Here is a 226,629-nt window from a genome sequence, read left to right on the forward strand (position 1 = left end):
GGTAGACGAAGTCGTTGGCATCCGCCGTGATCGGCGTCGCCAACCGGTCGTTGACGATCTTGTCGGCCTTGGCCGCGGTCGGCGCCTGCGATTGGTAGGCCAGGGTGCCGCCGATGCTGGCGATGCCGTAGGCGGTGATGGCATATCTCATCATGCGCGGCTGGCTGGTGTAATTGCCGCCATTGTAGTCCGGGTCGTTGCGGATGGTGTCGAGCATGATCCGCCGCAGCATCCAGTTGCGCGACGCCATCTCGGTCGGCTGCGAGGCCATCGGGATCAGCGCGTCCATCGCGTTCGGATATTTCTCGCCCCACAGCCAGGTGTGCATGCCGCCCATCGAATTGCCGATGACGAGCCGCAGATGCTTGACGCCGAGTCCTTCCGTCACCAGGCGATGCTGCGCCTCGACCATGTCGTCATAATCGTATTTCGGGAAGCTCGTCTTCATGCCGTCCGAGGGTTTTGACGATTTGCCATGACCGATGCCGTCGGGAAGGATGATGTAATATTTGGAGGCGTCGAGCGGTTGCCCCGCGCCGAACAGCTCCCCGGCGAAGGCGGGTGACAGCATGCTTGTGCCCGAGCCGCCCGTGCCGTGCAGCACGAGCACCGGTTGGCCTGAGGGCTCGCCGATTGTGGTGTAGTGCAGCTTCAGCTCCGGCATGGTCTCACCGGTGTGGAACTTGAAGTCCCTGGCGATCCAGTCGCCCTGCTTGGGTGCCGGATAATCGGCGGCCAGGACCGGCATTGAAAAGGACAGCAGGACAGCCGACAGCGCGGCGCAGGAAGCCTTCATGTTTCTCTCCCCATTGCGGCTCATGGTCGGCGGCCGCGTTGGAGCGGAACTTAGCAGAAGTGCGCGGAAGGATGTAGGATTTCGGCTCCGCCGATCGTCTTCAAGGAAACATCCGGAAGAGGCCCCTGCATGTGCCGCAACATCAAGACGCTGTTCAACTTCGAGCCGCCGGCGACGGAGGATGAGATCCACGCCAGTGCGCTCCAGTTCGTGCGAAAACTGTCCGGCTTCAACAAGCCGTCGCAGGCCAACGAGGCGGCGTTCGACCGTGCAGTGGCCGAGGTCTCGCAGGCTGCGCGAAATCTCCTGACCTCGCTGCACACCCATGCGCCGGCGCGGGACCGCGAGGTCGAGGCGGAAAGGGCGAAGGAGCGCTCGCGGCTGCGCTTCGGTTAGAGGGCTGCAACTTCGCATTCCGTGATCTGGCTCACGGTATGGGGCGCCTCGTCCTGCAATGATGTCCGCCGGGATTTTGACAGCCCGGAGCAGGATCATGAGCCGCCCCCTTCTTCCGCTGAAAGCAGGTGCCATCGTCTTCACGCTGCTGTGGACTGCGTGGATGATGTGGTGGAGCGGCTCGTTCTCGAGCGCCAGCGTGATCATCCTGGCCCTGTGCGGCGCGGCGGTGGGTTATCTCTGGTATCGCGCCATGCGCTGGCAGTTCGAGCGCATGGGCATGCTGCCGCGCAAGGATGACGCTTCCGGCGCGTCTTGATTTGGCTCGTGTCCCGGACGCGGTGCGGCGCGAAGTGCCGCTCCGCAGAGCCGGGACCCAGTCATCGTCAGCGCAGCTCCCGGCGATATGGGCCTCGGCTCAGCAGCGCAGCATTGCATGCCGCGCTGCGTCCGGGGCACCGGCATCGCTAATCCCGGTGCTTCTTCTTTTTCTTCTTCTTCCTGTGCTCGTCGCTTTCGCCTTCGTCGCTCTCGTCGTCGACGATGGCCTCATCGGGCTCCTGCACGGCGGCCTCCAGCGCCTCGCGCTCGGCGGCGTCGCGCTCGCGTTGGCGGCGGCGCTCGTCCCAGGCGTCGAACAGTTGCTCGAGCCACGGCAGCACCTGTTCGATCGAGGGCAATTGACCGGCAGGCCCAGCCTCGCCGCGCGGGCCTTGCGGCCCCGCCGGCCCTTGCGGTCCGGCAGGTCCCTGCGCGCCGGCGGCCCCACGCGGGCCAGCCTCGCCCTGCTTGCCTTGCGGACCGGGCTTGCCCTGAGGTCCCGCCTTTCCGATCGGCCCCGGCTTGCCTTGCGGACCCGGCTTGCCGCGCGCGCCGTCGGGACCGCGCCGGCCCGGATGACCCTGCGGCCCCGGCCGTCCCGGCTCGCCCTGCCGTCCGCGCGGCCCTTGAGATCCCTGCCGTTTCTGTTCGTCTGCCACGCCGCTGCTCCCTTGACCGGAAGCAAGCTACTTAGCGGCGTTTGACGACAGCAGCAATTCCGCCGGGACAGCTCACCACGCTTGATCAACATCAATCGGCGGCACGCGCTGCTGTGTCATCGATCGCACGGCCACATCTCTTGCGAGGAGCGACCGATGCGCGCAGCGTGGAAGATCCTTTGGCTGTTCGCTGCCGTCCTTGCAGCAGCGCTTGGCCTCGCGCACCAACTGGTACCCGACGTCGTGCCGGTCGCGTTCGCCGAGGAGCCGCAGCCGTCATGGGCTGTCATGACGGCCTTCTTCCTCCGCGCGATCGAGATGATCGCAGCCTCGGTCGTGATGATCGCGCTTGCGGTCATCATCGGCGGATTGATTCAGCGGCGCGTCCTCGGACGCTAATCCTGATAGGCGGGCACGTCGATGCCGGACGCCGCGTAGATCCTGATCTTGTTGCGCAGCGTGCGCACCGACAGGCCGAGCACGCGCGATGCGCGGGTGCGGTTGCCGTCGCAGCGCGCAAGCGTCTGAAGCACGAGCTCGCGCTCGACTTCGTCGACGGTGGCGCCGATCAGAAGCGGAACGATCTGGTTGGGAGCAAGGAATTGCGCGCCCGACTCGGACGCAGCGACATGAACAGTGGTCATCAACACACCTCCCGATCAACGCCCGCTGCCATCTTTGGAAGCGGATCGAGAACCAACGACCCCCAAGCCGTAGATGTACGGTGGGCGGGTTTGGTTAATGAAAGGTTAATCGCGAACGAACGCACCAATTGACCCCAGGAATGCCGCTAAGCCGCCGCGATTGGCGCCAGATGCATCGTGATGCGGGACTATCTCTTCCACACATGCGGTGTCATCGTCCGGTCCAGTGGCGCAATTGCCGACAAGGCGGACGATGATCCCGTGCGCGGGGATAGTGAGTCGCGCCTCACACCGTCCGGTAGCCGCCGTCCACCATCACGATCGTTCCCGTGACATAGGCCGACAGATCCGACGCGAGGAAGATCGCGGGCCCGACGATATCCTCGGGCTTGCCGGTGCGCGCCAGCGGGGTGTGGTCGACGAAGGCCTGCACCAGCGCCGGATTGGTCGCGCGCACACTGGCGTTGATGTTGGTCTCGATGAAGCCCGGCCCGATCGCGTTGACGCGCACGCCTTCCTTGCCGAGCTCGACCGCGAGCGCCTTGGTGAAGCCGAGCACGCCGTGTTTCGAGGTCGTGTAGGCCGCCGAGCTCGGCGTGCGCAGATGCACGAAGGACTGGATCGAGCCGATATTGACGATGCGGCCTTTGCTCGCGCGCAAGGGTGCGAGGAAGGCCTGCGTCATGTTGAAGACGCCGTTGAGGTTGAGCGAGATGATGTCGTTCCAGTCCTTCGCCACCGTCTCGGTCTCCGCGGTGAAGGCGTTGCGGCGAGTAATGCCGGCATTGTTGACGAGGATCGAGACCTGCCCGACCTTGTCGGCGATCTGCTTGGCGAGCGCAAAACAGTCCTCGCGCCGGGTCACGTCGAGCGCAAAACTCTCGACCCTGCCGCCCGCTTTGCTGATCTCCTGGGCGGCCTCCGCGACCGTGTCGGCATTGACGTCGAGCAGCACCACTTGCGCGCCCTCGCGAGCGTAGCCGGCCGCGATGGCCCGGCCGATGCCGGAGCCGGCGCCGGTAATGACGGCGATGTGGTTTGCGAGCAATGCCATGACATTTTTCTCCCGATTTCGTTTCGAAGTTTCACGAAACGCTAACTCGAAATTAAGGGGACGGAAACGGCAGCCTTGGCATACTGATCTTCATTGCTAAACGTTGCGCGCATGATGGAACGGCTCGACACACGGCTCGACTCCTGGAAACTCGCCCTTGAACGCCTGCGGTCGGCGCAATCGGCCGATTGGGCCGAGGCGGGCCGGCTCGTGGCCGAGATCGCGCGGACGAGCGTCGATGCCACGCTGCGCCAGGCCGCCGAGCAGGCGCTTCCGGTGCTGCGCCAGGCGGTCGAGAATGACGATCACGGCGTCACGCTGGCGGCCCAGCGCCGCATCGGCGTCGTTCTCGAAGTCGTTCATGATCTGACCGCGCCGCGCTTCGGCCGGCGCAACGCCACGCCGAAACAGCTGTCCAGCGAGGATCGTGCCCGCAAGATGCTCGGCCTGCCGCTCGCGGTGCAGCTCACCTGCGAGGACATCAACCAGGCCTATCGCCGCGCCGCCAAGGGCATGCATCCCGACCACGGCGGCAGCACGCAAGCCTTCATCGACCTCGCCGCCGCGCGCGACGTCCTGATCCATCCCGGCGCGCACAAGGACGCGTGAGGTGCTCGACGATATCTCGTAGGGTGGACAAAGGCGCCAAGCGCCGTGCCCACCATCTTCGTGGTGGATGGAAACGGTGGGCACGCTTGCGCTTTGCCCACCCTGCGACATCTCGAAGAGAAACGGGCAAGAACGCATGCCCGCGTCCTTGCCCGCTCTTCGTCCGCCGATCGAAATCTTACCAGGTGCACTGGCCGTTCTTCAGCGCGGCGTTCTTCACGGCGAGTGCGTCGATGAACGTCGGCACGGTTGCGCTGGCGCGATGATAGCCGGCCGGCCACGGCGTGGTCGGGATGCTCTCGTCCCAGATCTGGCAGAGGCCGGTGTCCTGCCAGCGGATCAGGTGATAGCTGGCTTCCGCTGGGTTCGCCGCGACGAAGGCGGTGACGGCAAGACCGGCGGCAGCGCACAGCACGGAAATACGACGCATGATCAGCTCCTCAAATGAATGATGTGATGCGCCTCCCGGCAATGCGGGGAGGGCTGGTGCCGGACGCTGGGGATGCGCCCCGGACAAGATGTGAGTAGTTCCGCAGGCCGGTCAGGTTCAAAGCGCGCGAGCGGGACATGGCTGATTTCGGCCGGAAAACGCGCGGTCCCGCAAAAGAAGAAGGCGGATCGCTCGCGCGACCCGCCCTCCAAATCCGGTCCGTTGCAAAAGCTCAGAGCGTGCAGCGGCGCTCGGCGCGCATCTTGATCTGGACGTCGGAAGCGGCCTGGAAGGTCGGGAGCGGCTTGCTGACGACCTTGTAGGTCGACACGCCCCATTGGAACGGCTTGTACTTCAGGTCCTCGTTCCAGACCTGGCAGATGCCGGTGTTGTCCCAGCGGATCACGTAATAGCCGACCGCCGCCGAGGCCGGCACGGCGAACACGGAGGTGGCGATGCCGGCGACGGCACAGAGGGCGAGAACGCGACGCATGAAATATCTCCTTGTGGGGAAGTGGGACGCAAAAATTCGTGCGGTAAAAGCAGGTCCTTTGCAAGCCGGGGAGCTGCCTTTCACGGACATGTCAGCTGTTCCCCAAGCATTTGGTTCGGCCGCGTGCCCGGCAAGCCACACGCTCAGTGGCTCACTTCGCCAGCGACGCCACCGCCTCGATCTCGATCAGCATCCTCGGGTCGGGCAGGGCGTGAACCACGCAGGTGGTGCGCGCCGGATAGGGCGGCGGGCCGAAGGCGCCGGCATAGAGCGCATTCATGGCGGCGACGTCGGAGGCGCGGGTCAAGAGGACGTTGACCTTGACGAGGTCGCGGACACCGGCGCCGGCCTCGCCCAGCACGCGCTTGATGTTGACGACGACATTGGCGAACTGCGCCTCGAAACCGTCGGGCAGCGCACCATTGGCATCGAAGCCGGGAATGCCGGAGACGAACAGGAGATCACCGACGCGCGTCGCAAAGGACAGCGGCGGCGCCTTCACGTGCGGCGGGGGCGCGAAATGCTGGATCGGCATGGCATCACCTCGAATGCAGGAACGGGCGCGTAGCCCGCATGAGCGTAGCGACATGCGGGAGACTTGCAATCGGGTTGCGGAGACCGGCAAGAACAAAAACGCGAAAACAACCCCATGCACAGTAGAGATCATGTGGAGATCATTGAGTTTTTACAATTCGGTAAAGGATAAACCTCCAAGTTGCTCCGTCGGGCAAGACAGGGGCGGAATGGGATGATGGAGATGCGCGACTTTGTGCCCGAACCTCCGCCGTCAGGCCCCGGCTTGACCGGGGCATCCATTGCGCCGCGGCCTCTCGGCGCAGTCACCGCCGCCTCTGGAATACTGGATCGCCCGGTTGGATGTTTGGACCGGGCGATGACGGTTGAGTGCGACGCCGCGCCTTGCGTCTCATGGCAGCCCCATCATTTTGCCGCCGCGATCCATCGGATAGATTCGCTGCGTCTGATTCGAATCCCTCCTTGAAAAATAGCCCCCGGAGATATCCATGAAGATCGCATCCACCTTCCGCGCCGCGCTGGTCGCCATTGCCGCCCTGGCCGGGCTCTCGACCTCGGCGATGGCCGACGGCGGCACCGTGGTGCTGACGATCTACAAGGCGGGCTGGATCATCGGCGGCTCCGGCGGTTCCGGCGTGCTCAACTTCCGCGGCCGCTCCTATGGGCTGTCCACCGGCGGGCTCGACTACGGTCTCGTCTTCGGCGGTTCCAAGACGGTGCTGCGCGGCCGCGTCTCCAACATCAATCGTCCCTCCGATGTCGCCGGCGTTTACGGCGCCGCCGGTGCCGGCCTTGCCGTCGGCCGCGGCGCCCGCGCCATCGTGCTCACCAACCAGAAGGGCGCCGTGCTGGAATTGACCGGCACCCAGGTGGGATTGATGGCGAATGCGGATCTCAGCGGCCTCGCGATCACGATGCGGTAGAGCAGGGTGCCGCCGTAGGGTGGGTTAGACCCTTGGCGTAACCCACCACTTCTGTCACCGCGGAAGGAGAAGAGGTGGGTTACGCGCATCGGCCCGCGCTTCGCGCAGCCGCTGCGCTAACCCACCCTACGATTTTCCGATCGCCGCATGAATCCGCTCGCAATGCGCGACGAGATTCTTCTGCGCATCGACGAACGCCTTCAGCGGCGTCGGGATCGGAAAATAATAGATGTTCGCGACGAAGCCGTAGATGCCGGCATCGACGCTCGTTGGCGCGGCGCCGTGCACGAAGCCCGCGGCGGGCACGATTTCGGCCAGCACCTGCAAATCGGCGAGCCCGCGCGCGTAAGCCTGCTCCGGCGTGTAGCGGCCGATGCCCTGGTAATGATAGCGCTGCGCATTATACGCCTTCGCCTTCTCGAATCCTTCTGCACTCACTTGCGGATGTTGCGCGATGAAGCCGTCGCGGAACGCCGGATAATAGCGCTCGTCCTTCCAGCGCGAATACGACATCACCCAATAGAGATCGTCGAGCATGCGCGTGACGAGGAGATTGGTGCGGCGCTGCTCCGGTGAAAGTCCGGCATCGATGGTAAGACGATATTTCGCGATCGCATGCGCGATGATGGTCTCGCTGTCACCGATGCTCTCGCCGTCGTCGACGACGTAAGGCAGCTGCCCGCGCGGTGCGGCCGAGGCATCGAAGATGTGCTCGTGCACGAACTCCACGCCCGCGAGCTTGAGGAAGGCGTAGACCTTGAGGCCGTAGCCGTTGTTGTCGGCGACGCCGAACAGTTGCGGGTAGGAATAGAGGGTCAGCATGGGCGGGCTCCCCGGGGGTGGCGGAGGCCAGCATGAAGGGGCGCTGGGGTGGATGCAATGGGGAGAAGATGGAGTAGGTGCGTCGTTCGAAGCTCTCGTAGGGTGGGTTAGCCGTTCACAAACTCGATCTCTCAACACGATTCGGCGCAAGGCGTAACCCACCACGTCTGCATCCGCGGTGACAGAAGCGGTGGGTTACGTCACGCGGCCTGCGCTTTGCGCAGCCGCGCGGCTAACCCACCCTACGAACGCGATGCAGCCTTGAACACGGCCAATTGCGCGTCGAATGCGCGCCGGAACGCCGGCCGCGCCTCGCCGCGCGCGACATAGGCGGCGATATCAGGATAGTCGTCGAGCAGGCCGGATGTGTTCAGCCGGCGCAGCACTGTCACCATCATGAGATCGCCGGCGCTGAAGGCGCCGTCGAGCCAGTCGGAGTTGCCGAGGCGTCGGGACAGTTCGCCGAGCCTGGTATGGACGCGGTCCTGGAGCATGGGCAGCCGCTCTGCGTGCCAGCTCCTGTCGCGCTCGAACAGCATGGCCATGGTGAGCTCGACGATCGGCGGCTCCACCGTGCTAAGCGCGGCGAACATCCACGCGACCGCGCGGGCGCGGGCATTGGCATCCTTCGGCAGCAAGCCATCGTGGCGCTCGGCGATATGCAGCACGATCGCGCCCGACTCGAACAGAGTGAGGTCGCCATCCTCATAAGTCGGGATCTGCCCGAACGGATGCAGCGCAAGATGCGCCGGCTGCTTCATCGCCGCGAACGAGACGAGGCGGACGTCGTAGGGCTGGCCGACCTCCTCCAGCGCCCAGCGCACCCGCATATCGCGCGCCTGCCCGCGGCCGCGGTCGGGGGAGGATTCGAAGGCGGTGATGGTGGGAAGCATGTGGAGGCTCCAGCGGCTTGCGTGCTGTGTCCAGAGGACGAACGGCGGGCACGGAATCCGACAGCCTGCATTCCTTCAATTTAGTCGCACCATCTTGCCTCACCCACGGTGTCGTCCCGGCGAAGGCCGGGACCCATACCCCCAGGGAGAAGTTTGGCGATGACTCGTCGTTCGGTACTGCGACCGCCTGCAACAGATAGATCACGCGGTATGGGTCCCGGCCTTCGCCGGGACGACAGCGGAATGTGGAGGTCCGTAGGGTGGGTTAGCCGATCGCAAATTGCAGTCTATCGTCCCGCGACGGTGCGAGGCGTAACCCACCACGTCTGTGTCCGCGGCGACAGACTTGGTGGGTTACGACGAGCGGACTGCGCTTCGCGCATCCGCACGTCTAACCCACCCTACGCAGCGATCCACGCCGCAAGCTCCCGCCACGGCTTCAGAGTCCAACTCCCCGACGCAGCACCGGACGGCGAGGGCAGCACAAAAATCTCCGGCCAGCTTGCATCCGACAGCTGCCGCCCCAGCGCAATCCCGCTCGACGGCCTGCCATAAAACAAGCTCGCCGCCTTCTTGCTCGTGAACGCAATCGTCCGCGGCCGATACTTGTCCATCTTCGCCCTGAAGCCCGATACGTCGATCGTCTCAGCCGCGATCTGGTGATCCATCCCGGCGCCCGACTTGGAGAGATCGGTGAAGCCGATGCCGAGCTCGATCAGCGATGCGAATTCGCTTGGCTGATACCGCCGCGGCGTGATCCCGGCCTCATGGATCGCGCGCCAGAAGCGGTTGCCGGGATGGGCGTAGTAGTGCCCGACCGCGGCCGAGCGCGTCGAGGCGGCGGTGCCGACGAAGACGAGGCGGAGGTTGGGGCGGAGTTGGTCGGGGAGGCGGTGGGGGGCGGACCCGGGCATGTCGCGTCTTGGTGATCGTTTGATGCAACGAAAACGAAGAAAAGGGGCATTTTTGTTTGCTGCGTCCCATGCTCGCCGCGCTAGTGCCTCAGCGCATCTGAAGGCTTGTTCGTATTCGTGAACGCAGCAATCAAGAGGGGATTTTGGTTGCGCCGAATTTTGGAATCCCGTTGAGCTGCGCTTCCTGCCGCGAGAGCCATTCCAGAGTAATTTCTAGTGACGAAATTCCTGCCATCGACAGCGGTTTGCGCGCAACTCTTGCAAAACGAACAAGAAAGATCGGATCGTGTCGCGTTCTGGTTGCGCCTATAATGGTCGGGAAGCGCGTCTCCCGACCATTTTTCGACCTTCGGTCGGGTAACCCTCACAACACCCGATTGCTCTCCTTCACCTTCTCCGCATCCAGATAAACGCTGCTCCCCATCTCCTTGAACTTCGCGCTCATCTTCGCCATGCCGTCCTCGGCCGTGCCGCTCAGCGACATGCCCACCGAGTTCGGATCATTCAGCGTCGCCGCATAGTCCCGCACGTCCTGCGTGATCTTCATCGAGCAGAACTTTGGTCCGCACATCGAGCAGAAATGCGCGACCTTGTGGGCTTCCTTCGGCAGGGTCTCGTCGTGGAAGTTTTTCGCGGTGTCGGGGTCGAGGCCGAGGTTGAACTGATCGCTCCAGCGGAAGTCGAACCTCGCGCGGGAGAGGGCGTCGTCGCGGAGTTGCGCCGCCGGGTGGCCCTTGGCGAGATCGGAGGCGTGAGCTGCGATCTTGTAGGTGATGACGCCGACCTTGACGTCGTTACGATCGGGCAGGCCGAGATGCTCCTTCGGCGTGACGTAGCAGAGCATGGCGCAGCCGAACCAGCCGATCATGGCCGCACCAATCCCTGACGTGATGTGGTCGTAGCCCGGCGCGATGTCGGTGGTCAGCGGTCCAAGCGTGTAGAACGGCGCCTCGCCGCACTCCTTGAGCTGCTTGTCCATGTTGATCTTGATCTTGTGCATCGGCACGTGGCCGGGACCTTCGATCATGACCTGGCAGCCCTTGTCCCACGCGATTTTTGTCAGTTCGCCGAGCGTTTCGAGTTCGGCAAACTGTGCGCGATCATTCGCGTCGGCGATCGAGCCCGGACGCAATCCATCGCCCAACGAGAAGGAGACGTCGTACTTGCGCATCAAGTCGCAAATTTCGTCGAAGTGGGTGTAAAGAAAACTCTCCTTGTGATGCGCCAGGCACCACTTCGCCATGATCGAGCCGCCACGCGAGACGATGCCGGTGACGCGGCTGGCGGTGAGGTGGATGTATTGCAGGCGCACGCCGGCGTGGATGGTGAAATAGTCGACGCCCTGCTCGCACTGCTCGATCAAGGTGTCCTTGTAGAGCTCCCAGGTCAGCTTGACCGGATCGCCGTTGCACTTCTCCAGCGCCTGGTAGATCGGCACGGTGCCGATCGGCACCGGCGAGTTGCGCAGGATCCATTCGCGGGTGGTGTGGATGTTGCGGCCGGTCGAGAGGTCCATCACGGTGTCGGCGCCCCAGCGGATCGCCCACACCATCTTCTCGACCTCTTCCTCGACCGACGACGTCACCGCGGAGTTGCCGATATTGGCGTTGATCTTGGTGAGGAAGTTGCGGCCGATGATCATCGGCTCGAGCTCGGAATGGTTGATGTTGGAGGGGATGATGGCGCGGCCGCGCGCGATCTCGTCGCGCACGAACTCCGGGGTAATGAAGGCAGGCACCGAGGCGCCGAAGCTTTCGCCGTCGGCGAGGGCGGCTTCCGCGCGCTCGAGCTGCTGCTTGCGGCCGAGGTTTTCGCGCGCGGCGACGTAGATCATCTCCTTGGTGATGATGCCGGCGCGGGCGAATTCGAGCTGCGTGATCTTGTGGCCGGGAAGGCCCCGCAGCGGCTGGTGATAGGCGCTGAAGGCGCGCGCGGCGTTGTCGGTGGAGACGCTGCCATTGTCCTCCGGCTTGATCTGCCGGCCCTGATATTCCTCGACGCCGCCACGCTCCAGCACCCAGGCTTTGCGGTTGCGGGCAAGGCCGGCGTTGACGTCGATGGTGACGCTCGGATCGGTGTAGGGGCCGGAGGTGTCGTAGACCGGCAGGTTCGGCTCGCCGGCGCCTTCCGACAGGATGATCTCGCGCAGCGGTACGCGCAGGTCGGGCGCGGCGTCGGGGGAGGCGAAGATCTTTCGCGAGGAGGGAAGGGGGCCGGTGGTGACGGCGGGGATGGTTTTTTCGGGGTTGGAGCGGATGTTCATGGGGATCCTCCGGTTTAATTCGTTGATGTCGCTGTGCGAGAGGCAATTACCGCTGTCATCCCCGCGAAGGCGGGGATCCAGTAGTCCGCGGCGGTGCGCTGGAGCCGAGAAGCCGCGGCGTACTGGATCGCCCGGTCAAGCCGGGCGATGACAGCGGAGTGTGGGGTGAGAGCGGAGCGCACATCACGCAGCCTCCGTGGACAGGCCAAGCCATTGCCGCACGCGGGCATCGGGGTCGGCGTTTTGCGTCACGTCGGACACCACCGCGATAGAATCCGCGCCCGCCGCAAAGATCTCCGCGGCTTGCTCGAACTTGATGCCGCCGATCGCGACCAGCGGAATGGTGCCGATGCGCTTCTTCCACTCCGTGATCCTCGGGATGCCCTGCGGCTCGAAACGCATCGATTTGAGCGTGGTGAAGAAGATCGGGCCGAGCGCGACGTAGTCGGGCTTTGCCTTGAGTGCGGTTTCAAGCTCGGCATCGTCATGGGTGGAGATGCCGAGCGAGAGGCCGGCCTCGCGGATGGACTTGAGGTCGGCTTCCACCAGATCCTCCTGACCGAGATGCAGGTACTTCGCGCCGGCGACGACGGCGGCGCGCCAATAGTCGTTCACGACCAGCTTGGCTTGCGTGTCCTTGGTGATCGCCAGCGCGTCGGTGACGATCTGCAGCGCGTCGGCGTCGTTGAGCTCCTTGGCGCGCAGCTGGATGGTGCCGACGCCAAGCTTTGTCAGCCGCTCGACCCATTTGAGGCTGTCGACGACGGGATAAAATCGATCAGGATACGGCATGCCAGAACGGAGTCCCAACGACAGGGGTGGAGGGGGAGGCGAAGTCGCGGGCGTTCATCAGCCCGGCTTCATAAGCGGTGCGGCCGGCATCGCAGCCGAGGCGGAAGGCTTTTGCCATCGCGACGGGATCGGCGGCTTTTGCAATTGCGGTGTTGAGCAGCACGGCGTCATAGCCGAGCTCGAGCGCCTGCGCCGCGTGGCTGGGAGCGCCGAGGCCGGCGTCGACCACCAGCGTGATATCGGGCAGGCGCTCGCGCAGCAGCTTCAACGCGTCGCGATTGGTGATGCCCTTGGCGCTGCCGATGGGAGCGGCCCACGGCATCACCACCTTGCAGCCGGCATCGACCAGGCGGTTGGCGACCGAGAGATCCTCGGTGCAATAGGGGAACACTTCAAAGCCGTCCTTGATCAGGATGCCGGCGGCTTCGACCAGGCCGACGACATCGGGCTGCAGCGTGTCGTTGTCGGCGATGACTTCGAGCTTGATCCAGCTCGTGCCGAACAATTCACGGGCGAGCTTTGCCGTGGTCACGGCCTCGCGCACGCTGCGGCATCCCGCGGTGTTCGGCAGCACCGTGACATCGAGCTCCCGGATCAGATTCCAGAACGCGTCCCCGGTCTTGCCGCCGGCGGATTCGCGCCGCAGCGACACCGTGACGATGTTCGAGCCGGAGGCGCGGATCGCTTCCTGCATGATCGCCGGCGAGGGGTAGAGCGCGCTGCCGATCAGCAGGCGGGAGGCGAAAGTCTTGCCGTAGAAGGTCACCATGTTGACGGTGTCTCCTCAAATGCAGTTGTCATCCCCGCGAAGGCGGGGATCCATACCGCGTGATTTCTCCTGGGGCACGCGGGGAGAGACCGAGCTTCATAACCGCTCCGTGTGGTTATGGGGCCCCGCCTTCGCGGGGACGACGCGAGGATAGAGCGTGCCACCATCACCTCACCCTCCCTGCCGCGGCGTGATGATCTCGATCTCGTCGCCGGCCTTCAGTGCCGTCTCGGCCCAGCGGCTTTTCGGCACGACGTCGTAGTTGAGCGCGATCGCGAAATGCGTGCCCTCGTAGTCGAGCTCCGAGAGCAGCGCATCGACGCTTCCCGAAGTCACCTCGCGCTGCTCGCCGTTGACGATCAAACGCATTGCATCACCTCGTTGTCGATCTGGCCGCGCTCGACATAGGCAAGCGTCAGCTCGGCGAGCGCCGGCGCGATCAGGAAGCCGTGGCGATAGAGGCCGTTGACGGAGATCGTCTTGCCGCGAATGCCGATGCGCGGCAGATTGTCGGGATAGGCGGGACGAAGCCCGGAGCCGAATTCGACGATGCGGGCTTCGCCGAACGCCGGGTGCACGGCGTAGGCGGCGCCCAAAAGCTCCAGCGCGGAGCGGACGCTGACGCCGGTGTCCTCGGCCTCGATCGAGGTCGCGCCCAGCATGAACAGATTGTCCTCGCGCGGGATCACGTAGAGCGGCCAGCGCGGATGCATCAGCCGCACCGGGCGCGCAAGCTGCACTTCGCTGGTCTCGATCAGGATCATCTCGCCCTTGACGCCGCGAAGCTCGCTCTGCTCGTCGCGGGCGCCAAGGCCGCGGCAGTCGATCACGATGCCGTCGAGATCCCCGGCTGCGACGTCGCTGGAGAACTTGATGGTGCCGCCGGCGGCGCGGATGCGCTCGTGCAGCTGCGGCAGCACGCGGCGCGGCTCGACATGGCCCTCGGCCGGGAAGAACAGCGCGTCGCGGAAGCGGCCTTCCAGCGATGGCTCGAGCGCGGCGAGGCCTGAGGCATCGAGCCGGCGGTGGTCCTCGGTCATGCGCGCAAAGCGCTCGAAGTCGCTGCGTTCGCGCGGATGGGCGACGACCAGCGAGCCGTTGAACGGCGTATCGGGCAGCTCGCGCCGCCAGAGGTCGAGCGAGCGCAGCCCCAGGCGGCTGATGATGGGTTCGGCGACCTCGGCCTCGCAATAGGGCGCGAGCATGCCGCCGGCCCAATGGCTGGTGGCGTCCGTCATCGCCTCGTCACCGCGCTCGTGCAAGGTCACGGCATGGCCGGCCTGCGCGAACAGCAGGGCTTGCCAGGCACCCGCGATGCCTGCGCCGATGATGGATACCGGTGAATCCTGTCGCTTGGTCGTTTGCAACATCCCTGTCCCTTCGCCGGCATGACCCGGATCAGGTTCAAAGGGTCACCGCGGTCCTGGGCGGTATTGCCCATTTAGCGGTATCTCAGCTCCTCCTCGGAGCACCCCTCGGAACGGCTCTAATGTAGGACAGTGGGGCGGGGTGGTCAACGCGTGTTGACGGGAACTGCAGCCGTGCCCCGGACGCAGCGCATCACGCAGGGGTGCGCTGCTGAGCCGGGGCCCATGCTGATGCAGGGATGCGGGGTCCCGGCTCTGCGCAGCAACGCTTCGCGTCGCAGCGCGTCCGGGACATGGGAGTTATTTCAGCGCCTGCGCCCGCGCGTTGCGGACGCGCTGGGCCAGCTTCTTATGCGGGACGCTGTCGAACATCGGCTGCGGGTTGCCATTCGGCTCGAGCCAGGGTTGGCCCATATTGCCCATATTGGTAACGCCCATATTGGCGATCTGCACGGTCTCCTGCCGCTGCCGCTTGGCGGCGTAGTAATAGCCGCCGGCGAAATAACGCACGGCCCGGGCGTGGTCGCCATTGGCGGCGCGATAGGCGCCGGCGAGATATTTCACGGCATAGGTGAGGTTGGTGTCGGGATCGCGCAGACCGGCGGCGTCGCCGGTGTAGCCGACCCCGCGGGCGGTCGCGAGCTTGATCTGCATCAGCCCGATGGTGCCGCCGCGGCCGACGAGGTGTGGCTGGTAGCGGCTCTCGCGCATGATCACGCGATGCACCAGCGCTTCCGGCACGCCGTTGGCGCGGGCATGAGCCGCGACCATCTCGGCATATTCAGCTTCACCCGCGATTGCGGCCTGCGGCAATGTCAATCCGGCCGCGAGCAGCGCGGCAATGCGTACAATTTTCATCAGATATCCCTGAGGTCCCCTAGAGTGACCTGCGCCCAGTCGTCGTTAGGCCTTCCGAACGCGGCGATGATGTGACCAAACGCCGCCATCGCCCGATTTTGCGGTGCCGAGCCGCTGTTACGACTCAAAGCTGGCGCAAGAGAGCTTCGGGGGCGGACGACCCCCGCTCGCGGCAGCACGCCTGTCTATTCGCGCGTGCCAGCGAAAGCGAGTAAGAAGACGCTGCAAATCGGGAGAGGTGCCATGACAAAATCAAACATGGCCAGGCTGTATGCCGGCGACATCCCCAGACAGAACCCCTGTGCCCAATGCGGCACGCCGATCCCGCAGCCTGACTGGATCGAGCCGGGTGAGGGGCGCGTCTCCTATCTCTGGAATTGCCACGCCTGCAATTATCGTTTCGAGGCCGTGGCCATCTTCGATGAGACCGCCATCGAGCACCCGCCGCTCGCGGCTTGAGTCAGGCGGCGAGCCGCGGCTGCTGCCAGAGCGGCAATTGCATCCGTACGATTAGTCCATGTGGGTTGCGGTCGTGCAGCGACAGCTCGCCGCCATGGGCGAGCGCGATAGCGCGCGCGATCGACAGGCCGAGCCCGAAGCCGGTGGATTCGTCCATGGTGCGCGCATCGTCGCCGCGCACGAACGGCTCGAGCATCTCCTGCTTGCGCGAATCTGAAATGCCGGGGCCGTCGTCCTCGACGTCGATGACGAGCGTGGTGCCCGAGATGTCGAGGCGGATCATCACCTCGGCGCCAAAGCGCACGGCGTTCTCGACCAGGTTGGTGACGCCGCGATGCAGATCGTCGGGCCGCGCGGCGGCGGTCATGGACGCCGGCCCGTCATAATGCACGACATGGCCCATGTCGCCGAACTGGTCGGCGACGAGCTGGAGCGTGCTGGCGATGTCGACCAGCGTCACGGCTTCGACCTTGCGGTCGTTGCGCAGCAGCGACAGCACCGATTCCAGCATCGCGCGCATCTGGTCGAGATCGACCAGCATGCGCTTGCGGTTGCCCTCGTCCTCGATGAATTCGGCGCGCAGGCGCAGCCGCGTGATCGGCGTGCGCAGATCGTGGCTGATCGCAGCGAGCATCCTGGTGCGATCCGACATCAGGCGGGCGATCCGTTCATGCATGCGGTTGAGCGCGCGCGCCACCGAGCGGATCTCTTCCGGGCCGCGCTCCGGCAGCGGCTCCGCCCCGCCATCGAGGCTGAAATTCTCGGCGGCCTTGGCGAAGGACGACAGCGGAGCGGCCAGCGCGCGCGCCGCCCACAGCCCGAGCACGCTGACGCAGATGAAAGCCGACATCAGCGCCATCAGCCACGGCGCGCCCCAGAACCATGGCCGCGGCCCGCCCTCGACATGCCCGGCGATCATGGTGCCGTCGGGCAACGCGACGCCGACGCGGGATACTGTGCCGTCCGAGGTCAGCTGGACCGCCCGGTAGCCGCGCCCGAGATGACGGCGCATCCCGCGCAGGTGCTGATTGTCGTTCTCCTCGACGCTTGCGGTGCCGGGCGCGAGCATTTCGATGCCGAGCTTGGGGAAGGCGCGCGCGAGATCGGCGACGAGGCGCGGACGCTCGCCGGCCTCGGCCGAGCCGAGCAGCAGCGCGGCATCGGTCAACTGATGCGCGCCGTCCGGCGGCGTGTCGGGGCGGTCGGGCCGGCTGATCAGGAAGGCGGTGGTGACGACGAGATGGAGCGCGACGGTCGAAGCCAGCACCAGCGCGGCGATCTGCCCGCCGATCCCCTTGAGGTGGAAGAATCCGAACGGCTTCATCCTCGGCGCCCGCTTCAACTGCTCAGGGGCGCCGCAACCGCTTCAGTGCTCGCTGCTTGAGGGCTTGCTGCTTGAGGGCCTGCAACCTGCGTTCGCGGCGTGAACAGATAGCCGCCGGAGCGCACCGTCTTGATGAGGGTGGGATCGGCCGGATTGGGCTCGATCTTGCGGCGGATGCGGCTGACCAGCACGTCGATGGAGCGTTCGAACGATCCGGTGTTGCGGCCCTGCGTGAGGTCGAGCAGGCTGTCGCGTGACAGCACGCGGCCGGGCCGTTCGCAGAACGTGCGCAGGAGATCGAATTCGGCGCTGGTCACCGCGACGCGCGCGCCTTCCGGATTGCGCAGCTCGCGCAGCCGCAGGTCGATGTGCCAACCCTCGAAGGTGAGCGTGCTCGCGCCTTCGATCGAGCTTGCCGCTTGAGCCGCGGCCTGGCGGCGCAGCACGGCGTTGATGCGGGCGAGCAGCTCGCGCGGGTTGAATGGTTTCGGCAGATAGTCGTCCGCGCCCATCTCGAGGCCGACGATGCGGTCGACGTCCTCGCCGCGCGCGGTCAGCATGATGATCGGCGTCTGCGCCTCGGCACGCACCTTGCGGCACAGGCTGAGGCCGTCCTCGCCCGGCAGCATGACGTCGAGGATGATGAGGTCGACGCGGTGATCGGCCATGGCGCGCGACATCTCGCGGCCGTCGCTCACGGCGGTGACGTTGCAGGCGTTGTTGCGCAGGTACTTCGCAATCAACGTCCGGGTTTCGCGGTCGTCTTCGACGACCAGGATGTTGGGATTGGGAATGGCCATGCGCTTTGTTTGTCCAGGATTCGGGCCAAATGGCGAAGATTTTTGTTTCGGATTGTTTCTGGTTGGCTTCCCGCAACAGGCGGCAATCGCGCCGTCGCGAAAGGGCAAGGTCTCGTTAAGGCCGTTAACCATAGCGTGGCGTGGTCCGCGACGAAACCCCCGCAAAATCCAAGGAGCCATCATGACCTCGATTTCGGCGGCCTCCGCCGGCAACCACCAGTCGCCGCTTCAGCGGCTGCAGCAGGAATTGCAATCGGAAGTGTCCGCCGGCACGATCTCGTCTTCGGACCAGTCGGCGCTCTCGACGGCGCTGACCGACATCGACACGGCACTCCAGCAGAGCCGGTCGAGCGACCAGTCCAGCGGCACGCGCCCCTCCAAGGACGAGATGCAGTCGAAGATCGACGACCTCATCTCGAAAGAGGTGTCGAACGGCACGCTGACCTCGGACCAGGCCGAGGAGCTGAAGAACGTGTTTCAGTCCGCCTTCGCGAACGGTCCGGGCGGGGCGGGCGGCCTCGGTGGTGCAGGCGGACCTCCGCCCGGTCCGCCGCCGGACGACAGCTCCACGGATTCGGCGTCGTCCACGGACTCGACCAGCAGTACCTCCAGCGACCAGACCACCGCCGAGATCCTCCAGCAGTTCCTGCAGGCGCTGCAGCAGTCGCAATCATCGAGCCCGTCCTACGGCGCCAACGGCGGCTCGTCCGGCAATTCCGACTTCTCCGCGCTTCTGATCGACTACAAGAGCTGACCCTGAGCGACGCGGGTCGGCGCGGGTCCTCGCCGCGATCATGCTTCACCCAGGGCGCATGATCGTCGGCGGGGAACCGTGCGCCGCAAAATGTTCCTGGGTGACGCAGGAACAGTCCCTGCGAGGTTTGCGCGCTCGCGCATAGCGCGACGAAATTGCGGCGCGCACGGAACTGCGTGTGATCAGCGCTGTTTTCTCTACACGAGTTTTTCTGTGAAGGAGAGGACAACATGCTGACGAAATCCATCGCCGCCGGCCTCGCCGGCACCGCACTGCTTGCGACCGTTGCGTTCGCGCAATCGCCGACCGCCACCACCGACAAGGCGCCGACCGCGGCCACCGCGACGACGGCCACCACGACCGCTTCCGGCGAGTGGCGTACGTCGAAAATGTCGGGCCTGAAGGTCTATAACGAGGCCAACGAGAACATCGGCTCGATCAACGAGCTGCTGATGGACAAGAGCGGCAACGTCAAGATTGCCGTGATCGGCGTCGGCGGCTTCCTCGGCATGGGCGAGCATCTGGTCGCCGTGCCCTATGAGAAATTGAAGTTCGTCAACGAGGCCGTCGCCTATACCGGCACCGGCACGAACCCGGGCGCCAAGCCCGCCGCGTCCACCACGACAGGCGCTGCGACTGGCACCGACAGGCCGGCTGCGACCACGACGTCGTCCACCTCGAAGTGGTATCCGGACCACGCTGTGTTCAATGCCAGCAAGGACGAGCTGAAGAACATGCCGGAGTTCAAGTACGCGGAGTAATGCAGCCCGCGTAACTGCCTAAACGAAGCGCGCCTGGTTTTCGCCGGGCGCGCTGTCGTGTCTATTTCTTACCTCGTCCCGCTAGCGCGGCGAGGGAGACGGCTCTCAGTGCGTCACCAGCGGGCAGCCGCCCTTGTCGAGCGGACGGAAGGCCTCGTCGCCGGGCACGGTGGCGATCAGCTTGTAGAGGTCCCACTCGCCCTTGGATTCCTCGGGCTTCTTGACCTCGAACAGATACATGTCGTGGACCATGCGGCCGTCGATGCGGATCTTGCCGTTCCTGGCGAAGAAGTCGTTGACCGGCGTGGCGCGCATCTGCGCCATCACCTTCGGCGCCTCGTCGCTCTTGATGGCGTCGATCGCCTTCAGATAGTGCATGGTCGCCGAGTAGAGCCCGGCCTGGATCATGGTCGGCATGTGGCCGACCTTCTCGTTGAAGCGCTTGGAGAAGGCGCGAGTCTCCTCGTTCATGTCCCAGTAGAAGGCGTCGGTGACGATCAGGCCTTGCGTCGCCTTGATGCCGAGCGAATGCGTGTCGGTGATCTCCTGCAAGAGCGCGATCATCTTCTGGCCGCCCTGCGTCAGGCCGAACTCGGACGCCTGCTTCAACGCGTTGGTGGTATCGCCGCCGGCATTGGCCAATGCGACCACCTTGGCCTTGGAGGCCTGGGCCTGGAGCAGGAAGGAGGAGAAGTCCGACGAGTTGAGCGGATGGCGGACTTCGCCGAGCACCTTGCCGCCGCTCTCCTTGACGACGTTGGCGGCGTCGCGCTGCAGCGCCATGCCGAAGGCGTAGTCGGCGGTGACGAAGAACCAGCTGTCCTCGCCGCGTTTCACCATCGCCTTGCCGGCGACGTTTGATAGCGCATAGGTGTCGTAGGTCCAGTGCACGGTGTTGGGCGAGCAGGCGGTGCCGGTGATATCGGACGAGCCGCCCCCCGAATTGATGTGGATCTTGTTCTTCTCGCGCGTCAGGGCCGAGACCGGCAACGCCACCGACGACGTCGGAACGTCGAAGATCGCGTCGACCTTGTCGTTGTCATACCAGTTGCGGGCGATGTTGACGCCGACGTCGGGCTTGTTCTGGTGATCGGCCGCGACCACGGCGACCGGCTTGCCGGCGGCCTTGGCGCCGTAATCGGCGACCGCCATCTCGACCGCGGCGAGCGAGCCCTTGCCGGTCGCGTCGGCATAGAGGCTCGACATGTCCGTGAGCACGCCGATCTTGACGACGTCGTCGGAAATCTGCGCCTGCGCCGTGCCGGACGTAGCGGCGAGGGCGAGACCGGCCGCGACGGCGGCGATGAGTTTTTGCATGGTTATTCTTCTCCCTGTGTGTTGTTATTCGGGCTTTGTTACGGGGACTGTTCTAGCGACAATCAGTCACGGCAGCTAAGCGGTGTGCGCCATAGCGGAATGCAAAAAGAGAAGGGGCGGGCGGTGTTCCCCTTCGCCTCTCTCCGCGAAGCAGGATCAGCGAGATCAGGATCGTAGCAACCATTAAAGCACGCCCGATTTCCGCGAGCATGACGCCGTGCTTGCGGCCGTCAAGGCGTGGCCTGGCGGCAGTCGACGTGAGGTGAGACGAGCGCGACGGCCATCCTTGACGGCCGCGGCGCGCGGCGTCGTCTTGACGGCAGGTCGGGACGAAGAAACGGTCGCCTGATCGAACAAGGAAACGAGATCAGGTGACGGACACACTCGCGGTTCTGGGCGGTTCGGCGACCCACGGTGTTCCGCGGGCGACGACGGCGTTGATGATGACGATCAGCTTCCTGGCACAGGCGACCAGCGCGCGCTTGTGGCCCTTGCCGGCGGCGATCAGCCGGCTGTACAGGGCCATGAGCTGCGGATTCCAGCGGAAGGATGCCGGAAGAGCTGCGGTGTAGAGCGCCTGACGCAAGCGCTGGCGTCCGCCGTCAATCCTGCGGGCGCCGACATGCTTGCCGCTGTCGTCATCGTACGGCGCAAGCCCGGTGAGGGCTGCGGCTTGCTCGCGGGTGATCTGACCGATCTCGGGCATCCTGATCAAGATGGCAACCGCGGTCGGCAAGCCGCTGCCGCCAACGCTGTAGATCAGATCGAGCCGTGCGGCGAGATCGCGATGCTTGCGGATCGCTGCCACCAGGGCCTTGAACTCGGCTCGTCTGTGCTTGGCCAACAGAGCGATCTGCTCCTTCCAGAACTTCTGGATACGTTCGTCAGGGCAGCTCTCCAGCCGATTCTTGAGCTTTGCGATGTCCTCCTTGATCTGGTCGATCATCGTCAGATGCACGGCAAAAGGCTGCAGCCGGGGGTCTGGAGCGGGATGGATCTTCTTGACCGCGGCGGTGCAGGCCGCAATCAATGCGGCATCCATTTTGTCGTTCTTGGCCCGTTGCAAATGGAACGTGGCATAGGCGCGGACCTGGATCGGCTGAAACACGATGACGACAAACCGCTGGCGTCGCAGTTCGGCGACCGCCGCCTGCTCGTAACCACCGCTTGCCTCGATCCCAACCCGCTTGACCTTGTGGCGCTTCAGCCACTCCACCAGCTCCTGGTGGCCTTCCGCCGTGTTCTTGACCTGCAGCTCCTCCGAACTGCCATCGAGCGCCACGTCGAGCTTATCTTTGCTGGTATCGATTCCAGCACAGATCGTGTTACGTTTGGCCATCTTCCTCGACCCTCCCTTGTGATGCGAACCTGAAGTTCGTTCAACCATGCGGGTCCCGATGAAGTGCCGACCGCGATCTTGCTACAAAACGCAGCCCTCAAGGCTTCGGTGGGCATCGATCCGATCGATCGGCGGCCCAGCTCGGGCGGCCACCCGGGCTGGGCCATTCCTCACGGAACCAGGCCATTCTAATCCGGCGCGCTAATACAAGGGTGGGCAAAGGCGCAAAGCGCCGTGCCCACCATCTACCCCAACACCGCAACAGAAATGGTGGGCACGCTTCGCTTTGCCCACCCTACGATACTGCCGCCGTCCTTGCGGGGAAGGAGAGAAGTCACGCCCGGCTCTCAGCCGCCACCCTTGAGCCGTTCATTGCGGCGGCGCAGGCCTTCGAGGGTGGCGAGGAGGATCACCGAGACCGTCGTCAAAATGACCGCCGCTGCCGTGATCGTCGGGCTGATGTTCTCGCGGATGCCGCTGAACATTTCGCGCGGCAGGGTGCGCTGTTCCGGACCGGCCATGAACAGAACGATTACCACCTCGTCGAAGCTGGTCGCGAAGGCGAACAATGCACCCGAAGCGAGGCCGGGCAGGATCAGCGGCAGGATCACACGGCGGAACGCCTCGAGCGGCGAGGCGCCGAGCGAGGCGGCGGCGCGGGCCAGATTGGTGTCGAAGCTCTGCAGCGTCGCGCCGACCGTGATCACGACGAAAGGCGTCGCCAGCGCGGTGTGGGCCAGGATCAAGCCGAGATAGCTGCCGGTCAGTCCGATCGGCGCGAAGAAGAAATACAGGCCGACCGCGGTGATGACACCGGGGACGACGACCGGCGACAGCACGAAGGCCAGCACGAGCGGTTTGAACCGGCTCTTCCACTGCGCCAGACCGAGCGCGGCCAGCGTGCCGAGCACCATGGACAGCAGCGTCGAGGCGACGCCGATGATCATGCTGTTCTTCAGCGAATTCATCCAGCGCGGCGAATTGAGGAAGTCGTCGTACCAACGCAACGACAGGCCCGGCAGCGGATAGGTCAGGTACGAGCCCGAGCTGAAGGACAACGGCATGATCGCCAGGATCGGCGCGATCAGGAAGATGAACACCAGCGTGGAGACAATGATGGTCGCGGTCCACGCGATGCGCTGGCTGGGCGTGCGGAGGGGAGCATTGTCGCTCAATTCTTCATCCCTCCCGTGACCTGCTGGCCCTGCACCAGCTTGCCGTAGACCAGTGCCAGCAGAAGGGTGGCCAGCAGCAGCACCGCACCGAGCGCCGAAGCAAGGCCCCAATTGGCGGTTTCGGTGGTGTAGAGCGCGATGAAGTAGCTGATCATCTGATCGGCGGCGCCGCCGACGAGCGCAGGTGTGACGTAATAGCCGAGCGCCAGGATGAACACGAGCAGGCTTCCCGCGCCGATGCCGGGCAGGGTCTGCGGCAGGTAGATTCGCAGGAAGGCGGTGACCGGTGGCGCGCCGAGCGAGGCCGCGGCACGCATGTAAGCCGGCGAGATCGCCTTCATGCTGCTGTAGAGCGGCAGGATCATGAATGGCAGGAGAACGTGGGTCATCGCCACGCAGACACCGAAGCGGTTGTAGATCAGGCGCAACGGCTCGTCGATGATGCCGAGCCAGTGCAGGCTGTCGTTCACGACGCCCTTGCTCTGCAGCAGCACGATCCAGGCGCAGGTGCGGACCAGGAGCGAGGTCCAGAACGGCAGCAGGACGAAGATCATCAGCAGGTTCGAGCGGCTCGGCGGCAGCGTCGCCAAGAGGTAGGCGACCGGGAAGCCGAGGATCAGGCAGAGTACGGTGACGCTGAGGCTGATGATGAAGGTGCGGGTGAACAGGCTGCGATAGATGGCCTGGTCCGGCGGGGCCGCGACGATCACGCCGTCGACGTTCCTGACAAGGTCGAGCGCCGCCAGAAGGTAGAAGCCCGTGACCGGGCCACTGGCATCCCGGATTGTCGTCCAGGTCGTGCGTTCGCGCCAGGCCGGATTGATCTTGCCCAGCGTCTCCTTGGCCGTGCCGGGCTCGGGCATCGTCTTCAGATTGCGTGCCGTGCTGGTCAGGATCGTGCGAAAACCGTTGAGTGCGTAGTTCAGCCGCTTGGCCGCGATCGCAATGGTGCCGGAGGCGCGCGCCGCCATGATGTCGCTTGCCAGCGCAGCAAAGGCTTCTTCGGCCGGCAGGTCCTTGCCGTCCCAGCTGGCGAGAGCGGCGATCGTCTGGGGCAGAACCTGACGCACTTCCCGGTCATCGACCGCGCGCCACAGCATGCCGGCGATGGGGCCTGCGAAGGTGAAGAGCAGGAAGACGAGAAGCGGCGCGATCAGCGCCAACGCCTTGACCTGGCGTGTCCGCTCCGCGCGCCGCAATCGGCGCTTGAGCGGCACCTCGGTCGACGCATTGGCACCGGACAGGGACGCATCCGTCATTCGTCGAGCCTTGCCGGGCGCGCTATTTCGCGGCCCATTTGTTGAAGCGTTCGGTCAGGCGGTCGATGTTCTCGAGCCAGAACGCAACGTTGATCTCGACCGCATTCTTGATGTTGTCAGGCGCCGTCGGCAGGTCCTTCAGAACGGCCGGCGCGAGCCGTCCGGCTGCGTCCTTGTTCGAGGTGCCATAGGAGATATTCTCCGACAGTTTCGACTGGTTCTCCGCCTTGCCTGCGAAGTCCAGGAACTTGTAGGCGGCGTCCTTGTTCGGGCTGCCCTTCAGGATGACCCAGCTGTCGAGCGTGAACAGCGCGCCGTCCCAGACCATGCCGAAGTTCTTCTTCTCGTTCTTGTTCGCTGTGTCGATGCGGCCATTGTAGACCGAGGTCATCGCGACTTCTCCGGAGGCGAGCAGTTGCGGCGGCTGGGCGCCGGCCTTCCACCACACGATGTCGCCCTTGATGGTGTCGAGCTTCTTGAACGCGCGCTCGACGCCTTCGTCGGTCGCCAGCACCTTGTAGACGTCCTTCGGCGCGACGCCGTCGGCCATCAGAGCGATCTCCAGTGTGGTCTTCGGGCCCTGACGCAGGGCGCGCTTGCCCGGAATCTTCTTGGTGTCGAAGAAGTCGGCCCAGCCCTTGGGCGCTTCCTTCAGCTTGTCCTTGTCATAGCCGAGAACAAAGTCATAGAGGATGGCGCCGACGCCGCACGGATTGACCGACGGCGGGATGTAGGCGGCCTCGCCGCCGATCTTGGAATAGTCCAGCTTCTCGAACAGGCCTTCCTCGCAGCCCACCGCGAGTTCGTCGCTCTCGACCTGGACGACGTCCCAGGTGGCGGCGCCGCCCTGCACCTTGGCACGCAGCACGCCGACGCCGCCGTCCCAGGATTCATCGTTCATGGCAATTCCGGCCGCCTTCTTGAACGGCTCGAAATAGGCCTTCTTCTGGGCATCCTGATACGCGCCGCCCCACGACACGACGGTGAGGTCGCGCGCCTGCCCGACCGTGGCCAGCGCGGCGCTAGCGGTGAAGGCCGCAGCGAAACCCAGAGCAATCTTGCCAATCTTGCGCTTCAGCATGGTCATGGTTCCTTCTTCATGTGCGTTGCGTTGAGTTCGATCGCTGGATCAGACAGGATCGAGGGCGAGGCAGTCCTCGGGGTGAAAGGTGACGAACACGTTTGCACCGTGTGTCAGGCTGTCATGTGCGCCGGGCTGAAGCTTGACCATGAACTCGGCATTCCCCGAGACATCGAGCACGGCCAGCGCGTGGTCGCCGAGATAGATGGTGTTCTGCACCCTGGCCGGCAGCCGGTTCGGTCCGTCGCTGGAGGTGCCGTCCGGGATAATGGTGATCCGCTCCGGCCGCACCGACAGCGAGGTCGATGCGCCCGCGCCTGATACATTGACCGCCCGTGCGGTGACAGTGCCGCCGCCAGCCAGCGCGACGCGGCAATAGTCGCTGTCGACCGTCTCGACGGTGCCGGCCAGCACATTGTTCTCGCCGATGAAATGGGCGACGAAGCTGTTCACCGGATGCTCATACAGCGCGTCGGGCTTGTCGATCTGCTGCACGATGCCGTCGTTGAACACGGCGATGCGGTCCGACATGGTGAGCGCTTCACTCTGATCGTGGGTGACGTAAACGACGGTGATGCCCATCGTCTCGTGCAGTTGCTTGATCTCCAACTGCATCTGCTCCCGCAGGCGCTTGTCGAGAGCGCCCAGAGGCTCGTCCATCAGCACGAGTTGCGGATTGAAGACCAGCGCGCGGGCCAGCGCCACGCGCTGCTGCTGACCGCCGGACAGCTGTCCGGGCCGCCGGTGCGCCAGGTTTTCCATCTTGATCATGCGTAACGCCGATCCAACGCGTTCCTGCACGTCCGCCTTGTTCGTCTTGCGAACGGATAGCGGGAAGGCAATATTCTCCGCGATCGTCAGGTGCGGAAACAAGGCATAGTTCTGGAACACCATGCCGATGTCGCGCTTGTGCGGCGGCATGTTCTTGATCGGCCGGCCCGCGAGGTAGATCTCGCCATGGGTCGGAACCTCGAAGCCGGCCAGCATCATCAGCGTGGTCGTCTTGCCCGAGCCCGACGGGCCGAGCAGGGTGATGAACTCGCCCTTCCTGATGTCGAGATCGAGGTTCTTCACCACGAGATGCTCGCCATCATAGGTCTTCTGAATGCCGGAAAAGCGCACCAGTGCCGGCGCAGGCGTGACCATGCCGGCTTCCATGTTGACCTCGCGTTTACCCACTACAGTGCCGTCGGCACCTCATTCGAGGTTGCGAGGAACAGCTTAGCATCCTCCGATCAGAATGCCAGCGGCGCAACCGATCAAGAGGCGTCCAAGCGCGGCGAATGAAGGCGAGCTACATCCCCGACAGCTTCGTCACCGACACATTCAGCGTGCCGCCGGCTTCCGCGACCACGCGCAGCGTCTTGGAATCGAAGGCAATGTCGGCCAGCGTCAGGCTGTCGATCTTGGCGTCGACCTTGACGCCGTCCTCGCTTTTCTGGAAGTCGGCGATGACGCCAGCGATCTTCTCGCGCGCGTTGGCGGCGATCGGCTTCAGGTCGAGCGTCGCCCTCTGCAGCAGTGCTTGCTGCATCTGCGGCACCACCGCGCGCGCCGCGGCACCCAGTAGGCCGAAGGCGGCTTCCGATTCCACAGCAAGCTGGATGTCGGTGAGCCGCAGCGTCTGCTGCCCCTGGTCGAGCACCGGCCGGCCCCAGATGTGCACGGTCGCCTCGGCGCCGAGACCGAGCCAGCTCTTCTTTTCCTTGGCGCGCACCAAAAGCGAGATCAGCAGGCGCTCGCCCGACGGGACCACGTTGACGCTCTTGACGGTCACGTCGACCGGGCCGGAGCCGTCCTCGGGATAGGTGTGGCCGACCATCTGCGCGGCGATCAGCTTGTTGATCTCGGTGAAGGGCACGTCGATGGGCACGCCGATGCTCACGCCGGTGCCGGTCGGCGGCACGATCGAGATCTTGTCGGGGAACGGGCAGTCCGGCTTGGTCTGCGTCGACGTCACGCGCGTCTCCGCTTCCAGCCCCATCAGCAGCGTCACGGCCTGGGCATCGACGCGCGGCTGCGCGGCAATGGCGCGGATCGGCTTCATCTCCAGCCAGAGCGGCGGAAGCGCGGCCGAGGAGCTAGATCCCTGCAGCGGGATTGAGCGGCAGGCCTTGGCCCATTGCAGCTTCGCATTCTCGCGCAGGCTCGGATCGTTGCGGATGCGTTCGGAGACGATGTTGATCTGCTCGCCGACATTCTTGTCGATCAGCGGCTTGACCTGCGCCGGCACGTTGACCTTGGCGCCGGCGACGTTGAGGTTGGTGTCGCCGAGATTGACCTGGGCGCCGAGATTGGGCTCGATATGCCAGTTGGCCGCGAGCTTTGGCCGCGAAGTGACGATCACGTTGCCCTTGATCTCAGCGCTGGCGTTGAGATTCTTGATGTTGACCGCGCCGATCCGTTTCGCTGCGTCACCGCCGAGCACGCCGCTGAGCGCATCGCCGAGCGCGCCGGTGGCTTTCGAGGACAGCGAGCCCGTCACGTTCAGCTTGCCGCTGAGCGGTGTCGAGATCGTCAGCACGTCCTTGTCGCCGGCAGCTGCCATCGGCCCGCGCACGGCGGTCCAGCCGATGTCGGCGTTCTCCAGGATTTGCGAGATCGGGTTGTCGGCCTTCCCTGCGAAATTGCGCGGGGCAGCCTTCTCGGCCTGGTCGCGGATCGCCGACAGCGCGATGGCGACTGGTGCCACGACGATCGAGCTCTTCGCGACCGGCGGCAACGGCGGCAGTTGCGCCACCGGCGGCGCGGAATTCGTCGCACGCGGCGACAGCCAGTCCATGGCCTTCAAGCTGATGAAGAACGACGCCGCGAGCACTACGACGGCGATCGTGATGGTCTTCAGATTCAACGTCAGTCGCATCGATCCCCCAAGCCGCCCCGGCAGGGATTCTACAGGGCAGGCGAGGAGGGCGCTAGAGCGCACCGATGGGGTGGAATTGGGGCGAACGGGCTAACGGCAGCGACCGCATCGCTGCCGTGCATTCAGGCCCCGCGCCGGGGACGGCGGACCGCTCTCACATTGCCGTTAGCGCCACCGCCGCAGAAGAAGCGGTCGCCGCCGTCGGACTCCAGTCCTGACACCATCGTCCCCGCCGGCAGGTCGAGCAGTTCGAGTACCTTGCCCGTGTCAGGATCGATCCGCCTGATATCGCTATCCTCGCCCTCCCAGGTGCCGTGCCAGAGCTCGCCATCGACCCAGGTCACCCCGGTCACGAACCGCTTGCTCTCGATGGTGCGAAGGACCTTGCCCGTGTCCGGATCGACCTGATGGATCTTGCGCTCGCGATATTGCCCGACCCACAGCGAGCCCTCGGCCCAGGCCAGGCCGGAATCGCCACCGCCACCCGGCGCAGGAATGCTGGCGAGCACCTTGCCCGAGGCCGCATCGATCTTCTGGATGCGATCCTCGGCGATCTGGAACAGGTGCAGGCCGTCGAACGCCGTTCCCGCATGGGCTGCGACATCGAGGGAGCGCGCGACCTTGCCGCTATCAGGATCGATCGCATTCAACTTGTCGCCGGATGCGAACCAGACATGGCTGCCGTCATAGGTGACGCCATGCACGGCCTCGACGCCGGCAAAAGGTCCGTACTCCCTGATGATCTCGGCGGCTGAACGCTTCATGTGATCGCTCCCTGTGATGTGCTCCTACCTTACGTCTTCAGGAGCGGTCCCGGGAGTAACAAGCCTGTCGGGAAACCCGGGACAGGCGGCGTCATCCAGCGCCGCGCCCGCCCATGTCCGAACGACTGCACCTTGTTCGATCGCGCCAGCTCGTCGAGCGCGCGTTGAACCGTGCGCGCACTGGTTCCCAGTGCCAGCGCGAGCGCCGAGCTCGACCACGGCTCGCCGTCGGAGAGGAAGGCGAGGACAGCGGCGTGCTTCTCCTCGACGGGCCGCGCCAGTACCATGACCTGCCGCGTCTTGCGCGGCGTCAGTGCAAAACCCTGCTTCGTCGCAGTGACATCGGCCACAGGCTTGAGCTTGGCGCGGAGGCGGCCGATCTCCACGCGCAGGCGCGCGCGGTGCGATTCATCGACGTGCCTCGCCTGAAACGCCCCAGCCATCAGCGCCTCTCGCGAGACGTCCGCGGGCCAGGCCTGCGCCAGGACGCGGGCGAGTGCGAACAGCACCGGGCGGGTTCCGAGCGATACGATCGTGCCCCGCCTGCGCACCGAATGATGGAACGTGTCTACGACCAGCGCGTCCGAAGCCGCGAGCTCCTCGACCTGCTCCAGCAGCAACGGACGTTCGTTGCCATGCGTGATCAGGCGTGCCGCGGGCGTATCGAGCACGCGGTTCGTGCTCTCGACCTCGGCTGTCAGCCCTGGGATGCCCGCCAGGCTCGCTGCGTGAGCCGCCCGGCCAAGCGCCACGCGCGCGTCTTTGGTTCTGAGCCGCCGTATTGCGATGCCGGCGACCACGAGCTCGCGGACGACCTGCGGGGCAGGCGGCAGCGGGGAGGTGCCGAGCTCGGCGAGGATACGCTCGGCTTCGTCGAGCCGTCCGACGAGAAGAAGACGGCGTGCCTCGATGTGGCCTGCATGCGTGGCATTGGCGACATCGCCGTGCTTTTCGAGCGTCGTCCGTGCCGCCGCGAGCGTCTTCGTCGGCCAGCCGAGATCGCGCGAAACCAGCGCGATCTCGGCTTCGGCCACCACGCATCTCGCGCGAGCCACAGCCTCGCGCGGACCGAAGGCGCGCGCGGCGCTTCGCAGCAGCGTCTTCGCCTTTGCGAGATCGCCGAGCTGCGCCATCGCGATGCCGCGCAGCGCCAGCGACGGCGCATCGTTGCGCAACGCAACGCGGTTCAGCGCGCCGAGCGGATCGCCGGCCTCGAGCGCGCGCGCTGCGGCCGTGATCAGCGACTCCATGTCAATCCCGCCACACTTGTTACTCCCACCGCGCAACCACGAGGTGCCAGAATTCGTTGACGGCCGACAAGGTGCGGTGAAGGGCGAGCGGTTCCACGAGACGCGGAATGATCGCCCAGGCAAGACGTCAGGCAAGAGATTCGGAGAGTCATGATGACATTAGCCCAAAACGAACGGAACAACGGACAGGCCGACATGCAAACACCGCCGGTGGTGTCGCCGCAGGATTGGGAGGCCGCCCGTCAGCAACTGCTCGTGAAGGAAAAGGCGCATACCCGTGCCCGCGACGCCCTGGCCGCCGAGCGCCGGCGCATGCCGTGGATGGAAGTGAGCAAAATCTATGCGTTCGAGGGGCCCGGCGGCAAGGTCAGCCTGCTCGACCTGTTCCAGGGCCGACGGCAGCTGATCGTCTACCGCGCCTTCTTCGAGCCGGGCGTGTTCGGCTGGCCTGATCACGCCTGCCGCGGCTGCTCCATGGTGGCCGACCAGGTCGCCCACGTCGCGCATCTCAACGCTCGCGACACCACGCTGGTGTTCGCCTCGCGGGCGCCGCGAGCCGACATCATCAGGCTGAAGAAGCATATGGGCTGGACCATGCCGTGGGTCACCGTCACCGACAGCTTTGATGCCGATTTCGGCGTCGACGAATGGCACGGGACGAACGTGTTCTACCGCGACGGCGACCGCATCTTCCGCACCTATTTCATCAAGAGCCGCGGCGACGAGCAGATGGGCGGCACCTGGAATTATCTCGACATCACGCCGCTCGGCCGCCAGGAGGTCTGGGAAGACTCGCCAAAAGGCTATCCGCAGACGCCGACCTACAAATGGTGGAACTGGCACGACAGCTACACCGAAGGCGCGGCGCCCGACCAGAAGTGGGTCGAGATCTCGGACGCCGGCGAGAAGGCGTTTCGTCAGGAGGCGGCGGAAGGTCGTGACTAGTGCCGCCAGCCTTGCCAGATGGCTCGGCCTCGCGGCCACGCCGACCTTTGCGATCATGGCCGGGCTGACGGCCATGATCGGCGGCGGTCAGGCGGACATGCTGTGCGCCGCCGGGCGCGGGTCTTCGCTCGGCGAGATGGTGCCGATGTATCTGCTGATGAGCGCGTTTCATTCAGCGGCGTGGCTGCGATTGATCTCAGAGAGGACCGGCGGATGAGCGATTTCCGCCGGTGTGAACGCCTCGTCCTTCGAGGCGACCGCTTCGCGGTCTCCTCAAGGATGAGGCTAACTGGCATTCGCGCCCTGGTGCAATAGCTGCGTGAGCACGAGCTGCCGCACACTCCGTCCTCATCCTGAGGGCCCGCCGCAGGCGGGCGTCTCGAAGGATTGCGCTGAGATTTCGAATGCAAGCCTCACACGCGGCGCCCACGCGACTATTGCCCGCCCGCCGCCTGCAGATACGCCACCACCTTCGCCGCGTCCTCCGCCGAGACGCCGCCATAGGGCTGCATCTTGTTGCCGGATACGACCTCGTCCGGCTTGACCATGAAGCGCGTGAGCTTGTCCTGGTCCCAGACGAAGCCGGCCTCTTTCATCGAGGACGAGTAGTTGTAGTCCGGCAGCGAGCCGGCCTTGCGTCCCACGATCTTGTTGAGATTGGGACCGAGGCGATTGTCGCCTTCCTTCACGGAATGGCAGGTGCGGCAGGAATTGTTGAAGGCCTGCTGAGCTGCCGCTTCGCTCGCCGGCTGCTGAGCGAGCGAGGAGGGTACGGACACGAGCAGCGTTAACGCTCCGGCACCGGCGACTGGGCGCAGCCATGAGTTCGCCGAGAATTGCATTTGCGCCTCCATCGGGGACCCGCGCCTCAGCAAGCGCGCGCCGGAATGTCGAGGGCAAACGAAGGCGGCCCCGGGGATGTTCCGGGGCCGTTTGCGTCACAATGTCCTGTCGGTTCAGCGCGTCGCGGTTCCGAGCTCCGCTCTCCGTTCCGTCATCGGCAGCACAATCACCTTGGTGCCGACGTTGACGCGGGAGTAGAGGTCGGAAACGTCATCATTGGTCAGGCGGATGCAGCCGGAGGAGACGCGCTTGCCGATGGTGTCGGGGGCGTTGGTGCCGTGGATGCGGTAGATGGTGCCGCCGAGATACATGGCGCGGGCGCCAAGCGGGTTGCCGGGGCCACCGGCCATGTGGCGCGGCAGATAGGGCTGGCGGGCGATCATTTCCGGCGGCGGAGTCCAGGCCGGCCACTCGGCCTTCCTGGTGACGGACTGCGTGCCCGACCAGGTGAAGCCGTCGCGGCCGACGCCGATGCCGTAGCGCAGCGCCTGGCCGCCTCCGAGCACATAATAGAGATAGGTGTTGGGCGTATCGATGATGATGGTGCCCGGCGCCTCACGCGTCGCGTAGGAGACGGTCTGGCGGCGGAAGCGTGCCGGCATCTCCACGGCGTCCTGATCCTCGAACGGCTCGGTCTGATAGGTCGGCGCCTGGTAGGGCTGATAGGGCTGGATCGGCTGCGGCGCGGCGAACGGCGGCAGCGGCTGGAAGAAGGGGAAGAGCTGCACCGGCGCGGCCTTGGCGCTACCCGCGAATGCGATCGCGGAGACCGCGACTGCGCCGAATGCAACGGCGCGCGAAAACGTCTTGAACGTATCCAGATTGAACATGTGATCGCCCCTGTTTGCTCGGTGGTTTCGGCCACCGCGGCACCGTTGCGGTGCTCTGTTGCTGAGATCACTAACCGCAAAACGTTTCGGGACATTTGCGCGGAAAACCGAAAACGGTTTCACGGCGGCAAGGATTGTTTCATGACAGTTTCGTGGCCGCAGGTGCCCGTTAACGAACAAAACGGTGGGCCGACACTTCTGTGACGTCACACGCCTGAAATATCCTTCGTTGATGGTCGGAAACCGAGAATCATCAAACTCTCGGGATTTCCCCATGCGGGTATTAATCGCGACTGACGCCTGGCATCCCCAAGTTAACGGTGTGGTCCGCACCCTGACCTCGCTGGCGAATGCCGCCAAGGCCCTCGATGTCGAGATCGACTTCCTGACGCCGGACGGCTTTCCGTCCTGGCCGCTGCCGACCTATCCGGGCCTGCGCATCGCGCTGCCGAGCGGAAAGGAGATCGCGCGACGGATCGAGAAGGCCGCGCCGGACGCGCTCCACATCGCGACCGAAGGTCCGATCGGCTGGGCCGCGCGAGCCTATTGCCGTCGCAACCGGCTTGCCTTCACCACGTCCTACACGACGCGCTTTCCCGAATATGTCTCGGTGCGGACCGGCATCCCCGCCGCCGTCGGTTATGCCGTGCTGCGCCACTTCCATGATGCCGCCGCGATGACGATGGTGGCGACGCCCTCGCTGCGGCAAGAGCTCTCCGAGCGCGGCTTCAAGCGGCTCGGCTTCTGGACGCGCGGCGTCAACACCGAGCTGTTTCATCCCGACTCGCCGGCACGGCTCGATCTGCCGGGGCCGATCTTCATGACCATGGGCCGGGTCGCGGTAGAGAAGAATCTCGAAGCGTTTCTCTCGCTCGATCTGCCCGGCACCAAGGTCGTCGTCGGCGACGGCCCGCAGAAGGCGGCGCTCCAGAAGAAATATCCGGAGGTGGTGTTCCTCGGCGAGAAGAAGGGCGCGGATCTCACCGCGCATCTCGCCGCCGCCGACGTGTTCGTGTTTCCGAGCCTGACCGATACGTTTGGCGTGGTGCAGCTGGAGGCGCTGGCCTGCGGCACGCCGGTTGCGGCGTTTCCCGTGACGGGTCCAAAAGACGTCATCGCCGATCATCCGATCGGCGCGATCGACCACGATTTGCGTACCGCGTGCCTGCGCGCGCTCACCATGTCGCGCGAGACCTGCCGTAACTTCGCGCTGGAGCGTTCCTGGGAAAACAGCGCGCGCCAGTTCGTCGGCAATCTCACCTCACTTCAGCCCAGCCGCGCCTTGCGCGCCTCGCCTCGGATGGCGCGGCGGCCGGTGCGCGGTTGATCCCAAACGTCTGACCCACAGCGAGAACCTCATCGATGGCTAAGATCATGAACCTTGACGGCACCGAGCAGCTCGATCTCACCCGTGGCACGGTCGAGCAGGCCTATGACCGCTGGGCGCCCGTCTACGATCTCGTGTTCGGCGGTGTGTTCGCCAAGGGCCGGCAGGCGGCGATCGCGGCCACCAACAAGATCGGCGGCCGCGTGCTCGAGGTCGGCGTCGGCACCGGCATCTCGCTGCCGCTCTATGCACCGAACCTGCGCATCTTCGGCACCGACATCTCGGAAGCGATGCTCGACAAGGCGCGCCAGCGCGTCGCCGAGGGCAAGCTGAAGAACGTCGAGGGCCTCGCGGTGATGGACGCCGAGAAGCTCGAATTCCCCGACAATTCCTTCGACGTCGTGATGGCGCAATATGTCGTCACCGCGGTGCCGAACCCGGAGAAGGCGCTCGACGAATTCGCCCGCGTGCTGCGGCCCGGCGGCGAGCTGATCATCCTCACCCGCGTCAGCGCCGATGCCGGCATGCGCCGCTTCATCGAGCAGAAGCTGCAGCCGGTGGTGCGTCCGCTCGGCTTCCGCACCGCCGAGTTCGCCTGGTCGCGCTATGCCAAGTGGCTGGCCGGCGCCCACGGCATCGAGCTCGCCGAGCGCCGCCTGATTCCGCCGCTCGGCCATTTCTCGCTGGTGCGCTTCCGCAAGGTCGACGTCGCGAAAGCGGCGTGAGCTGAAGCTCACGCGTCGCGTGCGTCATCGCGCCGCTGCACATCGTCACATGACAAAATGATGATGTCACACGGCCTACATCGAATCCCTGTAATCCCGTACCCGAAAGCATTTTGGGGGAGAGCATGATCAAGAATTATCTCGAGCAGCTGCGGATCCAGCGCTGGGACGACCATCGCTACTATCACCACAGCCGCATCAATCAGAGCCTGCACTTCATCAGCGCGCTGAGCTTTCTCTTCGCCTATGTCTGGCTGTTCATCGACCCTGTCATCTCCGCACTGGTCGGCTGGCTGGTCTCGATGACCTCGCGCCAGGCCGGTCACTTCTTCTTCGAGCCGCACGGCTACGACCACATCAACCAGGCCACCCACGAGCACAAGGAAGAGATCAAGGTCGGCTACAACCTTCAGCGCAAGGTGGTGCTGATGGCGATCTGGGCGGCTTCGCCCCTGGTGCTGTTCGCTGATCCCTCGCTGTTCGGCCTGTTCACCCCCTGGGCGTCCGCGACCGACTTCATGCGGCAGGTTGCCAAGATCTGGCTCGTGGTCGGCGGCGGCGGTCTGTTGTTCCGCACCGTGCACCTGTTCTTCATTCGCGACGTCGAGACCGGCCTCGTCTGGATGACCAAGATCCTGACCGATCCCTTCCACGATCTGATGCTCTATCGCAGCGCGCCGCTCGCCCTGATGCGAGGCGAGCTGATGGACCCCGGCCTGCACCTCAATCCCGAGCACACGCTGGGCCTCATCGGCGAGCCCACGCTCGAAGAGCAGCACGCCTGACACGGCCGTTGCCCGGATCGCGAATGTCCATGGTCTACGTCATGCCCGGGCTTGTCCCGGGCATCCACGTCTTGGGGCCGTTGCGTCGAGACACGTGGATGGCCGGGCATAGGCGAGCGGAAGCGACGCCGTCCTCCGGACGGCTTTGCCCGGCCATGACGGCGTCGGAGCAGGCAGCCTCAGCGCCCGAAGCGCTTGGCCAGCATCTCTTTCAAAATCTGCCGCTTGATGTTCTTGTTGGTGAGCACGCCATCGTGCCACCAGAAGCCGTCGGCCTTCATCTTCCCGGCGGCGCGGACGAAGCGTTCGGCGACTTCGCTGAAGTCGGCGTCGGTGTAGTTGAGGCTGAAGATCAGCCGGCCGGTGCCGACCCAGCTCAGCGCCAAGCCCTCGGCGCGCAGATAATATTGCAGCATCCAGTTGTAGCGGGACGGCGTGGTGTATTTCACCGTCCAGATCGACGAGAAGTTGGCGAACCGTACTGGCAGGCCGGCGTCGGTCATCATCTGGTTGAGTTTTTGCGCGCGACCGTTCCAGGTCGCATCCAGCCCGTCATAGATGGCGCGGAAATTCGGGGAGGCGAGGCGGCTCAAAAACTCGTCCATCGCCGTCATGACGTACGGATGCGAGTTGAAGGTGCCGCGGGCGAAGCAGACGTCGGCGGGGCGGTCGTCGCGGAAGCGGCGCATCAATTCCTTCTTGCCGCAGACCACGCCGACCGGCAGGCCGCCGGCGAGGCTCTTGCCGTAGGTCACCATGTCGGCGCGCACGCCGAAATATTCCTGGGCACCGCCGGCGGCGAGACGGAAGCCGACGAAGACCTCGTCGAAGATCAGCACGATGCCGCGCTCGGTGCAGACCTCGCGCAGCCTCGCGAGCCATTCAGTGTAGGCCGCGCGGTCGAAATTGCCGCCGCGAGACGAGTCGACCAGCGAGGAATCGCCGGGCGCGTTGGCGTTGGGATGCAGGCCCTGCAGCGGGTTGACCAGCACGCAGGCGATGTCCTTGCGCGTGCGCAGGACGTGCAGCGTCTTCTCCGACATCTCGGCGAGGGTGTAGGTCTCGTGCGCCGGAATCGGGTTGCCGACGCCGGGCTGCACGTCGCCCCACCAGCCGTGATAGGCGCCGGCGAAACGAACCAGATGCGTGCGCTTGGTGTGGTAGCGCGCCAGCCGCACCGCCTGCATCACGGCCTCGGTGCCGGACATGTGGAACGAGACTTCGTCGAGGCCGGAGATCTGGCGGAGCCGCTGCACGTTCTCGAGGATGACGGGATGGTAGGGGCCGAGCACGGGGCCGAGTGCATGCGCCCGCTTCTCGGCGCCCTCGATGCACTCCTTGTAGAAGTCGTTGCCGAAGATGTTGACGCCGTAGGAGCCCGTGAGGTCGTAGGAGGTGTTGCCGTCGACGTCCGTGACGGTGACGCCGCTCGAGGACTCCATGAAGGTCGAGGTGCCCAGATGCTCGCGGACGAGACGCGAGAACTGGAACGGCACGCGGTAGCTCTCGGTGAAGTTCAGGTCGGAGATGGTTTCCGCCGCTTCCTTCGTCATCGCGCGACCCCTGGGGTAGCGCTCGGCGTAAAGCTTGGCGAGGCGGAAGAAGGCGTCCTTACGCTGCGCCACCACGTTATCAGGCGCGCCGTCGCAGCCGAAATATTTGTCGCCCTCGAATTCGTAGAACGGGAGCAGCTTTGCCACCCGGCGCGACATCTTGGAGTGCCCGGCGAGCGACCGGTGCTTGGCGCGGGACAGTTCGACCCGCGCCTTGAGCTTCGGGAGGACGGCGGCAGCAGACGCTGCGGCGGCCACGGACATCGAGAGAATCGGGAGTGTCGTTTCCATGACAACAAGCGCTAATACTGTGAGCTGACAGATTCATGACAGTCAAAGCCCTCATCGCCTCTTTCACCCAGCAGGAAGACCTCAACTTCCTGTTGACCAACCGCATCCCCCGCGCCGCGCTAACCCGCTTCATGGGCTGGTTCTCCAAGATCGAGAATCCGCTTGTGCGGGACTTCTCGATCGCTCTGTGGAAGCTGTTCTCCGACCTCGATCTGTCGGAGGCGCGCAAGACTCATTTCAAGAGCCTGCACGACTGCTTCACCCGGGAGCTCAAGCCGGGACTGCGGCCTTTTGATCCCGACCCCTCCATTGTCGCCAGCCCCTCCGACGGCATCGTCGGTGCCCACGGGAAGATCGCCGACACCGAGCTGTTTCAGGTCAAGGGCGCGCCCTATTCGCTGCTCGACCTGCTCGGCGATTCCGCGCTGGTCGACCAGCACCGCAACGGCTCCTTCGTCACGCTGCGGCTGACCTCGAGCATGTATCACCGCTTCCATGCACCCTATGACGCGCATATCGAGCGCGTCACGCTGATCCATGGCGATGTCTGGAACGTCAACCCGATCGCCTTGAAGCGGGTCGAGCGCCTGTTCTGCAAGAACGAGCGCGCGGTGATCCGGACGCACCTTTCGACCGGCGAGGCCGTGACCCTGGTGCCGGTTGCCGCGATCCTGGTCGCGAGCATCCGCCTGCACTTCCTCGACATGGTGCTGAACGCGCAGACCCGCGGCCCGGTCAATTTCCCCTGCGACGTCAACGTGGCCAAGGGCGAGGAGCTCGGCTGGTTCGAGCACGGCTCGACCATCATCATCCTCGCGCCCGGCGATTTCACCTTCTGCGACGGCATCGCCGAGGGCACGCGCATTCGCGCCGGTCAAGCGCTGTTGAGGAGAGGATAGCCTTCAATCCGCCGCGTCCGACGCCTATATCGTGCTGCGGGGATGCATAGATCGACACGGATGTGAGTGATGGCGCGAGCGCCGGTCATGGCGGCGGGTGGTATTGTGCTGCGGCGTGGAGCTGTGCCGCTGATCGCGGTCGTGCGCCAGCGCAAGCGCAACGAATGGGTTTTGCCCAAGGGAAAGCTCGACGACGGCGAAACGCCGAAACAGGCCGCGCACCGCGAGGTGATCGAGGAAACTGGACACGACGTCGCCATCCACGAATTCCTCGGCACGCTCGTCTATCAGTCCGGCGGGCGTTCCAAGGTCGTGCATTTCTGGCGCATGGAAGCTGAGGGCGGTCCGGTCCGCAAGCTGATGAACGACATCAAGGCGGTCGACTGGCTGCCGCTGGACGACGCGCTTGCGCGCCTGTCGCGCGAATATGAGCGCGCCTTTCTGACCCAGATCGGCCCGATCGCGCTTGCGGCAGCGGGGCTGGCGTCGCCGCCCGCGCCCCAGCCGACGCCGCCGCTCGCGGCCGACGATATCGATGCAACGCTGCAGACGCTGACGCCGGCCGAAGCCGCATCCGTCGAGGAGCTGCGGCATGGTCTCCTGCAGAAGGTGAAGGCCTGGCTGCGCGGCGAGCTTGCGGGGAGAGGTCGGATTGCATCGTAGATGCAATCCGGGTGGGGGCACTCTCCGCGAGTTTCACTGCCACTATTTCTGCGGAAGCAGCCCCTCACCCTAGGCGAGGAAGCAGCCCCTCACCCTAGGCGAGGAAGCAGCCCCTCACCCTAGGCGAGGAAGCGCACCGAGCGCGCTCATGCACGCCGAACTTTACCGCCGCTCCTTCTCCTTCGGAGCCGGCGCCGGTCTGCGCGGCGCTACGGGGCGTTGCGCGGCAGGGAGGCGCTGCTGGAAGCCGCCGGGTCGCTGCATGCCCGGCGGTTGGACTGCGGGCGGATGGGCCGGCTGCATGCCGGTGCGCGGCAGTTGCGACTGCGGATGAGTCCCGCCCGGCTGTGACGGCACGACTCCTCCGGGCTGAATCTGCCCACCACGCTGCGGCTGTGTTTGCGGCGTGGCGTTCGGCGGGGTGGCTTGTCCAGGGCGCGTTGGACGCCCTGCGCCTTGCTGCTCGCCGCGCTGCGGCTGGCCTTGTTGCTGTTGTCCTCGCGGCAGTTGCCCCTGGCCCGCACGCGGCGTGCCCGGTTGCACGACGCCGCCTTGTCCTTGTTGTCCTTGCCGCGGCGGCTGCTGCGTTCCTTGCCGGCCCGGCGTGCCCGGCTGCTGCTGACCCGGACGGTTGTTCTGACCGGGCTGGCCGTTCGGCCGCTGCGGCTGTTGGCCAGGTGCGGTCGTCGGCCGCAATTGTTGTTGCTGCGGCGCCTGGGCCGGCCGCGGAATGCGGCTGAGCGCGGTCGGATTGGCGCGGCGGAAGTCACGCTGCTCGGTGACGATCTGGCGGCCCGTGGTTTGCGCCAGATGCACCTGGCCGACGAAACCGCGGTCGCGTGCGATCTGTTGCGCGGGAATCGTGATCGGCACCGCGGCGAAGCGCATGATTCCGGCAGTGGCCGCGCCGGGCCGGATCGCAAAGCCGCTCGCGCCTTGCGTCAGCGCGCCGAGTCGCGTGCCGCTGGTGCGGTCGTCGACGTCGATGTGGCCGACGCGGCCGTCGGCGTCGGGATAGAGCTTGATGTTGACGTTGCGCGCGCTGCTCGCTGCCGCGCCTTCAGGCACCTCGACGACGCCGGTGGTGCCGCGGATGCCGAGCGTCGCGGTCGGCGTCGTGATTTTCATGTTACCGGTCTTCGCCACCGCAGCTGCAACGAAGGCCACTGTGCCCTTTCCGACGTCGAATATCCCTGAGTTCTGCCTGCCGCCGTCCTCATAGACGTAATTGTCGATGGTGATCTTCGAGCTGGCTGAAAGATTGAACGTGGTGGCGTCGTCGAAAGTGATGCCGACCGTGGAGTTCGACGAGGTCTGCACCACGTCGTTGAGATAGATGTCGTCGCGCACGCGCAGCGGATAGGAATTCTTGTCACGGATCACGGTCGCGATGCCCGTGACGGTCGCAACGTTGCCGATCGGCTCGACGGCGGCGGGTTGTGCGTCCGCGGCCGGTGTCGGTGAAGCCGATGGCGTCGGGGAGGGCGCTGGCGCCGGCTGCGCTTGTGGCTGGGCCTGGGCGACTTCGATCGCATCGGATGCGATCGCAATGCTCGCGCCTGCCAGCGGCAATGCCGGCAGCACGAGCGCGAACACGAAGCGGCGCCAGGCCAGCATTGATGTCACGAGGAAGTCCCGGTGAGAACGCGAGCGAGATCGGTTGATATCAGCCGGGGGGACCTGAATGGTGGATGAACGTGTGTGGCAGGAGGAGGGCCGAACGTTCAGACGTCACGTTCGGTGAGGGATTTGGCGCCGCCTTCTTACTCGTCATTCCGGGGCGCGACGAAGTCGCGAACCCGGAATCTCGAAGTTGTGGTGCGAGTTCGCCGCGCGAGATCCCGGGTTCGATGCTTCGCATCGCCCCGGGATGACACCTGCGGTGTCAGCTCACGCGCTTCCAGGTCTGGCCGCCGCAGAACATGCCGCCGAAGGCGCAACCCTGCACGCGCATCGCATTCGGACCCTTCATCGCGATGGTCGAGTCGTAATTGCGGCCGGAGTCGGGATCGTGGATGCGGCCGCTCCACTTCGAGCCCTCTGGCTTCATGTTGATCAGGATGCGCGCATTGGTCTTTTCGGCATAGCCGCAGAGATTGGCGCCGCACTGCTCGACGCGGACATTGCCCTTGTTCTCTTCGGTGGCCCAGACGCCGATCGGCGTGTTGGCAACCACCACAGGCGCCGGAGCAACCGCGACCGGCGCGGGTGCAGGAGCAGGAGCCGCGACGGGCGCCGGCTGCGTATTGGCGTCAAAGCCGACCGACGGCGCGGCAGCAGCCGTCGCGGCCGGAGCGGCGGGAGCCGTGACCGCGGGCGCGGCCGGCGCGGTCGCCTGCGCCGGCGCCTGCTGCACCGGCTGCTGCTGCACCGAAGCTGGCGCGGGCTGCGCAGTCGTCGTGCTTGGCGTGGTGTCGTCATCGTCCTTGGAGCCGCCAAGGCCCTTCAGGTTGATGTTGTTCAGCTTGATCGGCTTGTCCGACAGGCCCGGCGCAACGATGGTCACGCAGTTGAGCGAGGCGCAGTTGCGCGGCGTCTCGATGCGGATGTGCTGGCCTTCGATCCGGAACGAGATCGTGTTGCCGCCGGCATGGGCGGCGGCGGTCGACGCCAGAAAGAGCGCGGTGGCGGCGATGGTGAGCTTGTTCATGACAACCTCCGAAAATGGCGTGGTCCCGATGGACTGAAGTCGCCGGTGGATGAAGCGTGGTTCGAGCCTACGCCGGCCTGGCCGGGCGTTCTGTGATGGGGGTCACAACGGTGCCGCGCCGTCTGGGTGAGGCAGCGCACATTCAGCCGTGCCGCCTCTGTGTAAGCTCGCGGCGGCACTCAAGGAGGTGTGGATGAAACGGCTCGCGACTTCGCTTGGCACCTTGATCGCACTGATGGCGATCACGCCCGCGGCCGTGGCCGGTTCCTATTCCTTCTCGATCGGCGGTCACCGGTTCCATGTCGAGTCGCCGCGCAATTGCCGGGCGGCCTCTTGTGTTTCGGTCTCCAGCCGCAGCCTTCGACCGACAGCGGATGTCGACACGACATCAGCCGCGCCGCCTGAGGTCGCACCGCCGCGGCCAGCCTATCCCGCGGCGTCGGTCAGGCCGGCGCAAGCGAGCGTCGTCGGGGCACCGCCCGCGCCGACCGGCCCTGTTGTCGCCGCGACGACGTCGCAGCCTGTTGTCCTGCCGCCGCCAAGGGTCGAGGCGCCGACACTCGTCGCGCCGAGCCTCAATCCGCCACGGATCGACCCGCCGCGAATGGATCCGCCGAAGATCGTTACGCTCGATCCGCCGCGCATGGAGCCGCCGCCCTTCCCAAGTCCCGAGATCAAGCAGACCGCAACGGTCGCACAGCGCAGCGACGATGAGCCGGCTTATATGCCACTGGGCGAATGGGAGAGCCCCGGTGCCAAGGGCACGGTTCGCATCGAACGCTGTGGCCCCGCACTGTGCGGTTACGCGCTGACGGAGGCGTCGAGCCGCGGCGAGAGCGTGCTCGTCAACATGAAGCCGAAGTCGCACGACGTGTGGACCGGCAACATCTACAGCCGCTCCAGCGGCAACACCTATTACGCGACCATGACGCTGAAGAGCTCCGGCCGGCTCCACGTCGAAGCCTGCGCGCTCGGCCGCTTCTGGTGCTCCGGCAACGACTGGACGCGGATCAAGGCGCCGCGAGAGCAAATGATCACGACGTCGCGGCAATGGAGCGCGCGGTCGTAGTTTTTCTCCCCCTCTCCCCTTGCGGGAGAAGGGACGAAGAGCGTGTATCGGAGCGATAAGCCGCTAAATCATGCCGAGCACGATGGCGCCGACGAAGGCCATGGCGAGGTATGCGGCGACAACGCTCAGTCTCCCGGCGAACGTCATGAGGTCGCTCCCTCCATGCGCGCCGCTTTGCGCGCAGGCATCATGGTTAACAGAGAGTCTCCTTGCGAAAAAGTCAGGCTTGCTGTCGCTCAGCCTGCCGGCTCCGGGCCCGTATGGTTAAAGAACTCTGAAATCAACGTGTTGAAGAGTCTTTAAGTAAATTCACCGAACGTGCGTGCATGACGCGCGGAGTTCGTTTGTATCTCGTCGGCTCCATCGTCCTTGTTTCGCTAGCGGGTTGCGGACGCGGCTTCTTCCAGGCCGAACGCGAACCGTGGCGAGCCGAGGCCGAAGCCGCATGCCTGAAATCGGGCGCGGTGAAAGAGGGGCCGGATCTCGTCCGCATCGACCCGATCTCCGGGCCCGGCATGTGCGGCGCCGAGTTTCCGCTCAAGGTCGCCGCCATCGGCGAAGCCTCGAGCAGCTACGGCTTTGCCGACGAGGAGCTGCGCCCGCCGGGCAGCATCGGCGGCCAGCCGCGCTGGCCGGTGACGCAGCCGCGGTCGACTACGCCGCAGAGCCAGAACTATCCGGCATCGTCCTATCCGCAACGATCGAACTATCCCGAAAGCGCGGTGCGCCAACCCTCTGGCTATGGCAGCTCAAGCGGGCCGGTGTCACTGAACGCGCCCGGCGTGGCGGCGCAGGAGGACGAGATCGACCTGCCGCCCGACGGCACCGATGCCGCGGGCGCGGCGCGCTACATGAATTCGCCGAGCTATCCGGCGCGGCCGGCACCTTACTCGCAGGCGCCTGCGCAGCCGCCGCCGCCGCGCCTTGGCCCCGCGCAGGGCAATCCCGTCACGGCCGTCGGTCCGGTCGCGATCAAGCCGACCGCGACGCTCGCCTGTCCGATCGTGTCCGAGCTCGACCGCTGGCTCGCCGACACCGTGCAGCCTTCGGCGATGCGCTGGTTCGGCGTCCGCGTCGCCGAGATCAAGCAGATCTCCGCCTATTCCTGCCGCGGCATGAACGGCAATCCGCATTCCCACATCTCCGAACACGCCTTCGGCAACGCGCTCGACATTGCCGCCTTCGTGCTCGCCGACGGCCGCCGCGTCACCGTGAAGGACGGCTGGCGCGGCATGCCGGAGGAGCAGGGATTTTTGCGCGACGTACAGTCGGGCGCTTGCGCGCATTTCACCACCGTGCTCGCGCCGGGGTCGAACGTCTATCACTACGATCACATCCACGTCGATCTGATGCGCCGTGCCAGCCGCCGCCTGATCTGTCAGCCCGCCGCCGTCTCCGGTGAAGAGGTGGCCTCGCGCGCGCAGTCGCGCAGGCCGTACGCGAATGCGCGCGAGCCTTCCGTGACCGGCTCGCTCGGTGTGCGCAAGAGCACGGGGCACAAGCGCGAGGAAGACGATTACGCCGACGATTAGACGGACGCAGCTGCTCTTGTCGCCCGGATGAGCCAACGGGTCGGCGCGAAGCGCCGGCCCGATGACAGGCTCCGCGATATCCGTGGATAATGGTCCCGCATATCGCTGCACTCACGCGGGCTACGATCTACGTCCGCTTCGCCGGTGCGGGGACCAACCCCATGCAGAGCTGCACCTCGCCCGGGACATTGTAGGTGCGCATGATATGGCGGCTGTCGCGCAGGCCGGTCGCCTCACGCTGCACCACGAACATCCAGAGCGCCTGACCGGCTTCCATCACCAGCTTGCGCCTGGCCGGTTGCATCGAGGCCGGCAGCTCCGAGAGCGCGTGGGCGGCGTCGAACTCGCGCAAGCGGGTTAGCGCCTGTTCGAGTGTGCGGCCCATCCGTCCAAGCGCCGAGGCCTGTTCCTGAACGATCTCGTAATGGAGGATATCGACGGGCGGGCGAAGATCACGGGACATGACCGCAAATATAGTGCCGCCTGACGGGCCTGCGCAACGCGCAGCTACTTCGCCTTGTATGCCGCCATAAACATCCGCGTCGCACTGTCGACGACCTCGGTCATGCGCTGTTCCGACGGCGCGGGCGCGGCCTGGAACACGAAGGGCAGAAAGAGGGACGCCTTGCACAGCTCCATGAACTGGGAGGCGGCAAGGTTGCAATCGTCGATCTTGAGATGGCCCGAGGCGACATGGGCTTTGAGATAGTCGGAGAGGCGGTTGATCGACTTGTCCAGCACCCGCGCATAATAGCGGCGGCCGACATCGGGCATGCGCTCGGCGATCGCCATCACGGTGCGGATCGCTGATCCGCCGCCGGGCCGGCAGAGCAGATGGATATAGGCCCGGCCGAACTCCTTCAGCGTGGTCTCGGCATCGCGCGCCGGATCGAAATTGAACACGACCTGGCCGTACTGGAGCGCCTCCTGCTCGAGGATGGCTTCAAACAGCGCGCTTTTGTCGGCGAAGTAGACGTAGAGCGTGCCCTTGGAGACCTGCGCGGCGCGCGCGATCTCGCCCATGCTGGCGCCGTCGAAGCCAAGATCCATGAACACTTTGCGGGCGCCGTCCAGGATCTGGCGACGTTTGGAGCCGTCCTCCTCCTGGATGACGTGCAGATGATCGCGGCCGGCTACAACCATTGGTTCAGGGTCTCGGCAGGTTTTTGAGTCGGGTCTGCGGCCATGAAACCCGAATAAAGGATTCTCGTCAGTAGGGTCCGGCCGGGATTATTATGTATATTGACCGAACCGTTCGGTCAATGATATTTGGATTAGCGAGAGGGAACAGGCCGCACGCCGGCTGTCTCTTTGATCGCGCTTTTTTGGGGAGGCCTTTATGGCCGTATCGAGAGACCAGGCTGCGCGCGTCCTTCGCCAGGAAACGGTGGAGGAGCACGCGGACGGTGATGCTGCGATCGAGAACGCTGCACCCCTTGCCGAGCAATTGCGCTCTCACGTGGCCGAGGAAGCCAGGCGCCGCACCGCCGAGGCGCCGGAGAAGCCCGTGACCGACAAGCCGGTCGCACCTGCGCCGGAGGCACCTGCCGCCGGCGCTCCCAAATCCGGCAAGCGCAAGTTCGTCCTGATGGGCGTCGGCCTCGTGCTGGCGCTCGCGGCCGCGAGCTATGCCGGCTACTACACGCTGGTTGGCCGCTTCTACATCTCCACCGATGACGCCTATGTCCGCGCCAACAACACCATGCTGGGCGCGCGCGTCTCCGGCCACATCGCCTCGATCCTTGCCGGCGACAACACGACCGTGAAAGCGGGCGACATTGTCTTCCGCATCGATGACGGGGATTACAAGATCGCGGTCGATGCCGCCGCGACCAGGATCGCAACCCAGCAGGCCACCATCGATCGCATCGGCCGCCAGGTCGCCGCGCTCGACAGCCAGGTGGCGCAGGCCAAGGCGCAACTCGTCTCGACTGAAGCGGGCCTCAAGCGCGCCGATCTCGACTATGAGCGCCAGCAGGCCCTGAGCAACAAGGGGTTTGCCTCGCGCGCCACCTTCGAGAGCTCGGAAGCCGGACGCGACCAGGGCGCCGCCGCAGTCAAGGCCGCGCAGGCCGCATACGACGTTGCAATCAGCAATGTCGATGTCGCCAAGGCGCAGCAGGCCGAAGCCCAGGCCCAGCTCGCCGAGCTCAAGACCACGCTCGCCAAGGCCGAGCGCGATCTCAGCTTCACCGCGGTGCGCGCGCCGGTCGACGGTACGTTCTCCAATCGCCTGGTCAACGCCGGCGACTTTGTCGCGGTCGGCCAGCGCCTCGGCAACATCGTGCCGCTGGACGCCGTCTATATCGACGCCAATTTCAAGGAAACGCAGCTCAAGCGCATCCGTCCCGGCCAGTCGGTGACGATCAAGGTCGATGCCTACGGCATGCGCAAGTTCTCCGGTGTCGTCGACAGCATCGCGGCGGGCGCGGGCTCGGTGTTCACGCTGCTGCCGCCCGACAACGCCACCGGCAACTTCACCAAGATCGTGCAGCGCGTGCCGGTCCGCATTCGCGTGCCAAAGTCGGTAGCGAAGCAGAACCTGCTCCGTGCCGGCATGTCGGTCTATGCGACCGTCGACACCAACAAGGGCGCGGCCGACGCCGACAGCGAGGTCGACCTCGACGATCCCACCGCGATCCACCCGCAGTAGCCACAGCCTCAGCGCTGCGAGGTCAGACCATGGCCAACGCCACCACCGCTTCACCCGCCATGATGGCGGACGCCGCTTCGGAGCGCATCGCGCCGAAGCGGTTGTTCGCGTTCATCATCATGGTGTTCGGGATGTTCATGTCGATCCTGGACATCCAGATCGTCTCGGCCTCCCTGAGCGAAATCCAGGCCGGATTGTCGGCGAGCTCCAGCGAGGTCTCCTGGGTCCAGACCGCCTATCTGATTGCGGAGGTCATTGCGATCCCGCTGTCCGGATTCCTGTCGCGCGCCTTCGGCACGCGGCTGTTGTTCGCGATCTCGGCGGCTGGCTTCACCGCCTCGAGCCTGCTCTGCGGCTTCGCCACAACCATCGAGGAGATGATCCTCTGGCGCGCGCTGCAGGGCTTTCTCGGCGCCGGCATGATCCCGACGGTGTTCGCCTCGGCCTATACCGTTTTTCCGCGCTCCAAATTCCACATCGTCGGCCCCATCATCGGGCTGGTCGCGACGCTGGCGCCGACCATCGGACCGACGGTCGGCGGTTACATCACCGACCTGATGTCGTGGAACTGGCTGTTCTTCATCAACGTCGTGCCCGGCATCGGCATCACCCTGGGCGTGCGGGCGCTGGTCGATTTCGACGAGCCGCATTTCGAGCTGCTCGACCGCTTCGACTGGTGGGGTCTGTTGTTCATGGCGGGCTTCCTCGGCACGCTGGAATATGTGCTGGAGGAGGGGCCGCAATATGAATGGATGCAGGATACCTCGGTCGCGATCTGCGCCTGGATCTGCGCGATCTCGGCCATCGCCTTCTTCTGGCGCGTCTTCACGGCGGCCGAGCCGATCGTCAACCTGCGCACCTTCTCCAACCGCAATTTCGCGATCGGCTGCGTGCTGCAGTTCTGCATCGGCATCGGCCTCTACGGCCTGACCTACATCTATCCGCGCTATCTCGCCGAAGTACGCGGCTACAGCGCGCTGATGATCGGCGAGACCATGTTCGTCTCGGGGATCACCATGTTCCTGGTCGCGCCGCTGGTCGGCCGCCTCATGGTGAAAGTCGACATGCGCTACATGATCGCATTCGGCCTCGTCGTGTTCGCGATCGGCTCCTACCAGATGACATGGATCACGCGCGACTACGATTTCTACGAGCTGCTGGTGCCGCAGATCCTGCGCGGCATCGGCATGATGTTCGCGATGGTGCCCACCAACAACATCGCGCTCGGCACGCTGGCGCCTGATAGGGTGAAGAACGCTTCGGGTCTGTTCAACCTGATGCGCAACCTCGGCGGCGCCGTGGGCCTCGCCGTCATCAACACCGTGCTCAACGACCGCACCGATTTGCACATCACCCGCCTCCAGGAGCGCGTGACCTGGGGCAATGCGACCGCGACCGAAACCCTGACCATGTTCATGCAGAAGTTCCAGGGCCTCGGCGATTCCACGTTGATGGCGATGAAGCAGCTCTCCCAGCTCGTGCACCGCCAGGCCGTCGTGATGAGCTTCGGCGATGCCTTCTTCGTGCTGACGCTGTTCTATCTCGGCCTCACCCTGCTGGTGACGCTGCTGAGCAAGCCGGCCCCACTGACCGGCGGCGGCGACGCGCATTGAGCCTGCCACACACGCGGTGTCATCGTCCGGCTTGACCGGACGATTCAGTATTCCAGAGGCCGGCGTTGGTGAACTCGCTCTCACCACATCCGCCGCGGCGTACTGGATGCCCCGCTTTCGCGGAGCATGACGGCGGAGGGCGGGGCGGCTGTGGAGCGCATCAAGGCCGCGCGCACCAAATTGCAACACTCATCCGTGATCTCGCGCGAGCCCCGTTGCAAGTCGCGAACGACACATCTATAAAGCGCACCTCATTCACTCGAACCGGGGAGAGATTTGCATGATTTCGTCGCATTCGCAGATCGTACGCCCGCGCTCGATGATGTTCTGGTTCGGTATGTACGCGGCCTGTTAGAGGCCTCCTCCGCCAGTTTCGATTGGGCCAAGTTTCCGACCAAGCGTCCCGATCGCTTTCTTTCCCAAGTCAAAGCCAACCTTAAGTGACGCCGTCTCGGCCCTCGCGGCCGGCCTGCGTCCATCGATGGAGCCGGCCCGCGCCAAAGGCGGCCGGATGATGTCATGACCGCTCTGTCAAAAAAGCCCGCGGCGATCCGCCTGGTGCTGCCCTTCGTGTTCCGGCACTGGCTGAAGCAGCCGGGACGGGGGCTCATCGTGGCCGGCGGCCTGCTGGGTGCGACCATAGCCGACCTGTTCATGCCGGTCTTCTCGGGCCGGCTGGTCGATGCGCTGACGCGCGGCCCGTCGGATCCCGATGCGCGGCATGCCGCCCTGGTTGCCTTCGGCGCCATCGTGGGGCTGGGCGCGGCCTCCGTGGTGCTGCGGCTGGCCGGCCTGCAGGCGATCGTGCCGTTCACGCTCAAGACCATGTCGGACGTCGCACAGGAGGCCTTCACCCGTGTGCAGCGCTTCTCCACGGACTGGCACGCTAACTCCTTCGCGGGCTCGACCGTGCGCAAGATCACGCGCGGCATGTGGGCGCTCGACCTGCTCAACGACACCATCCTGATGGCGCTAGCGCCCTCGCTGCTGGTGTTGATCGGCTCGATGGTCCTGATCGGGATGCACTGGGCCTCGCTCGGCGTGGTGATCGCGGTCGGCGCGTTCTTCTACGTCACCATCACCGTCGTGTTCTCGACGCGCTACATCGCGCCGGCCGCCCGAGTCTCCAATGCCTGGGACACCAAGGTCGGCGGCACGCTTGCGGATGCCCTGACGTGCAACGCGGTGGTGAAGTCGTTTGGCGCGGAAGCGCGCGAGGATACGCGGCTCGGCCGCGTCATCAACCGATGGCGCGTGCGGGTGCGGCGGACCTGGCTGCGCTACAACTACACGTCCATGGCGCAGCTGTCGCTGCTGCTCTGCCTCCGCACGTCCGTGATCGGCGGCGCGGTGCTGTTGTGGATGTCGGGACATGCCTCGCCTGGCGACGTGACTTATGTGCTGACCAGCTACTACATCATCCACGCCTATTTGCGTGACGTCGGCATGCACATCAACAACCTCCAGCGCTCGGTCAACGACATGGACGAACTGGTTGCGATCCATGCCGAGCCCATCGGCATCGCCGATGCGGCCGGTGCGCGGCCGATCGCGATCGAGGGCGGCGCGATCGTGTTCGACGACGTGACGTTCCACTATGGCGGCCATCGCGCGCCGCTCTATGACGGGTTGTCGGTGACGATCCGGGGCGGTGAACGTGTCGGCCTCGTCGGACGCTCCGGCTCCGGCAAGACCACCTTCGTCAAGCTGGTGCAGCGGCTCTACGACGTCACCGGCGGCCGTGTGCTGATCGACGGGCAGGACATCGCATTGGCCACACAGCAATCGCTGCGCAGCCAGATCGCGATCGTGCAGCAGGACCCGATCCTGTTTCACCGCTCGCTCGCCGAGAACATCGCCTATGGCCGGCCCGGCGCCAGCCTCGAGGCGATCGAGCAGGCGGCGCGGCTTGCGAATGCGCACGACTTCATCCTGCGCCTGCCGAAGGGCTACGGCACGCTGGTCGGCGAGCGCGGCGTGAAGCTGTCGGGCGGTGAGCGGCAGCGCGTGGCGCTGGCGCGCGCGTTCCTGGCGGATGCGCCGGTGCTGATCCTGGACGAGGCGACCTCGAGCCTGGATTCGGAATCGGAGGCGCTGATCCAGGAGGCGATGGAGCGGCTGATGAAGGGCCGCACCTCGATCGTGATCGCGCACCGGCTGTCGACGGTGAGGAGCCTCGATCGCATCCTGGTGTTCGACCGCGGCGAGATCGTCGAGCAGGGCACCCACGCCACGCTCGCGGCCAGACCCGGCGGCATTTATCGCGGCTTGTTCGAGCGCCAGGTGGTGGAGCTCGGGCATATCGCTGCAGCGGAGTGAGGCGCGCGACTGCGGGACGAAAGTCCCGCAGTCGCGCCGCCAAGGAATGCGTCAAGGATGGAATGAGATGAAAGACCTGACCAACGGCTCCATCGTGAGACACATCCTGGCCATGGCACCTCCGATCATGGCCGGCATGATATCGATCATGGTCTGCCAACTGGTCGATCTGTACTTCGTGTCGGGCCTGGGCGATGCCGCCGTGGCGGGCGTCGCCGCGGCCGGCAATGCTGGCTTTCTCGTCAACGGGCTGATGCAGGTGCTCGGTGTCGGCGCTGGGGCACTGATCGCGCATGCCGTGGGACGCAAGGACCGGTCGGATGCGAACCTGATCTTCAACCAGGCGATCGTGCTGTCGGTGCTGTTCGGACTGTTGACCCTGCTCGCAGGTGCCGCGCTGTCGCGCGCCTACATGCGCTCGATCGCAGCGGACCAGGCCACGATCGAGGCCGGGACCACTTACCTGCTGTGGTTCATGCCGGCGCTCGCGCTGCAGTTCGCCACCCAAGTCATGGGGGCTGCGCTGCGCGCGACCGGTATCGTGCGTCCCACCATGCTGGTGCAGGCGTTTGCTGTGGCCATCAATATCGCGCTGGCGCCGGTCCTGATCACGGGCTGGGGTACCGGCCATGCGCTCGGGGTCGTCGGTGCGGGGCTGGCGAGCTCGATCGCGGTCGCCATCGGCGTGCTGGTGCTGCTGGCGTATTTCCGCAAGGTCGAGCGCTATGTCGCCTTCAATCCGGCGCAGTGGCGCCCGCAGCCGCACCATTTGAAGCGCATTCTCAATGTCGGCCTGCCGGCCGGCGGCGAGTTCGCGATGATGTTCATCTTCATGGCGGTGGTCTATTACGTGCTGCGCGATTTCGGCGCGGCGGCGCAGGCCGGCTTCGGCATCGGGCAGCGCGTGCTCGGCCTGATCAACATGCCGGCGCTTGCGGTCGGGCTGGCGGCCGGGCCGATCGCCGGCCAGAACGTCGGCGCAGCCAACGCTGCGCGCGTGCGGGAAACTTTCCTCAAGGCCGCCTTGATCGTCACGATCGTGATGACCGGCTTCATGACCCTTGCGCAAGTGAAGCCGGAGCTGCTGCTCGCCGGATTCTCGAACGACCGCGAGACCATGGACATCGCCTATCTGTTCCTGCGGATCATCTCGCTCAACATGGTCGCACAGGGGCTGATCTTCACCTGCTCGAGCATGTTCCAGGCCCTTGGCAACACCAGGCCGGTGCTCTTGAGCTCGGCGACGCGCGTGTTCACCTACTCACTGCCGGCGATCTGGCTGTCGACGCGGCCGGGCTTTCGCATGGAGTATGTCTGGTATTTGTCGGTCGCGGCGACAATATTGCAGGCGGGCTTGAGCCTGTGGTTGCTGCGCCGCGAGTTCAGGAAGCGCCTGATTTCGGCGCCGAAGGAGAAGGACCCAGAGCAGGAGAGCGCCGAGCCCATTGCGCCTCTCGCCCGCGAGCCTGCGTAACGGTGGCTTGTTCCATCCTGGCTGCTCCGGCTAACTTGCCGGGCGGGGTGGATGGTGGGCTGCAGAAGGGCCAATGACCGGAGTGACGAACGAGCCGCGGGCGGCGTCATGGCTCGCCGCGATCTGGGCGGCGCGCTATCGCACGCCGGCCCGCTTCGTCGCGCTGATCGCTCTGCTGCTGCCGTGGACCACGACCGGGCTGACCTTCGCGCTCATACCCTGGCTGATCGCCTTCGCGTTTGTCGATCTGCGCGCGTTTCCGCGTTCGCTGCTTCGCCCGATCTGCCTGCTGCCCATCGCGCTGGTCGCGCTCGCCGCCGTGGGCACGCTCTGGTCGGATGCGCCATGGCCGGAGCGAATCCACGCGATCGGGCCGGCGGCGAAGCTGCTGGTCATTCCGCTCATGATCTACCAGTTCGAGCGTTGGCCGTACGGCCATTGGGTGTTTTTCGCCTTCCTGGCGTCCTGCACGGCGTTGATGCTCTATTCCTTCGCCGTCGCAATCGACCCCGCACTCTCGCTGAAGCTCTATCTGTCGCGCGGGCCCTACAAGGTCGAAAGCGGGATCGCGGTGCGCAACTATATCGACCAGAGCCAGGAGTTCGCGCTCTGTGTGCTCGCGCTGGTCTATCCGATCGTGGCGCTGCTGCGGCAACGCCGCGTCGGCATCGCGGCGCTGTTCGCGACGCTCGCGATCGGATTCCTCGCCAACATGATCTTCGTCGTGGTGTCGCGCACGGCGCTGGTGACGCTGCCGATCCTGGTGGTGCTGTTCGCGTTGCTGTATCTGCGCCTGCGTGCGGCGCTGCTTGCCGCCGGCGCGATGGCGCTGTCGGCGGTGCTGCTCTTCGGCGTGTCGCCGCATCTGCGGACGACGGTTGCGAAATTTCAGGCCGACTATCAGACGAGCGTGCAGGACAGTCAGGTCAGCGGCATGGGTTCACGTCTGGAATATTGGCGGAAGTCCCTTCGCTTCATCGCCGATGCACCGCTGGTCGGTCACGGCACCGGCTCGATCCGCGGCCTGTTCGCAAGCGTGGCCGCCGATGCGAAGATCGATCCGCTGCGTGGCGAGATCGTCAGCAACCCACACAATCAGACCCTCAGCGTGGCCGTGCAGTGGGGAATCGTCGGTGTCCTGATCCTCTACGCGCTCTGGTTTGCGCATCTCTCGCTGTTTCGCGCCGAGGGCCTGGCCTCTTGGATCGGCCTGCTGGTCGTGGTGCAGAACATGTTGACCTCGCTGCTCAACACGCATTTGTTCGACTTCACGCCGGGCTGGGTCTACGTCCTCGGCGTCGGTGTCGCCGGCGGCATGGCGCTCGCGAAGAGGGCGCGAGAGCTAGAGCATGATCCGGAAAAGTGCGCAGCGGCTTTCCGAGAAGATCATGCTTAAACAACAACCTAAAGCGCGATGACGATTCATCCTGATCGCATCGCTCTCTAGAGCGCGCCGAGACTGTTCCAGACCAGGGTCAGGCCAGACAGGAACAACAGGCCGAGCACGACATCGCCGAAATGCTTGTCGTTGAGGGCGTGATAGACGCGGGCGCCGGCCCAGGCGCCGATCAGGGTGCCCGGAAACGCGACCAGCGCGAGCCAGACCACTTTGATCTCGACGAGACCCGATGCGGTCTGCAGCACCAGTGCTGTCGCGAGAACCGTGAAATTGAAGAGCTGAAAGATGCCGCGCCGCTCATGCTTGTTCCAGCCGCGGATGTTAGCCCACAGGATCGGCAGCGGCCCGGACAACCCGGCGAGGCCGCCAAGAATACCGCCGGCAAAGCCGATCGCGCCGTCGGCGAGGCGGCCGCCGAATTTGATCGCGAGCGGCCTCTTGTTCAGATAGAGCGCGCTCGAGAACATCAGAATTAAAATGCCGACGCTCAGCTTGAACACTTTTGGATCGGCCGAGGCGATCAGCATGGTGCCGATCGGTACGCCGATCAGACCGCCGATCAGGAACGGCCAGACCAGCGAGAGGTCGAAGATCTTCCACATCGAGGGCAAGGTCGAGGTCTGCGCGATCACCGAGCAGATCAGCACCAGCGGCACTGCGAGCGAGGGCGGCAGTACGTAGAGCCAGATGCCGAGCGCCATCAGCGCCGTGCCGAACCCGGCCAGGCCCGAGACGAAGCCGCCGGCCAATGCGCCGAGCAGCAGCAGCGCGTAGGTGAGCGTTTCCAATAGAATGTCCTCGTCGCCGGGGCGATCTCGAACTGTTGATCGCCGTCGCCCGCATAGCATGCTTGCTGCCGTGCAAGTCAATCCGCCCTGCACGCAAGCGTGATCTGCGGCGCCGGGCGTTCGCGAAAGACATGCCTACATGACGGTCGTACTTTAATCCCGGGGCCCCCCACCGCCATCCTGCACTCGGATCGGTCGGACCCGAATGCGATGATGGAGAATGACCATGACCCGCACCAAGATCGCCGCTGCAGCCGCGCTGTTGGCGGCGACGCTGATGCCGACGATGGCCCAGGCGCAGCTTTCCGAGCCTGCAGCGTATCAGGCGGCTCATCCCGACCGCGACGTGCTGAACGGCGGCCAGCTCACGCCTGCGGCGCGTGCGGCTCTCGGCCAGCAGGGCACGCCCAGCGATGCATATGCTTTGCAGGCCTATCCGTCGCCTGGGGCGCCGGTCGTGCGCTCGACCCATCGCCGTCATCGTCGATGATCTAGACGATTTGTCTGGTGTCGGCGGGCTTCTGCAGCGCGCCGACCAGGATGCGTAGCGCTTCCGTCAATTCTGACCTGTTGCGTGCCGCGCCCAGCGAGACGCGCGCCGCGTGCGGCGGTGTCCCATCGACCGTGAAGGCCTCGCCGGCGACGACCGCAAGTCCGTTTCGCAACAGATGCGCCGCGACATCGGGCCGGTCCTCAGGCAGCCGCAGCCACAGATGATGCGCCGCGGGCTTGGCCAGGAACTGGAAGCCTTTCAATGCGCGCTGCGCGAGCTGCTGACGGCCGACCGCCTCGCTGCGGATGGCGGTGATGATACGATCGGCAATGCCGCTTTCGATCCAATGCGTCACCAGCGCGACCATCAGCGGCGCCGGCATCTGCACGGTCGCCTGCAAATATGTCCGCATGTCCCGCTGCGCCTCGCTGTCGGGCGTCGCCAGATAGGCAACGCGGAGCGCCGGCGAGATGCATTTTGACAGCGTGGTCGCAAGATAAGTCCGCTCGGGAATGAGATTGGCGATTGGCGATGCCGAGCGGTCGAGCAGGCCGTAGGCGTCGTCCTCGATCAGGATCGTGTCGGTATCGCCGATGATCTTTGCGATCGCACTGCGCCGCTCGGAGGCAAGCGTCGCCGTGGTCGGATTGTGCAGCGTCGGAATGAGATAGACGGCCTTCGGCTTGTGCGTGCGGCACGCCTTTGCCAGCGCGTCGGGCAGGATGCCGCCATCATCCATGGCGACGCCGACGAGCTTGATGCCGAGCCGCACTGCTGCGGCCTTGATGCCGGGGAATGTCAGCGCCTCCGTCAGCACGATGTCGCCGGGCCGCGCCAGATGGGCGAGCAGGTTGAACAGGATCGTCTGGGTGCCGGGAAAGACCACGAGCTTGTCGGCATGCGCGTGCGGCACCCGCGCACGCATCCAGCGCGCGGCGACGTCGCGCTCATGCGCGCTGCCGCCGGGCGGCTGATAATTGAGATACGCCGTCAGGCCCGATTGCGCGCGGATCGCTTCCATCCCGGCGATGATGCGCTCGTCGAGTTGCGCCTCCAGCGGATGCGGCGGCACGTTCATCGAAAGATCGATCGCGACGGGATGCGGCAGATCGACCGCGCGGCGCGCGCTGGTCTCCGACACGAACGAGCCCTGTCCGACCCGCGCCTCCATGATCCCGCGTCGCCGCGCCTCGGTGTAGGCGCGCGTCACCGTGGTGAGATCGACGCCGAGCGCCTTTGCAAGCGCGCGCTGCGTCGGCAGTTGCTGGCCACGCACCAGCCGGCCGGCGGCGATGTCGACCTCCATGGCCTCGACGATGCGCTGGTAGCGCGGCCCTGATAGCTCCGAGATTGTCGGGCTCCAATCCATGCAATTTAAGCCCATTTCCTTTGAATGTATGGATGCAAGATATTATTGTATGGATCGTCGAAAAGGAAGAGGTGGGGTCATGGCGGCAGGTTCAGTCTCTCTGGCGAAGGCGATGTGGCGCGGCTTTCGCGGCAAGTGCCCGAACTGCGGCGAAGGCCATTTGTTCAGCCGTTTCCTGAAGGTCGCAAACAGCTGTGATCGTTGCGGTGAGGAGCTGTTCCACCAGCGCGCCGATGACTTCCCCGCCTATCTCGTGATCGTCGTAGTCGGCCATCTCGTTGTGCCGGCGATCCTCGCGGTCGAGACCGCCTATGCACCGGCGGTCTGGCTGCAACTGGCGGTGTGGTTGCCGGTGACGCTGTTCGCCTCGCTCGCGCTGCTGCAGCCGACCAAGGGCGCCATCGTCGGGCTGCAATGGCAGGTCGGCATGCACGGTTTCGAGGCGAGCAAGCAGCGGCGCGAGGCGGACGAGCTTGCGCCGGTGCTGGTGAAGGCAAGACAACGCTAACCGGGCGTCATTCCGGGGCGTTCGCAGCACGAACCCGGAATCGATTCATCCACCAACTTTGCCGCCCGATGGATTCTCAGATGCGCAATTGCGCATCATAGCTCCCGCTGCGCAAGCCCCGGAATGACAGCGGGCCAAGCCAAAATGGTGAGGGGCCCGATGCGCTAGCATCGAACCCCTCGTTGCAAGATATCAGCCGGCCTGTAAGCCGGGTTCTGTAAGGCACCGTCCACTTGCGCGAACGATACGTGACGGCCATTCCTCTGGGACCATGTTTGCACATGGCCTCGAGCAACCTACCCGGACGGCGGGCCTGACATCGCCCCGCGGCGTTATCGCTTTCGCGAACAGCCCGCTACGCCGTCCCTATTCGGTTTTGCTCCCGGTGGGGTTTGCCATGCCGGCTCCGTTGCCGGACCCGCGGTGCGCTCTTACCGCACCTTTTCACCCTTACCCCGCGAAGCCGAAGGCGAAGCGGGGCGGTTCGTTCTCTGTGGCACTTTCCCTGGGGTCGCCCCCGCCGGACGTTATCCGGCACCGTATGTCAAGGGAGCCCGGACTTTCCTCCCCGGCGGCCTTTCGGCACCTGCCGGAGCGGCCGTCCGGCCGACTGACTGACAACGCATGGGGCATTTGTGACGGTTTCGTCAAGCCGATATCGCGGCCCACGATCCGCCCGAAATAATTTATCCTGAAGATGTCGTTTGCTGCGTGCTCCGTTCGACTGGATGTCGGCGACACAGCCGAACAACAGGAGTGAAGCGATGCAATATCTGCTGATGATCTACCAGAACGAGGCCGAGTACGCGAAGATTGACACGGGAACCAGCCAGAAGATGTCGGCGGAGTATGAAGCCTTCACGCAATCCATCATCCGGAACGGCAATTTCAAGGCCGGCGATCGACTGCGGCCGACCACGACCGCGACGACGGTGCGTGTGCGCGACGGCAAGATGCTGACGACCGATGGACCGTTTGCGGAGACCCGCGAGCAACTCGGCGGCTACTATCTGATCGAGGCCAAGGATCTCGACGCCGCGATCGAGATCGCGGCGCGGATTCCGAGCGCGCGCGTCGGTTCGATCGAGGTGCGGCCGATCTGGGTCTACGACAAGTGACGGCCGAGCCGCGCGTCGCCGCATGACCCCTGGCGAGATCGACAAGATCTTCCGCGACGAGGCGGGGCGGGCGCTGGCCACGCTGATCCGCCTCGTCGGCGATTTCGATCTCGCCGAGGACGCGCTTCAGGATGCTTTTGCCGTCGCGCTGGAACGCTGGGCCGCGTGCGAGGTCCCCGACAATCCGCGCGCCTGGCTGGTCAATGTCGCCAGGCACAAGGCGATCGATCGTGTCAGGCGCCAGGCTGTCTTCCGCGGCAAGCAGCAGGCGCTCCTGCACGAGATCGAGCTCAACGCGCAAACGGTCGACGAGCCGCCGGCAACACTCGACGACGACATGCTGCGGCTGATCTTCACCTGTTGCCATCCGGCGTTCGCGCCAGAGGTCCAAGTCGCGCTGACGCTGCGCACCGTCTGCGGGCTGTCGACCACGCAGGTCGCGCGCGCCTTTCTCGTGGGCGAGGAGGCAATGGCGCAGCGGCTGGTCCGCGCCAAGCAGAAGATCAGGCTCGCCGGCATCCCCTACGAGGTGCCCGAGCGCGACACGCTGGCGCCGCGGCTCGATGGCGTGCTCGCCGTGATCTATCTGGTCTTCACCGAGGGCTATGTCGCGACCGAGGGCGCGGATCTGATGCGGCCTGATCTTGCAACTGAAGCGATCCGGCTCGGCCGCTTGCTCGATCGGCTGATGCCGGATCGCGGCGGCATCAAGGGCCTGCTGGCCCTGATGCTGCTCCACGATGCGCGCCGCGCCGGACGCGAGACCGCGGCCGGCGATATCGTGCTGCTCGAGGAGCAGGACCGCATGCTGTGGGATCGCGCGCAGATCGAGGAGGGCCTGGGCCTGGTCGAGGATGCGCTACGCGTGCCGGGACGGCCGCAGCCTTATGCTGTGCAGGCCGCGATCGCCGCGCTGCATGCCCGTGCGCCGAGCTTTGCGCAGACCGACTGGCGTCAGATCGCCGGGCTCTACGAGGTGTTGCTGCGCATCTCTCCCTCTCCGGTGATCGAGCTCAACCACGCTGCCGCCGTGTCGATGGTCGATGGGCCGGCACGTGCGCTCGATCTCGTCGATGCGATCAGCGCCCGAGGCGGGCTGCGCGGCTATGAGCTGTTGCCCGCAGTGCGTGCGGATCTGTTGCGAAGGCTCGGCCGCAAGGATGAAGCGTGCGAGGCGTATCAGACAGCGACCGCGGCGACACAGCTCGAGCCGTTGCGGCGGCTCTATGCGCGGCGGATGAGGGAGATGGGGTAGGGGCTCGTGCCCCGGACGCAGCGCAGCGTCTCTTCGACGGTGCGCTGCAGAGCCGGGGCCCATCCTATCGAAGCGTGACGTGTCGCCGACTGGGTCCCGGCTCGCGCTTTGCGCGTCCGGGACGAGAGCGAACTGCGCGGCCATCGCCGTCACTTCGACGCGACGGTCGTCCCCTCTGCCGGCAGGCTCGCCAGCAGCGCCTGCAATGTCGACAGCGTCGAGTGGTCCGCGACACCGTCCAGCCGCGCGGGGCGGAAGTGGCGCTGAAAGGCGGTGACGACTTCCATGGTCGCGGCATCGTATTTGCCGGTCAGCGGCACGCCGTAGCCGTATCTGGCGAGCGCCTGCTGCAGGCTAAGCACTTCGTCGCTGATGGTGCCGAGCATCAGGGTCTCGCCGCGCACGACCGGGGCCGGCGTCACCCAGTGACCGACGCCGGAATTGGCCAGCGAGTGCCACGGAAACTTTTCGCCGGGGTCTTTCTTGCGCGCGGGCGCGACGTCGGAATGGCCGAGCACCCGGTGGGCCGGCACCTTGCGGCGAAGCATGATGCCGCGGCACAGCGCGATCACGGCGGCGATCTGGCGCAGCGGATATTCCGGATAGCCCCAGTCGTGGCCGCGATTGATGATCTCGATGCCGATCGAGCAGGAGTTGATGTCGTCCTCGCCCGCCCAGGACGAGACGCCGGCGTGCCAGGCGCGCCTGGTTTCGGGCACGCATTGCACGATGCGGCCGTCTTCCAGCACGACGTAATGCGCCGAGACTTCGGTTCCCGCCGTGCACAGCCGCGCCAGCGCGCCCTCGACATCGGGCATCCCGGTGTAGTGCAGCACGATCATGTCGGGCTGCCGTGCCTTGTTGCGCTCGCCATAGTTCGGCGAGGGGATGATGTCGGACACGATCGAGGAATCCGGCTCGAACGCCCTCATGCTCGCCGCGGCCTTGGGAACCGGGAGAACGCGTTGACGCTTCGAATCAGATCCAGACGGTGTGGACGAACCGGACGGCGGCATAGACAAACCAAGGTCGGACGGCGAGTGGGCCAAGCCCTTCTCTTTACTATTCCTTTACCCTCCACCGTGCGCAATCGCGCGGCGCGGTTAACGGATGCATTTTGGCGAAGTGTGTGGATGAAGCATCACCGCCTCACCAGCTTTTCGACTTGTCACGAGCCGAGCAACGCTTTCTTAACGCTAAGGGCCGTTACTGAGGGATGAAGAGCCGACCCGCGTCCGGAGGCGGCCAAAGCGTATTTTGGCTCGAAATCCCATGGCTGCCCGACAAATTCCGCTGGGAACACTGGGTTTGCCGCCCGGGACGACCGGGCTTGGTAACCATGCTGGACGGTGCGGTCGTGGAACCGCCGCGATACGGAGTCATTCGAGGCGTCATGGGCTTGTTCGTCCCCAATCTCGCTTGGACGTCAGGCTGGGCCTCCAGCAGGTCTGGCGCATGAGCTCGGCTCCGCACATTCCCGTTCTTGGCCGTGAGGCCATCGCCCATCTCGCCCCGCGCGATGGCGGTATCTACGTCGATGCCACCTTCGGCGCCGGCGGCTATAGCCGCGCCATCCTCGACGTGCCGGGAACCCGGCTCATCGCCATTGACCGCGACCGCACCGCAGTCGCGGGCGGTGCGGAACTGGTCGAACGTTCCGCGGGCCGGTTGACGCTGGTCGAGGACCGATTCTCCAACCTCGGTGAGGTCTGCGCGGCGCAGGGCGTCGAGGCCGTGGACGGCGTCGTGATGGATGTCGGGGTGTCCTCGATGCAGCTCGACCAGGCCGGCCGCGGTTTCTCTTTCCGCCTCGACGGTCCGCTCGACATGCGGATGGGGCAGGCGGGGCCGACCGCCGCCGACGTCGTTGCCCGCGCTTCGGAAGGCGATCTCGCCAACATCATCTATCTCCTCGGCGAGGAGCGGCATTCGCGCCGCGTCGCCCGCGCCATCGTCGCGGACCGTCAGGAGGCGCCGTTCACGACCACGCGCGCGCTCGCCGACCTCATCGGCAGGGTGGTGCGCTCGAAGCCCGGCGATATTCATCCGGCGACGCGGACATTCCAGGCCCTGCGCATCTTCGTCAATGAAGAGCTCGAGGAACTGCAGACCGCGCTCGCTGCGGCCGAGCGCGTGCTCAAGCCGGGCGGACGCCTCGTCGTGGTCTCCTTCCATTCGCTGGAAGACCGCATCGTCAAGAATTTCCTCTCCGAGCGTTCGAAAACCGGCGGCGGCTCGCGGCACCTGCCGGAGGTGGCGCAAGTTCCGCCGAGCTTCCAGCTTCTGACGCGGCGGCCCGTAGTCGCCGGTGAGGACGAAGTCGCGCATAACCCGCGCGCGCGTTCCGCAAAGCTTCGCGCCGCCGAGCGCACCTCGGCGCCCGCGCATGACGATGGCGAGCCATCGTCCTGGCCAAAACTCTCCGACGTGATGAGGGGAGGCTAGCGCATGCGCATCATCCACCTCTTCGTCATCGGCGCGCTGATCTTCGCGGCGGCCTATGTCTACAGGATCAAGATGGACTCCACGGCGCGCACCGAGAGGGTGCTGCGGCTGCATGCGGAGATCCGCGAGCAGCGCGACGCGATCGCTTCGCTGCGATCCGAATGGGCAAAGCTCGATGCGCCCCACCGATTGCAGGGCCTGTCCGACCGGCATCTGCAGCTCAAGCCGGTCAACGGCACGCAATATGATTCGCTGAAGAACCTGCCGGAGCGTCCGCCGCGGATGTTCAGGCCTGGCGAGCCCGATCCGATCGGAGCCATGCTCAACACCATCGAAGCCGCGAGCGATCCCGACAATGTGACGGGCTCCGTGCCTCGGCCCGAGGACAAGCAATGAGCGCTGCGACTCCGGCCAAACCTACGGAACCCTGGCGCCAGCGGCTGATCCGCAGCCTGCTCTACGGGCGCAATGTCGACCGCGCCGCGAAGGCGCGCGCGCGGGTTGGTCTCGCCATGCTCGCCTTCGCCTCGGTCTACGCCCTGATCGGCGGCCGGCTCGTGATGTTCGCCATCGGCGCCGATGCCCACGGCGCGCGCCGCGCCGCGGCGCAGGAGGTGGTGGCAACCGCACGGCCCGACATCGTCGACCGCAACGGCGCAATCCTCGCCACCGACGTCAAGGCGGCGAGCCTGTTCGGCGAGCCGCGCCGTATCATCGACAAGGACGAGGCGATCGAGCTGCTCACGGCGACCGTGCCCGATCTTGACGAGGCCGAGGTGCGCGAGCGCCTGAGGACGCGTAAGGGCTTCGTCTGGCTCAAGCGCGAGGTCACGGCCAAGCAGCAGCAGGCGATTCACAAGCTCGGCATTCCCGGCATCGGCTTCCTGCGCGAGAACAAGCGCGTCTATCCGACCGGCAACGAGGTCGCCCACCTCATCGGTCTGGTCAACATCGACAACCAGGGCATCGCCGGCATGGAGAAGTGGCTCGACAATCAGGGCCTCGCCGATCTCCACCGTGCCGGCTTTGCCACCGACCGGCTGCAGAAGCCGATCGAGCTCTCGATCGATCTGCGCGTCGAGCACGCGCTGCGCGACGAGCTGTTGAAGGCCAAGGAGAAGTACCACACCAAGGCCGCCTCCGGCATCGTCTCCAACGTCAAGACCGGCGAGATCGTGGCAATGGTCTCGCTTCCGGATTTCGATCCCAACAATCCGAAGGAAGCGCACGACCCCGACCGCATCAATCGCCTGACCACCGGCGTTTACGAGATGGGCTCGACCTTCAAGGCGTTCACGCTGGCGATGGCGCTCGATTCCGGCAAGATCAATCTGAACACGTCGTGGGATGCCCGTGGAAACCTGCACTATGGCAAGTTCACCATCCACGACAGCCATCCGCTCGGGCGTTTCATCAACACCAAGGAAGTGTTCACCTTCTCGTCCAACATCGGCGCCGCGCGGATCGCGCTCGGCCAGGGTGTCGAGGCCCACAAGGCGTTCCTCGCCAAGATGGGCCAGCTGACGCGGCTGCGCACCGAGCTGCCGGAGAGCGCGGCTCCGCTGATCCCGCGCCGCTGGGGTGAGCTGAACACGGTCACCATCGCGTTCGGCCAGGGCATGTCGGTGGCGCCACTGCAGGCGGTGATGGGCATCAACGCGCTGGTGAACGGCGGCTATCTGATTCCGCCGACCTTCATGAAGCGCAGCGAATCCGAAGCAGCGGCGATGGCCAAGCGCGTGATCAAGACGGAGACCAGCGACAAGATGCGGTTCCTGATGCGGCTCAACGCCGAAATCGGCACCGCCAAGACCGCTGACGTCAAGGGCTACTATGTCGGCGGCAAGACCGGCACGTCCGAAAAGGTCATCAACGGCCGCTATGCCAAGAAGCGCGTGCTCAACTCCTTCACCGCCATCATGCCTTGCGACGATCCGAAATATCAGATCCTGATCATGCTGGACGAGCCGCAGGCGATTCCTGAAACGAAGGGCTTCATCACCTCGGGCTGGAACACGGTGCCGACCGGCGGCAAGGTGATCGAGCGGATCGCGCCGCTTCTGGGCGTCGAGCCGCGGTTCGACCTGCCGCCTGCGGAGCGCCTTATTCTTGCAGCATCCAGGACAACCCAGTAATCAACGGGGTAGGCCTTCGCCGCGGCTGAGTCGGGATTTTCCGTGGGATTCGGCTTTCCGGCAGGGCATGTCGACTGGAAGACCATGAAGCTGCGCGACCTCTTAGGCCAAGATCTGTCAGGCAATGCCGCGATCGAGCCCGCTATCGCCGCGCTCGAGGTGACCGGGCTCGCGCTCGACAGCCGCGTCGTCAAGCCGGGCGATCTCTTCTTCGCACTCGCCGGCAGCAAGACCGACGGCGCGCGCTTCGTCGATGCCGCGGTCGCCGCAGGCGCCGTCGCTGTCGTGGGTGATCATGCGTCCGACGGTGGCAAGGTGCCGTTCATCAGCGTTGCCAATCCACGCCGCGCGCTGGCGCTGGCCGCGGCGAGTTTCTTTCCCGCCCAGCCGGCGACCATCGCGGCCGTGACCGGCACCAGCGGCAAGACCTCGGTCGCCGCGTTCACGCGCCAGATCTGGGAGCGACTGGGGCATGCCTCAGCCAGCATCGGCACCATCGGCCTCGTCTCGCCCAAGCGCACGGTCTACGGCTCGCTGACGACGCCGGATCCAATCGCGCTGCACCGACAGATCGATGAGATCGCGCGCGAGGGCGTGACGCATCTCGCTTTCGAAGCGTCCTCGCACGGGCTCGATCAGTATCGCCTCGACGGCGTACGCGTCTCCGCCGGCGGTTTCACCAATCTCTCGCGCGACCACATGGACTACCATCCGACCGTTGCGCATTACCTCGCGGCGAAACTCCGCCTGTTCCGCGAACTGGTGTCGCCCGATGGCGCCGCGGTGATCTCGGCCGATCATGATTGCTCGGCGGAAGCGATCGATGCCGCGAAGTCGCGCGGCCTGCGCGTGATGGCGGTCGGTCGCAACGGCGACGGGGCCGGCGAGGGCATTCGTCTCACTGAGGCCGTGGTCGAGGGCTTCTCGCAAAAGCTGACGCTCGAACATCGCGGCAAGCGCTATGCGATCCGGCTGCCTCTGGTCGGCGAATTCCAGATCGAGAACGCGCTGGTATCGGCCGGACTTGCGATCGGTACCGGCAGCGATGCCGCCAACGTGTTCGCAAGCCTGGAGCGTCTCGAAGGCGCCAAGGGACGGCTCGAGCGCGTCGGCGAGCGCAACGGTGCGCCGATCTTCGTCGACTACGCGCACAAGCCCGATGCGCTGGCGAAGGCGCTGCAGGCGCTGCGGCCCTATGCGAAACGAAAGCTGGTCGTCGTGTTCGGCGCCGGAGGCGATCGCGATGCCGGCAAACGTCCGATCATGGGCGAGATCGCGGCCGAGAACGCCGACGGAATCATCATCACCGACGACAATCCGCGCAGCGAGAAGCCCGAAACCATTCGCGCCGAAATCCTCGCAACCGCAAAGGGCGCCCGCGAGATCGGCGACCGTGCCGCGGCAATCCGAACCGCGATCGAGGAACTCCAGGAAGGCGATGCCCTGCTCGTCGCCGGCAAGGGCCACGAGACCGGGCAGATCGTCGGCGGAGAGGTTTTGCCCTTCAGTGATCACGAGGCGGTCGCCGCCGCATTAGCGTCGAGGGTTGCATGAGCGCGCCGATATGGACAGTTGCCGACGTCGCGCGCGCGCTGGGCGCTGCCGGTTCGTTCCCGGACACGCCGATCGACTTCGTCACCCAGGACAGCCGGCTGGTGAAGCCGGGCAGCCTGTTCGTCGCGCTGAGCGGCACGCCGAGCGGCGGCTTCATCTCGGCCTTCGCCAGCGCGCGCGACGGTTGGGAGTTCGCGGACAAGGCAGAAGCTTCCGGCGCGGTCGCGATGATCGTGCCGCACGAGATCGCGGGCATCCGCATTCCGCAGATCGTCGTCAAGGACACGCTGATCGACGGCCTCTGGGGCCTCGCGCGCGCCGCTCGCGCCCGCTTCCGCGGGCCTGTGATCGGGCTGACCGGCAGCGCGGGCAAGACGAGCACCAAGGAATTTCTGGCGGCCTATCCGAACGCCTATGCCAGTCCGTCCAGCTTCAACAATTTTTGGGGCGTGCCGCTGACGCTGTGCAATGCCAGACCCGATGCAAGTCTCTGGGTCGTCGAGATGGGCATGAACCAGCAAGGCGAGATCGCGCGGCTCAGCGAACTGACGCGGCCCACCGTCGCACTCGTCGTCAATGTCCAGCCCGTGCATCTGGAGAAGCTCGGCTCGCTCGAAGCCATCCGCCGCGAGAAGGTGTCGATCGCGCTCGGCCTGCCCGAGGACGGGGTGCTGGTGCTGCCGGCCGGGCTAAAGGCATCCGAATGGAAGGGCAAGGTGGTGCGCTTTGGCGAACATGCCGAGGTGCATGAGGTCACGCACGCGCCGCATGGCGAGAGCTGGCAGGTCGTGGCCATGATCGGCAAGAAGCAGATCGCCTTCAGCCTGACGCCGGGCGCGCCGCACCGCGTGCAGAATGCGCTGGCCGCGCTCGCCGCCATCCGCGCCGCGAGTCTCGATGCGGCGACGCTGGCGATCAAGCTCGATCGGGTTGGCATCATGACTGGCCGCGGCGTCGAGCAGGCGGTCGGCGGTATCACCGTGATCGACGACAGTTTCAACGGCAATCCGGCCAGCGTGGCCGCTGCGCTGCAAAGCCTCCAGGCGCGCAATGTGACCGGCGGCCGCCGCGTTGCCGTGCTCGGTGACATGCTGGAGCTGGGCGATGATGCACCAGGCTATCACACCGGCCTTGCCAAGCATCTCGACGGTATTGACGGAATCTACTGCGTCGGCCCCCTGATGCGCCACCTCTACGATGTGCTCCCGGCCGGCAAGGGCCTCGGCTGGCACGGCGATCCCGCCACGCTGAAGCCGAGTGAGGTCGCGAACCTGCTGAAGGCAGGCGACGTCGTGGTTGTCAAGGGCAGCAAGAAGATGTTCTGGGTCAACAAGTTTGTGCCGGGCCTGGTGGCCGCCTTGCAGGCAAAGGCGTAAACTGCTTGGAAGGCGCCGTTCCCGAATCCCACCCTTTGCGGCGCGAAGCCGTCCGGTTTCCCGGAGGTCGCGACCCATGATGAAGACCAGCGAATGCGCGTGAGGCACGTTGAGGCCAAGGTAAAGACCAAGATCAAGGCCGAGACCGCGTGTGCAAAGGCGCCATAGGACCGTCTGAATGTTTTACTGGCTGATCGAGCTCTCCAACACATTTCCGGGCTTCGGTGCCGTTCGCACCTTCCTGAACGTCTTCCGCTACATCACCTTCCGTACCGGCGGCGCCGTCGTCACCGGCGCGCTGTTCGTGTTCCTGTTCGGGCCCTGGATCATCGATCACTTGCGCATCCGTCAGGGCAAGGGTCAGCCGATCCGGATCGACGGTCCGCAATCGCACCTCGCCAAGAAGGGCACGCCCACCATGGGCGGGCTGATGATCCTGTCCGGCCTCACGGTCGGCACCGTGCTGTGGGCCAATCCGCTCAATCCCTACGTCTGGATCGTGCTGGCGGTGACGCTCGGCTTCGGCTTCGTCGGCTTCTATGACGATTACCTCAAGGTGACCAAGCAGACCACGACCGGGTTCGGCAGCAAGCTTCGCCTGCTGATCGAGGCGGCGATCGCGCTGGTGGCCTGCTATGCGCTGGTGCGGCTGAACCGCGATCCCGCATCGACCGCGCTGACGATTCCGTTCCTCAAGGACACCGTGCTGCATTTCGGCTGGTTCTTCGTCATATTCGGCGCCTTCGTCATCGTCGGCTCCGGCAACGCGGTGAACCTCACCGACGGGCTCGACGGCCTCGCCATCGTTCCCGTGATGATCGCGACAGCGAGCTTCGCGATGATCGCCTATCTCGCCGGCAACGCAGTGTTCGCCGAATATCTGCAGATCAAATATGTCGCCGGCACCGGCGAGCTCGCGGTGCTCTGCGGTGCACTGCTGGGCGCCGGCCTCGGCTTCCTCTGGTTCAATGCGCCGCCGGCCTCGATCTTCATGGGCGACACCGGCTCGCTCGCGCTCGGCGGCATGCTCGGCGCCATCGCGGTCGCGGTGAAGCACGAGATCGTGCTGGCGGTGATCGGTGGCCTGTTCGTGCTGGAGGCGGTCTCCGTCATCGTGCAGGTGGTCTCGTTCAAGCTGACGGGCAAACGCATCTTCCGGATGGCGCCGATCCATCACCATTTCGAGCAGCTCGGCTGGACCGAGCCGCAGATCGTGATCCGCTTCTGGATCATCTCGGTGATGCTGGCGCTGGCCGGTCTCTCCACGCTGAAGCTGCGGTGATCGATCGATGATCCCCGTCACGTCCTTTGCCGGCAAGACGGTCGCGGTGTTCGGTCTCGGCGGCTCGGGGCTCGCCTCCTGCCACGCGCTGAAGGCCGGCGGCGCCGAGGTGATCGCCGCCGACGACAACGCCGAGAACGTCGCCAAGGCCGCGCAGGCCGGCTTCATCACCGCAGATTTGCGCAACGTGTCCTGGGCGAATTTCGCAGCCCTGGTGCTCGCGCCCGGCGTGCCGCTGACCCATCCGGTACCGCACTGGAGCGTGCTGAAGGCACGCGAATCAGGCGTTGAGGTGATCGGCGACATCGAGCTGTTCTGCCGCGAGCGGCGACGCCATGCGCCGGATGCGCCGTTCGTCGCGATCACCGGCACCAATGGCAAGTCGACCACGACGGCGCTGATCGCGCACCTCACGAAAGTCGCCGGCTACGATACCCAGATGGGCGGCAATATCGGCACCGCGATCCTGTCGCTGGAGCCGCCGCGCATGGGCCGCGTTCACGTCATCGAGATGTCGTCCTACCAGATCGACCTCACGCCCTCGCTCGATCCCTCCGTCGGCATCCTGCTCAATGTCAGCGAGGACCACATCGATCGCCACGGCACCATCGCGCACTACGCTGCGGTGAAGGAGCGCCTCGTTTCGGGCGTACAGGCAGGCGGCACCGCGATCGTCGGCGTCGACGACGGCTTCTGCCGCGACATCGCCGACCGGCTCGACCGCGCCGGCAAGACCGTCGTGCGGATCTCCGTCAAGAACCCGCTGGCTTCAGGCATCCATGTCGAGCACGGCAATATCGTGCGCACCGCGGGCGGCGCCCGCAGCGAGATCGCAAAGCTCGGCGGCATCGGTTCGCTGCGCGGCCAGCACAATGCGCAGAACGCGGCTTGCGCGGCCGCAGCTGCGCTGGCGATGGGCATCAGCCAGGACGTGCTGCAGAATGGCTTGCGCAGCTTTCCGGGCCTTGCGCACCGCATGGAGCAGGTCGGCCGCCGCGGCAGCGTGCTGTTCGTCAACGATTCCAAGGGCACCAATGCGGATGCCACGGCGCACGCGCTGTCGTCTTTCGCTGACATCTTCTGGATCGCCGGCGGCAAGCCCAAGGCCGGTGGCATCACTGGCCTGACCGGCTTTTTCCCGCGCATCCGAAAAGCCTATCTGATCGGCGAGGCCGCGCAGGAGTTTTCGGGAACGCTGGGCCCAGTCGCGCACGAAATCAGCCAGACGCTTGACGTCGCCGTCGAGCACGCCGCGCGCGATGCGGAAGCCTCGGGGCTCGCTGATGCCGTCGTGCTGCTCTCGCCCGCCTGCGCCTCCTTCGACCAGTACCGCAACTTCGAAATCCGCGGCAGCAAGTTCCGCGAACTGGTGCATGCGCTGCCGGGCGTGAAGCCGGTGGTGTAGCGAGTTCTCGTGTCCCGGACGCGCGTAGCGCGAGCCGGGACCCAGAAGCTGCTAGGCCTCCGGCTCTGCAGCGCACCGCAATAGCGTGTCGAAGACGCGCGTAAACGCGCTTATGGCGCTGCGCTGCGTCCGGGGCACGAGACTGTGCACAACTTCATCCACTTCCTTAACCCCCCGGTAACCAACCTCGGCGACCAATGGACGGACCTCTGTCCGAAAGCGGCCGCCCATGCTCTCCCGTGAAGAACGCACCCCCTTTTCCGAGTGGTGGTGGACCGTCGACAAGCCGCTGATGGGCGCCATCCTGGCGCTGATGCTGACCGGGGTGATCCTGTCGCTGGCGGCGAGCCCGCCGGTTGCGACCCGTATCGGGCTTGATCCCTTCCACTTCTTCAGCCGCCACGTGATGTTCCTTCTCCCGTCCTGCCTGGTGCTGCTCGGGGTCTCCTTCCTGTCGCCGCGCGCGATCCGCCGCTCGGCGCTGATCATCTTCGCGGCCAGCATCATCCTGATCGTGCTGACACTCGCGATCGGGCCCGAAGTGAAGGGCTCGCGGCGCTGGATCACGCTGCTCGGCGTCAACATCCAAGCCTCTGAAATCGCAAAGCCGTCGTTCGTCGTCATCGCCGCCTGGTTGTTCGCGGAATCGACCAAGCGCCCGGAGATGCCCGCGACCTCGATGGCGCTGGTGCTTCTCATGATGCTGGTCGCGCTGCTGGTGATGGAACCGGATTTCGGCCAGACCATGCTGATCCTGATGGTGTGGGGCTCGCTGTTCTTCATCGCGGGCATGCGCATGATCTGGGTGTTCGGCCTCGCGGGTCTCGGTGCGGCCGGTCTGTTCAGCGCCTATTTGTTCGTCCCGCATGTCGCGGGCCGCATCAAGCGCTTCATGAACCCGGCCTCGGGCGACACCTTCCAGGTCGATACCGCCATGGAAGCCTTCTACAACGGCGGCTGGTTCGGGCTCGGACCGGGCGAGGGCATCGCCAAGCGCAGCCTGCCGGACAGTCACACCGACTTCGTGTTCGCGGTCGCGGCCGAAGAGTTCGGCATCATCCTGTGCCTGGCGATGCTGACGCTGTTCGCCTTCGTCGTCATCCGCACGCTGTCGCGCGCCTATGCCAATGAGGACATGTTCTCGCGCTTCGCGGCTTCCGGCCTTGCCATCCTGTTCGGCGTGCAGGCGGCGATCAATATGTCGGTGAACCTCCAACTGATCCCCGCCAAGGGCATGACGCTGCCGTTTATCTCCTATGGCGGCTCCTCGATCGTGTCGCTCGCCTATGGCGTCGGCATGATGCTGGCGCTGACGCGCCTGCGCCCACGCACCGAGGTCGAGGCCAGCGGCCACGCCGACGCGATGCGGAGTTACGCCTGACCGCTCTCGTGTCCCGGACCAGCTCCGCGAAGCGGAGCGCAGAGCCGGGACCCAGAATGCCGCACCAATCGGCCCCGGTTCAGCAGCGCACCACGCTGAACTAGACGATGCTTCGCATCGCCAGGAGCGCGCTGCGCGGTGCCCCGGGGCACGAACACCTTCGTAGCCGGCTCGCAATGACGGAAGACTCCCGGTAAAACTCCCCCACCATGAACAATTCCCCCCTGATTCTTCTCGCCGCGGGCGGCACTGGCGGCCATCTGTTTCCGGCCGAGGCACTCGGCGTCGAATTGATCCGGCGTGGCTTTCGCGTCCGGCTCGTCACGGATGAACGCGCGCTGCGTTACAGCGGGCTGTTCACCAAGGACATGATCGACGTTGTCGCGAGCGAGACCGCGCGGGGCCGCAATCCGCTGCAGCTTGCCTATGCCGGCCTCACGCTCGCTGCCGGCACGCTGTCTGCCTACGCCCTGATCAAGCGCTTGAAGCCCGTCGCCGTCGTCGGTTTTGGCGGCTATCCGACGCTGCCGCCGCTGGTCGCTGCGAAATTCGCCGGCGTGCCCGGCATCATCCACGACGCCAACGCCGTGCTCGGCCGCGCCAACCGGTTCCTCTCGAGCCGCGTGCGCGCGATCGCGACGTCATTGCCCGGCGTGCTTGACCGCGATCCGGCACTCTCCGGCAAGACCACGACGGTCGGCACGCCGATGCGGCCGGCGGTGCTTGCCGCGGCTGCCGTGCCTTACGCCGCGCCCGAGGTGAACGGCCCGCTGCGCCTGCTCGTCGTCGGCGGCAGCCAGGGCGCGCGCATTATGGCCGACATCGTGCCCGGCGCGATCGAGCGGCTCGAGCCTGCGCTGTGGGGCCGTATTGTCCTCACCCAGCAGGTGCGGGACGAGGACATGGCGCGTGTGCGCGCCGTTTACGACAAGCTCAAGATCAAGGTCGAGCTGGCGCCGTTCTTCACCGATTTGCCGGCACGGCTTGCCTCCAATCATCTCGTGGTATCGCGCTCCGGCGCCGGGACAGTGGCAGAGCTCGCGGCGATCGGCCGGCCCTCGATCCTGGTGCCGCTGCCTGGCTCGATCGACCAGGACCAGTTCGCCAATGCCGGCGTGCTGGTCAAGGTGGATGGCGCGATCCGCATCCCGCAGGCCGAGTTCAGCTCCGACCGGCTGGCCTCCGAAATCTCCGCCTTCGCCGCCGAGCCCGCGCGCCTTGCCGCCATGGCGCAGGCCGCCCGCGGCGCCGGCCGGCTCGACGCCGCCGAGCGACTGGCCGATCTGGTGGTCAAAGTCGCGGGAATCTGACGCGAAAAAGCCCTTGTCTTCGCCTTCTAAAGCGGGGCATCCAGTAAGAACGGCGCGGCTGATTTGGCCGTGACCTTCGCCAGATACCGCCGTTTCAGGCGGCGAGGTCAGGGAACAGAGCATGAGACTGCCGCGCGAGATCGGACCCATCCACTTCGTCGGGATCGGCGGAATCGGCATGAGCGGGATCGCCGAGGTGCTGGTCAATCTCGGTTATGCCGTGCAGGGCTCGGACGCCTCCGACAATTACAATCTCGATCGTCTGCGCAAGAAGGGCGCAAAGGTCTCGGTCGGCCACAGGGCCGAGAATGTCGATGGCGCCGAGGTCGTCGTGGTCTCGACCGCGATCAAGCGTGACAATCCGGAACTGATGGCGGCGCGCGAGCGGCGCATTCCCGTGGTGCGCCGCGCCGAGATGCTGGCCGAGCTGATGCGGCTGAAGAGCTGCGTCGCGATCGCCGGCACCCACGGCAAGACCACGACGACCACGATGGTCGCAACGCTGCTCGACGCCGGCGGTCTCGATCCCACCGTCATCAACGGCGGCATCATCAATGCCTATGGCTCCAATGCGCGCCTTGGCGCGGGCGACTGGATGGTGGTGGAAGCCGACGAGAGCGACGGCACGTTCCTGAAGCTGCCGACGGATGTCGCGATCGTCACCAATGTCGACCCCGAGCATCTCGATCACTTCAGGACCTTCGAGGCCGTGCAGGACGCGTTCCGCCATTTCGTCGAGAACCTGCCGTTCTACGGCTTCGCCGTGATGTGCATCGATCACCCGGTCGTGCAGAGTCTCGTTGGCAAGATCGAGGACCGCCGCATCGTCACGTACGGCGAAAATCCGCAGGCCGATGTGCGGCTGGTCGATCTGACCCCGATGGGCGGCGGATCGAAATTCAAGGTCGCGTTCCGCGATCGCAAGACCGGCGCCGTGCACGAGATCGCCGACCTCATGCTGCCGATGCCGGGACGCCACAACGCCTCCAACGCGACGGCCGCGATTGCGGTCGCGCGTGAGCTCGGCGTGTCCGACGAAGCGATCCGCAAGGCGATCGCCGGCTTCGGCGGCGTCAAGCGCCGCTTCACCAAGACCGGCGAATGGAACGGCGTCACCGTGATCGACGATTACGGTCATCACCCCGTGGAAATCGCGGCGGTGCTGAGGGCGGCGCGCGATTCCTTCACTGGCAAGATCATCGCCGTGGTGCAGCCGCATCGCTACACCCGCCTGCAATCGTTGTTCGAGGAATTCTGCACCTGCTTCAACGATGCCGATGCGGTTGTCGTCGCCGACGTCTATGCCGCCGGCGAAGCGCCGATCGACGGCATCGACCGCGATCATTTCGTGACGGGCCTGCGCGCGCATGGCCATCGCGAGGTGATTCCACTGCCGGCATCCTCCGAGCTCGCGGGCATCGTCAAGGGATTGGCGAAGTCCGGCGATCTCGTCGTGTGCTTAGGGGCCGGCAACATCACGCAATGGGCGTATGCGCTGCCGGACCAACTGAAGGCGCTGGGATAGGGCGTTGATTTTGATTTCACTATTCACCACGGAGCACGCTGCGCTCCCTCCCCCCTTGCGGAGGAGGGCGGGGGAGAGGGGTGGCCCCGGGCGAGCTCTGAGTTCGTGGCTACCCCCCTCCCTGACCTCGAGAGCGAGCTTCGCTCGCCTCGGACCCCACAAGGGGGGAGGGAACGGAGAGATTGTGCCTTCTTCACTTGAGGAAGTGGCATGAGCTTTCCCGACATCACGCCCGAGCTCAAAGCCGCGATGCCGGAGCTGCGCGGGCGGCTGCTGGCCAACCAGTCGCTGGCCGAGCTGACCTGGTTTCGCGTCGGCGGCCCTGCCCAGGTGCTGTTCACGCCGGCGGATGAGGACGATCTCGCTTACTTCCTCGCGCATCTTGCGCCCGACATTCCCGTCTACGTCGTCGGTGTCGGCTCCAATCTGATCGTGCGCGACGGCGGCATTGCGGGCGTCGTGATCCGGCTGGCGCCGCGCGCCTTCGGCGAGGCCAGCGCCAGCGGCGATATCGTCACTGCCGGTGCTGCCACGCTCGACAAGCGCGTGGCGGAGGTGGCCGCGTCGGCCAATATCGGCGGGCTCGAATTCTACTTCGGCATTCCCGGCACGATCGGCGGCGCGCTGCGCATGAATGCCGGCGCCAATGGCGGTGAGACCAAGGACGTGCTGGTCGAAGCGCGCGGCGTCGGTCGCGACGGCAGCAAGCACACCTTCTCCAATGCCGACATGAAGTTCGTCTACCGCAACAGCGGCGTCGATCCCTCCATCATCTTCACCTCCGGGCGGTTTCGCGGCGAGATCAAGGATGCCGATGCGATCCGCGCGCGCATGGCGGAGGTGCAGACGCATCGCGAGACCGCACAGCCGATCCGCGAAAAGACCGGCGGCTCGACCTTCAAGAACCCGCCCGGCCATTCCGCCTGGAAGCTGGTCGATGCCGCCGGCTGCCGCGGCTTGCGCGTCGGCGGCGCGCAGGTCTCCGAGATGCACTGCAATTTCCTGATCAACACGGGCGATGCCACCGCACACGACATCGAGACGCTGGGCGAGACCGTGCGCGAACGCGTGAAGGCAAATTCCGGAATTGAGCTACACTGGGAAATCAAGCGGATCGGGGTTTCCGTGTGAGTGTCATTCCGGGGCGCGACGCAGTCGCGAGCCCGGAATCCATAACCCCGGCTCGTGGTTATGGATTCCGGGCCTGCGCCTTACGGCGCATCCCGGAATGACGACGACTGGCTAGGATAGGTAACAAAAGACATGCGCATCACCATCCTCTTCGGCGGCTCCAACCGCGAGCGTCTGGTTTCGGTCGCCTCGGCCCAGGCCCTGCATCAGGCATTGCCCGAGGCCGATCTGTGGTGGTGGGATGTCGAGGACAAGGTGCATGTGGTGCAGTCGAAGCAACTGCTCGAACATGCCCGCCCCTTCGAGGACGAGTTCAAGCCCGGAACGCGCGGCATCCCGCTGGAGCAGGCACTCGACCGGGCGAAGGCGGAAGGTCGCGTCCTGGTGCTCGGCCTGCATGGCGGGCGCGCCGAGAACGGCGAATTGCAGGTGATGTGCGAAGCGCGCGGCGTGCCTTTCACCGGCTCTGGCTCGGCCTCCTCGCATCTGGCCTTCGACAAGATCGCGGCCAAGCATTTCGCCGCGCTTGGCGGCGTGACGTCACCGGCAAACATAGCGCTCGACGAGATCGACGAGGCATTTGCCGAATACGGCAGGCTGATCGCAAAGCCGGCGCGCGACGGATCGAGCTACGGCCTAATCTTCGTCAACGCCAAGCAGGATCTCGTCGCCGTCCGCAACGCGGCCAAGCACGAAGAGTACGTCATCGAGCCCTACATCGCCGGCGTCGAGGCGACCTGCGGCGTGCTGGAGCGCACCGATGGTTCGATCATGTCGCTGCCGCCGATCGAGATCATTCCGGGCGAGGGCAATTTCGATTACGCTGCAAAATATCTCCTGAAGTCGACCCAGGAGATCTGCCCCGGTCGTTTCGCACCCGAGATCACCGCGGCGCTGAAGGCCCAGGCGATGCTGGCGCACCGCGCGATGTCCTGCGCCGGCTATTCCCGGTCGGACTTCATCGTCTCGGACAAGGGCCTCATCTATCTCGAGACCAACACGCTGCCCGGGCTGACCAAGTCCTCGCTCTACCCCAAGGCGCTGAAAGCCGAGGGCATCGAATTCGTCGACTTCCTGCGCGGCCTGGTGGAGCTCGCCGGGCAGCGCGTGCCGAAATAATTAGGACTGGTTAACGGCCGAATCGGCGAAACGGGCCGGTTTGGGGTCCAAAACCGGTAAAATGCCGGACATCACGGCATAAATGCCTCACATCGCGGGGCAAAATGCGCCGGACGTTAACGAACTTTACCTTTTGTTTACCAGGACGTCCGAAGGTTAACGCTGGCGGCGCATATGGCGCTTTGGCTGCCGGCGCGTGAGCTCTCGGGGGTGACGTCACCTCCAGCGAACGCTTTGAAGGGGAGAGGCTTCTTCTGCTGAAGACCAGCACCCGGCCCGGCACGTCGAAGACGTCATGTTCGCCAGGATCCGCGCGATGTCGCGGGCAAACTGTTGACGAGCTCGTGCAATGGATGGAGCAGGAAGCCTCACCCGGTCGCTTTTCAGATCGCTGAGGCCCCAAGCCGACCTGAAGGCGGCCGCTGTCGGAGCGGTCGTGCTTCTGCGCGAGTGGCTGCAGGACAAGCGCCAGCAAAGACTTCACGCCGCGCGTGCTGCCGCCAAGATCAAGGCCAAGGCCATCGTCGAGCGTGAGCCGCCGCCGCGCGTGGTCGCGCTGATCGAGCGCTATCTGCCGCGCCGGGTCGGGATCAGCATGACCGTGCTGCTGCTCATCGGAAGCTGCGGTTTCGGCATCGTCAAGGGCGGCCATCTCCAGGATTTCATCACCGCGGTCAGCGATGCCCGCAACGCGCTGGCCAATTCCGCGGGCTTCCGCATCACCTCCGTCGTGATCAATGGCCGCAAGCAGCTCACCCAGGACGAGATCCTGGCGATCGGCGGCGTCAGCGGCCGTTCCTCGCTGCTGTTCCTCGATGCTGACGCGGTGCGCGACAAGCTCAAGGGCAATCCGTGGATCGCCGATGCGACCGTGCTGAAGCTCTATCCGGGCCAGCTGATGATCGAGCTCACCGAGCGCAAGCCATTCGCGCTGTGGCAGGAGGCCGGCCGGCTCTCGGTGATCGCCGATGACGGCGCCGTGCTCGAACCCTATGTCTCGCGCCGCTTCCTGTCGCTGCCGCTCGTGGTCGGCAAGGGCGCCGAGAGCCAGGCCCGCGATTTCCTCGCGCTGCTGGCGCGCTATCCGCAGGTCAACTCGATCACCAAGGCCGCGATCTTCGTCGGCGAGCGGCGCTGGAACCTGAGGCTCAAGGACGGTCTCGACATCCGCCTGCCCGAGCAGGACGTCGGCAACGCGCTGGCGATGCTGTCCAAGCTCGACAAGGAGGACAGGCTGTTCTCGCGCGACATCGTCGCCGTCGACATGCGCCTGCCTGATCGTCTGGTGGTGCAGCTGTCCGAGGACGCCGCCAAGGCGCGCGAGGAGCTGTTCAAGGACAAGAAGAAAAAGAAGGCCGGGGACGCCGCATGACCGGTCTCGATCGCACCCAGACGCCGAAGACGCGCCCGATGCCGCACAAGCGCGGCGGCCTCGTCGCCTGTCTCGACATCGGCACCAGCAAGATCGCCTGCATGATCGCGCGGCTGAAGCCGTCACCGCCGAGCGAGGCGCTGCGCGGCCGCACCCATGCGGTGGAACTGATCGGTTACAGCCAGATCCAGTCGCGCGGCATGAAGGCCGGGGCGGTGATCGACCTTACCGAATGCGAGCAGGCCGTGCGCCAGGCCGTCGCGCTCGCGGAGAAAATGGCCAAGGTGCGGGTCGAGTCCGTGCTGCTCTCGGTCTCCGGCGGCCGGCTTTCCGGCCAACTGGTCGAGGCCGCCGCCGACATCCGTGGTGGCGCCGTGACGCAGGCCGATGTCAGCCGCGTCACCTCGACCGGCATGCGTCACGCCACCGGCGAAGGCCGCACCGTGCTGCACGCGCTGCCGGTCGGCTACACGCTCGACGGCGTCAAGGGTATCCGCGACGCCCGCGGCATGGTCGCCCATCAATTCGGCGTCGACATGAACGTCGTCACCTGCGACGCCACCGTGGCGCGGAACCTGATGCTGGCGGTCGAACGCTGCCACATCAATGTCGAAGCCATGGCGGCGAGCCCATATGTCGCCGGATTGTCGGTGCTGACCGACGACGAGGCCGATCTCGGCGCAGCGGTCGTCGAGATGGGCGCCGGCACCACAACGATTGCCGTTTATTCGGGCGGCCGTTTCGTGCATGCGGCGGGTTTTGCGGTCGGCGGGCAACACATCACGATGGATCTGGCGCGGGGACTCTCCGCGACCATTGCCGATGCCGAGCGAATCAAGACGTTATACGGGACCGTCATCACCGGCGGATCGGACTCGCGTGAGCTGATGTCTGTGCCGACAGCCGGTGACGAGCAGGATCTGCCGCAGATCGTCTCTCGCGCCACCATCGCCAACATCGTCAAGCACCGTGCCGAGGAAGTCTTCGAAATGGTTCGGGACAAGCTGAAGGATTCGCCCTTCGCCTCAGAGCCCAACGGCCGGGTCGTACTCTCGGGCGGCGCCTCGCAGCTGACCGGCCTCGTCGAACTCGGCACCCAGATTCTCGGCCGGCCCGTGCGGGTCGGACGTCCGCTCGGCTTCGGCCGGCTGCCCAACGAGGCGAAGAACGCCGCGTTCGCGGTGCCCGCCGGACTCCTCGTCTACCCGCAATATGTTCACCACGAACATGTCGAACCGCGGCATACGCGGCAGCAGGTCAGGACAGGGACCGGCGGTTATTTCGGAAAGGTCGGACGATGGCTACGCGAGGGCTTCTGATGATTCATTTCCGCAATTCCCGACTTTCACCAACTCCCGCGGCCGCCGGCCGGGGCGAACCCACGCGCACGTGATCGAGAGGCAAACATGACCATCAGCATCAACGTTCCTGATATTCACGAGTTGAAGCCCCGGATCACCGTGTTCGGCGTCGGCGGCGCCGGTGGCAACGCCGTCAACAACATGATCACGGCGGGCCTCCAGGGCGTCGACTTCGTGGTCGCCAACACCGACGCGCAGGCGCTGACGATGTCGAAGGCGCAGCGCATCGTGCAGATGGGCACGGCGGTCACGCAAGGCCTCGGCGCCGGCTCGCAGCCGAACGTCGGCGCGGCGGCGGCGGAAGAGGTGATCGACGAGCTGCGCGATCATCTCTCGGGCGCCAACATGGTGTTCGTCACCGCGGGCATGGGCGGCGGCACCGGTACCGGTGCAGCTCCCGTGATCGCCAAGACCGCGCGCGATATGGGCATCCTCACCGTCGGCGTCGTGACCAAGCCCTTCCACTTCGAGGGCGGCCGCCGCATGCGCACGGCGGAAGCCGGCATCAACGAGCTTCACAAGGTCGTGGATACGCTGCTGATCATCCCGAACCAGAACCTGTTCCGGGTCGCCAACGAGAAGACCACCTTCGCCGACGCCTTCGCGATGGCCGACCAGGTGCTGTACTCGGGCGTTGCCTGCATCACCGACCTGATGGTCAAGGAAGGCCTGATCAACCTCGACTTCGCCGATGTGAGGGCGGTGATGAGGGAAATGGGCAAGGCGATGATGGGCACCGGCGAAGCCTCCGGCGACAAGCGGGCGCTGACCGCCGCCGAAGCCGCGATCGCCAACCCGCTGATCGACGATAGCTCGATGAAGGGTGCCAAGGGCCTCCTCATCTCCATCACCGGCGGCAAGGACCTCACCCTGTTCGAGGTCGACGAAGCCGCGACCCGTATCCGCGAGGAAGTCGACCAGGACGCCAACATCATCGTCGGCGCCACCTTCGACGAAGCGCTCGACGGCCTGATCCGCGTCTCCGTCGTTGCCACCGGCATCGAGCAGGCCGCGATCGCCCGCAACAGCCAGGCGACCTCCGCCCCGGTTGCGAACGCGGCGCCGCAGGCGCAGCAGGCGCCCGCAGTTCCGGCCGTCGCCGCCGAGAGCCGTCTTGCCGACCTGACCGCGCGGCTCCGCGCCGACAATCAGCGTATGGCTGAGCGCGCCCAGAAGCTGGAAGGCCAGATTCCGGCCGCAGCCCCGGTCGCTGCCGCGCCGATGGCGCCCCGTCCGAATGTCGAGCGCGCCGCGCTGGCCGCCATCGCCGCCGCCGTTGCGGAGGTCCCGCAGGCGCCCGCGCCGATGCAGACCTATGGTGACGTCACCGTGCGCCCGATCGCGCAGAAGCCGACGCTGTTTCCGGAGCCCGACATGGCCCCGGTCGCGATGCAGGAGCCGATGACGCCGGAAAACTTCATCCCGCCACAGGCCGAGCGTGCGCCGGTCCGTGCGCCGCGTATGCCGCGCCTCGATGAGCTGCCGATGCCGGCCCAGGCCGAGATTCGCCAGGCCCGCGGCGAGGTCGAGGAGGAGACTCCGCAGAAGACCCGCCTGTCGCTGCTGCAGCGCCTCGCCAATGTCGGCCTCGGCCGTCGCGACGAGGAAAGCGAGCCGCCGGTCGCGGCCCGCACCGCCGGTCCCGCGATGCCGCCGCTGCCCGAGCGCCGGCAGCAGAAGACCGTGGCGCAGCAGATCGCGTCGAGCGAGCCGGTATCCGAGTATGCCCGCCGTCCCGCGCCGCAGGGGCTGGACATGCACGGCCGTCCGGCGCCTGTTGCGCCGGCGCCACAGGGCGACGACCATCTTGATATCCCGGCCTTCCTGCGGCGGCAGGCGACCTGAGGATTGTTACAATAAGGCAGACGAAAAAAGGTCCCGGCAACAAGCTTGCCGGGACCTTTCCTTTTGTCCCGTGCATATCCGGATTGCGCAGACAAGCAACTGATTTTAAATAATTAATTACGTGTTTGGGTGTTCAGTCAAACTGCCGGAAGCGACCCGAAACCTCGGCGCAATTTGGTTAAGCCTTGGCGCGAATACGGCAGGTTTGGGGTAACAATCGGTAAAAAAGCGTGAGTTGGCGCTGTTTGAGGCAGTGACTATGGTTTGCCGTGACTTGGGGATACGGATTCGCAGGAGCTCGGCACTGGCCGGCCAAGTGGGTCTCGTATAAGTCGCAGTGGGTCGTAGTGGGGCGGGTTCCTGATGAAATTTAGCCGGCAAACAACGCTTCGTGCGCAAGCCTCCGTGGCAGGCGTGGGCGTTCATTCCGGTCTTCCCGTCACTCTCACCCTTGGGCCTGCGCCTGTCGACGCGGGTTTTATTTTTGTCCGCACCGGCCTCGAGGGAAGTGATCGCGAAGTTCAGGCGACCGCCGAGCAGGTGATCGCGACCGACTTCGCTACCGTCCTCGGCGATCGCAACGGTCCGCTGGTGTCCACCGCCGAGCACGTGCTTGCTGCACTGCGGGGTATGGGTGTCGACAACGCCACCATCGAGATCGACGGTCCCGAAGTGCCGATCATGGACGGCAGCGCGGCGGCCTTCATTGCGGCGATCGACCAGGCCGGCATCGTTACCCAGCCGGCACAGCGCCGCTTCATTCAGGTTTTGAAGCCGATCTCGGTCAAGATCGGCGACTCCTTCGGCGAGATCAGGCCCTTTGCCAACGGGTTCTGCGTCGAGGTCGAGATCGATTTCACCAATCCTGTCATCGGCCAGCAGAGCTACGCCTTCGACCTCAATCCGGAGCGTTTCCGCCGCGAAGTCGGCCGGGCCCGGACCTTCGGTCTGATGAGCGACGTCGCGCGGCTTTGGAGCGCGGGCTATGCCCTCGGCGCTTCCTTCGACAACACCGTCGTGTTCGACGACGAGCGGCTGCTCAACACCGAGGGCCTGCGCTACGCCGACGAATGCGCCCGCCACAAGGTGCTGGACGTGATCGGCGACCTGTCGCTGGCCGGCCTGCCGCTGCTTGGCGCCTATCGCTCGGTGCGTGGCGGCCACAAGCTCAACCACGCTGTCCTGACCGCGCTGCTCGCCGACCGTACCGCCTGGCGGGTGGTCGAGGGCGAGGCGGCCCGCCGCACCACGCGTCCTGTGGGCGAGGTCGGTCGCGGTATCGTCGGCGGCCGGATCGCTGCGGCCTACGGGCCGGACGTGTCTTGAGCAGAGTTGTTGCCGCCGGCCTCAGGCAGCGGCTTACCCCGGGAAACTCCTGGTAACCATGATCGGCTAGGATTGCGGCACGTTCGCCTTAATCCGGGCGGAATGCCCGCCTATCCGGTTGGTTAAAGATCGCTTTTCGGATACATCGGCGTGGTCGCATGGCAGGCACCACGGTTACATTTCGCGCCCATGACGGGGTTCATGGGCTGGCGGCACCGCATCACAGGGCGTCAGGGCTTAAACTCATGTCGGCACAGCGTACGACGCGCGGATATTTCTCGGTCTCGTCGCGGGCCCGTGGGCTGCTGCAGGCCGTGACCTTCATGTTGCTCGCGCTGCCGCTGGCCGGCTGCGGCACCGGCTCGCTCTGGGACAAGTTCACCGCCAAGGACGACACCTTCGTCGAGGAGCCCGCCGACAAGATCTACAATGAGGGCCTGTACCTCATGAACGAGAAGAAGGACATGAAGGCGGCGAACAAGAAGTTCGAAGAGGTCGACCGCCAGCATCCTTATTCCGACTGGGCCCGCAAATCGCTGCTGATGTCGGCTTATGCGTCCTACCAGGGCGGCGACTTCGACGGCTGCATCGGCGCCGCCACCCGCTATGTCACACTGCATCCCGGCAGCCCGGATGCGGCCTATGCGCAATATCTGATCGCTGCTTCCCATTACGACCAGATTCCGGACATCAGCCGCGACCAGGCCCGCACCGAGAAGGCGATCGCCGCCCTCGAAGAGGTGGTGCGCAAATATCCGAACTCGGAATACGCCACGTCCGCCAAGGCCAAGATCGAGGGTGCGCGCGACCAGCTTGCCGGCAAGGAAATGAATGTCGGCCGCTATTACGCGCAGAAGCGCGACTACACGGCGGCGATCAACCGCTACAAGACCGTCGTCACGCAGTACCAGACCACCCGCCATGTCGAGGAAGCGCTGTTCCGGCTGACCGAGGCCTATATGGCGATCGGCATCGTCGGGGAGGCGCAGACCGCGGCGGCCGTGCTTGGGCACAATTTTCCTGACAGCCGCTGGTACAAGGACGCCTATAATCTTGTAAAATCCGGCGGTCTCGAACCGAGCGAGAATCAGGGGTCTTGGATCAGCCGGACCTTCAAGAAGATGGGTCTCGGCTAGGAAATTTGGTTCCATGCTGGCGCGTCTGTCGATCCGTGACATCGTCCTGATCGAACGGCTCGATATCGAATTCGCCACCGGCCTCGCGGTTTTGACCGGCGAAACCGGTGCGGGCAAATCCATCCTGCTCGATGCCTTTGCGCTCGCACTCGGCGGCCGCGGCGACGCCGGCCTCGTGCGCCACGGCGTGGAGCAGGGGCAGGTGACCGCCGTGTTCGATGTCCCCAAGAATCACCCCGCGACGAAGATCCTTGCCGAGAACGGCCTGGATGACACCGGCGAGATGATCTTGCGCCGCGTGCAGCTCGCCGACGGCCGCACCCGGGCCTTCATCAACGACCAGTCGATCAGCGTGCAGACCCTGAAGGCGGTCGGCGCCGCCCTGGTCGAGATCCACGGCCAGCATGACGAGCGCGCGCTGGTCGACGCCGCCACCCACCGCCGCCTGCTCGACGCGTTCGCCGGCCTGGAGAAGGACGTTGCCGCGGTCGAATCGCTCTGGGACGCACGCCGGACTGCCAATACCGCGCTGGAGGAGCATCGCGCCGGCATGGAGCGCGCCGCGCGCGAGGCCGACTATCTACGCCACGCCTCCGCCGAGCTGAAGCAGCTCGCGCCCAAGGACGGCGAGGAGACCTCGCTCGCCAACCGCCGCACCACCATGATGCAGGGCGAGAAGATCGCCTCCGATTTGCGCGAGGCGCAGGAGGCTGTCGGTGGCCACCATTCGCCGGTCTCGACGCTGTCGGCGGCGGTACGCCGACTGGAACGCCGCGGCGTCAATTCGCCGGCGCTGGTCGAGCCCGCCGTGAAGGCGATCGACATGGCGATCAACGCGCTGGAGGAAGCCGACCAGCATCTGCAGGCGGCACTCGCGGCGACCGATTTCGATCCGGCCGAGCTCGAACGTATCGAGGAGCGCCTGTTCGCGCTGAGGGCCGCCTCGCGCAAATATTCGACGCCGGTCGACGGGCTCGCCGCGCTGGCCGCCAAATATGCCGCCGACGTCGTGCTGATCGATGCCGGCGCCTCGCGGCTGAAAAAGCTGGAGCAGGCCGCGATCGAGGCAGATAGCCGCTATGCCGCCGCCGCCAAGAAACTGTCGCTGGTGCGGCAGAAATCGGCGGAAAAGCTCAACAAGGCGGTCAACGCCGAGCTGGCGCCGCTCAAGCTCGAACGCGCAAAGTTCATGACCCAGGTCGCGACCGATGAGGCAGCTCCGGGACCGCAAGGCTTCGACCGCGTCGAGTTCTGGGTGCAGACCAATCCGGGCACCAAGCCGGGACCGATGATGAAGGTTGCCTCGGGCGGCGAGCTGTCGCGCTTCCTGCTGGCGCTCAAGGTCGTGCTGTCCGACCGCGGCTCGGCGCCGACGCTGGTGTTCGACGAAATCGACACCGGCGTGGGCGGTGCGGTCGCCGACGCCATCGGTGGGCGCCTGGCGCGGCTTGCCGGCAAGGTGCAGGTGATGGCCGTGACCCACGCCCCGCAGGTCGCCGCCCGCGCCGACCAGCACCTCCTGATCTCCAAGGACGCCCTCGACAAGGGCAAGCGCGTCGCCACCCGGGTCAATGCGCTGGCCGCCGACCACCGCCGCGAGGAAATCGCCCGCATGCTGGCCGGCGCCGAGATCACGGCCGAGGCGAGGGCGGCGGCCGAGAGGCTGCTCAAGGCGGCAAGTTAGACCTCGTGTCCCGGACGCGCATAGCGCGAGCCGGGACCCAGAATGCCGCCGCATGGGCCCCGGCTCTGCAGTGCACCGCTGAAGAAGCGCAGCACTGCGTCCGGGGAACAAGTCCTCCGCCCATCTTTACCCTTCCGCCCGCTCCGTCGTATCCAAGCACCATGGCCAGAGCAGCAAAATCCAAAGCAACACCGCTTCGCGACGTCGCCGACCTCACCAAGGCCCAGGCCAAGGTCGAGCACATGCGGCTGGCGCTTGAGATCGAGGGGCACAACGAGCGCTACTATCAAGAGGACGCGCCCACCGTCACCGACGCCGAGTACGACGCGCTGCGCCAGCGCTTCAACGCGATCGAGAAGCGCTTTCCTGAACTCGTCACCTCGGACTCGCCCTCGCAGAAGGTCGGCGCGGCGCCGTCAGGCCGCTTCAAGAAGGTCCGGCACTCCGTTCCGATGCTGTCGCTCGACAACGCCTTTGCAGAAGAGGACGTGCGCGACTTCGTCGGCCGCATCGTGCGCTTCCTGAAGCTCGACGACGACAAGGTCAATTTCTCCGCCGAGCCGAAGATCGACGGCCTCTCGATGTCGTTGCGCTACGAGGGCGGCGAGCTCGTCACCGCGGCGACGCGCGGCGACGGTGCGGTCGGCGAGGATGTCACCGCCAACATCCGCACGCTCGAAGACGTGCCGCAGAAGCTGAAAGGGCGCAACGTGCCCGACATCTGCGAGGTCCGCGGCGAGGTCTATATGACCAAAAAGGCGTTCCTCGCGCTCAACGAGCGGCAGAAGGCGGCCGGCGACACCATCTTTGCCAATCCGCGCAATTCGGCGGCCGGTTCGCTCCGGCAGAAGGACCCGACCGTCACGGCCTCGCGCCCCCTCGGCTTCTTCGCCTATGCGTGGGGGCAGATGAGCGCGATGCCGGAAGGCACGCAGAGCGGCATGATCGGCTGGTTCGAGCGCTGCGGTTTCAAGACCAATCCGCTGACCAGGCTGTGCCACTCCGTCGAGGAGCTGGTCGCGTTCCACCAGAGCATCGAGGAAGAGCGCGCCGAGCTCGACTACGATATCGATGGCGTCGTCTACAAGGTCGATCGCATCGACTGGCAGGAGCGGCTCGGCTTCGTCTCGCGCACGCCGCGCTGGGGCATCGCGCATAAATTCCCGGCCGAGCGGGCCATGACTGTGCTGCGCGACATCGAGATTCAGGTTGGTCGCACCGGCTCGTTCACGCCGGTCGGCAAGCTCGAACCGGTCGGCGTCGGCGGCGTGATCGTGCAGAACGTCACGCTGCACAACGAGGACTATATCAAGGGCATCGGCAACAAGGGCGAGGTGCTGCGCGAGGGGCGCGACATCAGGATCGGCGACACCGTGGTGGTCCAGCGCGCCGGCGATGTGATCCCGCAGATCGTCGACGTCGTCCTGGACAAGCGGCCGAAAGGCGCCAGGGAATTCTCTTTCCCGAAGAAGTGTCCGTGCCCGCTCCACACCGACGTCGTCCGCGGCGCAACCGCCGCCGGCGAAGAGGAATCCCGCGCCCGCTGCAGCGGCGAGTTCGCCTGCCCCTATCAGAAGATCGAACACCTGAAGCTGTTCGTCTCGCGCCGTGCTTTCGACATCGACGGTTTAGGGGAGAAGCAGCTGCAGTATTTCTTCGACGAGGGATGGGTCAAGGAGCCCGCCGACATCTTCACGCTGGAGAAGCGCAACGCGAAGCTGAAGCTCGAGGAGATCGAAGGCTACGGCGCGACCTCGGTGCGCAACCTGTTCGGCGCCATCGAGTCTCGGCGCACAATCGCGCTCGAGCGCTTCATTTATGCGCTCGGCATGCGTCATGTCGGCGAGACCACTGCGCTGGCGCTGGCACGCGGCTACGGCTCGTGGGACGCCTTCCACGATGCCTGCCTCAAGGTCGCCAAGGGCGACGAGGAGGCGATGGCCGAGATGGACGCGCTCGACCAGATCGGCGACACCGTGATCAAGAGCATCGCCGATTATTTCGGCGAGAGCCACAACCGCGGCATCGTCGAGCGGCTGACCAAGGAAGTCGAGATCGTCGACGCCGAGAAGCCGAAGAGCAACTCGGCCGTCGCCGGCAAGACGGTGGTGTTCACGGGCTCGCTGGAGAAGATGACGCGCGACGAGGCCAAGGCCACAGCGGAGCGATTGGGCGCCAAGGTCTCAGGCTCGGTGTCGAAGAAGACCGATCTCGTCGTCGCCGGCCCCGGCGCGGGCTCGAAGCTGGCCGAGGCCAACAAGCACGGCGTCAAGGTGCTGACCGAGGACGAGTGGCTGACCCTGATCGGGGAGTGAGGGTTCGCGCTTTGCGCCACACACTCCGCCGTCATTCCCCGCGAAGGCGGCTAATCCAGTACGCTGCAGCCTATCCGTATCCCCGCAGCGTCTCTGGAATACTGGATCCCCCGCCTTCGCGGAGGATGACACCGAGCGTGTCGTGAAAGCCGTCGCATAGCGAAAGCTCACATCATCCCGCTCTCTTCCTCTTCCGCCTGCTCGATCAGTGCCTCGCTCACCACCACTTCGCGGCGGGGGACGACGAAGATCATCACGCAGGCACAGAGCAGCGAGATCGCGAGGACTGCGCCGGTGAGCGGCAGCGTCGTTGTGGAGTGGCCGCCGAGATAGGCCCCGAATTGCGACATCAGCGCGCCGATGCCCTGCTGGAGAAAGCCCATCGTGCCGGAGGCGGTGCCGGCGGCCTCGGGGCGGATGCTGATGGCGCCGGCGGCCGAATTCGCCATCACGAAGGCATTGCCGGCCATCACGATCATCTGCGTGCCGAACAGCCAGGCCGGGGCCTCGTTCCAGCCGATGATACTCCACAGCAGGTTCGCAAGGCTGCCGGCGAGTTGGAGGGCGAGCCCGAACCAGATCAGTTTTTCCAGCGAATGCCGCGGCGCAAAGCGTACGCAGAGCAGGTTTCCGACGAGAAACGCAAAGCCCGAGGTCGCGAACCAGGCGCCGTATTCGGCGCTGCTGCGGCCCATCTGCGTCACCACGATGTAGGGGCCGCCGCCTGCGAAGGTGAAGATGATCTGCGAGGCCAGCACCTGGCACATCACATAGCCGACGAAGGCGCGGTTGCGGATCAGGATGCCGACGTCGCCACGGAAGCCGCTGCCGGCGGCGCGACTGCGCCGCGTTTCGGGCAGCGCCACCGCGATGCCGACGGCGACAATGATCGCGGCGATGGTGATGGCGTAGAAGATCGCGCGCCAGCCGAACGCGGTCTCGATCAGGCCGCCGGTGAGCGGGGAAACCATCTGCCCGATCATCAGCGCCGCGACCACGAGGCTGATCATCGAGGCGACGCGGTCGCGCTCGTAGATGTCGCGGATGATGGCACGGCTGATCACCATGCCGGAGGCGCCGCCGAGCGCCTGGAAAAAGCGTGCGGCGATCAATTGCGGCAAGGTCTCGGCGAAGATGCACGCGACGCTGGCCACGACCATCAGCGCCAGCCCTCCGAGCAGCACCGGACGCCGTCCGAATCGGTCCGACAGCGGTCCCATGATCAGCTGCGACAGCGCGATGCCGACCATGTAGAGCGACACCGTCATCTGCGCGATCGAGATGTCGCTGCCGAAATTCGTCGCCAGCACCGGCAGTGCCGGAACCAGGATGTAGAGCGAGATCGGCGCGACCCCGGTCATCACGACCAGCAACAGCAGCACCAGGCGCGACGTCGCGAGGTTCGCCGCCGCTCCCGGCGGCTTGCTGATCATGCCGTGCATTGTGTCCGTCTTTCGAGTTCGGATCGACTGTAGCGCGCTCGCGCAAGACGGATATCGGCGTTTCGGAATGCGGCTATACGGATTCCGGGATGGTTATGCTGGAGGCGCGATATTCGCTTTAGCCTCCGTGTCGGGAAACAGCGTTGCGCATACGGCGTAGCGCCATGCGCGCTGCGGCAGGGTGACCCTAGGCCTTCAGCTCCGCCGTCGCCTGATCGAGCCAGGCCTGCGTCGCCTCGTCCAGCGCGGGCCGCACCTCGGTCCGGACGCGCGCGTGGTAGGCATTGAGCCAGCCGAGTTCGTCGCGGCTCAGCATCGCGACATCGATGAGGCGGCGGTCGATCGGCGCCAACGTCAGCGTCTCGAACGCGTTCATCGGCTTCTCGGCGCCCTTGATGTCGGCGGCCACCACCAGCTCCAGGTTCTCGATGCGGATGCCGAAACCGTCGGTCTTGTAATAGCCGGGCTCGTTGGAGAGGATCATGCCGCGCTTCAGCGGCGTGGTACCGAGCTTCGAGATCCGCGCCGGCCCTTCGTGCACCGAGAGATAGCTGCCGACGCCGTGACCGGTGCCGTGCTCGAAATCGACGCCGGCGGCCCAGAGATATTGCCGCGCCAGCGTATCGAGCTGCGCGCCCGTGGTGCCGTCCGGAAAGACGGCGCGCGCGATCGCGATATGGCCGCGCAGCACGCGGGTGAAGCGGTCGCGCATCTCAGCGGTGGGGTCGCCCACCGCCATGGTGCGCGTGACGTCGGTGGTGCCGTCTTCGTACTGCGCGCCGGAATCGATCAGCAGCAGGTCGCCGGGTGCGATCCGCCGATTGCTCTTGCGGGTGACGCGGTAGTGCACGATGGCGCCGTTCGGGCCGGTGCCGGAGATGGTCGGGAACGAGACGTCCTTCAACGCGCCGGTGTCGCGGCGGAACGTCTCCAGCGCCTCGACCGCGTCGATCTCCGTGAGCTTGCCGCTTGCGGCCTCGCGGTCGATGAAGGCGAGGAAGCGCGCCAGCGCCACGGCGTCGCGCCGATGCGCCGTCTGCGTGCCCTTGATCTCGGTGGCGTTCTTGATCGCCTTGAGCAGTGCAATCGGATCGCTACCGCGCACCGGCTTGCCGCCGGCCCCCGCGATCAGCCGGCTGAGTGCGTCGGCCGCGGTGGCGCTGTCGAGCGCAATCGATCCGCCGCTCTTGGCGAGCGCCATCAGCGTCGGCGCCATCGCATCGGGCTCGCGCACGTCGGCGGACTGCTCGAGATGGTCGCGCGTCAGGTTGGAGAGTTTTCGGTGGTCGATGAAGATGGTTGGACGGCCGTCCTTCGGCACCAGCGCATAGGACAGCGGCAACGGGGTGTGGGCGACGTCGGCCCCGCGGATGTTGAAGGTCCAGGCCACCGCGTGGCTGTCCGACAGCACCAATGCGTCGGCGCCGAGCTTGCCGATCTCGTTTCGGATCTGCGTCAGCTTCTCGGCTTCAGTGACGCCGGCATTCTGCAGGCTGTGCACGGCGACGGGGGCGAGTGGTGGCTGCGGGCGGTCCTGCCAGATTGCGTCGATTGGATTGCTGTCGACCGCGACGAGCTCGGCGCCGGCCCTGGCGCATGCGGCGGACAGGCGCTCGGCTGCCGCAAAAGTGTGCAGCCACGGATCAAATCCGAGGCGGTCACCGGCTTTCAGATGCGCGGACACCCAGCTCTCCGGCGGCGGGTCGATCAGCGATTCCACGGCCCAGGCCTTTGCGTCGACCTGCTTGGCGGCCTGAAGCGTGTAGCGGCCGTCGACGAACAATGCGGCCTCCTGGGTCAGCGCCACCGCGAGGCCCGCCGAGCCCGTGAAACCGGTCAGCCAGGCCAGCCGCTCTTCCGACGGCGGCACATATTCGTTCTGCTGCTGATCGGCGCGCGGGATCACGAAGCCGGTCAGCTTGCGGCGGGCGAGTTCTTCGCGAAGTGCGGCGAGCCGTGCCGTCAATGCGACGCCGGCCTCCGGCTCCTCGAATGTCTGGAAGTGTGCTTCGAACATGGTGGATCACTTTAGGATCATGGGGACGAGTCCGCAATCTGGACGCATTCGCGTCGCATCTGGCATGGACTGTGCTTGAATGGTTCCATTCGAATTGAGTGGAGTAAAGGATGCGGCAGTTGCGCTTCGTCCGGATGACAGGGAAATTCGAGCAGGTGGTTCATCTCAATGGCGAGGGGACACACGATGCCAGCGTTCACGTTTGAGAAGATTACGCCGCCGGTGCGTCGCACCCCGACTGCGGCGGCTCCGAAGAAGCCGCGCGGCGTCATGCGCCAGATGATTGATCGTATCGCCGAGCGCCGCGCGAAGCGTACCTTGCAGGATGAGCGCGCGCTGCAGCGGGATGAGAAGGCAGCAGAGTAGCGGCATCGATGATGCCGTAGGGTGGGGCAAAGGCGCGTAGCGCCGTGCCCACCATCTTCTATTCGAGGGCGAGATGGTGGGCACGCTTGCGCTTTGCCCACCCTACGGCGCTTCGCTCAATCCACCTTCCGCAGCAACAGGCTGCTCCACCCCTCGATCCGCAGATGCTTCAACGGCACGAGGCCGCGCGCGCGGTAAGCGGCGATCACGGCGGGGGCCTGGTGTGTCAACAGGCCGGAGAGGATGACGCGTCCGCCGGGCGCGAGATGCCGCGCCATCGGGCCCGCCAATTGCCTGAGCGGGTTGGCGAGGATGTTGGCCAGCACCAGGTCGAACGGACCGGCCTTTCCGAAATCCGGGGCGGCGAAGCCGGTCGCGCGGATGACCCGGACCTGGTTGCCGACCTCGTTCATTACCGCGTTCTCGGCCGCCACCCGCACCGACGGCGGGTCGATGTCGGAGGCGAGCACCGCGCGATGCAGGGCCTTGGCGGCCGCGATGCCGAGTACGCCGGTTCCGGTGCCGAGGTCGAGCAGGTTCCTCGGACGGGAACTCTTAAGGACATGGTCAAGCAGCAGTAAACAGCCACGGGTGGTGCCGTGGTGGCCAGTGCCGAAGGCAAGCGCCGCCTCGATCTCGATCGCGAGCTTGTTCGGCGCCACACGATCGCGGTCATGGCTGCCGTGCACGACGAAGCGCCCGGCCGGGACCGGGACGAGATCTTCCAGGCTGGCCTTGACCCAGTCCTTGGCCTCGACGGTGTCGAAGAGAAGCGTCGCGGCGATCGCATTTCCTGCTGAAGTTGCAACGAGTTCGCGCAGCCAAGCCTGGTCGGGCGCCTCGGCGAAATGGAGCGTGACGTCCCATGGTCCGTCCGGCCGCTCGAAGGCGGCAACCGCCGCATCGCCGTCGAAAAACACCTCGGTGAGCACGTCGACGACGCGCCTGGCGTCGGCCTCGCTGCCGATCGAAAAGCTGGCGCGATGGGTGGGAGAAGGCTGCATTCAGGGTTCCGTTGAGTTCAATTTTTGGAACTTTTGTCGCCAATTTTCCGCATAAGTTGCGGTTCCCCGGTTAACCGGGCTGTAGGTTGCGCCCCGTATCTTTGCGGATGTCGAAGCCAACCAACACAGCTTGGAATTGAAACGGAGACGAGTCTTGAAGCGCATGGTTCAAAAGTTCTGGTCGGACGAGTCCGGTGCAACCGCGATCGAGTACGGCCTGATTGCCGCAGGTATCGCTCTGGCGATCATCACCGTGGTGAACAGCCTGGGCGTCACCCTGAACGACAAGTTCACTTCGATTAGCAGCTCCTTGAAGTAATTTCCGCCTCCATTTCCCAGCGGGGGCTATTTTTCTTTGAGGCTATTCCTGATCATCGCCCGCGAGGGGATACCCCTGGCGGGCGAGGTCGTTTCCGGACGAGCGTTCTCAGTGCTCTTCACAAATTGTCCACCGCCTGCCGGGACGCCGTCCACCCGCTTGTCCCACGATTGTCCAACCGGCTTTCCCCAAGTTCGGTCCCGACGTTCTGGCCCATGTATCCTCTGTCTGACCACAGGCCATTCAGCAGCCAGTCCACAGCTCATCCACAGACCTATCCACGGCTTCCGAACAGCGACCTGTGATCTCTCAAGATCGCCTGCGCGGCGTTATGGCCGGGAGCACCGGTGACGCCGCCGCCGGGGTGGGCGCCGGAGCCGCAATGATAGAGGCCCTTCAACGGCCCGCGATAATCGGCATGGCCAAGCATCGGCCGCGCCGAGAACAACTGGTTCAAGGTCAGCGCGCCATGGAAGATATCGCCGCCGAGGAGGCCGAACTGCCGTTCGAGATCGAGCGGGGACAGGATCTGGCGGCCCAGCACGCTCGCCGCAAAACCAGGCGCGTATTTGTCCACCGTCGCGATCATGAGATCGGCGACCTCGTCGCGATGGTCGTCCCACGACTTTCCATCGGGAAGCTCCGGTGCGACGTGCTGGCAGAACAGGCTGGCGACGTGCTTTCCAGCTGGGGCCAACGTGTCGTCGAGGGTCGAGGGGATCAGCATCTCGACGACTGGTTCCCGGCTCCAGCCCTGCGCCCGCGCATCGAGCCAGGCGCGGTCCATGTAGCCGAGGCTTGGCGCCAGGATGATGCCGGAGCTGAGATGATCGCCCTCGCCGGGCAGCGCCGTGAAGGAGGGCAGGCGGTCCAGCGCAACGTTCATGCGGAAGGTGCCGGAGCCATTCTTCCAGTGCCGGATGCGGCCGAGGAAGTCCGCAGGAAGCGCGTCGGCCGCGACCAGCCGCGTGTAGAGCAGCTTTGGATTGACATTGGCTGCGACATATTTGGCGCGGATGGCCGTGCCGTTCTCCAGCACGACGCCGACGGCGCGGTCGCGCTCGACGATGATCTCGCGGACGCCGGCATCCGTTTCGATCACGACCCCGCGGCCCTGTGCCGCGCGCGCCATCGCCTGCGCGATCGCGCCCATGCCGCCGATGGCGTGACCCCAGACCCCCTTCTTGCCGTTCACCTCGCCGAAGGCGTGATGCAGCATCACATAGGCTGAGCCGGCGGCGTAGGGGCTGGCATAGTTGCCGACGATGGCGTCGAAGCCGAACAGGGCCTTGACCAGATCATGCTCGAAGCGCTCGTCCAGCATCTCGCCGGCCGAGCGGGTGAAGAGATCAAGCAGGCTGCGGCTCTGTTCCAGCGTGAGACCGCGCAGGATGTTGGCCGTCTTCCAGGCGTTGACGCCTTCGCGAACGGCTGCCGCGCCAAAGCCGTCGACGAGGTTCGGCGGCGCGCGGAGCACGAACTGCCGCAGCACGTCGGCGATGTCCTCCAGCTCGCGCGAAAATCCGTCGAGCGCGTCTGCGTCATGCGCGCTCAGCCGCGCGACTGATGCCTTCGTCCGCCCTTCGCCGGTGAGGAGATAGCTGGCATCCGGCGAGGGCAGAAAGTTCTGGGCGCGCCGTTCGACGATCCGGAGGCCCTGCTCGGCGAGCTTGAGGTCGCGGATCACTTGCGGATTGAGCAGGCTCACAGTGTAGGCCGCGACCGAATTGCGGAATCCGGGGTGAAACTCCTCCGTGACCGCGGCGCCGCCGACCACCTTGCGGCGCTCGACCACGCGCACGCGCAGGCCTGCGCTCGCGAGATAGGCCGCGCAGGTGAGGCCGTTATGCCCCGCGCCGATGATGAGGACGTCGGTTTCGCTCATGATTCCCTGGTGTCTTTCCGGGGCGCGCGAAGCGCGAACTATGGTGCGGGCTCCGCACCGGAGAATATCGAGGTTCCGGGTTCGATGCTTCGCATCGCCCCGGAACGACATCTCTATATCAAGCATTCCTCGCTGCAACATCACGAGCGCCTTTATTGCCCGTTCAGGCGCCTTGTGCTCCATTGCGCGCGTCCGGCGCCCGCCGGGGAATGTAGGCTGGAGCTTCCATGGATTCGATCGTGCAACCTGCCGCCACGGAGCAGCCGTCGTCCTCGCGCAACCGGTTGCTGCTGACGGTCTACACCGCTGCGATCTTTGTCAGCGCGCTGCTGCTATTCTCGGTGCAGCCGCTGTTCACGAAGATGGTGCTGCCGCGGCTCGGCGGCTCGCCGGCGGTGTGGTCGGTGGCGATGGTGTTCTTCCAGTCGCTGCTGCTGGCGGGCTACGCCTATGCGCATCTGTTGATGCAGGCGAGGAGCCGCGTCGTGCCGGTGGCCGTGCATCTGGTATTGCTGGTGCTGGCCTTCGCCACGCTGCCGCTCGGAATAGCGTCCGCCTATGGCGAGCCGCCCGCTTCGGGCTATGCGTTCTGGCTGCTCGGCCTGTTCGTGGTTTCGATCGGCCTGCCGTTCTTTGCGCTCGCCGCCAACAATCCGCTGCTGCAGGCCTGGTTCGTCCGCACCGGCCATCCCGCTGGGCACGATCCCTACTTCCTCTACGCTTCCTCCAACATCGGCAGCTTCCTCGCGCTGTTGTCCTATCCGTTCCTGCTCGAGCCGATGTTCACGCTGCACACGCAGAACCGGTTCTGGACCGGTGGTTATGGCCTGCTGATCCTCCTGATCGCCGCCTGTGGCGTGCTGTTGTTGCGCTCGCCGAAGCTCGCAATGGCCGATGCGCGGACCGAGGAGATCAATGCGCCAGCGCCTGATATCGTGACGCGGCTGCGCTGGATCTTCCTCGCCGCGGTGCCTTCGGGTCTGCTCATCGCCGTCACCGCGCACATCTCGACCGACGTCGCGGCGGCGCCGCTGCTGTGGGTGCTGCCACTGTCGCTGTACCTGCTCACCTGGGTCGTGGTGTTCCAGTCGCGACCGCTGCTGCCGCACAAATGGATGCTGATGCTGCAGCCGGTCGCGATCGCGGGCGTCATCGTCCTGCTCGCCTTCGGCGGCGAGCAGAATTTGCTGCTGACACTCGGTGGCCACCAACTCTGCTTCTTCGTCATTGCCATGGCCTGCCACGGCGAGCTGGCGCGGACCCGGCCGGCGGCCAGATATCTCACCGGCTTCTATGTAGCATTGTCGTTCGGCGGTATGGTCGGCGGTCTCTTTGCTGGCCTCGTTGCTCCCTTCACCTTCTCGTGGATCGCCGAATACCCGATCCTGATCGCGCTCGCCGCGCTGTGCCGGCCGTCCGCGAACGAGCGTCTCGCCGGCATCGTCAAATGGTACTGGCTGGTGCTCGCCGCGCTCGCGATGGCGCTGGTTGCGCCGTCCTACACCACCGGCGGCCTCACGACCTGGTTGGAGGATCACCGCGTCTGGGTCGCCGGCGCCGTCGGCGGGCTCGCCGCGCTGCTCGCTCTGGCGCTCAATGCCGGCCGCTGGAAGATCTTCGCCACCGTCGCACTCGCGTTGGCGTTGATCCGCGTCTATCCGGCGGACGAAGGCCGGGTCACGACGGTGCGCAGCTTCTTCGGCGTGCACAAGATCGTGGTGACGCCCGGCGGCTATTTCCACGTGCTGATGCACGGCACCACCATCCACGGTGCCGAGCGCTTCCGCAACAATGACGGCACGCCGGTCACCGGCCGGCCCGAGCCGATCACCTATTATCACAAGGACGGCGGCATCGGTCAGGCCGTCAGCGCGATCCGCGAGCGCAAGGGCGCGCCGCTCAAGGTCGCCGCGATCGGCGTCGGATCGGGCACGCTCGCCTGCGCCGCCGAACCTGGCGAGGACTGGAAATTTTTCGAGATCGACCAGTCGATGGTGGATGCCGCGCGTGACCCCCAAAATTTCCGCTACATCTCGAGTTGTCTGCCGGACATGAAGCCGGTGATCGGCGATGCGCGCCTCACCTTCGCAAAGGAGCCCGATGGAGCCTACGACCTCATCATCGTCGATGCCTATTCGTCGGATGCGATCCCGATTCATCTCGCCACCGAAGAGGCGATGAAGATCTACAAGGACAAGCTCGCGCCGCACGGGGCTGTGGTGATGCACGTCTCCAACCGGCATCTCGATCTCGAGACCGTCGTGGTCGGTATCGCGGACGCCAACGATCTCAAGAGCTGGGTCTTCAACGAGGATTCCGGGCGTGATGGCGACTACATCTTCTCGACCGACGTCGTCATCTCCGCGCGCGAGGAGGCCGACATCGGTCGGCTCGCGTCCTCCAAGGTCTGGGAGCAGACCGAAGCCGACGACAGGGTACGGGTCTGGACCGACGACTATTCCAACATCCTGGGCGCCCTGTACCGGCGTTTGAAGAATGGAGAGTAGGGCGGCACCCGTCTCCATCCCCGGACGCAGCGCAGCGCTTCCCTGGCGATGCGAAGCATCGTCCAGTTCAGCGGTGCGCTGCAGAGCCGGGGCTGATGGCGCGGCGCTCTGGGTCCCGGCTCTGCGGAGCAGCGTTGCATGCTGACCGCGTCCGGACACGAGACCGACGGTTACGGCGCGATCGGCGTCCCCGCCGGCAGCACAATGCCCTTCTCGCCGGCAACCTCGCGCAGCAGATCGGGCCTGTCGGAAATGATCCCGTCGACGCCGAGCTCCATCATCCGCGCCATGTCTTCGCGCTTGTTGACCGTCCACACCACGACGCGTAATCCGAGCTCGTGGGCTTCCGCGACCAGCGCGGAGGTCACATCGCCGAAATAGGGCGACCAGACTGCGCCGCCCGCCGCCTTGATCGTCCGTGGCAGCGAGCTGCCGTGCTCGGCCGGGCTGAAGCCTGCCGTCCAGTTGGTGGCTTTGTCCAGCACGACTGTCTGGCCTGTGCCGCGCTGGAGCGTCAGGTACACCGTCGGTATCTTCGGTGCCTGCTGCTGGACGAGCTGCAGGGTCCTCCAGTCGAAGGATTGGATCATGACCCTATCGGAAAACATTTCGGCCTCGATCAATCCCAGCAGCTTCGCGACAAAGGCTTGCGGATCGAGGGTTTCGTCCGGATGGTTCGGATCGATCTTGGTCTCGATGTTAAGGCGCACACGCGAGTTGCCGGATTTCCGTACCAGCGCGAACAGCTCGCTCAGGGTGGGAATGCGTGTCCCCGGCACGGCGCGCTGGTCGGGGAATTGTTTCGCATAGGCACTGTCCGGCCGGATCTGGCCGACGTCATAGGTCCTGACCTCGTCCAGCCGCAGTTTTACGAAGGGCGTGCCGGGCGGAGCAATGTAAGTCCTGCCAGCACTGCGCGCGAGATCCGGATTGAGCCCGCGCTCATGCGAGACGACGACTTCGCCGTCAGCGGTCACGCCGACGTCGAGCTCCAGCGTGTCCACGCCCATCGACAGCGCGTTGGCGAAGGCCGGCAGGGTGTTTTCCGGCAACAGCGCTCGCCCGCCGCGATGCGCCTCGATATCAAAGGCCATGACCCGCCCCGTTATCAGAACTGAGAGCACAGTCAGAATGGTCGTGGCACGTGACGGCATGGTGCCTCGAATAGCTATCCTGTTGTTCGCGCTGACGACTGACGACGGTGACGGAGCTGCGGCCGCGTCAGTTCTGGTAGTAATAGCCGCGCGGCTGGTAAACCTGCCGCGGCTGCGGTTGATAGTAATAGCCCTGCTGGCCGGAGCCTTGGTCGTAATAGGGACGCGGCTGCTGCTGGTAAACCTGCGCATCATAGAGCGGGCGTGTGCCGCGCGGTGCCGGATACCGGGCGCCGGTGTCGCTGCCGTCGGCCGGATAGATGTAATTGTCGTCCTGCGGCATGTAACGGCGGGCGGGCTGCGCCGGCGGCGTCAGATTCACGGGATCGCCCGTGGTCGCGTACTGCTCTTCGGCTGGCTGCTGCGGCGCGCGGGCGACTGCATTGTTGGTGCGGCCGCGCGGATTGCGCGCCAGCGCCACCTGCGCCGAGCCGGTCAGCGTCACCGTGGTGTTGAGCACGCCCTGCTGCTGCACCAGCGCATAGAGTGTCGAGGCATTCTGGCGCGACAGCCGCACGCAGCCGTGGGACGCCGGCGAGCCGAGACGGCCGACCGAGTCGGTGCCATGGATGGCGTGGCCGACCTTGGTGAAGAAGATCGCGTGCGGCATCGGCGCGTCGTCGAATTCCTTGGAGTAGTGATCCTCTTCCATCCGGAAGGCGCGGAACGCGCCGTTAGGCGTTTCGCGCGAGGGGATGCCGGTCGACACCGGCCAGTGGTAGCGCGCGACGCCGTCGACCGCGACGGTCATCTGCTGATTGTCCTTGTCGACGGTGATCTCGACCTTGGCCTGCGCGCTGCCTGCGCTCAAAAGCATCAGTGAGGTGAAAGCGATAAAAAATGAACGCATCTGGAAACGCATTTGAATCCTGGCCTCCGGCCTGTTCACGCTAGGCGCCGCGGCTCTCCGTCCCCGACGTGCAATATGCCTGCAATCCGGCTTTCGTTCCAGCGGCCTGCCCGCCCATCGTTAACGCGGCGCCGGGCGTAAGCAAGGCCGCTTTGTGCCGCGCCGCGCGCGGTGGCGCTGACATTTTCGCGAGCGGCGCGCCGTTCATAACGCCGACAATTCGTCACAAAGGCGCAACCATTTGGCCGCCCAGTGCGTTGACGATCACCTGCCTCGACAGGCGGCGCTCGCCGCCATTCACCGTTTGGGATCGAAGATGAACAAAGCCCGCATCGCCGCCGCGCCGTCGCCGGCCGGTTTAGCCTTCCGCCTGGTGTTCGCAGCCGCCGCCATCCTGCTCGCGCTGTTGTCGCTACCGCAGGCCGGCCACGCCCAGGGCATCGTCCGCGGCGCCCAGGAAGGCTCTTACGAGGGCAACCGGATTGCCGGCCCCGTGGGCGGTGCGGTCGGAGGCGTCGTCGGTGCCGGTGTCGGCGGCGCCGTTGGTGCGGTCGAGGGTGTGCTCGGCATTCCTCATCGTCACTACCGTCACCGCTGCCACGGCTATTACGACGGCTATCACCGCTTCCATTGCTATCGGTGAGGTCGCGTCAATTCTTCAGCCGATACCCCGTCCGAAAAATCCACCAGATCACGACGAGACAGATCACCAGGAACGCCGTCGTCATGCCGACGCTGACGGACATGCTGACGTCCGCGATCTCGTAAAAGCTCCAGCGGAAGCCGGAGATCAGATAGACGACCGGGTTGAGCATCGCCACCGTGCGCCAGGTGGGCGGCAGCATGTCGATGGAATAGAAGCTGCCGCCGAGGAAGGTCAACGGCGTCACCACCAGCATCGGGATCATCTGCAGCTTCTCGAAGCCGTCGGCCCAGATGCCGATGATGAAGCCGAACAGGCTGAACGTCACTGCCGTCAGCACCAGGAAGGCCAGCATCCAGATCGGATGGTGGATATGCAGCGGCACGAATAATCCGGCGGTCGCCAGGATGATCAGGCCCAAGATGATCGACTTGGTCGCGGCGGCGCCGACATAGCCGAGCACGATCTCGAAATAGGAGATCGGTGCCGACAGGATCTCGTAGATCGTGCCGGTGAATTTCGGGAAGTAGATGCCGAACGAGGCGTTGGCGATGCTCTGGGTCAGCACCGAAAGCATGATCAGGCCCGGCACGATGAAGGTGCCGTAGCTGACGCCCTCGACCTGGCTGATGCGAGAGCCGATCGCGGCGCCGAACACCACGAAATAGAGCGAAGTGGAGACCACAGGCGAGACGATGCTTTGCAGCAGCGTGCGCCAGGTGCGCGCCATTTCGAACAGATAGATGGCGCGGATGGCGCGGTGGTTCATGACGTCCTCACGAGATCGACGAAGATGTCCTCGAGCGACGATTGCGTCGTGTCGAGATCGTTGAAGCGGATGCCGGCGGTGCGGAGATCGCCGAGCAGGCTGGTGATGCCGGTGCGCTCGCCCTTGGTGTCGTAATCGTAGACCAGCGTCGCGCCGGCATCGCAGAGCTCCAACTCGTAATGCCCAAGGCTCTCCGGCAGCGCGTCGAGCTTGCCCTGCAGATGCAGCGTCAGCCGCTTCTTGCCGAGCTTCTGCATCAACGTCGCCTTGTCCTCGATCAGCACGATCTCGCCCTTGTTGATGACGCCGATGCGGTCGGCCATCTCCTCGGCTTCCTCGATGTAATGCGTGGTGAGGATGATGGTGACGCCGGACTGCTGGAGGGTGCGCACCACTTCCCACATGCCCTTGCGCAGCTCGACGTCGACGCCGGCAGTGGGCTCGTCCAGGAACAGGATCTGCGGCTCGTGCGATAGCGCTTTGGCGATCATCACGCGACGCTTCATGCCGCCGGAGAGCGTGATGATCTTGTTGTCCTTCTTGTCCCACAGCGAGAGGTCCTTCAGCACCTTCTCGATGTGATCAGGATTCTTGGGCTTGCCGAACAGGCCGCGGGAGAAGCTCACGGTCGCCCACACGCTCTCGAAGGCGTCGGTGTGCAATTCCTGGGGCACGAGGCCGATCAGCGAGCGCGCCTTGCGGTAGGAGGTCTGGATGTTCTCGCCGCCGACCAGAACCTTGCCTTCACTGGGGTTGGCGATGCCGCAGATGATCGAGATCAGCGTGGTCTTGCCGGCACCGTTCGGGCCGAGCAGCGCAAAAATCTCGCCCCGCTTGATGTCGAGATTGATGTTCTTGAGCGCCTTGAAGCCGGACCCATAGGTCTTCGACAGGTTGGCGACGGAGATGATGGAGGACATGGATGGCCGTCAGGCTGAGGGGGCAAGGTCTGGGGAGGGAGGCTGGAACCTGCCGGGAAGAGCGGGTCAGCGGAGCCCTGAGATAAGAACGCCTTTGCCGGGCCGCAATTGGCGAGAGAAAAATGGTCTCAAAACAGGCCCTTCGGTGGCAGGTTTCGGGCAGGTGTTGCGCGATGGTCACGGGCTGTGGCTAAGATTGCCATTCACGCGGCTCTTTGTTGCGTCTGCGAGCAGGCCATGGCTACGATTCCGACCGATCGCAAAGCGTATTGTCCCCAGGGAAAAGATCGATGAGACCGAACGGCCGTCACACCGCCGGCGTCAGCCAATTGTCCGCCCTCCGTGCATGGGCGATGGGCCTGCTCCTGCTGTCAGCTGTTGCCATCAGCCCGACCACGGCCCGGGCGGCCCCGAGCCAAGCCCAGGTCGCGACCACGCATGTCTATCTGCTCCGCGGCGTGCTCAACATCTTCTCGCTCGGCCTCGACACGATCGGCGCCCGGCTCCAGGCGCAGGGCATCCCGGTGACGGTCGCCAACTTCGTCTCCTGGTCCTCGCTCGCCGATGAAGCCGCGACCGCCTACAAGGCCGGCCGGCTCAAGACCATCGTCCTGGTCGGCCATTCCTCCGGCGCGACCGCGCTGCCCGACATGATCGCGAAACTCAACCGGCTGGGCGTGCCCGTGAAGCTCGCGATCGGCCTCGATTCCGTGTTCAAGACCAAGCTCTCGACCGGCGCGGAGCGTTACATCAACATCTATATCGGCGACGGCCCCGGTGAGCCGGTCAAGCGTGCCGACGGTTTCCGCGGCAAGCTCGACAATGTCGACGTGCGCGGCACCGGCGTCGGCCATATCTCGATCGACAAGAACGAGGCGATCCAGCGCCGCGTCATCGCCGAGATCGACGCCGCCATCATGCGCTCGCGCGCGCCGGCGGCGGTCCCGGTCGCCGAACCCGGCGCACCGCGGCAGGCGCGCTCGGCGGCCGCAACGGCGCCGGCAAGGAACTGAGCCGTCGCATCCTCCCCCGCGTGATGCCGCCTAAGCGGGCGTCACGCGGACCGGCATGCTCTCCAGCCCGCGCAGGGAATTGTTGAGCCTGCGTTTCGGCTCCGCCGTGAGCTCGATGGTCTTCACGCGCCTCGCAAGCTCGCTGAAGATCAATTCGCCTTCCAGACGCGCGATCATCTGACCGACGCAGGCGTGGATGCCTGCGCCGAAGCCGACATGGCCGGTCGCGGTCCGTTCGACCTCGAAGCGATCGGCTCCGTCCCATCGGGCCGGATCGCGGTTGGCGGAGGCCATGAACAGCAGCACCTTGCGGTGTGCCGGGATCACGCCGCCGCCGATCTCGACGTCGCGCGAGGTGGTTCGAAAGAACGTCTGCACCGGTGAATCGTAGCGCAGGCCTTCCTCGAAAGCGTTGCGCGCCAACTCCGGCCTGTGGTGGAGCTTGCGGTATTCATCCGGATGGGTGGCGAGCGCGAGCAGGGTGTTGCCGATGCCGTTGACGGTGGTGTCGATCCCCGCCGTGAGGAACGGCCGCACCAGATGCGTCGCCTCGTGCTCGGTAATCTCGCCGTCGTCGGCTGCCTGGTAGATCATCATGCCGAGGCTGTCGGGCCGCAACGCATCTCGTGCGCAGCAGTCCATGATCCAGCTCTGGGCGGCGAGGCCTTCCTTGCGTGAAGCCGCTAGCATCTCGTTCTCGGGGCCAAAGCTGTCGAACACGAATGTGCTCCAGGCCAGCAGCTTCTCGCGGCCGTCCGCCCGGATGCCGATCGCATCCGGAAACACCTTCATCGGATAGGCTTCGGCAAGATCGGTGACGGCATCGAACGTGCCTTTGTCGATCAGCTCCGTGACCTTCTTCTCCGCCTCCTGCTGAAACGTCTCGCGCAGCTTCCTCGCGACGCCCGGAGACAGCGTGCGGCCGAGGACCCGCCGGCCCTTGTCGTGATCGGGCGGATCGATCTGGAGCGTCAGCGGCTTTGGCAGCGCAGGGTTCATCCCGTTGAGCCCGACGCCCTCGCCACTGATGAACGTCTTCCAGTCCTTCAAGGCCGGCTCGACCTCGCCATAGCCCGCCATCGCCCACACGCCGTAACGCTCCAGCGCGAACACGGGCCCGAGCGCGCGTAGCGCTTCATAGGCAGGATAGGGGTTCAACAGGAAGTCAGGCGCAAACGGGTCGACCTGACTGGAGGCGATGCCGCTCATGGTCAGCTCCGCGTCTATGGTTTGCTGAGCGGGCACTGGCCATCGCTCTCCGAGCGGAACGCGTCCTCGCCCTTGATGGTGGCGACGACCTTCAGCAGATCCCACGCCGAGGTCGATTCCTCGGGCGACTTGACCTGCAACAGGTAGAGCGGGTGGATCTTGCGTCCGTCCTTGCGGATATAGCCCTTGCCGAACAGAACATCGTCGGTCGGCATCTCCTTCATCGCGGCGACGACGGCCTTGCCATCCTTGGCGCCTCCGACCTTGTCGACCGCTTTGAGATAGTGAATGACCGAGGCATAGACGCCGGCCTGCATGTCGTTCGGATAGGCCTTCGAAGGAATCCGTTCGGCGAAGCGTTTTGCGAAGGCCCGCGTGCCGTCGTTCAGATCCCAGTAGAACGGGTTCATGATCTGCGCGCCTTGCGCAAACTTCAGGCCCAGTGCGGGAAGCCCGTTCATGCCGAGGATCAATCCGACCAGCTTGTGGTCCTTGGTCAGTCCGAACTCGGCGGCCTGCTTCATCGACGTGATGGTGTCGTCACCGGCATTGGCGAAGCCGACGACGTTCGCGCCCGACGCCTGGGCCTGTAGCAGGAAAGAGGCGTAATCGGCCGTTCCCAAGGGATGCCGTACGCTGCCGAGCACCTCGCCACCGGCCGCTTTCACGGCCTCCGCAGCCTGCTTTTCCAGATCATGACCGAAGGCGTAGTCGGCGGTGATGAAGAACCATTTCTTGCCGCCCTGCTGGACGATCGCCTTGCCGAGACCGCGGCCGTAAGAATAGGTGTCGTAGGTCCAGTGCACGGTGTTCGGCGTGCATTTCTCGCCGGTCAGCAGCACTGTTCCGGCGCCCGATCCGACGAAGACCTTGTTCTTCTCGGCGCTCATGCCGGCCACCGCAAGCGCGATCGACGAGTTCGGGAGGTCGAAGATCGCATCGACGCTGTCGTTCTCGTACCAGCGCCGCGCGATGCCGATCCCGATGTCGGTCTTGTTCTGGTGGTCGGCCGCGACGACCTCGACCGGCTTGCCGGCGGCCTTTCCGCCAAAATCCTCGACGGCCATTTTGGCGGCAACGACCGAGCCGATGCCCTGGTAGCTCGCGAACGGACCCGACTGGTCGTTCAGGATGCCGATCTTCACGACGTCCTGGGCCAACGCCGGCGCCGTGGCGAGCGTTGCGGCCAAAATGCACAATTTGTGCAGGAATTTGCTGTTCATTGTGTCCCTCCCATAGGCGGTCTTGGTGCCGCTGAATAATAGTTATATTTTATAGCTATTTTTGAGAGTGTCAATTCGGCCGTCCCTGGGATTGAGAATCATGAGCCCGAAGCCTCTAAGCGGAGCCAAATCCGCTCCGCAAAAGTCCGCTCAGCAGACGGAGAAATCGCTGGACCTGCGCGCGCTCCAGCGCACCCCCGGCTTCATGCTGCGCCTGGCGCAGCTGAAATTCTTCGAGGGCTTCTACGAGGAGTTCGCCGCCTTGGGCCTGACGCCCGCGACCTATGCGATCTTCGCCGTCATTCGCGACAATCCCGGCGTGCCGCCGAGCAGCCTCGCCGGCCTGCTGCGGCTGCGGCTGCCGAACCTGATCAAGATCCTGAACGAGCTGGAATCATCCGGCTTCATCAAGCGCAACCGCTCGAAGTCCGATCGCCGCGCCGTCGAGCTCATGCTGACGCCGAAGGGCGCAAAGCTCATTGCGGAGGGTGCAAAGCTGACGGAGCCCTATAATCGGAAGATGCTGGCGCCGCTCAGCGAGGCCGAGCAGCGCACGCTGCTCGAATTGTTGAACCGGATGCTGCCATTTTAGCCGTTCGCGCGCGAGGACTGGGGCCAATCGTCGCAAAGTCCGGTCGCGCCGCCAGGCGTGCGGTGAGAGTTCGCACTCGGAGGAGATAGCCGGTTCCGTGCCCCAAATTCCACCCAATCGGCCGTCACTAAGCCGGCGGGGGAGGTGATCGCCTCCCGTCGTGGGACTGCTGGATTGATGATTGATTTGAGGCGACTAGTCGCGCTGGCAGCCGTTGCGCTGCTCGCCCTGAGCCCCGGCATGGCCGCCGCCTCACCTGCCAAGTCCAAGGCCACCGCGGCCGCACCCGCCGTACCCGCCGCGCCGCCGTTCGAGCCGTTGCCGCCGCCGAACGTCTATCTGTTCCGCGGCGCCATGGGCCCGATCTTCTCGACCGGCATGGACCGGCTCGGCGAGAAGCTGACACAGGCCGGCTTTTCCGCCGATGTCTACGAATTCACCCTCTGCCGGTTCATCGGCAACCGCGTCATCGCCAGCTACAAGGAGAAGGCGGCGCCGATCGTGCTGATCGGGCACTCCATGGGTGGTCTGTGCTCGATCGTCATCTCCGAGATGGCGGCCAAGGAGAGCATCCCGATCAGCCTCGTCATCGCCATCGATCCCGCGCATGCGACCGGCGACGTGCCGCTCAATGTCGAGCGCTTCATCAACATCTTCCTGTCCGACAGCGTGCTCGGCGGCGGCGACGTCGTGGCGGTCCCCGGCTTTCGCGGTCATTATGCGAGCTACGATCTGAAGGAAAACAGCCGCGTCTCGCACATCAACATCGAGAAATCCGACGACATCCATCGCCAGATCGTCGAGATGGTGACCCAGCTGCCGCGCATTCCGCCGCAGACCCAGGCCGGCGCCGTGCCGCTGCGTTATCTGGTGCCTGCGGATACGCTGGTCGAATTGTGGGATAGTGGCGTGCGGGTGCCGGTGCGGCGCGGCGACACCATGGAGAGCATCGCCGCCGCCAATCGCGTGCCGCTGTGGACGCTCGCGCAGAGCAACTCGCTTGCAGAGAACGCGCAGCTCACGCCCGGACAGACCATCATCGTGCCGCGCCATCTGGCACCGCCCGAGCCGGCCGCCGCGATGGCGACGCCGGCTCCACCGGCGGGGCGGAGGTAGTTAATTCACACCCGTCATGCCCGGGACAAGCCCGGCCATGACGTCGAGGGGCGATCACACATTCGAGCCGTTGATCGCGTCGATCACGGCATCCGTCACTTCCTTTGTCGTCGCCTTGCCGCCGACATCCGGCGTCAGCAGGCCCGCCGCGCAGACGCGCTCGACCGCCGCCATCAGCCTTGAAGCGGCGTCCTTCTCGCCGAGATGCTCGAGCATCTGCGCGCCGGTCCAGAAGGTCGCGACCGGATTGGCGATGCCCTTTCCGGTGATGTCGAAGGCCGAGCCGTGGATCGGCTCGAACATCGAGGGGAAACGGCGCTGCGGATCGATGTTGCCGGTCGGCGCCACGCCGAGGCTGCCGGCCAGCGCGCCGGCGAGGTCGGACAGGATGTCGGCATGCAGATTGGTCGCGACGATGGTGTCGAGGCTTTTCGGATGCAGCGTCATGCGCACCGTCATGGCATCGACCAGCATCTTGTCCCAGGTCACGTCGGGGAATTCGGTCGCGACCTCGGCCGCGATCTCGTCCCACATCACCATGCCGTGGCGCTGCGCGTTCGACTTGGTCACGACGGTCAGGAATTTGCGCGGGCGCGACTGTGCGAGCTGGAACGCATAGCGCATGATGCGGGTGACGCCGACGCGGGTGAAGATCGCGACCTCGGTGCCGACCTCTTCCGGCAGGCCCTTGTGGGCGCGGCCGCCCATGCCGGCATATTCGCCTTCCGAGTTCTCGCGCACGATCACCCAGTCGAGATCGCCGACACCGACATTGCGCAGCGGCGAGGCGACGCCGGGCAAGATCTTGGTCGGCCGCACATTGGCATATTGGTCAAAGCCCTGGCAGATCGGCAGGCGCAGGCCCCACAGCGTGATGTGGTCGGGCACATCAGGCGCGCCGACCGCACCGAAATAGATCGCGTCGAACTTCTTCAACTCGGTGAGGCCGTCGGCCGGCATCATCACGCCGTGCTTCTTGTAATAGTCCGAACCCCAGTCGAACGTCCTGACGCTGAAGGCGAGGTCGCCGCTGCGTTTTGCCAGCGCCTCCAGCACGCGGATCCCGGCCGAGATCACCTCGGGGCCGATGCCGTCGGCGGGAATGGCTGCGATCGAATGAGTGCGCATGAGAATGCTCCGTGTGAGAGATCGCGCCGGCATATCTGGCTGTCTGCGTCGCCAGCGAATCTAGACGGGAGTGCAGGGCGGATTCAATTGGCGCTGGTTTATACAAAAAAATGATATAATCCTCGCGAGGCGAGAGGATTTGCGGAATGGAATTGCATCAGCTCCGGTGCTTCGTGGCGGCGGCCGAGCAGCTGCATTTCGGCCGGGCGGCGCAGCAGCTCCAGATGCTGCCTTCCGCGCTTGGCCGCCAGATCAGGCTGCTGGAGGAGGATCTGGGCACGCGGCTGTTCGCGCGGACGACGCGTGCAGTGTCGCTCACCGAGGACGGCGCGACGCTGCTGCGCGATGCCCGCGTCATCCTCGCCAAGGTCGAGGCGGTCGAGAGCAATCTGCGCAACCGCTCCCGGGCGGGGACTGCGCGGCGGCTCCGGATCGGCGCCATCGACAGCGCAGCCGCCGGGTTGCTGCCGCCGCTCTTGCGCGACTTCCGCGCCAAGCATCCCGACATCGCGGTGCAGCTGCTCGAGGACAAGACCGTCCGGCTGCTGCCGAAGATCCTGACCGGCGCGCTCGATCTCGCCTTCGTTCGCCCGCCCGATCGTGCGGACAAGCGGCTCGAATTCCGCGATCTGCTCCAGGAGACCGCGATCGTGGCGTTCCCGCAGCGCCACGCGCTGGCCGCGCGCAAGTCGATCACGCTGGCCGACATCGCCGACGAGGCGATGCTGGTGCCGGACCGCCGTTCGCGGCCGCACAGCCATGACCTCACGATCAAGCTGTTCGAGCAGGCAGGCCTGACGCCGCGCATCGTGCAGGTCGCCGACGAGAAACAGACCATCATCAACCTGGTGGCCACGAAGCTCGGAGTTGCGATCGTGCCGCGCTGGACGGCGCGGATGGCGGTCACGGGCGTGCGCTTCGTGCCGCTGCGACCAAGGCAGAGCGGGCCGGTCGGCCGGCTGCCGCTCGCCGCCGCGTGGTTGCGCGGCTCGCGCGATCCGGCCCGCGATGCCATGCTGGCGGTGCTCGAGGCGCGCCTGCGCAGCTATGCGCGGGAGGCGTGAGGGGCTATGACGGAAGCTCGGACCAGAGGTGAGTGCGATGACTGAACAGAGAGCTTCGAGCGCGTTGCGGGTCGCCATCGCCGGGCTGGGCTCGATCGGCACGAAGATCGCGACCGCGCTCGATCAGGGCATTGAGGGACTGGCGCTGTCGGCCGCGGCTGTGCGCGATCCCGCCAAGCATCAGGCCTTCATCGGCGGTCTGCGTCATCCGCCAAAGATCCTGCCGATCGATCAGCTCGGCGAGGTCGCCGACATCGTGGTCGAGTGCGCACCGAGCAGCCAGTTGCGCGCGATCGTCGAGCCTGCGGTGAAGCGCGGCAAGGCGGCGGTCGTGGTCAGCGTCGGCGGATTGCTCGACAATTTCGATCTCGTCGATCTCGCGCGTGCCAATGGCGGCCGCATCATCGTGCCGACCGGCGCGCTGATCGGGCTCGACGCCGTCAACGCCGCTGCAGTCGGAACCATTCATTCGGTGAAGATGGTCACACGCAAGCCGATCGACGGGCTGAAGGGCGCGCCGTTCATCGTTCAGAACAACATCGACATCGACAATCTGCGCGAGCCGCTGAAGCTGTTCGAGGGCAGCGCGCGCGAAGCCGCTAAGGGCTTTCCGGCGAACGTCAATGTTGCCGTTGCACTGTCGCTGGCGGGCATCGGGCCCGATCGTACCCAGATCCAGGTCTGGGCCGATCCGGCCGTGACGCGCAACGTTCACCGGATCGAGGTCGAGGCGGATTCGGCGCGATTCTCGATGGGGATCGAGAACATCCCGTCCGAGAATCCCAAGACCGGGCTGATCACGGCGTTGTCCGTGATCGCGCTGCTTAAGAAGCAGCGCGCCACGTTGTGTGTGGGGACGTAACTCTACGCCCCCGTCACCCGCCAGATCACGTTGCCGACGTCGTCGGCCATCAGCAGCGATTTCTTGTCGGGGCCGATCACGACGCCGACCGGGCGGCCGTAGGATTCCTTCTCGTCCGGGGACAGGAAGCCCGACAGGATGTCGCGACCGGGGCCGGACGGCTTGCCGTTCTCGAACGGGATGAACACCAGCTTGTAGCCGGACAGCGTGCTGCGATTCCACGAGCCGTGCTGGCCGATGACCATGCCGTCGGGGAAGCCCGGCAGCGTGCCTGCGGGCATCCAGCACAGGCCGAGCGAGGCGGTGTGGCCGCCGAGCGCGTAGTCCGGTTGAAGCGCCTTGGCGACCATCGCAGGATCCTGCGGCACGCGGTCGTCCACCGTCTTGCCCCAATAGCAATAGGGCCAGCCGTAGAAGCCGCCGTCGCGCACCGACGTCAAATAATCCGGCGGCGTCTCGTCGCCGAGCCCGTCGCGCTCGTTGACGACGGTCCAGAGCACACCTGTATTCGGCTCCCACGCAAGCCCAACCGGGTTACGCAGGCCCGCGCCGAAAATGCGGTGCGTGCCGGCAACGAGGTCGAGCTCGTAGACCGCGGCGCGGCCTTCCTCGACCTCCATGCCCATCTCGGCGATGTTGCTGAGCGAGCCGACTCCGGCATAGAGCTTCTTGCCGTCGGGGCTTGCCAGCAGGCTGCGGGTCCAGTGTCCGCTTGGCTTGAACGTCGTGAGCCGCTTGCCCGGCGCGGTGATGCGGTCGGCACCCGCGACATAGGGAAACGCCATCACGCCGTCGGTATTGCCGACATAGAAGGTCTCGCCGACCAGCGCCATGCCGAACGGCTGGCTGAGATTTTCCATGAAGGCGCCGCGTTGCTCGGCGACGCCGTCGCCGTCCTTGTCACGCAGCAGCGTGATGCGGTCGGCGGACACGCCGAGCGCCGCGGCGCGCCGCATCGTTGCCTGCATCGCGTAATGAAACACGCTGCGCGGTGCGCCCGCGATCTGCGTCGCCTCCGCAATCAGCACGTCGCCATTGGGCAGCACCTCGATCCAGCGCGGATGGTCGAGCCCGGTCGCGAACGCGTTGACCTTGAGCCCGGGAGCGACCGTCGGCTTCTGGCCCTCGCTCCAGCCGCGCGCGGTCGGCATCTTCAAGGTCGGGATCGCGCCTTGCGGCTTGGCCTCGGGAATGGCGGGCTTCTCTCCCCAGGCCGGCGCAGGCACGGTGCCTGACAGCTTCCGCCATTGCAGTGCGACGCCGCCGAGGAGCGCAACGAACTGCGCAAAGATGCTGGAGAAGGTCATGAGAGGGCCCCTGTTTGCGCGCGCATCCAACTGGCTGACGGGGCAGACGTCAACCTGTGCGAGGTGCCGGCCGGGCCTATTCCCGCGGAATGGCAGCCGATCGATTTTGCATGGGACGAACGCTGGCGGGGCTTGCCCGGAGATCAGCGAGGGATCTGCCGCTCCAGTCGCCGTGCCGCACGAAAATCGTTGAGGTGATGGATGTTCGGCACCAGCGCGGCCTCCTTGGACAGCAGATGATAGACCCGCGCCACCGTGCGCTGCTTCTGCTTCGGTCGCCCGCGCGGCAGCGCCCGCGCCTTGCGGACAGCGGCGATCGCATGCTCGCGAAAATAATCGTAGGCGTCCGACATGGCTCGATGCTCGCGCAGGTGGCAGCTGTCGAGGGATAACGGGCTTGGGGAGGGGCGGTTCCTTGGTGCGTCCAAGCACGCGCTTGGTGCCCCGGACGCAGCCCAGCGCGTCTTCGCGGTGCGATGCAGAGCCGGGGCCCATCTCACCGCCATGTAGTACGTCGCTATCTGGGTCCCGGCTCTGCGCAGCAACGCCAAGGGCGTTGCAGCGCGTCCGGGACACGAGAGTGAGGCGAGCTGCTAAGCCCTCACCGCGGCGACAGGAACGGGATGATCATCGGCACGCGCCGGCAATAGGCGCCGTAGGCGTCTTCGCCAAGCTCCTTGGAGAGGAACACCTCTTCCATCCGGCCCTTCTGCCACATGCCGAGCGAGATCAGGATCGCGCCGAGGATCGCGGTGACGGTGCCGACTGCGATGCCGGTGGCGAGCATGCCCGCGATCAGGCCGGTGTAGATCGGATGGCGCACGATGCCGTACGGCCCGGTGTCGACGACGCGGTGGTCTTCCTTGTGGGTGATGGTGTTGGACCAGAACTTTCCGAGATGCAGCCGTCCCCACCAGGTGAAGGAGATGCCGGCGAGCACGATCAGCGCCGTGATGTAGACAGCCGTGTTGCTGAACACCCAGAGCGGCTTCTCACCGAGCACTTCCGCGGTCCACGGCGTGAACAGGATGCCGCCGACCAGGATCGGGATGCGATAGCGGCCCGACTCCAGCGTCAGCACCTGCTTCTGGGTGCGGCCCTGCCAGAACGAGGCGCCGACCCAGCTGGCGAGCCAGGCGAGCCAGATCAGGGCGAGCAGTTGCGTCGGCCAGGTCGTGGTCCAGCCACCCCAGGCGACAGAGAGAAGCTTGCTGAAATCGAAGGACATGAAGGTTCTTTGCGTTGGGCGGCGGCTTCAGCTCGCGCGCGAGGAGAGCGCGTGATGCTTGATGGCGCCGGAGGGCTGCTGGCCGTTGCGGGCGAGCAGATGGGTGATGGTTTCGCGCAGCACGGGCTCGATCGGACGCGGCGCGTAACCGAGCTCGGTGCGCGCCTTGCCGATCGAGAGGTCGCTCGCCGCGAGCGCAATGCGCACGCCCTCGGCGGTGCCGTTGGGCGGCCGGCGCGTGACACGATCGGCGAGGTATTCGAGCACGATGCCCGAGAGCTCGGCGATCTTGCCGGGCACGACGACCGGGAACTGCCGGCGGCCGCTCATCGCCGACATCATCCGCAGGATGTTGCCGAGCGGGACGCAGTCGCCGCCGAGGATGTAGCGCTGGCCGATGCGGCCGCGCTCCATGGTCAGCACGAGGCCCATGGCCACGTCGCGGACGTCGACGAGGTTGACCAGGAAGTTGAGATGCGGCTGCACCTTCTTCTGCAGGAAGTACCACAGCATCGCCGTCGGCGGCGTCAGATTGTGGTCGGCCGCGCCGATCGGCATGGTCGGCGTGCCGATCACGAGCGGAAAGCCGCTGGCCGCCGCTTTCGCGGCATGATGCTCGGCGAGCGACTTCGACCGCGTATAGGCGCCCGGCATCGCGTCGGCCGGCTGTAGCGCCTCTTCGGCGGCTGCGCCTTTGAGGTCGGAATAGGGGAACAGGATCGATTCCGTCGAGCAATGCAGGAAGCGCGACACGCCGCGCTTCATTGCGGCCGCGAGCACGATTTCGGTGCCGCGACAGTTGACCTCGTGAAAGTCCTGCTTGTTGGCGACCCACATGCCGGGCAGGCCGGCGAGGTGATAGACCTGATCGACCCCGGCGATCGCAGTATCGACTGCTGCGCCGTCGAGCACCGAGCCGTGGACGAATTCAACGTCCGCGTTGGCCGCGGCCGGCGCGCGGACATCGAGAACGCGCACCCGCTGCCCACGGGCGCGGAGCGCTTCGACGAGGTGATGTCCGATGAAGCCACTGCCACCGGTAACCAGTACGAGAGCCATGCAGAAGGTTGCTGTTTCGCGTCTAGAGCTATCGGGTTGAAAGGGAATTGGCCGGAAGAGGCGCCAGAATCGCGGCAAGGTCGCGACGGAAGCCCAATGCAATGAATAATTTTGCCATCACGAACATCGGTCCAAGCAAAAGATGCGAAGGAAAAGTGAACAACGAGGCTTCGCGGCCCTCAAAAACCTTGTGACCGATGGCCTGCGCGGCGAGGCCGAGCGCCACCAGCGCGGCGAAAATCGCCCACATCGTCGCGGTGCTGACTTGCGCCGCAACGGTCGTCGCAACCGAAAACAGCACGATAGAGACCGCCAGAATGCCGATCCCGAGCGCCACATCGAGCAGCAGCCAATATATCAGGACCGGCAACGCCAGGATCACCGCGAGGCTGACATCGAAACCGAACAGCGGAAGCCTGACCAGCGTCAGCGGCATCACGGCGCCGGTGAACAACAGGAGAATACCGACCACATGCATCGCCGTGTTCCGGGGGTCGCGATGGTACTCGACATAAACGGCAAGTTGGCGCTGAAAATAGCCACCCATTTCGGTCTCATGCAGCACGGGGTCGGGGAAGGGCGAACAGAGGCTATAGCACTGGACCGGGCGGTGCACAAACCGGCGCTTTTGTCGCGTGAAACCGCATTTGTGCGCCCCGAACAGGCTACAAAACGATCGGGACTTCAAAGGGTTCCGTCGGGTGCGAAGTTGCGTTTGCTCAGCGCTTCTTGGCGGGCTTTTTCGCCGCAGGCGCAGGCGCCGCAGCCGGATGCGCAGGCGCCTCCTCGGGCACCTTGGCATAGGTCAGGATTTGCAACTGGCCGTTGACGGCCGAGGTCGGCTTGGCCCGGTCGAGAAACTGCTCCTCGCCGAGCCCGATCGGATGCAGCCGCTTGGTCGAGATCTTGAACGTGTTCACCAGCACGTCGCGGATCGCGTCGGCGCGGCGCTGGCTCAGGATCGCGTTGGCCTCGCGCGTCTTCGAGTTGGATTCGACGTGGCCGACGATCAGGAACGTGTAGGGCAGCAGCGAGGAATGAACCAGCGCGTCCGCGATGCGGCCGACGGTCTGGTAGGAGGCCGGCTGGATGATCGGCGTGTCGGCATCGAACTGGATCTGCGCGTTGAAGGCGGGTAGCTTGGCGAGGTCAGGCGCGATCGGCGGCCGGTTCACCGGACCCGGATCGTTCTTGATCCTGGCCTTGGCGCGCTCCATCACCTGCTGCTTCAGCGCGGGAAGGTCGACCTCGGCGGCTTCTTCGAAATGGTTGAGCTTGCCGACGATGTCGTCGCGGGTCGGCGCCGCCGTCTGGGCGACGGCAGTGCCCGCGAGCAAAGCGAGGCCGAGCGCGACCGCAGTTCCGGCAATGAAAAGCCTGCTCGCGCGCATCAGCGGTACCCCGCGTCGTCGACGGCTTTCAGGCAGTTGTTGCTGATGCCCTTGGGCGTCGAAACCAGGCAGGGGATCGACTTGCTGGTCTCCTTGGTCGAGCCGCCGCAGACCTTGACGATCTCGCGCTGGCAGGCGTTCGCCACCGTGACGCGCGCGGCGACGCGCTTCTGGATGGCGTCGAACGCGCCGAGATAGTCGCTCGCGCATTGCTGGGACAGCACGTCGCGGTTGCGCGACAGGCACTCCTTCAGGCGGGTCGAATCCGGGTTGACGCCGCGGCAATTGGCGACGATTTCCGCACCGCAGCTCTTGGCCAGGAGCCCGATCGAATCGCCAAAGCTCATGGTCTCCGCCGCGCTAAGCGACGGCATCCCCAATGCCAGCAAGATCAGTGCGATGCCCCGGACCATGGTTGCATCTGATACGGGGAAGTTCGGGCTGGTCAAGGGCTGTTCGGACGAGAACTGTCGAAGGCCCGGCGAGTGCGGCGAACAGTCCTCACTCGTCGGCGTCTTCACGGGGCGGCCATTCGATCAGGGCGACCGTGTGTTTCCTGAGGTCGTCGGCGAACTCAGGCTCGGCCTTGAGCTCGTCCAATGTTCTGGGCGGAGGAAGCTGCCGGCCGTCCGCGATCAGCTCCTGCGCATAGAAGGCGAGTGCCTCGGGTGCACTCTCCAGGGCCTCCTCGACATCGTCGCCGCCGGAGATGCAGCCGGGCAGGTCGGGAAACCACAGGCTGACAGCGTCGGGATCGGTGTCTTCGATGATGGCAACATACTGAGCCATATCGGGCGCTCACGCCCGCTGCACAAAGCTGTCCACGACCTTCTTCTCGCCGGCCTTGTCGAAGGCGATGGTGAGCTTGTTGCCGTCGATCTTGGTGACGCGTCCGTAGCCGAATTTCTGGTGGAAGACGCGGTCGGAGAGCGAGAATTCGGAAGTTGTGCCGGTGGATTTGGCGACCAGCTCGCCCTCGATCGTCAGGGGACCGCGGCGGCGCGAGGAGAAGCTGCCGAAGTCGGGGCCTGATGACGAGGAGGATGAGAACGTCGCAGCCTCTTCCTCGAAGCCGCCGCTTCCAACGCTGCCGCCACCGCCGCCATTGCGGCCGCCGCCCCGGTTGCGGTTGGCCTGGGCGCGCTGCCAGCCCGGCGTCGAATAGGTGGAGCCGAACGCCTCCATGTCGTCGAAGCGTGAGGCGCCGTAGCCGCCGGTGCCGCCCCAGGCCGAGCCGCCCTTGGATTCGGTGATCTCGACATTGGCCGCCGGCAGTTCGTCGAGGAAGCGCGACGGGATCGTGGTCGACCAGGTGCCGTGGATCCGGCGGTTGGTGGCGAAATAGATCATGGCGCGGCGGCGGGCGCGGGTCAGGCCGACATGGCCGAGCCGGCGCTCCTCCTCGAGGCCGGCGCGGCCCTGTTCGTCCAGCGTGCGCTGGCTCGGGAACAGGCCTTCCTCCCAGCCCGGCAGGAACACGTTGTCGAATTCGAGCCCCTTGGCCGAATGCAGCGTCATCAGCGACACCGCGTCCTCATCGGCGCCGCTGTCGCGGTCCATCACCAGCGAGATGTGCTCGAGGAACCCTTGCAGGTTCTCGAACTCCTCCATCGAGCGCACCAGCTCTTTCAAATTCTCCAGCCGGCCTGCGGCGTCCGCCGAACGGTCCTTCTGCCACATCTCGGTATAGCCGCTCTCGTCGAGCACGATCTGGGCGAGGTCGGTGTGCGCGGTGACCTCGCGCTGGGCGCGCCAGCGGTCGAACTGGGCGACGACCTCGCGAAGCGAGCCGCGCGCCTTCGGCTTCAGCTCGTCGGTCTCGACCACGGCGCGGGCCGCCTCGAACAAGGGAATGCGGCGCTTGCGGGCGTGGTCGTGCAGCATCTGCACGGTAGCGTCGCCAAGCCCGCGCTTCGGCACGTTGACGATACGCTCGAAGGCGAGGTCGTCGGCCGGCGAATTGATGACGCGCAGATAAGCCAGTGCGTCGCGGATTTCGGCGCGCTCGTAGAAGCGCGGGCCGCCGATGACGCGGTAGGGCAGGCCGAGCGTGACGAAGCGGTCTTCGAACTCGCGCATCTGGTAGGAGGCGCGCACCAGGATCGCGATCTCGTTGAGCTTCTCGCCGCGGCGCTGGATCTGCTCGATCTCCTCGCCGATGCCGCGGGCTTCCTCTTCCGAATCCCACGAGCCCGTGACCGTGACCTTCTCGCCGTCCTGGTCCTCGGTGCGCAGCGTCTTGCCGAGCCGGCCTTCATTGTGCGCGATCAGGTGCGATGCGGCGGCGAGGATGTGGCCGGTCGAGCGATAGTTGCGTTCCAGGCGAATGACCTTGGCGCCAGGAAAATCGTGGTCGAAGCGCAGGATGTTGTCGACCTCGGCGCCGCGCCAGCCATAGATCGACTGGTCGTCGTCGCCGACGCAGCAGATGTTCTTGGTGGGGGGCGTCTGCTCCCTCGCCCCGCTTGCGGGGAGAGGGTCGGGGTGAGGGGGAGTCTCCACGAGCGCGGTGCTCGGAGAGTCCCCCTCACCCGCCGCGCTTTGCGCGTCGGCCTCTCCCCGCAAGCGGGGAGAGGCGAAGGACGGGGACGACGGCGCCTGCGACAGCAGCCGCAGCCACAGATATTGAGCGACGTTCGTATCCTGGTACTCGTCGACCAGGATGAATTTGAAACGCTGCTGGTACTGCCTGAGAATATCCGGATGCTCGCGGAAGATGCGGATATCTTCCAAAAGCAGATCGCCGAAATCGGCCGCGTTCAAAATCTTCAGCCGCTCCTGATAGCTCGCATAGAGCTTGCCGCCCTTGCCGTTGCCGAACATGGCGGCTTCGCCTGACGGCACCTGCGACGGCATCAGGCCGCGGTTCTTCCAGCCGTCGATCAGGCCGGCGAGCATGCGTGCTGGCCAGCGCTTGTCGTCAATGTTCTCGGCCTGCAGCAGCTGCTTCAGCAGCCGCACCTGGTCGTCGGTGTCGAGCACGGTGAAGTTGGACTTGAGCTGCGCCAGCTCGGCATGGGTGCGCAGGATGCGGCCGCCGATGGAGTGGAAGGTGCCGAGCCACGGCATGCCCTCGACGGCATGGCCGAGCATCTGGCCGAGCCGGTGCTTCATCTCGCGCGCCGCCTTGTTGGTGAAGGTCACCGACAGGATCTCGGCGGGGCGGGCGCGGCCCTGGCTCAGGATATGGGCGATACGCGTCGTCAGCACGCGCGTCTTGCCGGTCCCGGCGCCGGCCAGCACCAGGACCGGGCCGTCCAGCGTCTCCACGGCCTCGCGCTGCTCCGGATTGAGCCCGGACAGATATTTCGGGCCCACCGAGGCGCGCGCACGCGCGGCAATGCCGCCGGCTGCGGGTTGGTGGTCGGGGACGTTCTGGGACGTGATCTTGCTCGGCTCGGTCATGCGAATCATTGGCCCCACGATGGCACCGCGGGGTGGCGGAAGGGAGCCTTCTAACAGGGATGGTGCCTATATGGGGCGGCGGAATGAGGTTTTCCACGTGCGCGGCAGGCCAATTTGTTCCTGCGGGCCTTTCGAATTTCCACCCTGCGCGGATCGGAACCATCGTTCCCGCCTCGAGATTGTCTGGGCAGGTGGCGCGGCCAGCCGCGCCAAACGCAGACAGACATCAAGACGAGGATTTTACCATGCTTGGCTGGGTTGTGACGTTTCTGGTTATCGCATTGATCGCCGGCATCCTGGGCTTCGGCGGCATTGCCGGCGCCTCGATCGAGATCGCCAAGATCATCTTCTTCATCGCGGTCGTTCTGTTCCTGGTCTCGGCCGTGGTCGGCCTGGCCCGCGGCCGCAACAGGGTCTAGTGCGCCGGATCACGCGCTACCGCCTCGAGGGCATCGCCACGTTGCGGCCGATGCCCTCGGGGCGCGAGACCGCGCTGTGGGCCCTTGTGACCGCAGCGATGCGCTCGCTTATATCCGGCGGAAAAGGCGCAACCTTGCGCGAGTTCATGTCCATATGAAGCGACATGTTCTCGGACGTCGCCGACAGCCAGCCTTCGCTTGCGTGCCGCATCTCCTCGAACGTGTGCAGCCGCTTGTCGTCGGCCTCCAGCAGCCAGACCAAGATCTGCACGGGATCGCCGAGGTGGATTTCGCGCAAGTAACGCACGTGGCATTCGGCGGTGAAGGTCGAGCCGTGGCGTTCCTTCATGTAAGTCGGCCCGATGCCGAGCTCGGCCCAGAGCTGGTCGATCGCGCGGTCGAACATCACGTTGTAATAGGCCATGTTGAGATGGCCGTTATAATCGATCCATTGCGGCTCGATCTGCATGATCGAGGCGCGGAATGGCTGTGCTTGGGGCGCTGAGGCGGCAGTCTCCGGCATGTTTTCTTCCAGCTATGCGTCCGGTCGCTTGACTTGACCGGTTTTATGTCCTTTGCCACGGTTCTTCTGTCGGGAGGAATTCCGTGGGTACGACCATCACCAATAATCCGCCGCGGCCGGAGCCGAAAGCCCTCGCGAGCGCACTGGAGCAGCTTGCCGCACGCTTCGGCAACCGCCTCATCACCTCGCAGGCCGTGCGCGAGCAGCACGGCCATACCACCACCTGGATTCCCAACCAGCCGCCTGATGGCGTGGTAATGGCGCAGGAGACCGCCGACATCCAGGACGTGGTGCGGATCTGCGCCAAGAACCGTGTCCCCGTCATTCCTTTCGGCACCGGCACCTCGCTCGAGGGCCAGGTCAACGCGCCGGCCGGCGGTATCTCGATCGACCTGCGTGACATGAATAAGGTGCTCGCGGTCCACGCCGAGGACCTCGACTGCGTGATCCAGCCCGGCGTCACCCGCAAGGCGCTCAACGAGCATCTACGCGACCAGGGCCTGTTCTTCCCGATCGATCCCGGCGCGGATGCCTCGCTCGGCGGCATGGCCTCGACCCGCGCCTCCGGCACCAATGCAGTGCGCTACGGCACCATCCGCGAGAGCGTGCTGGCGCTGAAGGTGGTGCGCGGCGACGGCGAGATCATCACCACGGGCACGCGCGCCAAGAAGTCATCCGCCGGCTACGACCTCACCCATCTGTTCGTCGGCGCCGAAGGCACGCTCGGCATCATCTCGGAATTGACCATCCGCCTGCGCGGCATCCCCGAGACGATCGCGGCCGGTGCGGTGTCGTTCGAGAGCGTGCACGGGGCCTGTCAGGCCGTGATCCTGGCGATCCAGACCGGCATTCCCGTGGCGCGCATCGAGCTTCTCAATGCCGCGCAGGTGCAAGCCTGTAACGCCTATTCGAAGCTGACGCTGCCGGAGACGCCGCTGCTCCTGATGGAATTCCACGGCAGCGAGATCGAGGTCGCCGAGCAGTCCAAGGCGTTCGGTGAGATTGCGAGGGATTGCGGCGGCGGCGAATTCTCCTGGACCACCAAGCCGGAGGATCGCACGAAGCTGTGGCAGGCGCGGCACGACGCCTATTGGTCGGTGAAGGCGCTGCGGCCCGGCGACAGCATCGGCGTGGTCGCAACCGACGTCTGCGTGCCGATCTCGCGGCTTGCCGATTGCGTCAGCGAGACCGAGGAAGATCTCAAGCGCCTCAATCTGTTGTCGCCGATCGTCGGCCATGTCGGCGACGGCAATTTCCATTGCTCGCTGGTCTGCGACACCAACGACGCGGCCGAGATGGCGCGCGGCGAAGAGTTCATGCATCGCCTGGTCGAGCGCGCGCAGGCGATGGACGGCACCTGCACCGGCGAGCACGGCATCGGCCAGGGCAAGCAGAAATACCTTAAGGCGGAACTCGGCCCCGAGGCGCTCGATGCGATGCGGGCACTGAAGAAGGCACTCGATCCGCTCAACATCTTCAACCCCGGCAAGATCGTGCCGGAGGCGTAGGCCTTCGGCACAACAAAGCCGCCGCAGGGCCCATGCCGTCCACCGGTCGGGGGGCGGGAACTTTCGGCAATCCTGTCGGTTCCAATTCCCGCCAAGTTCCGATGCCTCAATGGCGCGGCTCTGCGGGAGGATGCGATGGTGCGACCGGTCATTGGAATTGCCGCGATGGCGCTTGCCTGCATGCTGGCGGGCGCGGCTCTGGCGAAGGGCGGACATGGCGGTGGCCATGGAGGCGGCCATGGAGGCGGGCATGGCGGTGGCCATCACGGCGGCGGACATTTCCGTGGCCACGGCGGTGGACATGGGCATGCCGGCGGGCATCATCGCGGCATGCGGTTCACGTCCGGGGTCCGACGCGGCGGGCCCAACTTCGGTCAGATCCGCAATGCGGCGATCCGCCCCGCGAGCTTCCGCAATGCCCTGAACACCAGCGCATTCCGGAACGGCCGGCTGATCAGCAATCCGGCAGCGCGTACACAGATCGTGGCAGCAGCCGCATTGGCCGGCTGGAGCGGCGCAAGCAGCGGATGGTGGCAGCATGCGGGCGGCGGCTATGGCTGGGTCGGGCCGCTGTTCTGGCCGTTCGCCTATAACGACCTTTACGACTACACGATCTGGGGCGACGGGCTCGGCTTCTGGGGGTACGGCTATCCGGACATCTATGCAGGCATTTTCGGCCCCTATGGCTATGATCGCCTGTCGGCCTATCTGCCGCAGCAACCGCAGGGACGACGACGGGCGCGTAGCGCACCGCTCGATCAGCTCTGCGGCAGTGACCGCCGTGCCATCGCCGGACTACCGATCGATCAGATCGCATCCGCGGTGCAGCCGACAGATGCGCAGGGCGCCGCTCTCGATGCGCTCGGCAATGCCTCAGTCGACGCGGCAGCGCTGATCCGCACATCCTGTCCGACGCAGGCCGCAGCGACGGCGCCCGGCCGGCTCGCAGCGATGCAGCAGCGCATCGAGGCGATGCAGAAGGCTGTCGAGCTGGTCCAGCCCGCGCTCGACCAATTCTATGGCTCGTTGAACGACGAGCAGAAGGCGCGCTTCAATGCGCTGGCCGAGGATCAGCGTCGTGCGACGGCACCGAACAATGCGAGGGAAGCGTCGGTGCAGTCTTGCAATGTGACCGCCGCGTTCGATTGGCCCGGTGCTGCGATCGATGAGAGGCTTCGTCCGAGCGACACCCAGCGTGCGGCGCTCCAGGTGCTCCAGGATACCAGCGCCAAGGTCAGCGCATCGCTCAAGGCGGGCTGCGAGCCCAATGATGTGATGACACCGCCGGCACGCATGGCCACAATCCGCAAACGGCTCGATGCGATGCTGGACGGGATCAAGTCGGTGCGCGCGGCGCTCGATGATTTCTACGCCACGCTCAACGACGAGCAGAAGGCGCAGTTCGAGGCGATCGGGCCGCGCCGCACGTCCTGAATAGTGCAAGCCAATAAAGGCCACGGGTGGGGCAATGAAGTGGTTTGCAAGGCGGCAGCCGGCCGACATCTGGGATGAGCCGATCCAGGGACCGATCGGCGATATCGACGCGGCGGAGCGCATTCGTAACATCTGCGAGGCTGCGAGAGCGGGCGCGGAGGCTGTCGGAGGCTCCGCACAGGCTGATAAGCGCGAACGTGAGCGCTTTGAACGTGCAGCCCGCGTCGCGATGGAAATTGCGATGAAGATCGCAGACGATCTGATGCGCGACGATGCGGTCCGCCGCATCGTCGACCTCTGCGTGAAGGCAAATGATATCAAGACGGCGCAGATCCTGTTTCGCGCGATCCAGGCGGGCTGGATCCGGGAGGCCGTCCAACACGACTATCCGGCGCTGGCGCAGTAGATCCGGCTCGCGCGTCGGGCGCGAGCCGGATCAATGTCTATGCCGGACAGTCTCAGTATCTGCGGTAGTCGCCGCGATAATGGTCGCCGCCGCCGCGGCCGCCCATTCCCATGCCGATCCCGATTCCGATGCCGATACCCTGCATCACGGCGCCGGGCGGCGGGCCGGGGGGCGGCGCGCGCTCGTAGACCACTTCCTCGGGCGGCGGGCGGCGCTTCGGCGGTGTCTCGACCACCTTGCGCTTGGGCGGGGTGTCGTCGACGCGCTTCTTGATCACGGGCGCGACGCTCGGAGTGACCGGCGTTGCCGGGCTCGACGGCGTCGAGCACGGGCAGGTCGGGCCCATCGCGACGGCGACCGGGGTCGCTGCGGCGGCGATGGGGACGCCGTAGTTGCGGTTCTGCACGCGGAGCAGCAGCCTGCGCGCGGTTGCCGCGAGATCGCTGTTGTCCCAGTTGGCGAGATAGGCCTCGAACGAAGCGCGGGTGTTGATCGCAGTTGCGCGTTCCCAGGCCAGCATCTGGCGTCGCCGTTCCAGCACCGTGCGCACGCGCGGCGTGCGGGTGTCCTGAGCGTAGAGCTCGATATAGGCCTGATACGCCGGCACCGTGTCGTCGGTGATGACGAGTTCATAGGCGACCATGGCCGGCTTGCCCTGCAAGTCCCTGCGCCAGTCCTCGACGCTGCGCGTGCCGCTGGCGAGCGCCATCGAGGAGGCGCCCGGCATGGCCGGCTGGCTGCCGCTGCTCTCGCCGAAGAACTTGAAGTCGGTTGTCAGCGAGGAGCTTTCCCAGGGGATCTGCCGTCCGTCGGTCGATTGCGCGACGGCGACGCGGATGCGCTTGAACACTTCCTCGATCGGTAGATTGGGCTGCTTGGCAACGGTCAGCGCTGCCGTGGTGTAGGGGCTGTCGATGCCACTGCCGTCCTCGGCCTCGGCGCCGGGCGAGGTTGAATAGGAGATGAAGGAGCCCGGCGCGCCGGCCTTGGTGTCGACGATCGCAAGCCCGTGGCCGGCGCCGCTGAGCGCCGGGAACGGATTGTTGCGGCAGGCATCGAGCATGAAGATGCGCGCCCGCGTCGGCAGCGCGCCGAGCGTGTTGAGCATGTCGTTCAGCCGCACGCCCTGGAGCGGAATGTCGGCCTCGCGCTTGGGATCGAGATCGACCGGCACCAGATAATTCTCGCCGTCGATCTGCAGGCCATGGCCGGCATAAAACACCAATGCCACCGTGTCGGCGCCGCTGGCGCTGACCTTGCCGGCGAAATCCGAGATCGCCGCGCGCATCTCGTTCTGCGCCAGGTTGGCGGCCGTGGTGACGGTGAAGCCGGCATTGCCGAGCAGCTCCGTCATGCCCTTGGCGTCGTTGGCGGCGTTGGGCAACTCGGGCACGGTGCGATAGGCGGATTGGCCGATCACCAGCGCGAGCCGCGCTTCGGCCGCGGCCATCGTCGGTGTCATCAACTGTGCGAGCGCAAGAAAACCGGAAGCAAGAAGCAAATTGGGAAGGGCTGGACGGCGCATGATGTCACCTCCATCGGCAATACGCGCGATGATGTCACTTTTTCTAGGGGGCCGCCATGCGCCTGTCTGTGCACTGGATCACGCTCGGCGTGCGGCAAAATGGGGCAGAACGTTTGCCGGAGCTGGAAGGGCATCGTTCTGGGCACATCCATGTGAATTGCGCATTGATCCATGCTCCAATTGGATCGATGCCAAGTCTACGCGAAAGCGCCCTCGCGCAGATGAGGCCGCAGGCCGATCCGCATCGCAAATGCCGGGAATCACAGTCGTTCTGGAGCGCTCGCGGACTGACGGAACGCGCCGCGGGCGCGCTCTGTGGCGGCCGGCCGCCACGCTTGCCTGCGCCGTCGCTTTGGCCATACAGTCCACGCAACAGGCCACGGCAACGACCGCGGCGAACAAAAAATAATGTGGGAGAGACCGCACCATGACCATCGTGCCCGTGAACCGTCGCGCGTTCATCAAGTCATCGGCGGCGGTCACCGCCGGCCTCGTGCTCTCCCCCGCCATCATCGGCCGCGCCGAAGCCGCGACGCTCAAGCTGAAATGCTCCTCCTCGCTGCCGAACGATCCCAAGTTCGCCAACGGCCGCGTCTACTACGACAACCTCGTCAAGAATTTGAAGGGTAACGGGCTCGGCGAGCAAGTCGAGGTCGCGTTCTTCCCCGACAACCAACTCGGCCAGGAGATCGACGTCATCAACTCGGTGAAGCTCGGCGTCATTGATCTCATGGTGTCAGGCTCCTCGATCTCGGCCAATCTGGTGCCGCTGGTCGGCACCTACGATCTCGGCTTTCTGTTCTCCAGCTTCCCGCAGCAGACCAAGGCGTTCGATGCCGGCGCCGCCAAGCCGATCGAGGACGCCCTGCTCAAGGGCGGCAACATCCGCATCATCGCCTGGGCCTATAATTTCGGCTCGCGCAGCGTATTGGCGAAGAAGCCGGTGAAAACGCCGGAAGATCTCGCCGGCCTCAAGATCAGGACGCTGCCGAACCCCGTCATCACGGAATGCCTGCGGCTGATGGGCGCCGCCGCGACGCCGCTGGCCTTCGGCGAAATCTATACGGCCTTGCAGGCCGGCGTGCTTGACGGCCTGGAGCACGATCCGCCGACGATCCTGGCCAGCAAGTTCTTCGAGACGGCGAAATTCTACGCCCTGACGCAGCACAATTTCTCGCCGCTTGCGATCTACTTCAGCGACATGACCTACAACCGCATGGACCCGAAGCTGCGCGAGGGCTTTCTCGATGCTGCGAAGAAGGCCGCGGCCGACACGCGTGCCCATGGGCTTGCGGTCGAGAAGGAGGCGCTGGCGGCCTTGACCGAGAAGGGCGTGACGGTTGCCGAATGCGACCGCGAGGCCTTCAAGAAGCGGGTCGCGCCGCAGACCGAGAACTTCATCAAGGCCCGGCCGGAATCCAAGGCCGTCATCGACATCATCCGCGCGACGCAAGCCTGATGGCCAGGTCTGAGATGGTGGTGACGGCCGCCGTGCCCGTTTCGGCCGGCCGCCACGGCAGCATCGCCCTGCTGCTTCAGCTCAGCGACGCGATCGCGGCCATCCTGCTCGCCGCCGATCTCGTGGTGGTCTGCGTCTCGGTGCTGCTGCGTTTCTTCTTCAACGCGCCGGTCGAATGGTCCGACGACGTCGCGCGCGGGCTGATGGTCGGTTCGGCCTTCTTCGGCGCGGCGAGCGCGCTCGCGCGCGGCGAGAATGTCGGCGTGTCGTTCTTCCGCGATCTCCTGCCGCTGCGCCTGCGCGCGCTGGTCGATGCCGCCGGCGCTCTGCTGGTGGTGCTGATCTCGGGTTACGTCGCCTATAATGCCATCAAGCTGGGCTCATTGACTGCAGGCCAGACCACCGGTTCCGGCCTGCCGCTGGAGCTGACGTTCTATCCGATGGGCGTCGGCGCGCTGTTCATGACGGTGTTCGCCATCGACCATCTCTGCGCGAGGCCGCTTCCCGATATCGTCAGGGGGATCGTTGCGATCATCGTCGTCACCGGGCTCTATCTCGCCTGGGATTATCTGTCGCCGTCCTCGGTGCCGTCGGCGGGCACCTTGATGCTGATCGGCTTCTTCGTGACGCTGTTCGGCGGATTGCCGATCGGCTTTGCGCTGGCGCTTGCCGCGCTCATCTTCATCTGGGTCGAGGGCGCGCTGCCCGGCGTCATCTTCGCCCAGCAGATGGCGCGCGGCATCGACAATTTCGTGCTGCTTGCGATCCCGTTCTTCATCCTCGTCGGCTATCTCATGGAAGCCAACGGCATGTCGGTGCGCCTGATCGAGCTGTTGCAGCGCGGGGTCGGCCGCATGCGCGGCGGACTGAACGTCGTGATGGTGGCGTCGATGGTGCTGTTCTCGGGCATCTCGGGCTCGAAGATGGCCGATGTCGCCGCGGTCGGCTCGGTGCTGATCCCGGCGGCGCGCCGCTCGAAGCAGAACCCCGGCGGCGCAGTGGCGCTGCTGGCGGCGTCCGCGGTGATGGCGGAGACCATCCCGCCCTGTATCAACCTGATCATTCTGGGCTTTGTGGCCAATTTGTCGATCGGCGGCCTGTTCGTTGCGGGGCTCTTGCCGTCGGCGCTGATGGCGCTGGTGCTGATTGCGGTGTCCATCATCTTCGGCAAGCGGCCGGACAAGGTCGAGGACGTCGAGCCGCAGATGCCGGTGTCGGGGCTGTGGAGCGGCGCGATCGCCTCGTTCGGCCTGATCTTCATGATCTTCTTCGGCTTCAAGAGCGGCTTTGCCACCGCGACCGAGATCTCGGCCTTCGCGGTGGCCTATGCGCTCGTCGTCGGCAGCGTGGTGTTCCGCGAGCTCAGCTTCAAATCGGCCGCGCACAGCTTCGTGCAGGCGGCGACGCGCGCCGGTCTCGTGCTGTTCATCGTCGCCGCCGCGCAGTCGCTCGCGTTCACGCTGACCTTGCAGCAGGTGCCGCATGCGGTCGGCGATTTCATGCTCGGTTTGTCGAAGACCTCAGGCGTCTGGCTTTTCATCCTGCTCGCGATCGCCGTGCTGATCGTGATGGGCTCGGTGCTGGAGGGCGCCGCCGCGCTGATCATCTTCGGGCCGCTGCTGTTGCCGGTGGCCGTGCAGCTCGGCGTCGATCCCCTGCATTTCGGCGTCGTGCTGGTCATCGCCATGGGCATCGGTTTGTTCGCGCCGCCGCTCGGGCTCGGCCTTTACGGTGCCTGCCTGATCGGCAACGTGCCGATCGAGCAGACGGTGAAGCCGATCATGGGCTATCTCGGCCTGTTGTTCCTCTGCCTGCTCGTCATCGCCTTCGTGCCATGGCTGTCGACCGCGCTGCCGCGGGCATTCGGTTACTGAAGGAGTTTTGTCGTGAAGGTTCTGCTCGCTCACACGCCGGAGATGCGGCGCAATTACTATGGCGATCGCAGCCTGAGCGGCCTGCGCGCGGCCGCCGAGGTGATCCTGCACGAGAGCGACGAAACCCTGGACGCCGCCGGCCTCGTGCGCGCCGCGAAAGATGCCGACATCATCGTCGCCGATCGCATGACCGAAGGGCGCGGCGAGATTTTTGCGCAGCTGCCGCGTCTGCGGGCCTTCGTCCGCTGTGCCGTCGACATCCGCAACGTTGACGTCGAGGCGGCATCAAAGGCCGGCGTGCTCGTGACCCGGGCCGGCCCCGGCTTCGTTCAGGCGGTGGCCGAGCTCGCGATCGGCTTCATGGTCGATCTCTCCCGCGGCGTCTCGCGGGCGACGGCGGACTACCAGGCCGGTCGCAAGCCCGAGGCGCGGATGGGCCGCCAGCTCGCCGGCAGCCGGATCGGCATCATCGGTTACGGCAGCATCGGGCGCTATCTCGCCGAGGTCGCAAAAGTGCTGCGCATGGAGGTGCTGGTCTCCGATCCCTTCGCGACCGTCAACGATGCCGCGATCCGGCAGGTCGGCCTCGACGAGCTGCTCGCCGCGTCGGATTACGTCGTCTGCCTTGCGATCGCCAACGAGCAGACCGAGAACCTGATCGGCGCGGCGGCGTTGGCGCGCATGCAGAAGCATGCCGTTTTCATTAATCTCTCGCGCGGCAATCTGGTCGACGAGGCGGCGCTGGCGCGGGCGTTGCGCGATGGCCAAATCGCCGGCGCGGCGATGGACGTCGGCCGCGCGCCTGATCAGATGCCGACGCCGGAGCTGGCGAAGCTCCCCAACGTCATCGCGACGCCGCATGTCGGCGGGCTGACGCCGCAGGCGATCGAATATCAGTCGCTGGAGACGGTTCGGCAGGTGGAAGCGATCGTCAAGGGCGAGATCCCGCCGGGCGCGGTCAACGCCGAGCGATGGACGCGGCGGCCCTAGAGCCGATCCACCGCCCTAAACGTTCCGTCCTTCTGGATCACCGTCAAGAACACCTTCGGCGGCGTGTCGATCATGCGCAGGCCGACGGTGACGGCGCTGCCGCTGATGTCGAAGCGGCCGACATCGTTGATGGCGCGGAGCAGGTTTGCGCGCGTTGGCTTCGGCCCGGCCTGTTCCAGCGCCGCGGCCGCGAGGCGGCCGGAGAGATAGCCTTCCAGCGACACGAAGTCCGGTGTCAGCGTCGGATCGAACGCCTTCTGCGCCGCCTGGTAGTCGGCGACGATCTTGAGCGAGCGATCCCATGGAAACGGTACGACCTGCGAGACGATGACGCCTTCACCGTCGGGACCGAGCTCCCTGGCCAGCGCATTGGCGCCGACGAAGGAGACGTTGACGAAGGTCGGATGGAAGCCGCTGCGGTGCGCGAGCTTGATGAACTCCGCGCAGGGACCATAGGTCCCGACCATCACGATCGCCTCGGGTTCGGCGCGCCTGATCACCCGCCAGGCTGCGGTGACCGCGCGGGTGTTGCGCTCGAACGTGCCTTCGGCGGCAAGCTCGAGGCCGCGCTTGGCGAGCGCGCGCTTGACGCCGACCAGACCGTCGCGGCCGAAGGAATCGTCCTGGTAGAAGATGCCGATGCGGGTGAAGTGGCGATCCTCCGTGAGGTGCTTGATCCAGGCCTCGGCCTCCGCACCGTAGCTCGCGCGGATGTTGACGACGTTGGCAAGCTCGAGGTCGCGCAGGAATTCGGCGCCGCTGAACGGACCGATGAAGGGGATGTTCCTGGCGCTGGTGATCGGGATTGTCGCCATCGCGGTTGGCGTGCCCACCGCGCCGATCAGCGCGAACACCTTGTCGTCCTCGATCAGGTGCAGCGTCTGCGCCACCGAACGATCGGGGTCGTAGCCGTCGTCGCGGCTGATGAGCTGGAGCTTGCGGCCGTGGACCCCGCCCTTGGCGTTGATCTCGGTGAATGCTGCGACGATGCCTTGCCGCATGCGCTGTCCGAGCGCGGAGGAGGGGCCTTCCAGCGCGGCGGCCTGGCCGAACAGGATCGCATCCTCGCTGACGCCGGCCTCGTCAGCTCTCGCTGCGAGCATGGTCGCGGCGAGGAGCGCGATGGTCAGGACGAGGGATGTCGCTGATCGAAATCGATACATCGGGGAAGTCTTGCCGAATGATGGGGAGGAGCCTCGCGCAACATATTCCTGCGGGCCTGAATAGCTCGCTAACCGGCGGCGCGTCGGCAGCCCGTAGTACTCCGGGCAAAACCGGCAACTTGTTTCCACAATGCCGGATCATTCGGGCAGTTCATTAACTAATTCACGCGTTGCGGAATGGTCGGGTTCCGAAATTGTGCAGTTCTTAACCGCGGTCTTGTTCCGATAGCGGCGCCGGCACCTCAACCAGAGGTTCGGTTCGTCGCGGACAGGGGGACGGCGGCTTCAAGATGGGCGATCGCGATCAGAACGATCAGGATCGGGGGCGTATGACCGGATGGTGGCGTGCCGCGCCGCTGCTCGGGCTGTATCGCCCTGCGCTCGTCGCGGTCGGCGTCGGTCTTCTGTTTTCGGTCGTGGGCGCGGCCGCCGTGGCGCGGTGGGAGGATCGAGTCAACAGGATCGAGTTCGAGAACGCGGCTGAAACCGAAGCGATCGTCATGCAGAATGGCATGGGCGAATACATCTCCCGGCTCGTCGCGCTGCGCACGCTGTTCGAATCGACCAACGACGAGGTCACCCGCAGCGAGTTCGAGACCTTCAGCGCCCGCCTGTTCGAGCGCCATCCCGGCATGCTGCGCATTGCCTGGCTGCCGCGCGTCAACCGCAAGGAGCGCGCCGAATACGAGACCGCGGCGATCGCGGACGGCGTGTCCGGCTATCGCATCAAGTCGCTCCAGAGCGAGGGCTTTGCCACGGCGCCGCAGAGCGACGAGTACTTTCCGGTGTTCTACTCGACCCAGCCGAAGACCTCGCCGGTCTACGGCATGGATTACGCCACCGTTCCGGAGCGCCGCGCGGTGCTGGAGCGCGCGCGCGACAGCGACAAGGTCGCAGCCATTCGCACGCGCCTGTTCGAGCCGAAGGAGGGGGGCCGGCTGCCCGACGTTCTCGTTGCCATTCCCGTCTACGCCAAGGGAACGTCGCGTGAGACGGTTGCGGACCGGCGCCGCAATCTCGCCGGCTTCGTGGTCGGCGTCTTCGACCTGCCGCTGTTGATCCAGGCCATTCGCGTCACCACCGGGGCAAGTCCCGCTGTCAGCATGAACGTCTATCCGCCCTTCACGGCGCAGATCGTCAGCCTGGAGCAGATGCTGCCGGATTATTCCTCGGCGGCCACGGCGCCGCAATCGATGCGGGACGTCGCGCGGGCGCTGCACTGGTCGGGCACTCTCAAGATCGGCGATACCGATTGGCAGGTGCGGGCGGTTCCAACCGCGGGCGGCCCGCTGGAGACGACTTACGATCGCGCGGGCGCGGTGCTGATCGTCGGCTTGCTGCTGACGCTATCACTGTCGACTTATCTCATGCTCGCAAGCCGCAATTCGCGGCGGCTGTCGTTGGCGAACCGGCGGGTGCTCGAGCTCGCCCAGACCGACATCCTGACCGGACTGCCGAACCGCGCCTTCTTCCTCACCCGGCTCGACGAGATGAACAGCCAGCTGAGCGTAAGGGGCCTGCCGTTCTCGATCCTGATGCTCGACCTCGACCGCTTCAAGAACGTCAACGACTCCCTCGGTCACGGTGCCGGCGATGCGCTGCTGCGCCAGGTGGCGCAGCGGCTGAAATCCGCCGTGCGCGCCAACGACGTGCTGGCGCGGCTCGGCGGCGACGAGTTCGCCATCATCCAGGAAACCGGCGCCGATCAGCGCGCCTGCTCGACCGAGCTGGCGGCGCGGATCGCCAAGCTCTTGACCGAACCGTTCCTGCTGCCCGGTCATCGCGTCGAGATCGGCACCAGCATCGGCATCGCCATCGCGCCGGATCACGGCAGCGATCAGGAGCAGCTGCTGAAGAAGGCCGACCTTGCGCTCTACCGTTCGAAATCGGCAGGCCGCAACTGCTTCACCATCTATGACGAGGCGATGTCAGCGGAGCTGGAGGCGCGCAACACGCTGGAGGGGGATCTGCGCGATGCCATCGCGCGGTGCCAGCTGGAAGTGCATTACCAGCCGTTCGTCGACGCGCTCAGCGGCGCGCGGCGCGGCTTCGAGGCGCTGGTGCGCTGGCGGCATCCGACACGCGGATTGATTCCGCCGGACCAGTTCATTTCGCTTGCGGAGGAGACCGGGCTGATCGTGCCGCTCGGCGAATTCGTGCTGCGGCGTGCTTGCGCGGATGCGGCCGGCTGGCCGTCCGGCCTCGCGGTCGCCGTCAATTTGTCGCCGATCCAGTTCAAGGAAGCCCGGCTGTTCGAGGTGATCTGCGCGGCGCTCGCCGATTCCGGCCTGCCGCCCCAACGGCTGGAGATCGAGATCACGGAATCCGTGCTGCTGGAACGCGGTGGCGAGAACCACGCCTTCATGCAGCGGCTGAAGCAGCTCGGCGTCGAGCTCGCGCTCGACGATTTCGGCACCGGCTATTCCTCGCTCAGCTATCTGACGGCGTTCCCGTTCGACAAGATCAAGATCGACAAGTCGTTCATCCGCAACCTCACCCAGCAGCCGCGCAGCTCCGCCATCATTTCCTCGATCGTGACGCTGGCGCGTGGGCTGGACATGTCGGTCACCGCCGAGGGCGTCGAGACCCGCGAGGAGTACGAGCGGCTGAAGGCGCTCGGCGTCAATTTCGCGCAAGGCTATCTGTTCGGCCGCCCGCAGCCGATCGAGCGGATCCTGTTCGACGCGCCGGCCAAACCCTCACGGCGGGACGCCGCCTGAGATCGCCCTGACGCATCTCGCCCGACGGGCATGCGCGGAATTCGCTTGACCCGGGCACCCCCGGATGGTCGGTAGGACCGTCCAGGGATGAAACACACAAATATGCGGCTTCCGTTCTTCTACGGCTGGGTCGTGGTCGCCGTGACCTTCGTCACCATGGCCATTGGCGTCAACGCGCGCACCGCCTTTTCACTGTTCTTTCCTCCCATCGTCTCCGAATTCGGCTGGGAGCGCGGCGTCACCGCGGGCGCCTTCTCCTTCGGCTTCGTGGTGTCGGGCGTGGTCAGCCCTCTGATCGGCCGCCTGATGGACCGCGCCGGCCCGCGCGCGGTGATGGAGCTCGGCGTCGTGCTGATGGGCGGTGGGCTGCTGCTTGCGCCGCTCACCAGCGCGCCCTGGCATCTCTATGTCACCATCGGCGTCATGGTCGGCGCCGGCTCGGTGTGTCTCGGCTATTCCGGCCAGTCGCTGTTCTTGCCGAACTGGTTCATCCGCAAGCGCGGCTTCGCCATCGGCATCGCTTTCGCCGGCGTCGGCATCGGCTCGGTGACGTTGCTGCCCTGGGTGCAGCACATGATCGAGCAGACCGGCTGGCGCACCGCCTGCACCGCGATGGGCCTGCTCATCCTGGTCGTGCTGGCGCCGGTCAATCTGCTGCTGCACAAGCGCCCGCAGGACATCGGCCTCGAGCCGGACGGCGATGCCGTCTCGGCCGCGGGCGCGGCCGAACCGATCTCCAACGTCGTCGATCCCGTCTGGGTCGGGACCGATTGGACGCTGAAGCGTGCCGTCGCGACCGCGCGGTTCTGGTGGATCGCGCTCGGCTATTTTTGCGGCCTGTACATCTGGTACGCCGTGCAGGTGCACCAGACCAAATTCCTGCTCGACATCGGCTTCAGTCCCGGTGTCGCGGTGTGGGCGCTCGGCATCGTCAGCCTGCTCGGCATTCCCGGCCAGATCCTGCTCGGCCATGTCTCCGACCGGATCGGGCGGGAATGGGTGTGGGCGATCAGTTGCGCGGGCTTTGTGATCTGCTTTGCGGCGCTGATGGCGTTGAAGTTCCAGCCGTCGCTATGGCTGGTCTACGTGATGGTGTTCACGCAAGGCGCGCTCGGCTACGGCCTCACCTCGATCATGGGCGCCGTGGTGTTCGAGATTTTCCAGGGCAAGCACCAGGGCAGCATCTTCGGCACGATCATGCTGGCGGCGCTGGCGGGCGGTGCGGCCGGACCGTGGGTGACCGGTTTCCTCTACGATCGCACCGGTGACTACACGCTCGCCTTCGCCATCGCGATGATCGTGAGCGCCTTGTCGGCACTCTCGATCTGGCAGGCCGCGCCGCGGAAGGTGCGGGCCGTCGCCGGCCGGCTGCACAAGCTCAAGGCTGGAACTGGCGCGGATTAGGTTCCGCACGCTTCAACATACCGTCGTCGTTTTCGCGGATCGTTAAGCATGCCGCCTCTTGGCGAGGGGGCGATGGCGCAGCAAGAACGTCTTGGACACCATCGGAGCGTTAGCGTCTGAGCGATTGCCGCATTTTCCCGCTATCGCCGGGTCAAACGATGTCCGCCTTCGATTGTCTCACTGAAATTCCGGATGTGCTGCGAGCCGCGCTCGAACGCGCCGAGGATGGCGTCGTCATCGTCGATGACGCCCATCGCATCACGCATTTCAACGCCGCCGCGGAGCGCATCTGGAAGCTGGCGCGCACCGACGTGCTCGGTCGCGATGCCGAGATTCTCACCCTCAAGGGCTTCCAGGCCGAGCAGGTGACCGATCTCCGGGACGAGATCAGTCTCGTGCGCCCTGACGGCAGCCGCATCAGGGCGGCTGTCGCGCTGTCTTCCGTGACCATCGGCGGCGCCAATCATTACATCGTGTTTGCGCGCGACGTCACCATCGAAGCCGAGCGGCGCGTCAGGATCGGACTTCTCCACGCCGTCTCCGACCAGACCAACCGGGCGGTGATCATCAGCGACACCGAGCAGAACATCGTCTACGTCAATTCCGCCTTCACGACGCTGTTCGGCTACACTGACGCGGAGGCCGAGGGACGCCGCGCAGGCGAGCTGATTGCCGGCCGGCACACCGATCGCAAGGCGATCGCGAAGCTCATCAAGCGCCTGATGCATGGCGGTCGCCGCGGCGAAGCCGAGGTGCTGGCCTACGACAAGGACGGCGAGGAGATCTGGGTCTGCGCCCGGATCGATGCCTTCCGCGACATGAAGGGCCGGGTCAGGCACATCTTCGCGCTGCTCGAGGACATCACCGAAACCAAGCAGCTGCGCTCGTTGCAGCAGCTCATCATGGGCGCGCTCGCCGACGAGGTGCCGATCGGCGAGATCGCCGACAGGCTGTGCCGTCGCGTCGAGGAGATCGCGCCCCACGTGGTCTGCTCGTTGCTTCATGTCGATGCCGCGGGCCTGATCCATCCGCTCGGCGGCCCGAGTCTGCCCGATGATTATTCCCGCGCGCTGGACGGCGTGGCCATCGGCCCCGATGTCGGCTCCTGCGGCACCGCCGCCTTCTACGGCGAACCGGTGCTGGCGACCGATCTGGAGACCGATCCGCGCTGGCAGCCCTACAAGGCCATGCCGCTCGCGATCGGCCTGCGCGCCTGCTGGTCGACCCCGGTCAAGGCCAAGGACGGCCGGGTCATTGCGACCTTCGCCTTCTACTATCGAGAAAGCCGCGCGCCGAGCAATTGGCACCGGCGTATCGTCGAGGCCTGCGTCAATCTCGGCGCCTTCGCGATCGAGCGCAAGGAAGCGCGCGCCGAGATCGCGCGGCTCGCCTATCACGACATCCTCACCGGCCTGCCGAACCGCGCGCAGCTGCGGAACCTGATCACCACGGCGATCGATGCCTGCCCGACCGGCAGCCACGTCGCGCTCGCTTTCCTCGACGTCGATCATTTCAAGGACGTCAACGACACGCTCGGTCATGCCGCCGGCGACGAGCTCCTGATCCAGCTCGCCCAGCGCCTGCGCGAGCAGATCGGCCCGGAGGACATGCTGGGACGGCTCGGCGGCGACGAGTTCGTCATCCTGCTCCCGCAACGCAACGCCGAGAGCGCCGCGCGCGTCGCGGCCGACATCACGGAGGCGCTGGCTGCACCCTTGAAGCTTGGATCGAAGCTGATGCCGATGTCGGCCAGCATCGGCATCAGCCTCTATCCCGACCACGCCACCGACATCGACACCCTGATGCAGCAGGCCGATGCCGCCATGTACATGGCCAAGCAGGCGGGCCGCTCGACCTATCGTATCTTCAGCGCCGAATTGAACGGGCTCACCGAGCAGCGGCTGGCGCTGATCGCGGCGCTCCGCCGTGCCATCGCCGAAGGCGCGCTGACTCTCAGCTACCAGCCGCAGATCCGCAGCTGCGACGGCGCCATCCACGGCGTCGAGGCGCTGTCGCGCTGGCGCGATGCCGTGCTCGGCGACGTCTCGCCGGCAAAATTTATCCCGCTCGCCGAGGAATGCGGCCTGATCGAGCAGATCGGCCTGTGGTCGGTGCGCGAGGCCTGCCGGCAGATGGCGAGCTGGCGCCGCGCCGGGCTCAACATCCCTTGCGTGTCGGTCAACCTGTCGCCGATCAATTTCCGCAACGTCACGCTGGCGGCGCGGCTCAAGGACATCCTCGCCGAATACGATCTGTCGGCGGACGCCTTGATGCTGGAGATCAACGAAGGCGCATTCATGCAGGATGGCGTCGCCGCGCTCGAGACCATGAACGCGATCCGCGAGCTCGGCGTTGGGCTCTCGTTGGACGATTTCGGTACCGGCTATTCCAGCCTCAGCCGTCTCGCGCATCTGCCGATCCGCGAATTGAAGATCGACCGCAGTTTTATGCGCGACATCGAGCGTGACGCCAGCGCGCTTGCGATCGCCACCGCGGTGGTGCGCGTCGGTCAGGGCCTCGGCATGACCGTCGTCGCCGAGGGCGTCGAGACCGAAGGCCAGCGCAAGACTTTGGCCGAGCTCGGCTGCGACGTCGTGCAGGGCTTCTTCTACGCACCCGCACTTCCCCCCGTTGCCTTCGAGCGCTGGCTGATCGAGCACTGCGCCGAGCAGGCGAGGGCGATGCTGGGGCGGCTGGATGTGACGGCGGCGGAGAGCGACGCTGTGCGGAAGTCGGCCTAGTTGCCTTTGAGATATTCCCAGCCGGTAGGAACACATCGGCGGCCGGCGGTTTGGTCCCGCGGCGTCCGCCGCATGGGCACCGCCATCTCTGAGGGGAGGCCCTAGATGTCGCAATTCTACTTCGACATCTGGGACGGTGAAGCGCTCGTCGTAGACGAAGAAGGCCTGGATCTGGCCAGCCAACGGGCCGCGGAGGTCGAGGCCGCGTTGTCTCTTGCCGACATTGCCAAGCAGCTTGAGCCGTTCGCCAGCAGTGATGGCCTGGCCATCAATGTCCGGGATGCGAACGGTCTGGTGTTGAGAGCGATATCCGTCTGCGAAAGAGACCAGCCGGTCAATTGAGACCACCACAAGCGGCATGCCCGCTGATGGGTCTGGCTAGAGCATCGAAAGCACGATGATCCCGTCTTCGAGTTCCCTGAAGCGAGGCGCACCCGCGCCATACGCTCGAACTCCGTGCGATGCTTCTGGAGGTAGCTGAAGGCCTGCTTCTGCGTGTTGAATGTGGGCACGTCTTCCGGCTTGCGCCAAACGCAAGAAGGAAGGTGATGGTTCCGCCGTCCAGTTTGACTCTCACCCGGCCCCGCAAACAACCAAACCCGCTCAATCCGGAGATTGAGCGGGCAAAACGACCGTTTCAGTACATCCGTGAAACGGCGCCACGATATCAAGCCAGCGAGAGGTTCTCGGCGCTGACTTTACCTCGCATCTTGTCGGTCTTGGTCTCGAAGTTGACCTTTTGCCCCTCTGCGAGGCCGGCAAGGCCAGCTCTCTCAACAGCGCTGATGTGATCGAACACATCATTGCTGCCGTCGTTGGGTTGAGTGAAACCGAAGCCCTTTTGGCCGTTGAACCACTTGACGGTACCTGTCGTCATCTTCTTCTCCAAAGCGCGCAAACGCGTTCCACGTGACGATCACGCGGTTATCTTCAACTTCGTCGATGTCGTCGGAAAAGGAGCCCGCGGGCGCATTCAACAAGGCACAGCGGCTAATCGAATCATCTCGATATAAGGGGCTTTCGGGATTTTGCAAGGAGCGAAGGCGGCTTGTTGTTGCGGAGCAGTTCTGGGTGTTCCCCGTCGAGACGGTTTCGCGTGTGTCTGCCGACCTGTAAGCAAGCCGTTGTCGATTGACAGCGCTGCACGACAATGGTCACGTGGACCTCACCAAGCTGCTTCGCCGTGACAGGCAGGATCGGCTCGTCCGAAGCCGCGACGAGTGTCGCCGCTACTATCCTCAAAAATCGCAATGAAGCTCCTGCGCAATTTGGCTGCCGGCAGGACGTATCGCATTCGCAGCCTCAGTCAGGAGGATCAATTGCACGTACTTGTCAGGGACAACAATGTTGAGCAGGCACTCCGTGTTCTCAAGAAGAAGATGCAGCGCGAGGGCGTCTTCCGGGAAATGAAACAACGGCGTTCCTATGAAAAGCCGTCCGAGAGAAAGACCCGCGAGAAATCTGAAGCGATTCGTCGCGCCCGCAAGCTTGCCCGGAAGCAGGCGATCAGGGAGGGGTTGCTGCCCGCGCCGCCGAAAAAGAAGCCCTTTGAACGCAAGCCGCCCTTGCCGGAAGTCAAAGCACGGACGGAGTAGAGAAGACCTTGGACCATGTGACGGCGATACCGGGGCCTTCTGCCTTGCATCGGGCGTCGCGGTGTTGCCGTGCTCTATGGCCTGAAATCGATGCCGCGTAGCACGATGCCGGGCGGCCGAGAATTTCAGGGGCAGGGCTGTCGTTCAATAGCGACAGGACTTTACTCCGATGCCAGCCCCGTCCTCCGCCGCAAATCCGTGATCGCGCGCAGAAAGCTGTCCGCGGGCGTCGTCTCGGGATCGATCAGCCGGTGCAGGCGAAAGCCGTCTTCGAGCGCCAGCACGACGGAGGCCATCCAGGGCGGGTTCAGATTGTCGTTCCGTCCGTTGCTCTTCAACGTCGCCTCGACGATGTCGGCCACCAGCTTGCGCCGCGCGCGCAGGCGTTTGGCGAGCTCGGGGCGGCGCTTCTCGGCGCGGGCGACGAACAGGATCATCTCCATGTGCAGGAGCGGCGAGCGGGCGAGGGGATCCTGCCTGGTGCGGTCCATCGCTTTCAACGCCGCGATGAAGTCGTCGAGATTGTCGTGCCGGGCAAGGATGTCGAGGTTGCGCCGGATCGACTGCTCGACATGGTCCTCGAGCATGGCGATGATCAGGTCGTCCTTGCTTCTAAAGTTGGAATAGAACGCGCCGCGGGTGAAGCCCGCCGCCGCCGCGATCGCCTCGATGCTGGCGCCGCCGATGCCGTCCTCCTCGAACACGCGCGCGGCCGCCTCGAACAATTTGTCGCGCGTGTCGTCCCTGGTCGGCCTGGTTCTCAGCCTTGACATCGGATGAGGTTAGGGCAGAATGCAACTCGATACAACAATGTATCGAGTTGATAAATCTTGGGGATGGTTGCGCCGGGCAGTGGGGCTGCGATCGGCGTATTCGTGTCATCGGCAACCAATTTTGAGGTCACCATGAACGAGCACGTGCAAGGCGCCGGCGGCGCGCCGCTGTTCAACCCGCTGTCGCCGGACTTCATCCGCGATCCCTATCCGCACTATGAACGGCTGCGCACGAACGATCCGATCCACGTGACGCCGTTCGGCCAGTTCGTCACCAGTCGCCACGCCGACGTCAGCCTCGTGATGCGCGACAAGCGCTTCGGCAAGGATTTCGTCGAGCGCACGACGCGCCGCTATGGCGAGAAGATCATGGACGAGCCAGTGTTCCGCAGCATGAGCCATTGGATGCTGCAGGCCGATCCGCCGGATCACACCCGTCTGCGCGGCCTCGTCGTAAAGGCCTTCACCGCGCGCCGGGTCGAGGACATGCGGCCGCGCATCCAGGCGATCGTCGACCAGGCCATCGATGCCGTGATCAATCGCGGCCACATGGACCTGATCGAGGATTTCGCCTTCCGCCTGCCCGTCACCATCATCTGCGAGATGCTCGGCATCCCCGAGGACCATCGCGAGGTCTTCTACAAGAGCTCGCGTGACGGCGGCCGGCTACTCGACCCCGTGCCCCTCACTGCCGAGGAGATCAGGAAGGGCAACGAGGGCAACCTGATGGCGCAGATGTATTTCCAGCAGCTGTTCGAGCTGCGCCGCAAAAATCCCGGGGACGATCTCACCACCCAGCTGGTGCAGGCCGAGGAGGACGGCAACAAGCTCACAAACGAGGAGCTGACCGCCAACATCATCCTGTTGTTCGGCGCCGGCCACGAGACCACGGTGAACCTGATCGGCAACGGCCTTTTGGCGCTCCACCGCAATCCGGACCAGCTTGCGCTGCTCAAGGCGCGCCCCGAGCTGATGGAAGGCGCGATCGAGGAATTTTTGCGCTACGATTCCTCGGTGCAGATGACCGGCCGCGTCGCGCTGGAGGAGATCGAGGATCTCGGCGGCAAGAGGATCCCCAAGGGCGAGACCGTGCTGTGCCTGCTCGGCTCGGCCAACCGCGATCCCGCAGTCTATCCTGACCGGCCGGACCGGCTCGATGTCACCCGCCAGAACGTGAAACCGCTGTCGTTCGGCGGCGGCATCCATTTCTGCCTGGGTGCCCAATTGGCGCGCATCGAGGCCGAGATCGCCATTGCCACCCTGCTGCGGCGGCTGCCCGATTTGCGCATCGACGACGTCGAAAACCCGGAATGGCGGCCGACCTTCGTGCTGCGTGGCCTCAAGCGGCTGCCGGCGAGCTGGTGAGGCGGCCCGGCAATAACCTCCGCGCGCAACAGTCGCTGTGACTTCGCCACACTTCCCCCTATATAAGGGGCTGTTCCGGCACGCCTGAAGTCCACTAAGGCCAGGGTTTGGTCCGGATGCCGGTTTGGCCGAGGGGAGACCCGTGCAGACGACGCTGCTCGGATTGGCGATTGCCTTCATCATTGCGCTGCTGGCCGCGCTGATCGGGCCTTACTACGTCGACTGGAACCAGTTCAGGCCCCAGTTCGAGGCGGAGGCTGGCAAGATCATCGGCGTACCGGTGCGGGTCGCGGGCGAGCTCGACGCGCGGCTGTTGCCGGCGCCGACGCTGCGGCTGCGCCAGGTCACCTTCGGCGGCAACAACGATCTCGGTCGCCTGCGCGCCGACAAGCTCGACGTCGAGTTCAGCCTGGGCTCCTTGATGCGCGGCGAATGGCGCGCCACCGAGCTTTCGGTGGGCGGCATGGCGGTCGACCTCGGCCTCGATGCCCGGGGGCGGGTCGATTTGCCCTCCACCGCGAGCGGCACCTTCAATCTGGCCTCCCTCGCCATCGAGCGGCTGAATCTCACCGGCCGCATTGCGCTTCACGATGCCGCCAGCCGCTCGACGCTGGAGCTGAACGACATCGCCTTCTCCGGCGACGTCCGCTCGCTCGCGGGCTCGGTGCGCGGCGACGGCAGATTCACCGCCGCCGGGGTGCGCTATCCGTTCCGCGTCTCCTCGGGCCCGAGCGCCGACGGCAGCGCCACCCGTCTCCACCTCAACATCGATCCTGGCGAGCGCGCCATCCTCGCCGATCTCGAAGGCGTGCTCGCCTTCGACAACCGCCTGCCGAAATTCGACGGTGCGCTGACGCTGGCCGTGCCGGCGGTCAAGAAGGCGGGCGAGGCGGGTCCGACGCCGTGGAAGCTCACGACCAAGCTCAAGGCTGATCCGGCCGGCGCGAAGTTCGAGCAGATCGACGCGAACTTCGGCGCTGAAGACAATGCGCTGAAGCTCGGCGGCGTCGGCGACCTCAGATTCGGCGCCGCGCCGCTGCTGCGCGCGGTGCTGTCGGCGCGCCAGGTCGATGCCGACAAGCTCGCGGGCAAGGACGATGCCGAGCCGCTCCGCATCCTGCCGGCGCTGCGCGCGGGGCTGGCTGCCATTCCGCAGGCGCCGATCCCGGCGCAGATCGAGTTCAACTCCGACCAGATCATGCTCGGTGGCCGCCCGCTGCAGAACATCGCGGCCGAGCTTCAGACCGATGGACGATCCTGGACGTTCCAGCGGCTCGAGCTGCGCGCGCCCGGCATGACGCAGCTCTCGCTCAACGGCGCAGCCCCGGGCGCCGACAGTTTCAGCGGCCGTCTCAGCGTCGAATCCTCCGATCCTGACGCGCTGGTGGCCTGGCTCCAGGGCCGCAGCGAGATCAACCGCCGCAGCACGCGGCCGCTGCGTCTTGCCGGCGACGTGACGATCGCCGCCAACCATCTCGCCATCGACAGGCTGAAGGCCGACATCGAAGGCGGCACCGTCGAGGGCCGCATCGCCTTCGTGCAAACAGGCGCGAGCAAGGGCTCGCGGATCGACGCCGAGCTCAAAGCCGACCGTCTTGACCTCGATACCGCCGCAAGCTTCGTGCGCGCGCTTGCGGGGCCCCAAGTCGAATGGCCGGAAGAGGCAAAGCTCTCGCTCGATATCGGCCGCGCGATCTCCGCCGGCCAGGAGCTGCGGCCGTTCGCGGCAAAGCTCGCTTTCGGCCCCGCATCGCTGTCGCTGGAGCAGCTGCGCTTCGGCCAGGCCAGCGGCGTGACCACGGAGGCGAGCGGCAGCTTCGACCGCACCAAAGCCACCGGCAAGCTCGCGCTGAAATCCTCGGCCAATTCGCTGCGCGAGCTCACCGCGTTAGTCGAGCCGTTTGCGCCCGCGGTGCGCGCGCGTTTCGATGCCATCCCGTCATTGCCAGGCGCGACCCGCCTCAAGCTCGATCTCAGCCTCGACAAGAATGCCGAGCATGCCGATCGCAGCAATGCCCGCGCCGTGCTTGATCTCGACGCGCCGCAGCTCAAGGCGACGGCGACGCTGGCCGCGCAGATGCCGGCGGCGGCGGTCAACGGCGTCGATATCGACAAATTGCGCAACAGCGACTTCACGCTGGACTCGAAGGTATCGGCCCCGCAGGCCGGCGCGCTGCTGGTGCTGCTCGGGCTCGATCGCGTGGTGGCTGCAGGCGAGGGCGCTTCGCAATTCGAAGGCAAGCTGACCGGAGCGTGGCGGCGGCCGTTGCAATTGAACGCCAAGCTCAGCGGCGGCGGGCTGGACGCCGATGCGCAGGGCAGCGTCGAATTGTCGGAGCCGAAAGCCAGCGTGAATCTGCGCGTGCGCAAGGCCAATCTGGCGCCGCTGTTCGGGACCAGCCCGGCCGACAAATCGATGCAGGCCGTGAGCCTGTCCTCCCGCCTCACGCTCTCCGGCAACCGCCTGACCTTCGACGATCTCGACGGCAACGCGGCCGGCTCGCATTTGCGCGGTCATCTTGCGGTGACGCTCGATCAGGAAAGGAGCGTCGACGGCGAAGTCGGCCTCGATACGCTCGATCTGGCGCCCGCGCTCGCGATGGCGATCGGCGCCGCCGGGCACGAGTCCGGCGAGCCGCTGAGTGCTGGGTTGTTGGGCGGCTGGCGCGGCCGCATCGCTTTCCAGGCGCTGCGCGGGATGTTGCCCGGTGGCATCGAGCTGCGCCCGTTCGGCGGCACGCTTCGAAGCGACGGCCAGTCGCTCGCACTCGATGCGCTGAAGGGCGGCCTCAGTGGCGGCGAGATGTCGGCGAGCTTCGACGCACGCAACGGCGCGAATGGTCTTGCGCTGAACGCGCGCATCGATCTCAGCAATGTCGATGCGGCGACGCTGCGCTATCGCGATCTCGCGCTGCCGAAGGGGCGCGCCACGGTGCAGATGGCGCTGACCAGCCAGGGCCGCAGCGTCGCGGCGCTCACCGGCGCGCTCGCCGGCAACGGCGCGGTGACGCTAGACTCCGCGGAAATCGGCGGCCTCAATCCGCGCGCCTTCGAGATCGCCATCCGCGCCAGCGACGGTGGCCAGGTCGCCGACGACAACCGCCTGCGGCAGCTCGTCGAGCCCGCGCTTGCCGCCGCGCCGATCGCGGTGGCCTCGGCGCAGATCCCGTTCACGATCCGCGACGGACGCTTACGCGTCGGCGCGACCCCGCTCGAAGCGAAGAATGCCCGCGCCATCGTTTCCGGCGGCTACGACATTCCCGCCGACCAGGCCGACATCCGCGCCAGCCTGACGCCGATCATGACCGGGCTCTCCGGCGCCCCGCCCGAAATCCAGCTGTTCGCGGCGGGCCCGCCCGACAGGCTCAATCGCACGATCGACCTTGCGCCGCTGTCGTCCTGGTTGGCGGTGCGCACGATCGACCGCGAGACGCGCCGGCTCGACGCCATCGAGCGCGGCGAGCCTCCGCCGGCGACCGCGGCGCTGCCGACGCTGGTCTCGCCCGATCCCGCGCCGGAGCAGGCGCCGGTCAATGTGCCGCTGCCGGGCCAGGATCCCCGCCGCGCACCGTCAAAGCCGAAAGCCGCGCCGCTGCCAAAGGCCCCGCAGGCCGCGCCCGCCGCGCCAAGCCCGCCGCTCGCCCAACAGCTTGCGCCGCTGCCGCCGGCCATCGACGTGAAGCCTGCACCGGGTCCGCCGCCCGCCAAGCCCAAGCCGAAGCCGCCGCTGGTCCTGACGCCGCAGAATCCGTAAGGGTGACTTTAGTGAGATGAACGCGCGGGCTCGGTGCAACCTCTCCCGCTTGCGGGGGAGGTCGGCGCGAAGCACCGGGTGGGGGCTCTCTCCACATTGGGAGTCTCTCCGTTGAGACAGCCTCTCCCCAACCCTCTCCCGCAAGCGAGAGAGGGAGCGCACCTTCCGAGCCGCCTTGTCCGTCCGTGAATCCATTCCCTCGCATTTGAATGAATTTTGCCCGGCAAAACTGATTTGCCGATTTTACCGAATTCTCGCGTTTGATCTCTAGCGTCAGTTCCCAGAGGAATCCGGTGTCCCGCCACGAGCGGCGGGGCGCCGCGCCAAAAGAACTGCCAAGAATTACTCGCCAAGAACTGGGGTTATCGAGATGAACGGGGCGAAAACGCTTCTACAGGATCTGGACGACGCGATCGCGCGCGGCACTGACGAGAGCCGGGCGAAGGCGTTGTGGCATGCGACCGACATTCTGATCACCGGCCGCTACAGCGACGACGAGATCAGCATGTTCGGCGAGGTCATCGGGCGGCTCGCCGACGAGATCGAGGTCGCCGCGCGCGCGCAGCTCTCGGAGCTGATGTCGGCATGCGATCACGCTCCGCTCAACGTCATCGAAAAGCTGGCGCTCGACGACGAGATCGAGGTCGCCGGTCCCGTGCTGCGCGACTCCACTCGTCTCGACGAGAAGATGCTGGTCGAGAGCGCCATGACCAAGGGCCAATCGCATCTACTCGCAATCGCCCAGCGCAAATCGATCGGCGAGGCCGTCACCGACGTGCTGGTCAAGCGCGGCGATCAGGAGGTCGTGACCTCGGTGGCCAGGAACGAGGGCGCGCGCTTCTCCGGTTCGGGCCTGTTGCACATGGTCCGCCGCGCCGAAGGCGATTCGATCCTCGCCGAGCAGCTCGGCCTGCGCAAGGACGTGCCGCGCCACATCTTCCAGCAGCTGATCTCGAAGGCGTCGGAAGACGTCCGCCGCCGCCTCGAGACCGAGCGGCCCGAAATGATGGCGCAGATCCAGAGCTCGGTGACCGAGGTCACCGGCGATCTTCAGTCCAAGTTCGGCCCGTCCTCGCGCAGCTATTTCGTCGCCAAGCGCGTGGTGACGACGCAGTATCGCCAGGGCAACCTCAACCAGGATTCGATCTCGAACTATGCGCGCCAGCACCGCTTCGACGAGGTGCAGATCGGCCTGTCGCTGCTGTCGGCGTTGCCGGTCGACGTGATCGAGCGCGCGATGATGGACCGCAACCGCGAGATGATTCTGGTGCTGTGCAAGGCGCTCGACTTCTCCTGGGACACGACCATGTCGCTGCTGTTCCTCGGCGCCAAGGATCATCTGATCACGGCGCGCGAGCTGCACGACAACGAGCGGGATTTCGGCCGGCTGAAGATCGAGACCTCGCGCAGCGTCTTGAAGTTCTACCAGTCGCGCAAGACCGCCGGCGATTCCACCGCGGGCGGCCGTCAGCCCGAGCTTCAGGTCCACTGAACAGGTGCACTGAGCATCGTCCCGGACTTCAAAGGGGAGTATTTGCAATGTTGCCTCAATTCGGCACCGCGGTTCGCAAGAAGAACCTCAACAGCGCCGTGACCGCCGATCTCGGCGCGGGAGCGCCCGACAAGGCGTCGGTGGACGCTGCCTGGCTCGTGCTGGAAGCCGCCAATGACCTCGGCGACCACGCCGCGATCGACGCCTGCCGGCGTGTCATCGACGCCGAGCTGACCGGCACGGTGGCCGGAAGCTCGGACATCGATCTCGTGCTGGGGTATTTCCGGTAAGCTGCCTCCCACACCGTCATCATCTCTCTCGCTTCGCCGTGAGGCGTCGCCCCATCTTAGAGGGTGATCAACGTCTTGATCGCGCGCCGTTCGTCCATGGCGCGGTATCCCTCGGCGACGTCGGACAGCGGCAGCTTGAGGTCGAACACCTTTCCCGGCTTGATCTTGCCGGCGAGGACGCGGCCGATCAGGTCAGGCAGGAAGCGCCGGACGGGGGCCGGTCCGCCGAGCATGCGCCGCTGCGCGAAGAACATCGCCTGGCCGTCGAAGGTCACGCCGTGCGGCACGCCGACATAGCCGATTGATCCGCCGGGCCGCGAACAGGCGATCGCCTGCGCCATCGATTCCTGCGTGCCGACGCACTCCAGAACGGAATCGGCGCCGACGCCATCGGTGAGGTCCTTGATGCGGGCAATGCCCGCCTCGCCGCGCTCGGCCACGATGTCGGTGGCGCCGAATTCGACCGCCAGCTGCTGCCGCGTCTTGTGTCGGCTCATGGCGATGATCCGCTCGGCGCCCATCTCCTTGGCCGCCAGCACGCCCATCAGGCCGACGGCGCCGTCGCCGACTACGATTGCGGTCGATCCCTTGCGAACGTTGGCGGCATCGGCGGCATACCAGCCGGTGCCAAGCACGTCGGAGGTCGCGAGCAGGTCGGCAATGAGATCGGGTGACGGATGCTCAGCGGTTGCGACCAGGGTGCCGTCGGCCAGCGGAACGCGCGCGTAGGGGGCTTGCGCGCCCGACATGAATTCGCGCTGGACGCAGGAGGAATGGAAGCCGAAGCGGCAATGCGGGCAGGTGTTGTCGGAGATGCAGAACGAGCCGACGACGAACTGCCCGGGTCGCACCGTCTTCACCGCGCTGCCGACCTCCACGACCACGCCGCAATATTCGTGGCCCATGTGCTGCGCACGACCGTCGATCGGCTGCAGGCCGCGATAGGGCCAGAGGTCGGACCCGCAGATGCAGGTTGCCGACAGCTTGATGATGGCGTCGGTGGGCTTGAGGATCTTGGGATCGTCGACCTCTTCGCAGCGGATGTCGCCGGGACCATACATGAGTGTTGCCAGCATGGCTGAACCTTTCGGGTTTGATCGTCAGGAGAGAAGCTCGAGCCGCAGCGGATATTTTCCGCGCGTGAGCAGGGGCTGAGCGCCGCCGTCGAGATGGCCGAGACGGATCAAGCCCTTCGAGTAGCGATAGCTGCCGTGGAAGAAGGCGAGATTGCCCCAGGGCGCGAAGTAGCAGAGATCGCCCGGCGCCTCGTCGGCGAACGGGACGCTGTCGAGCTCCGTCAGCTTGCGCGGCAGATAGGCGATCTTCTCGTTGGTCGAATAGTCCTCGATGGCGAGGTCGAGCGGCAGCAGAGCGACGAGGTCCCTCGCCGACGGGTTGTCCAGAAGGGTTGCCGTAAAACTGTGGCGGTCGAAGGCGCATCGCATCTGCATGTTCGCAGCTCCCGTCCGCCCGGCGGCGTTCGTCACGGTGAGGCCGGCGACGGAGCCGGGCACCGCGGCGATGGCCACGAGGCCGCCGACAACGGTCCGGCGCGTGAAGCAACGTCTGGACATGATACATGCGCCTGTGGTCGGGGCCGGAGGGCACGAGAGCCGCGGCCGCCTCCGCCATTGGACATAACGCCCGGCGGGCGATCCGATTAGATGGATTAATCCGCTTGCGTTGATCGATGGGAGGCATAAATGGGAACTCTCGGCGGTGGAAGGCGATGGCCAGGCAGGATTTCAACGACCTTCGCCGGCGAGCGGCTGCGGCAAGCGATGGCACCGCGCATCGCGAAGATCGAGGCCGACATCGCCGACCTCATGGCGTTCCGCGACAAGCCGTCCGGGCGGACCAGGATGACGATCTCGAACCATGCATTCGAGAGCGTGGTGTGGCCGAAGCTGGAGCCGGTCCTGAAGAACTATCCGGACATCAAGCTCGAAGTCAGCCTCGACAGCGGATTTCGCGACATCGTCGAGGAGGGTTTCGATGCCGGCGTCCGCCTCGGCGAGAGCGTCGAAAAGGACATGGTCGCGGTGCGGATCGGGCCGGATTGGCGCGTGGTGGCCGTGGCTTCACCCGGCTACTTCGCCGAGCACCGCGCGCCCAAGCATCCCCACGAGCTCGTAGGGCACAGTTGCATCAACCTGCGAATGGAACGGGCGGGCGGGCTTTACGCGTGGGAATTCGCCAAGCGCGGCCAGGAGCTTCGCGTCCGGGTCGACGGGCAATTGACGTTCAACAGCTCCTACACCCAGGTCGAGGCGGCCCTGAGGGGATACGGCATCGCCTACGTTCCGGAGAACATCATGAAGGCGCACATCGCCTGGGGCGACCGCGCGTTGGTGCTGGACGACTGGTCTCCGACGTTCGACGGCCACCACATCTACCATCCGAGCCGGCGCCAGAACTCGCCCGCCTTCAAGGTTATCGTCGACGCACTGCGTCATCGCGGGAAGTGACGGCGGCCGGCGATGCGGTTCGGTGCCGTCCCGTTCGTTCGAAGTCAGTACGAACCCGAGCGCTTTGATCCTGCATCGAGCCGTAGACTTGACCTCGCCGCGCTCAGCGCCGCAGACAGCTCGTCGATGTGGTAGGGCTTCGCCAGGATCTGGATGCCCGCCGCCTGCGCCTCATGGACGGAGGCTTCGGCGTAGCCGCTGGTCAGCAGAACCGGTATGTCGTTGCGACGCCGTTTGATCTCGTGTGCGAGTTCAACCCCATTCATGCCGCCGGGCATCATGATGTCCGAAAAGATCACATCGACGGAGCGACCATCGGCCAAAGCGCCGAGAGCCGCGGCAGCGCTGGCGGCGCGTGTGACTTCGTAACCGAGTTGGCCGAGCATCTCGGCGACCAGTGCGGCAACCTCGTCGTCGTCTTCGACCAGCAGGATTCGGCCCTGGTTGCTTTTCTTCGGTCGCACCCTGGTGAGGTCGATGAGGTGCCGCTCGCTCGAAGGGACATCGAACGATCGCGGCAGGTACAGTTCGATGCTCGTGCCCCGGCCGGCCTCCGATTGAATGCGGACCGTGCCACGAGACTGCGTCGCAAATCCATGGACCTGCGCGAGCCCAAGTCCCGAGCCCTTGCCGACGTCCTTGGTCGTGAAGAAGGGCTCGAAGACCCGCGACAGGATCTCCGGAGCCATGCCGACACCTGTGTCGATCACGGACAGCCGGACATAGTCGCCGGCGATCTCCGCGTCGTTCAGCTCGGGCAGGTTTTCGCCGCGGACGAGGATCGTGCCGCCGTTCGGCATGGCGTCGCGGGCATTGACGGCCAGGTTGAGGATCACCAGCTCGAGCTCCCCGGGATCGACCTCCACCGGCCACAGCGAATCCGGAAATTCGAACTCGACATGGACGTCGCCTCTCAGGCTTCGATCGAGCAGCTCGCGCATGCCACCGATCTGTGCGGCGACGTCGACGGGTTCCGGGCGCAGCTTCTGTCGGCGCGAAAACGCCAGAAGCTGCTTGGTCAGGCTGGCCCCGCGCTGCGCCGCCTGGATCATCCCGTCCATCAAGCGGCGACGGCGGTTGGGGTCCGTCTGGCGGTCGAGCATGTCGAGGCCGCCGGAAATCACCATCAGCAGGTTGTTGAAGTCGTGAGCTACGCCGCCGGTGAGCTGGCCGATGGCTTCGATCTTCTGAGCCTGGCGAAGCGTCTCCTCGACGCGAGCGCGCTCGTTCATTTCGAGACGCAGTTGCTCGTTGGCTTCCTTCAGTTCGCGCGTCCGCTCGACCACCAGCTTCTCGAGCTCCTGCGCGGTCTGCTCGCGGGCCTCGAGCAGAGCCCGGATTTCATATTGACGCCGGCGTGCCCGGATCGCCGACTGGATGGCGCTGGTCAGCGTGATCGGCTGAACCGGCCGTTCGAGCAGCGAGACGTTACGGAGAAGCTCGACGATACTGCGTCGCCACGCGACGACCGCCGGCTGTTCTCGATGGCTGGTGAGAACGACAAAAGGGAGGTCGGACCACGGCGGTTGGCGCTCGATCCATTGTGCCAGCGGCGCCGTGTCTCTCCCGAACAATCCTTCCTCGGCCAGGAAGACCGCGCCCACGCCTTCGGTCATCGCGCTGACGAGCGCGGACAGATCGCGGCAGTTGACCGCCTCCAGGCTCGCGCCGCGAAAGAGTTCGGTCGATGCCGGCCCGTCGCGGCCGATCGGGGCGAATACGAGAACGCGGTGATCCGGGTCGAGGCTCATTCGAATGGCCCTTCCGGCAGTGCCCTGCCGGTATAATGCGGATTGCCGGAAAAGATGCCGCTGAACTCCTGCAGTGGCGGGCCGAGCCTGATCCCGCTGCTGCCAAGCCGGAATTCGCGAATGCTATGCTCGTGATTGCCGCTACGCTTCTTGACGACTGACAAGGCGCGCCGCACCGTTCCACCGAATTCGAAATAGCGCAGCATCAGCACTGCATCGCTCAAATAGCTGATGTCGAGCGGCGTATCCATGGGACCTACAAGCCCATGCTGAGCGAGGATCAGGATAGTGAGGACTCCCTGCTGTGCCAGGTAGCTCAGGAGTTCATGCATCTGCAGGATGAGAAAACGTTCATCCGGCATCGCGTTCAGGTAACCGTTCAGGCTGTCGATGACGACAAGGCGGGCGTTGTCGGCCTCGACGCTTCGGCGGAGCGTCGCCGCGAACTCACCGGGCGACAGTTCGGCCGGATCGATCTGTTGAAACCGGATTTTTCCCGAGGCGAGATGTTTCTCCAGAGGCAAGCCAAGTGTCCGTGCACGTGCTTCGACCGTTCCACGGCCTTCATCGAATGCGAAGAATACGGCGTGCTCGCCACGTTCGGCCGCCGCAATGGCATAGGTCAGTGCGACCGACGACTTGCCCGCACCGGCAGAGCCGAGCAAAAGCGCGTTGGTGCCGCGTTCGAGCCCGCCTCCCAAGAGCTGATCGAGCTCGGCGTTGCCGCTGGACATGGGCTCACCGGCGAAGGACTTGTGATGTTCGGCCGCGACGAGCCGGGGGAAGATCCGCAAGCCGCCTTCCGAAATTGTAAAATCGTGGTAACCACCGCGAAACCGGATGCCCCGCATCTTGATCACGCGAAGACGGCGCCGCTCGGCCCCATAGTCGATGGCGAGCTGTTCGAGCATCACCACGCCGTGCGCAATCGAATGCAGTTGCAGGTCGTCCTGAGAGGACGAGAGATCGTCGAGGAGAACGACAGTGCAGTTGCGGTTGGTGAAAAAGTGCTTCAGGGCCAGAACCTGACGCCTATAGCGCAGCGGGTTCTGCGCCAGCAGGCGCAGTTCGGACAGGCTGTCGAGCACCACGCGGGTGGGATCAATTCGTTCGACCTCCCTGAAGATCAAATTGGTGGTTTCGCTCAGCTCCATTTCGGCGGGATGGAAGACCGTGAGCTCGCGCTCCGGGTCGAGCGTCGTCTCCGGTGGCACCAGTTCGAAGATGTCGACCCCGTCCAGCGACCAGCCATGCCGACGCGCGACGACACTCAGCTCCCTCTTGGTTTCGGACAGGGAGATATAGAGCACGCGTTCGCCATCACGCACACCTCTCAGAAGGAATTGCAGCGCGATCGTGGTCTTGCCGGTGCCGGGCCGGCCCTCGTAAAGATACATCCGATTGGCGTCCAGGCCGCCGCCCAGGATGTCATCCAGGCCGTCGCTGCCGGTCGAAACTCTCGGCGAATCCTTAAGGTCGCTGTCTGGAGCAGCCCTCGACGGACCGGTCATTGAACCCCCTCGCGCATATCTTCCGGAAGCTGATTTTGCCCGAGCGCCCAGAGGCTGGCAGCCGGGGTTGGACCGAAGAAGAGGTCCTTCCAAGGAACTCTTCAGACAGGAACGAGTTCCCGCAAAGAGGTTTGCCCGGGCGATCGGTGGCCCCGGCTTGAGCTATCGTGCAAGAAGCCAGTTGCGGGTCGGGAGCGTCCAAGGGACGAGCCGCAATAGACTGTGCCGATAGCTCGGTGCTGTCGGTTCAAAACTGAACACAAGCTCCTGTGCTCGCCGCAGGTGGATCCGGTCGCATCGTGGCGGTCATCGCCTTGCGCGGTAGATCACCACGTCCTCGCCGTGACGACTCGTGCGCCGCTCGAGCAGGTAATTCGATTTCTCCAGCACGCGGCGCGATGCGCCGTTTGCGGTATAGACGATGCCGATGAGAGACGGCAGCTCGAGTTGTGACAGCCCGATCTCAGTCAGCTCGGTCGCGGTCTCGCTGGCAAATCCCCGGCCCCAGAGACTGGGTGTGAACGCGTAGGCGATCTCGATCTCGTCCACGTCATCCACCAGGATGTGCCGGATGCCGGCCCGCCCGGCAAATGCGCCGTCTTTCGTGCGCAGGGTCCACAGGCCAAAACCGTATTGATCCCAGTGCGCCATGTTGACGGCGAGATATTTCTCCGTTGCCTCCGCCGAACGCACGCCGCCGATGTAACGCGACGCTTCGGGATCCAGATGGAGCGCGACGAGGTCGGCGAGGTGACTTTCGTTCAGCCTCTCGGCGGTCAGGTTGTCGGTACTGAAGCGATCCATGGAAGCAGGGTGTCGCGCGGAGCTGGTCGCGATCTGGATGTTGTTGAGGCCGATGATGCCATCGTGCCGCTGTTTTGCCCGACAGGTCAACCGGCTCGCGGCCTTTAGGTTTTTGTTCAAGCATGGTCCTTTCGGGAAAACCGCCGCGCACTTTTCCGGATCATGCTTTAGACCGGGCCGTGCGAGCCGGGCGGGACCATGTAGAGCGTCATCGCGAAGATCGTGTAGATGCAGAGCAGGAGGGCACCGACGAACCAGGCGGAGCGTCCGCCATTGGTGACGAAGCTCGTCACCACGGTGGCGATCATGACCATGGTCACCGCTCCCGGCCAGAATTGAAGGTCCATGGGCTGCGGCCCGACGACGTAGCTCAGCAGCACGAGAACGGGTGCGACGAACAAGGCGATCTGGCTGGCGCTTCCGAGCGCGATGCTCACGCTCAAGTCGAGCCGGTTGCGGCGTGCCGCGGAAAACGCCACGGCCATCTCGGCCGCAGCCCCGACCAGGGCAACGACGATGAATCCGACGAATGCCGGGGTCATGCCGAGCGTTTCGGCGGCCTTCTGCACCGATGTCACGAAGATCTCGCTCACGAGTGCCACCAGCACGGTGACGATTCCCAGTGTCGGAACGGCGATCGCAATCGGCAGTATCGGGCCGCCTGCCTCGCCATGGTCGCTGCTTGCAAACAGCTCCTTGTGCGTCTTCAGCGAGAACAGCAGGCTGAGACCGTAGGCCGCAATCAGCAGGACCGCCAAGGCGGTGCTCAAGCGCTGCACCGTCGCCTCGTGGCCGGGAAAGTCGAGGTCGGCCACGGCCGAGGGTGACAACAGGGCGATCGTGGCCATCAGCAGCAGCGCGGAATGGAGCCTGCCGCCTGTCCGGTTGTATTCCTGCACGCGATGCCTCAATCCGCCCAGAAACAGCGATGCGCCCAGCATGAATAGCGAGTTGGTCACGATCGCACCCGCAATCGAGGCTTTGACCAGCATGTATTGACCGGCCTGCAACGCCGTGACCGCGATGATGAGCTCCGTGAGATTGCCAAGCGTGGCGTTCAACAGCCCGCCGACCGCATCGCCGGTCTTCTCGGCCACGGCCTCCGTCGCGTGGCTGAGCAGGCTCGCGAGCGGCACGATGGCGATCACGGCCAGCACGAACAGCAGCGTATGCGCGTCCGGCATGACATGCTCGAGCACGATCACGACAGGCACGACAGCCAGCAGCCACAGCAGCGGGCTGTGCCGGATTTCCCTGAGCAGCGCGTTCATGGTCCGTCCTACGCGGTCAGACCTCGACGCTGCCGCCGGAGTGGGGCCCGGTGTTGATCTAGCTCAACGGCTTGTGCGCCCTCGAACCGGCGCCTCAATAGCAGGGCGGATAGGGGTGATATCCACAAGCCCGGCGATAGCCATAGGCGCCATAGGCGGCAGCTCCCGCCGCTGCGGCACCGTAGTAAGCCCGCCGATGGACCCTGCGGTTGACGCCGGCAACGCTTCCCGGCGTGAGCGGGCGTCCGACGCGGGCCTCGGCGGTGTCAACGGACACGGCGAGCGCATCCACCGGCGAGGTGTGGAACGACAGGGGCGCTGCCGTGAACAGCGCGGCGGTGACGAACAGTCCGATCAGCTTGGCATGTCCAGTCATGTGCTCTCTCCCTTTGCAGGACGACGAGAAAGCGTGACAGGCGGGTGAGGTGGACCATTGACCGAAATCAATGGTCGCGGTTTCCTGGGATCGCCTGGCCCGGATGATTCCTGCACTCGCGTAAGCCATTGATTTCACAACCCCGGTCTACTGTGCATGGGGTTGTTTTCGCAATTTTAGTTTTGAGGGCTTCAGCCGGCGCCCAGCGCCACCGCGACGTTGTACGTCAGGAGGCTCGCGGCATAGGCCAGCACCAGCATGTAGGTGAAGGTCACGGCCATCCAGGTCCAGCTTCCGGTCTCGCGCCGGATCACGGCCAGCGTCGAGGCGCATTGCGGCGCGAAGATGTACCAGGCCAGCATCGACAGCGCGGTGGCGAGCGACCATTTCGTCGCGAGCACCTGGCCGATCTGCTCGGCCGCTTCCTTGCCGCCCTCGATCGCATAGACGGTGCCGAGCGCCGCGACCGCGACCTCGCGCGCCGCCATGCCCGGGATCAGCGCGACCGCGATCTGCCAGTTGAAGCCGACCGGGGCGAGCAGGGGTTCGAGCGCCTTGCCGATGATGGCGGCGAGGCTGAAGTCGATGGCGGGCTCGGTGGCGCCCGCCGGCGGCTGCGGGAACGAGGCCAGGAACCAGATCAGCACCATCATCGAGAAGATCGTGGTGCCGGCGCGCACCAGGAACATCTTGGCGCGGGTGTAGATGCCGATCGCGATCGATTTCAGCTGCGGCATCTTGTAGTCCGGCAGCTCCAGCATGAACGGCGCCGGCGCAAAGTCGCGCAGCATGAAGAACTTGATCAGGAACGAGACGGCAAGCGCGCTGATGATGCCGGCGGCGTAGAGGCCGAACATCACGAGGCCCTGCAGGTTGATGAAGCCCCAGACGTCCTTCGCAGGGATGAAAGCCGAGATGATCAGCGTGTAGACTGGAATACGCGCCGAGCAGGTCATCAGCGGCGCGATCAGGATCGTGGTCAGCCGGTCGCGCTTGTTGTCGATCACGCGCGTCGCCATGATGCCGGGAATGGCGCAGGCAAAGCTCGACAGCAGCGGTATGAAGGCGCGGCCGTGCAGGCCGGCGCCGCCCATGATGCGATCCATCAGGAACGCGGCGCGCGCCATATAGCCGAAATCTTCCAGCAGCAGGATGAACAGGAAGATGAGGATGATCTGCGGCAGGAACACAATGACGCTGCCGACGCCGGAGATCACGCCATTCTGCAGGAAGCTCTGCAACAGGCCGTCGGGCAGGGTGGCCTGCACGAGCTCCCCGAGCGCGTCGAAGCCGGACTTGAGCACGTCCATTGCTGGTTGCGCCCAGGCGAACACCGCCTGGAACATCACGAACAGGATCAGCGCGAGCACGATGAGGCCGCCGACCGGATGCAGCACGATCGCGTCGATCCGCGCGGTCCAGGTGTCGGGCCTAGCAGGCAGGCTGACGCAGTCGGCGATGATGCGGTCGGCCTCGCGCTGGGTCGCGCGCAATTCGGAGACGCTGAGCGCGCGCCAGCTGTTCGCCGCCGCCTCGGCGGCGAGCCTTACCGAGATCTCGTCGGTCAGCTTCAAGAGGTCGGCGGTGCCGCCCTTGCGCACCGCGATCGAGGTGACCACGGGCAGGCCGAGCTCCTTGGCGAGCCGCTCCGTGTCGACGGTGATGCCGCGGCGGGCCGCGATGTCGAACATGTTGAGCACGAGCAGCATCGGCCGTCCGGTGCGCTTGAGCTCGAGCAGCAGGCGGATGGTCAGCCGCAAATTGGTCGAATCGGCCACGCACAGCACGAGGTCGGGCACGGTCTCGCCGGACGCCTTGCCGAGCACGAAGTCGCGGGTGATCTCCTCGTCGGGGCTGCGGCCGCGCAGCGAATAGGTGCCGGGCAGGTCGACCACCGAGACCTGACGTCCCAGCGGAGTGACGAAGAAGCCTTCCTTGCGCTCGACGGTGACGCCCGGATAGTTTGCGACCTTCTGCCGGCTGCCCGTCAGGGCATTGAACAGCGAGGTCTTGCCGCTGTTCGGCGTGCCCACCAGGGCGAGATGCAGCAGGGGTAATTCCATGGAATCACTGGTCCGGGATCAGAGGTCCGGTCGCTGTCTAGGCGACGATGATGGCCATGGCTTCGCGGCGGCGGACCGCAATCGTGATGCTGTCGACCCGCACGGCGATCGGGTCGCGCCCGACCAGCCCCTCGTGCAGGACCTCGACCCGGGCGCCCTCGACGAAGCCGAGCTCGATCAGGCGGCTCTCGAGCTCGATGTCGGAGAGCGCCGAGCCCGCCTCGCGAGCGGAAAGATGCTGGATGACGCCGGTATAGCCGCGCTGGGCCAGACCCAGCGGCATGTGCGGGCGCGTGTCATTGGTGTCGGTCATGCCCTGTATTTTCAACGCAAGGCATTGAGGTCAAGCGCGCGCGCCCCCTGAAACCGCACCTTAGAGTGATTTTAAAGTGCGGGTGGCGGAGCGCCGTCGAAGGCGCCCCCGAGGGCTGGGTTGGCTACTGGGCCGCGACCTTGTCCGGCTGGGGGGCCATGGCCCGGCTCTTGAAGTAGTCCAGCACGAACAGGCGGATCGCCGACGACAAATTGCCCTGCTGGCGGTTGTTGTCGATCTCGCCGACCAGCTCGGACAACGTCATGTTGCGCAAGCCGGAAATCTCCTTCATGCCGTTCCAGAACGCCTCTTCCAGGCTGACGCTGGTCTTGTGCCCGGCGACGACGATCGACCGTTTCACGACGGGCGACTTCATGGCTGCTCCTCGCGATCGATCTGATGCTGATCCAGATGCGCTTTCGCCTTGTCCGCGCGCGTCTCCTGCGCCGACCGTTCCGCCTTCGTGCGGCCGAACTTCGTCCGGTTGGCGTCCGCCCGCTTCGCCGAGGCTTCCCGTTCGGCGCGCTTCCTGAAACGATTCAGGTTGATGACGTTCCCCATGCCGCGTCTCCATCATCCGATCCTTTCCAGGCAGGATGAAACACTCAGAAACAGGGTGCCGCACTGCGCCCCACAAGACTTGATCGCCATTCGCTTGTCCTCGTCAATCGGCCTCTAGGGCCATCAAACGATGAATTTCGCCCCCTTCGAGGGGCGGAAGGGCTGCGTAGCACGCCGTCCTGCCGGAACATTGACGGTAATCAAATCCCGCCCCCAAAGCCGCACATTTCTAGGGCGCCGAGCGTCCGTATCATTACGGATGGCTATCGGAATTCGGAGTTCTATCCCGGGCTGGTCATCTTCTCGGGGCGTACCAGGCGATCGAACTCATCAGCCGAGACGAAGCCGAGCCGCAGCGCCTCCTCCTTCAGCGTGGTGCCGTTGGCATGGGCCGTCTTGGCCACCTTGGCGGCGTTGTCGTAGCCGATCTTCGGGGCGAGCGCCGTCACCAGCATCAGCGAGCGCTGCATCAACTCACTTATGCGCTTTTCGTCGGCACGGATGCCGCTCACGCAATGCTCGGTAAAGGACCGCGCCGCATCCGCCATCAGGCGGATGGAGTGCAGCATGTTGTGGGCGAGCACGGGCTTGTAGACGTTGAGTTCGAAATGGCCCTGGCTGCCGGCCACCGTGATCGCGGTGTGATTGCCGAACACCTGGCAGCACACCATGGTCATCGCCTCGCACTGGGTCGGATTGACCTTGCCCGGCATGATCGAGGAGCCCGGCTCGTTCTCCGGCAGGACAAGCTCGCCTAGGCCTGAGCGCGGGCCTGATCCCAGGAGGCGGATGTCGTTGGCGATCTTGAACAGGCCTGTCGCGACCGAATTGATGGCGCCGTGCGCCAGCACGTAGGCGTCGTTGGAGGCCAGTGCCTCGAATTTGTTGGCGGCGCTGGTGAAGGGCAGCTTCGTGATCCCGACCACGTGCTTGGCGAAAAGCTTCGCGAAGCGCGGCTTCGAGTTGAGGCCGGTGCCGACGGCGGTGCCGCCCTGCGCCAGCGGATAGAGGTCCTTCACCGCGACCTTGAGCCGGGCGATGCCGCTTTCGACCTGCGCGGCATAGCCGGAAAACTCCTGGCCGAGCGTCAGGGGCGTGGCATCCTGCGTATGAGTTCGGCCGATCTTGACGATGTTTGCGAACGCCTTCTCCTTTTTGCGCAGCGCGCGGAGCAGCTCATCGAGCGCAGGAATGAGATCGGCAGTGATGCGACTTGCGGCCGCGATGTGCATCGCGGTCGGAAACGAATCGTTCGACGACTGGCTCATGTTGACGTGATCGTTGGGATGCACCGGCTTCTTGGCGCCGAGCTCGCCGCCGAGCAGCTCGTTGGCGCGGTTGGCGATCACCTCGTTGAGGTTCATGTTGCTCTGCGTGCCCGAGCCGGTCTGCCACACGACGAGCGGGAAATGGTCATCGAGCTTGCCCTCGATCACCTCGCGGGCGGCGCGGATGATGGCGCCCGCGCGGCGCCGGTCGAGCAGGCCGAGCTCGAGGTTGGACTGTGCCGCGGCGAGCTTGACGATGCCGAGCGCGTGCACCAGCGAGATCGGCATGCGGTCGGTGCCGATGCGAAAGTTCTGGCGCGAGCGTTCGGTCTGCGCGCCCCAATAGCGGTCGGCAGGGACCTCGATGGGACCGAAACTGTCGGTCTCGATGCGGGTGGTGGGGCGGGCGGTCTTCGCGCGGGCGGCTTTGGCCATGAGCACATCCATTCTGCCGCGCGAAACACCGCGCGGCTCTTTCGTGTGCTTCTCTATATAGGGAGTTCGGCCGCGTGCGACGGGTTCGGGTCCAACCTAGATCATTTCTTGCGGAAACGATCGAGCCGCACGACTTCGGCGCCGCCCTGGTTCGGGGCCGCCGGCTCCTCCGTGCTTTCCGCCGTTTCAGGGGCGGGCGTCTGCACGGCGACGGCCGATGGCGCGGGAGCTGTCGGCAGCGTCTCGGGCGCGACCTCGGCGACGTCAGACGTGTCGAACTGCAGGCCGAACTTCACGGACGGATCGAGGAAGCTCTTGATGGCGCTGAACGGCACGATCAGCCGCTCCGGAATGCCGCCGAAGGACAGGCCGACCTCGAAGCGGTCCTCGAGCACGGTCAGGTCCCAGAACTGATGCTGCAGGATGATCGTCATCTCTTCCGGATATTGCGCCAGCAGCCGCGACGACAACTTCACGCCCTCGGCCTTCGACACGAAGGTGATGAAGAAATGGTGCTCGCCCGGCAGGCCCTGGGCCGCGGCATCGGTCAGCACCTTCCGCAGCACGCCGCGCAGCGCGTCGCGGGCCAGCACATCGTATCGGATATGATCGGTCGCCATGGTGGTCCTGTTGCATCCCCGAAGCCGGACCGTGCCGACTCGCCAAGCCGCAATAGTACCGCGCCTGACGGGTCAGCAGGAGTCCCCGCCGGGGAAGAAATCAAGAGTAAAGTGGAGGCTTCTGTTGCCAGGTGCCTCCGAACCCCGCCTAACGGAGCTTAACCCGTTAGGACTTTAAGATGGTCTTTCAAACTGCGTTACGCAGCCTGAGCAACCGGAGCAAAGTTGTCGTTGGCAACTATTGCAGTAGCCCGATAACGGCGGAACAATACCGGGAAAAAGTACGCCCTTTACGCCCTCGTCGATCCTATTTCGCCCCCGCCAAAGCCCGCTTCGGGATGACCGGTTGGTGGGTTTTGGTGGAGGCGCCGGGTACCGCCCCCGGGTCCGAATGGTTTATTGCGACGACCGTTTATTTCCATAGCCGGCGAACCGGCAGCCCCAATATAGGGCGCAAAGGTTTCGAATGACAGGTGTTTCGCGCGGCGATCCCACGGTTCCCTTTGGATAGGTTCCGGACGGGCAGGGCAGGAGCTTGGCGGCGTGGCGACCGGCCCTCTAAGCTCCTGTGATGCCCGACGATTCCGCACCGGCGGCCCAACCAGATCAGGTGCCGGATCAACCGGCCGCCGGTGCCGCGTCGCCCGGCCTGCTCGCGCTGTTCCTGGCCTTTGCCCGGATGTCGCTGGCCGGCTTCGGCGGGGTCTTGGTGTTTGCCCGGCGGGCGATCGTCGAGCAGCACCGCTGGATGAATGCGGACGAGTTCAACGAGACTTTTGCGCTCTGTCATTTCCTGCCCGGACCCAACATCGTCAATCTGTCCATGGTGTTCGGATCAAGGCTGCGCGGCATCGCGGGCGGGCTTGCCGCCTTTGCCGGGTTGTTGCTGCCGCCGACGCTGATCATGACGGTGCTTGCGATCATCTACGCCCGTTACGGTGACCTTGACGTGCTGCGCCGCAGCCTCGCCGGCATTTGCTGCGCGGCGGTCGGTCTCTTGATCGCGGTAGTGTTCCGCATGATGACGCCGCTGCTGAAGAGGACGGATCCCCTCGCACTGATCCTGATGGCCGGCGTGTTCCTCGCCATCGGCGTGCTCCGCCTGCCGCTTCCGGCGGTGCTGCTGGTCGCGATCCCCATCAGTGTCGGCGCCACTTTTTTCCTGCGGCGGAAAGTAGCAGCATGAAGCCTGAGAATCCGATCTGGGCGCTGATCTCCACCTTTGGACTAATGTCGCTGTTCGCCGTCGGCGGCGCCGCGGCGGCGGTGCCCGAGATGCACCGCATTGCGGTCGAGGTGCATCACTGGATGACCGATAAGCAGTTCACCGACGCCTATGCGATCGCGCAGCTCTCGCCAGGTCCGAACGTGCTTATCGTGACGTTAATCGGCTATGCCGTCGCCGGCATCCCCGGCGCGCTGGCGGCGACGCTGGCGATGTGCCTGCCGACCGCGTTGCTTGCCTATTATGTCAGCCGCCTCCTGAATCGGCCCAGCAAATCGCGCTGGCCCGGCTTGATCCAGGCTGCACTGGTTCCGCTTTCGATCGGATTGATGGCGGCGAGTGCCCTGATCCTGGCCCAGTCGACCGATCGCACAATTGCTGCAGTGCTTCTGACCGCAATGGTTGCGGTGATCGCCTCGGTCTCGCGCATCAATCCACTCTGGCTCCTGCTCGCCGGGGGACTGTTGGGTTTTGCTGGCATTGTGTAATGAAAATCGCTAGGCAGTGGTCGGGCGGGGGATCCATTTCCAGCCGATTTAGAACAACAGTGCTCGTGACTTACGGGTCGCGGAGGAGACATGCATGGCCGATACGATGGGCCACTCGGCGACTGCCACCCGAAACACATCGGTGGCGCTCGGCTTCTGTCTGCTGGCGATTGCGCCGCAGATTTTCGAATTCATCTGGTCGATAGGGACGATTTTCGGTTGGGGCGCGGGCCGCGGCCCGGCCACGGTCGTGATCAGCCACGCCACCGCGTTGCTCGTCGGTGCGCCCGGTACGTTGATGGGAGCGGCCACCGGTGACACCAAGAAGGCGTCGTCCGAGGTGCTGCTCGCGCTGATCTATTCCTATCCGATCTTTGCGGTGGCGATCGTCACGCTGTTCATGACCATCAAGTCGGCGCAGGACTATGTCGGCGGGGTCATCCTGATGGCGCTGGCCCTGTTTGCACTGTGGGCCTCGAGCGATCTGCAGGGGATGCGCGGCTTCTCCTTCGGCGCGGGCACTGCGCCGCGGATGTTCGGCGGACTGCTGGTCGCCTTGTCCGCCGGCATCGCCCTGACCGGCCTTTTGACCGATGGGCCGGCGATGGCCCATTACTCATGGCGCGGGCCGATGTTCGTGATGGCGGCGATCCTGTTCTTCGCGCTGGCGATCCGGCCGCTCGGCCTCGTGGTCACGGCCTTTGCGAGCTTCATGATCGCCGCGACGGGGTCGCACGAGACGCGCTGGCTGGAGGCCGCCATCGTCGGCGCCTGCCTGACGATCGGCTGCGCGATCCTGTTTCCGTACGTGCTCGGGCTGCCGATGCCGATGTACCCGCGTTTCCTGATCCAGTGAGGGTGTGATGGATATCTTTGCCAACCTCGCTCACGGTTTTGCAGTCGCGCTCTCTCCGATCAACCTCCTGATGTGCCTGATCGGCGCCCTCGTCGGCACGCTGGTCGGCGTGCTCCCGGGCATCGGCACCATCGCCACGGTCGCGATGCTGCTACCGATCACCTTCGGATTGCCGCCGGTCGGCGCGCTGATCATGCTCGCCGGCATCTATTACGGCGCCCAGTATGGCGGCTCGACCACGTCGATCCTGGTCAATATTCCAGGTGAGGCGACATCGGTCGTCACCGCCATCGACGGTCACCAGATGGCCAAGCAGGGCCGCGCCGGCCCGGCGCTGGCGATTGCGGCGATCGGCTCGTTCTTCGCCGGCTGCGTCGCGACCGTGCTGATTGCCGTGCTCGGCGCGCCGCTCACCAAGCTCGCGCTGGCGTTCGGCCCGGCCGAGTATTTCTCGCTGATGGTGCTCGGCTTGATCTTTGCGGTCGTGCTGGCCAAGGGCTCGGTGCTGAAGGCGATCGCGATGATCGTGTTTGGCCTGCTGCTGTCGATGGTCGGCTCGGACATCGAGACCGGCGCCTCGCGCATGGCCTTCAACATTCCGGAGCTCGCCGACGGCCTCGGCTTTGCGACGGTGGCGATGGGCGTGTTCGGCTTTGCCGAGATCATCCGCAATCTCGACGCCGGTGCCGAGATGAACCGCGACCTCGTGCAGCAGAAGATCACCGGCCTGATGCCGACCAGGAAGGATCTGATCGACTCGACGCCGCCGATCCTGCGCGGCACCGTGCTCGGCTCGATCCTCGGCATCCTGCCCGGCGGTGGTGCGGTCATCGCCTCGTTCGCGGCCTATACGCTCGAGAAGAAGCTTGCCAAGGATCCGAAGCGGTTCGGCCGCGGCGCGATCGAGGGCGTGGCGGCGCCGGAAAGCGCCAACAACGCCGCCGCGCAGACCTCCTTCATCCCGCTGCTGACGCTCGGCATCCCGCCGAACGCGGTGATGGCGCTGATGGTGGGCGCGATGACCATCCACGGCATCGTGCCGGGTCCGCAGGTGATGCAGAAGCAGCCCGACCTGGTCTGGGGCATGATCGCCTCGATGTGGATCGGCAATCTGATGCTGATCATCATCAACCTGCCGCTGGTCGGAATCTGGGTCCGGTTGCTCCGCGTGCCGTACCGGCTGATGTTCCCCTCGATCGTGATCTTCTGCGCGATCGGCATCTACTCGGTGAACAACGCGCCGGTCGACGTCATCCTTGCCGGCGTGTTCGGTCTCGTCGGCTACTGGCTGATCAAGCACGATTTCGAGCCGGCACCGCTGCTGCTCGGCATGGTGCTCGGACCGCTGATGGAAGAGAACCTGCGCCGTGCGCTGCTGATCTCGCGTGGCGACTGGAGCGTGTTCCTGACGCGTCCGCTGTCGGCGGTGCTGCTCGCGATCGCGGCGAGCCTGCTGCTGCTTACGGTGCTGCCTGTGTTGCGGTCGAAGCGCGACCAGGTGTTCACGGAGTCCGAGAACTAGGTCCTGCGTCGGCGCGCCGCATTCGGAAGTCGAATCGACTTGTGTTACGGCTTCGTGAAATGAAAATGCCGGCCTTTGGGCCGGCATTTTGCTTGTGTCCAAGGGAACGACGGGGATCGACATGACCTTCATTCGCGCGCTCACGAGCGCATGTGCCGCAGCGCTCGCCTCGCTGTGCGCTTTTGCTGCGCCCGCCGATGCGCAGACTTATCCGACGCGCAGCATCACCATGATCGTACCGTTCGCGGCTGGCGGACCGACTGACGTGATCTCGCGCATCGTCACCGGGCATATGGCGCAGACGCTGGGACAGAGCATCATCATCGAGAACGTGGTCGGCGCCGGCGGCACCACCGCAACCACCCGCGCCGCGCGCGCGGCCAATGACGGCTATACGCTCATCACCGGGCATATGGGCACGCATGCCGCCTCCGTGCCGCTCTATCCCAAGCTCGCCTATCATCCCGAGAAGGACTTCGAGCCGATCGCGCTGCTCGCGGGTACCCCGATCCTGATCCTCGCGCGCAAGGACTTTCCGCCGAAGGATTTGAAGGAGTTCGTGGCCTATGTGAAGGCCAACGCCGAGAAGGTGAACGCTGCCCATGCCGGCGTCGGCTCGGTCTCGCACGTCTCCTGCGAGCTGCTGCACTCGATCCTCGACATCAAGCCGGTCGGCGTGCCCTTCAACGGCACGGGACCTGCGATGAACGCGCTGGTGGCGGGGCAGGTCGACTACATGTGCGACCAGATCGTCAATGCCGTGCCGCAGATCAATGCCGGCACCATCAAGGCCTATGCGATCGCAACGCCGGAGCGCAATCCGTCGCTTCCGAACGTGCCGACGACGGCAGAAGCGGGCCTGCCGAAATTCCAGGCCCAGGCCTGGAATGCGATGTTCGCGCCCAAGGGAACCTCGCCGGCGATCCTGGCCAGCCTGAACGCTGCGGCCAACAAGGCGCTCGACGACGAGACCGTGAAGAAGCGCCTGCTCGAGCTCGGCAGCGTCATCCCGGGTCCCGCGGAGCGGACGCCGGAGGCGCTGGCCACCCTCGTGAAGAACGAAATCGCGAAATGGACCCCGGTGCTGAAGCCGGCAACTTAGGCAATGCGATCAAGCTGATAGGGCAAGGGGCGGGACGTAAGTTCCGCCCCTTGTCGTTTGCGCCGGGAGGACTCACTTTTCCGGGTATAATCGGAGCGGACAGCGAATCGCCGCTGTTGCAGCGCGGGGGCGGCCGCTAAGTTCGCCGGCTCCCCAAAGGCTCAGTCGCACATGCACCAGTATCAGGACCTGCTCGAGCGGATTCTTTCAGACGGCGCCGAAAAGACCGACCGGACCGGTACCGGCACGCTCTCGGTGTTCGGCCATCAGATGCGCTTCAATCTGTCGGCCGGCTTCCCGATGCTGACCACCAAGCGGCTGCCGCTGAAGGCGATCATCCACGAGCTGCTGTGGTTCCTGAAGGGCGACACCAACATCAAATATCTGCGCGATAACGGCGTCACCATCTGGGACGAATGGGCGGACGCCAATGGCGATCTCGGCCCGGTGTATGGTCATCAATGGCGCTCCTGGCCGGCGCCTGACGGCCGCAGCATCGACCAGATTGCGAACGTGGTCGATATGATCAAGCGCAATCCGGACTCGCGCCGCCTGATCGTCTCGGCGTGGAATCCAGCCGAGGTCGACAAGATGGCGCTGCCGCCATGCCATTGTCTGTTCCAGTTCTACGTCGCAGGCGGCAAGCTGTCCTGCCAGCTCTATCAGCGCTCGGCCGACGTCTTCCTCGGCGTGCCCTTCAACATCGCCTCCTATGCGCTGCTGACCATGATGGTGGCGCAGGTCACCGGCCTGAAGCCCGGCGACTTCGTGCATTCGTTCGGCGATACCCATCTCTATTCCAACCATCTGGAGCAGGCCCGGCTTCAGCTCACGCGCGCGCCGCGCGCGCTGCCGGTGATGCGGATCAATCCCGATGTGAAGGACATCTTCTCCTTCCGCTTTGAGGATTTCGAGCTCGTCGGCTACGACCCTCATCCGCACATCAAGGCGGAAGTCGCGGTTTAGCGCCGATGTCGCTCAACATCCGCCGTGTGCGCCCGGGCGAAGCCGGGCTCGTTCTCGCTTTCATCCGAGAACTCGCCGAATACGAAAAGCTCTCGCACGAGGTCGAGGCGACCGAGGCCGACATCGCTGACGCGCTGTTCGGCGAGAGACCGCAACTCTATTGCGCGATCGCCGAGTGGGACGGCGATCCGGTCGGCTTCGCGGTGTGGTTTGCGAATTTCTCCACATTCAGCGGCCGCCATGGCATCTATCTCGAAGATCTCTACGTGCGGCCGTCGCACCGGGGCAGGGGCCTCGGCAAGGCGCTGCTGGTCCATCTCGCCAAGGAATGCGTCGAGAACGGCTGGTCCCGCCTGCAATGGGCGGTGCTCGACTGGAACGCGCCGTCGATCGCGTTCTACAAATCGCTCGGCGCGGTCATGATGGAGGACTGGACGCTGTGCCGTGTCACCGGGCCGGCGCTGACGCGGCTTGCCGGGAGTGCGCCCTGATGGAGATCGTCTTCGTCGTCGCGATCGCGGAGAACGGCGTCATCGGCGCCGGCAACGCCATGCCGTGGCGCATGAAATCCGACATGGCGCGCTTCAAGGCGCTGACGATCGGCAAGCCCGTGGTCATGGGCCGCAAGACCTTCGAATCCTTGCCCCGGCCGCTGCGGGACCGCACCAACATCGTGATCACGCGCGATGCGGCCTATCGCGCCAACGGCGCCATTGTCACGACATCGGCCGCCGATGCCGGCGCGGTTGCGCTTGGCGACGCCCTGCGGCGTTCGGTCACCGAGATCGCGGTGATCGGCGGCGCCGAGATCTATCGGCAATGGCTCGATCGCGCCGATCGCCTCGAAGTCACCGAAGTGCACGCGCGCCCCGAAGGCGACACGCGTTTCGACATCGACAATGCGGAATGGGACGAGGTTGAACGTATCCGCCATGCTGCCGGCCCCGACGACAGCGCCGACTTCTCCTATGTGACATATCGTCGGCGGCGCGGCCATTAACCGCTTTCGTCAATGTTTACATTGACTTTTTCGTGCCCGAGCATAGCTCGGAAGACGGCACCGCTGCGTTGTAAGGGACTTGCCTGTCCCCTATAAAGCCGGACCGGACAAAGCGGGCGGGGGCAATTCCACCCTGCCGAGGAGAGCGTCGAATGCCGTGGAAGAATCAGGGCGGTGGCCCATGGGGCTCGGGTCCGAAGGGACCATGGGGCTCAGGCCCGCAACCGGTCGGGCCGAGGCCGCCGGATCTGGAAGACCTTCTGCGGCGCGGCCAGGACCGCCTCCAGCAGATCATGCCGGGCGGCTATTTCTCCGGCATCGGCATCACGCTGATCGTGCTGCTGATCGTCGCGTTCTGGCTGCTGTCGGGCTTCTTCCGCGTGCAGTCCGAAGAGCTCGGCGTCGTGCTGCGCTTCGGCAAGCATGTTCGCACCGTGCAGCCGGGCCTGAACTATCATCTGCCCTATCCGATCGAGACAGTGCTGCTGCCCAAGGCGCTGCGCGTCAACACCATCTCCATCGGCATGACGCTGATCGACGATCCGGCGCGGCGCGGCCGCTCCATTCGTGATGTGCCGGAAGAGAGCCTGATGCTGACCGGCGACGAGAACATCGTCGACGTCGACTTCACCGTGCTCTGGCGCATCAAGCCGGATGGCGTCGGCGACTTCCTCTTCAACATCCAGAATCCCGAAGGCACCGTGAAGGCGGTCTCCGAGAGCGCGATGCGCGAGGTGATCGGCCGCTCGCAGATCCAGCCGATCCTCACCGGCGCGCGCAACGTCACCGAGCAGGGCGTGCAGGAGCTGATCCAGAAGACTCTGGACAGCTACGGCGCCGGCATTCAGGTCAGCCAGGTGCAGATGCAGAAGGTCGATCCGCCGGCGCAGGTGATTGACGCCTTCCGCGACGTCCAGGCGGCGCGCGCCAATCTCGAGCAGTTGCAGAACGAGGCACAGACCTACGCCAACCAGGTGGTGCCGCAGGCGCGCGGACGCTCGGCGCAGATCATGCAAGCCGCCGAAGGTTACAAGGAGCAGGCGGTTGCCGAGGCCAAGGGCCAGAGCGCGCGCTTCCTGAAGGTGTACGAGGAATACAAGAAGGCGCCCGACGTGACGCGTGAACGGATCTATCTGGAGACGATGGAGCGCGTGCTCGGCGGCGCGGACAAGCTCGTCTATGACGGCGGGCCCTCGGGCCAGGGCATCGTGCCCTATCTGCCGCTCGGCGAACTGACGACCAAGCGGCCACCTACCACCGGTCCGCAGTCGAGCGGAGGTAGCCGATGAGGTCCCCGGTCACAGGTATCGTCACTCTGCTTGGGCTCCTGCTCGTCGTGATCGTCGGCTACATGTCGCTATTCACGGTGCAGCAGACCGAGCAGACCATCGTGCTGCAGTTCGGCCGGCCCGTCGACGTCGTCACCGCACCCGGCCTGCACTTCAAGGCGCCGTGGAATTCGGTGATCAACATCGACAAGCGGATTCTCGACCTGGAGAACCCGTCGCAGGAAGCGATCGCCTCCGATCAGAAGCGGCTCGTGGTCGACGCCTTCGCGCGCTACCGCATCAAGGACGCGCTGCGCTTCTATCAGAGCGTCGGTTCGATCCAGGCTGCCAACATCCAGCTCACCACGCTCCTGAACGCGGCGCTGCGCCGCGTGCTGGGCGAGGTCACCTTCATCAACGTGGTGCGCGACGACCGCGAGAAGCTGATGCAGCGCATCCGCGACCAGCTCGATCGCGAGGCCGACGGCTACGGCATCCAGGTCGTCGACGTCAGGATCCGCCGCGCCGACCTGCCGGAGCAGAACAGCCAGGCGGTCTATCAACGTATGAAGACGGAGCGCGAGCGCGAGGCGGCCGAGTTCCGCGCACAGGGCGGCCAGAAGGCCCAGGAGATCAAGTCCAAGGCCGATCGTGAGGCGACCGTCATCGTCGCGGAAGCGAATTCGCAGGCCGAGCAGACCCGGGGTGCGGGCGATGCCGAGCGCAACCGCCTGTTCGCCGAAGCCTACAGCAAGGATGCCGACTTCTTCGCCTTCTACCGGTCGATGACGGCCTACGAGAACGGGCTGAAGTCGAACGACACCCGCTTCCTGCTGCGGCCGGACTCGGATTTCTTCCGGTACTTCAGTAACCCGTCCGGCAAGACGGCGACCGAGACGCCGGCGAAGCCGTAAGCTAGACAAAGGGCGGCGGATCTCGCCGCCCTTCGTCCAGACAAGAACAGCATAACGGGAGGTTCCAATCCGATGAGGTCCATTGCGTTCGCCGACTTCCTCATCGGCTTGGGCATCCTGTTCGTGCTGGAAGGCTTGATGTTCGCGGCAAGTCCTAACTGGATGCGCAAGGCCATGAAGAGCGCCATCGCCACGCCGGACAACATCCTGCGGGCGGTCGGGATCGGTTCGGCCGTCGTCGGCCTGGTCCTGATCTGGGTTATGCGGCGCCCCATTTAGGCGTCGCGCCAACGCCAAAGTGAAGGCGACAGACCGGTTTTCGCCGTATTATCGGGGTTCTGAGGCCCGTTAAGCTCCGCGCTTGCGCCGTCCTCCCGTCAAGCGCAGTCTGGCGCCGAATCCCTCTCTCTGGAGATCACAATGACCGCTGCCACCATTGCCCCGTCCCGCTCGCGACTTGGTGTGCGAATTGGGCTGGCCGCGCTCGCCGTCGCTGCTTTCAGCGCGTTCGGCACGCCGGTCTATGCGCGCGGACCGGAGGGCATCGCCGACGTCGCCGAGAAGGTGATCGACGCGGTCGTCAACATCTCGACCTCGCAGACCGTCGAAGCCAAGGGCGGCGGCAGCAACGCCATGCCGCAATTGCCGCCCGGCTCGCCCTTCGAGGAGTTCTTCGACGACTTCTTCAAGAACCGCAAAGGTCCGGGCGGCAGCAGCAAGGGTGGCGAGCGCGGAGACGGCGGCCCGCCGCCGCGCAAGACCAACTCGCTCGGAAGCGGCTTCATCATCGACACATCAGGCGTCGTCGTCACCAACAACCACGTCATCGCGGATGCCGACGAGATCAACGTCATCCTCAACGACGGTACCAAGATCAAGGCCGAGCTGGTCGGTGTCGACAAGAAGACCGACCTTGCGGTGCTGAAGTTCAAGCCGACCAAGCCGCTGGTCGCGGTGAAGTTCGGCGATAGCGACAAGCTGCGTCTCGGCGACTGGGTGGTCGCGATCGGCAACCCGTTCAGCCTGGGCGGCACGGTGACGGCCGGCATCGTCTCGGCCAAGAACCGCGACATCTCCTCGGGTCCCTATGACAGCTACATCCAGACCGACGCATCCATCAACCGGGGCAATTCCGGCGGTCCGCTGTTCAACCTCGATGGCGACGTCATCGGCGTCAACACGCTGATCATCTCGCCCTCCGGCGGCTCGATCGGCATCGGCTTCGCCGTGCCCTCGAAGACGGTCGCGGGCGTCGTCGACCAGCTCCGTCAGTTCGGCGAGCTGCGCCGCGGCTGGTTAGGGGTGCGGATCCAGAGTGTTACCGACGAGATCGCCGAAAGCCTCAACATCAAGCCGGCGCGCGGCGCGCTGGTTGCGGGCGTCGACGACAAGGGCCCGGCCAAGCCGGCCGGCATCGAGCCGGGCGACGTCGTCGTCAAGTTCGACGGCAAGGACGTCAAGGATCCGAAGGACCTGTCCCGCGTCGTCGCCGATACGGCGGTCGGCAAGGAAGTCGACGTCATCATCATCCGCAAGGGCAAGGAAGAAACCAAGAAGGTCACGCTCGGCCGTCTCCAGGATCCCGAGAAGGTGCAGGCCGCGGTGAAGACCGACGAGCCCGCGCCCGAGAAGCTGGTGACGCAGAAGGCGCTCGGCCTTGATCTTGCGGCGCTGAACAAGGATCTGCGCACTCGCTACAAGATCAAGGAGAGCGTCAAGGGCGTGGTCGTCACCAATGTCGACGCCAATTCCGACGCCGCCGAGAAGCGCCTCTCCGCCGGCGACGTCATCGTCGAGGTGGCGCAGGAGGCCGTCTCCAGTGGCGCGGACATCCAGAAGCGGGTCGACCAGCTCAAGAAGGACGGCAAGAAGTCGGTGCTGCTGCTGGTGTCGAACGCCGACGGCGAGCTGCGGTTCGTTGCGCTGAGCGTGCAGTAGTCGCGGGGCCGGTGCCGTAGGGTGGGCAAAGCGAAAGCGTGCCCACCGTCTTTCCACCGCCGCAGCAAGAATGGTGGGCACGGCGCCAGGGCGCCTTTGCCCACCCTACGGCTGCCGAGCGCGCCGCGAGAGAGGCTACCCCTCCACGAACTCCTCCCGCCGATACCCCTGCGCATACAGCAGCGCGGTGAGATCGCCGTGGTCGATCCGGGCCGCAGCCGCAGCCGCCACGGCCGGCTTGGCGTGATAGGCGACGCCGAGCCCCGCGGCCTGGATCATGGCGAGATCATTGGCGCCGTCGCCGACCACGACCGAGTCGATGTCGTCGAGATCGAACGACTCCATCAGATCCACCAGCGTGGCGAGCTTTGCCGCGCGGCCCAGAATCGGCTCCTTCACCTCGCCGGTGAACTTGCCGTCGCGCACGACGAGCTCGTTGGCGCGGTTCTCCTGGAAGCCGATCTTGGCGGCGACTGCGGTCGTGAACAGCGTGAAGCCGCCGGAGACGAGGCAGGTATAGGCGCCGTGCGCGCGCATGGTCGCGACCAGCTCACGGCCGCCCGGGGTCAGCGTGATGCGCTTGGCCAGCACCTCGTCGACCACGCCGGCGGGCAGGTCCTTCAGCAGCGCCACGCGCTCGCGCAGCGCCGGCTCGAACTCGATCTCGCCGCGCATGGCGCGTTCGGTGATGGCGGCGACGTGGGCCTTCATCCCGACGAGATCGGCGAGCTCGTCGATGCATTCCTGGCCGATCATGGTGGAATCCATGTCGGCGAGAAAAAGCTTCTTGCGCCGGGCGCCGACTGGCTGCACGACGATGTCGACGGGCAGGTCGCCGCGAAGCTCACGGAGCCGCTCCTCGATGGCGTGACGGTCGCCTTCGAGGTTACTGTCGGCGCCGAAGGGAATGTCGACCGCAACCCCGTCGAACAGCCAGTGCGCGGGCGCCGCCTGGGGCAGCACGGCGCGGGCGCCATCGACGATGGTTGAGTCGAGCGCGGGATTGTCGGGGTTGCAGATCAGCGTGGCGACGAGGGACATTTGAGGTTTTCGTGAGCGAGGGGCAAGTCAGCAGAAGCCATGTTGGCAAGGCCGTGCTTATCGCAGGCCCGACCGCCAGCGGCAAGTCGGCGCTGGCGCTGGAGCTTGCCCTCAGCACGGGCGGGGTCGTCATCAACGCCGATTCCATGCAGGTCTATCGTGACCTGCGGATCATCACGGCGCGCCCCACACAAAGCGAGGAAGCGCGCGCGCCGCATCGCCTGTACGGTCATGTCGATGCAGCCGTGAATTTTTCGGCCGGCGCCTGGGTGAGTGATGCCGCCCAGGCGCTCGACGAGGCGAAAGCGGAAGGCCGTCTGCCGATCTTCATCGGCGGCACCGGGCTTTATTTCAAGACGCTGACGGCGGGGCTCTCCGTGGTGCCGCCAATTCCTGCCGAGATACGCGAGGACGTGCGCGCGCGGCTGGAACGCAACGGTGCGGAGGCGCTGCATGCGGAACTGGCGCGTCGTGATCCCAGTGCGGCCGGGCGATTGAACCTGCGTGACCGCACCCGGATCGCGCGCGCGCTCGAGGTGGTCGAGGCGACCGGCCGTTCGCTGCTCGACTGGCACCGGGAGGGCCAGCCGCCGCTGCTGCCGAAGGACAGTTTTCGCGCGGTGTTTCTCGCGCCCGAACGGGACGAGCTTTATGCCCGCATCGATGCCCGCTTCGACGCCATGCTGGGCGCCGGCGCGCTGAGGGAGGTCGAGCGGCTCGCCGCCAGGCATCTCGATCCGCTGCTGCCGGCGATGAAGGCTCATGGCGTGCCGGCCCTGATGCGGCATCTGCGCGGCGAGCTCAGCCTGGAGGACGCCGCAGGAATCGGCCGCGCCGACACCCGCCACTATGCCAAGCGGCAATTCACCTGGTTCCGGCACCAATTGCCTGAGTTCGAATGGGTGAAGCCCGGGGAGGCGAGGGGATGGCTCGTCGCCATCGTGAACGCGGCCCGGGACCCCGCCTGAGGCGCTTTTCTGTCCGGGTTCCCGAATTTACCTCTCGCCGAACCCGGGGAACACCGCTACACTTGCAAAATCGCGCGGGAACGGCCGCATCGCCTTGACATCCAGGCTTTGGCCGCTATGTTTCGCGCAACCTTTGGGAAGCCGGGCACCTGCCATGCGTAACATTATTACCAAACTCCTTATCGCCGTCGTACCCAGGCACACCGCCGGGGGTGGCTAGCTGCCATCCACATGACAGGCGGTGTGCATGGGCCCTCTTCGGGGCCTTTTTTATTTCCCGAACCCGACACGAACGAAGCCGCTGACAACAGCGCATCCGGAGCAAGCCAATGAGCGACAAGAGCCACGATCCGAACCAGATGACCGGCGCCGCGATGATCGTCCGCGCGCTCATCGATCACGGCGTGACCGACATTTTCGGCTATCCCGGCGGCGCGGTGCTTCCGATCTACGACGAGATCTTCCAGCAGAGCGAGGTCCAGCACATCCTGGTCCGCCACGAGCAGGGCGCGGGCCATGCCGCCGAAGGTTATGCGCGCTCGACCGGCAAGCCGGGCGTTGCGCTGGTGACCTCCGGCCCCGGCGCCACCAACATGGTGACGCCGCTCACCGACGCGCTGATGGACTCGATCCCGCTGGTCTGCATCTCCGGCCAGGTGCCGACGCATCTGATCGGCAACGACGCGTTCCAGGAATGCGACACCGTCGGCATCACGCGTCCCTGCACCAAGCACAATTGGCTGGTGCGCGACGTCAACGATCTCGCAAAAGTGCTGCACGAGGCGTTCTACGTTGCGACCACGGGCCGTCCCGGCCCCGTCTTGGTCGACGTTCCCAAGGACGTGCAGTTCGCGATTGGCACCTATCATCCGCCGCGCAAGTCCGACGTGCACCGCTCCTACGCGCCGCGCGTCAAGGGCGATGCGACCCAGATCCGCAAGGCCGTGGCGCTGCTCGCCCATGCCAAGCGCCCCGTGATCTACAGCGGCGGCGGCGTCATCAATTCCGGCCCCGAGGCGACCAGGCTGCTGCGCGAGCTGGTCGAGGTCACCGGCTTTCCGATCACCTCGACGCTGATGGGTCTCGGCGCATACCCTGCGTCGGGCAAGAACTGGCTCGGCATGCTCGGCATGCACGGCACCTACGAAGCCAACATGACGATGCATGATTGCGACGTCATGCTGTGCGTCGGCGCGCGTTTCGACGACCGCATCACCGGCCGCGTCGACGCGTTCTCGCCGGGCTCGAAGAAGATCCACATCGACATCGACCCGTCCTCGATCAACAAGAACATCCGCGTCGACGTGCCGATCATCGGCGATTGCGGCAACATCCTCGGCGACATCCTCCAGGTGTTCAAGGCGGAGGCGAAGAAGCCCGACATCAAGGCGTGGTGGCAGCAGATCGCGCAGTGGCGCGCCCGCAACTCGCTCTATTACAAGAAGAGCAACGACATCATCCTGCCGCAGCACGCGATCCAGAGCCTGTTCGAGGCGACGCGCGGCAAGGATACCTACATCACGACGGAAGTGGGCCAGCACCAGATGTGGGCGGCGCAGTTCTTCGGCTTCGAGGAGCCGCATCGCTGGATGACGTCGGGCGGTCTCGGCACCATGGGCTACGGCCTGCCGGCCGCGGTCGGCGTGCAGGTCGCCCATCCCGACAGCCTGGTCATCGACATCGCGGGCGATGCGTCGGTGCAGATGACGATGCAGGAGATGTCGACGGCGGTTCAGTACGAGCTGCCGATCAAGATCTTCATCCTGAACAACCAGTACATGGGCATGGTGCGGCAGTGGCAGCAGCTGCTCCATGGCAACCGGCTGTCGCATTCCTACTCGGAGGCGATGCCGGACTTCGTCAAGCTCGCGGAAGCCTATGGCGGCGTCGGCTTCCAGGTGCACAAGCCCGGCGATCTCGACGGTGCCATCCAGGAGATGATCTCGGTCAAGCGCCCGGTGCTGTTCGACTGCCGCGTCGCGTCGCTGGAAAACTGCTTCCCGATGATTCCGTCCGGCAAGGCGCACAACGAGATGCTGTTGCCGGAACAAGCCAACGACGAGGCCACCGCCAAGGCTTTCGCCGGCGGCAAGGCGCTGGTGTGACGCGAGACATTTGAGGGGACGACAATGAACCAGCCCGCATCCGCCTACTTCATCGAAGAGCGTCACGATCCGAACGAGACGCACACGCTTGCCGTGCTCGTGCAGAACGAGCCGGGCGTGCTCGCGCGTGTCATCGGCCTGTTTTCGGGCCGCGGCTACAACATCGAAAGCCTTACGGTCTCGGAGACCGAGGCCCAGAAGCACCTGTCGCGCATCACCATCGTCACCACGGGCACGCCGATGGTGATCGCGCAGATCAAGAACCAGCTCGACCGCATGATTCCGGTCTACCAGGTCGTCGACATGACCCAGACCCGGCGCTCGATCGAGCGGGAGCTGGCGATGGTGAAGGTGCGCGGGCAGGGCGAGCACCGGGTCGAGGCGCTCAGGCTCGCGGATGCGTTCCGCGCCCGGGTGATCGACGCAACGACCGAGAGCTTTGTGTTCGAGATCACAGGCAATACGGACAAGATCAATCAATATATCGACCTGATGCGCCCGCTCGGCCTCGTCGAGGTGTCGCGCACCGGTGTTGCCGCGATCGGCCGCGGGCCTGAAGGGATGTGAACCATGCTGGCGCGCGACTGGTACTATAACGAGCGGAACCGGATGGGGATCGAGCCCGCGGTGGCCTCGATCTACGACGCCCACGACGATGCCGATCTGCGGGCGCGCGCCGCGCTGAAAATGCTGGGAGTCCAGCGCGGCTGGCGCATCGCCGACATCGGCTGCGGCAACGGCGTGCTGGCGACCGAAGCCGCGCTGCTGGGTGCCGAGGTCGACGCCATCGACATCTCGCCGGCGATGCTGGCGCTTGCCGAGATCTACGCGCGTGATCGCAAGGCGCCCGTGCGCACCCAGTCCGCCGGCCTGCTCAGCTTCGCCTATCGGCCGGAATCCTACGATCTGATCGTCAGCGAATTCACGCTGCACCATTTGCCGGATTTCTGGAAGGCGGTCGCGATGTCGCGAATTTTTCGCGCGCTCAAGCCGGGCGCGAGCTTTTATTTGCGCGATATCGTCTATGCCTCCATGCCCGACGCGATCGAGCGCGACGTGGAGCAATGGGCCGACTACCACATCAAGAACCACGATTTTTCGCGCGAGGGCGTGGTGATGCATATGCGCGACGAATATTCCACCTTCGGCTGGGTGATGGAGCGGATGCTGACCGATGTCGGTTTCACGCTGGTCTCGGCCGATTACCACGCACCGATGCACGGCACGTATCTGCTGCGCAAACCAAGAGCCGGCGAGCAAGGCTAGACGACAACAACAGGGCTGCACGACAGGGCAGAACCGAGAACAACAATGAAGCCGGCCGATATCCTCATCGCCATCCTGGTGGCGATCATCTGGGGGCTTGCCTTCGTGGCAAGCCGGATCGCGCTCGACGAGTTTTCGCCGGAACTGATGACCGCGATGCGCTTTTCCATCGCCGCGCTGCCGTGCCTGTTCATCCCCAAGCCGAAAGTCGCATGGTCGCTTTTGATCGCGATCAGCTTCACGTTGTTCCTCGGTCAATTCCTAAGCCAGGCCTATGGTATCGCCCATGGCGTGCCCGTGGGACTGACCAGCGTCGTGGTGCAGAGCCAGGCCCTGTTCACCATCGGATTTGCCGCGATCGCCTTCGGCGAACGGCCGACGCCGGTCCAGACGCTCGGCATCGTCATCGCGGCGATCGGCCTGCTCATGATCTGCGGCACGGTCGGTTATGATTTCAGTGTCGCTGCATTTGCGGTGCTGATGATCGCTCCGATCTGCTTTGCCGTCGGCAATCTCCTGCTGCGCGGCGCCCGCGGCGCGCCGATGTTCGATTTGTTTGCCTGGCTCTGCCTCACCGCCGCGTTGCCGCTGTTCGCGCTTGCACTGGTCGTCAACGGGCCAATGCCGACCTTCGAGTCGCTGATCCACATGTCGCTGACCGGCTTGATCTGCCTGCTGGTGATCGGCGCCATCTCGACCAGCATCGCCTATTGGCTCTGGGGCCGGCTGCTGCGCGACTATCCCGCCGCGCAAGTGGTGCCGTTCGCGCTGCTGGTCCCGTTCGTCGGCTCGGCCGCCTCCAGCATCGTGTTCGGCGAGCGGTTCGGACCCTTGCGGCTTGCCGGCATGCTGACCGTGATCGGCGGTATCGCGGTGATGGTGCTGGCGAAGCGGCCCAAGGCGTTACCCGAAGAACCGTTGCCGAAGACGGCGTGAGGTGAGCATGTCCCAGTCGCTGTTCTACGCCTTCCTGATCTTCATGGTCGTGATGTATTTCACGCCCGGGCCGAACAACATCATGCTGCTGTCCTCGGGCCTGACCTACGGCTTCCGCCGCACCATCCCCCACATTGTCGGCGTCGTCATCGGCTTCGCCTTCATGATCGCCGCCGTCGGCCTCGGGCTCGGCTCGGTGTTCCTGGCCTACCCGATCCTCCAGACTCTCCTGAAATATGCCGGCGCGGCCTATCTCGTTTATCTTGCTGCCGTGATTGCCATGTCCGGCCCGACCAAGCCGGGTGAAGGTGATGGTCGCCGTCCGATGACCTTCTGGGGCGCAGCCATGTTCCAGTGGATCAATGCCAAGGGCTGGGTGATCGTGATCGGCACCATGACCGCCTTTGCGGCCATCGCCCAATTCCCGCTCAACATCGCGATCCAGACCCTGATCAGCCTGCTGGTGGGGTCAGTGTCGTGCGTGGTCTGGGCGCTGTTCGGTACCGCGTTGCGGCCGGTCCTGACCTCCGAGCGGCTGGTCCGCGCCTTCAATATCCTGATGGCGATCCTGCTGCTGGTCTCCCTCTACCCCGTCTTCATGGATGCATGATGCCGCAGTTTTCCATGCAGAAACGGGTTTCCCAGGGGGCTGAAAATGCTCTAGACAGCCCCCGAAATCCGCAAATTTCACTGCCAAGACCTGACCAACGGCCGATTCTGGCCACCTGAACGAGGAAACGACCCATGCGTGTTTATTACGATCGCGACGCCGACCTGAACCTGATCAAGGGCAAGAAGGTCGCCATCGTCGGCTATGGCAGCCAGGGCCACGCCCATGCGCTCAACCTGAAGGATTCCGGCGTCAAGGACGTCGCCATTGCGCTGCGCAAGGACTCGGGCTCGGTCAAGAAGGCGGAAGCCGCCGGCTTCAAGGTGATGGAAGTCGCCGAAGCCGCCAAATGGGCCGACCTCGTCATGATGCTGACCCCGGACGAGCTCCAGGGCGACATCTACCGCGAGCACCTGCACGACAACATGAAGAAGGGCGCCGCCCTGGTGTTCGCGCACGGCCTCAACGTCCACTTCAACCTGCTCGACCCGCGCGCCGATCTCGACGTGCTCATGATCGCGCCGAAGGGCCCCGGCCACACCGTGCGCTCGGAGTATCAGCGCGGCGGCGGCGTGCCCTGCCTGATCGCGATCGCCAAGGACGTCTCGGGCAACGCCCATGACCTCGGCCTGTCCTATGCTTCGGCTGTCGGCGGTGGCCGCGCCGGCATCATCGAGACCACCTTCAAGGAAGAGTGCGAGACCGATCTTTTCGGCGAGCAGGTCGTGCTCTGCGGCGGCCTGGTCGAGCTGATCAAGGGCGGCTACGAGACCCTGGTCGAAGCCGGCTACGCGCCGGAGATGGCCTATTTCGAGTGTCTGCACGAAGTGAAGCTGATCGTCGACCTGATCTATGAAGGCGGCATCGCCAACATGAACTACTCGATCTCCAACACTGCGGAGTATGGCGAGTACGTCACCGGCCCGCGCATCGTCACCGCCGAGACCAAGGCCGAGATGAAGCGCGTTCTCGCCGACATCCAGGGCGGCAAGTTCGCCCGCGACTGGATGCTCGAGAACAAGGTCAACCAGACCTCGTTCAAGGCGACCCGCGCCAAGCTCGCCCAGCACCCGATCGAGGAGGTCGGCGCCAAGCTGCGCGACATGATGCCCTGGATCAAGAAGGGCGCGCTGGTCGACAAGTCGAAGAACTAAGCCGTTGTGCCCCGGACGCAGCGCAGCACTTGGTGTTGCGCTGCTGATCCGGGGCCCAATGCGGCTCCTGGGTCCCGGCTCGGCGCTTGTCCGGGACATGGGTAAGAATCCAAGGCATGATCGCGTGAACTTTAGGGGAGAAGATCATGCGATCTGTCGTCGTCACCGGTGCGTCCACCGGCATCGGCTGGGCCACAGCAAAATTCCTGATTGAGCGCGGCTTTCGCGTGTTCGGCAGCGTCCGCAAGCAGGCCGATGCCGACAGGCTCAAGGCCGAGCTCGGCGCCAATTTCACGCCGCTGCTGTTCGACGTCACCGACGAGGCTGCGGTCCTTGCTGCCGCGCGAACAGTCCGCGAGGCGCTGGACGGCGAGACGCTGGCCGGCCTCGTCAACAATGCCGGCATCGCGGTCGCGGGTCCCGTGCTCGAATTGTCGGCGGATGATTTCCGCCGCCAGATGGACATCAACGTCATCGGCCCCGTGATCGCGACGCAGGCGTTCGGGCCGCTGCTCGGGGCCGACCCGTCGCTGAAGGGGCCGAAGGGGCGGATCGTGATGATCAGCTCGGTCGCGGGCAAGAACGGCAATCCGCTGTCGGCGCCCTACTGCGCCTCCAAGCACGCCGTGGAGGGACTGTCGGAAAGCCTGCGCCGCGAATTGATGCTGTTCGGCATCGACGTCATCATCGTCGCCCCCGGCGCGGTGAAGACGCCGATCTGGAGCAAGGCCGAACAGACAGATCTGTCCGTTTACCAGAACTCGCCCTATCTGCCGGCGTTGAGCAAGGTCATGGCCTTCATGATGGACCTCGGCGCGAAGGGCCTGCCGGCCGAGCGGATCGCCGAGATCGTGTTCGAGGCGCTGATAGCGGTAAGCCCCAAGGTGCGCTACCAGATCACGCCCGACCCGCTGCGCCATCTGATCGGCGCCGTACTGCCGAAACGGACGGTCGATCGCATCATCGCCAAGCGGCTCGGGCTGCTGCCGCAGGGGTGACTGACGCTCAGTTCGCCCCGGCCGCAAGCCGCGCGGCCTCCGGCCCGCGGTCGAAGCCTGACCATGCCCCGGGCGACCTCCGCCGTGTGCTGATGCGCTGCAGCTTGCACCGGAAGAGCAGGTGGCGGCCCAAGACCCGAGGTTGGCCGTCCAGCCTGTCCGGCCTGCGGCCCATCGCCGCCCGCGAAACATTAAGCGAAGGTCGGATCACGGCGCGTTGCCTGTCCTTGACCGTTCAGTTACAGTTTTATGACACGGTGCAGGCTTTCCGGCTGCGCCGGACGCCCTAGCCGCCCTTATCCCGCCTTGGGCCGGCCAGACGGCTAGGTATCATTGCGCCGGACCAGCTGTTGCGTGTCGTCGATGGCGTCCGCGCCCAATCCAGGTCCTTCTGCCGCCACCGCCGTCCTCGCCAGCGTCGCCGCGCTCGGCATCTGGCGGCTGCTCGCGGTTGCCGCGCCGCATCTGGCCGCGCTCGCGCTGATGTACCAGACCGAGACCGATTTCGGCTCGCGCCTCTCCTTCGCGCTGGCCTGGGGCATCCTCAATTTTTTCTGGATCACGCTGCTGCGCCGGCCGGCGCTCTCCGGCGCGCTGTCGCTGACCATGGTCGTGGTGCTGGTGCTGCTGTCACGGCTCAAGCACGACGTCGTCCAGATGACGGTCAACTTCATCGACCTGATGATGATCGACCGCGACACGGTCGCGTTCCTGTTCACGATCTTCCCGAATTTGCGCTGGTCGGTAATCCTGGCCGGCTTCGTCACGCTGCCGCTGATGTATGCGCTGTGGTGGCTCGATCCGTTCCGTATCCGCCGTCTGCCGGCGCTCGCCTGCAAGCTGGCCTGCCTTGCCGCGCTGGTCGGCTATTCGCTCTATCATCCGGACGAAGCCTGGCGCGGCTATTACGACGACGGCTATCTGTCTAAATTCTTCCGCTCCGGCGTCAGCTCGGTCTCCGATTTCGTGCAATACGGCTTCATGGAATCGGCCGCCGCGACCAACGAGCGGCTCAACATGCCGCTGGTCGATTCCTGCCATCCGGCCGGCCGCCGGCCGAACATCATCATGATCCATGATGAATCGAGCTTCGACATCCGCGCCGCCCAGGGCATCAAGGTGCCGCAGGGCTATGGCAGCCACTTCAAATCCTGGGACGGCAGGCAGCGCACGTTCCTGGCCGAGAGCAATGGCGGGCCGAGCTGGTTCACCGAATACAACGTGCTCGCAGGCCTCTCCTCGCGCTCGTTCGGCCGCTTTGCCTATTTCGTGACGCGCATCGCCTCGAACCGCGTCGAGCGCGGCCTGCCGCTGGCGCTGCGCCGTTGCGGCTACGACACGATGTCGCTCTATCCCGCCCATGGCGGCTTCATGGCCGCGCGCAGCTTCCAGATAACGACCGGCATCGAACGCTTCCTCGACGCCAAGGACCTCGGTGCCAAGGACGTCGAGCCCGACGGCTTCTTCTACGACAAGGCGCTCCAGCTGATGGGTCAGCAGCCGCCCAACAAGCCGCTGTTCACCTTCATCTATCTCGGTGCCAATCATTTCCCCTGGGAGACGCGCTTCCGTCCCGACCTGCTGCCGAACTGGCGCGCGCCGGGCAATGTGGCTTCCATCGACGAATATCTGCGCAGGCAGGCGATCAGCGCCGAGCAATACAAGGCGTTCGTCGCGGGCCTGAAGAAGACGTTCCCGGGCGAGCCCTTCCTGATCGTGCGCTATGGCGATCATCAGCCTGAGTTTGCACCGGGTATCCTCGAGCCCGGGCTCGACGAGGGCGCTCTCGGCAAGAAGCTGGACGCCTACGATCCGCGTCTCTACGCGACCTATTATGCGATCGATGCCGTCAATTTCGAGCCGGTCAGAAGCGAGGCCGTGATGGACACGATCGACGGTCCTTATCTGCCGCTGGTGATCCAGGAGGCCGCCGGCATCCCGCTCGATCCGTCCTTCGCCGAGCAGAAGGAGATCATGCTCCGCTGCAAGGGCGTTTTCTACAGCTGCAAGGACGGCGCCGAAGCGCGGCGGCTGAACCGCCTGCTGATCAATGCGGGGATGATCAGGGGGCTGTAGCCGGCTTGCTATGGCCGCAAGCGATACTCTTTGACCGTCCACCCTGAGGTGCTCACCAAGCGGCGTCATATCGTAGGGTGGGCAAAGCGAAGCGTGCCCACCATCCCGTCGTGCGTGTTGAGAGACGGTGGGCACGACGCTTTCGCGCCTTTGCCCACCCTACGAAATCCGGGCCTACCGCCCGCCTACCTTCTCCCATAGCCATTTCGCCACCGCATCGGGCGAGGAATTCGCGTCGTTGCCGCTGGCGCGTAGATTCGCTTCGCGCATGGTGGCGATGTCGATCTTGCCGAGCAGTGGCTTGAGTGCGGCCTGGAGCCGTTCGTCCCCGGCGCGTTTCGGCGCCAGCAGCAGGATGGCGTCGTAGGGCGGTATCGCGTGCCTGGGGTCGTCGAGCGCGACGAGATCGTACTTTGCGATCAACCCGTCGCTGGTGTAGCCGGCGATGACGTCGACCTCGCCGCTCGCAACCGCTGCATACATGAAGTCGGGCTGCATCTGGCGCTGGGCGCGGAATGAGAGGCCATAGGCCTTTTGCAGCGCCGCCCATTCCGGCCGCGAGAAGAACTCGTAGTCGCCGGCAATCGACAGCGTCGATGCGTGTGCGGCGAGATCGGCGATGGTGCGGATATGAAGCGCCTCGGCGCGCTTCTTCGGCAGCACCAGCGCATAGGCATTCTCGAAGCCGAGCTCGCCGAGCAGGGTAATGTTGTCCTTTGCCAGGCTTGTCTTCAAATCCGTCAACAGCTCTGCGCGCGGCTTGATCTCGGTGCGATGCAGCTGGTTGGCCCAGAGCGTGCCGGAATAATCCACATAGAGATCGATGTCGCCGGCCTTCAACGCCCCAAAGATCACGCTGGAGCCGAGGCCCGAGCGCGCCGTCGCGGACTGACCGGCGGCCTGGAGGCGGTCCCTGAGCAGGGCCGACAGCACATATTGCTCGGCGAATGTCTTGGCGCCGACGACGTAGCCCTGCGACGAGCGCCCCATCGTCGGCACCAGTGTTGCGGCGACCAGCGCTGCGATTCCGGCCGCGCCGAGCGCGGTTCGGGCGCGGCCGCGGCGGCGCAGACCGCTCTCGATCAGGCCGAGCAGTTGGTCGACGGCGAGCGCGAGCAGGGCCGAGGCAAAGCAGCCGAACAGCACGAACACCCAGTTCTGGGTTTGAAGCCCGGCGAAGATGTAATTGCCGAGGCTGGTCTGGCCGATCGGCGTCGACAGCGTCGCGGTGCCGATCACCCACACCGCGGCGGTGCGGATGCCCGCCATCATCACCGGCAGCGCCAGCGGCAGCTCGACCATGACCAGCGACTGCCGCGCGGTCATGCCGACGCCCTTGGCGGCCTCGATCAGCGCGGGATCGATACCATTGAGCCCGGTGATGCCGTTGCGCAACACCGGCAGCATCGAATAGAGCGCCAGCGCCAGCATCGCCGGCAGGAAGCCGAACGCCGAGAAGGACACGCCGAACCAGGCCAACGTCACCGAGGCGGCCAGCAGCAGCAGCGGATAGAACAGCGCGAGCAGCGCCAGGCCTGGCACCGTCTGCACGATGCTGGCGATTGCGAGCAGGATGGCTCGCGGCGCCGGGCGGTTGCGCGTCAGCATCGCCAGCGGCAGGCTGACGGCAAGGCCGAGCGCGAGCGCGGCAAGACTCACCCGCACATGATTGCCGAGATAATCGGGCAGATGCGCCAGCGCCTCGCCCCAGCGTGGATCGGCGAGGAAGCTCATGCCGCACCGCTTTGTGGCAGCAGCGCGTTCAGCCGCTCGACCTGGCGCCGCGGCGTACGCAGCAGCTCCAGCACGTAAGCGTCGCTGCTCTTCGAGAGCGCGGCGGGGGTGCCCTGCGCGAGCAGCTGTCCGCTGTGCATCACCGCGATGCGGTCGGCGAGCAGGATCGCCTCCGTCATGTCATGGGTGATCATCACGGTGGTCAGGCCGAGCTTGCGATGCAGCGAACGATAATCCTCGCCGAGGGCATCGCGGGTCAGGGGATCGAGCGCGCCAAACGGCTCGTCCATCAGCACGATGCGGGGCCTCGCCGCCAGTGCCCGCGCCACGCCGACGCGCTGGCGCTGGCCGCCGGAGAGCGCCTCCGGCAGACGGCTGCGATGCGCGTTGCGGTCGAGTTGCACGAGACCCAGCAGCTCGTCGACACGTGCTGCAATATCGGCCGCCGGCTCGCCCAGCAGTTTCGGCGTGATCCCGATATTGTCGGCGACGCTCAAATGCGGAAACAGCCCGCCGCTCTGGAACACGTAGCCGATCCGCCGCCGCAGCGCGACCGGATCGATGCTTTGCGCGTCCTCGCCTTCGATCGTGATGGTGCCGCCATCGGCCTCGATCAGCCGGTTGGCGAGCCGGAGCAGCGTGGTCTTGCCGGAGCCCGAGCCGCCGACGATCGCCACAAACTCGCCCTCGGCGATGTCGAGCGACAGATCGTCCACGGCCTTGAGCGAGCCGAAGCTCTTGGTGACGTGGGCATAGCCAATCATCGGCCTGGACAGCATCGGGCAGGGGCTCACCTTGCTGACCCGCCCACGGAGGGAGGGAATGAGAAGACCCATGCGTAGCACGCTTGGCGCCTTGATTGAACTTGGCCGCGCGAGCGGCTAAGGCATCGGGCCAAGTTCGGAGGGAACATATGTCAACGCCAACGGCAGTGGCGCTGGAAGATGCCAAGGTTGCGTTCCGGCTCGGGGACGGGCGGGTCTATACGGCGGTGGAGAAGGCGCATCTTGCGGTCGCGCAAGGCGAGTTCGTCGCCATTGTCGGGCCCACGGGCTGTGGGAAGTCCACGCTGCTCAACGTCGCGGCCGGGCTGCTGAAGCCGGCCGCGGGCAGCGTCAGGATATTCGACCGGCCACTCGCCGGGCTGAACCGGGATGCCGGCTACCTGTTCCAGGCCGACGCGCTGTTCCCGTGGAAGACCGCGCTCGACAATGTCGCGATCGGGCTGGAGATCAAGGGCACGCCGCGCGCCGAGGCACTGCCGCGCGCGCAGAAATGGCTGACCTCCGTCGGCCTTGGCGCGTTCGCGGGTCGCTATCCGCACATGCTCTCGGGCGGCCAGCGCAAGCGCGTGGCGCTGGCGCAGGTGCTGATCGGCGATCCAAAAATCCTCTTGATGGACGAGCCGTTCGGGCCGCTGGATGCACAGACCCGCCAGGTGATGGGCAATCTGCTGCTCGATCTCTGGAATGCCGACCGCAAGGCCGTGCTGTTCGTCACCCATGATCTCGAAGAGGCGATCGCGCTCGCCGACCGCGTCGTGATCATGTCGGCGGGGCCATCCTCGCGCATCATCGGCGACTGGCGCGTGAGCCTGCCGCGCCCGCGCGACATCTTCGAGGTGCGGCTGGACAAGGAGTTCCACGCGCTCCACCGCGAAATCTGGAGCGTGCTCAAGGACGAGGTGATGAAGGGCTACGCGCAATCCACCCAAGCGGCGGAGGCGGTCTGATGTCGCGTCCGACGCTGTTCGCGCTCCAAGTCCTGGTCGCGGTCGTCTGCATCGTGCTGTGGCAGGTGCTGTCGACCGTCCCCGTGTTCGGCAAGATCCTGCTGCCGCCGTTCTTCTTCTCCAACCCGCTCGACGTGTTCAGCCAGATCGTGAAATGGTTCGCCTCCGGCGTGATCTGGAAGCATCTCGGCATCACGCTGGCGGAATCGATCCTGGCCTTCGTGATCGGATCGGCCGGTGGTGTGCTGGTCGGCTTCTGGTTCGCGCGCCAGCCGCTGGTCGCAGCTGTATTCGACCCCTATGTCAAGATGGTCAACGCGCTGCCCCGCGTGGTGCTGGCGCCGATCTTCGCGCTGTGGCTGGGGCTCGGCATCTGGTCCAAGGTCGCGCTCGGCGTGACCCTGGTGTTCTTCATCGTGTTCTTCAACGTCTATCAGGGCGTCAAGGAGGTCAGCCGCACCGTGCTCGACAATGGCCGCATGCTCGGCATGAGCGAGCGGCAGCTGATGCGGCACGTCTATTGGCCGTCGGCGCTGTCCTGGATGTTCTCCTCGCTGCACACCTCGGTCGGCTTTGCCGTGGTCGGCGCGGTCGTCGGCGAATATCTGGGTTCGGCGGCGGGCCTTGGCTATCTCATTCAGCAGGCCGAGGGCGTGTTCGACGTCGCCGGCGTATTCGCCGGCATGTTCGTGCTGTCGGCCTTCGTCATCCTGATCGACTATGGGGTCACGCTGGTGGAGCGGCGCCTGTTGGTGTGGCGGCCGACCGCATCGGATGGGCGAGGCTAGGCGCGAGGCGGGACCCGCGTATCGGCGCGGGCCCCCGGTCGCGAAGCCTCAATCCAGCAGCTTGGTGTCGTCGGGCGCCTGGGGCGGCGTCTTGATTGCGATCGCCTTGACCTGTCCGCTGATCGGCTTGGTGCCGCCATGCGGCGTGCCCTTCGGAATGATGACGAGGTCGCCCGGCTTCACCGTGACCTCCTTGTCGCCGAGCCAGATCGTGCCGGTGCCATCGAGAATGTACTGGATCTCGTTGGTGTTGGGATGCATGTGCTTGGGCACATTGCCGACCTGGATCGAGATCGTGGCGCCGTCGGCACTCGCGAACATTTTTGAGCGGTAGCCGACATTGTTGGCGGCCCCGAGCGCATCGCCTTCCATCTCTCCGGTGTGGATGATCTGCGCGGTGATGTTCTCGGCGGCGAGCGCCGGCCGGAGCAGCTGGTTCGCGCCGCATCCGGCGGCAAAGGCGGCGGCGATCGACAGCCCGATTGCAAGGCGATTCATGGATGATCTCCCCATCACGAGTTTGTTGTTGTACCCGCATGCTATTGCGCCAAAAGGCCGATGGCCAGTGCCTTAGGCCACGCTTCTCAAGCCCGTCGCGCTGCTCTATGGTGCCGCCGGCCGAACGGAGGAAACCAATGAAGAACACGATTGCCAGGCTCGCCGCGGCACTGCTCGCACTGACGCTCACCACCGGATTTGCCGCGGCGCAAAGCAAGGTCACCATCGCGGTCGGCGGCGGCTCCTGCCTGTGCTATTTGCCGACGGTGCTGGCCAAGCAGCTCGGCGAATACGACAAGGCCGGCCTCGATGTCGAGCTGGTCGACCTCAAGGGCGGCTCGGACGCGCTCAAGGCCGTGCTCGGCGGCAGCGCCGACGTCGTGTCCGGTTATTTCGACCATTGCGTCAATCTGGCTGCCAAGAAGCAGGAGCTCCAGGCTTTCGTGGTCTATGACCGCTATCCCGGCCTCGTGCTCGTGGTGGCGCCCTCGCGCACCAACGATATCAAGTCGGTCAAGGATCTCGCCGGCAAGAAGGTCGGGGTCAGCGCGCCCGGCTCCTCCACCGACTTCTTTCTGAAGTACATGCTCAAGAAGAACGGCATCGATCCGACCAGCGCCGCCGTGATCGGCGTCGGCCTCGGCGCCACCGCGGTCGCCGCGATGGAGCAGGGCCAGATCGACGCGGCCGTGATGCTCGACCCCTCCGTCACCGTGCTCCAGGGCAGCCACAAGGATCTGCGCATCCTGTCCGACACCCGCACGCAGAAGGACACGCTCGAGACCTTCGGTGGCGAATATCCCGGCGGCGCGCTGTACTCGACCGCGGCCTGGGTTGCCAAGCACGAGAAGGAGACCCAGGCGCTCACCAACGCGATCCTCGCCACGCTCGCCTGGATCCATTCGCATTCGCCTGAGGAGATCATGGCGAAGATGCCGGAGGAGACGGTCGGCAAGAACAAGGATCTCTATCTCGCCGCACTGAAGAACACGATCCCGATGTTCTCTGAAACCGGCAAGATGGACCCGAAGGGCGCGGACGCCGTGCTCGCGGTGTTCAGCGTCGGCTCGCCCGAGGTGGCCAACGCCAAGATCGACGTCAGCAAGACCTTCACCAACAGGTACGTCGAGCAGGCCAGGAAGACCACGGGGAACGCCAAATAGCTGACGCGAAGGCGTGATAGTCGCCCCCTCATGACGTCACCGATCATTCATCGCGTCACGACGCTTGCTCTTGCCGTGCGGCCGATCGTCTGGCCGTTCGCCGAAGAGCGTCGCGACGAGATCGCAGCGCATTTCGCCGAGAAGCAGCGCGAACGGCCGAAGATCTGGAACGGCCGCGTCCTGCTCGGGTGCGATCCCGTGTTCACGGACGGCCATTTCGCCTCGACCTATTTCGAGACCGATTTCGCAAGCTTCCTTGCCTGGCGCGACTGGGGCTTTCCCGGCGCGCCCGTGTTCAACGGGTTTGGCATGGGCGCGCTGCGCACGTCCGACGGCGCCTTCCTGATGGGCGAGATGGCGCAGCACACCGCGAACGCGGGGCGCATCTATTTCCCGTCGGGGACGCCCGATCTCGACGATGTCAGGGATGGGACGCTGGACATTCCCGGCAGCGTCGTGCGCGAAATTCAGGAAGAGACCGGCTTGACGGCGGCGGACTATGAGGCCGAGCCGGACTGGTATTGCGTCGTCAGCGGCCCCGCGATTGCGATGATGCAGGTGCTCAACCTCGATATGCCCGGCGACGAGGCTCGCGCCCGGATCGAAGCCAATCTCGCCCGCGAGGACGAGCCTGAATTGTCGGCCATTCATCTCGTGCGCGGGATGGGTGATCTCACGCCGACCATGCCGCGATTTGTCACGGCCTTTATCGAGCAGCAGTTCGCCTCGCGCTGATGCGCGAGGCTTGACATCCCTGCGCTCTGCCCATGTGATGGGGGCAACCAAAAGCAAGACGAATGCAATGCACAATCGTCCAGGGAGGTTTTGATGCGCCTGCGCATGGCTGCCCGATTGGTACGTGGGCTGGTGATCGTGATATCCGCGACGAGCCTGGCGGTGGCCGCCCAGGCTCAGGACAAGAAGATCAAGATCGGCGTCGTTTTTGATTTGACCGGACCTCTGGCCGGCGGCGGTTCCGAACTCGGCTATATCGGCGCAAAGATCATCCTCGACCATTTCGCCAGGACGGGCGTCGAAGGCTACAAGATCGAGGCGGTCTATGCCGATGCGCAGAGCAAGCCCGACATCGCCATCAACGAATCCGTCCGCCTGCTCGAGCAGGAGAAGGTCGACATGGTGCTCGGCTTCTTCTCCTCGGCGCAGTGCGTGCCGGTGGCCGCTCGCGTCGAGCAGCTCAAGAAGTTCATGTGGATGACGACCTGCATCTCGTCCGCCGTGTTCAACGAGAAGGGCTACAAATACGTTTTCCGCCCACAGGCCAGCGGCGACCAGTTCGGCATGATGACGATGGACTTCATCGCGCAGAACGCCAAGGCGAAGTTCGACAAGGAGCCAAAGGACCTGCGCGTCGCCATCATCCACGAGGACGGCGCCTATGGCGTCGACGTCTCGAAGGGCAACGAAGCAGGCGCGAAGAAAGCCGGCTTCAACGTCGTGATGAAGGAGGGCTATTCGGCGACCGCGCCCGATCTCTCCGCGCTGGTGACCAAGCTGAAGCGCGCCAAGCCCGACGTGATCTTCCACACCGGCTACAACCCTGACATCACGCTGCTGCTCCGCCAGGCCCGCGAGCAGGGCCTGAAGTTCGGCGCGCTGATGGGGCATGGCGCGGGTTACGGCGTCTATGAGAAGTTGAAGGAAGGCATGGGGGCGGATGCCACCTACATCTTCAACACCGACCCGATCTCGATCTGGCTCGCCAACCAGAAGACCATGGATCCGAAGCTTCCGCCCGTGATCAAGATGGTCGGCGAGGAGTTCGACAAGATCAGGCCCGGGGTTGCCATCCGCTCCGCCCATGTCGGCATCGGCGCGTCCAATACTTACGTGTTCATGGCCGACGTGCTGCCGCGCGCGATCAAGAAGTACGGCGGCGTCGATCCCGAGGCGCTGCGCAAGGCGGCGCTCGACACCGACATCCCCGAAGGCGGCACCATGCTCGGCTTCGGCGTGAAGTTCTACGGCGAGGGCAGCCCCATGGCCGGGCAGAACGAGCGCTCGTTCCCCGTCGTGATCCAGTACATCGACGACAAATCCTCCGTGGTGTGGCCGAAGAGCCAGGCGCAGCGCGAAGCCGTGCTGCCGCTGCCGAAAGGCACCACCTACAGCAACCAATAGCGGCGGAGTGCTCTGGTGCTGGAGGTCAGTGGGCTGGTGAAGCGGTTCGGCGGCTTCACCGCCGTCAACAACGTGTCGTTTCGGGTTGATCAGGGCGAGATCCTCGGCCTGATCGGCCCCAACGGTTCGGGCAAGAGCACGATCTTCAACATGCTCTCCGGCACGCTGGCGCCGACATCGGGCTCGATCGTGTTCGGCGGCTCCGAGATCGCGGGCCTCGCCCCGCACCGGATCATCAACAGCGGCGTCGGCCGCACCTTCCAGATTCCGCGGCCGTTCCGCCGCCTGACCATCTTCGAGAACGTCGCGCTCGCCGGCTTTTACGGCCAGGGCCGCCACAGCCGCGTCAAGGCCGAGGAAGCGGCCGAACGGTCACTCGCGATGGTCGGCCTGCCGACCGATCGCCATGCCAGCGTCGACGGTCTCGGCGCAGCGGGGTTGAAGAAGCTCGAGCTTGCGAAAGCGCTCGCCACGGCGCCGAAGCTGCTGCTGGCCGACGAGAGCCTCGGCGGTCTCGACGAAACCGAGATGGATCAGGCCGCCGACATGTTGCGCAACATCCGCGACGAGCTCGGCATCACCATCATCTGGGTCGAGCACATCATGGGCGTGCTGATGCGCGTCGTCGATCGCGTCATGGTGCTCGATCACGGCGAGAAGATCTCGGAAGGCTTGCCGAGCGCGGTCGCGGGCGACCCGCGCGTCATCGAGGTCTATCTCGGCACCGATGCCGAGACCACGCAGGCCGCGGCCGCCGAAGCGCGCCGCCGCGCGGGAGGCTAGGCATGCTGGAGCTCCGCGCCGTCAATGCCGGCTATGGCACGTTCCAGGCGCTGTTCGATGTCAATCTCGACGTGAAGGCCGGCGAAGCCGTCGGCGTCATCGGCCCCAATGGCGCCGGCAAGACCACTCTGATGCGTGTCATCTCCGGCCTGATCCGGCCCTCGCGCGGGTCGATCCGGATGGAGGGGACCGACGTCGTGGCAACGCCGCCGCACAAGATCGTCAGCCTCGGGATTGCGCATGTGCCGGAGAACCGGCGACTGTTTCCGCAGCTCTCGGTCGACGACAATCTCAAGATGGGGGCCTTCATGAAGGAGGCGCGCAGCCACTATGCCGATCGGCTCGAAGTGGTGTTCGGCCTGTTTCCGCGCCTGAAGGAACGGCGCCACCAGATGGCGGGCACCATGTCCGGCGGCGAGCAGCAGATGTGCGCGATCGGCCGCGCGCTGATGTCCAATCCAAAGCTGCTGCTGCTCGACGAGCCCTCGGCGGGGTTGGCGCCGGTCGTGGTGCAGCAGGTGTTCGAGCTGGTGAAGCGGATCCGCGCCAGCGGGCTGACCGTGCTGATCGTGGAGCAGAACGTGCAGCAGGTGCTGAAAGTGGTCGATCGCGCCTATCTGATCGAGGCGGGCACCATCCGGGCATCCGGCACGTCCGCCGAGATGCTGGCGAGCGACACGGTCAAGGAAGCGTATCTCGGGGTGTGAGGGGGCATGCAGGCATTCTTGGACATCTTCGACATCTACCTGCTGGAGGCCGTGATCAACGGCATCCTGCTCGGCGGCGTGCTGGCGCTGCTCGCGCTCGGGCTGAACCTGATCTTCGGCGTCATCGACGTGACCTGGATCTGCTATGCCGAGCTGGTGATGATCGGCATGTACGCCATGTATTTCATGGTGCAGTATTACGGCGTCAGCTATTTCGTCGCCGCCCCCTTCACCATCCTGCTGGTCGCGATCCTCGGCGCGGCGCTGCATTACCTCGTGATCGCGCCGCTGCTGACCGCGCCGCCGATCAACCAGCTGCTTGCCACCGGCGGCGTGCTGTTCGTGCTGCAGAGCTTTGCCACGGTCGCCTTCGGCATCGACTTCCGCAATCTCGGCATCCGCCTGCCGGTGCTCGCCCTCGGCGACATGAACTTTAGTTACGCGCGACTCCTGTCATTTTTGGCGGCGCTGGTCGGCATGGTCGCGGTCTATCTGTTCATGACCCGCACCTTCACCGGCACCGCGATCCGCGCCATCTCCCAGGACCGGCAGATCATGGCGCTGATGGGCGTCGACACCAAGCGGATCTATCTCATCACCTCTGCAATCGGCGGCGGGTTGGCCGGGCTCGCCGCCTGCCTCCTGGTGCTGCAATATGACGTGCATCCCTTCGTCGGCCTCTCCTTCGGGCCGATCACCTTTCTGATCTGCGTGCTCGGTGGACTCGGCAATTTCATCGGCGGCTTCATCGCAGCCTTCGTGTTCGCCGAGATCATCTCGCTCGGCGGCCTGTTCTCCGATCTGGAATGGGGCTATGTGCTCGCCTTCGCCTTCTTCATCGTCATGATGTTCATCCGGCCCGCGGGCCTGCTCGCGAGGCGCCGATGATGGGGCAAGGGATGATCGAGCAACGGCGGCTTGCAGCATGGGGGATTGGGCTGGCGGCGCTGGTCGCGCTGCCCTTCGTCTATCGCGATCCCTATCATCTGCACATCCTGGTGCTGATCCTGATCTGGTCGTTCGCTTATACGTCGTGGTCGATGATGGGGCGGTTCGGCCTCGTCTCGCTCGGCCATGGCGGCTTCATGGGGATCGGCGCCTATGTCACCGCGCTGCTCTGGAACCACCTCGGCGTGTCGCCCTGGATCGGCATTCCCGTCAGCATGGTCGCGGCCGGCGCACTGGCGCTGATCGTCGGCTACCCCTGCTTCCGCTTCCGCATCACCGGACACTATTTCGTTCTGGTGACGCTGGCGCTGTCAGGCATCGTGCTCCAGGTCATCACGGCGACGCGCGACTACACCGGCGGCTCGCTCGGATACACGCCGAATCGAACCTCGGGCAACAAGCTGCTGGCACTGCAGTTCGACGACAAGATCACCTGGTATCTGATTGCGCTCGGGGTCTGGCTGTTCGGCATCGTGGTCTGGCACTGGGTCGACCGCAGCATGAGCCGCTACGCGCTGGAGGCGATCTCGGAGGACGAGGACGCAGCGGCCGCCGCCGGCGTCGACGTCACCGCGGAGAAGCTGAAGATCACGCTGCTCAGTGCCCTGATGACGGCGCTTGCGGGCGCGATCTACTGCCAGTACCAGATGTTCATCACGCCCGACACCGTCAGCGGCATCGCGGTATCGCTCCAGATGGTGTTCGCAGCCATCGTCGGCGGCCTGTTCGTCTCGCTCGGCCCGACCTTCGGCGCCGTGATCACCATCCTGCTGGCGGAAACCCTTCGCATCGGCTTCGGCACCAAGGCGGTCGGCTGGGACAACCTCGTCTATGGCGTGCTGCTGGTCCTTTTCATCATATTCCTTCCCAAGGGCATCCTTGGTAGCGTGCTCGACCGATTGAAGCCGCAACGCAAGGTGCCCCGCGCTCATGAGCAAGAAGCCGTCCAAATCGCTCGCCCAGGAACTTGACCGCTACATCACGCCGTTCCGCTACGACGGCTCGGGCAAGTTTCATCTCAAGGCGCACAAGACCGACGAGAAAGGCGATCTCGACAAGGAGAAGGCGCTGGCGATTCTCGACGCCAACAAGAAGCGGCTGATCGGGTTTCAGGAGAAGCTCTATGCCCAGGACCGCTGGTCGCTGCTGATCGTGTTCCAGGCCATGGATGCCGGCGGCAAGGACAGCGCCATCAAGGCGATCTTCGAGGGCATCAATCCGCAGGGATGCGAGGTCCATGCCTTCAAGGCGCCGAGCAGCAAGGAGCTCGACCACGATTTCCTCTGGCGCCACGCGATCGCGCTGCCCGAGCGTGGCCATATCGGCATCTTCAACCGCTCCCATTACGAGGAATGCCTGGTGACGCGCGTGCACCCGGAGATCCTCGCCAAGGAGAAGCTGCCGCAAAAGCTCGTCACCAAGAACATCTGGAAGGAGCGGTTCGAGGACATCTCGGCGTTCGAGCGCTACCTCTGCCGTAACGGCACCGTGGTGCTGAAGTTCTTCCTCAACGTGTCCAAGGACGAGCAGCGCGAGCGCTTCCTCGATCGGCTGGAGGATCCGGCCAAGCAGTGGAAGTTCTCCATGGACGACATCAAGGAGCGCGCGCTGTGGCCGCGCTACCAGGCGGTCTATCAGGACATCGTCCGGCACACCTCGACGCCTCATGCGCCGTGGTACGTCGTGCCCGCGGACCACAAATGGTTCGCGCGCGTCGTGATCGGCTCGGTGATCAATGCCGCGCTCGAAAAGCTCGACCTGCGTTTCCCCCGCGCCGACAAGGCCTCGGTGACCGAGTTCGAGCAAGTGCGCAAGGCCTTGGAGAAAGAGGGGACGGGAGGCAAGAAGAAAGCAAAGTGACAGCCAATCGGACCGCCGACCGCAAGACCGTCAATTTCGCGCTCCAGGGCGGCGGCGCGCACGGCGCCTTCGTCTGGGGCGTGCTCGACCAGGTGCTCGAAGACGGCAGGCTCGCGATCGAGGCGGTCAGCGCGACCAGTGCCGGCGCCATGAATGCGGTGGCGATGGCTTCCGGCATGGCGCACGGGGGTGCGGAGGCCGCGCGGGAGAGCCTGCACGCATTCTGGTACGAAGTGTCTCGCATGGACATGGCGTACGATTTGATGTCGCCGTTGAACCAGTGGATCCAGGCCCTGAAGCTGCCGCCGGAATATCATCCGGTTCACGCCGTCATCCACACGTTGACGCACACGCTGCCGCCGGGTCTGCTCAATCCCTTTCATTTCAATCCGCTCCGGTCGCTCTTGCAGCGCGTCGTCGATTTCGACCGGCTCAATTCCTCGCCCGAGGCGCCGCAACTGTTCCTCAACGCGACCAACGTCCGCACCGGCAAGATCAAGGTATTTCAGAGCCCGCATCTCACCGCGGAGACCGTGCTGGCCTCGGCCTGCCTGCCGCCCTATTTCCAGGCCGTCGAGATCGACGGCGAGCATTATTGGGACGGCGGCTACCTCGGCAATCCCGCGATCTTTCCGCTGATCTACCGCAAGGGCAGCCACGACGTCATCGTCGTGCAGGTCACGGCGATCCGGCGCGACGAGCTGCCGACGAGCGCGGCCGACGTCCTCCATCGCATCAACGAGATCAGCTTCAATTCGTCCCTGATGCGCGAGATGCGCGCGATCGCCTTCGCCACACGGCTGATCGATGATGGCGAGCTCGACAGCGGCAAGCACAGCCGCATGTACATGCACTGGATCGGCAACGACCAGCTGATGTCGCAGCTCGGCACGGCCACGCAATTCCATCCCGAATGGAGCCTGTTGTGCCGCCTGCGCGACGAGGGCCGTTCGGCGGCGCGAAGTTGGCTGGCGCGCAACTTCGACCGGGTCGGGATGGCCTCGACGGTGGACCTGGCCGACATGTTTCTCTAGGCCGCAGACAAAAACCACGAAAACGACCCCATGCACAGTAGCCGGGCGCAGCGGAATCAATGACTTGGCGGCGGGTGTCATATGAATGCTGATTTTGCGAAATCGAGTTGACGCGGCGGGGCAAAACAGGGACTTGATGTCACCATGCCTATCCAGGGAACCGGCACATTCAAATGTGATCCCTCACATCATTGATCCCGCTTGACAGTGTTGTGGCACAGGAGGAGCATGCCGATGGTCGCAACAAGCGACGCGCAACGTCCACCTCATGAGCAAGGGGAGGTCTATGACTCCACCTCCGCAAATCCAGCCGCGTTAAGTGCGATGGAGCTCGTTCGGACTATCGCATAGCGGCGGAAAACCGCGAACGGCACGCCGGGTCAAGGTTTAGCGGGCTGCATCAGTGAGGCATAGCCCCTACCTTCCCGGCGCTGTATTTTGCATCACATCGATCGTGTCCGGATGGCCGTGACGAGGCTGACCGCGACAGGTGGTTTTGACATCCTGCCTTTCTCCTCCACCTTCCTCCTTGCCGTCATTCCGGGCCGCCTCCCGGAATGACGGAGGGTGTTGCTTGGCAGGTCGGCCGGCCCGAGCGCGCGCCTCGAAGGATGGCGGCAGCGCAATTGCAAGGCAACTGACCTGCGCCGATGTTGCGGTTCCCGATCTTCGCATTGCGGCAAATGCCAAGAGAATGTCGCCTCAAAGGCCTACTTCCGACACAGGCCCCGGGCGAATAGCTGCGATCCGACATGACGCATGTGCTTCGGCGGTGACGGTCCCGACGCCGCCGGCTCATTCATTTTTTCCAGGGAATCCTCGTGTCGCATAAGCTTGCCCCGGCGGTCCTCGCCGCTCTCTTCCTCGCGATCTTCTCTGTTTCCGGTGTCCGCGCCGAAACGCCTCGGCCGGCGACGAATAACGCTGCCGCACTGTCGCCCGACGAAGCCAGGCGCGCGCTGGAGACGCTCCAGGACGACAAGAAGCGCGCGCAGATGATCGATACGCTGCGCGCGATCGCGAGTGCGTCCGGTCAGCAGCAGCCTGCGCCGCCCGCGCCGGAGCAGAAGTCGCCGATCCCGCTCTCGGCCGACGGCCTCGGGGCGCAGCTGCTGCTCTCGGTGTCGGAGGAGATCGGCGAAATTTCGAGCGAGATCGCCAGCGTGGCGCGGACGCTCACGCATTTCCCGGCCTTCTACTACTGGATCGTGCGGACCGCGAACGATCCAGCGGCCTATAATCTCCTGATCGAGATCGCCTGGAAGCTCGCGCTGGTGCTCGGTTGCGCGCTCGCGGCCGAATGGGTGATCTTCCGCCTGATCCGCCGTCCGGTTGCGTTCCTGGAGGGACGCGTGCCCCAGACCGCGCGCCTGCCGGCGCAAGCGCTGCCCATCGCCGATCCGCCGTCATCGGTGACGGATGTCATCGCCGAACCGGAGCTGCACAAGCGTCGCCACAGCCTGGCGCGGGTCTGGCAGGTCATGCTGCGACTGCCTTTCGTGCTGGGGCGCTTCGTCCTTGAACTGCTTCCCGTGGTCCTCTTTGTGGGCGTTGCCACGGCGCTGCTCGGCACCGAGATCGGCGAGCCCACGACGGTTCGCCTCGTGATCCTCGCCGTCGTCAACGCCTACGCATTCTCGCGCGGGCTCATCTGCCTGGTTCGGGCGCTGGCGGGGCCGTTCGGCCTGTTTCCGGTGCGCGCCGAGACCGCGGCCTATATCGAGATCTGGGCGCGCCGCATCGTCGGCGTCGGCGTCTCCGGCATCGCCTTTGCCAATGTGGCGCTGCTGCTCGGTCTGCATCGTGCCGGTTATGCCGCGCTGCTCCGCATGGTGATGCTGGTCGTTCACCTCTTCATCGTCGTCATCATCCTGCAATGCCGCCGGCAGGTCGCCGAGGCCATCCGTGCGCCGGCCGAGCGGCAGGGCATCGCGGCCCGCCTGCGCGACCGCATCGCCGGCGGCTGGCATTATCTCGCCATCGCACTGGATCTTGCGCTGTGGGCGGTGTGGGCGCTCAACATCCGCAACGGCTATTCGCTGCTGCTGCAATATTTCGTCGGCACCATCGTGGTCGCGGTGATCACGCGCGTCGCCATCATGCTGACGCTGAGCCTGATCGACCGCGGCTTCCGCATCAGGCCGGAGATCCTGCAGCGCTTTCCGGGCCTCGAGATCCGCGCCAACCGCTATCTGCCGCTGCTGCGCCGGATCGTCTCCAGCGTGATCGTCTTCATCGGCTTCGTGGCCGTGCTCGAGGTCTGGGGTGTGGACGCCATCGTCTGGTTCTATGGCGGCCAGATCGGCAGCCGGCTGATCTCGGCCGTGGTGACGATCGGCGTCGCCGTCCTGATCGCGGCGGCGACCTGGGAAGCCAGCAACGCACTCTTAGACCGCCAGATCAACACGCTGTCGCGGGACGGGCATTACGCCCGTGCCGCGCGGTTGCGCACCTTCCAGCCGATGCTGCGCACCGCGCTGCTGTGCCTGATCGCCACCGTCGTCGGCCTCACCGCGCTGAGCGAGATCGGCGTCAACGTCGCGCCGCTTTTGGCGGGCGCCGGCATCGTCGGCATCGCCATCGGCTTCGGCTCGCAGAAGCTGGTGCAGGACCTCATCACCGGGCTGTTCCTGCTGCTGGAGAACACGGTCCAGGTCGGCGACAATGTCAGCGTGTCGGGGCTGTCTGGCGTGGTCGAGAACGTCTCGATCCGCACCATCCGTCTGCGCGCCGGCGACGGCGCCGTGCACATCGTGCCGTTCAGCGCGGTCACGACCATCACCAATGCCAGCCGCGGCGCCGGCAACGCCTCGGTCAGCGTCAACGTCGCCTACAAGGAAGACACCGACCGCGTCGGCCAGATCCTCAAGGACATCGTCGACGAGATGCGCCGCGAACCGGAATTCCGCCCGCTGATCCGCGGCGACCTCGATCTGTGGGGCATCGACAAGGTCGACGGCGCGATGGTGTCGATCGTCGGCCAGATCCGCTGCACCGAGGCCGGGCGCTGGCCGGTCCAGCGCGAATTCAACCGCCGCATGAAGCTGCGCTTCCAGCAGAACGGCATCGACGTCGCATCCGCCAACCAGACCATCTTGATGCACGTCGTGCCGCCGCTGGATGGCGCGGCCAATCTGACGCCGCGGCGGGCGGCCGGATAGTCGCTCGGTCGAAATTTCCGGCTTGCCTCCGCGCACCCGGCAGCGTTCACTCGGCCTCCAGCCCGCTGCCGACATGCGGGCGATGAAAATGGGTGGGTGGAATGCTACGAGGGCTATGGGCCGCCTTGCGCGGTCACGTGATCGTCTTGTGCGCCGTGGTCGGATGTGGGACGTGGATTGCACCGGGCCATGCCCAGCCGTTTCCCTCACGCCCCATCACCCTCATCGTACCGTTCGCCGCGGGCGGTCCGACCGACACGCTGGCGCGGATCCTGTCCGAGCGGATCGCCGCCGAGCTACGCACCACGGTCGTGGTCGAGAACGTGGCCGGCGCTTCCGGCAGCATCGCCGGTGCGCGCGTGGCGCGTGCGGCCCCTGATGGCACCACCATCACCATCGGCCATTGGGGCACCCATGTGCTGAACGGGGCGATCTTCAAGCTGCCCTATGACGTGGTCGCCGATTTCGAGCCGGTCGCGATGATCGCGATGGGAACGCAGCTCATCGTCGGCAGGAAGTCACTCGAGGCGAACAACCTGAAAGAGATGATCGCCTGGCTGAAGGCCAACCCCGGCAAGGCCACCGCCGGGACGGCCGGGGCCGGCACGGGCGCGCATGTCGCCGGCGTCTTCTTCAAGGACAAGACCGGCACCGACTTCCAGTTCGTGCCCTATCGCGGCGCAGGACCTGCGATGATCGATCTCGTGGCCGGCCAGATCGACATCATGTTCGACCAGGCCTCGAACTCGCTGCAGCACGTCAAGAGCGGTGCGATCAAGGCCTTCGCGGTGACCTCGCCGACGCGGCTCGCATCTGCGCCCGATGTGCCGACCGTCGACGAAGCGGGCCTGCCGGGTCTCTACATCTCCTACTGGCACGGCATCTGGGCACCGAAGGCCACGCCGAAGGACATCGTCACGAAACTCAACGCGGCGATCGTCGCCGTGCTCGCCGAGCCCGCCGTCAAGCAGCGCTTTGCCGAACTGGGGCAGGAGATTCCGCTACCGGCGCAGCAGACGCCCGCAGCGCTTGCGGCGTTCCAGAAGGCCGAGACCGAGAAATGGTGGCCGATCGTGAAGGCTGCCGATATCAAGCCGGAATAGCCGCGGCGTTAACCTTTTCCCGCGTGCAACTGCCTGTCGTTATCGAGAGTCTCGCTGCGGTGCGAGATCACAATCGATGCCTCCGTCGCTACGTCCTTGATCTCGATGGAGCGCTGGCCGACAATGTCCGCGGTTCAATGTGAAGCTTTTTGGGGGAATTCGTGAATAGACCTGCCCGGGTCGTTGCCCAATCGACGTCGTCCGATTCGCCGCAAGGCATGACATTGCTGCGCGATCCCTTGCTCAACAAGGGCACCGCCTTCACGGAAGCGGAGCGCGAGGCCCTGGGCCTGCGCGGCCTGTTGCCGCCTTGCGTGCTGACGATGGAGACGCAGGCTCAGCGCGTCCTCACCAATCTGCGCACGCTGCCGACCGATCTGGAGAAATACGTCGCGCTGAACGCGCTGCATGACCGCAACGAGGCGCTGTTCTTCCGCGTCGTCGTCGACAACATCGATGAGATCCAGCCTATCATCTACACCCCGACGGTCGGGCTTGCCTGCCAGAAATTCGGCCTGATCTTCCAGCGGCCGCGCGGCATGTTCATCTCCTCGCGCGATCGCGGGCAGATCGCCGAGATTCTGAAGAACTGGCCCTATTCGGCCAAGCTGATCGTCGTCACCGACGGCGAGCGTATTTTGGGACTTGGCGATCTCGGCGCCAACGGCATGGGTATTCCTGTCGGCAAGCTCTCGCTCTATTCGGCCTGCGCCGGCGTGCATCCGGAGGCGTGCCTTCCGATCGTGCTCGACGTCGGCACCAACAACGAAGAGCTTTTGAACGATCCCTATTATCTCGGCCTGCGCGAGCGGCGGCTGACGGGCGAGGCCTATGACAGCTTCGTCGACGAATTCATGCAAGCCGCGCGAAAGACCTTCCCGGGCGTGCTGATCCAGTTCGAGGATTTCGCCAATCACTCGGCGTTCAAGCTGCTGCACAAATACCGGGATGAAGCCTGCGTCTTCAACGACGACATCCAGGGCACCGCGGCGGTCGCGCTCGCCGGCCTGTTCTCGGCGCTGCGCGTGAATGGCGGCAAGCTGAAGGATCAGAAGATCCTGTTCTTAGGGGCAGGCGAAGCGGCAACCGGCATCGCCGATCTCGTGGTCTCTGCCATGATGGCGGAGGGTGCTTCGGAAGCCGAAGCTCTGCGGCGCAACTGGCTGGTGGATTCCCGCGGCCTCGTCGTCGGCGGCCGCGAGGGCCTCTCCGGCCACAAGCTGCGCTACGCGCATGCCGAGCAGGCGCCGATCAGCGACTTCCTCACCGCGATCAAGACGCTGAAGCCGACGGCGATCATCGGGGTTGCCGCGGTCGGCGGCGCCTTCACGCCCGAGGTGCTCGAGGCGATGGCCGAACTCAACGAGCAGCCGATCGTGTTCGCGCTCTCCAACCCGACCTCGAAGGCCGAATGCTCGGCGGAGGATGCCTATCGCTACACCAAGGGGCGCGCGCTGTTCGCCTGCGGCAGTCCGTATGATCCGGTGACGCTCAACGGCCGCAGCTTCGTGCCGCGCCAGGGCAACAACTCCTACATCTTCCCCGGCGTCGGCCTCGGCGTCATCGCCAGCGGCTCGAAGCTGGTGACCGACGAGATGTTCATGGCGGCGGCCCATACGCTCGCTAATTGCGTCGGCAAGGAGGATCTCGCGCAGGGCAGCCTCTATCCGGCCCTGCCGCGCATCCGCGAAGTCTCGGTCCGCATCGCCGCGGCCGTCGCGGACGTCGCCTATCAACGCGGGCTCGCCGACGGACCCGCGCCCAACGACGTCAAGGCTCTGGTGCAGTCGCAGATGTACGAACCGAAGTACTGAGTGCCTCCACACCGTCATGGCCGGGCATAGCCGTCCGAAGGACGGCGTCGCTTCCGCTTGCCTATGTCCCGGCCATCCACGCCGTGCTCCGTGGCACGAAGAACGTGGATGCCCGGGCCTTCGCCTCGCCGAAGCGGCTTCGGCCGCGCAGGCGGGACAAGCCCGGGCATGACGACCTTCTGAATTCAAGCGGCTATTAGGTCAGCCCGGCGCCACCATCACAGGTGGAATCGCCGTTGCCTCGCGCGGCCGCATATGCGACAATCTGTAGCGTTACAAGAAAACTCAATCCGCAAGGTAAGCCGCCATGGACGATCGTTTGCCCGAACTGGGCGACCTCGAGCACGAGGTCATGCAATTGGTTTGGGCCCATGGTCCTGTCACGGCCGAAATCGTGCGCGAGCGGTTGTCGCGGCGTCTGAAGGAATCGACGGTGCGCACGGTGCTGCGTCGGCTCGAAGAAAAGGGCTATGCTAACCACACCGTGGACGGACGCACCTATGTCTACCACGCGGCCGAAGAGCGCTCGCGGGTTGCGGCCAAGGCGGTGCAGCGCATCGTCGACTGGTTCTGCAACGGCTCGATGGAAGAGGTCCTCGTCGGCATGGTGGACAACAAGATGCTCGACCAGCAGCAATTGCGCACGCTGGCCGACCAGGTGGCCAAGGCGAAGAAGGCGAGGGGAGTGAAGAAAGAATGATCGCAACTCTGGCGGAGGCGGCACTGCGCTCCCTTGTGCTGGGAGGCGTCGTCTGGTTCGGTCTCAATCTGTTTCGCGTGCGCAATCCGCACGTTCACATGACGGCGTGGGTCGTCGTGCTGCTGGCGTCGCTGGCGATGCCCTTCGTGATGCACTGGCCGACGCTCACGATCACCCGGCTGCCTTTGCCGGTCGTCGTGCCGAATGATTTTCTGCCGGCCGACATCTCGATGCCGGAGACGCCGCAGCCCGCGCTGCCAGTCGCGCCCGGCATTGCTATCGCGCCGCAAGCCAGAAGCGGGCTCTCGATCAATTGGTGGCTCATTGCCACCATCATCTATGCCGGCATCGCCGGCCTGTTGCTGCTGCGGCTCGCGATCGGGCTCTGCCTGACCTGGCGTCTGGCGCGCGCTGCAAAGCCGATGAATGGCCTGCAGATGATCGCCGCCGACGTGCGCGTCAGCCGCGATGTCGGCGGCCCCGTCACCTTCGGCTCGACCATTCTGGTGCCGCCGCAATTCGCCGGCTGGGACGCGAAGAAGCGCCTCGCGGTGCTCGCGCATGAAGGCGCGCATGTCGCCAATCGCGATTTCTACGTCCTCCTGCTGGCATCGCTCAACCGCGCGGTGTTCTGGTTCAGCCCGCTCTCGTGGTGGCAGCTCGCGCGCCTTGCCGAGCTCGCCGAGATCATCAGCGACGCCGAGGCGATCGAGGTGATCGACGACCGGCTGTCCTATGCGGAAATCCTGCTCGATTTTGCCAGCACAGTGAAACCACGGCCGGTCGAGCTAGCGATGGCGCGGGCCTCGACCGTGCGCGCCCGTGTCGAGCGCATCATCGCGGCTGCCGCGATGCCCGTCGCGGTCAGCTGGCGCAAGCGGCTGTGGATCGCGGCTGCGATCGTTCCGGTGGTGATCGTGTCCGCCGGCATGATCGCCTATCGCACGCCGGACGCGGTGCCACTGGCCGCGGATGCCGGCGAGGTGCCTGCCCAGCATTACCGCCCGTTCGTCAATTTCTACGCCATGGGTCCGGCCTCGGTGTTCGCCATCTTCCGCGAGGGCGACGAGGTCTATGGCCAGCTCACCGGCCAGCGCAGGCTGCGCCTGACGGTCGGCAATGACGGCACGGCCACCTACGCGGCCTCGTCCGGCGAGATCACCTTCGCGCTCGATGCGGAGCGCCGCTCGTCCGAGCTGACGCTGCGCATGAACGGCCGCGACATTCGTGCGGTTCGTGTCGCCGAGATGCCGGCGGCGGTAGCCGAGCCGGTATCGCTCGATCCGTATGTCGGTTGGTACAGGATTGCGCCAAACCGCGTGCTCACCGTGCGCCGCGACGGCGACCGTCTCTCATTGCGGGAGACCGGCCAGGACGCAACGCAGGTGCTCCCCGAGGGCACCGACGCCTTCTCCTTCCGCGGCGATCATCTCGTGATCTTCCTGCGCGACGAGCAGGCGAAAGTGTCGCGCCTGCTGGTGCAGAGCGCCATCTTCGGTGCCCGCCTGGGAGCCCGCGTCGACCCGGCGGTGGCCCAGGCGGTCGAGGCGGATTTCGCGCGCCGCCTCGCGAAGGTCTCCGACAGATTCAGGGAGCAGGTGCCGGCGGCCGGCAGTAAGGAGATGGTCTTGGCCGGCATCGAGGATCTTCGCCGCGGCACGCCGGACTATGATCGCATGAGCGCGTCGCTCGCGGCCAAGGTCCACCGCTATCTCGCCGAAATGCAAACGACTTTCGTGGCGCTCGGCGCGGTGGAATCGATCTTCTTCCGCGGCGTCGGGCCCGGCGGCTATGACATCTATGGTGTGAAGTTCGCGAACGGCAGCGCGGAATTTCGCCTGATGATCGAGCCGGACGGCAAGGCCGGCGACGTGTTCTTCCGCGCCGACGGCAATGACGAGATCGGCGGCATGGTGTCTTGCGCGGAGGAGGCGAGCGTCCGCGGCCGCGCCGGCACCTCGCCGATCAGGATCATGCTCTATAACGAGTTGGCCGACGACATCCAGGTCTTCAATCTCGATGCGGACGGCAATCGCAAGGCGCAGATCGTCAGGCCCAACATGACCTGGTTCACCACCACCACCGTGAACAATCCCTGGATGATCGCCGACAAGTCCGGACGGTGTCTGGAGATCGTGATGCCGGGGCGGCAGACCCGCTTCCACAATGTCGAAGCCTCGGCTATCGGCGCGCGTCCGGGCCGCGCCGCGCGCCGCGCCGTTCCGATCGCCAATGGCGAGGAGATGCTGCGCCGTTATATCGAGGGCGTCGGCAGGGGGCAGCCGGACTACGCGCACATGACGTCGGAAGTGGCCGACATCACGCGCCAGCAATTGCCGTTCGACCAGGCGATCCTGGCGCGGCTCGGCGCGCTGCGCGCGGTGTCCTTCCGCGGCGTCACCGCGCTCGACAGCGACATCTACATCGCCCAGTTCGCCAACGGTTCGGCGGAATGGCGCATCGGCGTCAGGAACGACACCATCACGAAGATTGCGCTCGGGCCGAATTTCTAGGGACGCCGGCGGCTCCCGATGTCGTGACGGAGGTGCTGCAATCTCCGCTTGTCGGCCAGTGCCTTGAATGCTACGGTCAGTAGCATTACAAATCGTAGCTTAGAGCCGGAACATTCGCCATGAGCAATTCCGCAAGGGCCGAAGCCGTGCTGGCTCTGCATCGTTTCGGGATGGGGCCGCGGCCGGGATCGATCGCCGCCGTCGGGAGCGACCCGCGCGGCGCGCTGATCGCCGAGCTCGACCGCCCGCTCGCGCTCACCGCGGCGAGCGCTCTGCCCCCCAGTGCGAAAGCCTATCGCACCGTGGCCGATGCCAATGCGCGGCGAGCCGCGCGGGCCAAGCAGGCGCAGCAGCAGGCCAAGAAGCAGCAGATGGCGTCGGCTGGCTCGGGCGATCAGGCCGAGGCGCGGCCCGAGGGGCAGGCACAGGGCTATGCCCAGGAAAAGGATGCGGCCGAGATGGCGGCGAAGCAGGCGGCCGACGCCATTCCCGATCCAGGGCGTCCGATCTACCTGCAGGAAGCCAAGCTCCGCACGGAAGCCGCGCTCACGGCCGATATCGGTTTTGCCGAGCGGCTGGTCTGGTTCTGGTCCAACCATTTCTGCATCTCGGCCAACAAGATCCAGAGCATGTCCGGTGCCTATGAGCGCGAGGCGGTTCGCGCCAACGCGCTCGGCCGCTTCGTCGATCTCCTGCTGGCCGTCGAAGGCCATCCGGCCATGCTGTTCTATCTCGACAATCTGGAATCGATGGGCGCCAACTCGACGGCCGGCATCAATCGCAACCGCGGCCTCAACGAGAACATCGCGCGCGAGATCATGGAGCTGCATACGCTCGGCGTGCGCACCGGCTACACCCAGGACGACGTCATCAGCTTCGCCAACGTGATGACCGGCTGGACGCTGGTGCCGCCCGGCGCCGATCCCCAACATGGCGGCGAGTTCACCTTCAATCCGCGGCTGCACGAGCCCGGCGGACAGACCCTGCTCGGTAAGCGCTACGAGCAGGAGGATGTCGAGCAGGGCCGTGCCGTGCTGCGCGATCTCGCCGCGCATCCGGCGACCGCGACCCATGTCGCGACCAAGCTCGCGCGCCACTTCGTCACCGACGCGCCGCCGCCCACTCTGGTCGAGCAGATGACGAAGAGTTTTCGTGAGACCGATGGCGATCTCAAGCAGATCGCGATCGCGATGGTGTCGTCCGACGAGGCGTGGCGCGCGCCGCCGGCAAAGCTCAAGCGTCCGAGCGAATGGGTCGTCGGCATGGTGCGTGCGACCGGCATCACGCAGGTCGATCCCGTCCTCTACACCGGCGGCCAGCAGCTGCTCGGCGAGCCGCTATGGCGTCCGTCCGCGCCCAAGGGATATCCGGATGACGAAGCGAGCTGGATCGACGGCGTCGGCCGCCGGCTCGACGTCGCCAACAATTTTGCCGAGCGCATATCCGGCATGGCCGATCCGCAAGCCATCGTCGAGGACGTCTTTGCATCCGAGATCGCGGCCGAGGTGAAGCAGGCGGTCGGCCGCGCCGAGAGCCGGCAGCAGGCGCTGGCGCTGCTGTTCATGTCGGCGGATTTTCAGAGGAGGTGAGCATGGGCGTCAATCATCTGCCCACGCGGCGCGAGCTTCTGGTCGGCTCCGGTGCGCTGTTCGCATGGAGCCAGATGCCCAGGATCGCGCGCGCCGAAGGCCGCGACCCGCGCCTGCTCGTCATCGTGCTGCGCGGCGCGCTCGACGGCCTCGGTGCCGTCGCGCCGGTCGGCGATCCCGACTGGATCTCCTTGCGCGGCGATCGCGCGCTGCTGCTGGACGGCAAGCCGCCGGCGCTGCCGCTCGACGCCTTCTTCGCGCTCAACCCGGCGATGCCGAATTTGCACCGGCTCTACAGGAGCGGCAAGGCGGCGATCGTCCATGCCACGGCCACGCCCTATCGCGAGCGTTCGCATTTCGACGGCCAGGACGTGCTGGAGAGCGGGCTTGTCAAGCCCGGTATGACCAGCTCGGGATGGCTCAACCGCGCGCTGCTCGCGCTGGAATCGGGCGGCCGCGTCGACCCGCGCGGTAGCCGCGCGCTCGGCATCGGCTCGGTGACGCCGCTGGTGGTGCGCGGCTCCGCGCCTGTGATGACGTGGGTGCCGCAAAGGCTCTTGCCGGCGAGCGAGGACACGCAGAGCCGCCTGCTCGATCTCTACCAGCACACCGACCCGAAGCTCGCGACCGTGCTGCAGGCGCGCATGAAGCTCGCTTCGCTCAGCGGGGCGCCGGGCACGGGCGAGGCGATGTCTGACGATCCAACCCTGGCGCCGCCGGGCATCGCACGCGTGCGCGCCTACTTCGCAGACGCCGCCGGCACGGCCGCGCGCTATCTCGCCAAGCCCGACGGCCCGCGCGTCGGCGCCATGGGCTTCGTCGGCTGGGATACGCATATCGCGGAAGGCGCGGCCTCGGGCCAGCTCTACAATCTGCTCGGTGCGCTCGACGGCGCCTTCGTCGCGATCGAGAGCAACATGGGCGAAGCCTGGAAGGAGACGGTGGTGGCCGTCGTCACCGAGTTCGGCCGCACCGCCCGCATCAACGGCACGCAGGGCACCGATCACGGCACCGGCACGGTCGCCTTCCTGATCGGCGGCGGGCTCGCCGGCGGCCGTGTGATCGCGGACTGGCCGGGACTGAAGCCGGCGCAGCTGTTCGAGGATCGCGACCTCAAGCCGACCACCGATCTGCGCGCCGTGCTCAAGGGCCTGCTGAGGGATCATTTGCGCGTCGAAGAGACAGTGCTGGCGGAAACGGTCTTTCCCGGCAGCGCAGACATCAAGCCGATGGGGGGCCTTGTGGCCTGAAGCGCGATGTGCACGCTGACGCAACGAGAGCTCGATTTTCTCGCCAGCTTGAAGGCGACTTGGCGACGGCTCTATTGGCGTGAGTTCGCGCGTCTTCTCGAGGAGGGGGCAGAGTCCGGCGAGACTCGTGTCGATATTTGCCCCGCCTCGCAAAGGACATGAGGAGAAGCCTGGATGAGACGCCGCCGGTTCATTTCACTTCTCGGGGCAGCCGCGCTGGCGCCGCTCTCCGCTCCGCCAGTATCTGCGGAGCCATCTGGCGGCTGCGGTGTTCCGCTTGCGCGAGATGATGGCTGGCCTGCCGGCTCCGTCAACGACGATGGGCTCGTCAACCGCGACGTGCTGTGCAGGATGGGGGATCGGCTCGCATCAAGCGATGCCAACATTCATGCAGTTCTGGTCGCCCGCGACGGCAAGCTGGCGTTCGAACGTTACTTCAAGGGCGCCGACGAGATACCCGGCTACATCTACGGCCGCCGGGTCGAAACCATCGCCTTCGATGCCGATACGTTGCACAACATGAAGTCTGTTTCGAAGAGCGTTGCATCTCTCGTCGTCGGGATTGCGATCGATCGCGGGCTGATACGCGGCGTCAACGAGCCGATCTTCAGCTTCTTCCCCGAGCTGTCCGACTTGCGTTCTCCCGAAAAGGACCGCATCCGGCTGGCGCATGTGCTCACCATGTCGATGGGCCTGAAGTGGGTCGAGGCGACACCCGCGACGGGAGACGACGACAATGACGAGACGCGGATGCATATGGCATGGGATCCGTGTCGCTACGTTCTCGGTCTTCCCGTGACCGCCGCGGCAGGGCAGGAGTTCTTCTACAACACCGGCGCGCTCACGCTTGTGTCGGCCATCATCCGCAAGGCGACTGGACGTCCCCTCGACGAATTTGCGCGCGAGAATTTGTTCGAACCTCTGGGTATCACCGGCACGGCGTGGGGCCGGTACAGGGGGGATACCGATGCCGGAGGAGGATTGCGCCTGCGGCCGCGCGACATGGCCAAGATCGGCCAACTCGTGCTTGCGGGCGGTCGCTGGAACGACCGCCAGATCGTTTCCAAGGCATGGATCGAGGCTTCGACGGCGGAGAAGATCAAGGCGACGGACGATCAATCCTACGGATATCTGTGGTGGCGCGGCCAAGCGCGCCTCAATGACCGGAAGGTCGCCTGGGTCGGCGCGCTGGGGCGCGGCGGGCAGTCGATCCGCATCGTGCCGGAACTCGATCTCGTCGTCGCAGTGACTGCGGGTTACTATCAGGACTACAGCCCGAAAGCGTTTCAACTCCAGTTCGGTATATTCAGGGACGTCCTGCGCGCGATCCCGCCTCCGGCCTGAGCTGGAGCCGGCCACCGTCAGGGCAATCGCATATGGCATTTCCGCCAGCTGAGCGCGCGCCTCGTCCTTCGAGACGACGCGCTTCGCGGTCTCCTCATCAGGATGAGGCTAAGCGGCATCGGTGCCCGTCAAGACTGCTGCCGCACACTCCGTCCTCATCCTGAGGGCCCGCCAGCGGCGGGCTGTCCCGATTCAGGACGCGTCACTGTGGTCGAATCGTCACAGCTGACGCGAAACGGCGGCGGCCCCACGCCCGCTTTTGTTCCGACAAGGTTCTGCCCTCATTGCCCACCGAAATTCCGTGCAGTTCGGAGGGCGCATCATGTCTCGCATTGCACGTGCCGAAACTGCCCGGATTTCGCTGGCAACCTCGAGCCGGCTGCTGCTGGCCATCGTCGGGGCCGCCTCGCTCGCCGCCTGCGCGCAATCGCCGGTCGGCCGCCAGAAGGCCGATCTCGCGGCCACCGGCCGGCAGGCCGCGGTCGAGCGGCCGCACCGGGTGGCGGCGCTGCATCCAAGGCCGGTCAGCCGGGTGCGCATTCCCGATGGCGATGCAAAGCAAGCGACCTCGCACGGCGTTGCCAGCTTCTATTCGGATACGGAGACTGCGAGCGGCGAGAAGTTCGACAAGAACGAATTGACCGCGGCCCATCCGACCCTGCCATTCGGCACCAAGCTGCGCGTCACCGACGTTTCCTCCGGCCGCTTCGTGACCGTCAGGGTCAACGATCGCGGTCCCTATATCCGCGGACGCGTCGTCGACGTCTCGCCTTCCGCGGCCGAGGCGCTCGGCATGGTCGATAGGGGCATCACCAATGTCCGGCTCGACGTCGTGCAATGAGGCCCGGCCCGTCGAGATCGACCCGCGCACTTAACCGGCTGTTAGCTGCTCTGTCGCACCATGGGTGTCCAACAAGTCGGGGCTCCAGGTTCGGAGCCTTCTGGGGAGGCGGCGCTTGAACACGATCCAGTATCTCGAAGATCAGGCTGCGCGCGCCGAGCGGCTCGCCAAACGGATCACGGATACGCTGACGATCGAAAGGCTGCTGACCTTCGCGGGCGAGCGCCGCCGCGAGATCGAGGTCATCGCCGGCAAGCACCGCCGCGCTTAACTCCCGCATCCATGCGCTGAACGCATTCGCCCTCGCTGAGAGGCGCGGAACTTCTTCCTTTTTCCTGCGTCATGACAGTGATTGAAGAGGAGGACGTCATGGGTTTTGGACGAGGTGCTTTGCTTTGGTTGCTTGGCGTGCCGCTGCCGATCGTTCTGCTGCTGGCATTGTTCTGGCACCACTAAAGCATGATCCGGACCCGGAGGGCCGCGTTCGCGCGAAGCGCGAAGCGGTTGTCCGAAGAGATCATGCTCGACTGAAAATGTTGCCGCACGAAAAGCGCCGCGGAAGCGGCGCTTTTTTTGTTCCTGCGAGCCGAGGCAATCGATGAGGTGGATGTGTCCTCAGCTATGGCTGTCGACGAAGTCGCTGAGATAGTCGGGCAGCTCTATGCCATAGATGTCGCAGCGTGCCTTTATCGCGCCGGCGACGTCGGTCGAGATGTCCTTCATCCAATGTTCGAGCGTGTTGAACGAAATCACCTTGATGGGGTCGTTGAAGCAGCCGGCGACGAACTCGCCGATCGTGGCTTCGAGATCGCTCCGCTCGATGCGAATCTCAGTCGCCTGGTCGAGGCGGTCGATCACCACGAACAGGGTCTTGTCTGCGCCGTAGGGCACGACCGGGGGTAGTACGCCAGCTGCAAGCATGTGAGGCACTCACGCCTTGACTTCCGATCTCCCCTAACGGGAAGAACCGGCAGAAAGTTCCTACGCGCCTGCATGTGAAGCGCCGTCAGAGAAATTCTCTCCAGCGCGAGAGCTCGATGACGTGTTCGGGCGAGAGGATGCCGGTCACGAGCGGCGGCTGTGCCGCTGTCCGGATCTCATAGAGATGCCGGGTCGTGGCCGGCTTCCCCATGAACGCCGAGATGCACTCGTCCAGAGTGCCTTCCGTTATCGGGTATGATTCCCGGTCCGGCCGGCGCTGGTTTGCGAGCGACGGCCATTTATGCAGGGCCGCAAGCGCACCGAAATCGACCTTTGACTCCGCAACCGCGTCCCCCATCGTCCCACCTCACGCAAAAAACACCCCAGCACGCGGATTTGCGTACCGGGGCCCATACCTGTCGCTGCATCTCGACGCCACAACGCAGCAGCCGGGAAAAGGTTCCCGGCCGCGGTGTCATGATCAGCTCGCCGCCGCCGCGATTCTCCGCCCCGGGCTGGCTAGCCCGTGGCCGTGCTCGTCACCGCGGCTGACCTCCGGCGGCAGCCCGGCAAAGCGCCGCAAGGCTTCCGCCATCTGCACCCGGCCCGAGACGCCCGTGATCACCACATCGACCATGGTGAAGGACGAGTGGAAATGGCCGTGCGCCTTGAGCTGCTCGACCGGGACGCCTGCGACCGCCATCGCCTCGGCATAAGCGATGCCTTCGTCGCGCAGCGGATCGAACTCGCAGGTCGTCACGAAGGCCGGCGGCAGCCTTTCGACCTTGCCGCGGAGTGGCGAGGCGCGCGGATCGGTGCGGTCCGCCGGCGAGCAGTAGAGGTCCCAGAACCAGTACATCAGCGAGCGCGTCAGGAAGTAGCCGGTCGCATTGTCGTTATAGGACGGGCGATCGAAGGTGCAGTCGGTGACCGGGCAGATCAGGAGCTGACCGGCGATCTCCGGCCCGCCGCGGTCGCGTGCGAGCTGGCAGGTGACGGCGGCGATGTTGCCGCCGGCGCTCCAGCCCGCAACCAGCACCGGGCCCGGCTTGCCGCCGAGCTCAGTGGCGTGCTCGGCGATCCAGCGCGTGGCCGCATAGCCGTCTTCGGCAGCGGTCGGGAAGCGATGCTCCGGCGCGTGACGATAGCCGACGCTGACGAACATCATGCCGGTCCGCCGCACCATGTCGCGGCAGAACGGCTCGTCCGACTGCTCGTCGCCGAGCACCCAGCCGCCGCCGTGGAAATAGACCACGACCGGATGCGGTCCCGGCGTTGCCGGCTTGTAGACGCGGTATGGCAGCGCGCCATCGGTGACGGGGAGGGTGCCATCGACGATATCGCCGATCGGCCGCCCGGCGGGACGGCCCTTGTTGAACTCGTTCACGAACTCGCGCGCGCCGAGCGCGCCCATCGACTCGATCTGCGGCAGGTTCAGCGATGCGAGCAGGTTCAGCACCAGCCGCACATCCGGCTGCAGCCGCACCACCTCGCCGTCATTGCATTGCTCTGCGCCGCCAGGGCCGGTGAGCTTGAAACCGAGCATGCCGCGGCTGACCACCTCGTCGCAGATGCTGCGATAGGGGCCGACGCCGCCGGTATAGGGCATCAGGCCCTGCACCTTGCCGGGGACGTTGGCGCCCGTGTACCAGGTGTTGGCGAGCCGATGCAGCGTCACCATCGAGCAGTCCGCCATGTGCCGGCCCCAGCCGGCCTGCGCCGTCTCGGTCGGCTCGATCGTGGTGAAGCCGGCATCGCGCAATGCGGCGAGCCGGTCGACCACCCAGTCGACATGCTGCTCGATCGACACCGCCATGTTCGACAGCACCGACGGGCTGCCGGGCCCGGTGATCATGAAGAAGTTGGGAAAGCCTTCGACGGTGAGCCCGAGATAGGTCTGCGGCCCCTGCGCCCAGACATCTGTCAGCGACTTGCCGCCGCGCCCGGTGATCGGATGCACGGCGCGGATTGCGCCGGTCATGGCGTCGAACCCGGTCGCGAATACGATGATTTCGACGTCGACGCTGCGGCCGTTCGTGGAGATGCCACTCGCCGTGATCGCCTTGATCGGCTCCTGGCGCAGATTGACCAGCGTGACGTTCGGCCGGTTGTAAGTGGCGTAATAATTGGTGTCGAGGCAGGGACGCTTTGCGCCGAAGGGATGATCGTGCGGCGTGAGCGCCGCCGCTGTCTCGGGGTCCTTGACTGCCGCCCGGATCTTCTCGCGGATCAGGTCCTGGACGATCTTGTTGCCGTCGACGTCGACGGCCTGATCGGCCCAGAGCTGGGTCAGGATGTGGACGAGGTCGCCGGCGGCCCAGGCACGTTCGAATCGCTCGCGACGCTCGGCATCGCTCAATTGCCAGCTCACGACCGTCTGCTGCGGATAGGGCACGCCCGCCATCGACTGGCGCGCCTGCTCGCGATAGGCCGGGCGATCGGACTGCAGCAGGCTCATGCGGTCCGATGGCGCCGGCCCGTTATGCGCAGGCAGTGCGAAGTTCGGCGTGCGCTGGAACACGGTCAGATGCGCGGCCTGCTCGGCGATCAGCGGGATCGACTGGATGGCGGACGAGCCGGTGCCGATCACGGCGACGCGTTTTCCCGCGAGATTGACGCCGCCATGCGGCCAGCGTCCGGTGAAATAGACCTCGCCCTTGAAATCCTTGACGCCGTCGATCTCCGGCGGCTTCGGCGCCGAGAGGCAGCCGGTGGCCATGATGTAGTGGCGGCAGGAGACAGGTGGGCCATTGTCCGTGGTCAGCTGCCAGCGCTCGGCCTTCTCGTCCCACTTGGCTTCGGTGACCTTGGTCCTGAAGCGGATGTCGCCCCTGAGATCGTAGCGGTCGGCGACGAAGCCGAGATAACGCAGGATTTCGGGCTGGGTGGCGTATTTCTCCGACCAGGTCCAGGCCGTCTCGAGCTCCGGATCGAAGGTGTAGCTGTAGTCGATGGTCTGGATGTCGCAGCGCGCGCCCGGATAGCGGTTCCAGTACCAGGTGCCGCCGACGTCGCCGGCCTCTTCGAGCCCGACCGCCGAGAGGCCGGCCTTGCGCAGGCGATGAAGGAGATAGAGGCCGGCAAAGCCGGCGCCGACCACGGCGACATCGACCTGCTGAGCGGTTCCGCGCTCATCGGAGGCACGTGTGGCAACCATCGCATCAGGCATGACATCCTCCCGTATGTTTTGTTTTGCCGGCAGGCTATCGCCACATGCACGGCTTGTCATCACAGCAAGTGCAATCTTCGGTAGGCGTTTGCGGCGTCACCGTGGCGCGTGAATGTTGCGGCACTACACGCACCGCGATGCACAATGGCCGTGATTGCCCGGGCTAATCATGCCCGATCCGCCTGTGTATGCTTGCGGTTACAAGCCACGCGTACCGGCCGGGCGTCATGACAGAGTTGAGTGAGCGGACCAAAGCGAACATGGACGTCGTCCTGGAGGAGACGTGTAGGCAATTGCCGCATGGCGGCGATCACGACAGCCGCAGGTTCATCGCCGAACGCCTGATCGAAGCCGCGCGGGCCGGGCACTCCACGCTCGGCGAGCTCGGCATCGTCGCGCGGCACGCACTGGCGGCGATTCTCGCAAAGCGCGGTTAGTGTGAGCCGGCAGGCTTGCTCCGCCGACGGCCGCGGACGTAACCTGCAGGAAACCGTTCCGCGCATCGAGATGCACCGAAGATGCGATCCCTGCTCGCGCTTCTTGCGGCCTCCATTGTCCTGTGTTGCGCTGGCTCGGCCGTGGCGCAGCCGGTCGGACAGTTTCCGTTCGCGCTGACGCGTGAAGGACAGATTCTCGGCGCCGTCGAGGGTGAGGTGGCCTCGTTCAAGGGACTGGCCTATGCGGCGCCGCCGGTCGGCGCACTGCGGTGGCGACCGCCGCAGCCGACGCCCGAAAGTTCGGAGATGCACACCGCCTACGATTACGGCGCGCCGTGCCTTCAGCCGTCCTTGCCTGATGCGGGCGAGGATTGCCTGACGCTGAACGTGTTCCGTCCCTTCGGGGTCGACGGCCCGCTGCCGGTGATGATGTTCATCCATGGCGGCGGCTTCATCGGCGGCACCGCGAATGAGCGGCTGTTCGACGGTGCCACGCTGGCGCAGGCCGGCCTCATCGTGGTCACCGCAAATTATCGCCTTGGCGTGCTCGGCTGGCTCACTGATCCTGCGCTGACGGACGGCGGCTCCGGCAATTACGGCCTGATGGACCAGATCGCCGCGCTGCATTGGGTTCATGACAACATCGCCGCCTTCGGCGGTGATCCGCACAATGTCACCTTGTTCGGCAGCGACGCAGGCGCGACATCGATCGCGCTTCTGATGCTGTCCGCGCAGTCGCGCGATCTGTTCCAGAAGGCCATTCTGCAATCGGTGCCCGCTCGCGCGCCCCTGCGCTCGGCGCAGGATGCGCAGGCGATGGGCCGGCAGTTCGTGGCGGCGCTCGGACCGCAGGCGGATTTGCGTGCCGCCGGACCGCGACGCCTGCTTGCCGCCGAAAGCCGTCTGCTGGAGCAATCGCGGTACGGCTTCGCGCCGATGATGGACGGAGCTCTGGTGACCGAGGATATCGCGGCAGGCTTTGCGGCCGGACACCAAAGCCGCATTCCCCTGATCATCGGCTCGAACGACGACGAGACGGGTTTCGACGGCGAGTTCGATGCCAAGGAGGAGCTTGCAGCGTCAGGCCTCACAAGCGATGAGCTGCGCAAGCTCTATCCTGATCTCGCCAAGCCTTCTCTCGCCAAGCCTTCTCTTGTTAAGCCTTCGGATGTTGCGGCACGATTCTACACCGACAAGGTCTTTTCCGAGCCCGCAAGACTGCTGGCGCGCCTGCATGCCGCAAGCGGCGCGGCGACCTTTCGCTATCGCTTCGCCTATGTGCCCGAGGCGCGTCGCGCCAATCCTGGGCCTGGGCATGGGCGCGAGCTGCAGTTCATCTTCGGTGCAGAAGGCGTGCCGGGAGCGGGCATCTTCTCGCGGGCTGATCGCGAGGTCGCAAGCCGCATGCGGTCCTATTGGATCAACTTCGCCAGAAGCGGCGATCCCAACGGTCCCGGTCTGCCGCATTGGGATTCCGTCGCTGGCCGCGATCGCCTGCTGCTGATCGCGAACGATCACATCGCGAGCGGAGACGACCCCTGGTCGGAGCGTCTCGACCGGATCGCAGGCGAGAGCAAGAAATGAGCTGGACTTAAGCGGCGAGCTCGACGCGGGGCGCCGGCGTCAGCCGGCCTTCCTCCAGATAGTCCATCGCGCCGTCCTTCTCGACGGCATAGAACTGCTGGCCTTCGCGTGACTTGAAGGCGGCGCGAACGATGCCGCGGCGGCCCTTGTCACTGTTGACGACGTCCCCCAGCGCAAACTTCTTCATCTCACGTCTCACTTGTCTTCAGGCCGACTGCTTCGGCCACGCCGGGGATTTTGGGCGGCAAATCGTTAACGACTTGCTAACCATGCCGGTTTGCCTATGCTCGCCGCCGGACGCGCGGGCACGCGCAGAGTGCCGATGAGACGAAGCCCCATGACGCGATTTCCGACCCTGTTCCTGTCGCATGGCGGCGGCCCCTGGCCCTTCATGGAGGACCGGCGGGTGCAATATGCCAGAACCGCCGAAGAGTTCGGCCGGTTGCCGCAGCTTCTCCCGGAGAGACCAAAGGCCGTGCTCGTGGTCACCGGCCATTGGGAGGCCGATGCCTTCACCGTCTCGACCTCGGCGCAGCCGCCGATGGTGTACGACTATTACGGTTTCCCCGAGCATACCTATCATCTCAAATATCCGGCGCCGGGCCGGCCCGAACTGGCGACCGAGGTGAAGGCGCTGCTCACGCGGGCCGGCCTGGAATGCCGGGAAGATCCCAACCAGGGTTTTGATCACGGCACCTTCGTGCCGCTCGGCCTGATGTATCCGAACGCCGACATGCCGATCGTGCTGCTGTCGCTGAAGTCTGCTTACGATGCGGCCGAGCACATCAGGGTCGGCGAGGCGATTGCCTCGCTCCGCGATGAAGGCATCCTGATCGTCGGCAGCGGGCTGACCTATCACAACATGCGCGGCTTCAACCGGCCCGAGTCCAAGCCGGTCTCGTATGATTTCGAGGCCTATCTGAACGAGGCGATCAGCAACCCCGATCCGGCCCGCCGCAACGCGATGCTGGTGGATTGGGAGAATGCACCGAGCGCGCGCCTGGCGCATCCGCGCGAGGACCATCTGCTGCCGCTGATGGTGGCCGCCGGCGCCGCCGGCAGCGATATCGGCAAGCGCGTCTTCGTCGACGAGGTCGCCGGTGTGGCGATGGCGTCGTATGTGTTTGGATGAATTCGTAGGGCGGATTAGCCCGCGGCTGCGCGAAGCGCAGTCCGCTGGCGTAATCCGCCGTCGTGCGGCATTAAGAGTGGCGGATTACGCCTTCGGCTAATCCGCCCTACGGCATCCCGCGACCTCACCCGTATTTCAGCTTCATGAACAAAATGCCGCCGGCGAGCAGCATGGTGATGGCGTTGGCGGCGACCAGCGGCGCATCGCCCGAGAGCAGGCCGTAGATCAGCCAGAGCGCGAGGCCCAGCACCATGACCAGGAACATGCCGAGCGAGATGTCTCCGGTGGAGCGGGTCTTCCACACCTTGATGGCTTGCGGCGCGTAGGCCACGGTGGTGCAGGTGGCGGCGGCAAAGCCGATCAGCTTGATCACGAACGGGTCCATGCCGGCTCTATAGCATGGATTCGACGACGGTCATGCCTCAGGCACGCTCCGCCGTGAGCCCACGATAGAGCGCGGCATAGTCGCCGGCGCGGTTGCGCCAGGAGACGTCGGTCGCAAGGCCGTGTCGTTGCAGTTGGCGCCAGGTCGGCTTGTCGTGGAAGGCGGTGTTGGCCTTGCGTAAGCTGCCGGCAAGGGCCTCCGCCGTCACGGGTGCGAACTTGAAGCCGGTGGCATCGCGGTCGGCGGCGTCGGCCTCTCCGATGTCGACGATGGTGTCCTCGAGCCCGCCTACGCGTGAGACGATCGGGACGGCGCCGTAGCGCAGCGCGCAGAGCTGGGTCAGGCCGCACGGCTCGAAGCGCGAGGGCACGATCAGCGCGTCCGAGCCGGCCTGGAGCAGGTGCGCCAGGATCTCGTCATAGCCGATCACGACGCCGATCCGTCCGGGATTGGCGCGGGCAGCGGCCTGATAGCGATCCTGGAGATCGCGGTCGCCGCTGCCGAGCAGCGCGAGCTGCATGCCTTCGGCCAGAATGGTCGGAATGGCCTCGAGCAGCAGATCGAGCCCCTTCTGCCAGGACAGCCGGCTGATGACGCCGAGCAGCGGCGCTTCGTCGGAGGAGTCGAGATTGAACTGCTGCTGAAGCACCGCCTTGTTCGCGGCCCGGAAGGTGAGGTCCTCCGCGCCGTAGCGGTAGGCGATGTGCGGATCGTCCTGCGGATTCCACACCGAGACGTCGATGCCGTTGAGGATGCCGCTCAGCACGTTTGCGCGTGCGCGCAACAGGCCACCGAATCCCATGCCGCCTTCGTCGCTCTGGATCTCCTGTGCGTAGGTCGGCGACACCGTCGTGATGCGATCGGCGAATTGCAGGCCCGCCTTCAAAAAGCTGATGCCGCCGAAATATTCGATCTCATTGACGTTGAACGCGTGCCAGGGCAGGCCGATCGCACCGATCAGCTCGGGAGCGAACTTGCCCTGATAGGCCATGTTATGGATGGTCATCACGGTGCCGGGTCGCGGGCGATTGTCATAGTGCAGATAGGCTGGCGCGAGCCCGGCCTGCCAGTCATGGGCCTGCACGACATCGGGTACGAAGGCGGGGACGAGGCCGTGGCCGATATCGGCGGCGATGCGCGACAGCGCCGCGAAGCGCACGCCATTGTCCGGCCAGTCGACACCCTCGGTGGTGACATAGGGATTGCCCGGCCGCGCATAGAGATGTGGCACGTCGAGCACGAACAGGTCGAGCCCGTCGTGGGAGCCCGCGAGCAGCCGGCCCGGTCCGCCGAAATAATCCGGCCAGCTCCGGATTTCCTCTGCGTTCGATACGATCCGCGTCACGTCGGGATAACCCGGCATCAAGGTGCGCATCTCGACGCCATGCGCCTTCAGCGCAATCGGCAGCGCGCCGGCGACATCCGCGAGGCCGCCGGTCTTGACGATGGGATAGACTTCAGAAGCGACCGCGAGGACGCGAACAGGCCTCATGTATTGAGCCTGTCGATCATCGGCTGAGTGACGAGGGAAATCCCCTGCTCGGTGGTGCGGAAGCGCTTGGCATCGAACGCCGGGTCCTCGCCGATCACGAGTCCTTCCGGAATCTCGACGCCGCGGTCGATCACGACGTTCTTCAGGCGAGCGCCGCGGCCGACACTGACATAGGGCATGATCACGGCGTTCTCGACATTGGCGTAGGAGTTGATGCGCACGCCGGTGAACAGCAGCGATCGGCGCAGCGAGGCGCCGGAGATGATGCAACCGCCCGAGACCAGCGAGCTCACGGCCTGGCCGCGCCGGCTCTCCTCGTCATGAACGAATTTCGCCGGCGGCGTGATCTCCGCATAGGACCAGATCGGCCAGGAGCTGTCGAACAGGTCGAGCTCGGGCACGACGTCAGTGAGGTCGATATTGGCGGCCCAATAGGCATCGACCGTGCCGACATCGCGCCAATAGGCGCGGGGGTCGCTGCCGGAACGCACGCAGGAGGTGGAATATTGGTGCGCCATCGCGCGGCCGTTCTTGACCAGGTAGGGAATGATGTCCTTGCCGAAATCGTGGTTCGAGTTCGGGTCCTCGGCGTCGCGCTTGAGCTCCTCGAACAGGAACTTCGCGTCGAACACGTAGATGCCCATGCTGGCGAGCGAGACGTCCGGCTTGCCCGGCATCGGCGGCGGATCCTTCGGCTTCTCCAGGAACTCCTGAATCCAGCCGTTCTCGTCGATATGCATGATGCCGAAGCCCGAAGATTCCGTCCGCGGCATCTCCAGGCAACCGACCGTGACGTCGGCGCCGCTGTCGACGTGCTGGCGCAGCATCACCTCGTAGTCCATCTTGTAGATGTGGTCGCCGGCCAGCACCACGATGAAGCGGCAGGCGTGGGATTCGATGATGTCGATGTTCTGGTAGACCGCATCCGCCGTGCCGACATACCACATGTTCTCGGAGACGCGCTGGCTCGCGGGGAGGATGTCGAAGCTCTCGTTTCGCTCCGGGCGAAAGAAGTTCCAGCCCATCTGAAGGTGCCGGATCAGGCTGTGCGCCTTGTATTGGGTGGCGACTGCGATGCGGCGGATGCCCGAATTGACGGCATTCGACAGCGCGAAATCGATGATGCGGGACTTGCCGCCGAAATAGACGGCTGGCTTGGCGCGGCGGTCGGTCAGTTCCAGGAGCCGGCTGCCACGTCCGCCGGCCAGGACGAACGCCAGCGCCTGACGGGCAAGCGGCTCGGGTCTCGCGGCACTCATGTCGTCCTCCCCACTCACGCCCGGCGCAGGCCGAGGCTATTTGTCGCGAGAAGCCTCGCGCCATTGGAACCGATAGTAACGGTACGAATAGTCAATCGTGAAGTAGGTTGTTGGTTGCGCAGGCGAGAAGCTTAATGCTTTGCCTTGGCCGCGGGGCTCCGGCATCGCCCCGGTGTCACGTCGGGCAGAGCGGGGCACGTTGGTTCGCCTCGCATGCCGGCAGCCGGCTCGCAGCGAGGCATGGACCAGGCTTGGACGAGGCTTGTGCGCCGCACGCAAATCCGGGCTTGAAAATCCGGGCTTTGACTTGGCGCAAAGATGCCCGATCATGCCGCTGCGATCCTTTTCCAAGCAAGACGTCAGACAGGGAGCAAGTCGATGAGGATCTGGAAAACGGCAATTGCTTGTTCGGTCGCCGGCGTGGTCATCGCCGGCCAAATTCAACAGGCGGCAGCGGCACCGCTGCCGACAAACGTCGCGACCATGAAGGCCGCTGTCGGTGACGATGTCGCGCAGGTGCATTGGCGCGGTCGTGGCTGGGGATGGGGCGGAGGTGGCCTCCTCGCCGGCGCGATCATCGGCAGCGCCATCGCCAGCAGCGCGCCTTATGGCTACGGCTATTACGGCGGCGGTCCGTATTACGGCGGCTATGGCTATGGTTATGCGCCCGCCTATTATGGCGGCTATGGACCGGGTTACGCCTATGGTCCGGGTTACGGTTATGGATATCGTTCCTATTACCGTCCCCGTCCGTACTACGGCTACCGCTATGGCTATTACCGGCCGCGCGCGTACTACCGGCCTTATTATCGCGGATACTGGTGATCGCGCGAAGCTACAGCGAGAGCCACACGATCAGGCTCATGCAGGCGAAATGCGTGAGCACGATCGCGGCGAGATGCAGCCGGCCGGCCTTGAGGCGAGGCCGTCTCCATTCTGAGCGCGAAGGATTGAAGTCGAATTGAGTTCGGACAACAGCAGCGCTCTCTCCGCTCCCTCCCCCACAAGGGGGGAGGGAGCGCACCTTTGTTGGGGTGTCAAGTGTCATCCGCTGGAAGTTAATTCGATCCCGCCGCCGCAGCCGTGAAGCTGCGGTCGACGGCTTTGCTGACGTCGAGCTTCTTGGGCAGGATGCCGTAACGCGTCGAGCGATCGGAGGCTTCCTGCACCTCCTTCACCACGTTCTCGTCGATTACGATCGGGCTGGTACGTTGCGCTGTGTAGGCTGACAGCAGCACGTCTTCCGGCAATTTGGTCAGCTCGGCGGTGTTCCTGGCATATTCGGAAACGTGATCCAGCGACCACAGCCGCGCCTTGTTCAGCCGCTGCACCAGGTCCTGCACCGCCGCGCGCTTGGTGGCGATGGCGTTGTCGGAGGCGACGATGAAGGTGATGGTCGGCGTCAGGCCCTCGCCGTCGGCGATCACCCGCGCCTTGTCCTTCAGCGTCGCGAACGACACGTAAGGCTCCCACACCGCCCAGGCGTCGATCGAGCCGGCGACCAGCGCGATCTTGGCATCGACGGGGCCGAGCGGCGCGAAGGTCGCATCCTCGAGCTTGATCTGCGCCTTCTCCAGCGTCGCGTCGATCAGGAACTGACCCCAGCCGCCGCGCGTGCCGGCGAGGCGTTTACCCCTAAGGTCGGCGGCCGATTTGATCGGCGAGTCCTGACGCACCAGGATGGCTTGCGTCTTCGCATCCGACCTGGTGCCGCCGATCGCCTTGATCGGCGCGCCCGCGGCGTAGACCGAGAGGAAGGAGAGATCGCCGGTGTAGCCGACGTCGAGCGCGCCGGCGTTGAGCGCTTCCAGGATCGGCGCCGCGGCGGGGAATTCCGACCATTCGATTCTGTAGGGCAGGTCCTTCGCATAGCCGGAGATCTCGAGCAGCGAGCGGTTGCCGCCCTTCTGGTCGCCGACGCGCAGCACGACGGTGTCCGCGGCAAACGACGCGGCAGTCGCCGATAGCGTGATGGCGGCGGCGAATAGCGAAGCGGCGAGCCGGCGGGTGATGGAATGATCGTGGGAGTTGATGCTCATATAGCCTGTCTTGTTGCGTGCTTGTGACTTTGGCTCACGACGCGTGAGCGAGCGATGCAGCGAGACGATCGAGTCTATGACCGAGCGAAGTGCAGTCAATGAAATGGCCAACCGTATTGCGCGCGCATCGGGCAAGGACGTTTCATTGAATCCTTGCGCGCGAGAACACGATGGTCCTGCGGAAGAAAGATGCACGGGATCTGAGCAGATGCGCGCTTGTGGCGATCGCCGGGAGCAACCGCATTCACGAAAATCGTTTCATCGTCCCCGCGCGCGCTGATGGAGAGAATGACCCTGCTTCGCATCACATTCGAAATTCCATTTCATTGACGATGCGGCGAGCGCGCCGCATGATTTGCGTATCGCATCAACGCGGCGCGACAAACGCCGGCGGAATAATTTTCTCTCAACGCAGCTCCGTACGGACCATGCGCAACGTGAAGCGTTGCGCTAAGGGCGGAGTCGTGCCAGCGCAGGAGTGGGGACTGATGAACAACGACGACAAGCGCGGCGGACGGGGGCTCGACCGGCGCCATCTGCTCCAGGCGGGGCTTGCGGCAGCTTTCGCTGCGCCGCTCGGCGCGCTGGGCGCTCACGCTTTTGCGCCGCGCGGCATCGCATCCGGCATCGATTTCTCGGAGTTTCCGCTGTGCCGGACGGCGTCCGTTGCCCCCGCGCTCACCGGTGCGCCGCGCAAGCTGAAACTGTCGTGGAATGCCGGCGCCGTCTGCCTCGCGCCGGTGCCTGTTGCCATCGAGCATGGCTTCTTCCAGAAGCACAATCTCGACGTCGAGCTCGTCAACTATTCCGGCTCGACTGATCAACTGCTCGAGGCGATCGCGACGGGAAAGAGCGATGCCGGTCTCGGCATGGCGCTGCGCTGGCTGAAGCCGCTGGAGCAGGGCTTTGACGTCAAGATCGCCGCCGGCACCCATGGCGGCTGCATGCGCGTGCTGTCGCGCGCCGATTCCAGTGTTGCCAAGCTCGCCGATCTCAAGGGCAAGATCGTCGCGGTCGGCGATCTCGCCGGTCCCGACAAGAACTTCTTCTCAATCCAATTGGCAAAGCTCGGTATCGATCCGAACAAGGACGTCGACTGGCGCGCCTATCCCGGCAACCTCCTTAACGTCGCCGTCGAGAAGGGCGAGGTGCAGGCGTTCCTGTCCTCCGATCCGCTGGCCTATCTCTGGCTCAAGGACACCCAGTACAAGGAGGTCGCCTCCAATCTCGACGGTGAATTCCGTGAAAAGAGCTGCTGCATCCTCGGCCTGCGCGGCAGCCTGGTGCGGGAGGAGCCGCAGGTCGCGCGCGCCATCACACAGGCGCTGCTCGATGCCGCGATGTTCAGCTCGCAGAATGCGACGGCCGCCGCAAAATCGTTCCAGCCCTACGCGCCGAAGGCGGCCACGCTCGCCGATATCGAGGGCATGGTGCGCTACCACACCCACCATCATCATCCCGTCGGCGATGTGCTGAAGCGCGAGCTCAAGGCCTATGCCGACGATCTCAAGAGCGTGCAGGTCTTCAAGCCGAGCACCGACACGGCCAAATTCGCGGAGCGCATCTATGTCGACGTATTCGCTGTCTGACGGCCTTGCCTCCGGCGCGCCGCGCCTCTCGCGCGCGCCGTTGCTGGCGAACTGGGCGAAGGAATCCGGCGTCGGTGTGCTCGCCAGCATCGCCTGGATCGCCTTCGGCCTGTCCTGCCTGTGGTGGGCGGATGTCGGCGACTGGTCGCGCACGCATTCGCTCGGCATCGCCGCCTTCGTCATCGCGGCCATCGCGCTGTTCGGCACCATCGGCGCCGATTATCTGGGATCGGCGGGCAAGGCCCTGCACAAGCGCGCGCCCTGGCTGGTCGCGCTCGGCGCCTTCCTGACGCTGTGGGAGGTCGCGACGGCAAAGTTCGCCTGGCTGCCGCTGCCGTTCTTCCCGCCGCCGCAGTCGATCATCGAGGTCTATACCGACGATTTGCCAAAGCTGCTCGATAGCGTTTTCGCCTCGGTCAAGCTTCAGCTCGGCGGCTATCTGATCGGCGCCACGGTCGGCTTCCTGACCGGCGTCTCGATCGGCTGGTCGCGCGCGGTCGGCTATTGGGTGCATCCGGTGCTACGCTTCATCGGCCCGCTGCCGGCAACGGCCTGGCTGCCGATCGCCTTCTTCACCTTCCCGTCGAGCTGGAGCGCCTCGACCTTCCTGATCGCGCTGGCAACGGGCTTTCCCGTCACCGTGCTGACCTGGTCGGGTGTCGCGAGCGTCAGCAATGCCTATTACGACGTCGCGCGCACGCTCGGCGCCAAGCCGTCCTTCCTGGTGCTGAAGGTCGCGATCCCCGCCGCGCTGCCGCACGTCTTCGTCGGACTGTTCATGGGGCTCGGCTCGTCCTTCGCCGTGCTCGTCGTCGCCGAGATGATCGGCGTCAAGGCCGGGCTCGGTTGGTACCTGCAATGGGCGCAGGGCTGGGCGGCCTACGCCAACATGTATGCGGCGCTGATCGTGATGTCGCTGCTCTGCTCCGGTGCGATCACGCTGCTGTTTGCGATCCGCGATCGTCTCTTGGTCTGGCAGAAGGGGACTGTGAAATGGTAGCCGCAGCTTTGGCTGAAGCGGTCACGCATCCGGCCGCCGGCGCCGCGCTCGACATTGAGCAGGTCAGCCACGCCTTCGACATCGACGGCGCAGAGTTGCCGGTGCTCAGCGACGTCAGCCTCTCGGTCGAGCCAGGCGAGTTCGTCGCGCTGCTCGGCCCCTCCGGCTGCGGCAAGTCGACCTTGCTGCGCCTCGTCGCCGGCCTCGACAAACCCAGGGCTGGACGATTGCGCGAGGACGAGGAGCGCATCAGGAGTCCACATCCCTCGCGCGTGGTCGTGTTCCAGGATCCGACGCTGTTTCCCTGGCGGTCGGTCTGGGACAACGTCGCCCTGGGCCTCGAGGCCCAGGGCATTCTCAAGAGCCAGCGTCATCGTGTCGATGCCGCGCTCGATCTGGTTGGGCTGGCGTCGTTCCGCAACGCCTATCCGCACCAGCTCTCCGGCGGCATGGCGCAGCGTGTCGCGCTGGCGCGTGCATTGGTCAACGATCCCAAGATCCTGATTCTCGACGAGCCGCTCGGAAAGCTCGACTCGCTGACCCGCATCACCATGCAGGCCGAGCTCGTCTCGCTCTGGCAGCGCAAGGGTTTTACCACGCTGCTCGTGACCCATGACGCCGAGGAAGCCCTCGTGCTCGCCAACCGCGTCATCGTCTTCAGCGATCGTCCCGCACGCGTGAAAGCCGACATCCGCGTCGACCGGCCCTATCCGCGTCATCGCGGCGATCCTTATCTCGCCGATCTGCGCCGCCAGATCCTCGGCCTGCTGGGATTGGACGCAACATGGTGACATCCGTAGCCAAGGGGCGCGCGGCCCATAGCGAGCCCGACTACATCGCGCGTGCCGAAGCATTGGCCGAAGGTTTCGCGGCACGCGCGGCCGGGCATGACCGCACCGGCAGCTTCCCCTTCGAGAATTTTCGCGAGCTGTCCGAAGCGAACTTGCTGTCGCTGACGGTGCCGGCGGTCCATGGCGGGGCCGGCGCCGGTGCGCGCTACACTGCGCGCGTCATCGGCATCATCGGCAAGGCCGACCCGTCGACCGCGCTGGTGCTGTCGATGCATTACATCAATCATCTCGTGATGGCGCGCAGCCCGACCTGGCCGGTGCGGCACTCGCGCAAGCTTGCGCGCGAGAGCGTCGAGGGCCTTGCGCTCGTCAACGCGCTGCGGGTCGAGCCCGAGCTCGGCTCGCCCGCGCGCGGCGGCCTGCCGGCGACGGTCGCGCGGCGCACCGAGACCGGCTGGCGCCTCTCCGGCCACAAGATCTATTCGACGGGATCGCCGATCCTGAAATGGTACCTGGTCTGGGCGCGGACGGATGAGGCCGAGCCGCGCGTCGGGCAATTCCTGGTGCCGGCGGGCCTGCCGGGCACCCGCATCGTCGAGACCTGGGACCATCACGGCCTGCGCGCCAGCGGCAGCCATGACGTCATCTTCGACGACGTCGTGATCCCCCTCGATGCCGAGGTCGACGTGCGCAAGCCGGCGGACTGGCGTGCGCCCGACGTTGCACAGGCCGCCATCCACACGGTCTTCGTCGCGGCGATCTACGACGGTGTTGCCCGCGCGGCGCGCGACTGGTTGATCAGGTTCCTGAAGCAGCGCGTGCCCGCCAGCCTCGGCGCGCCGCTCGCGACCTTGGCTCGCGCACAGGAGATCCTCGGTGCCATCGAAGCCAGGCTCGCGGTCAACGCGCGGCTGATCGCCTCCTTTGCAGGCGATTTCGACGACGGCGTTGGACTCTCTGCCGGCGAATCCAACGTCATCAAGCTCACCGTCACCAACAACGCGATCGCCGTGGTCGAGGATGCACTGTCCCTCACCGGCAATCACGGCCTGTCCCGCGCCAATCCGCTGGAGCGGCACTATCGCGACGTGCTGTGCGGTCGGGTGCACACGCCGCAGGATGATTCCACGCGCATCGGCCTCGGCCGCGCCGCACTGGGCCTCTAGGACATCAACAGGGAGACGATCATGTCGATCGAGTTCATCGGCTTCATCAGCAACAACAATTCGTCGGAGACCGTTGTCCGTGAGGGACCGGTGCTCAACCCCACCCACATCGAGACGGTGGCGAAGGCGCATGAGAATGCCGGCTTCGATCGCGCGCTGCTGGCGTTTCATTCGACCTCGCCCGACGCGCTCCAGGTGGCGCAGCACGTCCTCAACGTGACCTCCCGCCTCAACGTGCTGATCGCGCAGCGGCCGGGATTCACCGCCCCGACGCTGCTGGCGCGGCAGTTTGCCGTGCTCGATCAGTTTTCCCGCGGCAGGGTTGCGCTCCACGTCATCACTGGCGGCAATGCCACCGAGCTCAGGCAGGACGGCAACACGCTCGACGACAAGGACGAGCGCTACGCCCGCACCTCCGAGTTTCTCGATATCCTCAAGCTGGAATGGACCAGCGACAAGCCGTTCACCTACAAGGGCAAGTACTATCAGGTCGAGAACGCCTTCTCGCAGGTGAAGCCGTATCGGTCCGAGGGCATCCGCGTCTATTTCGGCGGCGCCTCGGATGCGGCCATCGACGTTGCCGGCAAGCACGCCGACACGTTTGCGCTGTGGGGCGAGTCCTACGCGCAGGTGCGCGATGTGACCTCGCGCGTCCACAACGCCGCTGTCAGGCAGGGCCGGCCGACGCCGCGCTTC

General features: G+C 65.4%; 209 protein-coding genes, 2 other RNA genes and 1 riboswitch (2 of these 212 only partly in view). Of the genes, 122 read left to right on the plus strand and 89 right to left on the minus strand.

Annotated elements, in window-relative coordinates; genetic code table 11:
* A protein-coding gene (locus GDN70_RS10430) for an alpha/beta fold hydrolase (RefSeq protein ID WP_097668417.1) crosses the window boundary here: on the minus strand, positions 1 to 796 show its 5' portion. It extends 281 nt beyond the left edge of the window; only the first 796 of its 1,077 coding nucleotides appear in the window; it begins with the start codon at positions 794 to 796; the stop codon falls past the left edge of the window.
* Positions 797 to 925: 129 nt separating this feature from the next.
* Between GDN70_RS10430 and GDN70_RS10435 the strand changes: the two genes are divergently transcribed.
* Positions 926 to 1,192: a DUF2277 domain-containing protein gene (locus GDN70_RS10435; protein WP_028145596.1), complete on the plus strand. Its 267-nt coding sequence runs from the start codon at positions 926 to 928 to the stop codon at positions 1,190 to 1,192.
* A 97-nt stretch (positions 1,193 to 1,289) separates the two neighbouring features.
* Positions 1,290 to 1,511, plus strand: coding sequence for a hypothetical protein (locus tag GDN70_RS10440; protein ID WP_038971291.1), 222 nt, complete (start codon positions 1,290 to 1,292; stop codon positions 1,509 to 1,511).
* Positions 1,512 to 1,659: 148 nt separating this feature from the next.
* Here GDN70_RS10440 and GDN70_RS10445 read toward each other — a convergent pair whose 3' ends face one another.
* Entirely contained in the window at positions 1,660 to 2,172 is a 513-nt protein-coding gene (locus GDN70_RS10445; RefSeq protein WP_097668415.1) for a collagen-like protein, read from the minus strand.
* Positions 2,173 to 2,328: 156 nt separating this feature from the next.
* On the opposite strand from GDN70_RS10445, the gene GDN70_RS10450 reads away from it, so the two are divergent.
* Positions 2,329 to 2,571 carry a hypothetical protein gene (locus tag GDN70_RS10450; protein ID WP_028145593.1) on the plus strand — a complete coding sequence of 81 codons (243 nt, stop codon included), beginning with the start codon at positions 2,329 to 2,331 and terminating at the stop codon, positions 2,569 to 2,571.
* On the opposite strand, the gene GDN70_RS10455 is transcribed toward GDN70_RS10450, so the two are convergent.
* Positions 2,568 to 2,816 (minus strand): helix-turn-helix domain-containing protein, encoded by a 249-nt coding sequence (locus GDN70_RS10455; RefSeq protein ID WP_028145592.1) that lies wholly within the window; start codon positions 2,814 to 2,816, stop codon positions 2,568 to 2,570. The two genes, GDN70_RS10450 and GDN70_RS10455, sit on opposite strands and share 4 nt — an antisense overlap.
* Before the next feature lie 286 nt (positions 2,817 to 3,102).
* The gene (locus GDN70_RS10460) at positions 3,103 to 3,870 is read right to left on the minus strand and encodes an SDR family NAD(P)-dependent oxidoreductase (RefSeq protein WP_152102478.1); all 768 of its coding nucleotides are present in this window, start codon (positions 3,868 to 3,870) and stop codon (positions 3,103 to 3,105) included.
* A 111-nt stretch (positions 3,871 to 3,981) separates the two neighbouring features.
* On the opposite strand from GDN70_RS10460, the gene GDN70_RS10465 reads away from it, so the two are divergent.
* A complete protein-coding gene (locus GDN70_RS10465; RefSeq protein WP_028145590.1) occupies positions 3,982 to 4,479 on the plus strand; it encodes a molecular chaperone DnaJ in 498 nt (165 codons plus the stop codon).
* 178 nt (positions 4,480 to 4,657) lie between these two features.
* Here the strand turns inward: GDN70_RS10465 and GDN70_RS10470 are convergent, their stop codons facing one another.
* From GDN70_RS10470 to GDN70_RS10480, 3 genes are all read right to left on the minus strand, one after another.
* Positions 4,658 to 4,909, minus strand: a complete 252-nt coding sequence (locus GDN70_RS10470) for a hypothetical protein (RefSeq protein ID WP_152102479.1) — start codon at positions 4,907 to 4,909, stop codon at positions 4,658 to 4,660.
* Between the two features lie 232 nt (positions 4,910 to 5,141).
* Positions 5,142 to 5,402: a hypothetical protein gene (locus GDN70_RS34890; protein ID WP_028145588.1), complete on the minus strand. Its 261-nt coding sequence runs from the start codon at positions 5,400 to 5,402 to the stop codon at positions 5,142 to 5,144.
* Positions 5,403 to 5,553: 151 nt separating this feature from the next.
* A complete protein-coding gene (locus GDN70_RS10480) occupies positions 5,554 to 5,937 on the minus strand; it encodes a RidA family protein (RefSeq protein ID WP_095426030.1) in 384 nt (127 codons plus the stop codon).
* A gap of 487 nt (positions 5,938 to 6,424) precedes the next feature.
* Between GDN70_RS10480 and GDN70_RS10485 the strand changes: the two genes are divergently transcribed.
* Positions 6,425 to 6,859: a hypothetical protein gene (locus GDN70_RS10485; protein WP_028145586.1), complete on the plus strand. Its 435-nt coding sequence runs from the start codon at positions 6,425 to 6,427 to the stop codon at positions 6,857 to 6,859.
* A gap of 126 nt (positions 6,860 to 6,985) precedes the next feature.
* Here the strand turns inward: GDN70_RS10485 and GDN70_RS10490 are convergent, their stop codons facing one another.
* The 9 genes from GDN70_RS10490 to GDN70_RS10535 all read right to left on the minus strand — a co-directional run bounded on the left by GDN70_RS10490 (position 6,986) and on the right by GDN70_RS10535 (position 15,537).
* Positions 6,986 to 7,681, minus strand: coding sequence for a glutathione S-transferase family protein (locus tag GDN70_RS10490; protein WP_152102480.1), 696 nt, complete (start codon positions 7,679 to 7,681; stop codon positions 6,986 to 6,988).
* A gap of 242 nt (positions 7,682 to 7,923) precedes the next feature.
* A complete protein-coding gene (locus tag GDN70_RS10495; RefSeq protein WP_152102481.1) occupies positions 7,924 to 8,574 on the minus strand; it encodes a glutathione S-transferase family protein in 651 nt (216 codons plus the stop codon).
* A 401-nt stretch (positions 8,575 to 8,975) separates the two neighbouring features.
* Complete coding sequence (locus GDN70_RS10505; protein ID WP_152102482.1) at positions 8,976 to 9,488, minus strand: mismatch-specific DNA-glycosylase; 513 nt, start codon at positions 9,486 to 9,488, stop codon at positions 8,976 to 8,978.
* A 364-nt stretch (positions 9,489 to 9,852) separates the two neighbouring features.
* A complete protein-coding gene (thiC, locus tag GDN70_RS10510; protein WP_097668411.1) occupies positions 9,853 to 11,751 on the minus strand; it encodes a phosphomethylpyrimidine synthase ThiC in 1,899 nt (632 codons plus the stop codon).
* A gap of 183 nt (positions 11,752 to 11,934) precedes the next feature.
* The gene (locus GDN70_RS10515; RefSeq protein ID WP_028145580.1) at positions 11,935 to 12,543 is read right to left on the minus strand and encodes a thiamine phosphate synthase; all 609 of its coding nucleotides are present in this window, start codon (positions 12,541 to 12,543) and stop codon (positions 11,935 to 11,937) included.
* Positions 12,530 to 13,312 carry a thiazole synthase gene (locus tag GDN70_RS10520; protein ID WP_028145579.1) on the minus strand — a complete coding sequence of 261 codons (783 nt, stop codon included), beginning with the start codon at positions 13,310 to 13,312 and terminating at the stop codon, positions 12,530 to 12,532. The genes GDN70_RS10515 and GDN70_RS10520 overlap by 14 nt, the downstream gene beginning before the upstream one ends.
* A gap of 171 nt (positions 13,313 to 13,483) precedes the next feature.
* Positions 13,484 to 13,681: a sulfur carrier protein ThiS gene (gene thiS / locus GDN70_RS10525; protein ID WP_028145578.1), complete on the minus strand. Its 198-nt coding sequence runs from the start codon at positions 13,679 to 13,681 to the stop codon at positions 13,484 to 13,486.
* Entirely contained in the window at positions 13,672 to 14,682 is a 1,011-nt protein-coding gene (locus tag GDN70_RS10530; protein WP_152102483.1) for an FAD-dependent oxidoreductase, read from the minus strand. Before GDN70_RS10530 ends, thiS begins: the two co-directional genes overlap by 10 nt.
* Positions 14,670 to 14,798: riboswitch (TPP riboswitch) on the minus strand. (Overlaps the previous gene by 13 nt.)
* Before the next feature lie 181 nt (positions 14,799 to 14,979).
* Positions 14,980 to 15,537 carry a lytic transglycosylase domain-containing protein gene (locus GDN70_RS10535; protein ID WP_028145576.1) on the minus strand — a complete coding sequence of 186 codons (558 nt, stop codon included), beginning with the start codon at positions 15,535 to 15,537 and terminating at the stop codon, positions 14,980 to 14,982.
* 243 nt (positions 15,538 to 15,780) lie between these two features.
* Between GDN70_RS10535 and GDN70_RS10540 the strand changes: the two genes are divergently transcribed.
* Positions 15,781 to 15,996, plus strand: coding sequence for a hypothetical protein (locus GDN70_RS10540; RefSeq protein WP_028145575.1), 216 nt, complete (start codon positions 15,781 to 15,783; stop codon positions 15,994 to 15,996).
* Position 15,997: 1 nt separating this feature from the next.
* Here the strand turns inward: GDN70_RS10540 and GDN70_RS10545 are convergent, their stop codons facing one another.
* Together GDN70_RS10545 and GDN70_RS10550 are read right to left on the minus strand one after the other, a co-directional pair.
* Positions 15,998 to 17,320: an ATP-binding protein gene (locus GDN70_RS10545; protein WP_152102484.1), complete on the minus strand. Its 1,323-nt coding sequence runs from the start codon at positions 17,318 to 17,320 to the stop codon at positions 15,998 to 16,000.
* 14 nt (positions 17,321 to 17,334) lie between these two features.
* The gene (locus tag GDN70_RS10550; RefSeq protein ID WP_028145573.1) at positions 17,335 to 18,120 is read right to left on the minus strand and encodes a response regulator; all 786 of its coding nucleotides are present in this window, start codon (positions 18,118 to 18,120) and stop codon (positions 17,335 to 17,337) included.
* 181 nt (positions 18,121 to 18,301) lie between these two features.
* Between GDN70_RS10550 and GDN70_RS10555 the strand changes: the two genes are divergently transcribed.
* Both GDN70_RS10555 and GDN70_RS10560 read left to right on the plus strand, forming a co-directional pair.
* Positions 18,302 to 18,874 carry a hypothetical protein gene (locus tag GDN70_RS10555; protein ID WP_028145572.1) on the plus strand — a complete coding sequence of 191 codons (573 nt, stop codon included), beginning with the start codon at positions 18,302 to 18,304 and terminating at the stop codon, positions 18,872 to 18,874.
* A gap of 230 nt (positions 18,875 to 19,104) precedes the next feature.
* A complete protein-coding gene (locus tag GDN70_RS10560; protein WP_018318630.1) occupies positions 19,105 to 19,635 on the plus strand; it encodes a PRC-barrel domain-containing protein in 531 nt (176 codons plus the stop codon).
* Between the two features lie 105 nt (positions 19,636 to 19,740).
* Here the strand turns inward: GDN70_RS10560 and GDN70_RS10565 are convergent, their stop codons facing one another.
* The 9 genes from GDN70_RS10565 to GDN70_RS10605 form a co-directional block, all read right to left on the minus strand.
* Entirely contained in the window at positions 19,741 to 20,952 is a 1,212-nt protein-coding gene (locus GDN70_RS10565) for an ABC transporter substrate-binding protein (RefSeq protein WP_152102485.1), read from the minus strand.
* Positions 20,953 to 21,319: 367 nt separating this feature from the next.
* Positions 21,320 to 22,291 (minus strand): IS110 family transposase, encoded by a 972-nt coding sequence (locus GDN70_RS10570; RefSeq protein WP_049801720.1) that lies wholly within the window; start codon positions 22,289 to 22,291, stop codon positions 21,320 to 21,322.
* A 347-nt stretch (positions 22,292 to 22,638) separates the two neighbouring features.
* Positions 22,639 to 23,466: an ABC transporter permease gene (locus GDN70_RS10575; RefSeq protein ID WP_028145570.1), complete on the minus strand. Its 828-nt coding sequence runs from the start codon at positions 23,464 to 23,466 to the stop codon at positions 22,639 to 22,641.
* Positions 23,463 to 24,725, minus strand: a complete 1,263-nt coding sequence (locus GDN70_RS10580) for an ABC transporter permease (RefSeq protein WP_152102486.1) — start codon at positions 24,723 to 24,725, stop codon at positions 23,463 to 23,465. Before GDN70_RS10580 ends, GDN70_RS10575 begins: the two co-directional genes overlap by 4 nt.
* A 22-nt stretch (positions 24,726 to 24,747) precedes the next feature.
* Complete coding sequence (locus tag GDN70_RS10585) at positions 24,748 to 25,806, minus strand: ABC transporter substrate-binding protein (protein WP_038971281.1); 1,059 nt, start codon at positions 25,804 to 25,806, stop codon at positions 24,748 to 24,750.
* A gap of 48 nt (positions 25,807 to 25,854) precedes the next feature.
* The gene (locus GDN70_RS10590) at positions 25,855 to 26,964 is read right to left on the minus strand and encodes an ABC transporter ATP-binding protein (protein WP_152103680.1); all 1,110 of its coding nucleotides are present in this window, start codon (positions 26,962 to 26,964) and stop codon (positions 25,855 to 25,857) included.
* A 136-nt stretch (positions 26,965 to 27,100) separates the two neighbouring features.
* A complete protein-coding gene (locus GDN70_RS10595) occupies positions 27,101 to 28,669 on the minus strand; it encodes a DUF4403 family protein (protein WP_152102487.1) in 1,569 nt (522 codons plus the stop codon).
* Positions 28,670 to 28,791: 122 nt separating this feature from the next.
* On the minus strand, positions 28,792 to 29,433 hold the full coding sequence (locus GDN70_RS10600; protein ID WP_038971277.1) for a PQQ-binding-like beta-propeller repeat protein: 642 nt from the start codon (positions 29,431 to 29,433) through the stop codon (positions 28,792 to 28,794).
* A gap of 29 nt (positions 29,434 to 29,462) precedes the next feature.
* On the minus strand, positions 29,463 to 30,683 hold the full coding sequence (locus GDN70_RS10605) for a helix-turn-helix domain-containing protein (protein ID WP_095426044.1): 1,221 nt from the start codon (positions 30,681 to 30,683) through the stop codon (positions 29,463 to 29,465).
* Positions 30,684 to 30,836: 153 nt separating this feature from the next.
* Here GDN70_RS10605 and GDN70_RS10610 point away from each other — a divergent pair, with 153 nt between their 5' ends.
* Together GDN70_RS10610 and GDN70_RS10615 are read left to right on the plus strand one after the other, a co-directional pair.
* Positions 30,837 to 31,628, plus strand: a complete 792-nt coding sequence (locus tag GDN70_RS10610; RefSeq protein WP_371731545.1) for a DUF899 domain-containing protein — start codon at positions 30,837 to 30,839, stop codon at positions 31,626 to 31,628.
* Positions 31,621 to 31,845 (plus strand): hypothetical protein, encoded by a 225-nt coding sequence (locus tag GDN70_RS10615; protein WP_038971273.1) that lies wholly within the window; start codon positions 31,621 to 31,623, stop codon positions 31,843 to 31,845. The genes GDN70_RS10610 and GDN70_RS10615 overlap by 8 nt, the downstream gene beginning before the upstream one ends.
* Positions 31,846 to 32,062: 217 nt before the next feature.
* On the opposite strand, the gene GDN70_RS10620 is transcribed toward GDN70_RS10615, so the two are convergent.
* Both GDN70_RS10620 and GDN70_RS10625 read right to left on the minus strand, forming a co-directional pair.
* Positions 32,063 to 32,482 carry a cytochrome c family protein gene (locus tag GDN70_RS10620; protein WP_028145562.1) on the minus strand — a complete coding sequence of 140 codons (420 nt, stop codon included), beginning with the start codon at positions 32,480 to 32,482 and terminating at the stop codon, positions 32,063 to 32,065.
* Between the two features lie 102 nt (positions 32,483 to 32,584).
* Positions 32,585 to 33,301: a L,D-transpeptidase gene (locus GDN70_RS10625; protein ID WP_038971272.1), complete on the minus strand. Its 717-nt coding sequence runs from the start codon at positions 33,299 to 33,301 to the stop codon at positions 32,585 to 32,587.
* Between the two features lie 274 nt (positions 33,302 to 33,575).
* Between GDN70_RS10625 and GDN70_RS10630 the strand changes: the two genes are divergently transcribed.
* The 3 genes from GDN70_RS10630 (at position 33,576) to GDN70_RS10640 (ending at position 36,138) form a co-directional block, all read left to right on the plus strand.
* Complete coding sequence (locus GDN70_RS10630) at positions 33,576 to 34,628, plus strand: glycosyltransferase family 1 protein (protein ID WP_028145560.1); 1,053 nt, start codon at positions 33,576 to 33,578, stop codon at positions 34,626 to 34,628.
* A 35-nt stretch (positions 34,629 to 34,663) separates the two neighbouring features.
* Positions 34,664 to 35,353 (plus strand): methyltransferase domain-containing protein, encoded by a 690-nt coding sequence (locus GDN70_RS10635; RefSeq protein WP_038947708.1) that lies wholly within the window; start codon positions 34,664 to 34,666, stop codon positions 35,351 to 35,353.
* Between the two features lie 125 nt (positions 35,354 to 35,478).
* Positions 35,479 to 36,138, plus strand: a complete 660-nt coding sequence (locus tag GDN70_RS10640) for a hypothetical protein (protein WP_028145558.1) — start codon at positions 35,479 to 35,481, stop codon at positions 36,136 to 36,138.
* A 179-nt stretch (positions 36,139 to 36,317) separates the two neighbouring features.
* Here the strand turns inward: GDN70_RS10640 and GDN70_RS10645 are convergent, their stop codons facing one another.
* Positions 36,318 to 37,982 (minus strand): aminotransferase class III-fold pyridoxal phosphate-dependent enzyme, encoded by a 1,665-nt coding sequence (locus GDN70_RS10645; RefSeq protein WP_152102488.1) that lies wholly within the window; start codon positions 37,980 to 37,982, stop codon positions 36,318 to 36,320.
* Positions 37,983 to 38,017: 35 nt separating this feature from the next.
* Between GDN70_RS10645 and asd the strand changes: the two genes are divergently transcribed.
* Entirely contained in the window at positions 38,018 to 38,881 is an 864-nt protein-coding gene (gene asd, locus GDN70_RS10650; protein WP_095426052.1) for an archaetidylserine decarboxylase, read from the plus strand.
* Positions 38,882 to 38,950: 69 nt separating this feature from the next.
* The gene (locus GDN70_RS10655) at positions 38,951 to 39,544 is read left to right on the plus strand and encodes an NUDIX hydrolase (RefSeq protein ID WP_152102489.1); all 594 of its coding nucleotides are present in this window, start codon (positions 38,951 to 38,953) and stop codon (positions 39,542 to 39,544) included.
* Between the two features lie 162 nt (positions 39,545 to 39,706).
* Here GDN70_RS10655 and GDN70_RS10660 read toward each other — a convergent pair whose 3' ends face one another.
* Both GDN70_RS10660 and GDN70_RS10665 read right to left on the minus strand, forming a co-directional pair.
* Entirely contained in the window at positions 39,707 to 41,161 is a 1,455-nt protein-coding gene (locus GDN70_RS10660; RefSeq protein ID WP_161966532.1) for a FecR domain-containing protein, read from the minus strand.
* A 268-nt stretch (positions 41,162 to 41,429) separates the two neighbouring features.
* Positions 41,430 to 42,194: a DUF2147 domain-containing protein gene (locus GDN70_RS10665; RefSeq protein ID WP_152102490.1), complete on the minus strand. Its 765-nt coding sequence runs from the start codon at positions 42,192 to 42,194 to the stop codon at positions 41,430 to 41,432.
* Positions 42,195 to 42,387: 193 nt separating this feature from the next.
* On the opposite strand from GDN70_RS10665, the gene GDN70_RS10670 reads away from it, so the two are divergent.
* Positions 42,388 to 43,263 (plus strand): DUF2147 domain-containing protein, encoded by an 876-nt coding sequence (locus GDN70_RS10670; RefSeq protein WP_152102491.1) that lies wholly within the window; start codon positions 42,388 to 42,390, stop codon positions 43,261 to 43,263.
* Positions 43,264 to 43,589: 326 nt separating this feature from the next.
* Positions 43,590 to 44,795 carry an extensin family protein gene (locus GDN70_RS10675; protein WP_152102492.1) on the plus strand — a complete coding sequence of 402 codons (1,206 nt, stop codon included), beginning with the start codon at positions 43,590 to 43,592 and terminating at the stop codon, positions 44,793 to 44,795.
* A gap of 127 nt (positions 44,796 to 44,922) precedes the next feature.
* Here the strand turns inward: GDN70_RS10675 and GDN70_RS10680 are convergent, their stop codons facing one another.
* Entirely contained in the window at positions 44,923 to 45,258 is a 336-nt protein-coding gene (locus GDN70_RS10680) for a DUF6665 family protein (RefSeq protein WP_038947698.1), read from the minus strand.
* Between the two features lie 44 nt (positions 45,259 to 45,302).
* Complete coding sequence (locus GDN70_RS10685; protein ID WP_038947696.1) at positions 45,303 to 45,938, minus strand: TetR/AcrR family transcriptional regulator; 636 nt, start codon at positions 45,936 to 45,938, stop codon at positions 45,303 to 45,305.
* Positions 45,939 to 46,134: 196 nt separating this feature from the next.
* Between GDN70_RS10685 and GDN70_RS10690 the strand changes: the two genes are divergently transcribed.
* From GDN70_RS10690 to GDN70_RS10710, 5 genes are all read left to right on the plus strand, one after another.
* Positions 46,135 to 47,448, plus strand: a complete 1,314-nt coding sequence (locus GDN70_RS10690; RefSeq protein ID WP_152102493.1) for an HlyD family secretion protein — start codon at positions 46,135 to 46,137, stop codon at positions 47,446 to 47,448.
* A 29-nt stretch (positions 47,449 to 47,477) separates the two neighbouring features.
* On the plus strand, positions 47,478 to 49,061 hold the full coding sequence (locus GDN70_RS10695) for a DHA2 family efflux MFS transporter permease subunit (RefSeq protein WP_152102494.1): 1,584 nt from the start codon (positions 47,478 to 47,480) through the stop codon (positions 49,059 to 49,061).
* Between the two features lie 519 nt (positions 49,062 to 49,580).
* The gene (locus GDN70_RS10700) at positions 49,581 to 51,380 is read left to right on the plus strand and encodes an ABC transporter ATP-binding protein (RefSeq protein WP_028145547.1); all 1,800 of its coding nucleotides are present in this window, start codon (positions 49,581 to 49,583) and stop codon (positions 51,378 to 51,380) included.
* 67 nt (positions 51,381 to 51,447) lie between these two features.
* The gene (locus GDN70_RS10705) at positions 51,448 to 52,854 is read left to right on the plus strand and encodes an MATE family efflux transporter (protein ID WP_028145546.1); all 1,407 of its coding nucleotides are present in this window, start codon (positions 51,448 to 51,450) and stop codon (positions 52,852 to 52,854) included.
* A 73-nt stretch (positions 52,855 to 52,927) separates the two neighbouring features.
* Positions 52,928 to 54,250 (plus strand): O-antigen ligase, encoded by a 1,323-nt coding sequence (locus GDN70_RS10710; RefSeq protein ID WP_049801819.1) that lies wholly within the window; start codon positions 52,928 to 52,930, stop codon positions 54,248 to 54,250.
* A 47-nt stretch (positions 54,251 to 54,297) separates the two neighbouring features.
* Here GDN70_RS10710 and GDN70_RS10715 read toward each other — a convergent pair whose 3' ends face one another.
* Positions 54,298 to 55,041 carry a sulfite exporter TauE/SafE family protein gene (locus tag GDN70_RS10715; protein ID WP_028145545.1) on the minus strand — a complete coding sequence of 248 codons (744 nt, stop codon included), beginning with the start codon at positions 55,039 to 55,041 and terminating at the stop codon, positions 54,298 to 54,300.
* A 226-nt stretch (positions 55,042 to 55,267) separates the two neighbouring features.
* Here GDN70_RS10715 and GDN70_RS10720 point away from each other — a divergent pair, with 226 nt between their 5' ends.
* On the plus strand, positions 55,268 to 55,531 hold the full coding sequence (locus GDN70_RS10720) for a hypothetical protein (protein ID WP_038971261.1): 264 nt from the start codon (positions 55,268 to 55,270) through the stop codon (positions 55,529 to 55,531).
* A 1-nt stretch (position 55,532) separates the two neighbouring features.
* On the opposite strand, the gene GDN70_RS10725 is transcribed toward GDN70_RS10720, so the two are convergent.
* Positions 55,533 to 56,903, minus strand: coding sequence for a PLP-dependent aminotransferase family protein (locus GDN70_RS10725; protein ID WP_028145543.1), 1,371 nt, complete (start codon positions 56,901 to 56,903; stop codon positions 55,533 to 55,535).
* 79 nt (positions 56,904 to 56,982) lie between these two features.
* Here GDN70_RS10725 and GDN70_RS10730 point away from each other — a divergent pair, with 79 nt between their 5' ends.
* Positions 56,983 to 57,411: a DUF983 domain-containing protein gene (locus tag GDN70_RS10730; RefSeq protein WP_028145542.1), complete on the plus strand. Its 429-nt coding sequence runs from the start codon at positions 56,983 to 56,985 to the stop codon at positions 57,409 to 57,411.
* Between the two features lie 188 nt (positions 57,412 to 57,599).
* On the opposite strand, the gene rnpB is transcribed toward GDN70_RS10730, so the two are convergent.
* Positions 57,600 to 58,025, minus strand: an RNA gene (gene rnpB, locus GDN70_RS10735) — RNase P RNA component class A.
* Between the two features lie 150 nt (positions 58,026 to 58,175).
* Here rnpB and GDN70_RS10740 point away from each other — a divergent pair.
* Entirely contained in the window at positions 58,176 to 58,529 is a 354-nt protein-coding gene (locus GDN70_RS10740) for a YciI family protein (RefSeq protein WP_026202052.1), read from the plus strand.
* Positions 58,530 to 58,551: 22 nt separating this feature from the next.
* Entirely contained in the window at positions 58,552 to 59,784 is a 1,233-nt protein-coding gene (locus GDN70_RS10745) for an RNA polymerase sigma factor (RefSeq protein WP_028145541.1), read from the plus strand.
* Positions 59,785 to 59,933: 149 nt separating this feature from the next.
* Here GDN70_RS10745 and GDN70_RS10750 read toward each other — a convergent pair whose 3' ends face one another.
* The gene (locus GDN70_RS10750) at positions 59,934 to 60,716 is read right to left on the minus strand and encodes an N-acetylmuramoyl-L-alanine amidase (RefSeq protein WP_038971256.1); all 783 of its coding nucleotides are present in this window, start codon (positions 60,714 to 60,716) and stop codon (positions 59,934 to 59,936) included.
* Positions 60,717 to 61,239: 523 nt separating this feature from the next.
* Between GDN70_RS10750 and rsmH the strand changes: the two genes are divergently transcribed.
* The 19 genes from rsmH to ligA all read left to right on the plus strand — a co-directional run bounded on the left by rsmH (position 61,240) and on the right by ligA (position 87,486).
* The gene (rsmH, locus tag GDN70_RS10755) at positions 61,240 to 62,229 is read left to right on the plus strand and encodes a 16S rRNA (cytosine(1402)-N(4))-methyltransferase RsmH (RefSeq protein ID WP_173015781.1); all 990 of its coding nucleotides are present in this window, start codon (positions 61,240 to 61,242) and stop codon (positions 62,227 to 62,229) included.
* Between the two features lie 3 nt (positions 62,230 to 62,232).
* Positions 62,233 to 62,625: a hypothetical protein gene (locus tag GDN70_RS10760; RefSeq protein ID WP_152102496.1), complete on the plus strand. Its 393-nt coding sequence runs from the start codon at positions 62,233 to 62,235 to the stop codon at positions 62,623 to 62,625.
* Positions 62,622 to 64,364, plus strand: coding sequence for a penicillin-binding protein 2 (locus tag GDN70_RS10765; RefSeq protein ID WP_028145537.1), 1,743 nt, complete (start codon positions 62,622 to 62,624; stop codon positions 64,362 to 64,364). The genes GDN70_RS10760 and GDN70_RS10765 overlap by 4 nt, the downstream gene beginning before the upstream one ends.
* 84 nt (positions 64,365 to 64,448) lie before the next feature.
* The gene (locus GDN70_RS10770; protein ID WP_152103681.1) at positions 64,449 to 65,918 is read left to right on the plus strand and encodes a UDP-N-acetylmuramoyl-L-alanyl-D-glutamate--2,6-diaminopimelate ligase; all 1,470 of its coding nucleotides are present in this window, start codon (positions 64,449 to 64,451) and stop codon (positions 65,916 to 65,918) included.
* Positions 65,915 to 67,294, plus strand: coding sequence for a UDP-N-acetylmuramoyl-tripeptide--D-alanyl-D-alanine ligase (gene murF / locus GDN70_RS10775; RefSeq protein ID WP_028145535.1), 1,380 nt, complete (start codon positions 65,915 to 65,917; stop codon positions 67,292 to 67,294). Before GDN70_RS10770 ends, murF begins: the two co-directional genes overlap by 4 nt.
* A gap of 178 nt (positions 67,295 to 67,472) precedes the next feature.
* On the plus strand, positions 67,473 to 68,576 hold the full coding sequence (gene mraY / locus GDN70_RS10780; protein ID WP_152102497.1) for a phospho-N-acetylmuramoyl-pentapeptide-transferase: 1,104 nt from the start codon (positions 67,473 to 67,475) through the stop codon (positions 68,574 to 68,576).
* Positions 68,577 to 68,583: 7 nt separating this feature from the next.
* On the plus strand, positions 68,584 to 69,981 hold the full coding sequence (murD, locus tag GDN70_RS10785; protein WP_152102498.1) for a UDP-N-acetylmuramoyl-L-alanine--D-glutamate ligase: 1,398 nt from the start codon (positions 68,584 to 68,586) through the stop codon (positions 69,979 to 69,981).
* A gap of 229 nt (positions 69,982 to 70,210) precedes the next feature.
* On the plus strand, positions 70,211 to 71,362 hold the full coding sequence (ftsW, locus tag GDN70_RS10790) for a putative lipid II flippase FtsW (protein ID WP_028145532.1): 1,152 nt from the start codon (positions 70,211 to 70,213) through the stop codon (positions 71,360 to 71,362).
* Positions 71,363 to 71,571: 209 nt separating this feature from the next.
* Positions 71,572 to 72,672 carry an undecaprenyldiphospho-muramoylpentapeptide beta-N-acetylglucosaminyltransferase gene (gene murG / locus GDN70_RS10795; protein WP_152102499.1) on the plus strand — a complete coding sequence of 367 codons (1,101 nt, stop codon included), beginning with the start codon at positions 71,572 to 71,574 and terminating at the stop codon, positions 72,670 to 72,672.
* 121 nt (positions 72,673 to 72,793) lie between these two features.
* Positions 72,794 to 74,197, plus strand: a complete 1,404-nt coding sequence (gene murC, locus GDN70_RS10800; RefSeq protein WP_038947679.1) for a UDP-N-acetylmuramate--L-alanine ligase — start codon at positions 72,794 to 72,796, stop codon at positions 74,195 to 74,197.
* Positions 74,198 to 74,407: 210 nt separating this feature from the next.
* A complete protein-coding gene (gene murB, locus GDN70_RS10810; protein ID WP_152102501.1) occupies positions 74,408 to 75,328 on the plus strand; it encodes a UDP-N-acetylmuramate dehydrogenase in 921 nt (306 codons plus the stop codon).
* Between the two features lie 132 nt (positions 75,329 to 75,460).
* Entirely contained in the window at positions 75,461 to 76,447 is a 987-nt protein-coding gene (locus GDN70_RS10815) for a D-alanine--D-alanine ligase (RefSeq protein ID WP_038947676.1), read from the plus strand.
* A 349-nt stretch (positions 76,448 to 76,796) separates the two neighbouring features.
* Positions 76,797 to 77,819 (plus strand): cell division protein FtsQ/DivIB, encoded by a 1,023-nt coding sequence (locus GDN70_RS10820; protein WP_038947675.1) that lies wholly within the window; start codon positions 76,797 to 76,799, stop codon positions 77,817 to 77,819.
* Entirely contained in the window at positions 77,816 to 79,138 is a 1,323-nt protein-coding gene (gene ftsA / locus GDN70_RS10825; RefSeq protein WP_028145526.1) for a cell division protein FtsA, read from the plus strand. The genes GDN70_RS10820 and ftsA overlap by 4 nt, the downstream gene beginning before the upstream one ends.
* Before the next feature lie 87 nt (positions 79,139 to 79,225).
* Positions 79,226 to 81,025, plus strand: coding sequence for a cell division protein FtsZ (gene ftsZ / locus GDN70_RS10830; protein ID WP_028145525.1), 1,800 nt, complete (start codon positions 79,226 to 79,228; stop codon positions 81,023 to 81,025).
* A 363-nt stretch (positions 81,026 to 81,388) separates the two neighbouring features.
* Complete coding sequence (gene lpxC / locus GDN70_RS10835; RefSeq protein ID WP_028145524.1) at positions 81,389 to 82,351, plus strand: UDP-3-O-acyl-N-acetylglucosamine deacetylase; 963 nt, start codon at positions 81,389 to 81,391, stop codon at positions 82,349 to 82,351.
* A gap of 245 nt (positions 82,352 to 82,596) precedes the next feature.
* Positions 82,597 to 83,487, plus strand: a complete 891-nt coding sequence (locus GDN70_RS10840) for an outer membrane protein assembly factor BamD (protein WP_028145523.1) — start codon at positions 82,597 to 82,599, stop codon at positions 83,485 to 83,487.
* A gap of 13 nt (positions 83,488 to 83,500) precedes the next feature.
* Positions 83,501 to 85,171, plus strand: coding sequence for a DNA repair protein RecN (gene recN, locus GDN70_RS10845; RefSeq protein ID WP_038971245.1), 1,671 nt, complete (start codon positions 83,501 to 83,503; stop codon positions 85,169 to 85,171).
* A gap of 161 nt (positions 85,172 to 85,332) precedes the next feature.
* Positions 85,333 to 87,486: an NAD-dependent DNA ligase LigA gene (ligA, locus tag GDN70_RS10850; protein WP_152102502.1), complete on the plus strand. Its 2,154-nt coding sequence runs from the start codon at positions 85,333 to 85,335 to the stop codon at positions 87,484 to 87,486.
* A 167-nt stretch (positions 87,487 to 87,653) separates the two neighbouring features.
* Here the strand turns inward: ligA and GDN70_RS10855 are convergent, their stop codons facing one another.
* Entirely contained in the window at positions 87,654 to 88,928 is a 1,275-nt protein-coding gene (locus GDN70_RS10855) for a multidrug effflux MFS transporter (RefSeq protein ID WP_152102503.1), read from the minus strand.
* Between the two features lie 187 nt (positions 88,929 to 89,115).
* Positions 89,116 to 90,945: an aminopeptidase P family protein gene (locus GDN70_RS10860; RefSeq protein ID WP_152102504.1), complete on the minus strand. Its 1,830-nt coding sequence runs from the start codon at positions 90,943 to 90,945 to the stop codon at positions 89,116 to 89,118.
* Between the two features lie 186 nt (positions 90,946 to 91,131).
* On the opposite strand from GDN70_RS10860, the gene GDN70_RS10865 reads away from it, so the two are divergent.
* Complete coding sequence (locus tag GDN70_RS10865; RefSeq protein WP_028145518.1) at positions 91,132 to 91,311, plus strand: hypothetical protein; 180 nt, start codon at positions 91,132 to 91,134, stop codon at positions 91,309 to 91,311.
* 116 nt (positions 91,312 to 91,427) lie between these two features.
* On the opposite strand, the gene GDN70_RS10870 is transcribed toward GDN70_RS10865, so the two are convergent.
* A complete protein-coding gene (locus GDN70_RS10870) occupies positions 91,428 to 92,315 on the minus strand; it encodes a 50S ribosomal protein L11 methyltransferase (protein ID WP_028145517.1) in 888 nt (295 codons plus the stop codon).
* 163 nt (positions 92,316 to 92,478) lie between these two features.
* On the opposite strand from GDN70_RS10870, the gene GDN70_RS10875 reads away from it, so the two are divergent.
* Positions 92,479 to 92,634, plus strand: coding sequence for a Flp family type IVb pilin (locus GDN70_RS10875; protein WP_018322539.1), 156 nt, complete (start codon positions 92,479 to 92,481; stop codon positions 92,632 to 92,634).
* 274 nt (positions 92,635 to 92,908) lie between these two features.
* Here GDN70_RS10875 and GDN70_RS10880 read toward each other — a convergent pair whose 3' ends face one another.
* Positions 92,909 to 94,519, minus strand: a complete 1,611-nt coding sequence (locus GDN70_RS10880) for an NAD(P)/FAD-dependent oxidoreductase (RefSeq protein ID WP_028145516.1) — start codon at positions 94,517 to 94,519, stop codon at positions 92,909 to 92,911.
* 227 nt (positions 94,520 to 94,746) lie between these two features.
* On the opposite strand from GDN70_RS10880, the gene GDN70_RS10885 reads away from it, so the two are divergent.
* Positions 94,747 to 97,026, plus strand: coding sequence for a spermidine synthase (locus GDN70_RS10885; protein WP_152102505.1), 2,280 nt, complete (start codon positions 94,747 to 94,749; stop codon positions 97,024 to 97,026).
* Positions 97,027 to 97,196: 170 nt separating this feature from the next.
* Here GDN70_RS10885 and GDN70_RS10890 read toward each other — a convergent pair whose 3' ends face one another.
* Both GDN70_RS10890 and GDN70_RS10895 read right to left on the minus strand, forming a co-directional pair.
* Positions 97,197 to 98,180, minus strand: a complete 984-nt coding sequence (locus GDN70_RS10890; protein ID WP_095426079.1) for a glycerophosphodiester phosphodiesterase — start codon at positions 98,178 to 98,180, stop codon at positions 97,197 to 97,199.
* 67 nt (positions 98,181 to 98,247) lie between these two features.
* Complete coding sequence (locus tag GDN70_RS10895; protein ID WP_173015782.1) at positions 98,248 to 99,042, minus strand: L,D-transpeptidase; 795 nt, start codon at positions 99,040 to 99,042, stop codon at positions 98,248 to 98,250.
* 304 nt (positions 99,043 to 99,346) lie between these two features.
* On the opposite strand from GDN70_RS10895, the gene GDN70_RS10905 reads away from it, so the two are divergent.
* The gene (locus tag GDN70_RS10905; protein ID WP_028145512.1) at positions 99,347 to 99,673 is read left to right on the plus strand and encodes a hypothetical protein; all 327 of its coding nucleotides are present in this window, start codon (positions 99,347 to 99,349) and stop codon (positions 99,671 to 99,673) included.
* Between the two features lie 7 nt (positions 99,674 to 99,680).
* On the opposite strand, the gene GDN70_RS10910 is transcribed toward GDN70_RS10905, so the two are convergent.
* Both GDN70_RS10910 and GDN70_RS10915 read right to left on the minus strand, forming a co-directional pair.
* Positions 99,681 to 100,442: an ABC transporter permease gene (locus GDN70_RS10910; RefSeq protein WP_028145511.1), complete on the minus strand. Its 762-nt coding sequence runs from the start codon at positions 100,440 to 100,442 to the stop codon at positions 99,681 to 99,683.
* Positions 100,439 to 101,362 (minus strand): ABC transporter ATP-binding protein, encoded by a 924-nt coding sequence (locus GDN70_RS10915; protein ID WP_028145510.1) that lies wholly within the window; start codon positions 101,360 to 101,362, stop codon positions 100,439 to 100,441. The genes GDN70_RS10910 and GDN70_RS10915 overlap by 4 nt, the downstream gene beginning before the upstream one ends.
* Positions 101,363 to 101,652: 290 nt before the next feature.
* Here GDN70_RS10915 and GDN70_RS10920 point away from each other — a divergent pair, with 290 nt between their 5' ends.
* On the plus strand, positions 101,653 to 102,375 hold the full coding sequence (locus tag GDN70_RS10920) for a hypothetical protein (RefSeq protein WP_152102506.1): 723 nt from the start codon (positions 101,653 to 101,655) through the stop codon (positions 102,373 to 102,375).
* 30 nt (positions 102,376 to 102,405) lie between these two features.
* Here GDN70_RS10920 and GDN70_RS10925 read toward each other — a convergent pair whose 3' ends face one another.
* Together GDN70_RS10925 and GDN70_RS10930 are read right to left on the minus strand one after the other, a co-directional pair.
* Entirely contained in the window at positions 102,406 to 103,584 is a 1,179-nt protein-coding gene (locus tag GDN70_RS10925; protein ID WP_097668403.1) for a cytochrome P450, read from the minus strand.
* Between the two features lie 14 nt (positions 103,585 to 103,598).
* Complete coding sequence (locus GDN70_RS10930; RefSeq protein WP_028145507.1) at positions 103,599 to 104,807, minus strand: ABC transporter substrate-binding protein; 1,209 nt, start codon at positions 104,805 to 104,807, stop codon at positions 103,599 to 103,601.
* A gap of 100 nt (positions 104,808 to 104,907) precedes the next feature.
* Here GDN70_RS10930 and GDN70_RS10935 point away from each other — a divergent pair, with 100 nt between their 5' ends.
* Positions 104,908 to 105,399 (plus strand): MarR family winged helix-turn-helix transcriptional regulator, encoded by a 492-nt coding sequence (locus GDN70_RS10935; RefSeq protein ID WP_152102507.1) that lies wholly within the window; start codon positions 104,908 to 104,910, stop codon positions 105,397 to 105,399.
* Between the two features lie 177 nt (positions 105,400 to 105,576).
* Positions 105,577 to 106,515, plus strand: a complete 939-nt coding sequence (locus GDN70_RS10940; protein ID WP_152102508.1) for a LysM peptidoglycan-binding domain-containing protein — start codon at positions 105,577 to 105,579, stop codon at positions 106,513 to 106,515.
* A 54-nt stretch (positions 106,516 to 106,569) separates the two neighbouring features.
* Here GDN70_RS10940 and GDN70_RS10945 read toward each other — a convergent pair whose 3' ends face one another.
* Entirely contained in the window at positions 106,570 to 107,643 is a 1,074-nt protein-coding gene (locus GDN70_RS10945) for a tartrate dehydrogenase (RefSeq protein ID WP_152102509.1), read from the minus strand.
* Positions 107,644 to 107,789: 146 nt separating this feature from the next.
* On the opposite strand from GDN70_RS10945, the gene GDN70_RS10950 reads away from it, so the two are divergent.
* A complete protein-coding gene (locus GDN70_RS10950) occupies positions 107,790 to 108,707 on the plus strand; it encodes a LysR family transcriptional regulator (RefSeq protein ID WP_152102510.1) in 918 nt (305 codons plus the stop codon).
* 37 nt (positions 108,708 to 108,744) lie between these two features.
* On the plus strand, positions 108,745 to 109,569 hold the full coding sequence (locus GDN70_RS10955; protein WP_152102511.1) for an aspartate dehydrogenase: 825 nt from the start codon (positions 108,745 to 108,747) through the stop codon (positions 109,567 to 109,569).
* 2 nt (positions 109,570 to 109,571) lie between these two features.
* Here GDN70_RS10955 and GDN70_RS10960 read toward each other — a convergent pair whose 3' ends face one another.
* The 9 genes from GDN70_RS10960 to GDN70_RS11000 all read right to left on the minus strand — a co-directional run bounded on the left by GDN70_RS10960 (position 109,572) and on the right by GDN70_RS11000 (position 117,968).
* Positions 109,572 to 110,876: a sorbosone dehydrogenase family protein gene (locus GDN70_RS10960; RefSeq protein WP_028145501.1), complete on the minus strand. Its 1,305-nt coding sequence runs from the start codon at positions 110,874 to 110,876 to the stop codon at positions 109,572 to 109,574.
* 143 nt (positions 110,877 to 111,019) lie between these two features.
* Positions 111,020 to 111,229: a hypothetical protein gene (locus GDN70_RS10965; protein WP_028145500.1), complete on the minus strand. Its 210-nt coding sequence runs from the start codon at positions 111,227 to 111,229 to the stop codon at positions 111,020 to 111,022.
* A gap of 248 nt (positions 111,230 to 111,477) precedes the next feature.
* Complete coding sequence (locus tag GDN70_RS10970; RefSeq protein ID WP_028145499.1) at positions 111,478 to 112,104, minus strand: isoprenylcysteine carboxylmethyltransferase family protein; 627 nt, start codon at positions 112,102 to 112,104, stop codon at positions 111,478 to 111,480.
* 27 nt (positions 112,105 to 112,131) lie between these two features.
* Positions 112,132 to 113,163, minus strand: coding sequence for an NAD-dependent epimerase/dehydratase family protein (locus GDN70_RS10975; RefSeq protein ID WP_038971227.1), 1,032 nt, complete (start codon positions 113,161 to 113,163; stop codon positions 112,132 to 112,134).
* Between the two features lie 28 nt (positions 113,164 to 113,191).
* Complete coding sequence (locus GDN70_RS10980) at positions 113,192 to 113,710, minus strand: DUF962 domain-containing protein (RefSeq protein WP_038947651.1); 519 nt, start codon at positions 113,708 to 113,710, stop codon at positions 113,192 to 113,194.
* Positions 113,711 to 113,882: 172 nt separating this feature from the next.
* Positions 113,883 to 114,554: an OmpA family protein gene (locus tag GDN70_RS10985; RefSeq protein ID WP_038947650.1), complete on the minus strand. Its 672-nt coding sequence runs from the start codon at positions 114,552 to 114,554 to the stop codon at positions 113,883 to 113,885.
* The gene (locus GDN70_RS10990; protein ID WP_038947649.1) at positions 114,554 to 114,967 is read right to left on the minus strand and encodes a hypothetical protein; all 414 of its coding nucleotides are present in this window, start codon (positions 114,965 to 114,967) and stop codon (positions 114,554 to 114,556) included. Before GDN70_RS10990 ends, GDN70_RS10985 begins: the two co-directional genes overlap by 1 nt.
* Before the next feature lie 88 nt (positions 114,968 to 115,055).
* On the minus strand, positions 115,056 to 115,343 hold the full coding sequence (locus GDN70_RS10995) for a type II toxin-antitoxin system HicB family antitoxin (protein WP_038947648.1): 288 nt from the start codon (positions 115,341 to 115,343) through the stop codon (positions 115,056 to 115,058).
* 9 nt (positions 115,344 to 115,352) lie between these two features.
* Positions 115,353 to 117,968: an ATP-dependent helicase gene (locus GDN70_RS11000; protein WP_038971226.1), complete on the minus strand. Its 2,616-nt coding sequence runs from the start codon at positions 117,966 to 117,968 to the stop codon at positions 115,353 to 115,355.
* Between the two features lie 236 nt (positions 117,969 to 118,204).
* On the opposite strand from GDN70_RS11000, the gene GDN70_RS11005 reads away from it, so the two are divergent.
* The gene (locus GDN70_RS11005) at positions 118,205 to 118,378 is read left to right on the plus strand and encodes a DUF1328 domain-containing protein (RefSeq protein ID WP_018319670.1); all 174 of its coding nucleotides are present in this window, start codon (positions 118,205 to 118,207) and stop codon (positions 118,376 to 118,378) included.
* Between the two features lie 16 nt (positions 118,379 to 118,394).
* On the opposite strand, the gene GDN70_RS11010 is transcribed toward GDN70_RS11005, so the two are convergent.
* Positions 118,395 to 118,901 (minus strand): thioesterase family protein, encoded by a 507-nt coding sequence (locus tag GDN70_RS11010; RefSeq protein ID WP_038971225.1) that lies wholly within the window; start codon positions 118,899 to 118,901, stop codon positions 118,395 to 118,397.
* Positions 118,902 to 118,984: 83 nt separating this feature from the next.
* Here GDN70_RS11010 and GDN70_RS11015 point away from each other — a divergent pair, with 83 nt between their 5' ends.
* The 3 genes from GDN70_RS11015 to GDN70_RS11025 all read left to right on the plus strand — a co-directional run bounded on the left by GDN70_RS11015 (position 118,985) and on the right by GDN70_RS11025 (position 122,249).
* On the plus strand, positions 118,985 to 120,409 hold the full coding sequence (locus GDN70_RS11015) for an FAD-binding oxidoreductase (protein WP_028145491.1): 1,425 nt from the start codon (positions 118,985 to 118,987) through the stop codon (positions 120,407 to 120,409).
* A gap of 135 nt (positions 120,410 to 120,544) precedes the next feature.
* Entirely contained in the window at positions 120,545 to 121,843 is a 1,299-nt protein-coding gene (locus tag GDN70_RS11020; protein WP_095426086.1) for a Spy/CpxP family protein refolding chaperone, read from the plus strand.
* 34 nt (positions 121,844 to 121,877) lie between these two features.
* Positions 121,878 to 122,249, plus strand: coding sequence for a hypothetical protein (locus tag GDN70_RS11025; protein WP_028145489.1), 372 nt, complete (start codon positions 121,878 to 121,880; stop codon positions 122,247 to 122,249).
* A 52-nt stretch (positions 122,250 to 122,301) separates the two neighbouring features.
* Here the strand turns inward: GDN70_RS11025 and GDN70_RS11030 are convergent, their stop codons facing one another.
* Positions 122,302 to 123,774 carry a caspase family protein gene (locus GDN70_RS11030; RefSeq protein ID WP_038971222.1) on the minus strand — a complete coding sequence of 491 codons (1,473 nt, stop codon included), beginning with the start codon at positions 123,772 to 123,774 and terminating at the stop codon, positions 122,302 to 122,304.
* Between the two features lie 427 nt (positions 123,775 to 124,201).
* Between GDN70_RS11030 and GDN70_RS11035 the strand changes: the two genes are divergently transcribed.
* The 3 genes from GDN70_RS11035 to GDN70_RS11045 are packed head-to-tail and all read left to right on the plus strand — an operon-like array spanning position 124,202 to position 128,097.
* Entirely contained in the window at positions 124,202 to 125,233 is a 1,032-nt protein-coding gene (locus GDN70_RS11035; protein ID WP_028145487.1) for a TRAP transporter substrate-binding protein, read from the plus strand.
* Entirely contained in the window at positions 125,233 to 127,107 is a 1,875-nt protein-coding gene (locus GDN70_RS11040) for a TRAP transporter large permease subunit (protein ID WP_028145486.1), read from the plus strand. The genes GDN70_RS11035 and GDN70_RS11040 overlap by 1 nt, the downstream gene beginning before the upstream one ends.
* Positions 127,108 to 127,119: 12 nt before the next feature.
* Positions 127,120 to 128,097, plus strand: a complete 978-nt coding sequence (locus tag GDN70_RS11045) for a hydroxyacid dehydrogenase (protein WP_038971221.1) — start codon at positions 127,120 to 127,122, stop codon at positions 128,095 to 128,097.
* On the opposite strand, the gene GDN70_RS11050 is transcribed toward GDN70_RS11045, so the two are convergent.
* Positions 128,094 to 129,260, minus strand: a complete 1,167-nt coding sequence (locus GDN70_RS11050) for an ABC transporter substrate-binding protein (RefSeq protein WP_038971220.1) — start codon at positions 129,258 to 129,260, stop codon at positions 128,094 to 128,096. The genes GDN70_RS11045 and GDN70_RS11050 overlap by 4 nt on opposite strands.
* Positions 129,261 to 129,589: 329 nt before the next feature.
* On the opposite strand from GDN70_RS11050, the gene GDN70_RS11055 reads away from it, so the two are divergent.
* The 4 genes from GDN70_RS11055 to GDN70_RS11070 all read left to right on the plus strand — a co-directional run bounded on the left by GDN70_RS11055 (position 129,590) and on the right by GDN70_RS11070 (position 136,467).
* Entirely contained in the window at positions 129,590 to 131,980 is a 2,391-nt protein-coding gene (locus GDN70_RS11055; protein ID WP_038971219.1) for an EAL domain-containing protein, read from the plus strand.
* A gap of 102 nt (positions 131,981 to 132,082) precedes the next feature.
* Positions 132,083 to 133,384 carry an MFS transporter gene (locus tag GDN70_RS11060; RefSeq protein ID WP_028145482.1) on the plus strand — a complete coding sequence of 434 codons (1,302 nt, stop codon included), beginning with the start codon at positions 132,083 to 132,085 and terminating at the stop codon, positions 133,382 to 133,384.
* 158 nt (positions 133,385 to 133,542) lie between these two features.
* Positions 133,543 to 136,125, plus strand: a complete 2,583-nt coding sequence (locus GDN70_RS11065) for an EAL domain-containing protein (RefSeq protein WP_152102512.1) — start codon at positions 133,543 to 133,545, stop codon at positions 136,123 to 136,125.
* A 105-nt stretch (positions 136,126 to 136,230) separates the two neighbouring features.
* Positions 136,231 to 136,467, plus strand: coding sequence for a hypothetical protein (locus GDN70_RS11070; RefSeq protein ID WP_038971216.1), 237 nt, complete (start codon positions 136,231 to 136,233; stop codon positions 136,465 to 136,467).
* 325 nt (positions 136,468 to 136,792) lie between these two features.
* Here the strand turns inward: GDN70_RS11070 and GDN70_RS11080 are convergent, their stop codons facing one another.
* On the minus strand, positions 136,793 to 137,002 hold the full coding sequence (locus GDN70_RS11080; RefSeq protein WP_038971231.1) for a cold-shock protein: 210 nt from the start codon (positions 137,000 to 137,002) through the stop codon (positions 136,793 to 136,795).
* A gap of 442 nt (positions 137,003 to 137,444) precedes the next feature.
* Here GDN70_RS11080 and rpsU point away from each other — a divergent pair, with 442 nt between their 5' ends.
* Entirely contained in the window at positions 137,445 to 137,720 is a 276-nt protein-coding gene (gene rpsU, locus GDN70_RS11085) for a 30S ribosomal protein S21 (RefSeq protein ID WP_028145478.1), read from the plus strand.
* A 161-nt stretch (positions 137,721 to 137,881) separates the two neighbouring features.
* Here rpsU and GDN70_RS11090 read toward each other — a convergent pair whose 3' ends face one another.
* Positions 137,882 to 138,493: a TetR/AcrR family transcriptional regulator gene (locus tag GDN70_RS11090; protein WP_152102513.1), complete on the minus strand. Its 612-nt coding sequence runs from the start codon at positions 138,491 to 138,493 to the stop codon at positions 137,882 to 137,884.
* Positions 138,494 to 138,625: 132 nt separating this feature from the next.
* Here GDN70_RS11090 and GDN70_RS11095 point away from each other — a divergent pair, with 132 nt between their 5' ends.
* From GDN70_RS11095 to GDN70_RS11115, 4 genes are all read left to right on the plus strand, one after another.
* A complete protein-coding gene (locus tag GDN70_RS11095) occupies positions 138,626 to 139,858 on the plus strand; it encodes a cytochrome P450 (RefSeq protein WP_173015783.1) in 1,233 nt (410 codons plus the stop codon).
* Positions 139,859 to 140,000: 142 nt separating this feature from the next.
* Complete coding sequence (locus GDN70_RS11100; protein ID WP_152102514.1) at positions 140,001 to 143,612, plus strand: AsmA-like C-terminal region-containing protein; 3,612 nt, start codon at positions 140,001 to 140,003, stop codon at positions 143,610 to 143,612.
* 370 nt (positions 143,613 to 143,982) lie between these two features.
* Positions 143,983 to 145,104: a DUF2336 domain-containing protein gene (locus tag GDN70_RS11110; protein WP_028145474.1), complete on the plus strand. Its 1,122-nt coding sequence runs from the start codon at positions 143,983 to 143,985 to the stop codon at positions 145,102 to 145,104.
* Between the two features lie 47 nt (positions 145,105 to 145,151).
* Positions 145,152 to 145,394 carry a hypothetical protein gene (locus GDN70_RS11115; protein WP_152102515.1) on the plus strand — a complete coding sequence of 81 codons (243 nt, stop codon included), beginning with the start codon at positions 145,152 to 145,154 and terminating at the stop codon, positions 145,392 to 145,394.
* Between the two features lie 56 nt (positions 145,395 to 145,450).
* Here the strand turns inward: GDN70_RS11115 and GDN70_RS11120 are convergent, their stop codons facing one another.
* Positions 145,451 to 146,470: a zinc-dependent alcohol dehydrogenase family protein gene (locus GDN70_RS11120; protein WP_028145472.1), complete on the minus strand. Its 1,020-nt coding sequence runs from the start codon at positions 146,468 to 146,470 to the stop codon at positions 145,451 to 145,453.
* A gap of 24 nt (positions 146,471 to 146,494) precedes the next feature.
* Positions 146,495 to 146,968 carry a cyclophilin-like fold protein gene (locus tag GDN70_RS11125; RefSeq protein WP_244611227.1) on the minus strand — a complete coding sequence of 158 codons (474 nt, stop codon included), beginning with the start codon at positions 146,966 to 146,968 and terminating at the stop codon, positions 146,495 to 146,497.
* 129 nt (positions 146,969 to 147,097) lie between these two features.
* Here GDN70_RS11125 and GDN70_RS11130 point away from each other — a divergent pair, with 129 nt between their 5' ends.
* Positions 147,098 to 147,862 carry a LysR substrate-binding domain-containing protein gene (locus GDN70_RS11130; protein WP_152102516.1) on the plus strand — a complete coding sequence of 255 codons (765 nt, stop codon included), beginning with the start codon at positions 147,098 to 147,100 and terminating at the stop codon, positions 147,860 to 147,862.
* Between the two features lie 44 nt (positions 147,863 to 147,906).
* Here GDN70_RS11130 and GDN70_RS11135 read toward each other — a convergent pair whose 3' ends face one another.
* The 12 genes from GDN70_RS11135 to ssrA form a co-directional block, all read right to left on the minus strand.
* Entirely contained in the window at positions 147,907 to 149,613 is a 1,707-nt protein-coding gene (locus GDN70_RS11135; RefSeq protein WP_028145470.1) for an ATP-binding protein, read from the minus strand.
* The gene (locus tag GDN70_RS11140; RefSeq protein WP_028145469.1) at positions 149,610 to 151,124 is read right to left on the minus strand and encodes an ATPase domain-containing protein; all 1,515 of its coding nucleotides are present in this window, start codon (positions 151,122 to 151,124) and stop codon (positions 149,610 to 149,612) included. The genes GDN70_RS11135 and GDN70_RS11140 overlap by 4 nt, the downstream gene beginning before the upstream one ends.
* Before the next feature lie 306 nt (positions 151,125 to 151,430).
* The gene (locus GDN70_RS11145; protein ID WP_028145468.1) at positions 151,431 to 151,928 is read right to left on the minus strand and encodes a GNAT family N-acetyltransferase; all 498 of its coding nucleotides are present in this window, start codon (positions 151,926 to 151,928) and stop codon (positions 151,431 to 151,433) included.
* 167 nt (positions 151,929 to 152,095) lie between these two features.
* On the minus strand, positions 152,096 to 153,199 hold the full coding sequence (cax, locus tag GDN70_RS11150; RefSeq protein ID WP_152102517.1) for a calcium/proton exchanger: 1,104 nt from the start codon (positions 153,197 to 153,199) through the stop codon (positions 152,096 to 152,098).
* Positions 153,200 to 153,293: 94 nt separating this feature from the next.
* Positions 153,294 to 153,575, minus strand: a complete 282-nt coding sequence (locus GDN70_RS11155) for a hypothetical protein (RefSeq protein ID WP_028145466.1) — start codon at positions 153,573 to 153,575, stop codon at positions 153,294 to 153,296.
* Between the two features lie 191 nt (positions 153,576 to 153,766).
* Positions 153,767 to 155,638 (minus strand): ferrous iron transporter B, encoded by a 1,872-nt coding sequence (locus GDN70_RS11160; protein ID WP_038947628.1) that lies wholly within the window; start codon positions 155,636 to 155,638, stop codon positions 153,767 to 153,769.
* A gap of 37 nt (positions 155,639 to 155,675) precedes the next feature.
* Positions 155,676 to 155,951 carry a FeoA family protein gene (locus GDN70_RS11165; protein WP_018319701.1) on the minus strand — a complete coding sequence of 92 codons (276 nt, stop codon included), beginning with the start codon at positions 155,949 to 155,951 and terminating at the stop codon, positions 155,676 to 155,678.
* Between the two features lie 124 nt (positions 155,952 to 156,075).
* Positions 156,076 to 156,327, minus strand: coding sequence for a ribbon-helix-helix domain-containing protein (locus GDN70_RS11170; RefSeq protein ID WP_018319702.1), 252 nt, complete (start codon positions 156,325 to 156,327; stop codon positions 156,076 to 156,078).
* Complete coding sequence (locus GDN70_RS11175) at positions 156,324 to 156,512, minus strand: DUF4169 family protein (RefSeq protein WP_152102518.1); 189 nt, start codon at positions 156,510 to 156,512, stop codon at positions 156,324 to 156,326. The genes GDN70_RS11170 and GDN70_RS11175 overlap by 4 nt, the downstream gene beginning before the upstream one ends.
* A gap of 281 nt (positions 156,513 to 156,793) precedes the next feature.
* The gene (fumC, locus tag GDN70_RS11180) at positions 156,794 to 158,227 is read right to left on the minus strand and encodes a class II fumarate hydratase (protein WP_038947627.1); all 1,434 of its coding nucleotides are present in this window, start codon (positions 158,225 to 158,227) and stop codon (positions 156,794 to 156,796) included.
* An 89-nt stretch (positions 158,228 to 158,316) separates the two neighbouring features.
* Positions 158,317 to 158,835 (minus strand): SspB family protein, encoded by a 519-nt coding sequence (locus GDN70_RS11185; RefSeq protein ID WP_028145462.1) that lies wholly within the window; start codon positions 158,833 to 158,835, stop codon positions 158,317 to 158,319.
* Between the two features lie 110 nt (positions 158,836 to 158,945).
* Positions 158,946 to 159,311, minus strand: a transfer-messenger RNA (tmRNA) gene (ssrA, locus tag GDN70_RS11190).
* Between the two features lie 95 nt (positions 159,312 to 159,406).
* Between ssrA and GDN70_RS11195 the strand changes: the two genes are divergently transcribed.
* The 12 genes from GDN70_RS11195 (at position 159,407) to GDN70_RS11250 (ending at position 170,114) form a co-directional block, all read left to right on the plus strand.
* Positions 159,407 to 160,021 carry a chromate transporter gene (locus GDN70_RS11195; RefSeq protein WP_152102519.1) on the plus strand — a complete coding sequence of 205 codons (615 nt, stop codon included), beginning with the start codon at positions 159,407 to 159,409 and terminating at the stop codon, positions 160,019 to 160,021.
* Complete coding sequence (locus GDN70_RS11200) at positions 160,018 to 160,548, plus strand: chromate transporter (protein ID WP_028145460.1); 531 nt, start codon at positions 160,018 to 160,020, stop codon at positions 160,546 to 160,548. The genes GDN70_RS11195 and GDN70_RS11200 overlap by 4 nt, the downstream gene beginning before the upstream one ends.
* Positions 160,549 to 160,642: 94 nt before the next feature.
* Entirely contained in the window at positions 160,643 to 161,404 is a 762-nt protein-coding gene (locus tag GDN70_RS11205) for a tripartite tricarboxylate transporter TctB family protein (RefSeq protein ID WP_028145459.1), read from the plus strand.
* Positions 161,405 to 161,411: 7 nt separating this feature from the next.
* Positions 161,412 to 162,926, plus strand: a complete 1,515-nt coding sequence (locus tag GDN70_RS11210) for a tripartite tricarboxylate transporter permease (RefSeq protein ID WP_028145458.1) — start codon at positions 161,412 to 161,414, stop codon at positions 162,924 to 162,926.
* A gap of 121 nt (positions 162,927 to 163,047) precedes the next feature.
* On the plus strand, positions 163,048 to 164,028 hold the full coding sequence (locus GDN70_RS11215) for a tripartite tricarboxylate transporter substrate binding protein BugD (RefSeq protein ID WP_028145457.1): 981 nt from the start codon (positions 163,048 to 163,050) through the stop codon (positions 164,026 to 164,028).
* A 171-nt stretch (positions 164,029 to 164,199) separates the two neighbouring features.
* The gene (locus tag GDN70_RS11220) at positions 164,200 to 164,994 is read left to right on the plus strand and encodes a thymidylate synthase (protein ID WP_018319711.1); all 795 of its coding nucleotides are present in this window, start codon (positions 164,200 to 164,202) and stop codon (positions 164,992 to 164,994) included.
* 5 nt (positions 164,995 to 164,999) lie between these two features.
* Entirely contained in the window at positions 165,000 to 165,485 is a 486-nt protein-coding gene (locus tag GDN70_RS11225) for a GNAT family N-acetyltransferase (protein WP_152102520.1), read from the plus strand.
* Positions 165,485 to 165,994, plus strand: a complete 510-nt coding sequence (locus GDN70_RS11230) for a dihydrofolate reductase (protein ID WP_095426100.1) — start codon at positions 165,485 to 165,487, stop codon at positions 165,992 to 165,994. Before GDN70_RS11225 ends, GDN70_RS11230 begins: the two co-directional genes overlap by 1 nt.
* 152 nt (positions 165,995 to 166,146) lie before the next feature.
* On the plus strand, positions 166,147 to 167,283 hold the full coding sequence (gene hflK / locus GDN70_RS11235) for an FtsH protease activity modulator HflK (protein ID WP_028145454.1): 1,137 nt from the start codon (positions 166,147 to 166,149) through the stop codon (positions 167,281 to 167,283).
* Complete coding sequence (gene hflC / locus GDN70_RS11240; RefSeq protein WP_028145453.1) at positions 167,280 to 168,176, plus strand: protease modulator HflC; 897 nt, start codon at positions 167,280 to 167,282, stop codon at positions 168,174 to 168,176. The genes hflK and hflC overlap by 4 nt, the downstream gene beginning before the upstream one ends.
* Before the next feature lie 72 nt (positions 168,177 to 168,248).
* A complete protein-coding gene (locus GDN70_RS11245) occupies positions 168,249 to 168,455 on the plus strand; it encodes a DUF2065 domain-containing protein (RefSeq protein ID WP_028145452.1) in 207 nt (68 codons plus the stop codon).
* Positions 168,456 to 168,596: 141 nt separating this feature from the next.
* Positions 168,597 to 170,114: a Do family serine endopeptidase gene (locus GDN70_RS11250; RefSeq protein WP_028145451.1), complete on the plus strand. Its 1,518-nt coding sequence runs from the start codon at positions 168,597 to 168,599 to the stop codon at positions 170,112 to 170,114.
* Between the two features lie 135 nt (positions 170,115 to 170,249).
* Here the strand turns inward: GDN70_RS11250 and serB are convergent, their stop codons facing one another.
* Positions 170,250 to 171,155: a phosphoserine phosphatase SerB gene (serB, locus tag GDN70_RS11255; protein ID WP_152102521.1), complete on the minus strand. Its 906-nt coding sequence runs from the start codon at positions 171,153 to 171,155 to the stop codon at positions 170,250 to 170,252.
* Positions 171,156 to 171,166: 11 nt separating this feature from the next.
* Here serB and miaA point away from each other — a divergent pair, with 11 nt between their 5' ends.
* The 9 genes from miaA to GDN70_RS11300 all read left to right on the plus strand — a co-directional run bounded on the left by miaA (position 171,167) and on the right by GDN70_RS11300 (position 181,268).
* Positions 171,167 to 172,123 carry a tRNA (adenosine(37)-N6)-dimethylallyltransferase MiaA gene (gene miaA, locus GDN70_RS11260; RefSeq protein ID WP_152102522.1) on the plus strand — a complete coding sequence of 319 codons (957 nt, stop codon included), beginning with the start codon at positions 171,167 to 171,169 and terminating at the stop codon, positions 172,121 to 172,123.
* A 329-nt stretch (positions 172,124 to 172,452) separates the two neighbouring features.
* Positions 172,453 to 174,228, plus strand: coding sequence for an acetolactate synthase 3 large subunit (locus GDN70_RS11265; RefSeq protein WP_028145448.1), 1,776 nt, complete (start codon positions 172,453 to 172,455; stop codon positions 174,226 to 174,228).
* Between the two features lie 24 nt (positions 174,229 to 174,252).
* A complete protein-coding gene (gene ilvN, locus GDN70_RS11270) occupies positions 174,253 to 174,795 on the plus strand; it encodes an acetolactate synthase small subunit (RefSeq protein ID WP_028145447.1) in 543 nt (180 codons plus the stop codon).
* A 3-nt stretch (positions 174,796 to 174,798) separates the two neighbouring features.
* Positions 174,799 to 175,494 carry a class I SAM-dependent methyltransferase gene (locus GDN70_RS11275; RefSeq protein WP_028145446.1) on the plus strand — a complete coding sequence of 232 codons (696 nt, stop codon included), beginning with the start codon at positions 174,799 to 174,801 and terminating at the stop codon, positions 175,492 to 175,494.
* 45 nt (positions 175,495 to 175,539) lie between these two features.
* On the plus strand, positions 175,540 to 176,430 hold the full coding sequence (locus GDN70_RS11280; RefSeq protein ID WP_028145445.1) for an EamA family transporter: 891 nt from the start codon (positions 175,540 to 175,542) through the stop codon (positions 176,428 to 176,430).
* Positions 176,431 to 176,437: 7 nt separating this feature from the next.
* Positions 176,438 to 177,040 (plus strand): LysE family translocator, encoded by a 603-nt coding sequence (locus GDN70_RS11285; protein ID WP_028145444.1) that lies wholly within the window; start codon positions 176,438 to 176,440, stop codon positions 177,038 to 177,040.
* 134 nt (positions 177,041 to 177,174) lie between these two features.
* Positions 177,175 to 178,194: a ketol-acid reductoisomerase gene (ilvC, locus tag GDN70_RS11290; RefSeq protein WP_028145443.1), complete on the plus strand. Its 1,020-nt coding sequence runs from the start codon at positions 177,175 to 177,177 to the stop codon at positions 178,192 to 178,194.
* A gap of 146 nt (positions 178,195 to 178,340) precedes the next feature.
* Positions 178,341 to 179,192, plus strand: coding sequence for an SDR family oxidoreductase (locus GDN70_RS11295; RefSeq protein WP_038971204.1), 852 nt, complete (start codon positions 178,341 to 178,343; stop codon positions 179,190 to 179,192).
* 363 nt (positions 179,193 to 179,555) lie between these two features.
* Positions 179,556 to 181,268 (plus strand): sulfatase-like hydrolase/transferase, encoded by a 1,713-nt coding sequence (locus GDN70_RS11300; RefSeq protein ID WP_028145441.1) that lies wholly within the window; start codon positions 179,556 to 179,558, stop codon positions 181,266 to 181,268.
* A 174-nt stretch (positions 181,269 to 181,442) separates the two neighbouring features.
* Here GDN70_RS11300 and GDN70_RS11305 read toward each other — a convergent pair whose 3' ends face one another.
* On the minus strand, positions 181,443 to 183,002 hold the full coding sequence (locus GDN70_RS11305) for an ABC transporter permease/substrate-binding protein (protein ID WP_038971202.1): 1,560 nt from the start codon (positions 183,000 to 183,002) through the stop codon (positions 181,443 to 181,445).
* Positions 182,999 to 183,781: an ABC transporter ATP-binding protein gene (locus GDN70_RS11310; RefSeq protein WP_038971201.1), complete on the minus strand. Its 783-nt coding sequence runs from the start codon at positions 183,779 to 183,781 to the stop codon at positions 182,999 to 183,001. The genes GDN70_RS11305 and GDN70_RS11310 overlap by 4 nt, the downstream gene beginning before the upstream one ends.
* Positions 183,782 to 183,915: 134 nt before the next feature.
* Here GDN70_RS11310 and GDN70_RS11315 point away from each other — a divergent pair, with 134 nt between their 5' ends.
* The gene (locus GDN70_RS11315) at positions 183,916 to 184,734 is read left to right on the plus strand and encodes an ABC transporter ATP-binding protein (protein WP_028145438.1); all 819 of its coding nucleotides are present in this window, start codon (positions 183,916 to 183,918) and stop codon (positions 184,732 to 184,734) included.
* The gene (locus tag GDN70_RS11320; RefSeq protein ID WP_038947610.1) at positions 184,734 to 185,522 is read left to right on the plus strand and encodes an ABC transporter permease; all 789 of its coding nucleotides are present in this window, start codon (positions 184,734 to 184,736) and stop codon (positions 185,520 to 185,522) included. Before GDN70_RS11315 ends, GDN70_RS11320 begins: the two co-directional genes overlap by 1 nt.
* Positions 185,523 to 185,570: 48 nt before the next feature.
* Here the strand turns inward: GDN70_RS11320 and GDN70_RS11325 are convergent, their stop codons facing one another.
* Positions 185,571 to 186,020 carry a cupin domain-containing protein gene (locus GDN70_RS11325; RefSeq protein ID WP_028145436.1) on the minus strand — a complete coding sequence of 150 codons (450 nt, stop codon included), beginning with the start codon at positions 186,018 to 186,020 and terminating at the stop codon, positions 185,571 to 185,573.
* A 137-nt stretch (positions 186,021 to 186,157) separates the two neighbouring features.
* Between GDN70_RS11325 and GDN70_RS11330 the strand changes: the two genes are divergently transcribed.
* The 19 genes from GDN70_RS11330 to GDN70_RS34895 all read left to right on the plus strand — a co-directional run bounded on the left by GDN70_RS11330 (position 186,158) and on the right by GDN70_RS34895 (position 209,240).
* On the plus strand, positions 186,158 to 187,183 hold the full coding sequence (locus tag GDN70_RS11330; protein ID WP_028145435.1) for an ABC transporter substrate-binding protein: 1,026 nt from the start codon (positions 186,158 to 186,160) through the stop codon (positions 187,181 to 187,183).
* Positions 187,184 to 187,213: 30 nt separating this feature from the next.
* Entirely contained in the window at positions 187,214 to 187,918 is a 705-nt protein-coding gene (locus GDN70_RS11335) for an NUDIX hydrolase (protein ID WP_028145434.1), read from the plus strand.
* Between the two features lie 93 nt (positions 187,919 to 188,011).
* Entirely contained in the window at positions 188,012 to 189,322 is a 1,311-nt protein-coding gene (locus GDN70_RS11340; protein ID WP_038971200.1) for an ABC transporter substrate-binding protein, read from the plus strand.
* A gap of 15 nt (positions 189,323 to 189,337) precedes the next feature.
* Positions 189,338 to 190,105 (plus strand): ABC transporter ATP-binding protein, encoded by a 768-nt coding sequence (locus GDN70_RS11345; RefSeq protein ID WP_028145432.1) that lies wholly within the window; start codon positions 189,338 to 189,340, stop codon positions 190,103 to 190,105.
* A gap of 2 nt (positions 190,106 to 190,107) precedes the next feature.
* Positions 190,108 to 190,812: an ABC transporter ATP-binding protein gene (locus tag GDN70_RS11350; protein ID WP_038971199.1), complete on the plus strand. Its 705-nt coding sequence runs from the start codon at positions 190,108 to 190,110 to the stop codon at positions 190,810 to 190,812.
* Between the two features lie 6 nt (positions 190,813 to 190,818).
* Complete coding sequence (locus tag GDN70_RS11355) at positions 190,819 to 191,700, plus strand: branched-chain amino acid ABC transporter permease (RefSeq protein ID WP_028145430.1); 882 nt, start codon at positions 190,819 to 190,821, stop codon at positions 191,698 to 191,700.
* 11 nt (positions 191,701 to 191,711) lie between these two features.
* Positions 191,712 to 192,731 carry a branched-chain amino acid ABC transporter permease gene (locus GDN70_RS11360; protein WP_370093429.1) on the plus strand — a complete coding sequence of 340 codons (1,020 nt, stop codon included), beginning with the start codon at positions 191,712 to 191,714 and terminating at the stop codon, positions 192,729 to 192,731.
* Positions 192,691 to 193,620 carry a polyphosphate kinase 2 family protein gene (locus GDN70_RS11365; RefSeq protein WP_028145428.1) on the plus strand — a complete coding sequence of 310 codons (930 nt, stop codon included), beginning with the start codon at positions 192,691 to 192,693 and terminating at the stop codon, positions 193,618 to 193,620. The genes GDN70_RS11360 and GDN70_RS11365 overlap by 41 nt, the downstream gene beginning before the upstream one ends.
* Entirely contained in the window at positions 193,617 to 194,654 is a 1,038-nt protein-coding gene (locus tag GDN70_RS11370; RefSeq protein ID WP_038971198.1) for a patatin-like phospholipase family protein, read from the plus strand. The genes GDN70_RS11365 and GDN70_RS11370 overlap by 4 nt, the downstream gene beginning before the upstream one ends.
* Before the next feature lie 821 nt (positions 194,655 to 195,475).
* On the plus strand, positions 195,476 to 197,815 hold the full coding sequence (locus tag GDN70_RS11375) for a mechanosensitive ion channel domain-containing protein (RefSeq protein WP_152102523.1): 2,340 nt from the start codon (positions 195,476 to 195,478) through the stop codon (positions 197,813 to 197,815).
* A 101-nt stretch (positions 197,816 to 197,916) separates the two neighbouring features.
* Positions 197,917 to 198,918, plus strand: a complete 1,002-nt coding sequence (locus tag GDN70_RS11380) for a tripartite tricarboxylate transporter substrate binding protein (protein ID WP_152102524.1) — start codon at positions 197,917 to 197,919, stop codon at positions 198,916 to 198,918.
* Between the two features lie 218 nt (positions 198,919 to 199,136).
* A complete protein-coding gene (locus GDN70_RS11385; protein WP_244625897.1) occupies positions 199,137 to 200,732 on the plus strand; it encodes an NAD-dependent malic enzyme in 1,596 nt (531 codons plus the stop codon).
* Positions 200,733 to 201,039: 307 nt separating this feature from the next.
* A complete protein-coding gene (locus tag GDN70_RS11390; RefSeq protein WP_028145423.1) occupies positions 201,040 to 201,432 on the plus strand; it encodes a BlaI/MecI/CopY family transcriptional regulator in 393 nt (130 codons plus the stop codon).
* The gene (locus tag GDN70_RS11395; RefSeq protein ID WP_152102526.1) at positions 201,429 to 203,945 is read left to right on the plus strand and encodes a M56 family metallopeptidase; all 2,517 of its coding nucleotides are present in this window, start codon (positions 201,429 to 201,431) and stop codon (positions 203,943 to 203,945) included. Before GDN70_RS11390 ends, GDN70_RS11395 begins: the two co-directional genes overlap by 4 nt.
* Before the next feature lie 119 nt (positions 203,946 to 204,064).
* On the plus strand, positions 204,065 to 205,534 hold the full coding sequence (locus GDN70_RS11400; RefSeq protein WP_095426112.1) for a DUF1800 family protein: 1,470 nt from the start codon (positions 204,065 to 204,067) through the stop codon (positions 205,532 to 205,534).
* A gap of 2 nt (positions 205,535 to 205,536) precedes the next feature.
* Complete coding sequence (locus tag GDN70_RS11405; RefSeq protein ID WP_038947600.1) at positions 205,537 to 206,784, plus strand: DUF1501 domain-containing protein; 1,248 nt, start codon at positions 205,537 to 205,539, stop codon at positions 206,782 to 206,784.
* Positions 206,785 to 206,958: 174 nt separating this feature from the next.
* Positions 206,959 to 208,128 carry a serine hydrolase gene (locus tag GDN70_RS11410; RefSeq protein WP_028145419.1) on the plus strand — a complete coding sequence of 390 codons (1,170 nt, stop codon included), beginning with the start codon at positions 206,959 to 206,961 and terminating at the stop codon, positions 208,126 to 208,128.
* A 322-nt stretch (positions 208,129 to 208,450) separates the two neighbouring features.
* Entirely contained in the window at positions 208,451 to 208,969 is a 519-nt protein-coding gene (locus tag GDN70_RS11415) for a septal ring lytic transglycosylase RlpA family protein (protein ID WP_038947599.1), read from the plus strand.
* Positions 208,970 to 209,084: 115 nt separating this feature from the next.
* Positions 209,085 to 209,240 (plus strand): hypothetical protein, encoded by a 156-nt coding sequence (locus GDN70_RS34895; protein ID WP_018319756.1) that lies wholly within the window; start codon positions 209,085 to 209,087, stop codon positions 209,238 to 209,240.
* Between the two features lie 344 nt (positions 209,241 to 209,584).
* Here GDN70_RS34895 and GDN70_RS11420 read toward each other — a convergent pair whose 3' ends face one another.
* From GDN70_RS11420 to GDN70_RS11430, 3 genes are all read right to left on the minus strand, one after another.
* Entirely contained in the window at positions 209,585 to 209,890 is a 306-nt protein-coding gene (locus GDN70_RS11420; RefSeq protein ID WP_038947598.1) for a hypothetical protein, read from the minus strand.
* 85 nt (positions 209,891 to 209,975) lie between these two features.
* Entirely contained in the window at positions 209,976 to 210,248 is a 273-nt protein-coding gene (locus GDN70_RS35785; protein ID WP_028145416.1) for a hypothetical protein, read from the minus strand.
* 123 nt (positions 210,249 to 210,371) lie between these two features.
* Entirely contained in the window at positions 210,372 to 213,059 is a 2,688-nt protein-coding gene (locus GDN70_RS11430) for an alpha/beta hydrolase fold domain-containing protein (protein WP_152102527.1), read from the minus strand.
* Positions 213,060 to 213,247: 188 nt separating this feature from the next.
* Between GDN70_RS11430 and GDN70_RS11435 the strand changes: the two genes are divergently transcribed.
* Positions 213,248 to 213,496, plus strand: a complete 249-nt coding sequence (locus GDN70_RS11435; RefSeq protein WP_028145414.1) for a hypothetical protein — start codon at positions 213,248 to 213,250, stop codon at positions 213,494 to 213,496.
* Between the two features lie 81 nt (positions 213,497 to 213,577).
* Complete coding sequence (locus GDN70_RS11440; protein ID WP_152102528.1) at positions 213,578 to 215,080, plus strand: carboxylesterase/lipase family protein; 1,503 nt, start codon at positions 213,578 to 213,580, stop codon at positions 215,078 to 215,080.
* A gap of 7 nt (positions 215,081 to 215,087) precedes the next feature.
* Here the strand turns inward: GDN70_RS11440 and GDN70_RS11445 are convergent, their stop codons facing one another.
* Positions 215,088 to 215,267 (minus strand): hypothetical protein, encoded by a 180-nt coding sequence (locus tag GDN70_RS11445; protein ID WP_028145412.1) that lies wholly within the window; start codon positions 215,265 to 215,267, stop codon positions 215,088 to 215,090.
* A 150-nt stretch (positions 215,268 to 215,417) separates the two neighbouring features.
* Here GDN70_RS11445 and GDN70_RS11450 point away from each other — a divergent pair, with 150 nt between their 5' ends.
* Entirely contained in the window at positions 215,418 to 216,212 is a 795-nt protein-coding gene (locus tag GDN70_RS11450) for a class III extradiol ring-cleavage dioxygenase (RefSeq protein WP_038971188.1), read from the plus strand.
* A 124-nt stretch (positions 216,213 to 216,336) separates the two neighbouring features.
* Here the strand turns inward: GDN70_RS11450 and GDN70_RS11455 are convergent, their stop codons facing one another.
* Genes GDN70_RS11455 through glgC form a run of 3 tightly spaced genes read right to left on the minus strand, consistent with a single transcriptional unit; the run spans position 216,337 to position 219,348 of the window.
* On the minus strand, positions 216,337 to 216,597 hold the full coding sequence (locus tag GDN70_RS11455; RefSeq protein WP_028145410.1) for a SemiSWEET transporter: 261 nt from the start codon (positions 216,595 to 216,597) through the stop codon (positions 216,337 to 216,339).
* A 37-nt stretch (positions 216,598 to 216,634) separates the two neighbouring features.
* Entirely contained in the window at positions 216,635 to 218,089 is a 1,455-nt protein-coding gene (glgA, locus tag GDN70_RS11460) for a glycogen synthase GlgA (protein WP_152102529.1), read from the minus strand.
* Complete coding sequence (gene glgC, locus GDN70_RS11465) at positions 218,086 to 219,348, minus strand: glucose-1-phosphate adenylyltransferase (RefSeq protein WP_028145408.1); 1,263 nt, start codon at positions 219,346 to 219,348, stop codon at positions 218,086 to 218,088. The genes glgA and glgC overlap by 4 nt, the downstream gene beginning before the upstream one ends.
* Before the next feature lie 378 nt (positions 219,349 to 219,726).
* Here glgC and GDN70_RS11470 point away from each other — a divergent pair, with 378 nt between their 5' ends.
* Positions 219,727 to 220,173, plus strand: a complete 447-nt coding sequence (locus GDN70_RS11470; protein ID WP_028145407.1) for a hypothetical protein — start codon at positions 219,727 to 219,729, stop codon at positions 220,171 to 220,173.
* A gap of 233 nt (positions 220,174 to 220,406) precedes the next feature.
* Here GDN70_RS11470 and GDN70_RS11480 read toward each other — a convergent pair whose 3' ends face one another.
* Positions 220,407 to 221,387 carry an ABC transporter substrate-binding protein gene (locus GDN70_RS11480; RefSeq protein ID WP_152102530.1) on the minus strand — a complete coding sequence of 327 codons (981 nt, stop codon included), beginning with the start codon at positions 221,385 to 221,387 and terminating at the stop codon, positions 220,407 to 220,409.
* Positions 221,388 to 221,875: 488 nt separating this feature from the next.
* Here GDN70_RS11480 and GDN70_RS11485 point away from each other — a divergent pair, with 488 nt between their 5' ends.
* The 5 genes in view from GDN70_RS11485 to GDN70_RS11505 are tightly spaced (at most 21 nt apart) and all read left to right on the plus strand, a layout consistent with a single transcriptional unit that may run on beyond the window.
* On the plus strand, positions 221,876 to 222,976 hold the full coding sequence (locus GDN70_RS11485) for an ABC transporter substrate-binding protein (RefSeq protein WP_152102531.1): 1,101 nt from the start codon (positions 221,876 to 221,878) through the stop codon (positions 222,974 to 222,976).
* A complete protein-coding gene (locus tag GDN70_RS11490; protein ID WP_038947589.1) occupies positions 222,954 to 223,976 on the plus strand; it encodes an ABC transporter permease in 1,023 nt (340 codons plus the stop codon). Before GDN70_RS11485 ends, GDN70_RS11490 begins: the two co-directional genes overlap by 23 nt.
* Positions 223,970 to 224,767 (plus strand): ABC transporter ATP-binding protein, encoded by a 798-nt coding sequence (locus GDN70_RS11495; RefSeq protein ID WP_028145403.1) that lies wholly within the window; start codon positions 223,970 to 223,972, stop codon positions 224,765 to 224,767. The genes GDN70_RS11490 and GDN70_RS11495 overlap by 7 nt, the downstream gene beginning before the upstream one ends.
* Positions 224,761 to 225,933, plus strand: coding sequence for an acyl-CoA dehydrogenase family protein (locus GDN70_RS11500; RefSeq protein ID WP_152102532.1), 1,173 nt, complete (start codon positions 224,761 to 224,763; stop codon positions 225,931 to 225,933). Before GDN70_RS11495 ends, GDN70_RS11500 begins: the two co-directional genes overlap by 7 nt.
* Before the next feature lie 21 nt (positions 225,934 to 225,954).
* Positions 225,955 to 226,629: the 5' portion of an LLM class flavin-dependent oxidoreductase gene (locus tag GDN70_RS11505; protein WP_152102533.1), read on the plus strand. It continues 426 nt past the right edge of the window; 675 of the gene's 1,101 nt are visible here — the first part of the coding sequence; the start codon lies at positions 225,955 to 225,957; its stop codon lies beyond the right edge, outside the window.

This window comes from Bradyrhizobium sp. TM102 (assembly GCF_009176685.1).
Lineage (GTDB): Bacteria > Pseudomonadota > Alphaproteobacteria > Rhizobiales > Xanthobacteraceae > Bradyrhizobium > Bradyrhizobium ottawaense.

Coding starts and splice junctions, on each gene's coding strand:
- GDN70_RS10435 (WP_028145596.1), top strand. CDS start 926: ATGTGCCGCAACATCAAGACGCTGTTCAACTTCGAGCCGCCGGCGACG.
- GDN70_RS10440 (WP_038971291.1), top strand. CDS start 1,290: ATGAGCCGCCCCCTTCTTCCGCTGAAAGCAGGTGCCATCGTCTTCACG.
- GDN70_RS10450 (WP_028145593.1), top strand. CDS start 2,329: ATGCGCGCAGCGTGGAAGATCCTTTGGCTGTTCGCTGCCGTCCTTGCA.
- GDN70_RS10455 (WP_028145592.1), bottom strand. CDS start 2,816: ATGACCACTGTTCATGTCGCTGCGTCCGAGTCGGGCGCGCAATTCCTT.
- GDN70_RS10460 (WP_152102478.1), bottom strand. CDS start 3,870: ATGGCATTGCTCGCAAACCACATCGCCGTCATTACCGGCGCCGGCTCC.
- GDN70_RS10465 (WP_028145590.1), top strand. CDS start 3,982: ATGATGGAACGGCTCGACACACGGCTCGACTCCTGGAAACTCGCCCTT.
- GDN70_RS10470 (WP_152102479.1), bottom strand. CDS start 4,909: ATGCGTCGTATTTCCGTGCTGTGCGCTGCCGCCGGTCTTGCCGTCACC.
- GDN70_RS34890 (WP_028145588.1), bottom strand. CDS start 5,402: ATGCGTCGCGTTCTCGCCCTCTGTGCCGTCGCCGGCATCGCCACCTCC.
- GDN70_RS10480 (WP_095426030.1), bottom strand. CDS start 5,937: ATGCCGATCCAGCATTTCGCGCCCCCGCCGCACGTGAAGGCGCCGCCG.
- GDN70_RS10485 (WP_028145586.1), top strand. CDS start 6,425: ATGAAGATCGCATCCACCTTCCGCGCCGCGCTGGTCGCCATTGCCGCC.
- GDN70_RS10490 (WP_152102480.1), bottom strand. CDS start 7,681: ATGCTGACCCTCTATTCCTACCCGCAACTGTTCGGCGTCGCCGACAAC.
- GDN70_RS10495 (WP_152102481.1), bottom strand. CDS start 8,574: ATGCTTCCCACCATCACCGCCTTCGAATCCTCCCCCGACCGCGGCCGC.
- GDN70_RS10505 (WP_152102482.1), bottom strand. CDS start 9,488: ATGCCCGGGTCCGCCCCCCACCGCCTCCCCGACCAACTCCGCCCCAAC.
- thiC (WP_097668411.1), bottom strand. CDS start 11,751: ATGAACATCCGCTCCAACCCCGAAAAAACCATCCCCGCCGTCACCACC.
- GDN70_RS10515 (WP_028145580.1), bottom strand. CDS start 12,543: ATGCCGTATCCTGATCGATTTTATCCCGTCGTCGACAGCCTCAAATGG.
- GDN70_RS10520 (WP_028145579.1), bottom strand. CDS start 13,312: ATGGTGACCTTCTACGGCAAGACTTTCGCCTCCCGCCTGCTGATCGGC.
- thiS (WP_028145578.1), bottom strand. CDS start 13,681: ATGCGTTTGATCGTCAACGGCGAGCAGCGCGAGGTGACTTCGGGAAGC.
- GDN70_RS10530 (WP_152102483.1), bottom strand. CDS start 14,682: ATGTTGCAAACGACCAAGCGACAGGATTCACCGGTATCCATCATCGGC.
- GDN70_RS10535 (WP_028145576.1), bottom strand. CDS start 15,537: ATGAAAATTGTACGCATTGCCGCGCTGCTCGCGGCCGGATTGACATTG.
- GDN70_RS10540 (WP_028145575.1), top strand. CDS start 15,781: ATGACAAAATCAAACATGGCCAGGCTGTATGCCGGCGACATCCCCAGA.
- GDN70_RS10545 (WP_152102484.1), bottom strand. CDS start 17,320: ATGAAGCCGTTCGGATTCTTCCACCTCAAGGGGATCGGCGGGCAGATC.
- GDN70_RS10550 (WP_028145573.1), bottom strand. CDS start 18,120: ATGGCCATTCCCAATCCCAACATCCTGGTCGTCGAAGACGACCGCGAA.
- GDN70_RS10555 (WP_028145572.1), top strand. CDS start 18,302: ATGACCTCGATTTCGGCGGCCTCCGCCGGCAACCACCAGTCGCCGCTT.
- GDN70_RS10560 (WP_018318630.1), top strand. CDS start 19,105: ATGCTGACGAAATCCATCGCCGCCGGCCTCGCCGGCACCGCACTGCTT.
- GDN70_RS10565 (WP_152102485.1), bottom strand. CDS start 20,952: ATGCAAAAACTCATCGCCGCCGTCGCGGCCGGTCTCGCCCTCGCCGCT.
- GDN70_RS10570 (WP_049801720.1), bottom strand. CDS start 22,291: ATGGCCAAACGTAACACGATCTGTGCTGGAATCGATACCAGCAAAGAT.
- GDN70_RS10580 (WP_152102486.1), bottom strand. CDS start 24,725: ATGACGGATGCGTCCCTGTCCGGTGCCAATGCGTCGACCGAGGTGCCG.
- GDN70_RS10585 (WP_038971281.1), bottom strand. CDS start 25,806: ATGCTGAAGCGCAAGATTGGCAAGATTGCTCTGGGTTTCGCTGCGGCC.
- GDN70_RS10590 (WP_152103680.1), bottom strand. CDS start 26,964: ATGGAAGCCGGCATGGTCACGCCTGCGCCGGCACTGGTGCGCTTTTCC.
- GDN70_RS10595 (WP_152102487.1), bottom strand. CDS start 28,669: ATGCGACTGACGTTGAATCTGAAGACCATCACGATCGCCGTCGTAGTG.
- GDN70_RS10600 (WP_038971277.1), bottom strand. CDS start 29,433: ATGAAGCGTTCAGCCGCCGAGATCATCAGGGAGTACGGACCTTTTGCC.
- GDN70_RS10605 (WP_095426044.1), bottom strand. CDS start 30,683: ATGGAGTCGCTGATCACGGCCGCAGCGCGCGCGCTCGAGGCCGGCGAT.
- GDN70_RS10610 (WP_371731545.1), top strand. CDS start 30,837: ATGACATTAGCCCAAAACGAACGGAACAACGGACAGGCCGACATGCAA.
- GDN70_RS10620 (WP_028145562.1), bottom strand. CDS start 32,482: ATGGAGGCGCAAATGCAATTCTCGGCGAACTCATGGCTGCGCCCAGTC.
- GDN70_RS10625 (WP_038971272.1), bottom strand. CDS start 33,301: ATGTTCAATCTGGATACGTTCAAGACGTTTTCGCGCGCCGTTGCATTC.
- GDN70_RS10630 (WP_028145560.1), top strand. CDS start 33,576: ATGCGGGTATTAATCGCGACTGACGCCTGGCATCCCCAAGTTAACGGT.
- GDN70_RS10635 (WP_038947708.1), top strand. CDS start 34,664: ATGGCTAAGATCATGAACCTTGACGGCACCGAGCAGCTCGATCTCACC.
- GDN70_RS10640 (WP_028145558.1), top strand. CDS start 35,479: ATGATCAAGAATTATCTCGAGCAGCTGCGGATCCAGCGCTGGGACGAC.
- GDN70_RS10645 (WP_152102488.1), bottom strand. CDS start 37,982: ATGGAAACGACACTCCCGATTCTCTCGATGTCCGTGGCCGCCGCAGCG.
- asd (WP_095426052.1), top strand. CDS start 38,018: ATGACAGTCAAAGCCCTCATCGCCTCTTTCACCCAGCAGGAAGACCTC.
- GDN70_RS10655 (WP_152102489.1), top strand. CDS start 38,951: ATGGCGCGAGCGCCGGTCATGGCGGCGGGTGGTATTGTGCTGCGGCGT.
- GDN70_RS10660 (WP_161966532.1), bottom strand. CDS start 41,161: ATGCTGGCCTGGCGCCGCTTCGTGTTCGCGCTCGTGCTGCCGGCATTG.
- GDN70_RS10665 (WP_152102490.1), bottom strand. CDS start 42,194: ATGAACAAGCTCACCATCGCCGCCACCGCGCTCTTTCTGGCGTCGACC.
- GDN70_RS10670 (WP_152102491.1), top strand. CDS start 42,388: ATGAAACGGCTCGCGACTTCGCTTGGCACCTTGATCGCACTGATGGCG.
- GDN70_RS10675 (WP_152102492.1), top strand. CDS start 43,590: ATGACGCGCGGAGTTCGTTTGTATCTCGTCGGCTCCATCGTCCTTGTT.
- GDN70_RS10680 (WP_038947698.1), bottom strand. CDS start 45,258: ATGTCCCGTGATCTTCGCCCGCCCGTCGATATCCTCCATTACGAGATC.
- GDN70_RS10685 (WP_038947696.1), bottom strand. CDS start 45,938: ATGGTTGTAGCCGGCCGCGATCATCTGCACGTCATCCAGGAGGAGGAC.
- GDN70_RS10690 (WP_152102493.1), top strand. CDS start 46,135: ATGGCCGTATCGAGAGACCAGGCTGCGCGCGTCCTTCGCCAGGAAACG.
- GDN70_RS10695 (WP_152102494.1), top strand. CDS start 47,478: ATGGCCAACGCCACCACCGCTTCACCCGCCATGATGGCGGACGCCGCT.
- GDN70_RS10700 (WP_028145547.1), top strand. CDS start 49,581: ATGACCGCTCTGTCAAAAAAGCCCGCGGCGATCCGCCTGGTGCTGCCC.
- GDN70_RS10705 (WP_028145546.1), top strand. CDS start 51,448: ATGAAAGACCTGACCAACGGCTCCATCGTGAGACACATCCTGGCCATG.
- GDN70_RS10710 (WP_049801819.1), top strand. CDS start 52,928: ATGACCGGAGTGACGAACGAGCCGCGGGCGGCGTCATGGCTCGCCGCG.
- GDN70_RS10720 (WP_038971261.1), top strand. CDS start 55,268: ATGACCCGCACCAAGATCGCCGCTGCAGCCGCGCTGTTGGCGGCGACG.
- GDN70_RS10725 (WP_028145543.1), bottom strand. CDS start 56,903: ATGGATTGGAGCCCGACAATCTCGGAGCTATCAGGGCCGCGCTACCAG.
- GDN70_RS10730 (WP_028145542.1), top strand. CDS start 56,983: ATGGCGGCAGGTTCAGTCTCTCTGGCGAAGGCGATGTGGCGCGGCTTT.
- GDN70_RS10740 (WP_026202052.1), top strand. CDS start 58,176: ATGCAATATCTGCTGATGATCTACCAGAACGAGGCCGAGTACGCGAAG.
- GDN70_RS10745 (WP_028145541.1), top strand. CDS start 58,552: ATGACCCCTGGCGAGATCGACAAGATCTTCCGCGACGAGGCGGGGCGG.
- GDN70_RS10750 (WP_038971256.1), bottom strand. CDS start 60,716: ATGAGGGCGTTCGAGCCGGATTCCTCGATCGTGTCCGACATCATCCCC.
- rsmH (WP_173015781.1), top strand. CDS start 61,240: ATGAGCTCGGCTCCGCACATTCCCGTTCTTGGCCGTGAGGCCATCGCC.
- GDN70_RS10760 (WP_152102496.1), top strand. CDS start 62,233: ATGCGCATCATCCACCTCTTCGTCATCGGCGCGCTGATCTTCGCGGCG.
- GDN70_RS10765 (WP_028145537.1), top strand. CDS start 62,622: ATGAGCGCTGCGACTCCGGCCAAACCTACGGAACCCTGGCGCCAGCGG.
- GDN70_RS10770 (WP_152103681.1), top strand. CDS start 64,449: ATGAAGCTGCGCGACCTCTTAGGCCAAGATCTGTCAGGCAATGCCGCG.
- murF (WP_028145535.1), top strand. CDS start 65,915: ATGAGCGCGCCGATATGGACAGTTGCCGACGTCGCGCGCGCGCTGGGC.
- mraY (WP_152102497.1), top strand. CDS start 67,473: ATGTTTTACTGGCTGATCGAGCTCTCCAACACATTTCCGGGCTTCGGT.
- murD (WP_152102498.1), top strand. CDS start 68,584: ATGATCCCCGTCACGTCCTTTGCCGGCAAGACGGTCGCGGTGTTCGGT.
- ftsW (WP_028145532.1), top strand. CDS start 70,211: ATGCTCTCCCGTGAAGAACGCACCCCCTTTTCCGAGTGGTGGTGGACC.
- murG (WP_152102499.1), top strand. CDS start 71,572: ATGAACAATTCCCCCCTGATTCTTCTCGCCGCGGGCGGCACTGGCGGC.
- murC (WP_038947679.1), top strand. CDS start 72,794: ATGAGACTGCCGCGCGAGATCGGACCCATCCACTTCGTCGGGATCGGC.
- murB (WP_152102501.1), top strand. CDS start 74,408: ATGAGCTTTCCCGACATCACGCCCGAGCTCAAAGCCGCGATGCCGGAG.
- GDN70_RS10815 (WP_038947676.1), top strand. CDS start 75,461: ATGCGCATCACCATCCTCTTCGGCGGCTCCAACCGCGAGCGTCTGGTT.
- GDN70_RS10820 (WP_038947675.1), top strand. CDS start 76,797: ATGGATGGAGCAGGAAGCCTCACCCGGTCGCTTTTCAGATCGCTGAGG.
- ftsA (WP_028145526.1), top strand. CDS start 77,816: ATGACCGGTCTCGATCGCACCCAGACGCCGAAGACGCGCCCGATGCCG.
- ftsZ (WP_028145525.1), top strand. CDS start 79,226: ATGACCATCAGCATCAACGTTCCTGATATTCACGAGTTGAAGCCCCGG.
- lpxC (WP_028145524.1), top strand. CDS start 81,389: ATGAAATTTAGCCGGCAAACAACGCTTCGTGCGCAAGCCTCCGTGGCA.
- GDN70_RS10840 (WP_028145523.1), top strand. CDS start 82,597: ATGTCGGCACAGCGTACGACGCGCGGATATTTCTCGGTCTCGTCGCGG.
- recN (WP_038971245.1), top strand. CDS start 83,501: ATGCTGGCGCGTCTGTCGATCCGTGACATCGTCCTGATCGAACGGCTC.
- ligA (WP_152102502.1), top strand. CDS start 85,333: ATGGCCAGAGCAGCAAAATCCAAAGCAACACCGCTTCGCGACGTCGCC.
- GDN70_RS10855 (WP_152102503.1), bottom strand. CDS start 88,928: ATGCACGGCATGATCAGCAAGCCGCCGGGAGCGGCGGCGAACCTCGCG.
- GDN70_RS10860 (WP_152102504.1), bottom strand. CDS start 90,945: ATGTTCGAAGCACACTTCCAGACATTCGAGGAGCCGGAGGCCGGCGTC.
- GDN70_RS10865 (WP_028145518.1), top strand. CDS start 91,132: ATGCCAGCGTTCACGTTTGAGAAGATTACGCCGCCGGTGCGTCGCACC.
- GDN70_RS10870 (WP_028145517.1), bottom strand. CDS start 92,315: ATGCAGCCTTCTCCCACCCATCGCGCCAGCTTTTCGATCGGCAGCGAG.
- GDN70_RS10875 (WP_018322539.1), top strand. CDS start 92,479: ATGGTTCAAAAGTTCTGGTCGGACGAGTCCGGTGCAACCGCGATCGAG.
- GDN70_RS10880 (WP_028145516.1), bottom strand. CDS start 94,519: ATGAGCGAAACCGACGTCCTCATCATCGGCGCGGGGCATAACGGCCTC.
- GDN70_RS10885 (WP_152102505.1), top strand. CDS start 94,747: ATGGATTCGATCGTGCAACCTGCCGCCACGGAGCAGCCGTCGTCCTCG.
- GDN70_RS10890 (WP_095426079.1), bottom strand. CDS start 98,180: ATGCCGTCACGTGCCACGACCATTCTGACTGTGCTCTCAGTTCTGATA.
- GDN70_RS10895 (WP_173015782.1), bottom strand. CDS start 99,042: ATGCGTTTCCAGATGCGTTCATTTTTTATCGCTTTCACCTCACTGATG.
- GDN70_RS10905 (WP_028145512.1), top strand. CDS start 99,347: ATGAACAAAGCCCGCATCGCCGCCGCGCCGTCGCCGGCCGGTTTAGCC.
- GDN70_RS10910 (WP_028145511.1), bottom strand. CDS start 100,442: ATGAACCACCGCGCCATCCGCGCCATCTATCTGTTCGAAATGGCGCGC.
- GDN70_RS10915 (WP_028145510.1), bottom strand. CDS start 101,362: ATGTCCTCCATCATCTCCGTCGCCAACCTGTCGAAGACCTATGGGTCC.
- GDN70_RS10920 (WP_152102506.1), top strand. CDS start 101,653: ATGAGACCGAACGGCCGTCACACCGCCGGCGTCAGCCAATTGTCCGCC.
- GDN70_RS10925 (WP_097668403.1), bottom strand. CDS start 103,584: ATGAGCGGCATCGCCTCCAGTCAGGTCGACCCGTTTGCGCCTGACTTC.
- GDN70_RS10930 (WP_028145507.1), bottom strand. CDS start 104,807: ATGAACAGCAAATTCCTGCACAAATTGTGCATTTTGGCCGCAACGCTC.
- GDN70_RS10935 (WP_152102507.1), top strand. CDS start 104,908: ATGAGCCCGAAGCCTCTAAGCGGAGCCAAATCCGCTCCGCAAAAGTCC.
- GDN70_RS10940 (WP_152102508.1), top strand. CDS start 105,577: ATGATTGATTTGAGGCGACTAGTCGCGCTGGCAGCCGTTGCGCTGCTC.
- GDN70_RS10945 (WP_152102509.1), bottom strand. CDS start 107,643: ATGCGCACTCATTCGATCGCAGCCATTCCCGCCGACGGCATCGGCCCC.
- GDN70_RS10950 (WP_152102510.1), top strand. CDS start 107,790: ATGGAATTGCATCAGCTCCGGTGCTTCGTGGCGGCGGCCGAGCAGCTG.
- GDN70_RS10955 (WP_152102511.1), top strand. CDS start 108,745: ATGACTGAACAGAGAGCTTCGAGCGCGTTGCGGGTCGCCATCGCCGGG.
- GDN70_RS10960 (WP_028145501.1), bottom strand. CDS start 110,876: ATGACCTTCTCCAGCATCTTTGCGCAGTTCGTTGCGCTCCTCGGCGGC.
- GDN70_RS10965 (WP_028145500.1), bottom strand. CDS start 111,229: ATGTCGGACGCCTACGATTATTTTCGCGAGCATGCGATCGCCGCTGTC.
- GDN70_RS10970 (WP_028145499.1), bottom strand. CDS start 112,104: ATGTCCTTCGATTTCAGCAAGCTTCTCTCTGTCGCCTGGGGTGGCTGG.
- GDN70_RS10975 (WP_038971227.1), bottom strand. CDS start 113,163: ATGGCTCTCGTACTGGTTACCGGTGGCAGTGGCTTCATCGGACATCAC.
- GDN70_RS10980 (WP_038947651.1), bottom strand. CDS start 113,710: ATGGGTGGCTATTTTCAGCGCCAACTTGCCGTTTATGTCGAGTACCAT.
- GDN70_RS10985 (WP_038947650.1), bottom strand. CDS start 114,554: ATGCGCGCGAGCAGGCTTTTCATTGCCGGAACTGCGGTCGCGCTCGGC.
- GDN70_RS10990 (WP_038947649.1), bottom strand. CDS start 114,967: ATGGTCCGGGGCATCGCACTGATCTTGCTGGCATTGGGGATGCCGTCG.
- GDN70_RS10995 (WP_038947648.1), bottom strand. CDS start 115,343: ATGGCTCAGTATGTTGCCATCATCGAAGACACCGATCCCGACGCTGTC.
- GDN70_RS11000 (WP_038971226.1), bottom strand. CDS start 117,968: ATGATTCGCATGACCGAGCCGAGCAAGATCACGTCCCAGAACGTCCCC.
- GDN70_RS11005 (WP_018319670.1), top strand. CDS start 118,205: ATGCTTGGCTGGGTTGTGACGTTTCTGGTTATCGCATTGATCGCCGGC.
- GDN70_RS11010 (WP_038971225.1), bottom strand. CDS start 118,901: ATGCCGGAGACTGCCGCCTCAGCGCCCCAAGCACAGCCATTCCGCGCC.
- GDN70_RS11020 (WP_095426086.1), top strand. CDS start 120,545: ATGGTGCGACCGGTCATTGGAATTGCCGCGATGGCGCTTGCCTGCATG.
- GDN70_RS11025 (WP_028145489.1), top strand. CDS start 121,878: ATGAAGTGGTTTGCAAGGCGGCAGCCGGCCGACATCTGGGATGAGCCG.
- GDN70_RS11030 (WP_038971222.1), bottom strand. CDS start 123,774: ATGCGCCGTCCAGCCCTTCCCAATTTGCTTCTTGCTTCCGGTTTTCTT.
- GDN70_RS11035 (WP_028145487.1), top strand. CDS start 124,202: ATGACCATCGTGCCCGTGAACCGTCGCGCGTTCATCAAGTCATCGGCG.
- GDN70_RS11040 (WP_028145486.1), top strand. CDS start 125,233: ATGGCCAGGTCTGAGATGGTGGTGACGGCCGCCGTGCCCGTTTCGGCC.
- GDN70_RS11050 (WP_038971220.1), bottom strand. CDS start 129,260: ATGTATCGATTTCGATCAGCGACATCCCTCGTCCTGACCATCGCGCTC.
- GDN70_RS11055 (WP_038971219.1), top strand. CDS start 129,590: ATGACCGGATGGTGGCGTGCCGCGCCGCTGCTCGGGCTGTATCGCCCT.
- GDN70_RS11060 (WP_028145482.1), top strand. CDS start 132,083: ATGCGGCTTCCGTTCTTCTACGGCTGGGTCGTGGTCGCCGTGACCTTC.
- GDN70_RS11065 (WP_152102512.1), top strand. CDS start 133,543: ATGTCCGCCTTCGATTGTCTCACTGAAATTCCGGATGTGCTGCGAGCC.
- GDN70_RS11070 (WP_038971216.1), top strand. CDS start 136,231: ATGTCGCAATTCTACTTCGACATCTGGGACGGTGAAGCGCTCGTCGTA.
- GDN70_RS11080 (WP_038971231.1), bottom strand. CDS start 137,002: ATGACGACAGGTACCGTCAAGTGGTTCAACGGCCAAAAGGGCTTCGGT.
- GDN70_RS11090 (WP_152102513.1), bottom strand. CDS start 138,493: ATGTCAAGGCTGAGAACCAGGCCGACCAGGGACGACACGCGCGACAAA.
- GDN70_RS11095 (WP_173015783.1), top strand. CDS start 138,626: ATGAACGAGCACGTGCAAGGCGCCGGCGGCGCGCCGCTGTTCAACCCG.
- GDN70_RS11110 (WP_028145474.1), top strand. CDS start 143,983: ATGAACGGGGCGAAAACGCTTCTACAGGATCTGGACGACGCGATCGCG.
- GDN70_RS11115 (WP_152102515.1), top strand. CDS start 145,152: ATGTTGCCTCAATTCGGCACCGCGGTTCGCAAGAAGAACCTCAACAGC.
- GDN70_RS11120 (WP_028145472.1), bottom strand. CDS start 146,470: ATGCTGGCAACACTCATGTATGGTCCCGGCGACATCCGCTGCGAAGAG.
- GDN70_RS11125 (WP_244611227.1), bottom strand. CDS start 146,968: ATGTCCAGACGTTGCTTCACGCGCCGGACCGTTGTCGGCGGCCTCGTG.
- GDN70_RS11130 (WP_152102516.1), top strand. CDS start 147,098: ATGGGAACTCTCGGCGGTGGAAGGCGATGGCCAGGCAGGATTTCAACG.
- GDN70_RS11135 (WP_028145470.1), bottom strand. CDS start 149,613: ATGAGCCTCGACCCGGATCACCGCGTTCTCGTATTCGCCCCGATCGGC.
- GDN70_RS11140 (WP_028145469.1), bottom strand. CDS start 151,124: ATGACCGGTCCGTCGAGGGCTGCTCCAGACAGCGACCTTAAGGATTCG.
- GDN70_RS11145 (WP_028145468.1), bottom strand. CDS start 151,928: ATGGATCGCTTCAGTACCGACAACCTGACCGCCGAGAGGCTGAACGAA.
- cax (WP_152102517.1), bottom strand. CDS start 153,199: ATGAACGCGCTGCTCAGGGAAATCCGGCACAGCCCGCTGCTGTGGCTG.
- GDN70_RS11155 (WP_028145466.1), bottom strand. CDS start 153,575: ATGACTGGACATGCCAAGCTGATCGGACTGTTCGTCACCGCCGCGCTG.
- GDN70_RS11160 (WP_038947628.1), bottom strand. CDS start 155,638: ATGGAATTACCCCTGCTGCATCTCGCCCTGGTGGGCACGCCGAACAGC.
- GDN70_RS11165 (WP_018319701.1), bottom strand. CDS start 155,951: ATGACCGACACCAATGACACGCGCCCGCACATGCCGCTGGGTCTGGCC.
- GDN70_RS11170 (WP_018319702.1), bottom strand. CDS start 156,327: ATGAAGTCGCCCGTCGTGAAACGGTCGATCGTCGTCGCCGGGCACAAG.
- GDN70_RS11175 (WP_152102518.1), bottom strand. CDS start 156,512: ATGGGGAACGTCATCAACCTGAATCGTTTCAGGAAGCGCGCCGAACGG.
- fumC (WP_038947627.1), bottom strand. CDS start 158,227: ATGGATGTGCTCATGGCCAAAGCCGCCCGCGCGAAGACCGCCCGCCCC.
- GDN70_RS11185 (WP_028145462.1), bottom strand. CDS start 158,835: ATGGCGACCGATCATATCCGATACGATGTGCTGGCCCGCGACGCGCTG.
- GDN70_RS11195 (WP_152102519.1), top strand. CDS start 159,407: ATGCCCGACGATTCCGCACCGGCGGCCCAACCAGATCAGGTGCCGGAT.
- GDN70_RS11200 (WP_028145460.1), top strand. CDS start 160,018: ATGAAGCCTGAGAATCCGATCTGGGCGCTGATCTCCACCTTTGGACTA.
- GDN70_RS11205 (WP_028145459.1), top strand. CDS start 160,643: ATGGCCGATACGATGGGCCACTCGGCGACTGCCACCCGAAACACATCG.
- GDN70_RS11210 (WP_028145458.1), top strand. CDS start 161,412: ATGGATATCTTTGCCAACCTCGCTCACGGTTTTGCAGTCGCGCTCTCT.
- GDN70_RS11215 (WP_028145457.1), top strand. CDS start 163,048: ATGACCTTCATTCGCGCGCTCACGAGCGCATGTGCCGCAGCGCTCGCC.
- GDN70_RS11220 (WP_018319711.1), top strand. CDS start 164,200: ATGCACCAGTATCAGGACCTGCTCGAGCGGATTCTTTCAGACGGCGCC.
- GDN70_RS11225 (WP_152102520.1), top strand. CDS start 165,000: ATGTCGCTCAACATCCGCCGTGTGCGCCCGGGCGAAGCCGGGCTCGTT.
- GDN70_RS11230 (WP_095426100.1), top strand. CDS start 165,485: ATGGAGATCGTCTTCGTCGTCGCGATCGCGGAGAACGGCGTCATCGGC.
- hflK (WP_028145454.1), top strand. CDS start 166,147: ATGCCGTGGAAGAATCAGGGCGGTGGCCCATGGGGCTCGGGTCCGAAG.
- hflC (WP_028145453.1), top strand. CDS start 167,280: ATGAGGTCCCCGGTCACAGGTATCGTCACTCTGCTTGGGCTCCTGCTC.
- GDN70_RS11245 (WP_028145452.1), top strand. CDS start 168,249: ATGAGGTCCATTGCGTTCGCCGACTTCCTCATCGGCTTGGGCATCCTG.
- GDN70_RS11250 (WP_028145451.1), top strand. CDS start 168,597: ATGACCGCTGCCACCATTGCCCCGTCCCGCTCGCGACTTGGTGTGCGA.
- serB (WP_152102521.1), bottom strand. CDS start 171,155: ATGTCCCTCGTCGCCACGCTGATCTGCAACCCCGACAATCCCGCGCTC.
- GDN70_RS11265 (WP_028145448.1), top strand. CDS start 172,453: ATGAGCGACAAGAGCCACGATCCGAACCAGATGACCGGCGCCGCGATG.
- ilvN (WP_028145447.1), top strand. CDS start 174,253: ATGAACCAGCCCGCATCCGCCTACTTCATCGAAGAGCGTCACGATCCG.
- GDN70_RS11275 (WP_028145446.1), top strand. CDS start 174,799: ATGCTGGCGCGCGACTGGTACTATAACGAGCGGAACCGGATGGGGATC.
- GDN70_RS11280 (WP_028145445.1), top strand. CDS start 175,540: ATGAAGCCGGCCGATATCCTCATCGCCATCCTGGTGGCGATCATCTGG.
- GDN70_RS11285 (WP_028145444.1), top strand. CDS start 176,438: ATGTCCCAGTCGCTGTTCTACGCCTTCCTGATCTTCATGGTCGTGATG.
- ilvC (WP_028145443.1), top strand. CDS start 177,175: ATGCGTGTTTATTACGATCGCGACGCCGACCTGAACCTGATCAAGGGC.
- GDN70_RS11295 (WP_038971204.1), top strand. CDS start 178,341: ATGCGATCTGTCGTCGTCACCGGTGCGTCCACCGGCATCGGCTGGGCC.
- GDN70_RS11300 (WP_028145441.1), top strand. CDS start 179,556: ATGGCGTCCGCGCCCAATCCAGGTCCTTCTGCCGCCACCGCCGTCCTC.
- GDN70_RS11305 (WP_038971202.1), bottom strand. CDS start 183,002: ATGAGCTTCCTCGCCGATCCACGCTGGGGCGAGGCGCTGGCGCATCTG.
- GDN70_RS11310 (WP_038971201.1), bottom strand. CDS start 183,781: ATGCTGTCCAGGCCGATGATTGGCTATGCCCACGTCACCAAGAGCTTC.
- GDN70_RS11315 (WP_028145438.1), top strand. CDS start 183,916: ATGTCAACGCCAACGGCAGTGGCGCTGGAAGATGCCAAGGTTGCGTTC.
- GDN70_RS11320 (WP_038947610.1), top strand. CDS start 184,734: ATGTCGCGTCCGACGCTGTTCGCGCTCCAAGTCCTGGTCGCGGTCGTC.
- GDN70_RS11325 (WP_028145436.1), bottom strand. CDS start 186,020: ATGAATCGCCTTGCAATCGGGCTGTCGATCGCCGCCGCCTTTGCCGCC.
- GDN70_RS11330 (WP_028145435.1), top strand. CDS start 186,158: ATGAAGAACACGATTGCCAGGCTCGCCGCGGCACTGCTCGCACTGACG.
- GDN70_RS11335 (WP_028145434.1), top strand. CDS start 187,214: ATGACGTCACCGATCATTCATCGCGTCACGACGCTTGCTCTTGCCGTG.
- GDN70_RS11340 (WP_038971200.1), top strand. CDS start 188,012: ATGCGCCTGCGCATGGCTGCCCGATTGGTACGTGGGCTGGTGATCGTG.
- GDN70_RS11350 (WP_038971199.1), top strand. CDS start 190,108: ATGCTGGAGCTCCGCGCCGTCAATGCCGGCTATGGCACGTTCCAGGCG.
- GDN70_RS11355 (WP_028145430.1), top strand. CDS start 190,819: ATGCAGGCATTCTTGGACATCTTCGACATCTACCTGCTGGAGGCCGTG.
- GDN70_RS11360 (WP_370093429.1), top strand. CDS start 191,712: ATGATCGAGCAACGGCGGCTTGCAGCATGGGGGATTGGGCTGGCGGCG.
- GDN70_RS11365 (WP_028145428.1), top strand. CDS start 192,691: ATGAGCAAGAAGCCGTCCAAATCGCTCGCCCAGGAACTTGACCGCTAC.
- GDN70_RS11380 (WP_152102524.1), top strand. CDS start 197,917: ATGCTACGAGGGCTATGGGCCGCCTTGCGCGGTCACGTGATCGTCTTG.
- GDN70_RS11385 (WP_244625897.1), top strand. CDS start 199,137: ATGACATTGCTGCGCGATCCCTTGCTCAACAAGGGCACCGCCTTCACG.
- GDN70_RS11390 (WP_028145423.1), top strand. CDS start 201,040: ATGGACGATCGTTTGCCCGAACTGGGCGACCTCGAGCACGAGGTCATG.
- GDN70_RS11395 (WP_152102526.1), top strand. CDS start 201,429: ATGATCGCAACTCTGGCGGAGGCGGCACTGCGCTCCCTTGTGCTGGGA.
- GDN70_RS11400 (WP_095426112.1), top strand. CDS start 204,065: ATGAGCAATTCCGCAAGGGCCGAAGCCGTGCTGGCTCTGCATCGTTTC.
- GDN70_RS11405 (WP_038947600.1), top strand. CDS start 205,537: ATGGGCGTCAATCATCTGCCCACGCGGCGCGAGCTTCTGGTCGGCTCC.
- GDN70_RS11410 (WP_028145419.1), top strand. CDS start 206,959: ATGAGACGCCGCCGGTTCATTTCACTTCTCGGGGCAGCCGCGCTGGCG.
- GDN70_RS11415 (WP_038947599.1), top strand. CDS start 208,451: ATGTCTCGCATTGCACGTGCCGAAACTGCCCGGATTTCGCTGGCAACC.
- GDN70_RS11420 (WP_038947598.1), bottom strand. CDS start 209,890: ATGCTTGCAGCTGGCGTACTACCCCCGGTCGTGCCCTACGGCGCAGAC.
- GDN70_RS35785 (WP_028145416.1), bottom strand. CDS start 210,248: ATGGGGGACGCGGTTGCGGAGTCAAAGGTCGATTTCGGTGCGCTTGCG.
- GDN70_RS11430 (WP_152102527.1), bottom strand. CDS start 213,059: ATGCCTGATGCGATGGTTGCCACACGTGCCTCCGATGAGCGCGGAACC.
- GDN70_RS11435 (WP_028145414.1), top strand. CDS start 213,248: ATGCTTGCGGTTACAAGCCACGCGTACCGGCCGGGCGTCATGACAGAG.
- GDN70_RS11440 (WP_152102528.1), top strand. CDS start 213,578: ATGCGATCCCTGCTCGCGCTTCTTGCGGCCTCCATTGTCCTGTGTTGC.
- GDN70_RS11445 (WP_028145412.1), bottom strand. CDS start 215,267: ATGAAGAAGTTTGCGCTGGGGGACGTCGTCAACAGTGACAAGGGCCGC.
- GDN70_RS11450 (WP_038971188.1), top strand. CDS start 215,418: ATGACGCGATTTCCGACCCTGTTCCTGTCGCATGGCGGCGGCCCCTGG.
- GDN70_RS11455 (WP_028145410.1), bottom strand. CDS start 216,597: ATGGACCCGTTCGTGATCAAGCTGATCGGCTTTGCCGCCGCCACCTGC.
- glgA (WP_152102529.1), bottom strand. CDS start 218,089: ATGAGGCCTGTTCGCGTCCTCGCGGTCGCTTCTGAAGTCTATCCCATC.
- glgC (WP_028145408.1), bottom strand. CDS start 219,348: ATGAGTGCCGCGAGACCCGAGCCGCTTGCCCGTCAGGCGCTGGCGTTC.
- GDN70_RS11470 (WP_028145407.1), top strand. CDS start 219,727: ATGAGGATCTGGAAAACGGCAATTGCTTGTTCGGTCGCCGGCGTGGTC.
- GDN70_RS11480 (WP_152102530.1), bottom strand. CDS start 221,387: ATGAGCATCAACTCCCACGATCATTCCATCACCCGCCGGCTCGCCGCT.
- GDN70_RS11485 (WP_152102531.1), top strand. CDS start 221,876: ATGAACAACGACGACAAGCGCGGCGGACGGGGGCTCGACCGGCGCCAT.
- GDN70_RS11490 (WP_038947589.1), top strand. CDS start 222,954: ATGTCGACGTATTCGCTGTCTGACGGCCTTGCCTCCGGCGCGCCGCGC.
- GDN70_RS11495 (WP_028145403.1), top strand. CDS start 223,970: ATGGTAGCCGCAGCTTTGGCTGAAGCGGTCACGCATCCGGCCGCCGGC.
- GDN70_RS11500 (WP_152102532.1), top strand. CDS start 224,761: ATGGTGACATCCGTAGCCAAGGGGCGCGCGGCCCATAGCGAGCCCGAC.